The 227096-nt window shown below is 73.7% G+C and carries 228 protein-coding genes, 7 tRNA genes and 2 pseudogenes (1 of these 237 only partly in view); 170 read left to right on the forward strand and 67 right to left on the reverse strand.

Translation table 11 applies throughout. The annotated features are described in order from the left end of the window. Nucleotides 1–338 precede the first annotated feature (338 nt). The 6 genes from PGB27_RS10865 (at nt 339) to PGB27_RS10890 (ending at nt 2000) form a co-directional block, all read left to right on the forward strand. The gene (locus tag PGB27_RS10865) at nt 339–509 is read left to right on the forward strand and encodes a hypothetical protein (RefSeq protein WP_274200382.1); all 171 of its coding nucleotides are present in this window, start codon (nt 339–341) and stop codon (nt 507–509) included. A 79-nt stretch (nt 510–588) separates the two neighbouring features. Continuing rightward, nucleotides 589–1326, forward strand: coding sequence for a TetR/AcrR family transcriptional regulator (locus tag PGB27_RS10870; RefSeq protein ID WP_274200383.1), 738 nt, complete (start codon nt 589–591; stop codon nt 1324–1326). 74 nt (nt 1327–1400) lie between these two features. Beyond that, nucleotides 1401–1473: transfer RNA gene (locus tag PGB27_RS10875), tRNA-Glu, on the forward strand. 21 nt (nt 1474–1494) lie between these two features. After that, nucleotides 1495–1568: transfer RNA gene (locus PGB27_RS10880), tRNA-Asp, on the forward strand. Nucleotides 1569–1599: 31 nt separating this feature from the next. Continuing rightward, nucleotides 1600–1673 (forward strand) — tRNA-Phe (locus tag PGB27_RS10885). A 30-nt stretch (nt 1674–1703) separates the two neighbouring features. Continuing rightward, entirely contained in the window at nt 1704–2000 is a 297-nt protein-coding gene (locus PGB27_RS10890) for a DUF1330 domain-containing protein (RefSeq protein WP_274200384.1), read from the forward strand. A 3-nt stretch (nt 2001–2003) separates the two neighbouring features. Here the strand turns inward: PGB27_RS10890 and PGB27_RS10895 are convergent, their stop codons facing one another. Further along, nucleotides 2004–4121, reverse strand: a complete 2118-nt coding sequence (locus PGB27_RS10895) for an HNH endonuclease signature motif containing protein (RefSeq protein WP_274200385.1) — start codon at nt 4119–4121, stop codon at nt 2004–2006. A gap of 218 nt (nt 4122–4339) precedes the next feature. Between PGB27_RS10895 and PGB27_RS10900 the strand changes: the two genes are divergently transcribed. Together PGB27_RS10900 and PGB27_RS10905 are read left to right on the forward strand one after the other, a co-directional pair. After that, the gene (locus PGB27_RS10900) at nt 4340–4966 is read left to right on the forward strand and encodes a hypothetical protein (protein WP_274200386.1); all 627 of its coding nucleotides are present in this window, start codon (nt 4340–4342) and stop codon (nt 4964–4966) included. 59 nt (nt 4967–5025) lie between these two features. Further along, nucleotides 5026–5211 (forward strand): hypothetical protein, encoded by a 186-nt coding sequence (locus tag PGB27_RS10905; RefSeq protein WP_274200387.1) that lies wholly within the window; start codon nt 5026–5028, stop codon nt 5209–5211. A 25-nt stretch (nt 5212–5236) separates the two neighbouring features. Here PGB27_RS10905 and PGB27_RS10910 read toward each other — a convergent pair whose 3' ends face one another. The 3 genes from PGB27_RS10910 to PGB27_RS10920 all read right to left on the reverse strand — a co-directional run bounded on the left by PGB27_RS10910 (nt 5237) and on the right by PGB27_RS10920 (nt 8008). Then, nucleotides 5237–6064: a serine protease family protein gene (locus PGB27_RS10910; protein WP_274200388.1), complete on the reverse strand. Its 828-nt coding sequence runs from the start codon at nt 6062–6064 to the stop codon at nt 5237–5239. Between the two features lie 93 nt (nt 6065–6157). Continuing rightward, nucleotides 6158–6931 (reverse strand): coniferyl-alcohol dehydrogenase, encoded by a 774-nt coding sequence (locus tag PGB27_RS10915; RefSeq protein ID WP_274200389.1) that lies wholly within the window; start codon nt 6929–6931, stop codon nt 6158–6160. A 27-nt stretch (nt 6932–6958) separates the two neighbouring features. Then, a complete protein-coding gene (locus PGB27_RS10920; protein ID WP_274200390.1) occupies nt 6959–8008 on the reverse strand; it encodes an NAD-dependent epimerase/dehydratase family protein in 1050 nt (349 codons plus the stop codon). A gap of 281 nt (nt 8009–8289) precedes the next feature. Here PGB27_RS10920 and PGB27_RS10925 point away from each other — a divergent pair, with 281 nt between their 5' ends. Continuing rightward, the gene (locus tag PGB27_RS10925) at nt 8290–9129 is read left to right on the forward strand and encodes a PhzF family phenazine biosynthesis protein (protein ID WP_332843790.1); all 840 of its coding nucleotides are present in this window, start codon (nt 8290–8292) and stop codon (nt 9127–9129) included. A gap of 13 nt (nt 9130–9142) precedes the next feature. Here PGB27_RS10925 and PGB27_RS10930 read toward each other — a convergent pair whose 3' ends face one another. Next, on the reverse strand, nt 9143–10000 hold the full coding sequence (locus PGB27_RS10930; protein ID WP_274200392.1) for a nitrilase-related carbon-nitrogen hydrolase: 858 nt from the start codon (nt 9998–10000) through the stop codon (nt 9143–9145). 71 nt (nt 10001–10071) lie between these two features. Then, the gene (gene mycP / locus PGB27_RS10935) at nt 10072–11478 is read right to left on the reverse strand and encodes a type VII secretion-associated serine protease mycosin (protein WP_274200393.1); all 1407 of its coding nucleotides are present in this window, start codon (nt 11476–11478) and stop codon (nt 10072–10074) included. A 178-nt stretch (nt 11479–11656) separates the two neighbouring features. On the opposite strand from mycP, the gene PGB27_RS10940 reads away from it, so the two are divergent. The 5 genes from PGB27_RS10940 to PGB27_RS10960 all read left to right on the forward strand — a co-directional run bounded on the left by PGB27_RS10940 (nt 11657) and on the right by PGB27_RS10960 (nt 18695). Next, nucleotides 11657–12616, forward strand: a complete 960-nt coding sequence (locus PGB27_RS10940) for a hypothetical protein (RefSeq protein ID WP_274200394.1) — start codon at nt 11657–11659, stop codon at nt 12614–12616. Further along, nucleotides 12613–13554 carry a hypothetical protein gene (locus tag PGB27_RS10945; RefSeq protein ID WP_274200395.1) on the forward strand — a complete coding sequence of 314 codons (942 nt, stop codon included), beginning with the start codon at nt 12613–12615 and terminating at the stop codon, nt 13552–13554. Before PGB27_RS10940 ends, PGB27_RS10945 begins: the two co-directional genes overlap by 4 nt. A 61-nt stretch (nt 13555–13615) precedes the next feature. Beyond that, nucleotides 13616–15280: an FAD-dependent oxidoreductase gene (locus PGB27_RS10950; protein ID WP_274200396.1), complete on the forward strand. Its 1665-nt coding sequence runs from the start codon at nt 13616–13618 to the stop codon at nt 15278–15280. Further along, on the forward strand, nt 15277–16767 hold the full coding sequence (locus tag PGB27_RS10955) for an ATP-binding protein (RefSeq protein WP_274200397.1): 1491 nt from the start codon (nt 15277–15279) through the stop codon (nt 16765–16767). Before PGB27_RS10950 ends, PGB27_RS10955 begins: the two co-directional genes overlap by 4 nt. 458 nt (nt 16768–17225) lie before the next feature. Next, a complete protein-coding gene (locus PGB27_RS10960; RefSeq protein ID WP_274200398.1) occupies nt 17226–18695 on the forward strand; it encodes a DUF445 domain-containing protein in 1470 nt (489 codons plus the stop codon). On the opposite strand, the gene PGB27_RS10965 is transcribed toward PGB27_RS10960, so the two are convergent. Together PGB27_RS10965 and PGB27_RS10970 are read right to left on the reverse strand one after the other, a co-directional pair. After that, nucleotides 18692–19042 carry a fluoride efflux transporter FluC gene (locus tag PGB27_RS10965; protein ID WP_274200399.1) on the reverse strand — a complete coding sequence of 117 codons (351 nt, stop codon included), beginning with the start codon at nt 19040–19042 and terminating at the stop codon, nt 18692–18694. The two genes, PGB27_RS10960 and PGB27_RS10965, sit on opposite strands and share 4 nt — an antisense overlap. Continuing rightward, nucleotides 19039–19443, reverse strand: coding sequence for a FluC/FEX family fluoride channel (locus PGB27_RS10970; protein WP_274200400.1), 405 nt, complete (start codon nt 19441–19443; stop codon nt 19039–19041). The genes PGB27_RS10965 and PGB27_RS10970 overlap by 4 nt, the downstream gene beginning before the upstream one ends. Before the next feature lie 121 nt (nt 19444–19564). Here PGB27_RS10970 and PGB27_RS10975 point away from each other — a divergent pair, with 121 nt between their 5' ends. From PGB27_RS10975 to PGB27_RS10990, 4 genes are all read left to right on the forward strand, one after another. Beyond that, nucleotides 19565–20038 carry a helix-turn-helix domain-containing protein gene (locus PGB27_RS10975; protein ID WP_274200401.1) on the forward strand — a complete coding sequence of 158 codons (474 nt, stop codon included), beginning with the start codon at nt 19565–19567 and terminating at the stop codon, nt 20036–20038. A gap of 48 nt (nt 20039–20086) precedes the next feature. Next, complete coding sequence (locus PGB27_RS10980; protein ID WP_274200402.1) at nt 20087–20809, forward strand: hypothetical protein; 723 nt, start codon at nt 20087–20089, stop codon at nt 20807–20809. A 142-nt stretch (nt 20810–20951) separates the two neighbouring features. Then, entirely contained in the window at nt 20952–21251 is a 300-nt protein-coding gene (locus PGB27_RS10985) for a DUF2516 family protein (RefSeq protein ID WP_274200403.1), read from the forward strand. Next, on the forward strand, nt 21248–21808 hold the full coding sequence (locus PGB27_RS10990) for a YbaK/EbsC family protein (protein ID WP_274200404.1): 561 nt from the start codon (nt 21248–21250) through the stop codon (nt 21806–21808). Before PGB27_RS10985 ends, PGB27_RS10990 begins: the two co-directional genes overlap by 4 nt. Before the next feature lie 6 nt (nt 21809–21814). Here the strand turns inward: PGB27_RS10990 and PGB27_RS10995 are convergent, their stop codons facing one another. Next, nucleotides 21815–23251, reverse strand: coding sequence for a hypothetical protein (locus PGB27_RS10995; protein ID WP_274200405.1), 1437 nt, complete (start codon nt 23249–23251; stop codon nt 21815–21817). Nucleotides 23252–23414: 163 nt separating this feature from the next. On the opposite strand from PGB27_RS10995, the gene PGB27_RS11000 reads away from it, so the two are divergent. Then, nucleotides 23415–24380, forward strand: coding sequence for a pirin family protein (locus PGB27_RS11000; RefSeq protein ID WP_274200406.1), 966 nt, complete (start codon nt 23415–23417; stop codon nt 24378–24380). A 7-nt stretch (nt 24381–24387) separates the two neighbouring features. Here the strand turns inward: PGB27_RS11000 and purU are convergent, their stop codons facing one another. Together purU and PGB27_RS11010 are read right to left on the reverse strand one after the other, a co-directional pair. Continuing rightward, nucleotides 24388–25284 carry a formyltetrahydrofolate deformylase gene (purU, locus tag PGB27_RS11005; RefSeq protein WP_274200407.1) on the reverse strand — a complete coding sequence of 299 codons (897 nt, stop codon included), beginning with the start codon at nt 25282–25284 and terminating at the stop codon, nt 24388–24390. Beyond that, nucleotides 25281–25787, reverse strand: coding sequence for a DUF2505 domain-containing protein (locus tag PGB27_RS11010; RefSeq protein ID WP_274200408.1), 507 nt, complete (start codon nt 25785–25787; stop codon nt 25281–25283). Before PGB27_RS11010 ends, purU begins: the two co-directional genes overlap by 4 nt. A gap of 130 nt (nt 25788–25917) precedes the next feature. Here PGB27_RS11010 and PGB27_RS11015 point away from each other — a divergent pair, with 130 nt between their 5' ends. Next, nucleotides 25918–26970: a UDP-N-acetylmuramate dehydrogenase gene (locus PGB27_RS11015; protein ID WP_408630051.1), complete on the forward strand. Its 1053-nt coding sequence runs from the start codon at nt 25918–25920 to the stop codon at nt 26968–26970. 15 nt (nt 26971–26985) lie between these two features. Here the strand turns inward: PGB27_RS11015 and PGB27_RS11020 are convergent, their stop codons facing one another. The 3 genes from PGB27_RS11020 to PGB27_RS11030 are packed head-to-tail and all read right to left on the reverse strand — an operon-like array spanning nt 26986 to nt 31668. Further along, nucleotides 26986–29994, reverse strand: coding sequence for an FtsW/RodA/SpoVE family cell cycle protein (locus PGB27_RS11020; protein ID WP_274200410.1), 3009 nt, complete (start codon nt 29992–29994; stop codon nt 26986–26988). Continuing rightward, on the reverse strand, nt 29988–30647 hold the full coding sequence (locus PGB27_RS11025) for a hypothetical protein (protein WP_274200411.1): 660 nt from the start codon (nt 30645–30647) through the stop codon (nt 29988–29990). The genes PGB27_RS11020 and PGB27_RS11025 overlap by 7 nt, the downstream gene beginning before the upstream one ends. Before the next feature lie 40 nt (nt 30648–30687). Beyond that, nucleotides 30688–31668, reverse strand: a complete 981-nt coding sequence (locus PGB27_RS11030; RefSeq protein WP_274200412.1) for a rod shape-determining protein — start codon at nt 31666–31668, stop codon at nt 30688–30690. Between the two features lie 261 nt (nt 31669–31929). Here PGB27_RS11030 and PGB27_RS11035 point away from each other — a divergent pair, with 261 nt between their 5' ends. Beyond that, the gene (locus PGB27_RS11035; protein WP_332843794.1) at nt 31930–33093 is read left to right on the forward strand and encodes a L,D-transpeptidase; all 1164 of its coding nucleotides are present in this window, start codon (nt 31930–31932) and stop codon (nt 33091–33093) included. A gap of 97 nt (nt 33094–33190) precedes the next feature. Beyond that, nucleotides 33191–34342: a L,D-transpeptidase gene (locus PGB27_RS11040; protein ID WP_274200414.1), complete on the forward strand. Its 1152-nt coding sequence runs from the start codon at nt 33191–33193 to the stop codon at nt 34340–34342. A 9-nt stretch (nt 34343–34351) separates the two neighbouring features. Here the strand turns inward: PGB27_RS11040 and PGB27_RS11045 are convergent, their stop codons facing one another. After that, entirely contained in the window at nt 34352–35122 is a 771-nt protein-coding gene (locus PGB27_RS11045) for an SDR family NAD(P)-dependent oxidoreductase (protein WP_274200415.1), read from the reverse strand. A 168-nt stretch (nt 35123–35290) separates the two neighbouring features. Between PGB27_RS11045 and mshA the strand changes: the two genes are divergently transcribed. From mshA to PGB27_RS11060, 3 genes are all read left to right on the forward strand, one after another. Next, complete coding sequence (mshA, locus tag PGB27_RS11050; RefSeq protein ID WP_274200612.1) at nt 35291–36580, forward strand: D-inositol-3-phosphate glycosyltransferase; 1290 nt, start codon at nt 35291–35293, stop codon at nt 36578–36580. Next, entirely contained in the window at nt 36577–37122 is a 546-nt protein-coding gene (locus PGB27_RS11055) for a type III secretion system chaperone family protein (RefSeq protein WP_274200416.1), read from the forward strand. The genes mshA and PGB27_RS11055 overlap by 4 nt, the downstream gene beginning before the upstream one ends. Before the next feature lie 290 nt (nt 37123–37412). Continuing rightward, nucleotides 37413–38999: an AMP-binding protein gene (locus PGB27_RS11060; protein WP_274200417.1), complete on the forward strand. Its 1587-nt coding sequence runs from the start codon at nt 37413–37415 to the stop codon at nt 38997–38999. Nucleotides 39000–39143: 144 nt separating this feature from the next. Here the strand turns inward: PGB27_RS11060 and PGB27_RS11065 are convergent, their stop codons facing one another. The 7 genes from PGB27_RS11065 to PGB27_RS11095 are packed head-to-tail and all read right to left on the reverse strand — an operon-like array spanning nt 39144 to nt 43114. Further along, complete coding sequence (locus PGB27_RS11065; RefSeq protein WP_274200418.1) at nt 39144–40535, reverse strand: tyrosine-type recombinase/integrase; 1392 nt, start codon at nt 40533–40535, stop codon at nt 39144–39146. Beyond that, nucleotides 40532–40747: a helix-turn-helix transcriptional regulator gene (locus PGB27_RS11070; protein WP_274200419.1), complete on the reverse strand. Its 216-nt coding sequence runs from the start codon at nt 40745–40747 to the stop codon at nt 40532–40534. The genes PGB27_RS11065 and PGB27_RS11070 overlap by 4 nt, the downstream gene beginning before the upstream one ends. 1 nt (nt 40748) lies before the next feature. Next, nucleotides 40749–40958, reverse strand: a complete 210-nt coding sequence (locus PGB27_RS11075) for a hypothetical protein (RefSeq protein ID WP_274200420.1) — start codon at nt 40956–40958, stop codon at nt 40749–40751. Beyond that, nucleotides 40958–41179, reverse strand: coding sequence for a hypothetical protein (locus PGB27_RS11080; RefSeq protein ID WP_274200421.1), 222 nt, complete (start codon nt 41177–41179; stop codon nt 40958–40960). Before PGB27_RS11080 ends, PGB27_RS11075 begins: the two co-directional genes overlap by 1 nt. Continuing rightward, nucleotides 41176–42429, reverse strand: coding sequence for a hypothetical protein (locus PGB27_RS11085; protein ID WP_274200422.1), 1254 nt, complete (start codon nt 42427–42429; stop codon nt 41176–41178). The genes PGB27_RS11080 and PGB27_RS11085 overlap by 4 nt, the downstream gene beginning before the upstream one ends. Next, nucleotides 42426–42671, reverse strand: coding sequence for a hypothetical protein (locus PGB27_RS11090; RefSeq protein WP_274200423.1), 246 nt, complete (start codon nt 42669–42671; stop codon nt 42426–42428). Before PGB27_RS11090 ends, PGB27_RS11085 begins: the two co-directional genes overlap by 4 nt. 32 nt (nt 42672–42703) lie before the next feature. Further along, on the reverse strand, nt 42704–43114 hold the full coding sequence (locus PGB27_RS11095) for a hypothetical protein (RefSeq protein ID WP_274200424.1): 411 nt from the start codon (nt 43112–43114) through the stop codon (nt 42704–42706). Nucleotides 43115–43248: 134 nt separating this feature from the next. Here PGB27_RS11095 and PGB27_RS11100 point away from each other — a divergent pair, with 134 nt between their 5' ends. From PGB27_RS11100 to PGB27_RS11115, 4 genes are all read left to right on the forward strand, one after another. Next, complete coding sequence (locus PGB27_RS11100) at nt 43249–44469, forward strand: helix-turn-helix domain-containing protein (protein WP_274200425.1); 1221 nt, start codon at nt 43249–43251, stop codon at nt 44467–44469. Nucleotides 44470–44502: 33 nt separating this feature from the next. Next, nucleotides 44503–44982, forward strand: coding sequence for an NUDIX domain-containing protein (locus tag PGB27_RS11105; RefSeq protein WP_274200426.1), 480 nt, complete (start codon nt 44503–44505; stop codon nt 44980–44982). 112 nt (nt 44983–45094) lie between these two features. Further along, nucleotides 45095–45946, forward strand: a complete 852-nt coding sequence (locus PGB27_RS11110) for a hypothetical protein (RefSeq protein ID WP_274200427.1) — start codon at nt 45095–45097, stop codon at nt 45944–45946. A 91-nt stretch (nt 45947–46037) separates the two neighbouring features. Continuing rightward, entirely contained in the window at nt 46038–47237 is a 1200-nt protein-coding gene (locus PGB27_RS11115) for a hypothetical protein (RefSeq protein WP_274200428.1), read from the forward strand. A gap of 103 nt (nt 47238–47340) precedes the next feature. On the opposite strand, the gene PGB27_RS11120 is transcribed toward PGB27_RS11115, so the two are convergent. The 3 genes from PGB27_RS11120 to PGB27_RS11130 form a co-directional block, all read right to left on the reverse strand. Further along, the gene (locus tag PGB27_RS11120; RefSeq protein WP_274200429.1) at nt 47341–47967 is read right to left on the reverse strand and encodes a hypothetical protein; all 627 of its coding nucleotides are present in this window, start codon (nt 47965–47967) and stop codon (nt 47341–47343) included. A 575-nt stretch (nt 47968–48542) separates the two neighbouring features. Then, nucleotides 48543–49178: a hypothetical protein gene (locus PGB27_RS11125; RefSeq protein ID WP_274200430.1), complete on the reverse strand. Its 636-nt coding sequence runs from the start codon at nt 49176–49178 to the stop codon at nt 48543–48545. Between the two features lie 75 nt (nt 49179–49253). Next, entirely contained in the window at nt 49254–50549 is a 1296-nt protein-coding gene (locus tag PGB27_RS11130) for a hypothetical protein (protein ID WP_274200431.1), read from the reverse strand. Nucleotides 50550–51556: 1007 nt separating this feature from the next. On the opposite strand from PGB27_RS11130, the gene PGB27_RS11135 reads away from it, so the two are divergent. The 7 genes from PGB27_RS11135 to PGB27_RS11165 all read left to right on the forward strand — a co-directional run bounded on the left by PGB27_RS11135 (nt 51557) and on the right by PGB27_RS11165 (nt 57812). After that, complete coding sequence (locus tag PGB27_RS11135; protein ID WP_274200432.1) at nt 51557–52147, forward strand: hypothetical protein; 591 nt, start codon at nt 51557–51559, stop codon at nt 52145–52147. Between the two features lie 677 nt (nt 52148–52824). Continuing rightward, entirely contained in the window at nt 52825–53124 is a 300-nt protein-coding gene (locus PGB27_RS11140; protein WP_274200433.1) for a hypothetical protein, read from the forward strand. A gap of 417 nt (nt 53125–53541) precedes the next feature. Further along, nucleotides 53542–54282 carry a GAF and ANTAR domain-containing protein gene (locus tag PGB27_RS11145; RefSeq protein WP_274200434.1) on the forward strand — a complete coding sequence of 247 codons (741 nt, stop codon included), beginning with the start codon at nt 53542–53544 and terminating at the stop codon, nt 54280–54282. Between the two features lie 158 nt (nt 54283–54440). After that, nucleotides 54441–54683 carry a hypothetical protein gene (locus PGB27_RS11150; protein WP_274200435.1) on the forward strand — a complete coding sequence of 81 codons (243 nt, stop codon included), beginning with the start codon at nt 54441–54443 and terminating at the stop codon, nt 54681–54683. Nucleotides 54684–55219: 536 nt separating this feature from the next. After that, nucleotides 55220–55963 carry a GAF and ANTAR domain-containing protein gene (locus tag PGB27_RS11155; RefSeq protein WP_274200436.1) on the forward strand — a complete coding sequence of 248 codons (744 nt, stop codon included), beginning with the start codon at nt 55220–55222 and terminating at the stop codon, nt 55961–55963. Between the two features lie 160 nt (nt 55964–56123). Next, the gene (locus tag PGB27_RS11160; protein WP_274200437.1) at nt 56124–56567 is read left to right on the forward strand and encodes a hypothetical protein; all 444 of its coding nucleotides are present in this window, start codon (nt 56124–56126) and stop codon (nt 56565–56567) included. Nucleotides 56568–57395: 828 nt separating this feature from the next. Then, entirely contained in the window at nt 57396–57812 is a 417-nt protein-coding gene (locus PGB27_RS11165; RefSeq protein ID WP_274200438.1) for a hypothetical protein, read from the forward strand. A gap of 10 nt (nt 57813–57822) precedes the next feature. Here the strand turns inward: PGB27_RS11165 and PGB27_RS11170 are convergent, their stop codons facing one another. Continuing rightward, nucleotides 57823–58500 carry a DUF899 domain-containing protein gene (locus PGB27_RS11170; protein ID WP_274200439.1) on the reverse strand — a complete coding sequence of 226 codons (678 nt, stop codon included), beginning with the start codon at nt 58498–58500 and terminating at the stop codon, nt 57823–57825. An 83-nt stretch (nt 58501–58583) separates the two neighbouring features. On the opposite strand from PGB27_RS11170, the gene PGB27_RS11175 reads away from it, so the two are divergent. Then, complete coding sequence (locus PGB27_RS11175; RefSeq protein ID WP_274200440.1) at nt 58584–58964, forward strand: trypco2 family protein; 381 nt, start codon at nt 58584–58586, stop codon at nt 58962–58964. Between the two features lies 1 nt (nt 58965). Here PGB27_RS11175 and PGB27_RS11180 read toward each other — a convergent pair whose 3' ends face one another. The 8 genes from PGB27_RS11180 to PGB27_RS11215 form a co-directional block, all read right to left on the reverse strand. Next, on the reverse strand, nt 58966–60477 hold the full coding sequence (locus tag PGB27_RS11180; RefSeq protein ID WP_274200441.1) for a hypothetical protein: 1512 nt from the start codon (nt 60475–60477) through the stop codon (nt 58966–58968). A 21-nt stretch (nt 60478–60498) separates the two neighbouring features. Beyond that, on the reverse strand, nt 60499–60699 hold the full coding sequence (locus PGB27_RS11185; protein WP_274200442.1) for a hypothetical protein: 201 nt from the start codon (nt 60697–60699) through the stop codon (nt 60499–60501). A gap of 113 nt (nt 60700–60812) precedes the next feature. Then, on the reverse strand, nt 60813–61250 hold the full coding sequence (locus tag PGB27_RS11190) for an OsmC family peroxiredoxin (RefSeq protein ID WP_274200443.1): 438 nt from the start codon (nt 61248–61250) through the stop codon (nt 60813–60815). Between the two features lie 27 nt (nt 61251–61277). After that, entirely contained in the window at nt 61278–61757 is a 480-nt protein-coding gene (locus PGB27_RS11195) for a MarR family winged helix-turn-helix transcriptional regulator (protein ID WP_274200444.1), read from the reverse strand. Nucleotides 61758–61793: 36 nt separating this feature from the next. Beyond that, complete coding sequence (locus PGB27_RS11200; RefSeq protein WP_274200445.1) at nt 61794–62066, reverse strand: GlsB/YeaQ/YmgE family stress response membrane protein; 273 nt, start codon at nt 62064–62066, stop codon at nt 61794–61796. Between the two features lie 96 nt (nt 62067–62162). After that, the gene (locus tag PGB27_RS11205; protein WP_274200446.1) at nt 62163–63143 is read right to left on the reverse strand and encodes a sucrase ferredoxin; all 981 of its coding nucleotides are present in this window, start codon (nt 63141–63143) and stop codon (nt 62163–62165) included. A gap of 78 nt (nt 63144–63221) precedes the next feature. After that, entirely contained in the window at nt 63222–64577 is a 1356-nt protein-coding gene (locus tag PGB27_RS11210) for a cupin domain-containing protein (RefSeq protein ID WP_274200447.1), read from the reverse strand. Nucleotides 64578–64583: 6 nt separating this feature from the next. Then, nucleotides 64584–65021, reverse strand: a complete 438-nt coding sequence (locus tag PGB27_RS11215) for a hypothetical protein (RefSeq protein WP_274200448.1) — start codon at nt 65019–65021, stop codon at nt 64584–64586. Nucleotides 65022–65223: 202 nt separating this feature from the next. Between PGB27_RS11215 and PGB27_RS11220 the strand changes: the two genes are divergently transcribed. From PGB27_RS11220 to PGB27_RS11270, 11 genes are all read left to right on the forward strand, one after another. After that, nucleotides 65224–65994: a phosphoglyceromutase gene (locus tag PGB27_RS11220; RefSeq protein ID WP_274200449.1), complete on the forward strand. Its 771-nt coding sequence runs from the start codon at nt 65224–65226 to the stop codon at nt 65992–65994. A 164-nt stretch (nt 65995–66158) separates the two neighbouring features. Continuing rightward, nucleotides 66159–67445 carry a sensor histidine kinase gene (locus tag PGB27_RS11225; RefSeq protein ID WP_274200450.1) on the forward strand — a complete coding sequence of 429 codons (1287 nt, stop codon included), beginning with the start codon at nt 66159–66161 and terminating at the stop codon, nt 67443–67445. Continuing rightward, nucleotides 67442–68167, forward strand: coding sequence for a response regulator transcription factor (locus tag PGB27_RS11230; protein WP_274200451.1), 726 nt, complete (start codon nt 67442–67444; stop codon nt 68165–68167). Before PGB27_RS11225 ends, PGB27_RS11230 begins: the two co-directional genes overlap by 4 nt. 23 nt (nt 68168–68190) lie before the next feature. Further along, nucleotides 68191–69183 (forward strand): Ppx/GppA phosphatase family protein, encoded by a 993-nt coding sequence (locus PGB27_RS11235; protein WP_274200452.1) that lies wholly within the window; start codon nt 68191–68193, stop codon nt 69181–69183. 5 nt (nt 69184–69188) lie between these two features. Next, on the forward strand, nt 69189–70679 hold the full coding sequence (locus tag PGB27_RS11240) for a hypothetical protein (RefSeq protein ID WP_274200453.1): 1491 nt from the start codon (nt 69189–69191) through the stop codon (nt 70677–70679). Between the two features lie 3 nt (nt 70680–70682). After that, nucleotides 70683–71507 (forward strand): sugar phosphate isomerase/epimerase family protein, encoded by an 825-nt coding sequence (locus PGB27_RS11245; RefSeq protein ID WP_408630043.1) that lies wholly within the window; start codon nt 70683–70685, stop codon nt 71505–71507. Nucleotides 71508–71529: 22 nt separating this feature from the next. Continuing rightward, entirely contained in the window at nt 71530–72393 is an 864-nt protein-coding gene (gene proC / locus PGB27_RS11250) for a pyrroline-5-carboxylate reductase (protein WP_274200454.1), read from the forward strand. 224 nt (nt 72394–72617) lie between these two features. Continuing rightward, on the forward strand, nt 72618–72851 hold the full coding sequence (locus PGB27_RS11255) for a helix-turn-helix domain-containing protein (RefSeq protein WP_274200455.1): 234 nt from the start codon (nt 72618–72620) through the stop codon (nt 72849–72851). A 139-nt stretch (nt 72852–72990) separates the two neighbouring features. Then, nucleotides 72991–73092: a 30S ribosomal protein bS22 gene (locus tag PGB27_RS11260; protein ID WP_010241351.1), complete on the forward strand. Its 102-nt coding sequence runs from the start codon at nt 72991–72993 to the stop codon at nt 73090–73092. Between the two features lie 77 nt (nt 73093–73169). Continuing rightward, nucleotides 73170–74222, forward strand: a complete 1053-nt coding sequence (locus PGB27_RS11265) for an NAD-dependent epimerase/dehydratase family protein (RefSeq protein WP_274200456.1) — start codon at nt 73170–73172, stop codon at nt 74220–74222. A gap of 44 nt (nt 74223–74266) precedes the next feature. Then, nucleotides 74267–75331 carry a lysophospholipid acyltransferase family protein gene (locus PGB27_RS11270; protein WP_274200457.1) on the forward strand — a complete coding sequence of 355 codons (1065 nt, stop codon included), beginning with the start codon at nt 74267–74269 and terminating at the stop codon, nt 75329–75331. Here the strand turns inward: PGB27_RS11270 and PGB27_RS11275 are convergent. The 3 genes from PGB27_RS11275 to PGB27_RS11285 form a co-directional block, all read right to left on the reverse strand. Further along, entirely contained in the window at nt 75328–76188 is an 861-nt protein-coding gene (locus tag PGB27_RS11275) for an HAD family hydrolase (RefSeq protein ID WP_274200614.1), read from the reverse strand. The genes PGB27_RS11270 and PGB27_RS11275 overlap by 4 nt on opposite strands. A 384-nt stretch (nt 76189–76572) precedes the next feature. Next, nucleotides 76573–77889: a DUF5667 domain-containing protein gene (locus PGB27_RS11280; RefSeq protein WP_274200458.1), complete on the reverse strand. Its 1317-nt coding sequence runs from the start codon at nt 77887–77889 to the stop codon at nt 76573–76575. Nucleotides 77890–78013: 124 nt separating this feature from the next. Continuing rightward, nucleotides 78014–78607, reverse strand: coding sequence for a sigma-70 family RNA polymerase sigma factor (locus tag PGB27_RS11285; protein ID WP_274200615.1), 594 nt, complete (start codon nt 78605–78607; stop codon nt 78014–78016). Between the two features lie 1015 nt (nt 78608–79622). Between PGB27_RS11285 and PGB27_RS29410 the strand changes: the two genes are divergently transcribed. The 19 genes from PGB27_RS29410 to PGB27_RS11380 all read left to right on the forward strand — a co-directional run bounded on the left by PGB27_RS29410 (nt 79623) and on the right by PGB27_RS11380 (nt 97674). Continuing rightward, nucleotides 79623–80048 carry a glutaredoxin family protein gene (locus PGB27_RS29410; protein WP_408630044.1) on the forward strand — a complete coding sequence of 142 codons (426 nt, stop codon included), beginning with the start codon at nt 79623–79625 and terminating at the stop codon, nt 80046–80048. After that, nucleotides 80045–80632, forward strand: coding sequence for a hypothetical protein (locus tag PGB27_RS11295; protein ID WP_274200459.1), 588 nt, complete (start codon nt 80045–80047; stop codon nt 80630–80632). The genes PGB27_RS29410 and PGB27_RS11295 overlap by 4 nt, the downstream gene beginning before the upstream one ends. Further along, nucleotides 80629–81291, forward strand: coding sequence for a ferritin-like domain-containing protein (locus PGB27_RS11300; protein ID WP_274200460.1), 663 nt, complete (start codon nt 80629–80631; stop codon nt 81289–81291). Before PGB27_RS11295 ends, PGB27_RS11300 begins: the two co-directional genes overlap by 4 nt. Before the next feature lie 355 nt (nt 81292–81646). After that, complete coding sequence (locus PGB27_RS11305; protein WP_332843792.1) at nt 81647–82465, forward strand: redox-sensing transcriptional repressor Rex; 819 nt, start codon at nt 81647–81649, stop codon at nt 82463–82465. Continuing rightward, entirely contained in the window at nt 82462–83868 is a 1407-nt protein-coding gene (locus tag PGB27_RS11310; protein WP_274200462.1) for a glutamyl-tRNA reductase, read from the forward strand. Before PGB27_RS11305 ends, PGB27_RS11310 begins: the two co-directional genes overlap by 4 nt. After that, the gene (hemC, locus tag PGB27_RS11315) at nt 83865–84920 is read left to right on the forward strand and encodes a hydroxymethylbilane synthase (RefSeq protein WP_274200463.1); all 1056 of its coding nucleotides are present in this window, start codon (nt 83865–83867) and stop codon (nt 84918–84920) included. Before PGB27_RS11310 ends, hemC begins: the two co-directional genes overlap by 4 nt. A 23-nt stretch (nt 84921–84943) precedes the next feature. Beyond that, on the forward strand, nt 84944–86590 hold the full coding sequence (locus tag PGB27_RS11320; RefSeq protein WP_274200464.1) for a bifunctional uroporphyrinogen-III C-methyltransferase/uroporphyrinogen-III synthase: 1647 nt from the start codon (nt 84944–84946) through the stop codon (nt 86588–86590). Then, nucleotides 86590–87564 carry a porphobilinogen synthase gene (hemB, locus tag PGB27_RS11325; protein ID WP_274200465.1) on the forward strand — a complete coding sequence of 325 codons (975 nt, stop codon included), beginning with the start codon at nt 86590–86592 and terminating at the stop codon, nt 87562–87564. The genes PGB27_RS11320 and hemB overlap by 1 nt, the downstream gene beginning before the upstream one ends. Further along, nucleotides 87561–87998, forward strand: a complete 438-nt coding sequence (locus tag PGB27_RS11330) for a DUF7937 domain-containing protein (RefSeq protein ID WP_274200466.1) — start codon at nt 87561–87563, stop codon at nt 87996–87998. Before hemB ends, PGB27_RS11330 begins: the two co-directional genes overlap by 4 nt. Beyond that, nucleotides 87995–88465 (forward strand): hypothetical protein, encoded by a 471-nt coding sequence (locus PGB27_RS11335; protein ID WP_274200467.1) that lies wholly within the window; start codon nt 87995–87997, stop codon nt 88463–88465. The genes PGB27_RS11330 and PGB27_RS11335 overlap by 4 nt, the downstream gene beginning before the upstream one ends. Beyond that, on the forward strand, nt 88462–88815 hold the full coding sequence (locus PGB27_RS11340) for a hypothetical protein (RefSeq protein WP_274200468.1): 354 nt from the start codon (nt 88462–88464) through the stop codon (nt 88813–88815). Before PGB27_RS11335 ends, PGB27_RS11340 begins: the two co-directional genes overlap by 4 nt. A 104-nt stretch (nt 88816–88919) precedes the next feature. Then, nucleotides 88920–90245, forward strand: a complete 1326-nt coding sequence (hemL, locus tag PGB27_RS11345; RefSeq protein WP_274200617.1) for a glutamate-1-semialdehyde 2,1-aminomutase — start codon at nt 88920–88922, stop codon at nt 90243–90245. Next, a complete protein-coding gene (locus PGB27_RS11350) occupies nt 90242–90886 on the forward strand; it encodes a histidine phosphatase family protein (protein WP_274200469.1) in 645 nt (214 codons plus the stop codon). Before hemL ends, PGB27_RS11350 begins: the two co-directional genes overlap by 4 nt. Nucleotide 90887: 1 nt before the next feature. Continuing rightward, entirely contained in the window at nt 90888–91463 is a 576-nt protein-coding gene (locus tag PGB27_RS11355) for a TlpA family protein disulfide reductase (protein WP_274200470.1), read from the forward strand. 65 nt (nt 91464–91528) lie between these two features. Continuing rightward, complete coding sequence (locus tag PGB27_RS11360) at nt 91529–91957, forward strand: zinc-ribbon domain-containing protein (protein ID WP_274200471.1); 429 nt, start codon at nt 91529–91531, stop codon at nt 91955–91957. Nucleotides 91958–92517: 560 nt separating this feature from the next. Then, nucleotides 92518–93366 (forward strand): cytochrome c biogenesis CcdA family protein, encoded by an 849-nt coding sequence (locus PGB27_RS11365; protein WP_274200472.1) that lies wholly within the window; start codon nt 92518–92520, stop codon nt 93364–93366. A 5-nt stretch (nt 93367–93371) separates the two neighbouring features. Further along, nucleotides 93372–95117, forward strand: a complete 1746-nt coding sequence (gene resB, locus PGB27_RS11370) for a cytochrome c biogenesis protein ResB (RefSeq protein ID WP_274200473.1) — start codon at nt 93372–93374, stop codon at nt 95115–95117. Beyond that, on the forward strand, nt 95107–96138 hold the full coding sequence (gene ccsB, locus PGB27_RS11375; protein ID WP_274200474.1) for a c-type cytochrome biogenesis protein CcsB: 1032 nt from the start codon (nt 95107–95109) through the stop codon (nt 96136–96138). Before resB ends, ccsB begins: the two co-directional genes overlap by 11 nt. A 105-nt stretch (nt 96139–96243) precedes the next feature. Then, on the forward strand, nt 96244–97674 hold the full coding sequence (locus tag PGB27_RS11380; protein ID WP_274200475.1) for an AAA family ATPase: 1431 nt from the start codon (nt 96244–96246) through the stop codon (nt 97672–97674). A 66-nt stretch (nt 97675–97740) separates the two neighbouring features. Here the strand turns inward: PGB27_RS11380 and PGB27_RS11385 are convergent, their stop codons facing one another. Continuing rightward, the gene (locus PGB27_RS11385) at nt 97741–97995 is read right to left on the reverse strand and encodes a hypothetical protein (protein ID WP_274200476.1); all 255 of its coding nucleotides are present in this window, start codon (nt 97993–97995) and stop codon (nt 97741–97743) included. A gap of 270 nt (nt 97996–98265) precedes the next feature. After that, nucleotides 98266–98469, reverse strand: coding sequence for a BldC family transcriptional regulator (locus PGB27_RS11390; RefSeq protein WP_274200477.1), 204 nt, complete (start codon nt 98467–98469; stop codon nt 98266–98268). 235 nt (nt 98470–98704) lie between these two features. On the opposite strand from PGB27_RS11390, the gene PGB27_RS11395 reads away from it, so the two are divergent. Further along, on the forward strand, nt 98705–99109 hold the full coding sequence (locus tag PGB27_RS11395) for a DUF4229 domain-containing protein (RefSeq protein ID WP_274200478.1): 405 nt from the start codon (nt 98705–98707) through the stop codon (nt 99107–99109). Between the two features lie 28 nt (nt 99110–99137). On the opposite strand, the gene PGB27_RS11400 is transcribed toward PGB27_RS11395, so the two are convergent. Continuing rightward, nucleotides 99138–100010, reverse strand: coding sequence for a 1,4-dihydroxy-2-naphthoate polyprenyltransferase (locus PGB27_RS11400; protein WP_274200479.1), 873 nt, complete (start codon nt 100008–100010; stop codon nt 99138–99140). A gap of 37 nt (nt 100011–100047) precedes the next feature. After that, the gene (locus PGB27_RS11405) at nt 100048–101304 is read right to left on the reverse strand and encodes a hypothetical protein (protein WP_274200480.1); all 1257 of its coding nucleotides are present in this window, start codon (nt 101302–101304) and stop codon (nt 100048–100050) included. A gap of 522 nt (nt 101305–101826) precedes the next feature. On the opposite strand from PGB27_RS11405, the gene menD reads away from it, so the two are divergent. The 25 genes from menD (at nt 101827) to PGB27_RS11530 (ending at nt 130954) form a co-directional block, all read left to right on the forward strand. Then, on the forward strand, nt 101827–103593 hold the full coding sequence (menD, locus tag PGB27_RS11410; RefSeq protein ID WP_274200481.1) for a 2-succinyl-5-enolpyruvyl-6-hydroxy-3-cyclohexene-1-carboxylic-acid synthase: 1767 nt from the start codon (nt 101827–101829) through the stop codon (nt 103591–103593). A gap of 128 nt (nt 103594–103721) precedes the next feature. Beyond that, on the forward strand, nt 103722–106598 hold the full coding sequence (locus tag PGB27_RS11415; protein WP_274200482.1) for a Na+/H+ antiporter subunit A: 2877 nt from the start codon (nt 103722–103724) through the stop codon (nt 106596–106598). Next, complete coding sequence (locus PGB27_RS11420) at nt 106595–107089, forward strand: Na(+)/H(+) antiporter subunit C (RefSeq protein ID WP_274200483.1); 495 nt, start codon at nt 106595–106597, stop codon at nt 107087–107089. The genes PGB27_RS11415 and PGB27_RS11420 overlap by 4 nt, the downstream gene beginning before the upstream one ends. Continuing rightward, entirely contained in the window at nt 107086–108909 is a 1824-nt protein-coding gene (locus tag PGB27_RS11425; protein ID WP_274200484.1) for a Na+/H+ antiporter subunit D, read from the forward strand. The genes PGB27_RS11420 and PGB27_RS11425 overlap by 4 nt, the downstream gene beginning before the upstream one ends. Then, nucleotides 108906–109517: a Na+/H+ antiporter subunit E gene (locus tag PGB27_RS11430; protein ID WP_274200485.1), complete on the forward strand. Its 612-nt coding sequence runs from the start codon at nt 108906–108908 to the stop codon at nt 109515–109517. The genes PGB27_RS11425 and PGB27_RS11430 overlap by 4 nt, the downstream gene beginning before the upstream one ends. Beyond that, nucleotides 109514–109798: a monovalent cation/H+ antiporter complex subunit F gene (locus PGB27_RS11435; protein WP_274200486.1), complete on the forward strand. Its 285-nt coding sequence runs from the start codon at nt 109514–109516 to the stop codon at nt 109796–109798. The genes PGB27_RS11430 and PGB27_RS11435 overlap by 4 nt, the downstream gene beginning before the upstream one ends. After that, nucleotides 109795–110313, forward strand: a complete 519-nt coding sequence (mnhG, locus tag PGB27_RS11440) for a monovalent cation/H(+) antiporter subunit G (RefSeq protein ID WP_274200487.1) — start codon at nt 109795–109797, stop codon at nt 110311–110313. The genes PGB27_RS11435 and mnhG overlap by 4 nt, the downstream gene beginning before the upstream one ends. A gap of 10 nt (nt 110314–110323) precedes the next feature. Then, nucleotides 110324–110953, forward strand: a complete 630-nt coding sequence (locus PGB27_RS11445; RefSeq protein WP_274200488.1) for a DUF3592 domain-containing protein — start codon at nt 110324–110326, stop codon at nt 110951–110953. Beyond that, a complete protein-coding gene (locus tag PGB27_RS11450; RefSeq protein WP_274200489.1) occupies nt 110950–111663 on the forward strand; it encodes a demethylmenaquinone methyltransferase in 714 nt (237 codons plus the stop codon). Before PGB27_RS11445 ends, PGB27_RS11450 begins: the two co-directional genes overlap by 4 nt. Nucleotides 111664–112092: 429 nt before the next feature. After that, nucleotides 112093–113445, forward strand: a complete 1353-nt coding sequence (locus tag PGB27_RS11455) for a geranylgeranyl reductase family protein (RefSeq protein ID WP_274200490.1) — start codon at nt 112093–112095, stop codon at nt 113443–113445. A gap of 157 nt (nt 113446–113602) precedes the next feature. Continuing rightward, nucleotides 113603–113968 (forward strand): NADH-quinone oxidoreductase subunit A, encoded by a 366-nt coding sequence (locus PGB27_RS11460; RefSeq protein WP_274200491.1) that lies wholly within the window; start codon nt 113603–113605, stop codon nt 113966–113968. A 4-nt stretch (nt 113969–113972) separates the two neighbouring features. After that, nucleotides 113973–114569: a NuoB/complex I 20 kDa subunit family protein gene (locus PGB27_RS11465; protein ID WP_274200492.1), complete on the forward strand. Its 597-nt coding sequence runs from the start codon at nt 113973–113975 to the stop codon at nt 114567–114569. Next, nucleotides 114559–115371 carry an NADH-quinone oxidoreductase subunit C gene (locus tag PGB27_RS11470; protein WP_274200493.1) on the forward strand — a complete coding sequence of 271 codons (813 nt, stop codon included), beginning with the start codon at nt 114559–114561 and terminating at the stop codon, nt 115369–115371. The genes PGB27_RS11465 and PGB27_RS11470 overlap by 11 nt, the downstream gene beginning before the upstream one ends. Further along, on the forward strand, nt 115371–116729 hold the full coding sequence (locus PGB27_RS11475; protein WP_274200494.1) for an NADH-quinone oxidoreductase subunit D: 1359 nt from the start codon (nt 115371–115373) through the stop codon (nt 116727–116729). Before PGB27_RS11470 ends, PGB27_RS11475 begins: the two co-directional genes overlap by 1 nt. Beyond that, nucleotides 116726–117538: an NADH-quinone oxidoreductase subunit NuoE gene (nuoE, locus tag PGB27_RS11480; RefSeq protein ID WP_274200495.1), complete on the forward strand. Its 813-nt coding sequence runs from the start codon at nt 116726–116728 to the stop codon at nt 117536–117538. Before PGB27_RS11475 ends, nuoE begins: the two co-directional genes overlap by 4 nt. Continuing rightward, complete coding sequence (gene nuoF, locus PGB27_RS11485) at nt 117531–118862, forward strand: NADH-quinone oxidoreductase subunit NuoF (RefSeq protein ID WP_274200496.1); 1332 nt, start codon at nt 117531–117533, stop codon at nt 118860–118862. Before nuoE ends, nuoF begins: the two co-directional genes overlap by 8 nt. Beyond that, a complete protein-coding gene (locus PGB27_RS11490; protein ID WP_274200497.1) occupies nt 118859–121438 on the forward strand; it encodes an NADH-quinone oxidoreductase subunit G in 2580 nt (859 codons plus the stop codon). The genes nuoF and PGB27_RS11490 overlap by 4 nt, the downstream gene beginning before the upstream one ends. Nucleotides 121439–121443: 5 nt before the next feature. Next, the gene (gene nuoH, locus PGB27_RS11495) at nt 121444–122751 is read left to right on the forward strand and encodes an NADH-quinone oxidoreductase subunit NuoH (RefSeq protein WP_274200618.1); all 1308 of its coding nucleotides are present in this window, start codon (nt 121444–121446) and stop codon (nt 122749–122751) included. Then, entirely contained in the window at nt 122751–123389 is a 639-nt protein-coding gene (gene nuoI, locus PGB27_RS11500) for an NADH-quinone oxidoreductase subunit NuoI (RefSeq protein ID WP_274200498.1), read from the forward strand. The genes nuoH and nuoI overlap by 1 nt, the downstream gene beginning before the upstream one ends. Nucleotides 123390–123412: 23 nt before the next feature. Then, nucleotides 123413–124321, forward strand: coding sequence for an NADH-quinone oxidoreductase subunit J (locus PGB27_RS11505; RefSeq protein ID WP_408630052.1), 909 nt, complete (start codon nt 123413–123415; stop codon nt 124319–124321). Next, entirely contained in the window at nt 124318–124617 is a 300-nt protein-coding gene (nuoK, locus tag PGB27_RS11510; protein ID WP_274190868.1) for an NADH-quinone oxidoreductase subunit NuoK, read from the forward strand. The genes PGB27_RS11505 and nuoK overlap by 4 nt, the downstream gene beginning before the upstream one ends. Nucleotides 124618–124642: 25 nt before the next feature. Then, nucleotides 124643–126637 (forward strand): NADH-quinone oxidoreductase subunit L, encoded by a 1995-nt coding sequence (gene nuoL, locus PGB27_RS11515; RefSeq protein ID WP_274200620.1) that lies wholly within the window; start codon nt 124643–124645, stop codon nt 126635–126637. Then, complete coding sequence (locus PGB27_RS11520; RefSeq protein WP_274200499.1) at nt 126634–128286, forward strand: NADH-quinone oxidoreductase subunit M; 1653 nt, start codon at nt 126634–126636, stop codon at nt 128284–128286. The genes nuoL and PGB27_RS11520 overlap by 4 nt, the downstream gene beginning before the upstream one ends. Beyond that, entirely contained in the window at nt 128283–129932 is a 1650-nt protein-coding gene (gene nuoN / locus PGB27_RS11525; RefSeq protein WP_274200500.1) for an NADH-quinone oxidoreductase subunit NuoN, read from the forward strand. Before PGB27_RS11520 ends, nuoN begins: the two co-directional genes overlap by 4 nt. Then, nucleotides 129902–130954, forward strand: a complete 1053-nt coding sequence (locus PGB27_RS11530) for a polyprenyl synthetase family protein (protein ID WP_408630045.1) — start codon at nt 129902–129904, stop codon at nt 130952–130954. Before nuoN ends, PGB27_RS11530 begins: the two co-directional genes overlap by 31 nt. Before the next feature lie 24 nt (nt 130955–130978). Here PGB27_RS11530 and rarD read toward each other — a convergent pair whose 3' ends face one another. The 4 genes from rarD to PGB27_RS11550 form a co-directional block, all read right to left on the reverse strand. Then, a complete protein-coding gene (gene rarD / locus PGB27_RS11535) occupies nt 130979–131866 on the reverse strand; it encodes an EamA family transporter RarD (protein WP_274200502.1) in 888 nt (295 codons plus the stop codon). Nucleotides 131867–131903: 37 nt separating this feature from the next. Beyond that, nucleotides 131904–133001: a 2-oxoacid:ferredoxin oxidoreductase subunit beta gene (locus tag PGB27_RS11540; protein ID WP_274200503.1), complete on the reverse strand. Its 1098-nt coding sequence runs from the start codon at nt 132999–133001 to the stop codon at nt 131904–131906. Further along, nucleotides 132998–134884 (reverse strand): 2-oxoacid:acceptor oxidoreductase subunit alpha, encoded by a 1887-nt coding sequence (locus tag PGB27_RS11545; RefSeq protein ID WP_274200504.1) that lies wholly within the window; start codon nt 134882–134884, stop codon nt 132998–133000. The genes PGB27_RS11540 and PGB27_RS11545 overlap by 4 nt, the downstream gene beginning before the upstream one ends. Before the next feature lie 175 nt (nt 134885–135059). Continuing rightward, nucleotides 135060–135854 (reverse strand): enoyl-CoA hydratase-related protein, encoded by a 795-nt coding sequence (locus PGB27_RS11550; protein ID WP_274200505.1) that lies wholly within the window; start codon nt 135852–135854, stop codon nt 135060–135062. A gap of 53 nt (nt 135855–135907) precedes the next feature. Between PGB27_RS11550 and PGB27_RS11555 the strand changes: the two genes are divergently transcribed. The 3 genes from PGB27_RS11555 to PGB27_RS11565 all read left to right on the forward strand — a co-directional run bounded on the left by PGB27_RS11555 (nt 135908) and on the right by PGB27_RS11565 (nt 138146). After that, nucleotides 135908–136492: a PaaI family thioesterase gene (locus tag PGB27_RS11555; RefSeq protein WP_274200506.1), complete on the forward strand. Its 585-nt coding sequence runs from the start codon at nt 135908–135910 to the stop codon at nt 136490–136492. Nucleotides 136493–136559: 67 nt separating this feature from the next. Beyond that, on the forward strand, nt 136560–137387 hold the full coding sequence (gene htpX / locus PGB27_RS11560; protein WP_274200507.1) for a zinc metalloprotease HtpX: 828 nt from the start codon (nt 136560–136562) through the stop codon (nt 137385–137387). A gap of 204 nt (nt 137388–137591) precedes the next feature. Next, nucleotides 137592–138146 (forward strand): Clp protease N-terminal domain-containing protein, encoded by a 555-nt coding sequence (locus PGB27_RS11565; protein ID WP_274200508.1) that lies wholly within the window; start codon nt 137592–137594, stop codon nt 138144–138146. Here PGB27_RS11565 and PGB27_RS11570 read toward each other — a convergent pair. Next, a complete protein-coding gene (locus PGB27_RS11570) occupies nt 138139–139479 on the reverse strand; it encodes an NAD(P)/FAD-dependent oxidoreductase (protein WP_274200509.1) in 1341 nt (446 codons plus the stop codon). The genes PGB27_RS11565 and PGB27_RS11570 overlap by 8 nt on opposite strands. Before the next feature lie 23 nt (nt 139480–139502). Next, the gene (locus PGB27_RS11575) at nt 139503–139769 is read right to left on the reverse strand and encodes a hypothetical protein (RefSeq protein WP_274200510.1); all 267 of its coding nucleotides are present in this window, start codon (nt 139767–139769) and stop codon (nt 139503–139505) included. 231 nt (nt 139770–140000) lie between these two features. On the opposite strand from PGB27_RS11575, the gene PGB27_RS11580 reads away from it, so the two are divergent. Then, the gene (locus PGB27_RS11580) at nt 140001–140720 is read left to right on the forward strand and encodes an excalibur calcium-binding domain-containing protein (RefSeq protein WP_274200511.1); all 720 of its coding nucleotides are present in this window, start codon (nt 140001–140003) and stop codon (nt 140718–140720) included. A 40-nt stretch (nt 140721–140760) separates the two neighbouring features. Here the strand turns inward: PGB27_RS11580 and PGB27_RS11585 are convergent, their stop codons facing one another. Then, entirely contained in the window at nt 140761–141252 is a 492-nt protein-coding gene (locus tag PGB27_RS11585; RefSeq protein ID WP_274200512.1) for a YajQ family cyclic di-GMP-binding protein, read from the reverse strand. A gap of 110 nt (nt 141253–141362) precedes the next feature. On the opposite strand from PGB27_RS11585, the gene PGB27_RS11590 reads away from it, so the two are divergent. Then, nucleotides 141363–141443: transfer RNA gene (locus PGB27_RS11590), tRNA-Tyr, on the forward strand. Nucleotides 141444–141589: 146 nt separating this feature from the next. Here the strand turns inward: PGB27_RS11590 and PGB27_RS11595 are convergent. From PGB27_RS11595 to PGB27_RS11610, 4 genes are all read right to left on the reverse strand, one after another. Next, complete coding sequence (locus PGB27_RS11595) at nt 141590–141994, reverse strand: VOC family protein (RefSeq protein ID WP_274200513.1); 405 nt, start codon at nt 141992–141994, stop codon at nt 141590–141592. 153 nt (nt 141995–142147) lie between these two features. After that, nucleotides 142148–142789 carry a maleylpyruvate isomerase family mycothiol-dependent enzyme gene (locus PGB27_RS11600; RefSeq protein ID WP_274200514.1) on the reverse strand — a complete coding sequence of 214 codons (642 nt, stop codon included), beginning with the start codon at nt 142787–142789 and terminating at the stop codon, nt 142148–142150. 32 nt (nt 142790–142821) lie between these two features. Continuing rightward, nucleotides 142822–143793 carry a sensor histidine kinase gene (locus PGB27_RS11605; protein WP_274200515.1) on the reverse strand — a complete coding sequence of 324 codons (972 nt, stop codon included), beginning with the start codon at nt 143791–143793 and terminating at the stop codon, nt 142822–142824. Between the two features lie 180 nt (nt 143794–143973). Next, a complete protein-coding gene (locus PGB27_RS11610) occupies nt 143974–144297 on the reverse strand; it encodes a P-II family nitrogen regulator (protein ID WP_274200516.1) in 324 nt (107 codons plus the stop codon). A gap of 78 nt (nt 144298–144375) precedes the next feature. Here PGB27_RS11610 and PGB27_RS11615 point away from each other — a divergent pair, with 78 nt between their 5' ends. Next, nucleotides 144376–145137 carry an SDR family NAD(P)-dependent oxidoreductase gene (locus PGB27_RS11615; RefSeq protein WP_274200517.1) on the forward strand — a complete coding sequence of 254 codons (762 nt, stop codon included), beginning with the start codon at nt 144376–144378 and terminating at the stop codon, nt 145135–145137. Between the two features lie 71 nt (nt 145138–145208). On the opposite strand, the gene PGB27_RS11620 is transcribed toward PGB27_RS11615, so the two are convergent. Further along, on the reverse strand, nt 145209–146204 hold the full coding sequence (locus PGB27_RS11620; RefSeq protein WP_274200518.1) for an aldo/keto reductase family protein: 996 nt from the start codon (nt 146202–146204) through the stop codon (nt 145209–145211). A gap of 281 nt (nt 146205–146485) precedes the next feature. Between PGB27_RS11620 and PGB27_RS11625 the strand changes: the two genes are divergently transcribed. Then, nucleotides 146486–146665: a hypothetical protein gene (locus PGB27_RS11625; RefSeq protein ID WP_274200519.1), complete on the forward strand. Its 180-nt coding sequence runs from the start codon at nt 146486–146488 to the stop codon at nt 146663–146665. 14 nt (nt 146666–146679) lie between these two features. Here the strand turns inward: PGB27_RS11625 and PGB27_RS11630 are convergent, their stop codons facing one another. The 5 genes from PGB27_RS11630 to PGB27_RS11650 all read right to left on the reverse strand — a co-directional run bounded on the left by PGB27_RS11630 (nt 146680) and on the right by PGB27_RS11650 (nt 153479). Further along, nucleotides 146680–146979 (reverse strand): hypothetical protein, encoded by a 300-nt coding sequence (locus PGB27_RS11630; protein WP_274200520.1) that lies wholly within the window; start codon nt 146977–146979, stop codon nt 146680–146682. Nucleotides 146980–147084: 105 nt separating this feature from the next. After that, nucleotides 147085–148551: a serine aminopeptidase domain-containing protein gene (locus PGB27_RS11635; protein ID WP_274200521.1), complete on the reverse strand. Its 1467-nt coding sequence runs from the start codon at nt 148549–148551 to the stop codon at nt 147085–147087. A gap of 43 nt (nt 148552–148594) precedes the next feature. Next, entirely contained in the window at nt 148595–149746 is a 1152-nt protein-coding gene (locus PGB27_RS11640) for a CaiB/BaiF CoA transferase family protein (protein ID WP_274200522.1), read from the reverse strand. Between the two features lie 260 nt (nt 149747–150006). After that, on the reverse strand, nt 150007–152163 hold the full coding sequence (locus tag PGB27_RS11645) for a 3-hydroxyacyl-CoA dehydrogenase NAD-binding domain-containing protein (protein ID WP_274200621.1): 2157 nt from the start codon (nt 152161–152163) through the stop codon (nt 150007–150009). Between the two features lie 59 nt (nt 152164–152222). Then, on the reverse strand, nt 152223–153479 hold the full coding sequence (locus PGB27_RS11650) for an acetyl-CoA C-acetyltransferase (protein WP_274200523.1): 1257 nt from the start codon (nt 153477–153479) through the stop codon (nt 152223–152225). Nucleotides 153480–153588: 109 nt separating this feature from the next. Between PGB27_RS11650 and PGB27_RS11655 the strand changes: the two genes are divergently transcribed. The 4 genes from PGB27_RS11655 to PGB27_RS11670 all read left to right on the forward strand — a co-directional run bounded on the left by PGB27_RS11655 (nt 153589) and on the right by PGB27_RS11670 (nt 157400). Beyond that, nucleotides 153589–155331 (forward strand): GMC family oxidoreductase N-terminal domain-containing protein, encoded by a 1743-nt coding sequence (locus PGB27_RS11655; protein WP_274200524.1) that lies wholly within the window; start codon nt 153589–153591, stop codon nt 155329–155331. Continuing rightward, entirely contained in the window at nt 155328–156050 is a 723-nt protein-coding gene (locus PGB27_RS11660; RefSeq protein ID WP_274200525.1) for an acetoacetate decarboxylase family protein, read from the forward strand. The genes PGB27_RS11655 and PGB27_RS11660 overlap by 4 nt, the downstream gene beginning before the upstream one ends. Then, on the forward strand, nt 156047–156634 hold the full coding sequence (locus PGB27_RS11665) for a TetR/AcrR family transcriptional regulator (protein ID WP_274200526.1): 588 nt from the start codon (nt 156047–156049) through the stop codon (nt 156632–156634). The genes PGB27_RS11660 and PGB27_RS11665 overlap by 4 nt, the downstream gene beginning before the upstream one ends. A gap of 115 nt (nt 156635–156749) precedes the next feature. Next, on the forward strand, nt 156750–157400 hold the full coding sequence (locus tag PGB27_RS11670) for a TetR/AcrR family transcriptional regulator (RefSeq protein WP_274200527.1): 651 nt from the start codon (nt 156750–156752) through the stop codon (nt 157398–157400). Here PGB27_RS11670 and PGB27_RS11675 read toward each other — a convergent pair. Both PGB27_RS11675 and PGB27_RS11680 read right to left on the reverse strand, forming a co-directional pair. Further along, complete coding sequence (locus PGB27_RS11675) at nt 157397–158437, reverse strand: LLM class F420-dependent oxidoreductase (RefSeq protein ID WP_274200528.1); 1041 nt, start codon at nt 158435–158437, stop codon at nt 157397–157399. The two genes, PGB27_RS11670 and PGB27_RS11675, sit on opposite strands and share 4 nt — an antisense overlap. Then, nucleotides 158434–159576 (reverse strand): acyl-CoA dehydrogenase family protein, encoded by a 1143-nt coding sequence (locus PGB27_RS11680; RefSeq protein ID WP_274200529.1) that lies wholly within the window; start codon nt 159574–159576, stop codon nt 158434–158436. Before PGB27_RS11680 ends, PGB27_RS11675 begins: the two co-directional genes overlap by 4 nt. Nucleotides 159577–159783: 207 nt before the next feature. Here PGB27_RS11680 and PGB27_RS11685 point away from each other — a divergent pair, with 207 nt between their 5' ends. Then, a complete protein-coding gene (locus PGB27_RS11685) occupies nt 159784–161322 on the forward strand; it encodes a long-chain-fatty-acid--CoA ligase (protein ID WP_274200530.1) in 1539 nt (512 codons plus the stop codon). Between the two features lie 173 nt (nt 161323–161495). Here PGB27_RS11685 and PGB27_RS11690 read toward each other — a convergent pair whose 3' ends face one another. Both PGB27_RS11690 and PGB27_RS11695 read right to left on the reverse strand, forming a co-directional pair. Further along, entirely contained in the window at nt 161496–162005 is a 510-nt protein-coding gene (locus PGB27_RS11690) for a hypothetical protein (protein WP_274200531.1), read from the reverse strand. A gap of 78 nt (nt 162006–162083) precedes the next feature. Beyond that, nucleotides 162084–162923 (reverse strand): alpha/beta fold hydrolase, encoded by an 840-nt coding sequence (locus PGB27_RS11695; RefSeq protein WP_274200532.1) that lies wholly within the window; start codon nt 162921–162923, stop codon nt 162084–162086. Between the two features lie 168 nt (nt 162924–163091). Between PGB27_RS11695 and PGB27_RS11700 the strand changes: the two genes are divergently transcribed. Further along, nucleotides 163092–163256 carry a hypothetical protein gene (locus PGB27_RS11700; protein WP_274200533.1) on the forward strand — a complete coding sequence of 55 codons (165 nt, stop codon included), beginning with the start codon at nt 163092–163094 and terminating at the stop codon, nt 163254–163256. Between the two features lies 1 nt (nt 163257). Here the strand turns inward: PGB27_RS11700 and PGB27_RS11705 are convergent, their stop codons facing one another. Then, entirely contained in the window at nt 163258–164808 is a 1551-nt protein-coding gene (locus PGB27_RS11705) for an acyl-CoA synthetase (protein ID WP_274200534.1), read from the reverse strand. A gap of 91 nt (nt 164809–164899) precedes the next feature. Between PGB27_RS11705 and PGB27_RS11710 the strand changes: the two genes are divergently transcribed. After that, the gene (locus PGB27_RS11710) at nt 164900–165514 is read left to right on the forward strand and encodes a TetR/AcrR family transcriptional regulator (protein WP_274200535.1); all 615 of its coding nucleotides are present in this window, start codon (nt 164900–164902) and stop codon (nt 165512–165514) included. Nucleotides 165515–165575: 61 nt separating this feature from the next. Here the strand turns inward: PGB27_RS11710 and PGB27_RS11715 are convergent, their stop codons facing one another. Continuing rightward, nucleotides 165576–166415 carry a crotonase/enoyl-CoA hydratase family protein gene (locus PGB27_RS11715; RefSeq protein WP_274200536.1) on the reverse strand — a complete coding sequence of 280 codons (840 nt, stop codon included), beginning with the start codon at nt 166413–166415 and terminating at the stop codon, nt 165576–165578. 128 nt (nt 166416–166543) lie between these two features. Here PGB27_RS11715 and PGB27_RS11720 point away from each other — a divergent pair, with 128 nt between their 5' ends. The 9 genes from PGB27_RS11720 (at nt 166544) to PGB27_RS11760 (ending at nt 176651) form a co-directional block, all read left to right on the forward strand. After that, nucleotides 166544–166990 carry a hypothetical protein gene (locus tag PGB27_RS11720; protein ID WP_274200537.1) on the forward strand — a complete coding sequence of 149 codons (447 nt, stop codon included), beginning with the start codon at nt 166544–166546 and terminating at the stop codon, nt 166988–166990. Between the two features lie 87 nt (nt 166991–167077). After that, nucleotides 167078–167281 carry a ferredoxin gene (locus PGB27_RS11725; protein WP_274200538.1) on the forward strand — a complete coding sequence of 68 codons (204 nt, stop codon included), beginning with the start codon at nt 167078–167080 and terminating at the stop codon, nt 167279–167281. Beyond that, the gene (locus PGB27_RS11730) at nt 167278–168567 is read left to right on the forward strand and encodes an NAD(P)/FAD-dependent oxidoreductase (RefSeq protein ID WP_274200539.1); all 1290 of its coding nucleotides are present in this window, start codon (nt 167278–167280) and stop codon (nt 168565–168567) included. Before PGB27_RS11725 ends, PGB27_RS11730 begins: the two co-directional genes overlap by 4 nt. Continuing rightward, a complete protein-coding gene (locus PGB27_RS11735; protein ID WP_274200540.1) occupies nt 168564–169841 on the forward strand; it encodes a cytochrome P450 in 1278 nt (425 codons plus the stop codon). The genes PGB27_RS11730 and PGB27_RS11735 overlap by 4 nt, the downstream gene beginning before the upstream one ends. A gap of 47 nt (nt 169842–169888) precedes the next feature. Then, on the forward strand, nt 169889–172183 hold the full coding sequence (locus tag PGB27_RS11740) for a glycerol-3-phosphate 1-O-acyltransferase (protein ID WP_274200541.1): 2295 nt from the start codon (nt 169889–169891) through the stop codon (nt 172181–172183). Further along, a complete protein-coding gene (locus PGB27_RS11745) occupies nt 172167–173567 on the forward strand; it encodes a 1-acylglycerol-3-phosphate O-acyltransferase (RefSeq protein WP_274200542.1) in 1401 nt (466 codons plus the stop codon). The genes PGB27_RS11740 and PGB27_RS11745 overlap by 17 nt, the downstream gene beginning before the upstream one ends. Further along, nucleotides 173564–175057: a wax ester/triacylglycerol synthase domain-containing protein gene (locus tag PGB27_RS11750; protein ID WP_274200543.1), complete on the forward strand. Its 1494-nt coding sequence runs from the start codon at nt 173564–173566 to the stop codon at nt 175055–175057. The genes PGB27_RS11745 and PGB27_RS11750 overlap by 4 nt, the downstream gene beginning before the upstream one ends. Further along, nucleotides 175054–175845: an alpha/beta fold hydrolase gene (locus tag PGB27_RS11755; protein WP_274200544.1), complete on the forward strand. Its 792-nt coding sequence runs from the start codon at nt 175054–175056 to the stop codon at nt 175843–175845. Before PGB27_RS11750 ends, PGB27_RS11755 begins: the two co-directional genes overlap by 4 nt. Then, on the forward strand, nt 175842–176651 hold the full coding sequence (locus tag PGB27_RS11760; protein ID WP_274200545.1) for an alpha/beta hydrolase: 810 nt from the start codon (nt 175842–175844) through the stop codon (nt 176649–176651). Before PGB27_RS11755 ends, PGB27_RS11760 begins: the two co-directional genes overlap by 4 nt. A 64-nt stretch (nt 176652–176715) precedes the next feature. Here the strand turns inward: PGB27_RS11760 and PGB27_RS11765 are convergent, their stop codons facing one another. Beyond that, nucleotides 176716–178089 (reverse strand): competence/damage-inducible protein A, encoded by a 1374-nt coding sequence (locus PGB27_RS11765; RefSeq protein WP_274200546.1) that lies wholly within the window; start codon nt 178087–178089, stop codon nt 176716–176718. A 327-nt stretch (nt 178090–178416) separates the two neighbouring features. On the opposite strand from PGB27_RS11765, the gene PGB27_RS11770 reads away from it, so the two are divergent. The 6 genes from PGB27_RS11770 to PGB27_RS11795 all read left to right on the forward strand — a co-directional run bounded on the left by PGB27_RS11770 (nt 178417) and on the right by PGB27_RS11795 (nt 181305). After that, nucleotides 178417–179931: a putative bifunctional diguanylate cyclase/phosphodiesterase gene (locus PGB27_RS11770; protein ID WP_274200547.1), complete on the forward strand. Its 1515-nt coding sequence runs from the start codon at nt 178417–178419 to the stop codon at nt 179929–179931. Between the two features lie 36 nt (nt 179932–179967). After that, nucleotides 179968–180040: transfer RNA gene (locus tag PGB27_RS11775), tRNA-Thr, on the forward strand. Nucleotides 180041–180117: 77 nt separating this feature from the next. Continuing rightward, a tRNA-Met gene (locus tag PGB27_RS11780) sits at nt 180118–180193 on the forward strand. Nucleotides 180194–180250: 57 nt separating this feature from the next. Next, nucleotides 180251–180415, forward strand: coding sequence for a 50S ribosomal protein L33 (gene rpmG / locus PGB27_RS11785; protein ID WP_116708438.1), 165 nt, complete (start codon nt 180251–180253; stop codon nt 180413–180415). Between the two features lie 12 nt (nt 180416–180427). After that, nucleotides 180428–180886: an FAS1-like dehydratase domain-containing protein gene (locus tag PGB27_RS11790; protein ID WP_274200548.1), complete on the forward strand. Its 459-nt coding sequence runs from the start codon at nt 180428–180430 to the stop codon at nt 180884–180886. Continuing rightward, on the forward strand, nt 180883–181305 hold the full coding sequence (locus PGB27_RS11795; RefSeq protein WP_274200549.1) for a MaoC/PaaZ C-terminal domain-containing protein: 423 nt from the start codon (nt 180883–180885) through the stop codon (nt 181303–181305). Before PGB27_RS11790 ends, PGB27_RS11795 begins: the two co-directional genes overlap by 4 nt. An 8-nt stretch (nt 181306–181313) precedes the next feature. Here PGB27_RS11795 and PGB27_RS11800 read toward each other — a convergent pair whose 3' ends face one another. Then, nucleotides 181314–182171 (reverse strand): SGNH/GDSL hydrolase family protein, encoded by an 858-nt coding sequence (locus PGB27_RS11800; RefSeq protein WP_274200550.1) that lies wholly within the window; start codon nt 182169–182171, stop codon nt 181314–181316. Between the two features lie 80 nt (nt 182172–182251). Beyond that, nucleotides 182252–183502 carry a pyridoxal phosphate-dependent aminotransferase gene (locus tag PGB27_RS11805; protein WP_274200551.1) on the reverse strand — a complete coding sequence of 417 codons (1251 nt, stop codon included), beginning with the start codon at nt 183500–183502 and terminating at the stop codon, nt 182252–182254. Between the two features lie 215 nt (nt 183503–183717). Between PGB27_RS11805 and PGB27_RS11810 the strand changes: the two genes are divergently transcribed. The 48 genes and pseudogenes from PGB27_RS11810 to PGB27_RS12045 form a co-directional block, all read left to right on the forward strand. After that, nucleotides 183718–183790 (forward strand) — tRNA-Trp (locus PGB27_RS11810). A gap of 64 nt (nt 183791–183854) precedes the next feature. Next, nucleotides 183855–184235 carry a preprotein translocase subunit SecE gene (gene secE / locus PGB27_RS11815; protein WP_274200552.1) on the forward strand — a complete coding sequence of 127 codons (381 nt, stop codon included), beginning with the start codon at nt 183855–183857 and terminating at the stop codon, nt 184233–184235. Nucleotides 184236–184303: 68 nt separating this feature from the next. Continuing rightward, a complete protein-coding gene (nusG, locus tag PGB27_RS11820) occupies nt 184304–185329 on the forward strand; it encodes a transcription termination/antitermination protein NusG (protein WP_274200553.1) in 1026 nt (341 codons plus the stop codon). A 35-nt stretch (nt 185330–185364) separates the two neighbouring features. Next, on the forward strand, nt 185365–185799 hold the full coding sequence (gene rplK, locus PGB27_RS11825; protein WP_274200554.1) for a 50S ribosomal protein L11: 435 nt from the start codon (nt 185365–185367) through the stop codon (nt 185797–185799). A 76-nt stretch (nt 185800–185875) separates the two neighbouring features. Further along, nucleotides 185876–186589, forward strand: coding sequence for a 50S ribosomal protein L1 (gene rplA, locus PGB27_RS11830; RefSeq protein WP_274200622.1), 714 nt, complete (start codon nt 185876–185878; stop codon nt 186587–186589). A 284-nt stretch (nt 186590–186873) separates the two neighbouring features. Further along, on the forward strand, nt 186874–187479 hold the full coding sequence (rplJ, locus tag PGB27_RS11835) for a 50S ribosomal protein L10 (RefSeq protein ID WP_274200555.1): 606 nt from the start codon (nt 186874–186876) through the stop codon (nt 187477–187479). Nucleotides 187480–187526: 47 nt separating this feature from the next. Then, complete coding sequence (gene rplL, locus PGB27_RS11840) at nt 187527–187919, forward strand: 50S ribosomal protein L7/L12 (protein WP_274200556.1); 393 nt, start codon at nt 187527–187529, stop codon at nt 187917–187919. Between the two features lie 420 nt (nt 187920–188339). After that, nucleotides 188340–189392: pseudogene (locus PGB27_RS11845) on the forward strand (ABC transporter ATP-binding protein); the annotation flags it as partial. A gap of 1010 nt (nt 189393–190402) precedes the next feature. Further along, on the forward strand, nt 190403–191197 hold the full coding sequence (locus PGB27_RS11850; protein ID WP_274200557.1) for an MlaE family ABC transporter permease: 795 nt from the start codon (nt 190403–190405) through the stop codon (nt 191195–191197). A 47-nt stretch (nt 191198–191244) separates the two neighbouring features. Beyond that, nucleotides 191245–192081: an MlaE family ABC transporter permease gene (locus PGB27_RS11855; protein WP_274200558.1), complete on the forward strand. Its 837-nt coding sequence runs from the start codon at nt 191245–191247 to the stop codon at nt 192079–192081. Next, nucleotides 192078–193535 carry an MCE family protein gene (locus tag PGB27_RS11860; protein ID WP_274200559.1) on the forward strand — a complete coding sequence of 486 codons (1458 nt, stop codon included), beginning with the start codon at nt 192078–192080 and terminating at the stop codon, nt 193533–193535. Before PGB27_RS11855 ends, PGB27_RS11860 begins: the two co-directional genes overlap by 4 nt. Beyond that, a complete protein-coding gene (locus tag PGB27_RS11865; RefSeq protein WP_274200560.1) occupies nt 193532–194572 on the forward strand; it encodes an MCE family protein in 1041 nt (346 codons plus the stop codon). Before PGB27_RS11860 ends, PGB27_RS11865 begins: the two co-directional genes overlap by 4 nt. Beyond that, a pseudogene (locus tag PGB27_RS11870) lies at nt 194569–195504 on the forward strand (MCE family protein); the annotation flags it as partial. The gene PGB27_RS11865 and the pseudogene PGB27_RS11870, both read left to right, overlap by 4 nt. A 449-nt stretch (nt 195505–195953) precedes the next feature. Then, nucleotides 195954–197366, forward strand: a complete 1413-nt coding sequence (locus PGB27_RS11875) for an MCE family protein (protein WP_274200561.1) — start codon at nt 195954–195956, stop codon at nt 197364–197366. Continuing rightward, nucleotides 197363–198580 carry an MCE family protein gene (locus PGB27_RS11880; protein WP_274200562.1) on the forward strand — a complete coding sequence of 406 codons (1218 nt, stop codon included), beginning with the start codon at nt 197363–197365 and terminating at the stop codon, nt 198578–198580. The genes PGB27_RS11875 and PGB27_RS11880 overlap by 4 nt, the downstream gene beginning before the upstream one ends. Continuing rightward, nucleotides 198577–199866: an MCE family protein gene (locus PGB27_RS11885; protein WP_274200563.1), complete on the forward strand. Its 1290-nt coding sequence runs from the start codon at nt 198577–198579 to the stop codon at nt 199864–199866. Before PGB27_RS11880 ends, PGB27_RS11885 begins: the two co-directional genes overlap by 4 nt. A 155-nt stretch (nt 199867–200021) precedes the next feature. Beyond that, nucleotides 200022–200516 (forward strand): hypothetical protein, encoded by a 495-nt coding sequence (locus PGB27_RS11890; RefSeq protein WP_274200564.1) that lies wholly within the window; start codon nt 200022–200024, stop codon nt 200514–200516. Between the two features lie 31 nt (nt 200517–200547). After that, entirely contained in the window at nt 200548–201813 is a 1266-nt protein-coding gene (locus PGB27_RS11895; protein ID WP_274200565.1) for a hypothetical protein, read from the forward strand. A 414-nt stretch (nt 201814–202227) separates the two neighbouring features. Beyond that, nucleotides 202228–205707 carry a DNA-directed RNA polymerase subunit beta gene (rpoB, locus tag PGB27_RS11900; RefSeq protein WP_274200566.1) on the forward strand — a complete coding sequence of 1160 codons (3480 nt, stop codon included), beginning with the start codon at nt 202228–202230 and terminating at the stop codon, nt 205705–205707. Between the two features lie 84 nt (nt 205708–205791). Further along, nucleotides 205792–209700 (forward strand): DNA-directed RNA polymerase subunit beta', encoded by a 3909-nt coding sequence (locus tag PGB27_RS11905; RefSeq protein ID WP_274200567.1) that lies wholly within the window; start codon nt 205792–205794, stop codon nt 209698–209700. A 627-nt stretch (nt 209701–210327) separates the two neighbouring features. Next, nucleotides 210328–210702 carry a 30S ribosomal protein S12 gene (gene rpsL, locus PGB27_RS11910; RefSeq protein ID WP_116708457.1) on the forward strand — a complete coding sequence of 125 codons (375 nt, stop codon included), beginning with the start codon at nt 210328–210330 and terminating at the stop codon, nt 210700–210702. Between the two features lies 1 nt (nt 210703). After that, nucleotides 210704–211174 carry a 30S ribosomal protein S7 gene (rpsG, locus tag PGB27_RS11915; RefSeq protein WP_274200568.1) on the forward strand — a complete coding sequence of 157 codons (471 nt, stop codon included), beginning with the start codon at nt 210704–210706 and terminating at the stop codon, nt 211172–211174. 103 nt (nt 211175–211277) lie between these two features. Continuing rightward, complete coding sequence (gene fusA / locus PGB27_RS11920) at nt 211278–213383, forward strand: elongation factor G (protein WP_274200569.1); 2106 nt, start codon at nt 211278–211280, stop codon at nt 213381–213383. Between the two features lie 236 nt (nt 213384–213619). Continuing rightward, a complete protein-coding gene (gene tuf, locus PGB27_RS11925; protein ID WP_274200570.1) occupies nt 213620–214813 on the forward strand; it encodes an elongation factor Tu in 1194 nt (397 codons plus the stop codon). 430 nt (nt 214814–215243) lie between these two features. After that, nucleotides 215244–215549 (forward strand): 30S ribosomal protein S10, encoded by a 306-nt coding sequence (gene rpsJ / locus PGB27_RS11930; RefSeq protein ID WP_116708461.1) that lies wholly within the window; start codon nt 215244–215246, stop codon nt 215547–215549. Nucleotides 215550–215608: 59 nt separating this feature from the next. Continuing rightward, the gene (gene rplC / locus PGB27_RS11935) at nt 215609–216262 is read left to right on the forward strand and encodes a 50S ribosomal protein L3 (RefSeq protein ID WP_274200571.1); all 654 of its coding nucleotides are present in this window, start codon (nt 215609–215611) and stop codon (nt 216260–216262) included. 209 nt (nt 216263–216471) lie between these two features. After that, complete coding sequence (gene rplD / locus PGB27_RS11940; RefSeq protein ID WP_274200623.1) at nt 216472–217119, forward strand: 50S ribosomal protein L4; 648 nt, start codon at nt 216472–216474, stop codon at nt 217117–217119. Further along, nucleotides 217116–217421, forward strand: coding sequence for a 50S ribosomal protein L23 (gene rplW / locus PGB27_RS11945; RefSeq protein ID WP_274200572.1), 306 nt, complete (start codon nt 217116–217118; stop codon nt 217419–217421). Before rplD ends, rplW begins: the two co-directional genes overlap by 4 nt. A 2-nt stretch (nt 217422–217423) precedes the next feature. Continuing rightward, a complete protein-coding gene (gene rplB, locus PGB27_RS11950; RefSeq protein WP_274200573.1) occupies nt 217424–218266 on the forward strand; it encodes a 50S ribosomal protein L2 in 843 nt (280 codons plus the stop codon). Between the two features lie 23 nt (nt 218267–218289). Next, complete coding sequence (gene rpsS / locus PGB27_RS11955) at nt 218290–218571, forward strand: 30S ribosomal protein S19 (protein ID WP_116708465.1); 282 nt, start codon at nt 218290–218292, stop codon at nt 218569–218571. A gap of 68 nt (nt 218572–218639) precedes the next feature. Further along, nucleotides 218640–219050 (forward strand): 50S ribosomal protein L22, encoded by a 411-nt coding sequence (rplV, locus tag PGB27_RS11960; RefSeq protein ID WP_274200574.1) that lies wholly within the window; start codon nt 218640–218642, stop codon nt 219048–219050. Further along, complete coding sequence (gene rpsC / locus PGB27_RS11965; RefSeq protein WP_274200575.1) at nt 219050–219916, forward strand: 30S ribosomal protein S3; 867 nt, start codon at nt 219050–219052, stop codon at nt 219914–219916. The genes rplV and rpsC overlap by 1 nt, the downstream gene beginning before the upstream one ends. A gap of 4 nt (nt 219917–219920) precedes the next feature. After that, nucleotides 219921–220337 (forward strand): 50S ribosomal protein L16, encoded by a 417-nt coding sequence (rplP, locus tag PGB27_RS11970; protein ID WP_133829614.1) that lies wholly within the window; start codon nt 219921–219923, stop codon nt 220335–220337. Further along, on the forward strand, nt 220337–220573 hold the full coding sequence (gene rpmC / locus PGB27_RS11975; RefSeq protein ID WP_133829613.1) for a 50S ribosomal protein L29: 237 nt from the start codon (nt 220337–220339) through the stop codon (nt 220571–220573). The genes rplP and rpmC overlap by 1 nt, the downstream gene beginning before the upstream one ends. 80 nt (nt 220574–220653) lie before the next feature. After that, nucleotides 220654–220956 carry a 30S ribosomal protein S17 gene (gene rpsQ / locus PGB27_RS11980; RefSeq protein WP_408630053.1) on the forward strand — a complete coding sequence of 101 codons (303 nt, stop codon included), beginning with the start codon at nt 220654–220656 and terminating at the stop codon, nt 220954–220956. 75 nt (nt 220957–221031) lie between these two features. Next, nucleotides 221032–221400, forward strand: coding sequence for a 50S ribosomal protein L14 (gene rplN / locus PGB27_RS11985; protein WP_116708470.1), 369 nt, complete (start codon nt 221032–221034; stop codon nt 221398–221400). A gap of 3 nt (nt 221401–221403) precedes the next feature. After that, nucleotides 221404–221727: a 50S ribosomal protein L24 gene (rplX, locus tag PGB27_RS11990; protein WP_274200576.1), complete on the forward strand. Its 324-nt coding sequence runs from the start codon at nt 221404–221406 to the stop codon at nt 221725–221727. Then, nucleotides 221724–222308, forward strand: a complete 585-nt coding sequence (gene rplE / locus PGB27_RS11995) for a 50S ribosomal protein L5 (RefSeq protein ID WP_274200577.1) — start codon at nt 221724–221726, stop codon at nt 222306–222308. Before rplX ends, rplE begins: the two co-directional genes overlap by 4 nt. Before the next feature lies 1 nt (nt 222309). Continuing rightward, nucleotides 222310–222495: a type Z 30S ribosomal protein S14 gene (locus PGB27_RS12000; RefSeq protein ID WP_116708473.1), complete on the forward strand. Its 186-nt coding sequence runs from the start codon at nt 222310–222312 to the stop codon at nt 222493–222495. Continuing rightward, on the forward strand, nt 222492–222734 hold the full coding sequence (locus tag PGB27_RS12005; protein ID WP_274200578.1) for a hypothetical protein: 243 nt from the start codon (nt 222492–222494) through the stop codon (nt 222732–222734). Before PGB27_RS12000 ends, PGB27_RS12005 begins: the two co-directional genes overlap by 4 nt. Then, the gene (gene rpsH, locus PGB27_RS12010; protein ID WP_274200579.1) at nt 222731–223129 is read left to right on the forward strand and encodes a 30S ribosomal protein S8; all 399 of its coding nucleotides are present in this window, start codon (nt 222731–222733) and stop codon (nt 223127–223129) included. The genes PGB27_RS12005 and rpsH overlap by 4 nt, the downstream gene beginning before the upstream one ends. A gap of 19 nt (nt 223130–223148) precedes the next feature. Continuing rightward, nucleotides 223149–223685, forward strand: coding sequence for a 50S ribosomal protein L6 (gene rplF, locus PGB27_RS12015; RefSeq protein WP_274200580.1), 537 nt, complete (start codon nt 223149–223151; stop codon nt 223683–223685). After that, on the forward strand, nt 223685–224098 hold the full coding sequence (gene rplR / locus PGB27_RS12020; protein WP_274200581.1) for a 50S ribosomal protein L18: 414 nt from the start codon (nt 223685–223687) through the stop codon (nt 224096–224098). Before rplF ends, rplR begins: the two co-directional genes overlap by 1 nt. Nucleotides 224099–224138: 40 nt before the next feature. Next, on the forward strand, nt 224139–224771 hold the full coding sequence (gene rpsE, locus PGB27_RS12025) for a 30S ribosomal protein S5 (RefSeq protein ID WP_274200582.1): 633 nt from the start codon (nt 224139–224141) through the stop codon (nt 224769–224771). A gap of 1 nt (nt 224772) precedes the next feature. After that, nucleotides 224773–224964 carry a 50S ribosomal protein L30 gene (rpmD, locus tag PGB27_RS12030; RefSeq protein WP_274200583.1) on the forward strand — a complete coding sequence of 64 codons (192 nt, stop codon included), beginning with the start codon at nt 224773–224775 and terminating at the stop codon, nt 224962–224964. After that, the gene (rplO, locus tag PGB27_RS12035; RefSeq protein WP_274200584.1) at nt 224957–225412 is read left to right on the forward strand and encodes a 50S ribosomal protein L15; all 456 of its coding nucleotides are present in this window, start codon (nt 224957–224959) and stop codon (nt 225410–225412) included. Before rpmD ends, rplO begins: the two co-directional genes overlap by 8 nt. Nucleotides 225413–225618: 206 nt before the next feature. Continuing rightward, nucleotides 225619–226938 carry a preprotein translocase subunit SecY gene (gene secY / locus PGB27_RS12040; RefSeq protein WP_274200625.1) on the forward strand — a complete coding sequence of 440 codons (1320 nt, stop codon included), beginning with the start codon at nt 225619–225621 and terminating at the stop codon, nt 226936–226938. Nucleotides 226939–227000: 62 nt separating this feature from the next. Continuing rightward, nucleotides 227001–227096, forward strand: the 5' portion of a protein-coding gene (locus PGB27_RS12045) for an adenylate kinase (RefSeq protein WP_274200585.1). The gene runs 462 nt beyond the window's last position; 96 of the gene's 558 nt are visible here — the first part of the coding sequence; it begins with the start codon at nt 227001–227003; its stop codon lies beyond the right edge, outside the window.

Below are 227096 nucleotides of genomic sequence, written 5' to 3' on the forward strand. Positions count from 1 at the left end.
CATGGGGCCTCGCCGTGACCGTCCCGGCCCTGGACGGTCGCTCTGCGCAGCCGAATGCGGGCGAAGCGGGCGGAGCGAGATCGCCGGGCCCGTCACTCGGGAAGGGGGCTGCATCGTCGCGGGCGGCTGGGTAGCGTCGTCGCGACTCGGACGAGGGACGCCGACGGGCACGGACCGTGACCGGAGACGTCCCCGGATCGGGTCATCCCGCCGCGTGAGGTGTGGCAGCGGGTCGGGACCAGGCGGCCACCGGGAGCCAGCAGATGAACGCGACGTCAGGACCTCGCCGACGACCGAACGGACCCCATCCGGAGCGGACGGCGGCCGACGAGCCGTCGGTGCCCGCGCAGCGCACCGCGGCCGACGTGTACGGGGTCACCGACGAGCAGGTGCACCGTGCGCGCATCGCCGTCGCCCGCAACTCGCTCGACTCCGACGACTGCCGGGAGCTGCTGGACATGCTCGGGCTCATCGGGGAGGGCGGAGATCCTCCGCCGGTGCGGCGGTGACACGGTAGATCGTCCGAGGCTGGACGAATACCGCGTGGGCGCCCGTCGGTGAAAGCGCCGACCGCTACCGTGACCGCCGATGTCCGACACCGCTGATCCTCCGCGGCCCCCGACCGGGGTCCGCGGCGACGCGCCGCGCCAGGCGCGGGCGGTGGCGACGCGTGGCGCCATCCTCGCCGCCGCCGCCGAGGAGTTCGCCTCCGGCTCGTACCACGAGGCCTCGCTGTCGCGGATCCTCGAGCGGAGCAAGGTCACGAAGGGTGCGCTGTACTTCCACTTCGTCTCCAAGGAGAGCATCGCGCTCGCCGTGGTCGACGAGATGGAGGTGCGGTGCCGCGCCATGGTCGAGCGGGCCGACGCGCTCGGCCTCGACCCGCTGCGCACGGCCGCCCAGATCGCGCGCGAGATGCAGGACGCCCTCGACGGCCCCGTGCTGCGCGCCGGCCAGCGGCTGTGCACGGAAGGGTTCGCCGGTCCGCAGCGGCCGGGGTGGCCCTTCCGTTTCTGGGAGGAGACGTTCACCGGCCTCTTCGAGCGGGCGGCCGCGGCGGAGCTCCTGCTGCCGTCGGTCGACCCGTCGTCGCTGGCCCGCACCATGGTCGACATGTCCGGCGGGGCCTTCGCCGCCTCGCTCGCGATCACCGAGCTCACCGACCTCGCCCAGCGCGTCTGCGAGAACTGGGAGCTGGTGCTGGGCGCGACGGCGGTGCCCGCGTGGCTCGCCGCGTGGCGCGCCGACGGGGGCATGCGGGCGGTGCTCGGACCCCACGTCGTGCTCGGGGTCGCCGAGGGCAGGGGGTGGGTGCCGGGGGTCTGAGACCCGTCGCCTATGATTGGCTCGCTCCCAACGGGTACGCCGTTGGCGGGTAAGGTCCTCAGCCAGAGGGTCGCGCCCCCATCGTTCAGCGGCCTAGGACTCCGCCCTTTCAAGGCGGCAACGCGGGTTCGAATCCCGTTGGGGGTACGGTGGTACCGCAAGATTCAAGGCCCAGTGGCGCAGTTGGTTAGCGCGTCGCCCTGTCACGGCGAAGGTCGCGGGTTCGAGTCCCGTCTGGGTCGCTCTCCGGTCGAGGTGGTCCCTCGGCCGTCCGGCCAGGTAGCTCAGTTGGTACGAGCGATCGCCTGAAAAGCGATAGGTCGGCGGTTCGACCCCGCCCCTGGCCACCTCTGGCCCCCGTCAGCGACGATCAGCCCGTGACGGGCGCCTACTGGATCAACACCTTCCGCGAGATCCGCGACGAGGCCAAGCTCGACCGGTACGTCGCGCTCGCCGGACCTGCGATGCGCGCCGCGGGGGGTCGCTTCCTGGCGCGGGGCTACCCGGCCGCGGCGTTCGAGAGCGGCACGACCGAGCGCACCACCCTCATCGCCTTCGACAGCGTCGAGGCAGCCGTCGCGGCCTACGAGAGCGACGCGTACCAGGAGGCCCTCCGCGCGCTCGGGGACGGCGCGGAGCGGGACATCAGGATCATCGAGGGGCTGCCGGACTGACTCCTAGAACGGCGGCGGGTCGCCGTCGGTAGCGATCGTGACGGCGCCGGCGGGGGCGGGTGCGGGCCTCGGGTGGCCGCTCGTGCGACGGATGAAGCGCCGGCGCCAGTCGAGGTCGTCGGCGGCCTCGGTCTCGGGGTCATGGGCGTCGCCGGGCCCGAAGCCGTCGTCGGGCAGGGGACGGGGGCCCGGTCCGGGGCGCGGCTGGACGAGCGGCTCGAGCATGCGCTTCGGGTAGGTCGTGTGGTGCACGCCGGCGCGGGTGCGGAACCGGAAGCGGCCCGGGCGCGGCTGGTGGACCCGCCAACCGCCCCGGTGCTTGGCGCGGTGGTGGTGCCTGCAGAAGACGCCGAGGTTGCGCTCCGCGGTGGGGCCGCCCAACGCCCAATCCCTGGTGTGGTCGATGTCGGCGCGCCGGGCGGGGCGGTAGCAGCCCGGGACGACGCAGTGGCGGTCGCGGACGCGGACCCAGCGTTCGATCTCCGCGCGGGGGCGTCGCCGCGCGTGATCGGCGGCCGTCTCGGCGGGCGGCCGGCCGCGGTGCGGGCCGAGCTCGCGGAGGCGGAGCTGGAGCTCGGTGAGCAGCGCGGTCCAGGGCGGGTGATCGGCGGGACGCAGCGCAGCGAGCAGCGTCGTCGGGACCTGGAGCTCGACGATCGCGCTGCACCCCTGCCCCCGGGGTCGCTGCTCGCGGCCGCGGGGGCGTGATGGTCGTCGTCGGGCGAGCAGGAGGTTCTGGAGGCGGCCGTCGTCGTCGGTGAGGACGATGCGCCACTCACCGGTGCGGTACCGGTCGAGCAGCGTGCGGGCGTGGTGGGCCAGCACGGTGCCGTAGCCGGGGACGGTGGCGGGGCTGCCGTCGAGGCCGAGGGCGGTGGAGAGGCGGAGCCGGAGCTCCGAGGTGCCGGTGCGGGGGCGGCCCGGACGGTGGTCGGGACCGGCGAGAGTCGGCGGCTCGAACGGCTCGAACGGCTCGAACGGCTCGGGCGGCTTGCCGGACCCCCGCTCCTCGGCGGCGGGCCGCCCGGGCTGGTCGGGGAGGCCGGGATGGTCCAGGACCCCCTGGTCGTCGTCGGGCTGCGCGTCCCCGCCCGCGTCCGGGTCCGGCGGTCCGTCGCCCGGACCGTCGCCGGACTCGTCGCCCGGGCCGTCGCCCGGGCCGTCGTCAGGTCCGTCGTCCGGCCTGCGGTCGGGGCCACCGTCGGGGCCACCGTCGGGGCCACCGTCGGGGCCGTGTTCGGGGCCGCCATCCGGTCCGCCGTCGTCGCTCGGTCCGTCGCCGGGTCCGTCCTCGGGCCGGTCCTGCTGGTGGTACTCCGAGGCCAGGAGGAGCGCGACCTGGTGGTCGGTCATGCCCTCCACCGATCCGTCGAGCAGCCGCCCGGCGACCTCCGCGCGCAGTGAGCCGATCGGCGTCAGCACCCCGAGCCCGCGGACGAGGGCGGCGACCGCGTCGCATCGGTCGCGCATCGCCAGCCCGCGGGGCGCGGCGACGTCGCAGACCGAGAACGTGGCCGTGCCCGTCGGGTTCGGCGAGAGGATCACCCGCGCGTTCTTCTCGGCCCGGGCGGCGCGGCGGGCCGCCCAGTCGGGGTCGAGCTCGGTGGCGGTCTTCTCGATGCGCCGGATGAGCTCGGCCGGCGGGAGGGTCGGCGCCTCGGGGAGCAGGACCCGGGCGACGTGGCGGGCGTGGTCGTCGCACAGGTCGCGCGTCCACTCGCACAGCCGGGCGGCCTTGTGCTCGTCGATGACGCCGTGCCAGAGCGCGTCGCCGACGTCGGGGAGGCGATCGCGCAGGTCGTCGGCGAGGTCGAGCTTCCGGGCGACCATGGTGCGCCCCAGGGCCAGCACCGCGGCGACCTCGTCGCCCGAGAACTCGTCGAGGTCGGCGCGCCGCTCGACCCGGTCGGCCTGCGCGCGGCCGAGGTGGTGCATCGCGTCGAGCAACCGGGCCGTGCCGCGGTTCTGCACCCGGGCACAGCCGCGCAGGTAGGCGGCCAGGTCCTCCCCGGTGAGCACCGCCGGCGACAGCCGGTCGAGGGCGGCGACCAGCTCCGCGCCCGGCGCGAGCGCGTCCAGCTCGGCGGCCACGTCGGGCCCCACGTGCTGGTCGATGCTCATGGGATGACGGTAGATCCGACCACCGACAACGCCGGGCGCTCGAGGCCTGGTCGGGCCCGGCGACGACGTCACGGTCCGGTCACGATCGGGGGCCCGCCGCGCGGAGGAGCACGACGACCACAGCGCCGTGCCGCCGAGCGCCGTCGGCCCGATCAGCCTCCGTCGCCGGGGACCTCCGACCCTCGCGGCTCCCGGCGGCGCCGCCGGAGGGTGGGTGCGTGGTCGTCCGTCTCCTCTGGATCCCCGTCGGCGCCGGCGGGCACGTGGTGCGGCACACGAGCCGCTGGTGGGAGCGGCTCACGGCCGCCCGCGGGCACCGGGCTGCGCGGCCGCTCGTCCACGGCGTGCTCGAGGTCGTCCTGGACGGCTCCACGTGGATCCTCGAGATGGCCCCGGCGTGGGGCGGCCCGCGGGCCGTCGACCGCGGCGTGGTGCGGACCGGCCCGGTCGGGCTCGCGCTCCTCGGACGGTCGCGGTGGTTCCGCTACGAGGTGCGTCGCTGGCGCGACGGCGTCCTGCCCGACCGTCGCTGGGCCGTGGGGGACCCGGTCGTCGTGAGCCGTGACGACGCCACCGCCCGCGCGCTGCTCCGCCACCTCGAGGAGGTGCCGGCGCTGACCTGGGGTCGCGCGGTCGGCGCGACCGGCGACATGTGGAACTCCAACTCCCTGGTCTCCTGGCTGCTCGCCGTGTCCGGTGTCCCCACCGCGGAGCTGCGACCCCCGGGCGGCGCGCGGGCCCCTGGCTGGGACGCCGGGCTCGCGGTCGCCGACCGCTCGGCCCGCCTCCCGCGCCGGACGGCGAGGGCCACGACCGCCGACGACATCACCCAGGCCGGCCGGTAACGCCGTCACCCGATCGAGCGACGTCCCGCGCGACGTCGGTCGCGGCAGGGGGGTTCGGCATGGAGTGGGTTCTCGCGGTGGCGGTCTTCGCGGTGGTCTCGGTCCTGGTGATCGGCCTACCGCTCTACCTGGCGATGCGGTCCTGGTCCGGGCGCGCCGACCGCAAGGCCGCCGAGGCCCGCCGCCGCGCCTCCGCCCACCCGCAGGCGCCGACGAACGGGAAGCGGCGCGTCCTCCAGCCCTGACGGGGCCTCGAGCCCCGACCGGGCCTCAGCCCGTGACGAGCCGGAGATCGTCGACGCCGTGCTCGCGGGCGTAGTCGAGCATCTTCGCCAGGTCGCTGACCCCGTTGCTCGCGGGCAGCGGCGCGAACTGCAGGGTCGAGAGCACCCCGAGCGCCCGGCCGTCCGCCGAGAGGAACGCGCTGCCCGAGTCGCCGGGGATGCCCGGGGTCACGGTGAGCACGTCGTGGCTCCAGCCGTCGCCCTGCGTGCCGGCGACCGTCCCGATCTTCGGGCTGAGCAGCGTCACACCGCCGCGCAGCTCGGAGTTCCCGTAGCTGCGCACCACCTCGCCGGCGCCCGCCCCGTCGGTGTCGACCCCGGTCGGGCCGCCGAAGAACGGCACCGCGCCGGACGCACCGGCCGCGTCCGCGGGGTCGAGCCGCACCAGCGCGAAGTCGTTGTAGGCGCAGGCGTCGGGGTCGGTCTCGCCGGCCTCCTGCATGGCGAGCCACGAGTTGTAGACGAGCGTCCCGGGCCGCGTCGCACCGCCGATCTCGACCTCGGTGCCGAGCGGCAGCGAGCCCGCCGTGCAGCCGTCGACCTCGGTCGCGCCGCCGGTGCCCGAGCAGTGCGCGGCCTGGCCGAGGTAGGTCGCCGACCCGTCGGTGAACAGGAAGTTGGCGGTGCACTGCGCCCCGTCGGTGCGGGTCTGCACGCCGGGGTGGACGCCGGGGGCGGTGGGCGTGGGGGACGGCGGTGCCGGCGCCGCCGGTGCTGCGACGGCCGTCGCCCCGCCCAGCCACGCGGCCGCGGCGAGCGCCGCCCCGACCGTCAGGGTGGCCGTCGTGCGACGGGTCGTGCGTCCTGCTGCCATGCCTCTGCTCCCCGTCATGCGGCGCTGCGTCACTCCGCGGTGTTCAACGGCGAGGTCACGGACGGGTGACGCGACGAAGGATCAGTGGGGCCCTCAGCGGGACTGCAGCGCCGCCCAGGTCGTCGCTGCTGCGACGCCCCCGTCGGCCGCGAGGGTCTGGCCGTTGACCCAGCGGCTCTCGTTCGACATGAGGAACGCGACCACCGACGCGATCTCCGACGCCTCGGCGTCCCGGCCGGCGGCGGAGCGCTGGCGGGCGAGGCGCCGCGGGTCGGTGGAGCGCTCGACCTCGGGCAGCGACGGCGTCCGGACGGTGCCGGGGGCGACGGCGTTCATCCGCACCCCGTCGCTCCACGTCAGCGTCGACGACGCCGTCGTGTACGCGAGGACGGCCTCCTTCGCGACGTCGTACACGGGCCGGTCGGGCCGCTGCTCGCGGCACCAGCGCATCCCCTCGGCGAAGGTCCGGGTGGCCAGCAGGGGCCGCAGCTCGGCGAGGTGCGCGACCCAGTGCCGCCCCTCGGCCGACGACACGTTGACCACCGACCCGCCGCGCCGGATGCGGCCGAGGACCCGCTCGGTGAGGTGGCGCATCCCGAGGAAGTTGACGGCCAGCACCGTCTCCACCGGTGCGGTGCCCGGGACCCCGGCGACGTTGGCCAGCGCGTCGACCTGGCCGTCGAGACGGTCGACGGCGGCGTCGATGGCACCCGGGTCGGCGAGGTCGCAGTGGACGTGCGCGATCTCGCGGTCCGGCGGCTCGCGACGGTCGAGCCCGATCACCGTCACGCCGTGGCGGGCGAGGAACTGCGCGAGTGCACGCCCCACGCCCGAGGAGGCGCCGCTGACCAGGAACACCGTGCTCATGTCGAGGTGACAGTAGCGACGCCCGTGTCACCCCTTCGGTGGAGCCCCTCCCGCGCACCGCCGCACGAGCCTCGTCTCCTCGGCGGGGTCGAATCCGGCGGCCAGGGCAGGCGCGCCGCGCTCCCGGTGCCACGCGAGGACGTCGCGGGCGGTGTCGACGGCCGGCCGGAACCGCAGGCCCGCGGCCAGGGCGGCCGAGGAGTCGATGGCGTCCTGGGGGATCTGGTCCTCGGGGAACCACAGCGGCCGCTGCTCCTCCTCGACGTCGGCGAGCTCGGCGCGCAGGGACTCCTCGCCGGCCCAGGCCCACGCGACGTCGCCCGGCGCGCCGCCCGCGGCCTCGAGGCAGGCGTCGAGGACGGCCGACAGCGGCTGCGCGCGCCCGGGGCCGACCGTGTCGAACACCCCCGCGCGGCCCTCGGCGAGCGCCCGCACCGCGAAGGCGGCGATGTCGCGGGCGTCGCTGTACTGGACCGCGCGCGCCGGGTCGCCGGGCGCCAGGACGGTCCGGGGCGCCTCGCCGGCGAGCGCGCGGGCGAGGCGCACCGGCCACCAGGTGAAGCGGTCGGACGGGTCGCGCGGGCCCACCATGATCCCGACCCGCAGCACGGTCACCGGGCCGTCGAACGTCGGCGTCACCGCGTCCTCGGCGGCGAGCTTGGCCAGCGAGCGCTCCTGGAGCGGGTCGCCCGCCGACGCCTCGCCGGGCCGGCGGACGGGCGCGTCCTCGCCGGGCACCGCGGGCCCGTCCGGGTGGTAGACGCTCATGCCCGAGACGTAGCCCAGCGCGCCCACCGCACCGCGCAGCTCCTCCGTCGCGGACCGCACGGCGTCGGGGTCGGAGAACGTGTCGAGCGCGGCGTCGAAGGTGCGCCCGTGGAGGGCGGAGAGGTCGCCGTACCGGTCGACGGCCAGCGCCTCGACGCCCTCGAGCGGCGCCTCCCCCGACCGGCTCGCGACCGTCACCTCGTGGCCGGCACGGAGCGCCTCCGCCGCCACGTGGTAGCCGAGGAAGCCGCCGCCACCGAGCACGAGGAGTCGCACCCGGGCGGCTACCCCGTCGACGGCTCGTGACACGGACGTCGCTCCTCGTGGCGACGCTGGGCCGTCGGAGTGGTGATCCTTGGCATGCGGACGCCAACGATGTGACCGTGAGTGGCGAACACCGATCACGGGGAGTGGGTCATGACCGTCGCGACGCCGTTCCCCGCCCTCATCGGGAGCGCCCGCTGACCCCCCGGCGTCCCCGCCGGAACCCGATCCCGGGGCGTGGTGGGGCGGCCCACGCCCCGGGACGGCCCTGCGGCGAGCCGCGGACTCCGGCGCCCGGCTGCCCACCCGGGGGCGCACACGGCACCATGGAGTCCGTGCAGCTCCACCTCGTCGACGCCTTCACGTCCGCGCCCTTCACCGGCAACCCGGCGGGGGTGTGCCTCACCGACGCCGACGACGCGGCGTGGATGCAGGCCGTCGCGGCCGAGGTGAACGTCTCCGAGACCGCGTTCGTCGACCTCTCGACGCTCGCCGCCACGGGCGAGGTGGGCCTGCGCTGGTTCACGCCGAAGGTCGAGGTGGAGATCTGCGGGCACGCCACCCTCGCGAGCGCGCACGTGCTCTTCGAGCAGGGGCTCGCGACGTCACCGATCGCGTTCCGCACCGCCTCGGGCGTGCTGCGCGCCGAGGCGCTGCCCGGCGGCGGCATCCAGCTCGACTTCCCCGTCGACGAGCCGATCTCGGCGCTGCCCGACGGGCACCTGGCCGACGAGTTCGCCGACGCCCTCGGCGCCGCGGTCGTCGAGCTCGCCCGCTGCCGCTACGACGTTCTCGTCGAGATCCCGTCGGCCGAGGAGGTGCGCGACCTCGAGCCCGACCTGTCGGTGCTCAAGGCCGCGAGCGGGCGCGGCGTCATCGTCACCGCCCGCGCCGAGGAGGACCCGGCCCCGGGCGCGCCCGACTTCGTCTCCCGCTTCTTCGCCCCGGCCGTCGGCATCGACGAGGACCCGGTGACGGGCTCGGCGCACTGCTGCCTCGCCCCGTACTGGGCCAAGCGGCTCGGGCGCGACCGGCTCGTCGGCGCCCAGCTCTCCCCGCGCGGCGGCGAGGTCGGCGTCGAGCTCGCCGGCGAGCGCGTGTACCTGCGCGGCGACGCCGTCACCGTCAGCCGCGGCGAGCTGCTCGCCGAGGCCACCAAGATCTAGACGTCCCGAAGATCTAGAGGTCCCCGCCCTCGTCCAGCAGGCGGTCGATCTCGCGGCGCAGCAGGCCCAGGCGGGCCTCGCGCACGAGCGGGATGTCGCGGCGGCGCCGGCGCACGTCGGCGAGGTCGATGTCGATCGTGCAGGTCTCCTCGGCCTCGGCGCCCTCGCCGCACTCGCCGACGACCTCGCCCCACGGGTCGACGATGTGGCTGCCGCCCCAGAACGTCAGCCCGCCCTCGACGCCGACGCGGTTCACGAACACCACGAACAGCTGGTAGATGCGCCCGTAGAACGTGGTGATGTTGCGCCAGTACTCCTTGGAGTCGTAGCGCTCCGGCGACATCGACTGCGCCGAGTTCGCGGGCACGAGCAGCAGGTGCGCGCCGTCCTGCACCGACAGGAAGGCCACCTGCGGCTGCCAGGCGTCGTTGCAGATCAGCGTGGCCGCGCGGTGCCGCCCGCCCCGCACGCCGTAGGCGCGGGAGTGCTGGCCGGGCAGGAAGTGCTTGCGCTCCTCGAACGTCGAGTACGTCGGCAGGTAGAGCTTGCGGTGGGTGTGGACGAGGTGCCCGTCCTCGTAGTAGCCCGCGCTGTTGTAGGTGTGCAGGCCGTGCCCGCCGGCCTCCGGGAACCCGAGCAGCACCCCGGCGTGACCGGCCCGCTCCGAGATCTTGAGCAGGCGCGGGTCGTCGGGGGCGAGAGAGAGGTCCTGGGGCACCTCGCCGATCTGGTACCCGGACAGCGACAGCTCCGGGAACACGACGAGGTCGGCCTCGGCGTCGACGGCCTCGCTCACCACCCGCTCGGCGCGCTTGAGGTTGCCGTCGAGGTCGCCGAGCGCGGCGTCGGTCTGGGCGAGGGTGATGCGCACGCGGGCTCCTCGGGGACGGCGCCGCACGCGGCGTGGAGGACGGGACGACACACCGGGCGACCCCGGCCGCCTCAGCGCGACCGGCGTGCCCGTCGCGCGACGAGGACGATGAGACCGGCCCCGCCCAACAGCACCCCGGCCACGGCGGAACCAGCCAGCGCCACGGTGCGCGATCCGGAGTGTGCATCCCGGGCGTCGCTCAGGTCGACCCGCCCCGCCCCGGCGGGGGAGACGGGGGCCGGTCCCGATCCGGTGAACTCGGCCGGACGGACGTCCGCGACGGCCGCCACGGGGTCGACGGTGCCCGCCCCCACCGCGTCGTCGCGGGCTCCCGGGACCGCCGACGCCCCGCCCGGACGGTCGGCCGACGAGGTGACGCGCGCCATCACCTGCCGCGCGTCGAGCCCCGGGTAGCGGGCCCGCACGAGCGCCACGACGCCGGCGACGTACGGCGCGGCGAAGCTCGTGCCCTCGATCGGGATCGCACGGTCGGTGCCGATGGGCACGATCCGGTCGACCACACCGGGGCCCGTGGGGTCGAGCGAGACGATCTCCGAGCCGGGCGCGGCGAGCGACACCCACGGACCGCGCAGGCTCTGGGGTGCGGCCAGCCCGTCGCGGCGCGTGTAGCCGACCGAGAGCACGTCGTCGCCGAACCAGGCGGGGGCGACGACCTGACCGGGGCCCTGCCCCTCCGGGCCCTGGGTGCACGCCCCGGAGCCGGCGTTGCCGGCGGCGGCCACGACGACCACGTCGGCGTCCACCGCGGCGCGCACGGCCGCCCGGAGCCCGCCCAGGGCGAGCCCGGCGTCGGCGACGGGCACGCAGGCCGCCTCGGAGACGTTGATGACCGTCGCCCCGAGCCGCACCGCCCGCAGCACCGCCGCCGCGAGCGTGTCGACGTTGCCGCCGCCCTCGCGCAGCGAGCCGTCGGGCGCGCGCGTCGTCACCGTCGCGCTGGACTGGCGGATCGCGAGCACCCGCGCGTCCGGGGCGACGCCGACGAAGCCCGTCGCCGGGTCCGGGGCCGCGGCGATGATGCCGGCGACGAGCGTGCCGTGGCCGTCGCAGTCGGTCAGGCCGTCCTCGGTGCCCACGAAGTCGCCGCCGTCGACCAGGCGCCCGGCCAGCCGCGGGTGCCGGCTCACCCCGGTGTCGATCACCGCGACGGTCTGCCCGGCGCCGCGGGTGAAGCGCCAGGCGTCGGTGAAGCGCAGGCGCTGCTGGGACCACGGCGCTCCGGGGATCACCGTGCTCGCGCCGCCCGTCGGGCGCACGCATCCGACGCGCGCGCTGACCCCGGGCAGCGGGCGGGGGTCGGGGTCGAGGCGGGCGAGCGCCGCGGGGTCGGGCGGGGGCGGCGCGGGGACGTCGCCCGGTGCGGCAGCGGACGGGACGGCCAGGCCCACCGCGAGCAGCGGGGCCACGGCCGCGCCGACCAGCGCGCGGGCCACCCGCCGCCCGAGGATCGCCCGCACGCTGCGGATCGTAGGTCGACGCCGTCGCCCGGCGGGGCCGTTCGGCGGAACACGCAGCCCTGGTGGCGCGCAGTGTCGGTGATCATCGCCACCTCGGACGATCATCCACTCGTTCGGCGTAGTAGTCGGACTTGTCGTGCCTCTGCGTAGCCACCAAGCTGACCGCCGGGAGGGAACGATGACCGCGACGACGACGCGCGACGGCCACCCGGCGGGCGGCGGGCCGGCGCCCCGCTGGTCCCCGGCGCGGCTGGGCCACCACCGCTACCTGTGGTGGGGCGGCGCGCTCCTGCTCGCGGCGCTCGCGGCGGCCATCGCCATCGGCCTCGACACCTCGCCCGGCCCGGGGCTGACCGACGGCGGGGCGCTCACGGTCATGGTCGCGGTGTGCCTGCTCGCCCCCGTCCTCCTGTGGATGACCGTCCACGAGCTCGGCACCGCCGTGCGCCGCCGCGCCCGCGACGACGTCCGCGTCTACGGCACCGGGCAGGCCGCCCGCGGGGCCGCGCCCGACGCCGTGCCCGGCGAGCGCGTCTGGCCGCGACCGGCCGAGGAGGTCCTGCTCCACGTCGAGGTCGACCACGTGCCGGACGCCGCGCGGATCGTCGAGCGCGCCGTCCGCAACGGCCGGCACCGCTTCGTCGAGACCGGCCGGGAGGACCTGCGCCTGCGCAGCGGCCGCGGCACCCTCACCGCGACCGGCCCGGACGGCCTCGTCCGCCACCGCGCCACCCGCGTCCCGCTGCCCGGGCGTCACCGCGCCCGCTGGGACCTCGAGCTCGACGGCCGTCGCCTGAGCTGCGAGGTCCGCGGCCTGCAGCAGGTGCCGCGCCGCACGCTGATCGAGCCGGACGGGACGGCGTGGCTCGTGCAGACCGGCACGCCCTCGCTGCTCGACCAGCTGCGGGGCGGTCGCGCCGCCCGCCTGCGTCCGCACGGCCGCCTGCCCGCGGACCTGGCGCCCGACGCCGTCGCCTTCTGCCTGTGGCTGTTCTGCGAGCTCGCCGAGCACCAGGACCGCGTGCGCAGCTACGGCCGCGAGTACGGGGCGAGCGAGCCCGAGCCGGTCGCCGACGCCTGGGCCGGGGCGGCCCCCGGTCCCCGCCGTCACCGTCACGACGAGGAGGCCCGGCCGTGACCGCCACGCTCGACCCGACCCGACCGGCGCACGGCGGCCCCGCGTCCCGGTGGTCCCCGCGCCGGCTCGGCCACCACCGCTACCTCTGGTGGCTCGGGGCGCTCGTGCTCGCGGGGGTCGCCGCCGCGATCGCGATCCGGGCCGACTCCTCCCCGGGCCCCGGCATCGCCGACGACGGCGCGGTCAACGTGCTGACCGCGGTCGTCGTCGTCACGCCCTTCCTCGTGTGGGGACTGCTCCACCAGGTCGTCTCGGCCGTGCGCCGCCGCGTCCGCGACGACGTGCGCCACTACGGCGTCGGCCAGCCCGTCGCGGTGCGCCCGGCGCCCCACCCCGGGGACGACACCGAGGACGACCGCGTGCGCTACCTCGTCGACGTCGACCACCGCCCCGGCGCCGTGGCCGTCCGCGACCGCCGGGCGCGCGGCGGGCCCTCGTCCTGGCTCGACGACGGCGAGCGCCGCCTGCGCCTGCGCGCCCGCTCGGGCCTCATGACGGCGAGCGAGGGCACCGGGCCGGTGTTCGTGGCCCGCCGCTTCGGGCCCGCGGGCCGGCGGCGCTGGGAGATCGCGGTGGAGGGGCGGCGGCTGCACTGCGAGGTGCGGGGCTCGCTGCCGGTGCCGCGGCGCACGCTCGTCGACGACGAGGGGACGGCCTGGCTCGTGCGGGTCGGGCGCGCCCGCCGCGGGCGGGTCCACCCGTCGGCCCGCGTGCCCGAGCGGCTCTCGCCGGCCGCGGCGGCGTTCGTCGTGTGGTTCGTCGCGGAGCTCGACGCGAAGATCCGCGCCGCGCGCGACGCCCCGCTCACCGGCGGCGGCGCGGCCGACAGCGGGGACTCGAGCGGGTGGGACACGGGGGCGTCCGGGAACGACGGCGGGAACGACGGCGGGAACGACGGCGGCAGCGACGGCGGCGACAGCGGCAGCAGCGGCGACTGACGGCGTCCGCGGTCCGCTCAATCGATCGAGAAGGCAGCGGGGAGGGCCTAGGCTCGTGACCGTGACACGTCCGGTGATCCTGACCGTGGACGACGACCCCGGGGTGTCCCGGGCGGTCGCCCGCGACCTGCGCCGCGAGTACGGCGAGCACCACCGCATCGTCCGGGCCGAGTCGGGGCCGGCGGCCCTGGAGGCCCTGCGCGAGATCGCGCTGCGCGGCGAGCAGGTGGCGGTGATCCTCGCCGACCAGCGGATGCCGCGGATGACGGGCGTCGAGTTCCTCGAGCAGGCCATGGACCTGTTCCCGCGGGCGCGCCGGGTGCTGCTCACCGCCTACGCGGACACCGACGCGGCGATCACCGCGATCAACGTCGTCGACCTCGACCACTACCTGCTCAAGCCGTGGGACCCGCCGGAGGAGAAGCTCTACCCGGTGGTCGACGCCATGCTCGCCGCGTGGCGCGAGGCGCCGGACCGTCCGTCGGCGACCATCCGGATCGTCGGGCACCGCTGGTCGGCGCGCTCCTACGAGCTGCGCGACCTCGTGGCCCGCAACCAGCTCTCGTACGACTTCCTCCGCGCCGACGAGCCCGAGGGCGCCCGGCTGCTCGAGGCGGCCGGCGTCGACGCCGAGCGCCTGCCGGTGGTCATCACCGAGGACGGCCGCGCGCTCGTCCAGCCCAGCGACGGCGAGGTGGTCGAGGCCGCGGGCCTGTCGACCACGGCGTCCACCGACGTCTACGACCTCGTCGTGGTCGGCGGCGGGCCGGCGGGCCTCGGCGCGAGCGTCTACGGCGGCTCCGAGGGCCTGCGCACCGTGCTCGTCGAGCAGCGGGCCACCGGCGGCCAGGCCGGTACGTCGAGCCGCATCGAGAACTACCTGGGCTTCCCCAACGGCGTCTCCGGCGACCAGCTGACGACCCGGGCGCGCCTGCAGGCCGAGAAGTTCGGCACCGAGGTGCTCACCACCCGCTCGGTCACCGCCCTCGAGCCGCGGGGCCGGGCGCGCGTGGTCCGGTTCGACGACGGCTCGGAGATCACCGCGCACGCCGTGGTGCTGGCGACCGGCGTCTCCTACCGGATGCTCGACTGCCCCGGCCTCGACGAGCACACCGGGCAGGGCGTGTTCTACGGCGCCGCGGCCACCGAGGCCGCCTCGTGCGCGGCGCAGGACGTCTACGTCGTCGGCGGGGCGAACTCCGCCGGCCAGGCGGCGATGAACTTCTCCCGGCACGCCAGCAAGGTCGTCATGCTCGTGCGCGGACCGTCGCTGACGGCGTCGATGTCGCACTACCTCATCGAGCAGATCGAGCAGAACCCGCGCATCGAGGTCCGCACCTGCACCGAGGTCGTCGGCGCGTCCGGCACCGACCACCTCGAGAAGCTGACGTTGCGTGACAGGAACACCGGCGACGAGGAGACCGTCGAGGCCTCGTGGCTGTTCGTCTTCATCGGCGCCGCGCCGCGCACCGAGTGGCTCGACGGCGTCGTCGCCCGCGACGCGCGCGGTTTCGTCCTCACCGGGCCCGATCTGCCGCGCGAGCCGGATTCCCGCGGCCCGGCGGGATGGGAACCGGAGCGGGATCCGTTCCACCTGGAGACCTCCGTGCCCGGGGTGTTCGCCGTCGGCGATGTCCGGGCCGAGTCGGTCAAGCGCGTCGCGTCCGCCGTCGGTGAGGGCGCGATGGCGGTCAGTCTGGTGCACCGATGGCTGGAGAACCGATGAGCACGGCAGAACAGACCGCCGAGCAGATCCCCGAGAAGCTCACCCGCGACGAGCTGCGCGGCCTCTTCCTGTTCGAGGCGCTGTCCGACGACCAGCTCGACTGGCTCGCCCGCCACGGCGACGTCGTCGCGTTCTCCGCCGGCGAGACCATCTGCCGTGAGGGCGAGCCCGCGCGCTGCTTCTGGGTCCTGCTGTCCGGCGAGATGGCGATGCTCCAGACCATGCGCGGCGACGAGGTCGAGACCACGCGCACGAGCCAGCGGGGCAGCTACGGCGGCTCGACGCAGGCCTACATCCCGGACGCCGAGCAGACCTACAAGCACACGCTGCGCGCCACCGCCGACTCCACGGTGTACGCCCTGCCCGCCACCGAGTGGGCCGACGCGTTGCGCTCCTGGTTCCCGCTGCCGATCCACCTGCTCGAGGGGCTCGTCGTCGGCATGCGGCGCACGTCGACGATCCAGAGCGAGCGCGAACGGCTGCTCGCCCTCGGGTCGCTGTCGGCCGGCCTGACCCACGAGCTCAACAACCCCGCCGCCGCGGCCCGACGCGCCACCGAGTCGCTGCGCAGCCGCGTCGCCGGCATGCGGCACAAGCTCGGCCTGCTCGCGTGCGGCAAGCTCGACGGCCCGACCGTCGCGCAGCTCGTCGAGCTCCAGGAGGACGCGGTCAACCGCGCCGAGACCGCGCCGGAGCTCTCCGCGCTCGAGGCGTCGGACGCCGAGGACGCGCTGGGCGACTGGCTCGACGAGCGCGGCGTCGGCGGCGCCTGGGACCTCGCGCCGGTCCTGGTCGCGGGCGGCCTGGACGCCGAGTGGCTCGACAAGGTCGAGCGCGCGGTGCCCGAGGGCTCGGTCGAGGCGGCGGTGCGCTGGATCGCCTACGCCGTCGAGACCGAGACGCTGATGGGCGAGATCACCGACGCGACCGCGCGCATCGCGAACCTCGTCGGCGCCGCCCGGCAGTACTCGCAGCTCGACCGGGCGCCGTTCCAGGAGGTCGACCTGCGCGACCTGCTGAAGTCGACGCTGGTGATGATGAACCGCAAGTTCGAGGGCATCCGGCTCGTCAAGGAGCTCGACCCCGACCTGCCGAAGATCCCGGCCTACGCCGCGGAGCTCAACCAGGTCTGGACCAACATCATCGACAACGCCGTCGGCGCGATGCACGGCCACGGCGACGGCACCGGCACGCTGACCATCCGCACGCGCCGCGACGGCCCGCACGCGATCGTCGAGATCGGCGACACCGGTCCCGGCATCCCCGACGACGTGCGTCCACGCATCTTCGAGCCGTTCTTCACCACGAAGGACGTCGGCGAGGGCACCGGCCTGGGCCTGGACATCTCCTGGCGGATCGTCGTGAAGAAGCACCACGGGGACATCCGGGTGCACACCGGCCCGCAGGGGACGACCTTCGAGATCTGCCTGCCGCTCGAGGGCCCCACCCGCGAGGGCGTGCCGGACGACGGCGACGACGAGGTGTGACTCGCCGGCCGGACCGTCAGGCGGACCGACGACCTGCTCGGGAGGGGCGTCCCCCGGTCACCGTGGGGCAGCACGGCGACCGGGGGACGCGAGACCCCGTGCGGCCGGGCGCGGTCGGTCGCACGGGGGACCGGGTCGTCCGCAACGGGACGGCTCGGGGTCGGCGGTGACGGATGGGTGCGTCGCCGCCCACGTCGTCCCGGGAGACCGACGACCCTGACGGCCGTACGGCGACTCGGGCGCGAACAGTGGCGACAACGACACCAGTCCAACGAGCGACGTCGGTCGAGCGATACGCACTCTCGCTGTCCTGCCCGCGATTCGCGCCGGGCGGTGCCTCGGTTCACCCCAGCGGGGGACGGATGTGCCGTGACCCACGTCTCGTCCGTCCGGCCTCGACCCGTCGGCGGCGCTCGCTCGGCGCGGCGCCGCGCGGGGCCGGTGGGACACTGGAGGACGTGCAGACCGCCCAGGGGCCGGACCCCTCGCCCGGGAGCTCGGCCGGGAGCTCGCTCGGGAGCCGTGCGGACCTCGACCCGCCGACCGAGCCCGTCCTGCGGCCGGTGCCCGCCGGTCGCGCTGATGCCGCCGGTGGTGCGGCCGATGATGCCCGGCCCGGTCCGTCCGCGCGGCGGCCGGGGGCCGGGAGCCCGAGCGGCGAGGCGAGCACGCCGACCGGCTTCGTCGACGACCCGGAGAAGCGCGCCCGCCTGCGCCGCATGAAGGCCGTCGCGCTGTCGTTCCTGCTCGGCGCCGCGGTCGTCTGGGTGGTCTTCCTGCTCTGGGAGCGCAACGGCGGCCCGGCGTTCACGGGCTACGTGCGCGCGGCCGCCGAGGCCGGCATGGTCGGCGGGCTCGCCGACTGGTTCGCGGTGACGGCGCTCTTCCGCCACCCGCTCGGCATCAAGATCCCGCACACCGCGCTCATCCCGCGCAAGAAGGACCAGCTCGGGGCGGCCCTGTCCGACTTCGTCGGCGGGAACTTCCTCGCGCCGCGGGTGGTCGGCGAGAAGCTGCGCGCGGCCCGGATCTCCGCGCGCCTGGGCGGCTGGCTCGCGACGCGGGGCAACGCCGAGCGGGTCACCGCCGAGCTCGCGACGGTGGTGCGCGGCGCGGTCACGGTGCTGCGCGACGACGAGATCCAGGCCGTGGTCGACCAGGCCGTGACGCGCCGGGTGGTCGCGCAGCCCTGGGGGCCGCCGCTGGGCCGGCTGCTCGCGGGCGTGCTCGCCGACGGGTCGCACCGCCGGCTCGTCGACCTCATCTGCGACCGCGCGTACGACTGGGTGCGCAACAACCACGAGACCGTGATGGCGCTGGTCAGCAAGCAGGCGCCGAGCTGGTCGCCTCGGTTCGTCGACGGGCTCATCGCCGACCGGCTCTACGCGGAGGCGCTGTCCTTCGCCTGGGCGGTGAAGTCCGACCAGGACCACCCGCTGCGCAAGGCCATCGACCGCTTCCTCGTCTCCTTCGCCGCCGACCTGCAGGACGACCCGGAGACCGGCGAGCGGGTCGAGGCCATCAAGCAGCAGCTGCTCGAGCACCCCGACGTCCAGGCGCTGATCTCGCGGGCCTGGGCGACCGGCAAGGCGATGCTGCTCGACGCCGCCGAGGACCCGTCGTCGCAGCTGCGGCTGCGGGTCACCGACGGCATCGGCCGGTTCGGTGAGCGCCTCGACACCGACGCCGACCTCCGCGACAAGATCGACGGCTGGATCGTCGACGCCGCCTCCTACGTCGTCGGCCGCTACTCGTCGGAGATCTCGACGCTGATCTCCGACACGGTCGCGCGCTGGGACGGCCCGGAGACCTCGCGCAAGGTGGAGCTGCAGGTCGGGCGCGACCTCCAGTTCATCCGCATCAACGGCACCCTCGTCGGCGCGCTCGCGGGGTTGGTCATCTACTCGGTGGGCGAGCTGCTGGTCTAGCCGCCGAGGACCAGGCCCAGCGCCGCCGCGCCGAGCCCGACGAGCGTCGACGCCACCACGTAGACGAGGCCGGTGGCGCGGGCGTGCTCCTGCAGCAGCCGCACGGTCTCGGCGGCGAGCGTCGACCACGTCGAGAGCGCTCCGCAGAACCCGATGCCGACCAGCGCGACCACGCCGTGCGGGGCGGGACCGCCGAGCACGAGGCCGAGCACGAACGACGCCCCGACGTTGACGGCGAACGTCCCCCACGGGACCGCGCCGGCGCGGACGGGCGTCAGCAGGCGGCCGGCGAGGTAGCGGATCGGCGCCCCGACCGCCGCGCCGAGCGCGACGAGCAGCGCGGTCACGCGGTCACCCGCCGGGCGAGCACCGCGCCGAGAGCCGCCGCCCCGACGGCGGCGACGACCGTGGCGGCGAGGTAGGCGAGCGCGGTCGCCCGGTGCCCGCCGGCGAGCAGGAGGTCCGCGTCCACGGCGAACGTCGAGAACGTCGTGAAGCCGCCGAGGACGCCGACCCCGAGGAACGGGCGGGCGAGGGGGTGCGTCGTGCGGGCCGCGGCGACGACGACGAGCACGCCCATGAGCAGGCTGCCCAGGACGTTGACGCCGAACGTGGCCCACGGGAAGCCGCCGGGCGGGGTCGGCAGGGCGAGCCCGACGCCCCAGCGGGCGAGCGAACCGACCACGCCACCGGCGGCGACGGTGGCCACGACGGGCCCCTGACCTGGGGCGAACGGGCTCTGCGGCATCGGCGGTCGAACCTAGCCCGTCACCCATCCGTGTGTGCGACAGGCCACGTGACCAGCGCAAGCAGAGTGCTTGCACGAGCTAGCACATGTGTTAGCGTGGGTGTCAGCGAGTTCGGAGGGGATGGTTCCGGTGTCGGGCACGGACGGGGTCGAGAAGATCGGCCAGGCCGTCGAGGACATCGGGGCCTACATCCGCCGGCAGCGCGAGGGCGCGGAGGTGAGCCTCCGTCAGCTCGCGAAGGTCGCGGGGATCAGCAACCCGTACCTGAGCCAGATCGAGCGTGGACTGCGCAAGCCGTCCGCCGAGATCCTGGCCCAGATCGCGACCGGCCTGCGGATCTCCGCCGAGGCGCTGTACGTCCGCGCCGGGATTCTCGAGCCCCGGGAGTCCTCACCGGTGCTGGACGCCGTGGCCGCGGACCCGGACCTGTCGGAGCGCCAGAAGCAGGTGCTCACCGACATCTACGAGTCCTTCCGCCGCGGCAACGTCGCCGAGACCAGTGCGGCCGTGAGCAGCGCCGCCACCGGGCCGCAGGACGCCGGGACCGACGTCGGGGGAGTCACACCCACCGACGCGGGGCGCCGGTCGTCCTGACCCACCAGACCACGTACCGCAGTACCCGAGACAGGAACGGAGACGACCATGCCGGTCACCTTCCCGACCAAGTTCGACGTCCGCGAGGCCCGCGACCAGGCCAACAAGGTCGTCTCGGACGCCATCGACCCGCTGCGCCACCCGGCCCTGGCCGTCCTCGGCCTCGGCGACGCCGCCGTCGCCGCCGCCCGTGACGCGGTCAGCCGCGTGCAGGCCGGCGCCACCGAGGTGCAGGCCCGCGTCGAGGACCTCCCGGCCGAGCTGCAGGAGCTGCGCTCCAAGCTGACCGCCGAGGACTTCCGTCGCCTCGTCGACAGCTACCTCGCCGCCGTCCGCAGCGTCTACGCCGACCTCATCAAGCGCGGCGAGGTCACCTACCACGGCATCAAGGCGCAGCCGCAGGTCAAGCAGGCGCTCGACACCGTGGACCAGGTCCAGACCGAGATCGAGAGCCGTCTCGAGGACGCCGTCGAGGGTGTCCGCGTCCGCGGTGAGGACGCCCTCGCCACGGTCACGCGCCAGACCCGCTCGGTGGGCGAGCGCGCCGCCCGCACCGCCCAGCGCGTGAGCGCCGAGGCCGCCGAGAACGTGGCCGAGGCCGGCACCGAGCTCTCCGAGGAGATCAAGGAGGCCGGTGACGAGGTCGCCTCCGAGACCCGGAGCACGACCCGCAAGGCCGCGGCCCGCACCGCCCCGAAGAAGCAGGGCCCGAAGAACGCCCCCAAGTCCGCGGCCACCGCGGGCGGCGCCAAGAAGGCCCCGAAGAGCTGAACCCCGCGCACCCGGCCGTGACGCCGTGGTGACACCGCTGGTCCGTACGGCCCCGGGACGCTCCGTCGTCCCGGGGCCGTCGTGTGTCCGCTCTCGGCCGCGCGCCTGTCGCCCATCCGAGGAGGGGACGTACTGTGGGGGCGTGTCGGTGCTCTACAACCTCGACGGCTACGTGCTGCTGGTGCTGTGGCTGCTGGGCATCCCGGTGGGTCTGTACGCCTTCGTGCACGCCCTGATGCAGCGCTCCGACGCCTTCACGGCCGCCGACAAGCTGACCAAGCCGGTCTGGTGCGCGATCACCGGCGTCGGCCTCGCGATCCTCGCCATCTCCACCAGCGGGCCGTACAGCTTCCTCTGGCTGGTCGGCATCATCGCCGTGCTCATCTACATCGTCGACGTGCGGCCGCGGGTCGTGGAGATCCAGCAGGGCCCGCGCTGGTGACCGCGGCGGCCGCCCGCGCCATCGCCGGGTCGCTCGCGCCGGAGCCCGCCCTCGACCGCCCCGACCTGCTCGCCGAGCCGGTCGCCGCCGCCCTGCGCGCGCTGCCCGCCGAGCAGGCCGCGGACTGCCTGGTCGCGGCCATCGACCCCGAGCTCGCCGACACCGCCGCCTTCTGCGCGGCCTACGGCTCGCCGCTCGAGGCGTCGGCCAACTGCGTCGTCGTCGCCGGCGCGCGCTCCGGGGAGCGCCGGTACGCCGCGTGCGTCGTCCTCGCGACCACCCGCGCCGACGTCAACACCGTGGTCCGCCGGCGCCTCGACGTGCGGAAGGCATCGTTCGCGCCGATGGACGAGGCGGTCGCGCTCACCGGCATGGCCTACGGCGGCATCACCCCGTTCGGCGCGCCGGCGGACTGGCCGGTGCTCGTCGACACCGCCGTCCTCGCCACGCCGGCGGTCGTCGTGGGCAGCGGAGTGCGCGCGAGCAAGCTCCTCGTGCCCGGCGCGGTCCTGGGCGAGCTGCCCGGCGCCGAGGCGACCGAGGGACTGGGTCGCTGAGCCGGCCTACCGCCCGCCCTCGACCCGCGCCCGCCACAGCACGCTGACCGACGCGCCGGGCTGGTCGTAGACGGGGTTGGGCGCGGAGGTCGGGAACGCCAGGTTCGACCCGGGGTCGGAGCGGAACGGGTGCCGGGCCACCTCGACGTCGTTGAGGGTGACGACGATCGTCCCGCTCGTGGCGAGGGTGCCGCTGTTGACCAGGCGCGCGGTGACGGTGCAGGTCGGGGTGCGGCAGGTGTTCTCGCCACCCTCGAGGGTCAGCGCGATCTGCGGGCGCTCGGTGATGGCGACGATGTAGCTCTTCATCGACGGCACCTGGCCCACCAGCGTCTGCAGCTCCTGCAGCCGCGCGGGGTCGGCCCGCGCCACCGTCACCGGGCCCTCGCGGCCGCTGCCGAAGCCGGGGAGCTCGACGGCCACGAGCGCCGGCGGCTCGCCGTCGACCACCGTGACGCTGCGGCCGTCGGTGCCGGGCGTGAGGACGCGCGCCTCCCGCCCGTCGACCACGACGCCCTGCTCCTGCTCGCCCACGTCGGGGGCGGCGATGCGGTCCGCGAGCGCGCCGGGCGCCACCGCCCAGGTCGGCAGCCCGGCCGGCAGCTCGGGGTAGGCGTCGGAGAGCCACACGCCGTCGAGGCGCTCGGCGAGCTCGGGACGGCCGGCGGTGCGCCCCTCCCACCAGGCGCGGTCGCCGCGCAGGGCCTGCTCGTCGCCGGCGACGACGAACTCCGCGCGCCCGCCCGCGTCGCGGGTGACGGAGCCGGTGGCGTGGCCGGCGCTGTCGACGACGACCTCGAGCGTCGCCTGCCCGCCCTGGTCGTCGTCGATCCGCCCGCCGTACGTCACGCCCTCCCAGCCGCGCACGTCGGCGACCGTGGCCTCGAGCGTTGCCGACGGCGAGGCCGGGCGGGTGACGACGAACAGCACGGTGCCGAGGACGAGGAGCAGCACCACGGCCGCCGCGACGGGGATGATCCACCGGCGCCGGCGCGGCGGCCCGCCCTGCTGGCCGGGCCCGCCCGGACCGCTCGGTGGCGGGCCCCACTGACCGGGCCAGCCGCCGGGACCTCCCGGACCGCCGGGTCCGGGAGGTCCCGACGGTCCGGGGTAGCCGGCCTGCGGGCCGTAGCCGGTGAAGGGCGCCGTGCCCGGGTTCGTCGGCGGGCCGTATCCCTGCTGGCCGTAGCCCTGCTGGCCCGGGTAGCCGTGCTGGTCGCCCGGGACGGGGCCGGTGGACGAGGCGGACGAGCCCCACGGCGAGCTCGCCGCGCCGGCGGCACCGGCGGCGCCGACCGGGCCCGCCGCCCCGGGCGTCCAGGCGCCGGGCGGGGTCGCCGTGGTGGGCGCGCTGTCGGCGGTGGGGTGGACCTCGGTGGCCCGGGAGTCGGGGCCCGGCGGGGCGGCCGGGCCGTCGTGCCGGATCTCGTCGTCGCCCGCCACGGCCGCCTCCCCCGCCCACCCGACCTCGCCACGCGGACCGTAGCCCGATCGTGCGTGCCTGAGGAGACATCCGGCGCAGAATCCGTGATCTCGTCGCTCCGGGAATCGGCGCAGGCGAGGGGGCGTTCCGGACGCTACATTGAAGGTTCAACAAGGAGGGACGATGCCCGCGCTGACGGTCGCCGACCTGACGGTCCTGCCCCGCATCCCCGAGCCCGACGGCCCCCGGGTCGGCGTCACCGAGCGGGGCGTCCACTCGATCACCACCGCCCCGCAGGGCTACGAGGGCGAGGGCTTCCCGGTCCGCCGCGCCTTCGCGGGCGTCGACCTCGCCCTGCTCGACCCCTTCATCCACATGGACCAGATGGGCGAGGTGGAGTACGCGCCCGGCGAGCCCAAGGGCACGGCGTGGCACCCGCACCGCGGGTTCGAGACCGTCACCTACATCATCGACGGCACCTTCGAGCACGCCGACAACCACGGCGGCGGCGGGCTGATCACCAACGGCGACACGCAGTGGATGACCGCCGGCGGCGGCGTCCTGCACATCGAGCGGCCGCCGGAGTCGCTGGTCGCGTCGGGCGGGCTGTTCCACGGCCTGCAGCTGTGGGTGAACCTCCCGCGCGCGCAGAAGTGGGCGCAGCCCCGCTACCAGGACCTCCGCTCCGGCGCCGCCGCGCTGCTGACCAGCGCGGACGCCGGCACGCTCGTGCGCGTCATCGCCGGCGAGGTCGCCGGGCACGCCGGCCCGGGGTCGACGTACACGCCGATGACCATGGCCCACGCCTCCCTGGAGCCCGGCGCGCAGCTGCACCTGCCGTGGGACCCCGAGCAGAACGCGCTGGTCTACGTGCTGTCCGGCGACGGCACGGTGGGCGCCGAGCGCCGACCCGTGCGCACCGGGCAGCTCGCGGTGTTCGGCCCCGGCGAGTCGCTGCGCGTGGCCGCCGACCCCGGTCAGGAGGGACGGCACCCGAAGCTCGAGGTGGTCCTGCTCGGCGGGCGCCCGATCCGCGAGCCGGTGGCGTGGGGCGGGCCGTTCGTCATGAACACCCAGCAGGAGGTCCGCGAGGCGATGGTCGACTTCCACGCCGGCCGCCTCGGCGCGATCCCCGCCGAGCGCGTCTGACGGACCGCTACCGGAACACCACCGTCCGGCCCGCGTGCACCTGGACGCGGTCCTCCAGGTGGGCGCGCAGCCCGCGGGCCAGCACGAGCTTCTCGACGTCGCGGCCCCGGCGGACCATGTCCTCCGGGGTGTCGGCGTGGTCCACGCGGCTGACGTCCTGCTCGATGATCGGGCCGGCGTCGAGGTCGGGCGTCACGTAGTGGCAGGTCGCCCCGACGAGCTTGACCCCGCGGGCGTGCGCCTGGTGGTACGGGCGCGCGCCCATGAACGAGGGCAGGAAGCTGTGGTGGATGTTGATCGCCCGGCCCGCCCAGCGGTCGCACAGCGCCGGGGTCAGGACCTGCATGAACCGCGCCAGCACCACCGCGGCCGGATCGTGGGCGTCGACGATCTCGGCGACCTGGGCGAACGCGGCGTCGCGGCCGGTGCGCTGCTCGTCGTCCTCGGCGCGCGACGGGAACGGCACGTGGTGGAACGGCACGCCGTGCGCCGCGGCGACCGGCCGCAGCACCTCGTGGTTGCCGACGACCGCCCGCACGTCCATGTCGAGCTCGCCACCCCAGACCCGTCCGAGCAGGTCGTGCAGGCAGTGCGACTCCTTGCTGACCAGGATGACCACGCGCGGCGTCTCGCTGGTGTCGCGCACCCGCCACGCGACCGGCTCGCCGCCGGGCACCTCGAGCTCGGCCGCGACCTGCCCGATCACGGCCCGCAGCACGTCGGCGCCGCCCGGCACGGACGCGGCGTCGACCACCTGGCGCGTCACGAACCAGCCGGCCGCGGTGTCGGCGTGGTAGGCCGCCTCGGTGATCGAGGCGCCGAGCCCGGCCAGCCGCCCGGTGATGGTGGCGACGATGCCGGTGCGGTCGGGGCAGCTCAGCGTGATGACGAGCCGGCGGCTCACGAGCGGTCCCGGGCCAGCCGGCGGCGCGTGAAGTCGTCCTCGGCGTCGAGCAACTGGTCCACCTGCTCGACGACGACGCCCTCGATCCGCCCGCCGACCATCGGGACGTTCACCGCCGCCTCGCCCTCGACCTCGATGACCGACCCGCCGCCTGCGTCCTCGAGGCGCTGCTTCCCGGTCATCGACCCGGGCAGCCCACGCACCGTCACCTCGAAGGTGCCGTCGTAGCCACCGCCGCCGCGGGGGGTCCAGGTCTCGACGCGGTCGAGCACGAGGTCGTCGCCGGTGAAGCGGCGGACGGCCGAGGGCAGGAACTCGACGGGCACCGAGTGGCGTAGCCGCAGGCGCGCCCCGGCGTCGTCGACGTGGTGCTCGAGCAGCGCCGGGTCGTTGCCGCCCAGCTCGGCGAGGCGGGCGCGCAGGTGGTCGGCGTCGACCAGCAGCGCGTACACCTCCTCGGCGGGGGCGTCCCAGGTGGCGCGGTGGGCGATGCGGCGTGGCACGCGCGGCAGGTTACCGTCGGAGGGCGTGGCACCCGGTCCGACGGCAGCAGTGACACCAGCAGGGACACCAGCAGCGGCACCCGCGAGCACGTCCGCCCGCTCCGAAGGGGGCGAGGTCGACCCCGCGACGCTGCTCGCGCCGCACACCACGCTCGGCCTCGGCGGGCCCGCGCGGCGGCTCGTGCGCGCCCGCACCGCCGACGAGGTCGTCGCCCGGGCCCGGGCCGCCGACGGGGCGGGCGAGCCGTTGCTGCTGGTGGGCGGCGGGTCGAACCTGGTCGTCGGCGACGCCGGGTTCGCCGGCACCGCGCTCGTGATCGACACGCAGGGGCACCACGTCGTGCACCGCGACGCCGACTCGGCGGTCGTGCACGTCGAGGCCGGCCACGACTGGGACGCGTTCGTCGCCGACACCGTCGCCGAGGGCCTCGGCGGGCTCGAGTGCCTCTCGGGCATCCCGGGGCGCACCGGCGCGACGCCCGTGCAGAACGTCGGCGCGTACGGCGTGGAGGTCGCCGACGTGCTCGTCGACGTCGACCTCTACGCGCGCCGGACCGGCCGCCGCGGCCCCGTGCCCGCCGCCGACCTGGGCCTCGGCTACCGCACGAGCCGCCTCAAGGGCGACCGCAACGTCGACGGCGAGATCGTGCTGGGCGTGCGGTTCCGGCTGACGACCGACGGGCTCTCGGCCCCGATCCGCTACGCCGAGCTCGCCAAGGCCCTCGACGTCGAGCCCGGGACCCGCGTGCCGGTCGCCGCGGCCCGCGAGGCGGTGCTGGGGCTGCGCCGCCGCAAGGGCATGGTGATCGATCCGGACGACGCCGACAGCCGCAGCGCGGGCTCGTTCTTCATGAACCCCGTCGTGGACGCGGAGACGGCGGCCCGGGTCGCGGCGCGCACCGAGGCGGCGGGCCAGCACCCCGTCACCGCGTGGCCGCAGCTCGACGGGCGCGTCAAGCTCTCCGCCGCCGCCCTCATCGAGCGCGCCGGCGTGCCCCGCGGGCACCCGGGGGAGCACGCCCCCGTGCGCGTCTCGACCAAGCACACGCTCGCCCTGACCCACCGCGGCGGCGGTACCACCGACGACCTGCTCGCGCTCGCCCGCGACGTCCGCGACCGGGTCGACGCCGCCTTCGGCCTGGTGCTGCAGCCCGAGCCCGTGCTGGTGTCCTGCGCGTTGTGACGCGTGCCCGGCGGGCTACGGCACGGTCGCGCCGTGCGCCCGGAGCGTGGAGGCGACGACGCCCGCGGTCCGGGAGCTGCCGGTGTCGGGCCGCTGCGCGAGCGCGGTGACCACGATGTCCGGGGCGTCGGCCGGGGCCACGGCGGTCATCCAGTCGTCCACGCCGCCGCCCGGGACCGAGGGGTCCTCGGCGGTGCCCGACTTCGCCGCCACCGTGATGCCGGCGCTGCCCAGCGCCCGGCCGGTCCCGGAGGTCACCACCGCCCGCATCCCGTCGCGCACCGGCCCGAGCCGGTCGGCGAAGGGCAGCGGGGTCGGGGCCGGGTGCGGCAGGACCGTCGCCGTCGGGCCGGTGCCCACCGCCATCCCGACGTGGGGCGTGACCAGCGCTCCGGTGGCGACGGCGGCCGTCCACCGCGCCGTCTGGAGCGGGGTCGCCAGGATCGGCCCCTGCCCGATGCCGAGGATGACCGTCGACCCGGGGTACCAGGTGCCGCCGGCGGCCGTGACGCTCGCGGGGGTGCCGAGGTAGCCGGGGCTCTCCCCGGGCAGGTCGATGCCGGTGGGCTGCCCGACGCCGAGGGCGCGCGCGGTGTCGATCATGGCGTCCGGCCCGAGCCCGAGCGCGAGCTTGTAGAAGTAGACGTCGTTCGACCAGGCGATCGCGTCCACCATGTCCTGCGGTGGCAGCACGCGCCAGTTGCCGAACGTGTGGCTCCCGTAGGTGAAGCTCCCGCCGGTGGGGATGACCCGGTCCGGGGGGAACACCGGGTGCACCATGTTCGCCGTGGCGTTGACCAGCTTGTAGGTGGAGCCCGGCGGCAGGGCCGAGGCGATGGCGTGGTTGAGCATCGGGGTGCCGGGAGCCCGCGACGCGGCCCGGAGGGCGTCGGCGTCGAGCGGGGGCCCGTACAGCGCGTTGTCGTGGCTGGGCCAGCTGGCCAGGGCGAGCACGGCGCCGCTGCGCGGATCCATCGCCACCGCGCCGCCGACCGCGCCCCGCGGGCTGCCGGCGAGCGAGGCGGCGACGTCCGCCACCAGGCGCCGCTGCACGCCGAGGTCGATGGTCAGGGTGAGCGTCGACCCGGGCACCGGCTCCCGCCGTGCGGCGGCCGAGACCGGACGCCCGCCCGGATCGACCCAGTAGCACTGCTCGCCCGGTACCCCGCGCAGGACGGCGTCGTAGCTCTGCTCGACGCCCGCGCGGCCCGTCGTGCCCCGGGGATCGAGGTCGGGGTGCCACGCGGTCTGCGTCGGGGTCGCGAGGCCGACCCAGCCGAGCACGGGGGCGAGCACCGGGCCGGTGGGGTAGGAGCGGCGGGGTGCGGGCACGACGACGACGCCCGGCAGCCCGGCGCCGGCCACGGTGTCGCCGACCGGCCCGGACACCGTCCCGGCGTCCAGCCCCACGACCGTGTCGGGGGCGCCGGCGATCAGCGCGTGGAGCTCGGCGGGCGACCGGCCGAGCAGCGCGGCCAGCCGGTCGACGGCGGCCGGATCGCGACGCAGCAGCGCCGGGGCGAGGCGGACGCCGCGGTCCCCGGCGTCGGCGGCGAGGAGCGTGCCGTGCCGGTCGACCACGGCCCCGCGGGGCGCCGGGATCGTGACGCACCGGGTCATCTGGTCGACGCTCGCCGCGGCCGCCACCGGGTCCCGCACCACGCCCGCGCCGAACGACGCGAACGCCACGAGCACGACGGTCAGGGCCGCGACGGTGGTGCGCGCGAGCCGGGGACGGCCCCGCGCGGCGGGCGTCCACAGGGGGCGGCGCGCCCCGTCGCGGCGGCAGCCGATCGCGAGGCCGAGCGCCGCGAGGTGCACGACCGTCGCGGTGCCGCCGCCCGACAGGATGGGGAAGGGCACCCCGGCGACGGGCAGGAGGCCCAGGTTGCCGCCGGTCGAGACGACGAGCTCGACGGCGAGCAGGACGGCGAAGCCCGCGCAGAGCAGACGGCCGGTGGCGCTGCGCGGCGCCCTCGCCCCCAGCACGCACCGCCACACGATGACGAGCCCGGCCAGCAGCGCGAGGGCCGCCGCGACCGCGCCCCAGCCCGAGGCGAGCGAGGCGAGGGCGAGATCGGTCTGGCGCTCGGGCAGGTAGCGGGCGGCGAGGAGGTGGACCGGGTCGCTCCGGTCGCCCCACCAGCCGCCCCGGGCGATCGCGAGCCGTGCCTGGCGCACGGCCCACCCCGGCCCCTCGGCGGACTGGGAGCCGGTGAGGAAGGTGCCGAGGCGCGCGACCTGGTAGTCGCGCAGGAGCCCGACCGCGAGCGGGGCGGCCACGACCGCCGCCGCGAGCACCGGCAGCAGGTACCGGGTGGGGACCCGGGCGATCACGAGGACGGCGGCCGCCGTGAGGGTCAGCAGCGTGGCCGTGGACAGGTCGGGCTGGTCGGCGACGAGCACGATCGGCACCATCGCGAGCGGGAGCGCCACGGCGAAGCGCAGCCAGCCGGGGCGGCCGCGGGTGAGGACGGCGGCCAGCACGAGGGGGACGGCGATCTTCGCGAGCTCGGACGGCTGCAGGGTGATCCCGCCGACGGCGAGCCAGCGCCGGGCGCCGTTCACCTCCCGCCCCACGACGAGGACGGCGAGCAGCAACGCCAGCGTCGTGCCGTAGACCGTCCAGGCCAGTGCCGGGGTGACCGACCGCCGTCGCCCCGCGAGCAGGACGAGGACCGCGAGGCCCAGCCCGCCGGTCACGAGCTTCGTGGTGGTCGCCTCCGCCTCGCCGATGGCCGCGAGGTTCGCCGCGCCCAGGACGACCAGGACGATCGCCGCCAGGACGGCGAGGCCGTCGCCCCAGGCCGCGCGGGGCGGTTCGGCGCCGCGCTCCTCCCGTGCCCGGGCGCGGGCCCGCCGCTGCTCGGTGCGGTCGGCCCGGCTCGGGCGGCCGGGCCGGCGGGCGAGCCGGCGCAGGGCGCGTGGCAGCCGGGGCCGGCGGCGCCCCCGCCCCCAGTCCTCGCCGGGGGCCGCGCGGCGTGGCGCGGGCTCGCCCCAGTCGTCCGTCTCGTCGCTCAGCACGGTCCGGCCCCGATCGCGACGGGCTCGGAGGCGGCGCGGGAGGGCCCGTCCGTGACGGCGACGAGGGCGAGGGCGCGCCCGGGCGGCACGAGGGCGGTGGCGGTCCCGTAGGCGGTCCCCGGGCTCGTCCCCGACGCGAGGGGGACGACCCCTCCGCCGCAGCGGTCGGCGACGACGAGCGTCCAGGGCGACGGCACCGCGACGGCGCCGGGGCGACGGTCGACCGCGACGAGGACGGTGCAGGCGGCGCCCGGGCGGCACGGGGGATCGACCACACGGAGCCGCACGGCGTCGACGTCCCCCGCCGCCGGGGGCGCGACCACGGGCACCGGGGGCAGCGCCGGGAGCGGGACGGAGTCGCTCGGGGCCGGAGCGCCGCCCGCGGCGTGCAGACGCGCCAGGTCGGCCTCGATGCGGCCGCGCAGCAGGGCGAGCTCGACGCCGACCACGAGCACGACCGCGGCCACCGCGACGAGCCAGGGCCAGGTCCGGCGCCAGAGGCGGGCGGCGCCGGCGCGGACGTCGCGGGGTGGGCGCGGCGGCGGGAACGACGGGGCGGGCACCACCCGGTCCGCGGGGAGCGCGGCAGCGGGGCGGTCGACGTCGGCGGCGGGCGGGAGGGGGCCGTGCGGGCGGCCGGGGGCAGTGGTCACCGTGGCGTCCGGGAGCTCGGTCGGGTCGGAGGTGGTCGTGTCAGGCGGGCAGGGGGCGCCGTGCGGAGCGCCCACCGGCGAGGGCCAGGCCCTCGGCGACGCAGGTCCGCGGCCGCTCGGGCACCTTGACGGGGAAGCCGAGCGCGGCCTCGAGGTCGTCACGCACGTGGGGCGCGAGGGCGCTGCCACCGGCGAGCACCACGCCACCGGCGAGGAGGTCCGGGACGCCGGCGACGGGGAGCTCCTCGAGGAAACCGCCGAGGGCGGCCACCGCACGGCGCACGACGGGCGCCACGGCCGCCTCGACCTCGGCGACCTCGACCGTGACCACCCGGGGCCGCCCGGTCGCCACGTCCCGGCCCTCGGCGGGGAGGGGCTCGCGGGTCGACGAGGCCCCGACCTTCAGCGCGTCGGCGGCCGCCTCGGAGAGGTGCAGGCCGTGGTGCTCGCGCAGGTGGGTGCGCACGGCGGCCGTCATCTCGTCGCCGGCGTGGCGGCAGGACCGGCGGGTCAGCACGGTGCCGCGGCAGAAGACCGCGATCTCCGCGGTGCCCGCGCCGACGTCGGCCACGGCCTGGACCCGGGCGTCGGTGAGGTCGAGCCCGCAGCCGAGGGCGGCGGCCAGCGGCGCCGGGAGGAGGTCGACGTGCCCGAGCCCGGCCTCCTCGGCCGCCTCCACGAGCGCCCGGCGCTCCAGTGGTGTCGCCTCCACCGGGCAGCTCAGCACGGCGTGCGGGCGCCGGACGCGCCACCGGCTCCGGGACGTGCGCCGCAGGAGCTCGTGCAGGTAGGTCCGGACGAGCGAGAGATCGGTGACCGCTCCGCCACGGACCGGCCGGCCGACCCGGGCCCCGGCAGGTGTCCGCCCCTCGAGGGCCGCGGCGTCGCTGCCGAGGATCAGCTCCCGCCCCCGGCGTGTCGGCCACTCCACGAGCAACGACGGTTCGTCGTGGACCACCCCGTCCCGGGGGTGGCACACCACCGTCGTCCCCGTCCCCAGATCGATGCCGATGTCCGCCACCCCGACCCCCCCTTGCGCTGCACCCGCGCTGCCCGGCGGCGGACGACGCTACGAGCGCTGAGGGGCCTCGGGCAGGGTCGATGTCCCTCCCGGGGGGACCCGAAGGTCCCTCCCGCCGCGACCGCCCGGTGACCGGGCGACCGCGATCCCCGTCACTGCGCCACCCGTGTGAGTGCCGACCGGTGCGGACAACCCCGGGCCCGACGCTGACGTCTGAGCTTCGGGATCGATCAGGAATGAGGTGCTCGTCGGTTGGGACGCGTGCAGGGAGTGCTGGCCGTGCTGGTGGCGCTGGTCGCCGTCGCCGGGGTCGTCGTGGGGTGCGCCGCCGCGGGCGCGACACCGCCCGTCCCGGGCGCGTCGGCGGCCGCGCCGCCGAGCGTGACGACGACCGCCGCGGCGGGCCGCACCGACGTCGACCCCGGCGGCGAGATCAGCGTCTCGGCGCCCGACGCGACCCTGCGCGACGTCGCCCTCACCGGCGCCGACGGCCGCGCCGTCGCCGGCACCACCAGCCCCGACGGCCACCGCTGGACCGCCGGTGAGGCCCTGGGCTACGGCAAGGCCTACACGTGGTCGGGCAGCGCGGTGGGCGCCGACGGCGCGGTCACCCCCGTCGCCGGCGGCTTCACCACGGTGACCCCGCAGCGGATCGTGCGCGCACAGTTCGCGCAGCCCGACGACGCGACGGTCGGGGTCGCGGCGCCGATCGTCGTCCAGTTCGACGGCCCCGTGACCGACAAGGCGGCGGCCGAGCGGGCCCTGTCGATCCGCACCTCGGTGCCCACCGAGGGTTCGTGGGCCTGGCTCCCCGACGACGCCCTGGGCTCGCGGGTGCACTGGCGCCCGAAGGACTACTGGCAGCCGGGCACCGTCGTGGACGTGCGCGCCGACCTCTACGGCGTCGCCCTCGGCGAGGGCGCGTACGGCCGCGAGGACCTCACCAGCCACCTCACCGTCGGCCGCTCGCAGATCGTGCGGGCCGACGTCGGCAGCCACCGCATGGTCGTCATCCGCGACGGGCAGCAGGTCATGGACGTGCCGGCGAGCTACGGGCTCGGCAGCGACCCGAACCGCATCACGCGCTCGGGCACGCACGTCGTCACCGAGAAGTTCGACAACAAGCGGATGACGAGCGCCCAGTACGGCTACGACCTCATCGAGCACTGGGCCGTGCGCATCAGCAACAACGGCGAGTTCATCCACGCCAACCCGGCGTCGGCGAGCGCCCAGGGCTCCAGCAACGTCACCCACGGCTGCGTGAACCTCTCCACCGCCGACGCGCGCGCCTACTACGACACCGCGCTCTACGGCGACCCGGTCGAGGTCACCGGCTCGCCGGTCCAGCTCTCCGCGGCCGACGGCGACGTCTACGACTGGGCCATCGGCTGGGACGAGTGGCGGGGGATGTCGGCGCTGTCCTGAGCGCGTCCTGAGCGCGTCCTGAGCCCGTTCTCCCGCGCGACCGTCGGACCCCCCTGACACGATGGCGGTGCCGGGGAGACGACGGTCGGGGGGTCGTATGGGTCGGGCGCTGCGGGTCGCGCCGGCGCTGCTGGGCGCGCTGCTGCTGGTGGTGCTCACGGCGTGCGGATCCGGTCCGCCCGCCGCGCCGCCCGCGCCGCCGGTGGACGTCCGGGTCGAGCCGGCCGCGGGCGCCGTCGACGTCACACCCCGGGCCGCGGTCGCGGCCACCACCGGCGGCACCTTCACCGACGTGACGCTCACGGCGTCGCCCGGTGGCCCGGTGAAGGGCACGCTCTCGCCCGACCGCACGCGCTGGACGCCCGACGGCCCCCTGGCCTACGGCGCCACCTACACCTGGGGCGGCACGGCCGCCGGGCCGGACGGGCGCACCGCGCCGGTCACCGGCTCGTTCCGCACCGTCGCGCCCGGCGAGACGGTGCGGGCGACGCTGAACATCGGCGACGGCCGCGAGGTGGGCGTGGCCGCGCCGATCATCATCCGGTTCGCCGCGCCGGTCGAGGACAAGGCGGCGGTCGAGCGGGCGCTGCAGGTGCGCACTTCGGTGCCCACCGAAGGGTCGTGGGCCTGGCTGCCCGACCAGGACGGCGGCTCGCGGGTGCACTGGCGGCCCAAGGACTACTGGCGGGCCGGCACGCAGGTCGACGTCCGCGCCGACCTGCTCGGGGTCCCGTTCGGCGGCGGCGCCTGGGGCCGCGAGGACCTCACGACCTCGTTCCGCGTCGGGCGCTCGCAGATCGTGCGCGCTGACGTCAACAGCTTCCGCCTGGTCGTCGAGCGCGACGGGCAGCAGGTGATGGACGTGCCCGCAAGCTACGGGCTCGACTCCGACCCGGACCGCACCACGCGCTCGGGCGTCCACGTCGTCACCGAGAAGTTCCCGAGCAAGCGGATGGTCAGCCCGCAGTTCGGCTACGACGTCGTCATGAGCTGGGCCGTGCGCATCAGCAACAACGGCGAGTTCATCCACGCCAACCCGGGCTCGGTCGGGTCGCAAGGGTCCAGCAACGTCACCCATGGCTGCGTCAACCTGTCGACGGCCGACGCGCGGACCTACTTCGACTCCGCCCTCTACGGCGACCCCGTCGAGGTCACGGGCTCGGGCGTGGACTACACGGCACGCGACGGCGACGTCTACGACTGGACCGTGCCGTGGGACCAGTGGCGGTCGATGTCGGCGCTGGCGTAGGACGGCGCGCTACCGCCGATGGAAGCGCATCCCCGTGGCCTGGTCGCGGGGCTTGAGGACGATCGTGTCCAGGTTGACGTGCGACGGCCGGCTCATCGCGAACGCGACGACCTCGGCGACGTCGTCGGCGACCAGCGGCGTGATGCCCTCGTAGACCTTCGCCGCGCGGTCCTCGTCGCCCCCGAAGCGCACGAGGGAGAACTCGGTCTCCACCGCGCCCGGCGCGATCTCGGTGATCCGCACCGGCTGCCCGAGCAGCTCGCCGCGCAGGGTGCGGTGCAGCGCGCCCTCGGCGTGCTTGGCCGACGTGTAGCCCGAGCCGCCGTCGTAGACCTCGAGGCCGGCGATCGACGTGATGGTCACGACGTGCCCGTCGCCGGAGTCGATGAGCAGCGGCAGCAGCGCCTTGGTGATCCGCATGGTGCCGAGGACGTTGGACTCCCACATCCAGCGCCACTTGTCCTCGTCGGCCTCCATGACCGTCTCCGTGCCCTGCGCACCGCCGGCGTTGTTGACCAGCCCGCGCAGGCGTGCGCCGCCGTCGACCAGCTCGCGCACCGACGACGCGAACGCCGCGACCGAGTCGGCGTCGGTGACGTCGAGGGCGAGCGGGGTGCCCCCGACCTCGTCGGCGATCTCCCGGCACCGCTCCAGGCGGCGCGCGCCGAGCACGGGGTGCCAGCCGTCGGCGGCGAGCGCGCGGGCGGTGGCCGCGCCGATGCCCGAGCTGGCACCGGTGACGACGGCGAGGGGGCGGTCGGTTCCGGGAGGCGTGGTCACACCGCGGCACCCTAGGACCCCACGGGCTCGGCAGCGGGTTCGGCGAGGCTCCGCGGCGGCCGCCCACCTAAGCTGACCACCGTGACCCCGGCGGCGACGACGGCATCGGCGGCATCAGCGGCATCGGCCGGCCCGGCGGCTCCGCGATCCCGGGGCACGGATTCGGTCATCCGCCACCATCCCGGGCGTCCCCGCCGCGTCGCGGTCATCTCGCTGCACACCTCGCCCCTGGCCCAGCCCGGCACGGGCGACGCCGGCGGCATGAACGTCTACATCGTGGAGACCGCGCGGCGCATGGCCCAGCGCGGTGTCCAGGTCGAGATCTTCACGCGGGCGACGTCGTCGGACCTGCCGCCGGTGGCCGAGCTCGCGCCCGGCGTGCTGGTCCGGCACGTCACCGCGGGTCCGTACGGCGGGCTGGGCAAGGAGGACCTGCCGAGCCAGCTCTGCGCGTTCACCGCCGGCGTGCTGCGCGACGAGGCCCGCCACGAGCCCGGCTGGTACGACGTCGTGCACAGCCACTACTGGCTGTCCGGCCAGGTCGGGTGGCTGGTCCGCGACCGCTGGGGCGTGCCGCTGGTGCACACCGCGCACACCCTGGCCAAGGTCAAGAACGCGTCGCTGGCCGACGGCGACCGCCCCGAGCCGCTGTCGCGGGTGGTCGGCGAGGAGCAGGTCGTCGCGGAGTCCGACCGCCTGGTGACCTCGACGCAGGCCGAGGCCGACGACCTCGTCGTCGCCTACGGCGCCGACCCCGATCGCGTGCGCACCATCGCGCCCGGCGTCGACCTGCGCACCTTCACCCCCACCCGCGACCGCGACGCCGCCCGGGCCGCGCTCGGGCTCGCCCCGGACGCCCTCACGCTCGCGTTCGTGGGGCGCATCCAGCCGCTCAAGGCCCCGGACGTGCTGCTGCGCGCGGCCGCCGCGTTGATCGCGCAGCGCCCGGAGCTGCGGGGACGGCTCGTCGTCCTCGTCGTCGGCGGGCCCTCGGGGACCGGCCTCGCCGAGCCGGAGTCGCTCGTGTCGCTCGCGCGGGAGCTGGGTATCGCCGACGTCGTGCGCTTCCTGCCACCGCGCGGCGGTGACGACCTCGCCGCGGTCTACCGGGCCGCCGACGTCGTCGCCGTCCCCAGTCACTCCGAGTCGTTCGGCCTCGTCGCGCTCGAGGCCCAGGCGTGCGGGACGCCCGTGGTCGCCGCGGCCGTGGGCGGGCTGCCGACGGCCGTCGCGCACGAGCGCTCGGGGCTGCTCGTCGCGGACCACGAGCCCGACCACTGGGCCGACGCGCTGGCGCGGGTGACGCTCGACCAGGCCGAACGCCAGCGGCTCGCGGCGGGCGCCGTCGAGCACGCCGCGATGTTCTCGTGGGACCGCACCGCCGACGCGCTGCTCGCCACCTACGCCGAGGCGTCGCGGGCGCAGGCGCGCGACCGGGCGCGGGAGGTGGCGGTGTGACGGATCTCGAGGAGGCCGAGAAGGTCCTGGTCGCCGCGCTCGAGGAGCGCGAGCTGACCTACCTGCGCCGCGGGCCGGGGCGGCTGTTCGTGACCCTGCCCGGCACGAAGAAGCTCGCCACGCACTGCTGGCTCGTGCTGACGCCGCACGCGCTGCTCATCGAGGCGTTCGTCTGCCGGCGGCCCGACGAGAACTTCGAGGAGGTCTACCGCTTCCTCCTGCAGCGCAACGCCCGGCTGTACGGCGTGCACTACACGATCGACCGGGCGGGCGACATCCACCTCGTCGGCCGGGTCGCGCTGCACGCGATCACCGACGACGAGGTCGACCGCGTGCTCGGGCAGGTGCTCGAGGCCGCCGACGGCGACTTCAACACCCTGCTCGAGCTGGGGTTCGCCACGTCGATCCGCCGCGAGTGGGCGTGGCGGGAGTCGCGGGGCGAGTCGCTGGCGAACCTCTCGGCGTTCGCGCACCTGGTGGACGGCACGAAGGACACGGAGAACACGGAGAACACCGAGAACGCGGAGAACACGGGGAGCTGAAGCAGGGCCTCGCCGCCGGCGTGGGACGGGGGGCATCCGACGCCGGCGGCGGGCGTCTCGGAGCGCTCGCGCGCGACGACCGACCGCGGGCCGACCCGCGCGGTCGAATCGGCTGCTGGAGTCTGAGCGTCCCACCACGCAACACACAGGACAAGGCGTCGTCATGCCGCTGAACGGGTGACTGGTGGACGCCGCGGACGTCCGGCTCGATCACGCAGGGCTCGGCGCGACCGCGTACCGGCAGGTAGGTTGTCCGCGCACCGCCCCCGGCTCGACGAGGAGTTCGCCCGATGATCGTCCGCAGCCCGTACGCCGACGTCGACGTCCCCGACGTGGGTCTGCCCGAGTTCCTGTTCGGCGACCTGGGCGACGCCGCGGAGCGCGTGGCGATCATCGACGGGCCCTCGGGTCGCCAGGTGACCTTCGGCGAGCTGGCGGGCGCGGTCGACCGCTTCGCCGCCGCCCTCGGCGAGCGCGGGCTCGGCCGCGGGGACGTCCTTGCGCTGTTCGCGCCGAACAACCCGTACTACCCGGTGGTCTTCCACGGCGCGCTCGCCGCCGGCCTGGCGGTCACGACCGTCAACTCCCTCTACACCCCCGACGAGCTGGCCTTCCAGCTGCGCGACTCCGGCGCGAAGATCCTCGTGACCATCTCCCCGTTCCTCGACCGTGCCCGGGCGGCACTGCGCGAGGAGGGCGTGGTGGTCGCGGAGACGATCCTGCTCGACGACGCCCGCGACGACGCCACCACGCCGATGCCTGAGAGCACGCTGGCCGACGCGCTCTCGACGACCGCGGAGCGCCCGCAGGTCACGGTCACCGGCGACGACGTGGCCGCGCTGCCCTACTCGTCGGGCACCACGGGGCGGGCCAAGGGAGTGGTGCTGACCCACCGCAACCTCGTCGCGAACCTCGTGCAGATCCAGCGGATCTTCGAGGTCACGCCGGACACGCGGATCCTCGCCGTCCTGCCGTTCTTCCACATCTACGGCATGACCGTGATGATGAACCAGGGCATCCACGCGCGCGCCGCCGTGGTGACCATGCCGAAGTTCGACCTCGCGGAGTTCCTGCGGATCGTCCAGGAGCACCGCGTCGACCGGGTCTACATCGCCCCGCCGATCGCCGTGGCCCTCGCCAAGCACCCGATGGTCGACCAGTACGACATCGACTGCATCGACGTCATCTTCTCCGGCGCCGCCGCGCTCGACGCCGAGCTCGGCCACGCCGTGGGCCGGCGCCTCAACTGCAAGGTGCTCCAGGGCTACGGGATGACCGAGCTCAGCCCGGTCAGCCACGCGATGCCCGACGACCGCGCCGACATGGACCTCAACTCGATCGGTGTCGCGCTGCCGAACATCGAGTGCAAGCTCGTCGACCCCGAGACCGGGCAGGAGGGCGTCGAGCGCGGCGAGCTGTGGGTCCGCGGCCCCAACGTCATGCGCGAGTACCTCAACAACCCCGAGGCGACGGCCGCGACCCTGGACGACGACGGCTTCCTGCACACCGGCGACGTCGCCACCGTCACCGACGAGGGCGTCTTCTACATCGTCGACCGGGTCAAGGAGCTGATCAAGTACAAGGGCTACCAGGTCCCGCCGGCCGAGCTCGAGGCGCTGCTGCTGACGAACGACGGCATCGCCGACGCCGCGGTGATCGGGGTCAAGGACGACGAGGGCGAGGAGATCCCCAAGGCGTTCGTCGTGCTCCAGCAGGGCGCCGACCTCTCCGGTGACGACGTCATGTCCTTCGTCGCCGAGCGCATCGCGCCGCACAAGAAGGTCCGCGTCGTCGAGTTCGTCGACCAGATCCCGAAGTCGGCGTCGGGGAAGATCCTGCGCAAGGACCTCCGCGCTCGCGAGGCAGCCAACGCGTAGGGTCTCTGACCCGCTGTTTCGAGCCTCTGACCTGCGACGACGGCGAATGTCCGATGTGAAGTCTCTGTGAGGCTCAGCGGGCGTGGGCGGTTCGTCGGGAGAATCCACGGAACAGTCACGGAACGGATCTTGCATTTCGGATCTTCACTCCTCGCCGAGTAGATCTTGGATGCGGGCGTTGTAGGCGGCGCGCTCGCCGTCGAGGCACGCGGCGTAGACCGAGAGCAGGACCTTGACCGAGTGGCCGGCCCGCTCGGCGACCTCCGTGGGTGGCACCCCGGCGTTGAGCCAGGACGACAGCGCCGCGTGCCGGAGGTCGTACGGGCGGGCCGCGAGCGGTGAGGCCGCCTGAGCCGGGCTCAGGCCGATCTCGCGGGCCTGCTTCCAGGTCCGGGTGTAGACCGACTCCCGAACGCGCCCGCGGGTCGTCAGCGCCGGGAACAGCCGGCCGTCGGGCGCGACGCCGTAGCGCTCCAGGTGCTCCCGCAGGATCGCCACCAGCGCCGGCGGGGCGGGGACGCGGCGCACGGCCTCGCGGCGACGACGCTTGAGTGGCCGGGCGTCCGGGTCGCGCAGACCGTCGTTGTAGTGCTCGCCCGAGACGCCGGTCAGCGACCCGGAGAGGACCAGCTCGCCCCAGCCCGTGGCCGGGAGCTTCGCGTCGGTGTCGCGGAGCTGCTGGGCCTCGCCGGGACGCAGACCCGCGTAGTACAGGCAGGCGAAGAACGCCCGCAGCCGCCAGCCACGGTCCCGCTCGGTGCGCCGGTGCCCGGACACGTAGGTGACCGCGGCGAGAAGCTGCCGCGCCTGGGCAGGATTCACCACCACCCGCGGGTCGACGCCCCCAGTGACCTGCGCCGTCCCCGTGCGCCGGCCCGTGACGGGGTTGACGGCTAGCACGCCGGTGTCGACGGCGTAGCCAGCGACCCGGTGCAGCACCGCGCGGCGCTTGTCGAGCGTGGAGGAGGTGACGGCCCGTCCGCCGGCGGCGATGCCGAGGTCGTGCAGGAGCGCGCCGAGGGCGAGGGAGTCGGCGAGGTCGGTGGCCGGGCGCGACGCGCGGCGCAGCCACGACACCGCGGCCCGGTCCTCCGTGCTCAACGCCTCATCACGGCGTGGCGGCGGCAGGAGGTGGGTGCTCGCGAGGCGTTGGAGGTCGGTCTCGTCGGGGCCGTGCTCGAGGGGACGGACGAACTTCGGCGTGATCGCGGCCAGGTTCACCACCGCGGCGCGCCGGCTGTTCGGCGGCGCGATCGGCCAGATGTGGTCGACGTAGGCCACGGCCAGCTCGAGGAACGTGCCGACGCCCCGCTTGCGGGTCAGCGACGGCGGGAGCCCGGTGGCGACGTCGAACGCCTCGCCGGCCCGGCCCGCGCGGACGAGCTCGGAGCGGAACGACTCGGCGAGCGCCTTGGTGGCGTACCACTCGGAGTGCTCCCGCCCGGCGGTCCGCCAGCGCACGCCCCACGGTCGGCTGCGGCCCGTGCGCTTGGTCAGGTTCCAGAACTGCACCTGGAAGGTGCTCTCGTCGCTCATGCCGCCCCGTCCCGGTGGGCGTCGAGCCAGTCGAGCAGGTCGCCACGCCGGACCCGCAGGTGGCCGTTCGGGAGGCGGAAGCACGGCGGCGCTACCCTGCGCTCACGCCACTCGTAGAACGTGTCCCGCGAGACCCCGCCCAGCTCGGCGAGGACCTGGCGGACGGTCAGCAGCTCGTCGCGCTCGGACTGCGCTCGCTTGGTGGTCGTCATGTCAGCTCCTTGTCGTGGTGGTCGTGCGGAGGGGCCGGGCCTGCCGGGCGCGCTGGAGCAGCCCGGCGACGGCGAGGGCGGTGGAGGTGTCGAGGCAGGCGACGGCGGTCAGGGCGCGGCGCTCGTCGTGGCCGAGGTCGAGCCCGACCAGCGGCCGGACAAGGGCGTCGATGTGCGCGCCGAAAGCGCGGACGTCCTCGCGGCCGGTCATCAGTCGTCCTCGGGGATGTCGGCGGCGCGGTCGGTCGCGGCGCCGAGCTGGTGAGCGAACTCGCCGGCGCTGCTGGACACCGCGGGCCCGAGGGTCGGGAAGGCCGCGAAGAGCAGCACGAGGGTCACGACGCCGGAGACGAGCGCGGGGGCGGCCTTGTGGCTCTTGACCAGCAGGGCGGTGACGAGGCCGGCGATGATGACGATGGCAATGAGGTTCACGACGCGGCCCGCCGTCCGTGGGCTTGGATGCGGTCGACGTAGTCGCCGTACTCGCCGAGGTAGGGGACGCGGATGCGCTCGCAGTCGCGGCCGAGCCCCGACAGGTACGCGATACCGGGAGCGGCGTTGGCGTGCTCCGGACCGAGCGGCCGGGCGTCGCTGCCGTGGAGCATCTCCAGGCTGTCGGCCGGCACCCGGAACGAGAGTCGGAGGGCGAACTGGTCGCGGGCGTAGCCGCCGCCGACGGCGGTCGCTTCGAAGCGCTGGGCGAGCATCAGGACCCGGAACGCGGCCTTGCGGCCCTCGCTCAGGAGGCGGAGGACTGCCGAGCGGATGCGGTCGCCGGTCGGCACGCCCTCGCCGCGCTTGGGCTTCGGGAGCCCGTCGGCGGCGCGGAGCAGGCCGGGGAACTCCTCGAGCACCACAAGCACCGTCGGGGTGGCCGGTGACGGTTCGATCTTGTCGTGGCGTGGCGGGATGGTGGCGAGCCGGCGGTCCATCTCGGCGACCAGGTCCTCGAGCAGTACCGCGTGCGCGGCGATGTCGCCGGTGCCGACGACCTGATGGGCCCGGTGGGCGGTGCCGTCCCAGGCCCGGCCGAGCAGCAGCCCGGTGATGTCCGAGCCGGCGACGAGCACGTCGGGAGCGGCGGCGAGCTGGGAGAGCAGCCCATAGCAGAGCACCGACTTGCCCGAGCCGTTCTGGCCTTGGGCGGCGAGGTGGCCAGCGTCGGTGAGGGCGTGGCCGAGGGTGATGCCGTCCTCGGTGCGCCCGAGGATCACCGGCTCCGATCCAGATGCGACAGCGAGCGAGGGCAGGCCGAAGCCGTCGCGCAGCGGGTCGTGGTTGAGCACGGTGAGCCGGACCCAGCGCCCGGCCAGGGGCTCGACCCGGAGGCCGTGGCCGCCGAGGGAGTGCGCGAGGCGGGGCCCGTTCTCCTTGCTGGTGAAGTCGGCGGGTTCCTGGCCGGCCATCAGCTCCACGGTCAGCGTGATGGGCGGCCCGCCGTGGACCGCGCCGACGCGCGGGGTGCGCACGGTGAGCCCGGCAGCGACGGAGACGTACTGGCACAGCCGCAGGGCGGTGCAGGCTTCGCGGAACTCGGCGGTGATGCCCTGGGCAAACAGGTGGTGCGCGGCCCACGCGTCGCGTTGAGCGCGGCGGGCCCGCCACCGGCTGATGAAGCCCGGTGCGCGCCGGTGCCCGGCGGCGGGTGGGCGAGTGCGGTCGAGGGTTCTTGTGGTGGTCATGGCCGGCTGCTCCGGTGGGTGCGGGCCGCCCGGCGGCGGGCGCGGGAGGGGGAGGCGGCGACTTGGACCTGGGTGACCTCCCAGGTCGAGGAGCCGCAGGCGGGGCAGCGCTCGAGGGAGAGCTGCACGACGCCGTCGCCGGAGTCGTCGCTGATGGGGGCGGGGGTCCACTGCTCGACGCAGTTGGCGGCGCGGCAGGTCAGGACCAGCTCGTCGAGCAGGGCCGCGGTGCGGACCTGCACCCGCGAACGAGGAGGGCGGGCGGGGGCGGCCATCACGCGGCCGCCGTCTCGTCGCCGGTGTGCTTCCGCGCCGATCGGCTGTCGGTGCCCGTGGCGGGGCGGATGGCGCTGGCGGAGAAGGACACCTCAATGCCCTTGGCGCCGTTGCGCGCCGGCCGGACCCGGGCGTTGAGGTCTTCGAGCTCGACTTCGGTGTAGGGCTCGAGGTCGGGGACCTCGTGGCCGATGACGCGGACGCCGTGCAGCTCGAGGCGGCCGTCGCGGCCGGTCGGGAGCATGACGTCGTGGATGGTGATGGGCGCGCCGGTGGCGTCGTCGAGCAGCGGGAGGCCGGTGCTGCGCCGGCCCGTGGGCCCGTCCTCCCAGCGCTCGAGCTGCTGGCTGTAGCCGGTGGCGACGGTCTTCATCCGGGCGGCGTTGATGGGGGCGTTCAGCTCGTACATCGGGGTTCTCCTGGCGGAATCGGCACCCGCGTGTCGGGGTGTGCCTCTACCGTCAGGGCGGTCCGAGCGATCGACCCGGAAGAAAATTCCGGGGTCGTCGAGCTGGGCGGAAGGACGGTCTTGCCATGCGCGGGATGACCGAGTCACTGACCATCGGCGAACGAGTGGCGTTCTACCGCCGACGCCGCGGACTCTCCCAGGAAGTAGTCGCCGGTCTCGTCGGGCGCACCGAGGACTGGCTTAGTAAGATCGAGAACAACCGGGCCGAGCTGGACCGGCTCTCGGTGATCCGGAAGTTCGCCGACGTCCTCGACGTCTCCCTGGGCGACCTACTTGGCGAGCCGACCTTCCTGGACTGGACTGCCGACAGCGGCACCGCCACCGTCACGGCGCTGCGCACGGCGCTGATGGACTACCGCCAGCTCAACCCGATCCTGCGCCGCGCCGGGAACACGGCTGAGCCGCCCGCCATCGCGCACCTCGAGCGCGACGTGGCCGACGTGTTCAACGCCTACCAAGCCGCCCGCTTCGGCTTCGTCACCGCGCGGACTCCGCTGCTGCTGGCGGACGCACTGCTGGCCGTGGACACCCACGAGGGCGCCGAGCTCGAGCGCGCACACGCGCTGCTGGCCCTGTCGTACCAGGTATCGGCGTCGACCCTGACCAAGCTCGGGGAGTGCGACCTGGCATGGATGGCCGCCGACCGCGGCCTGACCGCGGCCCAGCGCGCCGGCGACCTCACGGTGATGGGGTCGCTGTTCCGTTCGGTCGTCCACTCCCTGCTCGCGACCGGCCGGTACGACGCTGCCGCACGGCTCACCGCCGACGGGTCGGACTACCTCAGCGAGTCCCTCGGCTCGGCCGACGCCGGCCTGTGGTCGGTGTATGGGTCACTGTTCCTCGCCGGCGCGATGGCCTCCTCGCGGATGGAGGACCGCAGCCTGACGCGTGACTTCCTCGAGCACGCCCAGCGCGCCGCCCGCTATCTCGGCGCCGACGGCAATCATCTCTGGACCGCCTTCGGCCCCACGAACGTCGCGATCCACCGCGTCGCAACGGCGATGGAGCTGGGCGATGTCCAGGTCGCAATTGACCTCGGTCCGCAGATCGACACCTCGGCCCTACCAACCGAGCGCCGCGTCCGCCACGCCCTCGAGACGGCCCGCGTGCTGTCGACGTCCAATCGCCGGGACGAGGCGCTGGCGACCGTCCTCGGCGCCGAGCGCCTGGCGCCCGAGCAGGTCCGCCACCACTTCATCAGCCGCCAGCTCGTCCTGTCCTGGATGAAGAACCCTCGCGGCGCCGTGAGCGCCGAGCTCGGCGCCCTCGCCCACCGCCTCCGGCTCGCCGCCTGAACCGGCCCAGCCTGGGCCCGTACTCTCGGCGCCATGTCGTCGCCAGAGGACAGCTTCGCTACGCCCCGAGTCGCTGCGGGCGCGCTCTTCGTCGCCTCCGACGGTCGGGTCCTCCTCGTGCACCCGACGTATAAGGACACCTGGGACCTCCCTGGCGGGTACGTCGAGCGCGGCGAGTCTCCGGCGGCCGCCTGCCGGCGCGAGGTCTTGGAGGAGCTCGGTATCGATCGGGCGCCGCTTAGTCTTGCCGCCATCGATTGGGCGCCCCACGAACGGGAGGGCGACAAGTTACTATTCATCTTCGATTGCGGCCTCTTGGGGGTCGACGAGGAGCGAATCCGGCTCGACGGCAGTGAAATCGATCGGTGGGATTGGGTCGACGCAGGCAATTTCGATCAGCTCCTCATTCCGCGTCTCGCACGTCGGATTCGCTCGGTCACCAATCGAGGCTCTACTCCGACTGTCTACCTCGAGAACGGTATCCCCATGGAGATTGAGTCGTCCGTGAGGTAGGGAGTACTGGCTTCGAGCGTCCGGTCGCTAGTGGTTGACGGTGGCAGACCTGCAAGCATGAAGTGGCGTGCGGCAAATTCGTGCGAAAGATGGATGAACCCGGAGGCGGGGAGTGCGAGCCCAGGACTTCTTTACTGAAACCAACTCCGGGCTGCAGCGTGCTGATGCTTGGGATACGGTCGAGACCCTCGATGAACAGATGCTCGACCGACTTCGTGCGGGTGCCGTAAAGGGTCGAGATGACGTCGCTGTCGCTCAAGGACTAGTTGAGCTGGTCAGCGACGAATTAACTGGCTACGGCACCGACGGGTCCCACCGCCTCGAGAATCGGCAGATCGAAATAGTCATCAAGACGATGTACGCGGTACTCGCCAGGCTAAATATCGACACTCCTAGGCTTCCCTTCCGAGACTTCGAGCGTTTTCGAACCTATTGGAACAAGAACGGTGGCTACGGGAGTTGGCAAGCGAGACGGGACATGGTGCACGAACTATTGGAGCCCGTACGACTAACGCTTGATGGTCTCGAGGAGCTGAGTTTCGACGAGCTGGCCGAGCCGGCGTCACCCCGCAACGTCACCGGCTGGCCGAGAGTAGACGAAGAGATCAAAGAACTTCGACGTCGATTTCGTTCGAGTGTAACAATCCAAGACTACCGCGCCGTGGGTACGCACTGCGTCGGAGTGCTTGAGGCCCTGAGCCGCACGGCTTATAGCGTTGATCGCCATCTCCGTGACGGTGAGTCAGAGCCGCCGGTATCGAAATCGAAAACTCGGCTCGACAGGGTGATTGAGTGTGCAATGCCGGGCGAAGCGAACGAAGAGTTACGCGGGCTAGCGAAGAGGGCGGTCGCGGCCGCCCACCTAATAAAACACAAGGAGACCCCGGATCGTCGGGAGGCTGGGATCGCAGCAGACACCACTATTCTGCTCGCGAATATTGTCAGGCGACTCGACTCCGACTGATTAGAGGTCAGAGCCACCCGTCCGAAAGCCAGCGCGCAGGTGGTGTCAGGCCGGCGAACGGCGTCGCCCGAAACGTATGAGGAGTGATCCGGTGCTCGTCGCCTATCATTTCGACGAGGATGAGACTCCCCGTCGTCCCTATACGCCGCCACTTCGGGTGATTGAGGCTTCCTGCGTCTTAGCGATAGTCGAAGCGGTGCCAGCCTATCGAAGGCACGTCACTATTCGGTCCGGTATACCTGCTGTTGACCGTTTGAGAGTCGAAGAACACGTCGCGTATGCCTTAGCGGAGGACCTATTGAACGGTGCGTCAGCGTGGAAGACGCTGAGCGACGACCCTCACCCTTACCTTATACAGTTGACGGATCGTCGGGTATCGGTCGAGCTTATCGATGGGCTCTCCTTGGACGATGCGATCCGGGTCGACGAGCTACTTAAAGAGGATTCGGGCTATCTCGGGGCCCTTCAGGTGAGACAGGAACTGCCGAGACCGTGGGTCTTCTACGCGGCGGCGCTTCCATTAAGCTATCGCATCCATCGCAATTCGGTTTCCCTCCTGTATAGCGCGGATCAAGACCCTGAAGTTGCTGGCGAGGACAACCGAGATCATGCGTGGTTGGCCGAGTTGCGCGACTATCTTTGCTCGGAGCCCCAAATATCGATCGGGTTCGGAAGCTCCGGATATCAAGACTTATCGATTATCGACAAGAGAAGCTTGGAGTACGCGCAGAAGACGGCCAGGGTCGATAGGGTATTGGGGAGCTTGCTCTCCGGGGTGGTCGCCGACATATACCTTCGCGCCCGGATGATCGACCCAGATTTGATCGAGGTGTACGACGCCGCACTCATCGCCATGGAGCAGCACACGGGCCCGGAGCAGCTTGCGCAGGTCGCTCTTTCATGTAGGCGTCTCTTGGAGCGCCTCGCCGACGCCCTTTATCCAGCTCGCCCCGAGACAGTGGACGGTCGCAATGTTTCGGAGGACAAGTATCGCAACAGGTTGTGGGCGTACATCGAGGAGCAGATGACCTCGAGCACGGAATCCGCGATCCTACTCGCCAATCTCGTTGATGTGGGAACGCGGGTAAATAGTCTGGACGCTGCCTCAAATAAGGGTTTGCACGCGAAAGTCGTAGGCAGCTCTGAGATACATCGACTTCTGGTGAATCTCACCGTGCTTGTATTTGACCTTATGGGCCTGAAAAAAGTAGACGCGAAGCCAGCGCCTTCGTATGACGCCGAGATTGCCGCCGAGATTGGTCGGTTAATCCGTGGCGATCGTGACCACTGACGGTGCGTGCCGTTCATAAGTCTTCGGCGGGTGGAACCCAGCAGAGTGGCCCGTCATAGACCCACTCGGTCAGCCGCCACGTCGACGGGCGCTGCGAAGGGCGCTACGCCTTTGGGGCCTCGACTTCGCCAATACCTTGGCCGGGTGGCTCGTACGTTGCGGTGTCGGGGCCCCACACCTCGAAATTGAGGTCCCGAGCCGTGATGCCCTCGCCGACCACAGGTGTCACCCGGAACTCGGGAGTTACGTCTACTGTTGCATCAGAGTATGACGCTGACTTGACGATTGTCTCTACTCGCACGTACGGGTAAGCCATGTCCTCCTGTGCGAGCTTGGAAACATCTCCGTGAAGTACTCCGCGCACGTACTTGGCCATCGGGATCGATGGGAGCGGCCTCGAAAATCTAGGGCTAAGTAGTCGGGACGCCAGCGGATCGGCGAGGCCCGAGAATTGAATTATTGCGTTCCGCACGTAGTGCGCGACCGCTGTATGGTGCGTTGCAGAGTATTGCTTGATGGTCTCAAAATCCAAGTATCCATGCTCGAAGCCGTCACTGGCTTTCTTGGCCTCGCGGTAGGCTTGGTCGTTTCCCTGAAAGAGGACTCGGCGGCGAATTTCAGGGTCCAGCGACGTTACGTCGATGTTCCAGCGCGCGAGTAACTCTGGCTGCGTTCCGGCGTCCTCAATAGTTGCGCTTTTGGCGATTGGAGTGAGGGTCTCCATTGCCATGTAAAGGTGAGCCAGAGCGAGAATTTGGCTTCCCGGGCGAAAATGCTGAACAGCGAGTTGGTATTGCCCGCACGCTCGGAACAATCGGTCCCGCGAAGGGCTTGAGATCAAGTGTCGGAAGAGTTCTTGGTAGGCCTCGGGGTCAGGGTGACGGTTCACCCGAGGTAGACCTATCTCTTCTGTGATCGCGTTCTGGAAGAACTCATGTTCGTCTCGATCTGGAGACACGTCAAATGCCAACTCGACTTCAAGCGGATCAACCCCGGCATTTGTTGCGACAGTCAAGATCGACACGGCAGTATTAGCCATGTCGGTGTGCCGAGGGATTGCTTCGTCTAGCGACTCGCCGGGCCCAGTCACTTCTAGCCAGAGTTCGCGGTGTACCTCGGACCCAGATTCCGTAGGTCGGTAGCGCGTGCGCAGAACGATGCTAGTAGTTCCACGTTCTTCGGATCCAATGAGGCGGATCTCTTCGCCCCTGTCGAGCCGGCAAGCGGACGACGCTCGAAGGACGGTTAGGAAGGTTAGGTCTGCCATGTCGTTGTTGCCTAGCTCTCTATCGTTGGGGCGACTCTTCACTGCGTATCGGAAGTACCTGCAGGCGGCCCTGACTGCGGTGGTCGTCCTACGGCAAAGAACTGGTCAGCAAGACTGTTGAGCTTCTGCAATACCTTCAGCCAGGAGAATCCTGTTAAAATTCCGAGCGAAAGAAATGCCCAGTTCGAGCTCGTAGAAGAAGCGTTGGATGTGTCTCCGCCCGAGAACACAAGTAGCCCGCCTTTGACGAGGGCGTATGCCGCGAGCGCGATCAACGCGGCTACCCATGGGCCGACGAGATAGGAGCCTCCGTACGAAGTCTGAAAATTGCGCCGCACTGCGGCATGAAGATGCAAACCTTGGAAGGATACGATGACAGCCCCGAAGACGCCCCCCACCACCGTGTACGTAAGCGGAGTGACTACTGCAACCTGGCTGCCGGTGAGAGACTCGGTCCCGAGAAGCGAGCGGTATAGAGCGAAGTTGCGCGCCCACACGTCGATCAGCAGACGCCCGCTAAGGACGGCCACAATCAGGAGGTAGACACCGAGTAAGATTGGTACCCACGGCGACGCCGGTTCTGCAGCCGGCGGCATTACGCGCTCACTCCCCTCTTCGTCCTCGGTCGTGGTCACCGTCGTGGTTTCAGTGCGGGCCTTGCTTGCTTCGGGCACGACGAGTAGTCGGCCGTCTGGGGCTTGAGCGTTACCAGGCTAGTCCCCACGAACGCGTGTCGAGGTCCTACATCGCTACGTGGATCGGGCCCGTCGCGGATTGGCGGATGTCTCCTGGCGTTGAGCGCGGGCTGGTCGCGGAAGGCTGATGCCGATCACCAGGCCATTGCTTCGAAGCCATGCTTCGGCGTCTGCGAGGCCCCGACGCTCAGCCGTGTCGAGCAGCTCGGCCTCCCGGTGACTGGTCACGAGCCAATCCCAGGCGTCCGCGCTCAGGGTTAGGCGGGCGTCCGCCTCCTGATCCTCGTCGGCGATCTCATCGTCGGTTGACTCGCGCCCGAGGCCCGCGAGGTGCCGAAGGTCTCGGCCGCCGCGTGACCAGGTGAGTTGGCGTCGACCGTCGGACGCCTCTTCCCACTCCCACCAGCGGGCCAGGTCGTCGGCGCGATAGGTGTCGACAGCCTCCGCGAGGAGCTGCATGGGTGTGCGGCCACCGTGGCTGCGGCCGTGCTTGCTCGTGGCGCCGGTGACTTCGTGGGCCATCTTGGTGAAGTAGTCGGCCAGGTCGCCTTCGCCGAGGTGGGCCTTGCGCAGGTCCCAGCCGTGCTCGTCGGAGGCGTCGAAGCCCTTGCGTTCCAGCGCGCGGCGCCAGCGGCCGAACATGCGCGCCCCGACGCCAGCGGCGACGAGCTCGGCGGACACGTCGTCGGCGAAGCACAGCAGCGCGTGAACGTGGACGTGCCAACCGTTGGCGCCGTCGGTGACCTCCACAACCCGCGCCCACCCCAGCAGACCACCGAACAGGGCGGAGTCCTTCACCCACGTCGAGCCGGACGTCACCGCGGCCCAGGCGTATCCGAGCACGTCCCAGCAGCCCTCCTTGGCCTTGATGCCGGCAAGCTCGATCTCCTCGGCCTCCGCGGCCCGCTCGTCGACGTCCCACCCGTTCGCCTCCGCGACCTCACGGTCCGCGCGGCGCTCCTCGAGCAGGTCCCGCCGGCGCCGATCGGCAGTCGAGAGGCCGAGACGGTCGCCACGCGCGTGGCGCATCGTCAAAGTGAGCATGAACGCCGACCCGCACCGCTCGTGGACCGCGCGCATCACCGCGGTCAGGTCGTCGGCCCGACGGGTGGCGACCTTGACCGCGCACACCGGACACGCCCACACCGACCCGCAGTGCTTCAGCCCGCCATAGGCCGCCGAGCGGGTGCCGTCCTTGTTCGTGATCACCCCCAGTGTCGGGCCGCTGTCGGGGCCGCCGATCTTGTGCCCGCACTGCTGCACCCGCCTCAACGACGAGATCGGCCGCAGCTGGCGACGGCGGGCCCAGCGGTCCCGGCGACGAGCCTGGAAACGCTCCTGGCGCTTCATCTCGACGGACTCGGCACCCTTGCCCGCACCACCAGCACGCCCCGGACCGCGACGGTTCGGGGTGTGGTCCTCGCGGCGGCGCCGTCCCGGTCGAAGAGCTGTTACCCCTTTACCGAGAATCCGCGCGCTCACCTGGCACCACCAACGGTCAGAGCCGGCGCTGACGCGCCGGCGATGGCCGGCCCTTCCGGGCCGGCCACGCTCTCACTCCTGACTTCGTCCCGTGCCGCGCGGCCGGCCCCCGGGCCAGCCACCACGACAGCGATAGCGACGACCTGGGCCACGGCGGCGACCAGGAGCAGGACGAGGCTCGGCCTCCGGCGGCCAGGCGCTCCGCCCTGGACCAGGGCACCGACCTCAGGAGAGCCCCTACCAGCAACCGAGCCGTCGAGGGAGTGCGGGTGGTCGGGACGGGGCCTCACCCACGACGACGCTCCCAAGGGCTGCCAGACCGCCCGCACAGCCGCAAGCGCCCGACAACCGGCCCCACACCCGTCATCGAGGATCGGGGCGCTTGCACCCGCACGAGCGGCCCGGCAGGGCAGAGCCCGCGCCGCCGAGGGAGAGACCCCGAGGCGCAGGCTTGGCGATTTGCACGGTCGGGGCGTAACACTCCTGTGACTCTGCTCGATGCGCTCGTAGCGAAGGGGGGCGTCAGCTTCATGGGTTGCCCGAAGTGCGGAGGGTCGGCGCGCCAAGAACTGGCGCCCGGGTTCTTCGAGTGTTCGTCCCGAGTTGTCGTGGACTTGGACCTTGCTACAAACACTCCGATTGAGGGATACTGCGCTACCCGCTACCAGGGTGTCTCGGGTACAGCGGCCGTCGGAATCTGCCCTTGCGGAACGTTGGCACTTCGGATGTGCCGCGGGTGCCTTACAGCCGCGATGTGTTACGCGCATGGCTACGAACACAAGGGCTCTTGGTATTGCTCGAAGTGTAGCTCTGAACTCCAACGGGACATCATCCAGGAAAGAATCTCGGCGAAGGAGCGCTACAGGAGACTCCCTGTGCTGCCAAGCGTTCTCCTTGAGGACTGGCTGGCAGGCCGTGTCAACGGCTCCGAATTTGTCGAAGGCGAGACTCATCGTGCGGATGACTGGACCTGTGAAGCTGTCTGGCGCGTGGCATCTCGCCGTGGTTTGATCCCCAGAATTCCAGTCGGACGCAAGTATTTTCTCGAGAAGCGCGGGATTACCTACGTCAGCTGCGATGACGGCGACAGGCGATTCCCGCAATGGAGCGTTGAGGTCAGTGGGGGCGAGCCGTTCACGAAGATCGGCCGAGAACTTAAGCGGCCCGTCTATGGAGAGATTGGCGAATCGGACCCTTTTGTCTTGTTGAAGAGGGGGGTAGAACAGGAGCTGCCAGGTGCCGAGAAGAGGGCACGAGAAGTCGAGCAGGAACGTGCGCGGGCGCTGGTCACGTTGAAGGTCAAATGGGCCGCCTTGAGCGTCGCCATTCTTATCGCTCTCCTCTTCGTTCTGGACGACTACTTTGGGCTGGTCGCAATTAATCCTTTTGGTGTTGCAATCGGAGACTTCATTGAAACTGGCCGCGTGATTCGTGAGGCACTTAACTCCTATTCGCCGTCCGAGTGAGTCCTGCCCAGTTAAGGTAGAGACTTCGAAGTCACCCGCTGCCGGTACTGCGGCCGCTACCGTTGGGCACCCACTACCGACGTGGCGGTGCGACTGCCGACCGCGACGCGTGTGCAGCTGGCGCTCAACGCGGTGGCCGCGCGCTGGTCGCGCGTGGAGACCGGGCTGGCCAGCACGAGCAGAGACGTCCGCGTGTAACCGGCGATGACGGTGGTCGACAGCGACACATCGGTGCGGGCTACGGAACCACCACGGAACGGCGACGCGATCATGAGCCCCACGAAAGCCTGTTTTCGCTGGCAGGGGCGGCGCGAACCAAGATCGTCTGAGGTCCTGCGCAAGGACCTCCGCGCCCGCGAGACGGCCAACGCCTAGGGTCGCTGACCAGCGCCACAACGCCTCTGACCTGCCACAAAACGGCGAATGTCCGTTGTGAGCTCTCTCTGAGGCGTTGTCGGTCCCTCACCGTGCGCGTCGCCGGGAACGAGCCGGACCGCCAGCGGATCGTCGTGCAGTCCGGGTCGGGCGACGGGCCATCGACGGCAGGGGCGCTGCGCCCGCACGAGCGGCCCTGCAGGGCGGAGCGCGCGCCGCCGAGGGAGAGACCCGAGACGGTCCGCCGCCCTGACAGGGGAATCGGGGCCCTGGCGCGTTCGCGGTGCTGCGATCCTCACTCGATGAGCGATTTCGAGACGAACGCCGCGATCGCTGTCCGGGAAGCAGCTGCCGCGCTCGACGCGGGCCGGTTGGCGACGGTCGACCGAGTGGGACAAAGCCCTGGACCGCGAACGCTGACCGAGGAAGTCGCGGTCCTGCTCGAGCGACTCGATGACCTGCTCGGCGCTTGCGCGGGCAACGATCCACACCAGCCATCGGCATCGCTCAGAGCCATCCGGCCGCACCTCACCCAGGCAGTGAGCGCGGCACGCGGCGCACCCGAACCAGGGACGGAGAGCGTCGACGACCACACGACTTGATTGCGCACGACCGAGGATGTGACCGTGGAGTCGGTGCGGTTCAGCAGAGCAGCCGGCGCCCGGGGCGGCCTCGTCTGCCGTGGTCCAGGCCGCGGGGGCGGGGCCGTCGTCGACCACGCGCCGACCTCTCGCTCCGAGAGGTCATCCATCGGCGACGGCGTCGGCTTCCGCGCCCAGTAGCCGAGCAGTTACGGTCGGAGGTGGACTGTCGACACCACGGCGGTCGACCTCACGCCGGACGGTGAGCAAGCGCGTCCGGAACATCCGCCAGCTGGACCTGTCATGTGCATCCTTGGTCGACACCACTCGACGAAGGCGGAACGCCGTGCATGCCGCTCGTTCCGTTGGACCGCACGCAACGAGCCGGTGCGGCAGTGACCGTGCACATCGCGCGCGGTGGAGGTGCCAGCAGCATCCATGAATTCCTACGAGCACGAGCTGGTGGTGTCGCTGCGGCGAGCCGCCGAGCAACTGGAATCGACCCACACCCTGCGTGACGTCGACCAGACTCTCGGCGAGATCGTCCGCGCCGCGGTCGAGACCATGCGCTGCGTCGATGCCGGCGGGATCACCATCACCGAGGACCGCAACGTCACGTCCCGCGGTCCGAGTTCCGAAGCGGTGACCAAGCTCGACCAGCTGCAGACCGAGCTGGCAGAAGGCCCCTGCGTCGACGTCATCACCGAACTCCCCGACGACGGCGTGATCGTCGCCCAGGACCTCGACGGCGCGGACGCGCAGCGTTGGCCCCGGTTCGCTCCACAGGCCGTCGAGGCCGGGTACCGGGCCATCCTCTCGACCCGACTCTCGACCCAGGAAGGCATCCAGGCCGCACTCAACCTGTACGCCGCCAAACCGCACGCGTTCGACCTCGACGCCCGGCTGACCGCCGGGCTGTTCGGTGTGCAGGCCGCCGTCCTGCTCTACGGCAGCGAGCAGGCCGCCCACCTGCAACGAGCCCTCGACAGCCGCGACGTCATCGGCCAGGCCAAAGGCATCCTGATGGAGCGGTTCGCCGTGGACGACGCACAGGCCTTCCAGATGCTGGTGCGCTCCTCCCAGGACACCAACATCAAGCTCGTCGACGTCGCGCGGTTCCTCCAGGAGGAAGCAGCCAGGCGCAGCCAGGCACCCGCCGACCCGCCCACCGAGGCCTGACACCGGACCCTGCGAGGCGCAGGATCGCCGCAGACAGGGCGCACCAACATGTGAACCCTTCGCACGTGGCTCGCACTCCGTCGCGCGGAACGTGGACTGAGCCTCCACAAGGTCGCCCGGGGCTCGACCGGCGCCGCGTCGTCCCGGTCGCCGGACCGATGCTGGTGCTGCTCTTCCTGAGCTGGACGATCGTGGCCCCGCTGGTGTCGCTCTACAACACCGGCAACCGCATCGCCAACGCCCAGCGCGCCGCCGGCCTGCGCCCGACCTGCAGCGCCGGCGTCGGCCTGCTGCTCTGCTTCGTCTTCGGACTGGTCTCGCTGTACTACCAGAGCGAGCTGAACAAGATCGCCGACTCGTACGGCGCGCCCGCGGGCACCGACGTTCCCCTCCGCGGCTGAGTCCGCGGCCGGTCGGTAGCCGCAGGCGATCGTTGGGGCTGAACGGCGCGCTTCACGGGACCACCACGGAACAGAGCCGCCCTCAAGTACGCCGTGGAAGCGCGTTGCTGCAGGTGGAAGCTGCGCAGCCCAAGAACGTCCGAGGTCCTGCACCAGGACCTCCGCACTCGGGAGAACGCACCGGCCTAGCGTCGCCGACAAGCGCCGCGACGCCTCCGGCCTGACGGCGAGGTCCGTCGGGAGGTCCCCGTGAGGGGTCGTGACGCTGCCGCAACTCGACGGCGTCCGGACAGGCCGGACGACTCGCGGTAGGGTCAGGGCACGGGTCGACGCAGCGGACCGCATTCGGACTCGGGACGCAGCTCCGCTCAGGTGGCTGTGGTCCCGGCGGCCCCGTTCTTCATGTGCATCCTTCGTCACCGGTCGCGGTGTGGGGCAGAGCTCAGTGCATGACGCTTCGGCTCTGCTGTGCTGGCTCACCGTCGAGGTGTGGTGGCCCCGGGTCCCCCGACACCGACCGAAGGTGGGGCCCGCACGTGGACACCGTCCAGAGCGAGCAGCTCGTCCTCGCCCTGCGCACCGCCGCCCGCTCCATGGCCGAGAAGCGCAGCATCCGCGACCTCGAGGAGACCCTCGCCCAGATCGTGGACGAGGCCGTGAACACCATCCCGGCCGTCGACGCCGGCAGCATCTCGATGACCGAGCACGGCCGCATCGAGACCCGCTGCCCCACGACCGAGTCCATCCGCAAGCTCGACGAGACCCAGTCCCAGCTGCGGGAGGGCCCGTGCATCGAGGCGATCGAGGATCCGCCGCCGACCGGGATGGTCATCGCCCAGGACTTCGCCGGCGACGACGCGCAACGGTGGCCGCGATATGGACCCCATGCGGTCGAGGCCGGCTACCACGGGCTCATGTCGACGCAGCTGAGCACCGACGGCGGCGTGCGGGCGGCGCTGAACCTGTACTCGCGGTCGGCGAACGCGTTCGACGAGCACAGCCAGACCCTGGCGGGGCTGTTCGGGGCGCAGGCCGCCCTGCTGCTCTACGGCGCCCACCACGCCACGCACCTGCAGAAGGCCGTGGACAGCCGCGACCTGATCGGGCAGGCCAAGGGCATCCTCATGGAGCGCTTCGCGGTCGACGACGAGGCCGCGTTCCAGATGCTGGTCAAGTCCTCCCAGGACACCAACCTCAAGCTCACCGAGGTGGCCCGCTGGCTGACCACCGACCAGTCCCGCGCCGCACGACCCGACAGCAGCACCGGGCGCGGCCGTTGACACAGGGCCCCGCGCACTCGCGGCCCGGGTCCGGGCTGCGCTCGACGACACCCCACACTGATCCCACCGAGGTCCAGGCCGCCTGCCAGGGGCGGAAGCGCCGACCGGTCCACCTGCGCGCCGGCTCGCGACAGATTCGACATCCACGAGGACGGCACCGATGCCGCACATCCCCCGGCCGCGCGCAGCGGCCGATGCCCTCGACCGCGCGCCCGCCGCGAACGCCGCCGCCGACGCCGCGCACGAGCGCAGCGAGCAGATTCGCCTCCACCGGGAGCTCGCGCGCGACGAGCGCGCCCCGGTCTCCGTCAGCGCCGACACCGACGCGGTGCTCCGGCGGCGGCTCTGCGACGACGTCGCGGTGACGGACCCGCACGCCCGCGGTGGCCGAGCCCTGGCGCGTCGTCTCGCCGACACCTCGGACGACGTCGCCAGGACGCTCGACGAGATCGCGGCGACGCGCGAGCAGATGGCGGCCACGTGCCGCACCGTCGATCCCGACGACACGCGCGAGGACGCCCGGCGGGCCCGCGATCTCGCCGAGACCGAGCGGGACGAGAGCCGACGGCTCCGCGCCCGGTGGGGTCTGCCGCCCCGGCAGTGACACCGAGGACCGGCGTCGCAGCCTCGAGCCCTTCGTCCGGCGGCCGGCGTCGGGTCGCTCGGCGTCCGGGCACCCCGGAACCAGCTCCGGCGGGCGGCCCAGCACGAGCGCCCGCCACAACCTCCACGACGGATCCGCTCGCGCCGGCCGAGGGACATCATTGTCGGCCCGGCACGTGGCGTACGAGGACCTCGACCTCGTGGTCGGGAACGTCACCTGGACGAGCCCCTGCACGTCCTGCAGTGGCGCCTCGGGGGGTCGGCGTGCCGGTGACGGTGCGCCCGGGACCTTCCCGCGTCCCGGACGGTGGTGCACCATCGGTGGCGGAGCGCTCGGTTCAGCCCGCGTGCCGGCGACCGTTCCGGGGTCCGCAGCGACCCGGGTCTCCGCAGTCCCGCACCGCGGCCCCTCGTCCCGCCGGACCCTCGTCACTCGCTGTGCAGGGGACCGGATGTGGCCCGACCGCGACCTGATGGACGCTCTTGCCGACGAGCCGCCGGAGAGGCCCACCCCCCTCTCGGCGTGGTTGCGCGACCAGGACCTCGAGGCGCTGTCGGACATCGCGCGCGCCGCACGGCGCTCCGGCGACTCCTTCGGACGGCACCTCCGGGCCGCCGCGGCCCGTCCTGAGCGTCTGTACCGAGACCGAAAGCGCTGACCGCTTGACGAACATCTGACGGCCGGAGCACGGTGGACACGAGCCGCGACGCTGCGCCTCGCGGCTCGGCGCGGCCGCCCGCGGTCGTCCGCCCGGACCCCGCCGACCACCCTCCCCCCCATGTGGTCGGCGGGGCCTCGGGCGGCTCGGCTCGCTCGTACCGTGGGGACGTGGACCGCGGTGGGGACGGCAGCGCGCCGGGGGTGACCGCCGCCGTGACGGGGGCGGCGGCGGTCGCGGCCCTGGGGGTCGCGGCGACGATGCTGCTCGCGGGGGCGACCGCGCTCGCGGTGGTGCCGACCCTGCTGCTCGTCGGCGCGCAGGGCGGGCTGCTGCTCGCGCTCCCGCACGCCGCCCGCCGGACGCGGCAGTTCCTGCTGGCGGCCTCGGCCGAGGCGGGCCTGACCCACCTCGTCGCCGGGGATCCGACCGTCGCCTCCGCCCTGGTCTACCTCGGGGTGGGCGTGGTGTTCGCGGTGATCGTCGTGGCGGGTCTCGCGCTCTGGCTGCCGTCCACCGACCCCGAGCCGGTGCCCGAGGAGCGCCGCGGCGACACCGCACCCCTGCCGGTGGTCGACGGCGAGTGAGCCGCGTCGGTCAGCGGGCGGCTGCGCCCGCCGTCTCGTACTCGTCGTGGCGACGCCACCAGACGTAGGGGTCGGACTGCGGCGTGCCGGCCGGCGCGTCCTCCCAGGTCTCCTGGCGGCCGAACGGCGTCAGGTCGAGGAAGGACCACACGCTGCCCAGGGCCTCGGTGCCGCGACCCTCGATCATGTACGTGCGGTAGACGTCCTCGCCGTCGCGCAGGAAGACGTTGAGGGCGAAGCCGTCGCCGAGGCCCAGGTCGGCGTACAGGTCGCTGCCGGCCGACGAGTACCAGGGCGTCGTCCAGCCCATCCGCTCGCGGTAGGGCAGCGTCTCCTCCAGCGGTCCCGAGCTGATCACCGCGCGTGTGACGTCGCGGGCGTGGAGGTGCGCGGGGTGCCCGAACTGGTCCACGAACAGGGAGCAGCCCTCGCAGGGGCTCTCCGGGTCGTGCCACATGAACTTGTAGGCGACGAGCTGGTGGCGTCCCTCGAAGACGTCGACGAGCCGGACCGGGCCGTCGGGACCCCGGAGCACGTAGTCCTTCTCCAGCTTGACCATGGGCATGCGGCGCCGCGCCGCGGCGAGCGCGTCGCGCGCGCGGGTGAGCTCCTTCTCGCGCACGAGCATCTCCCGGTGGGCCTGCTCCCACTCGGCGGCGGAGACGACGGGGCGTGCCGTGAGGTCCATGGAACGATCCTAGAAGAGGACTTACTGGTTCTGTCAAGGAATCGGGGCGGGCGCTGTCGGGGTGCCCGGCTAGCGTCAGGGTCATGAGCGAGGAGGACGAGGGGCTCGGTCTCGACGAGGTGCTGCTGGCCCTGCGGCGCGACCTCGTGGCCGCGCGCGGGCGCCCCGGCGAGGGCTACGGCCTCGGGGTGCGCGAGGTCGAGATCGAGCTCGCCGTCGAGGTGCGAAGGCGGCGGGAGGCCGAGGGCTCGGTGGGCGCGAAGTGGTTCGTGCTCTCCGGGGACGTGTCCGGGCGCGGCGAGCGCGAGCGGTCCGACACCCACCGCATCACCCTCACCCTCGGGCCGGTGCTGCCCGACGCCGACGAGCGCGACGGGACCGTCGACGCCGAGACGGGCGGGGAGACCGCGGCGGGCGTCGTCGGCCCCGCCATCGCCGGGACGCTGCCGGAGCACGCGCCCTGACTCAGCGGTGGCCGGGGCGCCCGGTGCGGTAGTGCCCGGGATCGCGCAGCTGCAGGTCGCGACGGGTGAGGTGGTCGGGGCCGATCCGGTGCGCCAGGCGCCCGCCGTGCAGGGCGACCAGCCCCTCCTGCAGGGGCTCGTGGTGGGTGGAGGCCGTGGCGTCGACCAGCGCCTCGCCGACGACGTCGGGCCCGCCCTCGCGCCGGGCCGCGCGGTCGACGGCCTCGACCACCCACACGTGCTCGGGCAGGGCGGCGAGGCGGTAGAGGTCCGCGAGCGCCGGGTCGACGCCGCGTGCGAGCAGGCCCTCGAGGAAGTCGTCGCTGCGGATCACGTAGGTGCGGAACGTCAGCTCGCCGGCCGCGGCGGCGCGGGCCGCCGGCTCGTCGTCGTCGGCCCGGCGGAGGTAGCCCGCGAACCACAGCCGCCCGGCGGCCTCGGCGCGCTCGGCGGTGACGTGGACCGCGGGCAGCAGCGGCAGGATCGCCGTCTGCCAGGGGCGGTGGGCGTCCTCGGGCTCGGCGAAGGGGTCGTCGACCTCGAGGTAGGGCCCGCGCGCGTCGTCGTGGCGCCAGAGCGTCACCCGGCGGTCGTCGTCCGGGTGGCGCCGGTAGCCCACGACCACCCACGCGTGGCTCCGCGAGATGACGATCGGCGGGAGCTGGCTGTTGACGTAGCGGCAGAGCACCGCGCGCAACGAGAGCCGGCCGGCCTGCGGCTCCGCGCGCCCGCCCGACCCTGGCGGGGGAGCCTGCGCCGGCGGGGCGGCGGCGTCCGCGGCGGCGTCCTCGTCGCGCGTGCCGGGCAGGTGCATGAGCCCCGGCGACAGCCCGAGGCGCGTGGCGCCCGCGAGCATCTGCTGCACCGAGAGGCCCTCGCTGGGGATCTGCCGGCCGACGATGACCCCGCCGAGCGCGGCGTCGTGCACCTCGGCGGTGAGCCGCCGCGGCAGGCCGTGGGCGAGGTGGGCGTGGCGCAGCACCATCCACAGCGTGGCGTGGGCGCAGCGCAGGTACTCGGCGTCCTGGCTGAGGAACGGCATCGCCGTGATCCACAGCGGATGCCCGAAGAGCGACACGCGCTCGGTGGCCTCGCACCGCACGGCGCCGGCGAGACCGGGCGGCGGCGCGATCATCGTGCGCCCCACCGGCGTCGAGGGCAGGGGGCGCAGCACGACGTAGCCGCGGTAGGCCTCGGGGCGCAGGCGGGAGAGGTCGTCGGGCACGTCGTCGGTGAACAGGTGCCAGCGGTGGCACACCGACGGGCGGCGGCGGAAGAGCCGCCCGTGGAAGGCGCCGTGCTCGCTGCGCCAGTCGTGGTCGAGGTGGCGCTGCTCGACGACGACGCGGCGCACCCCGTGCTCGCGGGCGAGCTCGACGACGCGCTCGAGCGGGCGGCTGCCCGCCTCGCCGGCGTAGAAGTCGACGAGCTCCTCCCAGGCCCCGGGCACGGTGACGTCGTAGACCGCGCCGGCGGCGTCGTCGGGCGACCAGGAGAGGAACGACCAGGTCACGGCCGCCCCTGGCGCGACGAGCTAGTGCAGGCGGACGCCCTCGGTGTCGACCTCCGCGCGCAGCTCGGCGTCGCGGACCCGCGCGAGGTCGGCGCGGTAGCGCTGCTGGAGGGCCGGGTCGTCGAGGTGGAGCCGCGCGGCGAGGTCGCCCGCCGGCTCACCGGGCTCGACGATGCGCCGCCGACCCGTGCGGGCCGGCCCGTCGTCCGTACCACGCGCCATGGCGTCTCCCGGGTGGTGTGCTCTCCACCCAGGCTACCGGCGCGCGGGCACCCCGGCGACGGGCCGACCTCGGACACCGCGTCACCGTAACCGCGGCCCCCGACAGCGCAGGGTCACGTCCCGAGCGAGGCGTCCAGCGTGATCGTGGTGCCCGCGAGCGCCTTCGAGACCGGGCAGGTCTTCTCGGCGGTCGACGCGAGCTCGGCGAACTTCGCCTCGTCGACGCCGTCGACGTCGGCGCGCAGCGTCACCGCGATGCCGCTGATCTCGAACCCGCCGCCCTTGGCCGGGGACAGCGTCACCTCGGCGCTCACGTCGATCGAGTTCGCGGTCATGCCCTCGCCGCCGAGCACCCCGGACAGGTTCATGGCCAGGCACGACGAGTGCGCCGCGGCGATGAGCTCCTCGGGGCTGGTCTGGCCGTTGGGGTCCTCGGCGCGGGTGGGGAACGAGACGTTGAACTGGCCCGCGTTGGACGAGTCGAGGGTCACGTGACCCTTGCCGTCCTGGAGGCCGCCCTCCCAGTGCGTGGTCGCGTCGCGGCTCGGCATCGTCGTCTCCTGTCCATCTCGATGGGGTCAGCCGACGGACGACTCGCCGTCGACGCCGCGGAACGCGACCGTCGAGGCGGTGATCGTCCGGAGGAGCACGATGAGGTCCCGGCGGGCCCGGTCGTCGAGACCGAGCGCGCACCCGATCGTCCGGGGGACGTGCGCCACGCGACCCCGCAGCGCGCGGCCCTCGTCGGTGAGGTGCACCGTGACGGTCCGCTCGTCGCGGGGGTCGCGACGACGTTCGACCAGCCCGGCACCCTCCAGCCGCTTGAGCAGCGGCGACACGGTGCCGTAGTCGAGCGCGAGCGCGGCACCGACGTCCCGGACCGTCCGCGGCTCGGACTCCCAGAGGGTCAGGAGGACGAGGTACTGCGGGTAGGTCAGGCCCAGCTCGGCGAGCAGGGGCCGGTAGACGTCGGTGACCGCGCGGGACGCCGAGTAGAGCGCGAAGCAGGCCTGCTCGGACAGCAGCAGGTCGTCCGTCGCCCCCTCGTCCGTGCTCACGGCGAGAATCTAGCGCACGATCTCATCGTGCACAATTCATCGGCGGGTGGCCTTGCGGCCGGTCACGCGGTTGTAGATCACCAGCAGGATGATCGCGAAGATCACCGACCCGATCCAGCCGACCGGGTTCGACAGGGTGATGCGCCCGGTGAAGAGCGAGAAGACCAGCCCGCCGACGACCGAGCCGAGGATGCCGATGCCGATCGTGGCGAAGATGCCGATGTTGTCCTTGCCGGGGACCAGCGCGCGGGCGATGAAGCCGACGATGAGCCCGAAGACGATCCAGCCGAGGATGGTGAGGATGGTCATTGACCTGCTCCGATCCGGGAGTACGTGCCGTGCAGCCGCCACGTTCCCGCGGATCACCGCGCTCAACCAGTCCCGGCGCGCCGTCGGGCGAGAGGTTCACCCCCCGGCCACCGCGCCGAGCGCCCCCACCCCCGGCACACCGGACGGATCGGTCGTCGCCGCCAGGGACTCCAGGTCGTAGACCCGCATCGACGCCGCGCGGCCGGCCGAGCAGGTCAGCGGCGTCGGCGAGGCCACCCACCGCTCGCGGACGAGCGCGGTGACCGGGCCCCGCTGCGGGCCGCCGTCGAGGCGCACCGCCGTCAGCCCCGGCTCGCGCACCTCGACACCGAGCACGCGCAGGGCGTCGACGTGGTGCTCGTCGTAGGCCAGGCGGGCGTGGTGCTGCGCGGCCTGGGCGGGCGGGGAGAGGAAGGAACGCCCGCGCACCCAGGTGGTGTCGACCTCGCCGGCCGCGTAGCGCCGGACGACCTCGACCGCCTCGGTGGCCGGCACCCGGCCCAGCACCAGGCCGTGGGGGAGCAGGACGACGTTGGCGGCGAAGCGGTCGCCGCCGGTGTGGGTGGTCTCCCAGGTGCGGTCCGGGTACTCCATGGCGAGCGCGGCGGCGACCGGACGCCCGCGCATCGCGCAGCACGCGTCGTGCCGACCGTGGGCGCAGACGAGGTAGACCGGCTCGCTCGACGGCGCCGTCACGGCCTCGAGGTCGGCCAGCGCCGCGGGCAGCTCCTCGGGCGAGCCGACCCGGCCCCAGCGCACCGACTCCGCGCCGGGCGTGGTGTCGACCAGGGCGAACCGGCCCCGGTCGGCCGCGGCCTCCCCGCGGGCGCGGGAGCGGCGGATGAGCTGGAAGCGCGCCCCGCGGGCGCGGCAGAAGGCGCCGATCGCGTCGAGGACCTCGTCCGGGTAGCCGGCGTCGCCGAGCGCCTGGTGACCCCAGGGGCCCGGGTGCTCGACGAGCAGCCAGCACCGGGCCGGGGGCGCGGTCGCGACGAACGGGTCGGCGCGTTCGCGGGCGGCCTCCGAGCAGCGGAAGGTCGCCGCGCGCTCGGGCTCTGCCGGCTCGGGCGTGGTCATCTCCCCGTCATACCCCGCCCGAGCGGCGATGGACACCCGGACGCCGAGATCGAGGTAAGGATGACCTCACTCGCCGCGTCACACGGGGACGAGGACGCCCTCGCGCAGCAGCCGGCGCACGACGACGGCACCGTCGTCCGGCGTCAGGCCCGGCAGCTCGCCGGCCCGTGCCGGGTCGCCGTCGAGCAGGCGCGCGACCGCGTCCCGGGTGCCGGCGGGCAGGGTGAGCGTGCGGTCGGGCAGCTCGAGGACGACGGCGGCGTCGGTGCCGTCGGTGCCGTCGGTGGCACCCGGACGCAGCCGGTGGTGCAGGCCGCGCCGCAGCCGGACGGAGGTCGACGCGTCGGCCCCGGTCGCCGCGGCGGCCTGGGCCAGCGGGGCGACGGTCTCCGGGCGGTTGCCGTGCCACACACGCCGCCGCACGCTGCGGGCGACGCGCTCGGTGCGCCGCGGGTCCGGCGCCGCGAGGGTCTCTGCGAGCCGGGCGGCGACCGCCTCGACGTGCGGGGCGAGCGCCGCGGGGTCGGCGGCGTCGATGCCCAGGGGCAGCGAGCCGCGCAGCTCCGGGTCGCTCGTCAGGGCGTTGAGCAGCGCGTCCACCAGCGCCCAGCGGGTGAGCACGTGCACGCCGATCGTCAGGTGCGCGCTGACCTCGCCCTGCGCGGTGGCCGAGTGCAGGTAGCCGCGCGGGAGGTACAGCGCGTCGCCGGGCTCGAGGACCTCGTCGATCAGCGGCTCCTCGGCGGCCCGGGCGGCCACGGCGTCGGCGTGGTCGTTCCAGGGCTGGGAGCGCAGCGGGTCGGGGTGCACGGGCGCGTGGACGTGCCAGCGCTTGGTGCCCGCGACCTGCAGGACGAAGACGTCGTGCACGTCGTAGTGCGCGGAGAAGCCCTGCGACGACGCCGGCGTGATGTAGGCGTTGGTCTGGGCCGGGTGCCCCAGCTCGGCGGCGAGGTCGGTGACGAGGTCGGCCACCGGCCCCCAGGTGCGGTGCACGCCCTGGAGCACGACGGTGTGGCCCTCGGCGAACAGGGCGGCGACGCGGTCGTCGTGGACCTGGTCGGACACCTCGGCGCCGACCCCGCCCTCGCCGGTGAAGTGGCGGGAGTCGACGACCTGGCCCTGCTTGGCGATCCGCAGGAACGGCGTGCGCAGTCCGCGCCGCGAGAGCAGCTCGTCCACGGCCGCCAGGTCGAACAGGTCACCGAAGGCCTTCTGGTGGTCGGCGCCCTCGGCGTGCTTGGCCAGGTCCGCGGCCCGGGAGAGCCGGGCCTCACGGCCCCACGCCGCGGCGGCGAACTCGTCGAGGTCGCCGGCGACGAGACGCCGCAGCGCCGGACGGTCCCGTCCGGCACCGCGGTCCCCAGGGCGATCCGTGGAGCCGGGATCCGCGGACCGGTCGCCCGCCGGCGCCACGGTCGTCTCGGTCGTCACGGGGCCTCAGGCTCCCCCGTCGGCGCCACCGTCGGAGCCGCCGCCGCGGGCGCCACCGTCGGCCGGGCCGTGGCCCGCGCCGCCGTCGGCACCGCCGTCCGCGCCACCGTCGGCGCCACCGTCGGAGCCGCCGCCCCGGGCGCCGCCGTCGGCCGGGCCGTGGCCCGCGGAACCGTCCGCGCCGCCGTCAGCCGAGTTGCCGAACGCGCCGCCGTCGGCCGGGCCGTGCGCGCCACCGTCAGCGCCACCGTCGGCACCGCCGTCCGCGCCACCGTCGGCGCCACCGTCGGCGCCACCGTCGGCGCCGCCGCCCGCCGCGCCGCCGTCGGCCGGGCCGTGGCCCGCCGCGCCGTCCGCGCCGCCGTCGGCGCCCTGACCGCTCGCGCCGCCGTCGGCGGGTCCGTGCCCGCCGCTGCCACTGGTGGTGATGTCGTCGTCGTTCACGTCGGACTCCTGGAGTCGTCGCTGACCCGGGGCGGCCCGCGCGGTGCGCGGGCCGCGGTTCGCCGGGTTCCGGATGGGTCGCTGTGGTGGTCGCGGCGGTTGCCCGCCGACGACGGGGCCGTACCCGGCCGGGGGTGATCTCACGCGCGTGTGCCCCCGGTGGCGTGGTGCCGGCGCCGGGCCGCTGGCAGGGTTCGTCGCCATGAACCCGGAGGGAACCGTCGGCACGCTCGTCCTCCTGCGCCACGGCCAGAGCGACTGGAACGAGAAGAACCTCTTCACCGGGTGGGTGGACGTGGCCCTCTCGCCGACGGGCGAGCAGGAGGCCCGCCGTGGCGGGGAGCTGCTCGCCGAGGCCGGCCTGCTGCCCGACGTCGTGCACACCTCGCTGCTGCGGCGGGCCATCAACACGGTCAACATCGCCCTCGACGTCTGCGACCGCCACTGGATCCCGGTGCGCCGTGACTGGCGGCTGAACGAGCGGCACTACGGGGCCCTCCAGGGCAAGGACAAGAAGCAGACGCTGGAGGAGTACGGCGAGGAGCAGTTCCAGATCTGGCGTCGCTCCTACGACACCCCGCCGCCACCGATCGACCCCGACGACGAGTACGCCCAGACCGGCGACCCCCGCTACGCCGACCTCGGCGACGCGCTGCCGCGCACCGAGTGCCTCGCCGACGTGCTCGAGCGGCTCCTGCCCTACTGGCAGGCCTCGATCGTCCCGGACCTGCGCTCCGGGCGGACCGTGCTGATCGGGGCGCACGGCAACTCGCTGCGGGCGCTGGTCAAGCACCTCGACGGCGTCGACGAGCAGACGATCCCGGGGCTGAACATCCCCACCGGGATCCCGCTGCGCTACGACCTGGAGAGCACCGGCGACGGCGAGCTGCGGCCCACCAACCCCGGCGGCACCTACCTCGACCCCGACGCCGCGCAGGACGCGATCGCGGCGGTCGCGAACCAGGGCCGGTGACGGCGCGGGCCGGTGACGGGCCTGTCGGGGGTGCTCGGGGGGCGGAGCCCCCCGAGCGTGGGTGAACGGCGGCCGAACAGCAGGCCAACCCTGTCCCCCGGAGGCGTTGGACAGCTCACGCGGACGGCGCCCCGGGCGCCGACACGCCCTTACCATCGGGAAACGTGACCGTCCCGGTGCTGGTGACCGTCGTCGTGGCCCTCCTGGCCGCGGCGCTCGGAGCCGTCGCCGGCGCCGCGGCCGTGCGGTGGAAGCGCGACGAGCCGGGCCGCGAGCGGGCCCGCGGGGTGCGCGGTCCGACCGTCGCCGAGCTCCTGGCGCGGCTGGTGCGGCGGTCGCAGTCGGGCATCGCGGTCATCAACCGCTTCGGCGACGTCGTCCTCGCCAACGAGCGCGCCGAGGCGCTCGGGGCCGTCGTGGACGCCCGCCCCGATCCGCGGGTCACCGCGGCGGCCGAGCGGGTGGCGAACGGCGCCGAGCCGTGCGAGGTCGACCTGTCCCCGGCGACCCACCCGCCGGGGTCGACCCCGCGCACGATCGTCGCGCACGTCCGCCCGCTCGGGGACGGCTTCGTGGTCGTCGACGCGACCGACACCTCGGCGGCGGTGCGGCTCGAGGCCGTGCGCCGGGACTTCGTCGCCAACGTCGGCCACGAGCTCAAGACACCGGTGGGCGCGCTCGCGGTGCTCGCCGAGGCCGTCCTCGACGCCGACGACCCCGACGAGGTCGCGCACTTCGCCACCCGCATCCTCAACGAGTCCCACCGCCTCGGCGCGCTGGTCACCGAGCTCATCTCGCTGTCCCGGCTGCAGGGCGCCGAGCGGCTGCCCGAGCTCGTCCGGGTCGACGTCGACGAGGTGCTCGGCGAGGCCCTGCGGCGCGTGCGGGTGCCCGCCGAGGCCGCGGCCAGCGCCGGGCCCGAGGACGCCCCCGACCCCCGCGAGCGCTTCCTGCTCGACGCCCCCAGCGGCCTCGAGGTCGCGGGTGACCGGACGCTGCTGGTCACCGCGCTGACCAACCTGCTCGAGAACGCCGTCGCCTACTCCCCGGAGGGCACGCCGGTCTCGGTCCGCCGTCGCCGGCAGGGCGACCGCATCGAGATCTCGGTGACCGACCGCGGCATCGGGATCGCCCCCGAGCACCAGCAGCGGGTGTTCGAGCGCTTCTTCCGCGTCGACCCCGCCCGCTCGCGCGCCACCGGCGGCACCGGGCTGGGGCTCGCGATCGTCAAGCACGTCGCCGCCAACCACGGCGGGGAGGTGCGGCTGTGGAGCCAGCCCGGCGTCGGCTCGACGTTCACGCTCCGGGTCCCGGCCGCACCCGCCGACGACCCCGACGACCCCGACGACTCCGAGGCCGGTACGGACCTCGACGACCTCGACGCCGACCTGGCGTACAGCGCGACGGCCGGGCACGACCCGGCCCCGTCCGTCCCCGGAGGATCCCCATGACCCGCGTGCTCATCGTCGAGGACGAGGAGTCCTTCGCCGACCCGCTGGCCTACCTGCTGCGCAAGGAGGGCTTCGAGACCTCCGTGGCCGGCACCGGTGCGGCCGCCCTCGACGACTTCGAGCGCCACGGCGCGGACATCGTCCTGCTCGACCTCATGCTCCCGGGCATGAGCGGCACCGACGTCTGCAAGGCCCTCCGGCAGCGCTCCTCGGTGCCCGTGATCATGGTCACCGCGCGCGACGCCGAGATCGACAAGGTGGTCGGGCTCGAGCTGGGCGCCGACGACTACGTCACCAAGCCCTACTCGGCGCGCGAGCTCATCGCCCGCGTCCGGGCCGTCCTGCGCCGCGGCCAGGACGCCGAGGCCGACGGCGGTCCCGCGCCCACCGGCGGCGAGCGCCAGCTGTTGGAGGCCGGTCCGATCCGCATGGACGTCGACCGCCACGTCGTCACCGTCGTCGGCGCGGGGGTCGACGGCACCCCGACCGAGGTCCCGCTGCCGCTCAAGGAGTTCGACCTCCTCGAGTACCTGCTGCGCAACGTCGGCCGCGTGCTCACCCGTGCCCAGCTCATCGACCGGGTCTGGGGTGCCGACTACGTCGGCGACACCAAGACCCTCGACGTCCACGTCAAGCGGCTGCGCGCGAAGCTCGAGCCCGAGCCGTCGGCGCCGCGGCACCTCGTCACGGTGCGGGGACTGGGCTACAAGCTCGACGCCTGACGCACCCCGTTAGACTCGCGGCCGTGCGACTCGGGGTGCTGGACGTGGGGTCGAACACCGTGCACCTGCTGGTGGTCGACGCCCAGCGCGGCGGCCACCCGACGCCGACCCACTCCACGAAGACCGCGCTGCGGCTCGCCGAGCACGTCCGCGACGGCAGGCTCGAGGACGAGGGGGCCGACGCGCTGGTCACGGCCGTCGCCGATGCTCGCAAGCAGGCCCTCGAGCTGGGCTGCGAGGACCTGCTCGCCTTCGCCACCTCCGCGGTGCGCGACGCGTCGAACTCCTCGGTGGTGCTCGAGCGGGTGCAGGACGAGGCCGGCGTCGACCTGCAGGTGCTCTCGGGCCCCGACGAGGCGGCGCTGACGTTCCTCGCCGTGCGCCGCTGGCTGGGGTGGTCGGCGGGCCACCTCCTCGTGCTCGACATCGGCGGCGGCTCGCTGGAGATGGCGGTCGGCCGGGACGAGGCGCCCGTGCACGCGATCTCGGTGCCGCTCGGGGCCGGCCGCCTGACCCGCGACTGGTTCACCGCGGACCCGCCGCAGCGCCGCGAGGTCAAGGCGCTCGGCGAGTACGCGCACGAGGTACTCGCCTCGCCCGCGACGACGCTGCTGGGAGAGGGCCCGCCGGACCGGGCGGTGGTCACGTCGAAGACGTTCCGCTCGCTGGCCCGGCTCACCGGCGCCGCCCCCCGCAGCGCGGGTCCGCGGGTGCGCCGCACGCTCACCGCGACCGGTCTGCGGCAGGTCGTGGCGTTCATCTCCCGCATGAGCTCGTCCGACCTCGCCGAGCTCGAAGGCGTGTCCGCGAGCCGCAGCCACCAGCTCGTCGCCGGGGCCGTGGTGGCGCACGAGGCGATGACCGCGCTCGGCCTCGACCAGGTCGAGGTGTGTCCCTGGGCACTGCGCGAGGGGATCATCCTGGGTCGTCTCGACCAGCTACAGCCGGGCGGTGGGATGCTGTCGGTCGGCGGCCCCCTCGCGACTGGACGCCCGACACTGCACGAGGCACGGTAGGGGTCGTGAACAGGGACGACGGGCCCCGTCCGGGAACCCAGCGCAGCGTGGCCGAGCTCCTGGCCGCGTACAGCGCGGAGCCCCAGCAGCCCCGCCGTCGCCGCACCCCCGAGCTCGACGACGAGCCCCGCGGTGCCGCGCCGGAGCCGAACGGCTACGCCTACCGCGCGCCCGAGCCGCCCGCCGACGACCGTGGCTACGACACCGGCGGCTACGACGCCGGCTACGACGCCGGCTACGACAACGGCCACCGCGGCGGCGGCTACGAGACCCGTGGGTACGACACCGGCGGCTACGACACGGGGACCCGGGGCCACGGCTACGACAGCGGCTACGACAGCGGCTACGACACCGGCTACGACACCGGCTCCCGCGGCTACGACACGGGCTCCCGCGGCTACGACGGCGGCTACGACACGGGCTCCCGTGGCTACGGGTCGGGCTACGGCGCCGGGTACGACGGCCAGGGCTACGGCGGCTCTCCCTACGACGGGCAGGGCTACGGAGGTCAGGGTCAGAACGGCTTCGGCCGCGGCGGGCCGGGCTACGGCGCCCCGGGTTACGGCGGTCCCGGGGGCGCGCAGGGCTACGACGGCGGCCGCAACGGCTTCGGTGCCGGTCCTCACGGCCACCCGGCCCACCCCGAGCAGCCGGCGCCCCGCGAGCCCTGGGGCGGCGCGCCGCCCGCGTCGGTGGCGCCCTCGCCGCCCCAGGCACCACCCGCCGCACCCGCCGGGCCCCCTCCGGCACCGCCCGCGCCGCCCGCGGGCCCGCCGCCGACCGCGGCCCAGCCCGCGCCCCCGGCCACCGGTACGCACGCCTTCGGCGCGCCGCCGGCGCGCCCCGCGGGCCCCGTCCCGGGCGCGCCCGCGCACCCCGGCGTGCCCACCGCCCGCGTCGGCGACTCCGGGCCCGCGACCGCCGCGTCGCCGGCGGCCCGTCCGCCCGGCGCGCCCCCGCCGCGCGGCGGCCCGATGGACGACGGCGGCCCCGCCACGGCGGCCTCGGCGCTCGCCCGACCCGACCTCGACGAGGACGACGACCTCGAGGACCTCGAGGACGAGCACGACGAGTACGAGGACGAGCGCGACCCCCGCGACGTCCCCGCCGGTCTGGGCCGTCCCCCGCGGCGCGACCGGGTGGACGACCTCCGCGACGACCTCGACGGCGACCTCGACGACGACCTCGACGAGTACGACGACCTCGAGGACGAGGAGCCCGAGCCCCGGGCCACCTCGGCGCGCGACTGGGCGATCATGGTCGTCCAGCTGGTGCTCGGCGCCCTGCTCGGCGCGGTGCTGTGGACCGTCTTCTCCTACCTCTGGCAGGAGCAGCCCGTCGTCGCCCTGGTGCTCGCCGCCGCGGCCACCACCGGCCTCGTCTTCGGCGTGCGCGCGCTGCGCCGGTCCGACGACCTCCAGACGACGGTGCTCGCCGTCGTCGTCGGACTGGTCGTCACCGTGTCCCCGGCCGCGATCGTGCTGCTGAGCCGCTGATCCGTGCGCTCTCCGACGCCCCCGCACGGGGGCCCGCCGGTCGCCATGTCGACGGCCTCGGTGTTCCCCGAGGACATGGACTCCGCCTTCGCGGTGGCGGCCGAGCTCGGCTACGACGGCGTCGAGCTCATGGTGTGGACCGACCCCGACAGCCAGCGCCTCGCGTCCGTGGCCCGCGCCTCGGAGCGCACCGGGATGCCGGTGCTCGCCGTCCACGCCCCGTGCCTCGCGATCACCCAGCGCGTCTGGACGCCCGACCCGGCCGAGCGGTTGCGGCGCAGCGCGGTCCTCGCCGCGAGCCTCGGTGCGCCGACCGTCGTGCTGCACCCGCCCTTCCGCTGGCAGCGCCGGTACGCGCTCGGGCTGTCGCGCCAGATCGACGAGCTCGAGCGGGCGCACGGCGTGCAGATCGCGATGGAGAACATGTTCCCGCTGCGGCGGGGCCGCCTGCGGTGGTCGAGCTACACCCCGGGCCACGACCCGACCGGCACCGGCGCCCGCTGGTACACGCTCGACCTGTCCCACACGGCGACGGCCCGGGACGACGCCCTGGCCCTGCTCGAGCGCATGGGTGACCGCCTGGTCCACCTGCACCTCGCCGACGGCACGGGTCTCGAGCGCGACGAGCACCTCGTCCCCGGGCGCGGCACGCAGCCCTGCGCCGAGGTGTGCCGGCAGCTCGGGACGTCCGGGTTCGCGGGCACCGTGGTCGTCGAGATCAGCACCCGGCGCGCCCGGTCGCGCAACGAGCGCCTCGACATGCTCGCCGAGTCGCTGCTGTTCGCGCGGCTGCACCTGGGCACCGACCTGCCCCGCTCCCCGGTCTGAGCGCCTGGGGGAGGATCGCCCCATGAGCGACCACCAGACCAGCACCGTGGCCGTCCTGGGCGGCGGGAAGATCGGCGAGGCCCTGCTGGGCGGGCTGGTGGCCGCCGGGCGCGACCCGCGCTCGCTGCTCGTCGTCGAGAGCGTCGCGGCCCGCGCGCAGGAGCTCGGTTCCCGGTACGGCATCGGGGCCGTCGACGCGCCGGAGGCGGCCCGCCGGGCGGACGTGCTCGTCGTCGCCGTCAAGCCCGCGGACGTGCCGACCGTGCTCGACCAGGTGCGCGACGTCCTCGCCGGCCGCGCGCCGGGGCAGGACCGGCCCACCGTGGTCTCGCTCGCGGCGGGTATCCCGACCGCGGCGATCGAGGCGCGGCTGCCGGCGGAGACGGCCGTCGTGCGCGTCATGCCGAACACCCCGATGCTCGTCGGCCGCGCGATGTGCGTGCTCTCGACCGGGTCGGCGGCGGGCGACGCCGAGCTCGCGGCGGCCGAGGAGCTGCTCGCGGCCGTGGGGCGCGCGGTCCGCGTGCCCGAGGCGCAGCAGGACCTCGCGACGGCGCTGTCGGGCTCCGGGCCCGCCTACGTCTTCCTGCTCGCCGAGGCCATGATCGACGCCGCCGTGGCGCTGGGCCTGCCGCGCCCGGTCGCGACCGAGCTGGTCACGGCGACCGTCGAGGGCGCGGGCGGGCTGCTCACCACCCCGGGCAGCGACGGGCGCGAGGGCGTCCCCCCGCACCCGGGCCTGCTGCGCGAGGCCGTCACCTCGCCGGGCGGGACCACCGCCGCCGCGCTCGGCGTGCTCGAGGCCGACGGCCTGCGCAGCGCCCTCGCGCGCGCGGTCACGGCCGCACGTGACCGGTCGGTCGCCCTCGGCCGGCAGTACGGCTGATCGCGCCGGGCGGAGCCCCGGCGACCGTTCGTCGTGACGAGATCGTGCTCGGGCGCCGCGGCGTGGTCGCTTGACGCGCGAGCCTGCGCGGCCGACGCACGAGAGGGTGTACTCGAACCAGACGTCACACGCGTCCCGCTACCCTCATCCGCACAGCACGGCGTGTCGAACCGCCGGGAGGGGAAGCCCGGCGGCACGGCCTGTGCACGGAAGGCGTGAGACCCATGCCCAACAACACGACGGGCCCCGGCCCGCGGCGGGCGGACGGGGACAACCTGGCGAGGGTGCAGTTCCTGACCGTCGCCGAGGTCGCCGCCGCCATGCGGGTGTCGAAGATGACGGTGTACCGGCTCGTGCACAACGGGGAGCTGCCCGCGGTCCGCGTGGGCCGCAGTTTCCGGGTGCCCGAGGACGCGGTCCACGAGTACCTGCGCGGCTCCTACTTCGACGCCGGCTGACCGGCACCTGACGGGGTCGGCGAGACGCTCGCCGCACCCCTCCACCACCGGCCGTCGCAGGGGCGGCCGGTACGGTGGTGTGTCTGCGACCGCCTCGGTCGCCCCCTGTCTCCACCCGCGGTTCACGAGAGGTTCCCCTATGGGCTCGGTCATCAAGAAGCGTCGCAAGCGGATGTCGAAGAAGAAGCACCGTAAGCTCCTGCGCAAGACCCGCGTGCAGCGTCGCAAGCTCGGCAAGTAGGCCCCGGGCCCCGCGCGGGGTCTGTCGGGGGCGGCCGGCCGGGTCGCAGCCATCCATCGGGGGAGTTGTCCAGGGTCATGTCCGAGGCGCCGTCCGTCGTCCTCGTCACCGGGGTGAGCCGCTTCCTGGGCGGCCACCTGGCGGCGCGCCTGGCGGCCGACCCGTCGATCGAGCGGGTCCTCGGCGTCGACACCACGCCGCCGTCGCGGGAGATGCGGCGGCGGATGGGTCGCGCCGAGTTCGTGCGCGTGGACATCCGCAACCCGCTGATCGGCAAGGTCATCTCCACCGCGAAGGTCGACACCGTCGTCCACGCGTCCCTCTCGGGCAACCCCGGCGCGTCCGGCGGCCGCTCGATGATGATGGAGATGAACGTCATCGGGACGATGCAGCTGCTCGCGGCCTGCCAGCGCTCCGAGACGGTCCGGCGCCTCGTCGTGAAGTCGACGAGCGCGGTCTACGGCGCGAGCCGGCGTGACCCCGCGACGTTCACCGAGACCACCGAGCCCAAGGCGATCCCGCCCGGCGGGTACGCCAAGGACGCCGTCGAGATCGAGGGCTACGTCCGGAGCTTCTCGCGGCGCCGGCCCGACATCCCGGTGACGACGCTGCGGTTCGTCAACCTCATCGGGCCGCGGATCGACACGTCGTTCGTGCGGTACTTCTCGCTGCCGGTGGTGCCGGTGGTGCTCGGGTACGACGCACGCGTCCAGCTCCTGCACGAGGAGGACGCGGTCGCGGTGCTCGAGCGCGCCGCCGCGCAGGACCTGCCCGGGGTGTTCAACGTCGGCGGCGCCGGGGTGCTCATGCTCTCCCAGGCGATCCGGCGTGCGGGGCGCCTCTCGTTGCCGATCCCGCAGCCCGCGGTGCCGCTCGTCGGCCGGTTCACGCGGCGCGCCCGCCTCGTGGACTTCTCGCCCGAACAGATGCGGCTGCTCAACTTCGGCCGCGTGGTCGACACGACGAAGCTGCGCACCGAGTTCGGTTTCACCCCGCGGTGGACCACCGTCCAGGCCTTCGACGACTTCGTCGCCGGACGCAACCTGCGACCGGTGATCGACCCGGCCACGTGGGGCAAGGCGCAGGACGCGGCGCTCGCCGTGGCCCGGGCGCTGCCCTCCCGCGCCTGACATCCCGCCCGACCCGCCCGCCCCGTCTCCCGGAAGGTGACGTCATGCCCGAGGCCCGGGTGATCCCGCTGCGTCAAGACGGCGGGGGTCCCCGACAGCGTTCGCGTCCCGCGCCGCGCCGGGCGAGCCGACCGGGTGTCGGGTCGCTCCAGGAGCGCACCGCGGCCGCGCGGGGCCTCGGCGGCGGTACGGACGAGGTGACCGACGCGGGGCAGACGCTGGACGCCCCGGCCGGCGAGCTCGCGGCCCTGCCGACGCCCGGCCCGACCGAGCTCGAGGCACGGGTCGCCGAGGTCGGCGAGTTCCTGCAGCGCCGCCTCACCGGCCGCTACACCGTCGACGACTTCGGCTTCGACCGCGACCTCACCGAGCACGTGGTCATGCCGCTGCTGCGGCCGCTGTACGAGAAGTGGTTCCGGGTCGAGACCATCGGCACGGAGAACGTGCCGCTGTCGGGCGGGGCACTGCTCGTCGCCAACCACTCCGGCACGCTGCCCCTCGACGCCCTGATGACGACGGTGGCGGCGCACGACGACCTGCCCGTGCCGCGCCACCTGCGCATGCTCGCCGCCGACCTCGTCTTCGGCCTGCCCGGCGTCGGCGCCGCGGCCCGCAAGGCCGGGCACACGCTGGCCTGCAACGCCGACGCCGAGGCCCTGCTGTCGGCCGGCGAGCTCGTCGGCGTCTGGCCCGAGGGCTTCAAGGGCATCGGCAAGGACTTCGCCGACCGGTACAAGCTGCAGCGCTTCGGGCGCGGCGGCTTCGTCTCGGCGGCCCTGCGGTGCGGGGTGCCGATCATCCCCTGCTCCATCGTCGGCGCCGAGGAGATCTACCCGAAGATCGCCGACCTCGGCGCCGTCGCGCGGCTGCTCGGCGTCCCGTACTTCCCGATCACCCCGACCTGGCCGCTGCTCGGGCCGCTCGGCCTCGTGCCGCTGCCGTCGAAGTGGTACATCGAGTTCGGCGAGCCGATCCACACCGAGTCCTACGAGCCCGGCGCCGCGGACGACCCGATGCTGGTGTTCAACCTGACCGACCAGGTGCGCGAGAACATCCAGCAGACGCTGTACCGCCTGCTCGCGGGCCGGCGGAACGCCTTCTTGGGCTAACCGACCAGCCGGCGGCGGTAGGCCAGGCCCCCGACGACGGCGCCGGCCACCGCGCCGGCGCCAAGCACCGACGGCACGCCGATGCGGGCCGCCTTGCGCCCCGAGCGGAAGTCGCGGATCTCCCAGCCCCGGCGCCGCGCGAGCTGGCGCAGGTCGGAGTCCGGGTTGACCGCGACGGCCGTGCCGACGACCGAGAGCATCGGGGCGTCGTTGACCGAGTCGGAGTACGCCGCGCAGCGCCGCAGGTCGAGGCCCTCGCGGGCGGCCAGCGCGCGCACCGCGTGGGCCTTGGCCGGGCCGTGGAGCAGCTCGCCGACCAGCCGCCCGGTGTAGACGCCGTCCTCGCTCTCGGCGACGGTGCCGAGCGCGCCGGTGAGCCCGAGGCGGCGGGCGATGATGCGGGCGAGCTCGAGCGGCGTCGCGGTGACCAGCCAGACGCGCTGCCCGGCGTCCAGGTGCATCTGGGCGAGCGCGCGCGTGCCCTCCCAGATCCGGTCGGCCATGAGCTCGTCGTAGATCTCCTCGCCGAGCTCGACCAGCTCGGCCACCGACTGCCCCGCGACGAACGACAGCGCCTGCTCGCGGTGCGCCCGGACGTCGTCGGGCGTGCCCTCGCCGCCGAGCCGGAACTTGAGCTGCTGCCAGACGAAGCCGCGCAGGTCGGAGCCGGAGAAGAAGTTGCGGGCCGCGAGGCCGCGGGCGAAGTGGAAGATCGACGCGCCCATCATCATCGTGTTGTCGACGTCGAAGAACGCGGCGGCGGTGAGGTCCGGCGGGACCTTGGGCGACGGCGGGTGCTCGCGGATGTCCGGCGCCTCGGCGGAGGCGGCCGCGGCGGCGGGCCCGCCCCCGGCCAGCTCGCCGTCGGGCGCCCCCTCGGCCGCGGCGGCGGCGGTGGCGAGGTCCGCCGGGCTCTCGCCGACGGTGGGGTCGGTGGTCGGCCCGGCGCTCTCCGGCACCGACTCGAGGAGCTCGGAGGCGGTGGGTCCCCCGACGTCCGGGTCGGCGAGCGCGGCCTCGGCGGACGCCTCGCCCGCGCGCCGCGCCGCCTCGCGCTCCGCCTGCAACCGGCGCTCGCGCCGTCGTCCCACCGGCGGACCCTCCCCGTTGATGTCCGTCCCGGGATCCACGCCGGCCGGGGCGGGACGGAACGACATCGACCCCGCGGCGGTGCGTCCTCACCCTAGACGGGAGCCACGACGGCGGGGTGCCCCGCGACCGGCCCGCCCCGAGGCCGGGGGTCAGCCGAGGCTGAGACCGGGCAGACCGGGCAGCAGCGGCGGCACGTCGACCTGCGGCAGCAGCGGCACCGGCAGCGGGACCCGCACCGGCGGCGGCGCGTCCTCACCGGCGTCGTCGGAGTCCTGCGACGAGCCCGAGTCCTCGTCGGAGCCGCCGTCCCGCGTCGACGACTCGCTCGAGCTGGTGCTCGTGCGGCTCGTCGTCGTGGTGGTGGTCGTGGAGGTCGACGTCTCGGTGGCCGAGACGTCGGTGCGCTCCGGCGTCGCCGTCGAGGGCGAGGTGGAGGTGTCGCACTCGCGGACCGGCAGCGGCCCGAGGTCGTCGCTCTCGTTCCCGGTCGCGCAGCGCTGCGGGCCGCCGAGCGCGGTGGCGCGCTGGCCGAGGCGCTGCAGCATCTGCTGGGACTGGGCGGCGGCGCCGCGCCCGTCGGTGTCGAGCGAGGGGCTCAGGGTGTCGATCCGCGCCGACTGCTCGCGCGCCCACTCCGCGAGCTGGGCGGGCGAGGGCCCGGTCGGCTGGCCGGCCAGCGGGAGGATGAGGCGCGAGCCCGTGCGGGCCTGCTCGTCGAAGTCGCGCAGGTTCTCCAGCACCAGCGCGGCCTCCTCGGGCCCGAGGCCCGCGGCGACCGGCCCGGCGCCCGCCGCGGTGGCGGTGTCACGGCCGATGAGGTCGGAGACCTCCTCCAGGCGGGTCGCGGCGAAGTCGAGGTGGCGCTGCCCCTTGGCCTCCTGGCCGCTGGTCAGCCCGATCTCGGCGCTCTCGGACGCCCGCTTGATCCCGTAGAGCATCTCGCCGGGCAGCGAGCCGCGGCTGAGCAGCACGGTCAGGGCGCCGAGCAGCAGGACCGCGCACGCCCCGCCCACCAGCGAGGAGATCAGGCGGGTCGAGCGCCGGCGGGACGTGGCCCTGGTCCCGGGACGACCGTCGCCGGGGCGAGTGCTCCCGCGCCGGGTGGTCGCACCGGCCCGGCCGGCCCCCCGACCGCCGACCGGACCGGAGTCCGGGGAGCGCAGGACACGGGTGCGCTCGCGCGGGAGCTGGGCCCGACCGCCCTGGGCGGTGCCCCCGGTGATCTCGGCCATGACGGCGGCCCGCATGCGGGCGCTGGCGTCGGCGTCGGGGCCGATGGCGTCCCGCCCGGCGGCCCGCAGCGCCGCGGCGAGCTCGAGGTCACGGGCCAGGTCACGGGCGAGGTCGGGATCGCGGGCCGGGTCGACGCCACCCGCACGAGAGGGATGCGGCGGACGCCCCGTGGCGTCGCGCTGCTCCCAGACGCGAGCGAAGAGCTCGTCGTCCTCGTCGTGCCCGCTCGACATGCCGCCCGTCCTCATCGTCCGCGCGTCACTTTCCGTGCGCGCCGTGCTCGTCGCTGGGTTGAACGACGAGACGGGCGACCGGTTACGACGATGCGGTGTGCGGTTCGAACCACAACGATGTGACTCACCGCAGCCCCTCGGGCAACAGTTGAGCGAGCCGACGGACCGCCCGGTGCTGGAGCGCCTTCACGGCGCCCTCGTTGCGGCCCATGATCTCCGCGGTCTCGGCCACGGAGAGTCCCTGCAGGAAGCGCAGGGCGATGCACTCCTGCTGGTCGTCACCGAGACGGGCGACGCAACGGAGCAGCTCGGCGTGGGTGGCGCCCGCGATGACCTCGGTCTCCGGGCTGGGCCGCACGCTCGACGGCGCGACGTCGGCGACCTCGGCGGTCGAGTGCTCGAGCCGGTAGCGGCTGGACTTCACGTGGTCGAGCACGAGGTTCCGGGCGATCGTCACGAACCAGGCGCCGATGTCGCGGCCCTGGTAGCTCACCGAGGTGATCCGGCGGAACGCGCGGACGAAGGTCTCCTGGGTGAGGTCCTCCGCGGCCGGGCGGTCGCCGAGGCGGAAGAGCACGAACCGGAAGACGGTGTCGTGGTAGCGGTCGAAGAGCTGACCGAACGCCTGGGTGTCGCCGTCCTGCGCGAGGCGGACGAGCGCCCAGCCCTCGGCGGTGGCGCCGTCGTCGGGGAGGTCGTCGGGCAGGTCGTCCTGCAGCTCGTCGGGGAGCTCCTCGTCGACCGCGGGACCGCCCGGCGCCGACTCCTCGGGCACCGCACCCGTGTGCGGGTCGCCCGGCGGGCGCAGCGGCACCGCGGCCGTGGGCGTCGCGCCGTCCGCGGGGGGCGGGCCGGGCTGCGCCGTGGTCGGGGGCAGCGGGCCGGTACCGGTGCGGGGCGCCGGAGGGGCGGGCGGGGCCAGCGGGACCGGGGGCATCGTGTCGGGGCGCGGGAGCCCGGCCGGCGGCGTCGGGCGGCCCTCGGGGGGACGCCCGCGGCCGGGTCGGCGGGTGGGCGGCGCGTCCGCGGGGGCCTGGTCGGCCGGGGGCCACGTGTCCTCGCGGCGGCGCTGCGCCGGGTACGCGAGCGGCGCGGTCGGCGGGGCGACGGGACCGTGCCCGTTCCCGCGCGCGTCGAGGACGGGCTCGGGCGGGGTGTCGGTGCCGGTCGCCCCGCGGGAACGCCCCACGGAGACCTGGCCGCCGGTGCCGCCCGTGCCGTTGCCGCGCCGGCCGCCGCCCCGCGCGGGCACGGGGCCGGGGCCGGGCTCGTCGGCGGGGTCGGGTGCCGCGCGCCTCACAGCGCTCCGGGGGGAGGACGGCGCATCGCGGAGCCCGCGGACGCGTTGTGCACGGCAGGGACCCCACGGGGGAGGCGACGGGCGACGGTGGAACGGGCGACGGTGGAGCAGAGGACCGGGCCGCGGGGCCGGACGACACGGCGCGCGCAGGCCCGGCCGAGGTGACCGGCAGCGTCGGACATGCCCTCCCCCTCGATCGACCTTCCCCGACCGGCATCCCCCCGAGGGGGCGTCGGCTGGGGAGCATACGTGCGGCGTGAGATGCCCTGACACCGGCGCGCCCGCGGGGGTGCCGACCCTCTCCGACCTGCACCGACGGTGCGACGAGCGGCCATTCGGACGCATCCCGGGGCTCCGCGTGGGGCCCCGGGGACCGTGCGAGACTGCCGCCGGGCGGTGCACCGGGACGGTCCGGGACGGAGGCGACGGGGCGGTGGCGGACGAGCGGTCCGACGAGCGGGCGATGACGTCGGTGGGCGGTGCGACGGGCGGTCGCCCCGACGGGTCGACGGGGTCCGCGTCGCCCGCCGTCACCGGATCCGGCGGTCTGCCCGACACTCTCCCCGGCACCTCGTCCGAGGCGCCCGGCGCGTCCGACGAGGAGGAGGCGGTGCGTGTGCTCGTGCTCGTACGCGCCGACTGCCGGACCTGCGACCGGATGGAGGGCGTGGTGCGCGAGATCTGCGGCCGCGTCGGCGAGGAGCACGCGGTGGTCGACGTCGACGGGCCGGGCGCCGACCCGGAGTGGCGCGCCGAGTACGGCGACCGCATCCCCGTCGTCCTCGTCGACGGCGTCGAGATCGCCTCGTGGCGCCTGGAGCCCGACGACCTGGTCCGGGCGTTGGGAGCGCCCCGGTGACCGCCCCCGCGCCGGCCGACGTGCCGATCCTGCAGACCGCCTCGTCCCTGGTGGAGCTGACGCTCGACACCTACGTCCGCCTCCAGCGCCTCGCCTTCGGCGGCGGGGCGTCCGCGCCGGCGCCGGTGCGCGAGCTGCTCGTGGCGGCCGTGGCGGCCCTCGAGCGGGCGCGGACCGACCTCGCCGAGGCCACGCGTGACGCGGGCGGGCGGGTGCAGACCGACCCCGACCCGGAGTACGCGCCGGTCGTCGAGCAGGCGCTGCCGACGGTGCGGGGCCCGGGCGACGTGGTCGGGCTCGCGCTGACCCTCGAGGACGTCCTCGCCCAGACGCTCGTCAGCGACGTCGTCGAGCTCTCCGCGCCGCCGGTGCGCGCCACGGTCGCCGGGCACGCCGCGGCGGCCGCGCGGCGCAAGGCCCTGCTGCTGACCCTGCAGACGCTGCTCGCGAGCGGGCGGACCGAGCTGGTCGCCGCGCCCCCGGACCTGCTCGCCCTGCCCCCGGGCGCGGGCACCGTCGGCTTCCCCGACGTCCTGTTCCCCACGGAGAAGGCCTCGCCGCCGACCGAGGGGACGCCGCGATGACGCCCCGGCCGTTCTCCCGGCGCGGCTTCCTCGTCGGGCTCGGCGCGCTCGCCGGGGCCGCGGGCCTTGCCGCGTGCTCGAACGAGGCGCCGCCGGGCCCGCCCGCGCCGGGCGCGCCGCCCTCGCCGACGACCACGACGTCGACCGACCCGGCGGCCTACGAGGGCGAGGTGGCCTGGGTCGCCCTGGGCGCCGCGCTCTCCGGGCTCGCCGGCGACCTGCTCGGCCAGGCCGCCACCGGCGCCGGCCAGGGGCGCTTCGGCGCGGTCCCGGCCGTCGTGTCCGCCTACCTGTCCGGCGCCGCCGCCCAGCACGTGGCGCACGCGGAGGCGTGGAACCGGCTGCTCACCGCCGGCGGGCGTCCCGCGGTCACCGGCTACCCCCTCACCGTCGAGCCCGCCCTGCGCGAGCGGCTCGACGCGGCCCGCGCCCCGGTCGACCTCCTGGGCCTCGCCGCCGACCTCACGGGCACCGTCGCGGCCACCGTGACCCGGATCGTGGGCGAGGTCACGGACGCGTCCGCCGTCACGCTCGCGGCGGGTGTCGGACCCGTCGTGGCCATGCACGGCGCCACCGCCGACTTCCTCCTGGGACGTCCGCCCACCGCACCCACGGACCCCATCGCCGGTGCGCTGACCCCCGACGCGCTCACGGTCTGACGCGGACGTCCACCGGACGGCGCACCAGGGACGCCGGGTACCGCGCCGTGCTGCTCCGGACGGGGTTCGGGCGCGGCGTCGGAGCGCGACCGGTGGCAGACTGGAGGCCTCCGCCGGTCGGCACGACGCCTGCACGACGCGGCGCGGTCCGCGTCGGCGCGGTGGGTACCCCAGCCCCGCTGTGCGGCGGCTCGCGGCGATTTTGTGCGTGCGTTCACGAGCGCTAGCGTTGTCCGGAACGGTTCCGGGGACGTCCGCGTGGTGCAGTGCCGCGAGGTGCGGGCCCGCGCGAGGGGTGCGGAGACCCGTCGCGCCGCGCGGCACGCGAGCGAGGGATGACAGGAGGCGCCCGGAAGTGACGGTCGACCGCGGCACCCGGCCCTCCCGACGCCCGGTGCCGTCGACCCGGACGCCCGAGGACGCCCTCGCGCCGGTCGACGCCCAGGACACGACCGACCAGACCGACGCCGCCACCCGTCCCGTGCCCGAGGCCACGGTGGCGCGCCTGGCGGTCTACCTGCGCGTGCTCACCACGCTGCTCGACGAGGGTCGCGGCACGGTGTCCAGCGAGGAACTGGCCGCCGCCGCCGGCGTGAACTCGACGACGCTGCGCAAGGACCTCTCCCACATCGGCTCGTCCGGCGTGCGCGGGGTCGGGTACGACGTGTCCCGGCTCACCGCCGAGGTCGAGGCCACCCTGGGCCTGACGCGGCCGCACGCGGTGGCACTGGTCGGGGTCGGCAACCTCGGGCACGCCCTGGCCGGCTACGGGGGCTTCGCGCAGCGCGGCTTCCCCGTCGCGGCCCTCTTCGACGTCGACCCGGCGCTCGTCGGCACCACCATCGGCGGCGTCGAGGTCGAGCACGCGGACGCGATCGGCGCCGTGTGCGCCGCCCGCGGCGTGACCATCGGCGTGGTCGCGACACCCGCGCCCGCCGCCCAGCGCGTCTGCGACCACCTCGTGGCCGCCGGCGTGCGCAGCATCCTCAACTTCGCGCCCACCGTGCTCTCGGTGCCGGCGGGGGTCGAGGTGCGCAAGGTGGACCTGGCGGTGGAGATGCAGGTGCTCTCGTTCCACGTCGCCCGACGGCACGGCACCGTGCCGGCGGCCGGCCCGGCCGGGGAGCTCACCCGGCCCGCAGACCAGACCCCGCGAGAGGCGGTCTCCCGATGAGCCTGCTCCTGGTCGGCGTCTCGCACCGCACCGCTGAGGTGCCGGTGCTCGAGCGCGTCGCCGTGTCCGGAGACGACACCCGCAAGGTGCTCGACGACCTGCTCACCGGCGAGCACGTCACCGAGGCGATGCTCGTGTCCACGTGCAACCGCGTCGAGATCTACGCGGTGGTCGAGACGTTCCACGGCGGCCTCACCGAGGTCACCGACGTCCTCGCCCGCCACGCGCACGCGGAGGTCTCCGACCTCACCGACCACCTCTACGTGCACTACGCCGGCTCCGCGGTGGAGCACCTGTTCTCCGTGGCCGCCGGGCTCGACTCGATGGTGGTCGGCGAGGCCCAGATCCTGGGCCAGCTGCGCGCTGCGTACGCCGACGCCCGCGAGCTCGGGTCGGCGGGCCGGGTGCTGCACGAGCTGGCCCAGCAGGCGCTGCGGGTCGGCAAGCGCGCCCACGCCGAGACCGGCATCGACGCGGCCGGCGCCTCGGTGGTCTCCGAGGCCCTCGCCGACGCCGGGACCGCGCTGGGCTCGCTCGAGGGGCGCCGCGCGCTCGTCGTGGGCGCCGGGTCGATGGGCGCCCTGTCCGCCGCGCACCTGCGCCGCGCCGGCGTCGCCGAGACCGTGCTGGCCAACCGTTCCGAGGACAACGCCGAGCGGCTCGCGGTGTCGCTGCGCGCCGAGGGGGCGGCCGCCCGCGCCACCGGGCTCGACGCGCTGCCCCGCGAGATCGCCGCCGCCGACGTCGTGGTGGCGTGCACCGGCGCGGTCGGCACCGTCGTCGGCGAGGAGGACGTGCGCGCGGCCCTGGCGGGGCGCGACACCACGGCCCGCCCGCTGGTCGTCTGCGACCTCGGCCTGCCCCGCGACGTCGACCCGCGCGCGGCGGCCCTGCCCGGCGTCACCGTCGTCGACCTCGCGGCCCTCGGCGAGCGGCTGCGCTCGGCCGGCGCCGGGCGCGCGGTCGAGGAGGCCCGCGCCGTCGTCGCCGAGGAGGTGCGCGGCTACTTCGCGGCCCAGCGCACCGCCGAGGTCACCCCGACGGTCACCGCGCTGCGCCGGCGCGCGGCCGAGGTCGTCGACGGCGAGCTGCTGCGCCTGGCCGGGCGCCTGCCCGACCTCGACGACCACGCGCGCGGCGAGGTCGCCCAGACCGTGCGCCGCGTCGTCGACAAGCTGCTGCACACGCCGACGGTGCAGGTCAAGCGCCTGGCGCAGTCGCCGGGAGGGGACTCCTACGCCGAGGCGCTGCGCGAGCTCTTCGAGCTCGACCCGCAGACGCCCGCCGTGCTGGCGGCCACGGAGACGGTCGCCGAGACGGTCCCGGGGACGGTGCCGGGCACCACGACGAGCGTCGAGCCCGGCGACGGCATGGACCAGGCCCTCAGCGGGGGGCGGCGATGACCGTGACCGACACCGCGGAGACGGGGACGCTGCTCGGCGAGGGCGCCCGCACCATCCGCATCGGCACCCGCGCGAGCCTGCTCGCCCGCACCCAGACCGACATCGTCGCCGCGGCGCTGACCGCGGCCGGCGCGACGGTCGAGGTCGTCACGATCTCCACCGAGGGCGACCGGTCCCAGGCGGCGGGCACGCCGATCGCGGGCAGCGGGGTGGGCGTGTTCGTCACCGCGTTGCGCGACGCGCTGCTCGCCGGCGAGATCGACGTCGCCGTGCACTCCTACAAGGACCTGCCGACCGCCGCGGTGCCCGGCCTGGTGCTCGCCGCCGTGCCGGCGCGCGAGGACCCGCGCGATGCGCTCGTCGCCCGCGACGGCATGGTGCTCGGCGAGCTGCCGCCGGGCGCGGTGGTGGGCACGGGCTCGCCGCGGCGCGTCGCGCAGATCGCCGCGCTCGGGCTGGGCCTGCAGCTCGTCCCGATCCGGGGCAACGTCGACACCCGGATCGGCAAGGTGAGGCGCGGCGAGCTCGACGCCGTCGTGCTCGCCCGCGCCGGGCTGGCCCGCCTCGGGCGGGTCGGCGAGGCCACCGAGGTGCTCGACCCCCTGCAGGTGCTCCCCGCGCCCGCGCAGGGCGCGCTCGCCTGCGAGTGCCGAAGGCAGGACACCGCGCTCGAGCACCTCCTGCGCTCCACGCTGCACGACGAGGGCGTCGCGGTGGCCGTCACGGCCGAGCGCGCCGTCCTGGGTGCGCTGGGTTCGCCCTGCAGCGCCCCGATCGGGGCGCTCGCCGAGGTCGTCGAGGACCTCGACGACGACGGACGCGTGATCGAACGGCTGTCGCTGCGCGCGGTGGCCACCACGGCGGACGGCGCGCTCGTGCGCGGTTCCGCCACCGGAGAGACCGAGGACGCCGAGCGGATCGGCCGGGAGCTGGCCGAGGAACTGCTCGCCGACGGGGCGGAGCCGTCGGGGTACGCGATGCCCGTCAGCGAGGCAGGGTCCCGTCCGGGCCCGGACGCCGTCGCCGGCGAGGCCCCGCCGCCCGCCTCCTGAACACCACGATGGGAACGGAAGACATGACAGCACCCTCGACGACCGCCGGCCGGGTCGCCTTCGTCGGCAGCGGACCCGGGGACCCCGGGCTGCTGACCGTACGGGCGCGCGACGCCCTCGCCGCCGCCACGCTGGTCGTCGCCGACCGTGGCGTCCCCGCGGACGTGCTCGGCACGCTGCCGTCGTCGGTGACGGTGCGCCCGGTCGGGCACGCCGGCGACGACCCCGCGGCGGGGGGCCCGGCCACCGATGCGGTCGTGGCGCCGAGCTTCGCCGCCGACGACCCGGCCGCGACCGGCGCCGGCCCCGCGCCGGCCGACCCCGCGGCGCTCGCCGAGACGGTCGTGACCGAGGCCCGGGGCGGTGCCTCGGTCGTGCGCCTGTGCCTGGGCGACCCGCTCGTGCGCCCCGACGTCGTCACCGAGGTGCGCGCCGTCGCCGCGGCCGGTGTCCCCTTCGACGTCGTGCCCGGCATGCCCGCCGACACGGCGGTCCCGACCTACGCCGGCGTGGCGCTCGGCCCGGCCCACACCACGGTGGACCTCACCGCGGGCGAGGCCGTCGACTACGCCGCGCTCTCCGTCGCACCCGGCCCGCTGGTCCTGCAGGCCACGGCCGCGGAGCTCGCGGGGGCGTCGGCGCAGCTGGTGGAGAACGGCTGGAAGCCCGGCACGCCCGCGCTGGTCACCACGGCCGGCACCGGCTCGCGCCAGCGCACCGTCGAGACCAGCCTGGACAAGCTCGCCGCGGACGGCGCGGAGCTCGAGGGCACGCTCGTCGTGACCCTCGGCGACGCCGTCACCGACCGCGCGACGCTGTCGTGGTGGGAGTCCCGCGCGCTCTACGGCTGGCGGGTCCTCGTGCCGCGCACCAAGGACCAGGCCGGCGCGATGAGCGACCGCCTGCGCGTGCACGGCGCGGTGCCCGAGGAGGTGCCCACCATCGCGGTGGAGCCCCCGCGCAGCCCCGCGCAGATGGAGCGCGCGGTCAAGGGCCTCGTCGACGGGCGCTACCAGTGGGTCGTGTTCACCTCGGCCAACGCCGTGCGCGCCGTGTGGGAGAAGTTCGGCGAGTTCGGGCTCGACGCCCGCGCGTTCTCCGGCGTCAAGATCGCCTGCGTCGGCGAGGCCACGGCCGACGTCGTGCGCTCGTTCGGCGTGCACCCCGAGCTCGTGCCGGGCGAGGAGACCGAGCAGTCCTCCGAGGGCCTGCTCGACGTCTTCCCGCCGCACGACGACGTCCTCGACCCGGTCGACCGGGTCCTGCTCCCGCGCGCCGACATCGCCACCGAGACCCTCGCCGAGGGCCTGCAGCAGCGCGGCTGGGAGATCGACGACATCACCGCGTACCGCACGGTGCGCGCAGCCCCGCCGCCCGCGCCGGTCCGCGAGGCGATCAAGACCGGCGGGTTCGACGCCGTCTGCTTCACCTCGTCGTCCACGGTGCGCAACCTCGTCGGGATCGCCGGCAAGCCGCACGCCCGCACGATCGTCGCGTGCATCGGCCCGAAGACCGCCGAGACCGCGGTGGAGTTCGGGTTGCGCGTCGACGTCAAGCCCGAGACCGCCGACGTGCCGTCGCTGGTCGAGGCGCTCGCGTCGCACGCCGCGAAGCTCCGCGCGGAGGGCGCCCTGCCCCCGCCCCGCAAGACGAAGGCCCGCAAGCGCTGATGTTCCCGACAGACCGCCCCCGGCGCCTGCGCGCGAACCCCGGCATGCGGCGCCTCGTCGCCGAGACCGAGGTGCGCCCGCGCCACCTCGTCCTGCCGGTGTTCGTCGCCGAGGGGCTCGACTCCCCGCGGCCGATCTCGTCGATGCCGGGCGTCGTCCAGCACACGCGGGAGTCGGTGCGCAAGGCGGCGGCCGAGGCGGCGGCCGCGGGCGTCGGCGGGATCATGCTGTTCGGCGTGCCCGCCCGCCACGACGCGGTCGGGTCGGGCGCCGTCGATCCCGGGGGCATCCTCAACGTGGCGCTGGGCGACGTCCGCGCCGAGGTCGGCGACGCCCTGCCGGTCATGGCGGACACCTGCCTCGACGAGTTCACCGACCACGGCCACTGCGGGGTCCTCGACGCCGACGGCAACGTGGACAACGACGCCACCCTGCCGATCTACGGCGAGATGGCGGTGGCCCAGGCCCGCGCCGGCGCCCACGTCGTCGCGCCCAGCGGGATGATGGACGGCCAGGTCGGCGTCATCCGGGCCGCGCTCGACGAGGCCGGGTTCCGCGACACCGCGATCCTCGCCTACTCGGCCAAGTACGCCAGCGCGTTCTACGGCCCGTTCCGCGAGGCCGTCGACTCGCAGCTGCAGGGCGACCGGCGCACCTACCAGCAGGACCCCGCCAACGGCCGGGAGGCCGGCCGCGAGGCGGCGCTCGACCTCGACGAGGGCGCCGACATGGTCATGGTGAAGCCGGCGATGGGCTACCTCGACGTCCTGCGCCGGGTCGCCGACGCCGCCGACGTCCCGGTCGCGGCCTACCAGGTGTCGGGCGAGTACGCGATGATCTCCGCGGCGGTCGAGCGCGGGTGGCTCGACCGCGAGCGCACGATCCTCGAGTCCCTGACGGGCATCCGCCGCGCCGGGGCGGACATCGTGCTGACCTACTGGGCCACCGAGGCCGCCGCCTGGCTGGACCGGTGACGGTGGCCGACCACGCGCCGGCGTCCCGGTCGGTGACGCCGCCCGAGGAGGAGCCCGGCCGCCCCGGGATCGTCACTGCGGCGGTCGTGCTATGGAGCGTGCTCGGCGTCCTCATGATCGGGACGGCGCTGCTCTTCGGCCTGGGTCTGGCGTTCGGCGACCTGGACCCGGGCACGGGGCCGATCGCCGTGGTCGGCGCGATGGTCGTGCTCGCCGCCGCGGGCGTCGCCACGCTCGTCGCCGCCCGGCGGCTGCGCAGCGGCTCGCGCACGGCGCGGACGGGGCTGACGGTGCTGGGCGCGGTGCTGGCGATCGCGGGCCTGGTGCAGGTCACGTTCCTCGGGGCCGGCGGCGCCTGGTTCGTCGCCTTCGTCGTCGCCGCGGGCCTGCTGCACCTGCCCGCGGCCCGGGCCTGGTTCGGCCGGTCGGCATGACCGCGCAGGGGGACACCCGCGACGAGCCGGTGCTCTACGCCGAGACCGGCACCCGGCCCTGGATCCTGCTGTTCGGGCCGGTGCTCGCGGTGGCCGGGATGGGGCTGGAGAGCCTCGCGCCCGGCGGGGTGTCGGTGTCGCTGTGGCTCGGCGTCGGGCTGCTGGTGTTCCTCTACACGCTCGTGCTCCTGCGCAGCCGGCGGCGCTTCCTGCGGGTCGAGCTGACCCCGTCGGTGCTCGTGCAGGGCACCACCCGCCTGCCGATGTCGCAGGTCACGTCGCTGCGCCCGCCCGACGAGGAGCACCACGGCGTGCGCGTGCTCGGCGACGGCCCGGTGGTGCCGCGCCGCCTGCAGCCGGTGGTGCTGCGCCTGTCCGACGGCACCCGGGCGGTCGCCTGGGCGCGCGACGGGGCGGGTCTGCGCCGGGCGCTCGAGGACCTGCTGCGCACGCGGGCGGCGTCGTGAGGCGCGCGCTCCTGGTCACGGGCGTCGCCGTAGTGCTCGCCGTCGCCGCGGTGGTGCTGCTCGTCGCCGGCGTCGAGGTCCGCGAGACCACCGGCGGGCTGCTCGTCACCCCGATCCGCCAGCTGCACCTCGTCGGCGGCTACCTGCTCGCCGGCACCGTCGCCGGCGTCGCCGCGGTGCTGACGGCCCTGGTCGCCGTGCCCGCGCTGCGGGCGGCGCGGCGCGGGGAGCCGGCCGCCGTCGAGCACGTCGAGCACCCCGTCACGGAGGCCGCGCCGGCCGCCGAGTCCACCCCCGAACAGGCCGCCGAGCACGCCACCACGTCGACGGGATCCGAGCGCACCTCGTGACCGCCTGACCGGCGCTCGGCCCTGCCGACCTGACGGGTCTCACGGTCCCGGCCACGGCGGCCCCCGCGCGTGGCTGGGACACTGGTGACGTGACCAGTACAGCGATGACGGGCACCGGCACGTCGAGCGTCGGGCGCAGCGCCGAGCTCTTCGCGCGCGCCGAGCAGGTGGTCCCGGGCGGGGTGAACTCCCCGGTCCGCGCCTTCCGGTCGGTCGGCGGCACCCCGCGGTTCATGGTGGCGGGCTCGGGGCCGTGGCTCACCGACGCCGACGGCCACCGCTACGTCGACCTGGTCAGCTCCTGGGGCCCGATGATCCTCGGGCACGCGCACCCCGCCGTCGTCGAGGCGGTGCGCGAGGCGGCGTCGGCGGGCCTGTCGTTCGGCACGCCGACCGGCGGCGAGGTCGACCTCGCCGAGGAGCTCGTGCGCCGCGTCGAGCCCGTCGAGCAGGTGCGCCTGGTCAACTCGGGCACCGAGGCGACGATGAGCGCGGTGCGCCTCGCCCGCGGGTTCACCGGGCGCAGCGTCGTCGTGAAGTTCGCCGGCTGCTACCACGGCCACGTCGACGCCCTGCTCGCCGAGGCGGGCTCCGGCGTCGCCACCTTCGGGCTGCCCTCGACGCCCGGCGTCACCGGCGCGCAGGCCACCGACACGATCGTCCTGCCCTACAACGACCTCGACGGCGTCGCGCAGGTGTTCGCCGAGCGCGGCCAGGACATCGCCTGCGTCATCACCGAGGCGGCCGCGGGCAACATGGGCGCGGTCGCCCCGGACGACGGCTTCAACGCCGGGCTCAAGCGGCTCTGCCAGGCCCACGGCGCGCTGCTGATCATCGACGAGGTGATGACGGGCTTCCGCGTCTCGTCCGCGGGCTGGTACGGCCTCGAGGGCGTCGCCGGCGACCTGTACTGCTTCGGCAAGGTCATGTCCGGCGGCCTGCCGGCCGCGGCGTTCGGTGGCCGCGCCGACGTCATGGCCCAGCTCGCCCCGGCCGGTCCCGTCTACCAGGCGGGCACGCTCGCCGGGAACCCCGTGGCCGTGGCGGCGGGGCTCACGACGTTGCGGCACGCGACCCCGGAGGTCTACACGGCGCTGGACGCGAACGCCGACCGCCTGCACGGCCTGTTCACCGACGCGCTCACCGAGGCCGGGGTCGTGCACACGATCCAGCGCGCGGGCTCGCTGATCTCGATCCGCTTCGCCGAGGGGGTGGGGCGCGACTACGACGACATGCGCGCCGCCGAGACCTGGCGCTTCCCGCCGTTCTTCCACGCCCTGCTCGACCACGGCGTCTACGCCCCGCCGAGCGTGTTCGAGGCGTGCTTCATCTCCGCCGCGCTCGACGACGACGCGTTCTCGGTGATCGCCGACGCGCTGCCGGTCGCGGCGCGGGCGGCGGCCGCGGCGACGGCGCCGGAGGCTTCGTGAGCGCTGAGGGCACGGTCCGCACCACCGTCCACCTCGTCCGGCACGGTGAGGTCCACAACCCCGAGAAGATCCTCTACGGGCGCCTGCCCGGCTACGGCCTCTCCGACCGGGGACGCGAGCAGGCGCTGCGGGTGGCCGCGCACCTCGGGGGCCACCACGTCGCGGCGCTGTTCGTCTCGCCGATGCAGCGCGCGCAGGAGACCGCCGTGCCCATCGCCGAGGCGCTGGACCTGACGCCGGTCACCGACGAGCGCCTGATCGAGGCCGGCAACGCGTTCGAGGGGCTCACGGTCGGGGTCGGCGACGGCGCGCTGCGCCGGCCCGAGTACTGGCCGCTGCTGCGCAACCCGTTCCGCCCGTCGTGGGGCGAGCCGTACCTCGAGATCGCGCACCGCATGCTCGGCGTCGTCCACCGCGCGCGGACCGCGGCGGCCGGGCACGAGGCGGTGTGCGTGTCGCACCAGCTCCCGATCTGGACCCTGCGCCGCTTCCTGGCCGGCGAGCGGCTCTGGCACGACCCGCGCCGCCGGCAGTGCTCGCTCGGCTCGGTGACGAGCTTCCTCTTCGACGACGAGAGCCTCGCCGACATCGCCTACGCCGAGCCCGGCGGCGTCACCGACCCGACGGCCACGGGGGCCTGACGTGCGCGCGCTCCTGCTGGTGCTGGCGACGCTGCTGCTCGTCGCCGGCTGCTCGTCGGACGCCCCGGAGGGCGAGTTCACCTTCGGCGGCGCCGGCGGGCGGACCACCGTCGTCTACGACCCGCCCGAGACCCGCGGCGTGCTGCCGCCGGTGAGCGGGGAGAGCCTGCTCGAGCCCGGCCGGCAGCTCTCGACCGAGGCGTGGCGGGGTCAGGTCGTCGTGCTCAACGTGTGGGGCTCGTGGTGCGGGCCGTGCCGGGCGGAGGCCGACGCCCTCGACCAGGTCGCCGTCGCGTCGGCACCCCGCGGCGTGCAGTTCCTCGGGATCGACGTCCGCGACCAGCGCAGCGCGGCCGCCGACTTCGTGCGCGACCGCGGCGTCGTCTACCCGTCGATCTTCGACCCGCCGGGCCGGTCGCTGCTCGTGCTGCGCGGCTATCCGCGCAACGCGGTGCCGTCGACGATCGTGCTGGACCGCCAGCACCGGGTCGCGGCGGTCTTCCTCACCGCGGTGCTGGCCTCGGACCTCCAGCCCGTGGTCGACCGCGTCGCGGCGGAGCCGGCCCGGGCCAGCTGATCGCCTCCCGCGGCGTCGCCCGATCTGGGAGGCTCGTCCCAGGACCGCTCCCCGGGGGTTTGGCTTTGCTCATCTTCGGCACCCGCCGCACCGTCACGCAGCTCGCCATGGTCGTGCTGACGTGCGTGAACTGTCACCGCTCGGCCGCCAACGCGGTGATCAAGGCGGTCACGAAGTTCACGCTGTTCTTCATCCCGCTCTTCCCGATCCGCACCCGGTACGCGACGCAGTGCACGGCCTGCGGCTTCCTCATGTGGATCGACAAGGGCCAGGCCGAGCAGCTCCGGCAGGCCCCGCCGGCCGGCCCCGCGGGCCCGCCGCCGCTGCCCGGGCAGTACCAGGCGGGCCAGTACCAGCCGGGGCCGTCCCCGCACCAGTACCCCCAGCAGCAGTACCCCCAGCAGGGGTCGGCGCCGGGGATGCCCGGCGCCGCCCCCTGGGCCCCGTCCCACGACGGCGGCACGAACGGCCACGCGGCGCGGGGTCACCAGTAGCGAGCAGCCGCTACCCGCCGCGGCGGGCGACGAAGTCGGCGCGCGCCCGCGCCGGGCGGCCGTCCGTCCGCGGGCCGGTGCGGCGTGGGGCGGCGGGGCGTGGGACGGCGGGGCTTGGGGCGGCGGGGCGGTCATCGGTGCCCGTCGACCGGCCGCGGGCCGCGGCCCGGCGCTCGGCGCGGTTGGCGGGAGCGGGCTGGGGTGTGGGGACGTCTCGCACGGTTGACCTCCTGGTGTGGTCGGCGGACGCCGCCGGCGCCGGGCGACCAGGCAGCCCTCACGGTCACGAGGGAGATCGACATCGACCGCACGGGCTCCCGGGTCGACGCCCGGGACGCGGGCGGCGGGAGGGCAGCGGAGGGGGCGCGGGCCGCTGGCGGGCCCCGCGCCTCAGGAGTCGATGTCCACGAGCGGGGACGGTAGGAGGCGTCCGGCTCCCGGCGCCACCGGTTTTCCGGGGACGGTCACTCCACGGCGTCCTCGTCTCCTACGACACATCGTCGGAGATCGGCCCCCGTGCTCACGCGCGCACGACCGGCGCGTCCTACCCTGGACGGGTCATGAACCTGACCGAGGTGGCCACGTCCGGCCCCGTCCTGCTCGCGGTGCTGCTGTCGGTGGCCGCGGGCGCGGTCAGCTTCGCCTCGCCCTGCGTCGTGCCGCTGGTGCCGGGCTACCTCGCCTACCTCGCCGGTCTCGTCGGGGCCGACGCCCCGGCCGTCACCGAGGACGAGGCCCGCGTCCAGGCCGCCGAGCGCCGCGCGGCGGTGACGGGCGAGCTCCCCGCCGCGGGCACGGCCACGGCGGCACCCCGCCGGTCGCGACGCCTCCGGGTCGCCGGCGCGGCGGCGCTGTTCGTGCTCGGGTTCACGGTGGTGTTCGTCGTCGGCCTCGGCTCGGTCGTCTGGCTCGCCGACGCCCTGCTCGCCAACGAGGCGCTGCTGCAGCGTCTCGGGGGCGTGGTCACCGTGGCCATGGGCCTCGTGTTCCTCGGCCTCGTGCCCGCGCTGCAGCGCGACAGCCGCCCGCACTGGGTCCCGCGCACGGGCCTGCTCGGCGCGCCCCTGCTCGGCGCGACGTTCGGGCTGGGCTGGACGCCGTGCCTCGGCCCGACGCTCGCCGGGGTCGTCGCGCTGGCCAGCGGCACGGACGCCGGGTCGGCGGGGGTCCGCGGGATCGTCCTGCTGCTCGCCTACTGCGTCGGGCTCGGCGTGCCGTTCGTGCTCATCGCGCTGGGCGCGGGGCGGGCCGTGCGGGCCCAGGCCTGGCTGCGGCGGCACAGCCGGCGCATCCAGATCGTCGGCGGCGTCGCGCTGGTCGTCGTCGGCCTGCTGCTCGCCACCGGCCTGTGGGCCGAGATCGTCGCCCTGCTGCGCGGACCCGTCGCCGGCTTCACCACTCCTCTGTAGGCACCATGACCTCCACCCTGCAGGCACCCCCGGGCGAGGCGGGCCCGCCGCCGACCCGGCCGGGCCCGGGCCGGCGCGCCCTCGCGCTCGCCCGCAACACCTGGCGCGGCCTGACGAGCATGCGCACCGCGCTGATCCTGCTCTTCCTGCTCGCCGTGGCCGCCCTGCCCGGCGCGCTGCTGCCCCAGCGCACGCCGAGCCCCAACGCCGTCGACGACTACCTCACCCAGCACCCCACCCTCGGCCCGTTCTTCGACGACCTCGGCCTCTTCGACGTCTTCGCGACCCCGTGGTTCGCGGCGATCTACCTGCTGCTGTTCGTCTCGCTCATCGGCTGCCTCGTGCCGCGTTCGTTCGAGCACGTGCGCGGCCTGCGCGCCGAGCCCGTGTCGGTGCCCCGCAACCTCGCCCGCCTGCCCCACCACGCGCAGGGCTCGTCGGACGAGGACCCGGACGCGGTCGTCGACGCCGCGCGCCGGCGGCTGCGGGGCTGGAAGGTCGCGGTGCGCTCGGAGCCGGGCGGTGTGCGGACGCTGTCGGCGGAGAAGGGCGCGCTGCGCGAGGTCGGCAACCTGGTCTTCCACCTCAGCCTCGTCGCGCTGCTCGGCGGCATCGCCGTCGGCAAGCTCGTCGGCTACGAGGGCCAGGTCATCGTCATGGCCGACGGCAGCGAGTTCTGCAACAGCGGCATCTACGCCTACGACTCGTTCCGCCCCGGGCTGCAGGTCGACGGCACCGGCCTCGACCCGTTCTGCCTCACGGTCGACGACTTCCGCGCGACCTTCCGCCCCGACGGCCAGCCCGACTCGTTCGACGCGACCGTCCGCTACCAGGACACCGACGCCGTCGAGCGCGGCGACGGGGCGTGGCAGCAGCACGACCTCGCGGTCAACGCCCCGCTGCGCGTCGACGGCGAGCGGGTCTACCTGCTCGGGCACGGCTACGCCCCGCGCTTCACCGTGACCTTCCCGAACGGCGAGCAGCGCGTCGGCCTGATCCAGTGGCGCCCCGTCGACCAGGCGACCCTGCTCTCCGAGGGTGCGACGAAGATCGACCCGCCGGGCGTCACCGACGAGTCCGAGCGCCGCCGCTCCCAGCTCGCGATCACCGGCCTGTTCGCGCCCACGTCCTCGGGCGGCGGGCTGGTCACCTCGGTGTTCCCGGCGCCGAACGACCCGGAGGTCGCGGTCGACGTCCTGCGCGGCGACCTCGGCCTCGACTCGGGGCGCGCCCAGTCGATCTTCTCGGTGGACCAGGGCATGGTCGAGCAGGGCCGGCTCGTGCGCGTCGCCCGCGAGAACATCAAGCCCGGCGGCGAGATCACGCTCGACGACGGCACCCGCATCCGCTTCGACGGCGTCGAGAACTGGGTGTCGCTGCAGGTCTCGCACGACCCCGCCCAGACCGCGGTGCTCCTGGCCGCGATCGCGCTGCTCGGCGGGCTGACGCTGTCGCTGACGGTGCGCCGGCGCCGGTTCTGGGTGCGGGCGAGCCCGACGCTGCCGTCTACGACAGATGGTCGTACATTGGTGGTCCTCGGGGGCCTGGCCCGGACCGACCGGGCGGGCTACGGCGAGGAGTTCGGCCGGCTCGCCGCCGACCTGGTCCCGCCGCGCGACGACACCGGGGACGGCGAGCGGGGACGGGCGCGGCCCGACCCGGCGGTCCCCGAGGACGAGCTCGACGAGCTCCACGACGACGAGGTGCCCGAGGGCCCCGCGCCCGACCGGAAGGACGACGATGGTCGTTGACGCCCAGCTGGGCCAGTTCGGTGACCTGCTGTTCGGCTCCGCGCTCGCGGTCTACGTGCTCGCGATGATCCTGCACGCCGTCGAGCACGCCCTGCTGCGGCGCACGGGCACCGAGGAGGAGAGCGCCGCCCGGGTGCCCGTGGCGGCCGGGGTCACCGGGGCGGCCGCCCGCGCCGACGAGGGGCTCTCCGCCGAGGGCGCGGTCGTGGCCGCCGACCTCGACGAGCAGGACGCCCGCGAGGCCGACGCCCCGGCGCGCCGGCCCCGCAGCCGCGCCGAGCGCTTCGGGCGCACCGGGGTCTCGCTGACCGTGCTGGGCTTCGGCCTGCACCTCGCGATGCTCGTCGTGCGCGGCCTCGCCGCCCAGAGGGTGCCGTGGGGCAACATGTACGAGTTCACCGCGGCGATCTCGCTGGTCGCGGTGGGCGCCTGGCTCGTGGTGCTGCGCCGCCGGCCCGAGCTGCGGCGCCTCGGCGCGTTCGTGCTCCTGCCGGTGATCGTGCTGATGTTCCTCGCCGGCACCGTCCTCTACACGCAGACCGCGCCGGTGGTGCCCGCGCTGCGCTCGTACTGGCTCGTGGTGCACGTGTCCGCGGCGGTGATCGCCTCGGGGATCCTGCTGCTCGCCGGCGTCGCCAGCTGCCTCTACCTGCTGCGCGCGGCGCACGAGTCGAGCGGGCGCTTCGCCTGGACCTCCCGTCTGCCCTCGGCCGACGTGCTCGACCGCGTCGCGTACCGGGCCACGGCGATCGCCTTCCCGATCTGGACGTTCGCGGTGATCACCGGGGCGATCTGGGCCGAGGCGGCCTGGGGCCGCTACTGGGGCTGGGACCCCAAGGAGACGACGGCGTTCATCGCCTGGATCGTGTACGCCTGCTACCTACACGCCCGGTCGACGGCCGGCTGGCGCGGGCGCCGCGCGGCCGTGATCAACGTGGTCGGCTTCGCGGTCATGGTGTTCAACCTCTTCTTCGTCAACCTCGTCGTCACGGGCCTCCACTCGTACGCCGGCGTCGGCTGAGCCGGAGGGGCCACGCGGCGGACCCCCGGCTGCGCCGTTCCGGTCGTTCGGATCTCCCCGACGGGATACGGTGCGGCGCGCACGTGACGAGGGAGGACCGTGGCGATGGAATCCAGGGACGACGCCGGCGCCGAGCGCGAGGCGGGCGACGCAGCGCAGCGGAGCCCGACCCTGGCGAGCGGCCAGCCGCGTGACGCGGCGGCCGGGGCCTCCCCGTCCGATCCCGCGGCCACGCCCGGCTCCGGGGCCGACGAGCCGGCCGCGAGCACGCCGTCCGACACCGGCGTCACGGCCTCGCCCGGGTCCTCGTCCGGGTCCTCGTCCGGGACGCCGTCCGGCGCGCCGGGGGACGCGCACGGAGTGGCGGCGCCGGCCGACTCGCCCGAGACCACGCGCCGCGTCGACACCGCCGAGGCCGCCCGGGGTGACGCCCCCCAGCCGCGGCACCCGGGCTTCGACCCGCGCGCCGGCACCGGCCCGACCGGGCGCGTCGCCGGCCCGCCCGCCGACCGGGCGCCCGTCGCCGGCCGCTTCACGACGCCGGGTCGTGGTGCCTCGGCGGCCGCGAACGGCGGTCCGAACGGCGGGCCCTACGACCTCTCGTCCGCCCAGCTGCTGCGGCCCAGCAAGCGCCCGCCGCAGACGGGGTGGCGGCGCGCGCTCTTCGTCGGCACGGGCGGGCTGGTCAACCCCGGCGAGAGCCAGGGCGACGCGGCCCGGCGCGAGCTCATCGCGCGGGTCAACCAGCCGCTGCACGGCTGCTACAAGATCGCGATGCTGAGCCTCAAGGGCGGCGTCGGCAAGACGACCATGACCACGACGCTCGGCTCCACGTTCGCGTCCCTGCGCGGCGACCGCGTCATCGCCGTCGACGCCAACCCCGACCGCGGCACGCTGAGCCAGAAGATCCCGCTGGAGACCACGGCGACGGTGCGCCACCTGCTCCGGGACGCCGACCGGGTGCGGCGCTACTCCGACGTGCGCGCCTACACCTCCCAGGGCCCGTCGCGGCTGGAGATCCTCGCCAGCGAGCAGGACCCGGCGGTGTCCGAGGCGTTCAGCGAGGTCGACTACCGGCGCACGGTGACGCTGCTCGAGCACTTCTACAACGTCGTGCTCACCGACTGCGGCACCGGCCTCATGCACTCGGCGATGAAGGGCGTCCTCGACGTCGCCGACTCCCTGCTCATCGTCTCGTCGGCCTCGATCGACGGGGCCCGCAGCGCGTCGGCCACCCTCGACTGGCTCGACGCCCACGGCTACCGCGACCTCGTGTCCCGCTCGGTCGCCGTCATCAACTACGTGCGCCGGTCGTCGGGCAACGTCGACCTCGACCGCGTGTCCGACCACTTCGCGGCCCGGTGCCGCGCGGTCGTGCGCCTGCCGTTCGACCCGCACCTGGAGGAGGGCGCGGAGATCGAGCTGGACAAGCTCGCCTCCCGCACCCGCGCCGCCCTGCTCGAGCTCGCCGCGACCGTCGCCGACGACTTCGGCCGCGCCGGGTCGCGCGTGCGGCGCCCGGTCCTGCCGCGCTGAGCACACACGACGAGGGGCGCCCCGGTTCGGGGCGCCCCTCGTCGGTGAGCGGTGAGCCGTCGGCCCTCAGGTCGAGGGCGGGTCCTCGCGCTGGATCTTCTCGTCCAGTGACCGGAGGAACTCCGGGTCGTCGTCCGGGGCGACGGGTCGGCGCTGCGGGCGCCGGGGGGAAGCCTGACGGGTCGGGCCCGTCGGCGCGTCCTCGACCATGCCGCCGGGTCCGCCGTCGCTTCCGGCCTGCGCCGCCTGGGCGGCCATCACCTTCCACAGCAACGTCCCCACGACGACCAGGACCAGCACGGCCACGAGGAACGGGATCACTCGGACGCCTCCAGCATCTCGACGTCTCCGGCTCGCGGACGGCTCCGCGGGCCGGTCGTGCACCACGCTACCGGTCGCGCCGGGAGTCCGCGTGGCGTGCGGGAGGTAGCCGTCGGGTGACGGTCGGGTGCTCGGGACGAGCGGGACGGGTGGTGCGGGTGCGTTCCCCGGACGGCGCAGCGCGCCGGGCGGGGGATCGACGCGCACGACCGGCGACGCCACGGCCGCCGGTCGCCCCGCGTCGTCGAACGGTCCTGGTGGCGAGCGGTCCTAGTGGTGCGCCTCGCTGGTGAGCCCGTCGAGCAGCGTGCGGACCTCGGACTCGCGGAAGCGGCGGTGCCCACCCGGGGTGCGGATGGAGCCGATGCGGCCGGCGGAGGCCCACCGGGTGACGGTCTTGGGGTCGACGCGGAACATCGCCGCGACCTCGCCCGGGGTCATGAGCCGCTCGCTGGCGTCGTGAGCGATGGTCATGTCACTCCACCTTCCCTATCGCTTCACACCGTGCCCGTGCCGCCGGGGCCCGGAGTGCCGGGCCGAGGGCGGAGCGGACGTAACACAGCGAATCGTGACACCCGACCCCGTACGTACTCGAACGCTTGTATCCAGGTAAAGGGACCACAAAGGACGAAAAGGGACATCGGGGGCGGGGTGACGAGCTCCCGCGGTCTCCCCGTGCGTCCCGCCCGCGGCTGCCTACCCTGGTGGCGTGAGCTCCCAGGAACCCGGTTCCGCCGAGGCCGCCGGCACCGTGAGCAGCGAGCACGAGCCGGCTGCCGCCCCGTCCGCTGCCCCGGCGTCCTCCACCACCCCGACCCCACCGGCTGCCGCGGGCACCACCGGCAGCGTGGCCCTGGCGATCGTGCTCTACGTGGGCGCGCGCCTGGTGGTCGTCGCCGTCCTCGCGGGCGTCCTCGTGGCCGTCGGGCTGCCCCTGCTCGTGGCGCTGCTGATCGCGTTCGTCGTGGCCCTGCCGCTGTCGTTGTTCCTGTTCCGCGGCCTGCGGACCCGGCTCGCCGCCGAGGTCGACGCGGCCACCGCCACCCGCCGCGAACGCCGTGAGCGCCTGCGCGCCGAGCTCCGCGGCGACGTGGACGGGGAGGTGCGGGAGTAGAGGGCTCGCCGACCCCGCGGCGCGGGGCTCAGGTCAGCGCCAGCCCCAGCGCCGTGGCCGCCGACCACACGAGCAGGCCGAGGGCGGTGTCGCGCAGCACCGGGATGAGCTGCGGGCCCGTCGAGCCCGCCAGCACCCGGCGCAGGGCGGGGCCGAGCAGGATCAGCGCCAGCAGCCCGGCGAGCGCGCCCCAGGCGCGCAGGCTGAGGACCAGGGTCATCCCCAGCGGCACCACGACGAGCGCGGCGTAGAGCACGCGGGTGTCGCGGTCGCCGAGGACCACCGCGAGCGTGCGCTTGCCGGTCTCGATGTCCGAGCCGATGTCGCGCAGGTTGTTCGCGACGAGCACCGCGCAGGCGAGCAGCCCGACGCCCACCGAGGCGCCGATCCCGAGGCCGCTCGCCCGGCCGGTCTGGACGAACTCGGTGCCGAGCACCGCGACGGGCCCGAAGAACACGAACACCGCGATCTCGCCCAGCCCGCGGTAGCCGTAGGGCCGCGAGCCGCCGGTGTAGAACCACGCGCCGAGCAGGCACACGGCGCCGACGACGATGAGCCACCAGTGCCCGCTGTAGAGCGAGAGCGCGACGCCGGCGACCGCGGCGATCCCGAAGCAGGTGAAGGCGGCGCGCTTGACCTTGTACGGCTGGGCCGCCCCGGAGCCGACGAGGCGCAGGGGGCCGACGCGGTCGTCGTCGGTGCCTCGCACGCCGTCGGAGTAGTCGTTGGCGTAGTTCACGCCGATGACGAGCGCCACCGACACGACGAGCGCGAGCACCGCGGCCGGCGCGTCGAACCCGGCCACCCCGGCCGCTGCTCCGGTCCCCGCGAGCACCGGCGCGATCGCCGTGGGCAGCGTGCGCGGCCGGGCCCCCTCCACCCACTCCGCGACGGTCGCCACGACCGGCGACCCTACTGGCCGCCGGTGATCAGGTCAGCTAGGCGCAGGGCGGCAGCGGCGGCGCGCCCTGGATCCAGGCGGCGGGCACGTAGCGATCGGGGCGGGTGCGCAACCACAGGTTGCTGGTGCCCTGGGTGCCCGCGACGGTGCTGCCCGCGACCTGGCACTGCACCTCGACCTGGGCGCCGTCGCCGACCACCCCGCTGTCGGCGGCCGCCACGTCCGCGCCGGCCCGCTCGACCACCGGCCCGGCGCCGTTGGTGACCGCCCGCCCGAGTGCGGCGGACTTCGCCGTCCACAGGTAGTCGACGGTGACGAAGGCGTTGGTGCGCAGGCCCAGACCCCAGAAGGTGCCGTCGGCGAGGTCGATGCCCGCCGGGTTCCTGACCTGGCGCCCGAACCCGTCGCGCCCACCGTTGTGCTTGTCCTCGTACGCCGCCTGGGCCTGCGGACGGCCCTGCGGGAGGTCCTTCCACTGCTCCCGCTGGGCGGGCGGGTTCCAGTAGTCGTCCTTGGTGTTCCAGGGCCCGACGTCCCAGACGGGGACGGTCGCGCAGCGCCCGGCGTCGGTGCAGACCCGCACGCTGTAGTCCCCGCGACCCTTCGGCGACAGGGCGCGGCGCGAGGGCAGGGCGACGAACTGATCGTTGGCCACGATGCGGTGCCCGTTGGCGGTGGTCCCGCCGACGAGGCCCTCGCGGGTGGCGAACACCCGGTGGCTCGCCCGCGGGGTGATGGCGCGCGGGTCGGTGGGCACCTGGTCGGCGAGCACCTCGAGGCTGCGCACCACCGGTCCCGGCACGCCCGCCGGGGCGAGCAGCGCGAGGCGGGCGGCGACGGTGCGCGTGGGCTCGGGGAGGATCGCCGGCGCGCCGGGGGCGACCGGGATCCACTCCGTCCACTGGCCGTCGGCGTCCTGGCCACGGACGTCGACGGTGACCTCGGTGCCGGCCGGCACGTCGCCCTCGACGGGGGCCTCGATGTGGTTGACCGGGGTGGCGAACTGGTGCGCGCCGAGGTCGAGCAGGCCCTGGCGCTGGGCGCCGCGCAGCGCGGCGGGCCCGGTCTCGGTGCCGTCGCGGGTGGTGCTCAGGCGGGCGGTGCCCTGGGCGACCTCGACCCCGGTCGTCGTCCCGGCCAGCGGCGGGGCCCAGCGCTGCGGGCCCTCGTCGACGGCCTGGTGGTCGTCGCGCGGTACCGGTGCGCCGATGCCCGGCGGGGGGTCGGCGCGCGCGACGGGGGTGCCGAGCGCGGTGGCGAGGGTCAGGGCGGTCGTCAGGACCCCGGCGGCCACGACGAGTCCTGTCCGTCGCGTCCGCGGGGCCCCGACGACGCGCCCGGCGGGGGCCTGGGGTCGCGTCGTGTCGGTGCGCACGCTGCAGTGAACGGCCCGGTCGCGGACCCGGGTGCCGACTCGGACGGAGATCCGCTCGATGGCGTGTCATCCGGTCGAGGGTTTCGCCACCCGTCCGGCGCGTCGTCTCGACGTCGTCGCGTACGTGGTGCAGACGTGCGGGGCCTCCGGGGCTCCTGTGGGTGAGTGCCTGGGGGTCCGGTGGAGCGGGGTCAGACGGTACGGCGCAGCCGGAGCGCCACGACGGCGATCCACACCATGGCCGTGATCGCGCCGATCGCGAGGGTGAGCGTCCCGGCGATCATGTGCCGTAGGCGTGCCAGGAGACCAGCGGCAGGTCGCCACCGGGCGCGCGGCGACCCTGCGCCGGCTGCGCGGGCGCGGGTGAGCCCCGCCGATCAGGGGCCGGGATCACCCGGCGGTCAGCGGGTGCGACGGCCCGCACGTCATTACCGTGGAAGCGTGTATCCCTCGACGGCGCAGGCCCACGTCGTCGTCGACGAGTGGGTCCGGGCCGGGGTGACGGACGCGGTCGCGTGCCCCGGCTCGCGCAACGCGCCGCTGCTCGTCGCCCTCGACGCCGCCGACCGCGAGGGCCGGCTGCGCCTGCACGTGCGCATCGACGAGCGTGGCGCCGGCTTCCTCGCGGTCGGGCTCGGCACGGTCACCGGGCGCGTGGTGCCGGTGGTCGTCACGTCCGGCACCGCGGTCGCGAACCTGCACCCCGCGGTGCTCGAGGCGTCCCGCGCCGGGGTGGGGCTGCTCGTCGTCAGCGCCGACCGCCCCGTCGAGCTCGTCGGCAGCGGCGCCAACCAGACCGTCGACCAGGTCGGGCTCTTCGGCGACGCCGCGCGGGCCTCGGTGGTCATGCCGCTCGCCGAGGACCGGCCCGGCGCCGCCCGCACCTGGCGCGCCGTCGTCGCCCGCGCCCTCGACCGCGCGGTCGGCACCAGCGGCGGCGACCCGGGCCCGGTGCAGCTCGACGTGCCGCTGCGCGAGCCGCTGCTCGACCCCGCCGACGACGCCCCCGGCGAGCCCGACCCCGCGCTCGCCGGACGGCCCGACGGCGCCCCCTGGACCCGCACGGTCGCCGCGCCGCCGTCGTCCGCGCTCGCGCCCCTGCCGCTGCGCGCCGGGGTGCGCACCCTCGTCGTCGCCGGGTTCGGCGGCGCCACCGTGCCGGCCGGGACCCGTCTGCCCGAGGGCGTCCCGGTGCTCGCCGAGCCCACCTCGCCGCTGTGGTCGGACCCGCAGGGCGGCTGCGCGCTGCGCGCCGGCACCTGGGTGCTGCCCGCCGCGCTCGACGGCGTGCGCGACGACCTGCGCCCCGAGCAGGTCGTCGTCCTCGGTCGCCCGACGCTGCACCGCGCCGTGTCCCGCCTGCTCGCCGACCCCGGCGTCGAGGTCCTCGCCGTCCCGGCCGTCGCCCCGACCGGCGGGCGGCCACGGCCCGGCTGGACCGACGTCGCCGGCGCGGTGAGCGCCGTCGGCGCGCTCCCCGACCCCGACGACTGGAAGCCCGACGCCGCGTTCGCCGCCGCCTGGGCCGACGCCGACGACCGCGCCGTGGGCGTGCTCGGCCGCACCCCGACCGGTGCCCCCGCGGCGGCGCACCCGGGCATCCCGGGGGACGGGCCGGCGCTGGCCGCGGCCACGGTCGCCGCGCTCCCGTCGGGGGCGCACCTCGTGGTCGGCGCGTCCGCCCCGATCCGCGACGTCTCGCTCGCCGCGACGCCCCGCGCCGACGTCACCGTGCACTCGGCGCGCGGCGTCTCGGGCATCGACGGCGCCGTCTCGCTCGCCGTCGGGGTCGCGCTCGGGCACGGCGGGCCGACGTACGCGCTGCTCGGCGACCTGACGTTCCTGCACGACACCAACGGCCTGCTCGTCGGGCCCGAGGAGCCGCGCGGCGAGCTGGTCGTCGTGGTCGCCAACGACGACGGCGGCGGGATCTTCACCACCCTCGAGCAGGGGGCCCCGCGCTACACCGCGGCCTTCGAGCGCGTCTTCGGCACGCCGCACGGCACCGACCTCGCCGCGCTCTGCGCCGCCCACCGTGTGCCCCACCAGCGGGCCGAGGCGACCGAGCTCCCGGCGCTGCTCGCCCCCACGGGCCGGTCGGGGACGCGGGTCGTCGAGGTGCGCATCGACCGGGCCACCCGGCGCGCGTCGGCGGAGCGCACCGCCGCCGCGGTGCGGGAGGCCGTGACCGGGGAGCCCCACGACTGACCCGGCGCCCGGTGTGAGCCGGGCGTGAGCCCGGTGAGTGACGCGTTCGTTCCCGCACGCGGCCACCACGGCGGATCCGCGAGAATGCGGCGGCCCTTGGGCGGGGCGACGAAGGGAGTGCGGCAGGCGTGCTGGTGCTGGTGGTGGCGCACGCGGTGGCGGCGCTGGCCGCGCCCGCGCTCGTCCGGGTCCTCGACCGGCGCGCGTTCCCGGTCCTCGCGCTCGTGCCGGCGGCGACCTTCGCGTGGATCCTCGCCCAGCTGCCCGCGGTGCTCGCCGGGACGGTGCCCGAGCAGGTCGTCCCGTGGATCCCCGCCCTCGGCGTCGACATCGCGCTGCGCCTGGACGCCCTCGCGGCCACGGTGTCGCTGCTGGTCACCGGGGTCGGCGCGCTCGTGCTCCTCTACTGCACCCGCTACTTCCCGGTCGGCGCGCGCGGGCTGGGCCGCTTCGCCGGGGTGCTGACGGCGTTCGCGGGCGCGATGCTCGCGCTCGTCTGGTCCGACGACGTGTTCGTGCTCTACGTCTGCTGGGAGCTCACGACCGTCTTCTCGTTCCTGCTCGTCGGCCACGACGCGCACAAGCGGGCGAGCCGCGCCGCGGCGGTGCAGGCGCTCGTCGTCACCGCGGCCGGCGGGCTGACGATGCTGGTCGGGCTCGTCGTGCTCGCGCAGGCCGCGGGCACCACGCGCATCTCGGCGCTGGTCGCCTGGTTCGCCGGCCCGGCGCCGGTGTCCGCGGCGATCGTGGCCGGCGTCGTCTGCGTGCTCGTCGGCGCGATCACGAAGTCCGCGCTCGTGCCGTTCCACTTCTGGCTGCCCTCGGCGATGGCGGCGCCCACCCCGGTCAGCGCCTACCTGCACGCCGCGGCGATGGTGAAGGCCGGCGTCTACCTCGTCCTGCGCCTCGCGCCCGGGCTCGCCGACGTCGAGCCGTGGCGCCCGCTGGTCGCCGCGCTCGCGGTGACGACGATGCTGCTCGGCGGACTGCAGGCGCTGCGCCAGCACGACCTCAAGCTGGTCCTCGCCCACGGCACGGTGTCCCAGCTCGGGTTCATGATCCTGCTCGCCGGGGCCGGCACCCGCGACGGCGCGCTCGCGGCCCTCGGGCTGGTCGTCGCGCACGCGCTGTTCAAGGCGTGCCTGTTCCTCGTCGTCGGCGTCATCGACCGGCGGGCCGGCACCCGTGACCTGCGCGAACTGTCCGGGCTCGGGCGCCGCGCCCCGGTGCTCGCGACGGCCGCGATCCTCGGCGCCGCGTCGATGGCGGGGCTGCCGCCGCTGCTCGGGTTCGTCACCAAGGAGGGCTCGTTCGAGGCGTTCCTGCACGACGCCTACGGCGACGCGGCGGTGCCGCTGCTGGCGCTCGTGGTGCTGGGCTCGGTGCTCACGGTGGCGTACAGCACGCGCTTCGTGTGGGGCGCGTTCTGGCGCAAGCCGGGCGTCGAGGTGGTCACCTGGGACGCGCCGGGGCCGCTGTTCGCGACCGCGCCGGTCGTGCTCGGCGCCGCCGGGCTCGCGGCCGGCGTCGGGGTGAGCGCGCTGTCGCCGCTGCTCGTCGCGTACGCCGACACCCTGCCCGTGAGCTACCCGACCCTGCTGGAGCTCGCCGTGATCCCGTCGGTCGGGACCGCCCTCGGGCTCTCCGTGCTCGCGGTGGTCCTCGGCTTCGTCGTCGGCCTGCCGGCCGTGAGCGCCCGCCTCACCGCCCGCCACCCGCTATCCCCGGTCCGCGCCGAGATCACCTGGCGCGGCGTGGTCCACGCGCTGGAGAACACCTCGCTGCGGGTCACGGCGCTCACCCAGCGCGGCTCGCTGTCCTGGATCCTGTCGACGATCTTCGTGGTGCTCGTCCTCGGCCCGGGGCTCGCGATGCTCCTCGGCGGCGGGCTCGGCGAGGTCCGCGTCGACCGGCTCGCCGACTCCCCGTTCCAGGTGCTCGCGGCCGTCATCGGCGGCGCGTGCGCGATCGTCGCCACCCGTGTGCGCCGGCGTCTCGGCGCGGTGCTGGTGGTCGGCGGGCTCGGCTACGCGATCGCGCTGATCTTCGCGCTGGCCGGCGCGCCCGACGTCGCGCTGACCCAGGCGCTGGTCGAGACGGCGACGCTCGTGGTGGTCGTGCTCGTGCTGCGCACGCTGCCCCGCGACATCGCCGACCGGCACACCCCGCGGCAGCGCGTGCGCCGCCTGCTCGTCGCCGTGCCGGTCGGGCTGCTCATGACCGGGCTGGGCGCGATCGCGCTCGCCGCCCGCAGCGCCGCCCCGGTGTCCGCGGCCTACCCCGCGCAGGCCTACGGCTTCGGCGCGGGCGCGAACGTCGTCAACGTGACCCTGGTCGACATCCGCGCCTGGGACACGATGGGCGAGCTCTCGGTCATCGTCGCCGCGGCGACCGGCGTCGCGAGCCTCGTGTTCCTGCACCGCCGCTCGGGCGCCCCGCCGCGGGCCGAGGCGCAGCCCGTCGTCACCCCGACCACGCGCGCCGGCGGCTGGCTGCGCTCCGCGCGCCGCGGCGACACCGACCGCGTGCTGCTCCTCGAGGTGATCACCCGCCTCGTCTTCCCGACGATGATGGTGGTCTCGATCTACTTCCTGTTCGCCGGCCACAACGCCCCCGGCGGCGGCTTCGCCGGCGGCCTCGTCGCGGGCCTCGCGCTGACGGTGCGCTACGTCGCCGGCGGGCGCTACGAGCTCGGCGAGGCGGTGCCGGTCGACGCCGGCCTGCTGCTCGGGCTCGGCCTGCTCTGCGCGGGCGGCACCGGGGTGGGTGCCCTGCTGCTCGGCGGCGAGGTCCTGCAGACCGCCGTGCTCGAGGGCGACGTCCCGGTGCTCGGGCACGTCAAGTTCGTGACCTCGCTGATCTTCGACATCGGCGTCTACCTCGTGGTCGTCGGGCTCGTGCTCGACGTGCTGCGCAGCCTGGGCGCCGAGCTGGACCGCCGGCGGCCGACCGGGGCGCCGCGCGAGGGCGGCCGGCCGGACTCCCGGCAGGAGGTGCCGTCGTGACCTCACCGATCGCCCTGCTCGCGCTCATCGGCGTGCTCTACACGGCCGGGGTCTACCTCATCCTGGAGCGCAGCCTGACCCGCGTGCTGCTCGGCATCCTCGTGCTCGGCAACGCCACGAACGTCCTCGTCATCGTCGCGGGCGGGCGCGCCGGCGCGCCGCCGCTCGTCGGCACCGCGCCGGAGTCCGCGATGAGCGACGCCCTGGTCCAGGCCCTGGTGCTGACGGCCATCGTCATCACGCTGGGCATCACCGCGTTCCTGCTCGCGCTCATCCACCGCACGTGGACCCTCGAGCGCGAGGACGACCTCACCGAGGACGTCGAGGACCGCTCGGTGCGCCGCCGCCTCGAGCGCGGCGAGCAGGCCGACGAGGAGGAGCTCGACACCACCGGCTGCGAGAACACCGCCGACACCGACCCGGACGACACCGAGGCGGCCCCGGACCCGGCGCCGGCCACCGTCGGGACCGGGCGGGAGGAGCCGACGTGAACCCCGGGTCGACGCTCCTGGCCACGCTCATGCCGCTGCCGGTGCTCCTGCCGCTGCTCGGCGCGGGGGCGACGCTCGTGCTCTCGCGGCGCCCGACGCTGCAGCGCGTGCTGTCGGTGGCCGTGCTCGCGGCCGTCGTGGTCATCGCCGCGCTGCTGCTCGTGGCGGCGGTGCAGAACGGCCCGATCGTCGTCACCGTCGGCTCGTGGCCGGTGCCGCTGGGGATCACGCTGGTCGCCGACCCGCTCTCGGCGCTCATGCTGCTGACGTCGATGTCGGTGACGCTCGCGGTGCTGGTCTACGCGATCGGGCAGGGCGTCTACGACCGCGACGAGGCCACCCCGATCACGATCTTCCACCCGACCTACCTCGTGCTCGCCGCGGGCGTGGCCAACGCGTTCCTGTCGGGGGACCTGTTCAACCTCTACGTGGGGTTCGAGGTCCTCCTGATGGCGAGCTACGTGCTGCTCACCCTCGGCGGCACCCGCTCGCGGGTGCGGGCGGGCGTCACGTACGTGGTCGTCAACGTCGTGTCGTCGCTGGTCTTCCTCGTCGGCATCGCGCTCGTCTACGCCGCGGTGGGGACGCTGAACCTCGCCCAGATCTCCACGCGCATGGAGGCGGTGCCGCCGGGCACGGCGCTCGCCATCCACCTCGTGCTGCTCACGGCGTTCGGCATCAAGGCCGCGGTGTTCCCGCTCTCGGCGTGGCTGCCCGACAGCTACCCGACCGCCGCCGCACCGGTCACCGCGGTGTTCGCCGGCCTGCTCACCAAGGTCGGCGTCTACTCGATCATCCGGACCGAGACGCTGATCTTCCCGGACTCGGCGGTGACGCAGACGCTCCTGCTGGTCGCGGCCGGGCTGACGATGCTCGTGGGCGCGCTCGGTGCGATCGCGCAGGCCGACATCAAGCGGATCCTGTCGTTCACGCTGGTCAGCCACATCGGCTACATGATCTTCGGGGTGGCGCTCGCGACCCCGCTCGGCGTGGCCGGCGCGGTGTTCTACGTCGTCCACCACATCACCGTGCAGGCCACGCTGTTCTGCGTCGTCGGGCTCGTCGAGGGCGTGGGCGGGTCGACGTCGGTGACCCGCCTGGGCGGGCTCATGCGCGCCTCGCCGATCCTCGCGGTGCTGTGGTTCGTCCCGGCGATCAACCTCGGCGGCATCCCGCCGCTGTCGGGGTTCGTGGGCAAGCTCGGGCTGGTGCAGGCCGGCGTCGCCGACGGCTCGGCGCTGGCCTGGGTGCTCGTCGCGGTCTCGGTGCTGACGAGCCTGCTCACGCTCTACGCCGTCACCAAGGTGTGGGTGCTCGCGTTCTGGCGCCCCGCCGAGCAGATCCCGGTCCCCGACGAGCCGGACCCGACGGCGGACCAGGACGAGGACGGCGGCGACGACGAACAGGAGGACGGCGTGCCCGCGGCGCGCGCCTCGTCGGACGGCGGCCTGCCGGGCGCGCCGGCGCCACGGACGGGCACGTTGACCAGCGTGCGCCCCGGCACCGCCCGCACGATCGCGGGCGCGGAGGGCAACACCGGCGCGGAGGTCGACTGGCCGGTGGCCCGGACGGCCCCGGCCGACGGCGTGCCGCTGCTCTCGGGGCGGCTGCTCGGCGCCCCGGGCGACCGGGTCTCGCGGCGCCTGCCGAAGGTCATGGCCGGTGCGACGTGCGCGCTCGTCGCGCTCGGCCTCGCGCTGACGGTGGTCGCGGGCCCGCTCTACGACGTCGCCGACCAGGCCGCGGTCGACCTCGTCGCGCGCACGCCGTACATCGACGCGGTGTTCGCGCAGACCGTCGACGACCGGGTGGCCCGGTGACCGGGGCCGGGGACCGGGCCCAGGGCCCCGTCCCGCCCGACACCGCCGGCCTGCTGCGCCGTGCGGCGCCGGTGGCGTGGCTGGTCCTGGTGTGGGTCCTGCTCTGGGGGACCTTCTCGTGGGCCAACGTGCTCGGCGGGCTCGTCGTCGCGCTCGTGGTGCTGACGGTCTTCCCGCTGCCCCCGGCGCCGGGGCGCGGGTGGCTGCGCCCGCTCGCGACGCTGCGGGCGGTCGGCCGGTTCGGCACCGACCTCGTCGTGTCGAGCCTGCAGGTGGCGTGGCAGTCGCTGGAGGCCCTGCGCCCCGGCCCCCCCATCCGCAGCTCGGTGATCGCGGTGCCGCTCGCGTCGTCGTCGGAGTTCGTCATGGCGGTCGTGACCGAGCTCCTCTCGCTCACGCCGGGCAGCGTGGTGATCGAGGTCCGGCCCGAGGAGCGCACGCTCTGGGCGCACGTGCTCGGCGCGGACGACGACGCGGCCGTCGCCGCCTTCCGCGAGCAGGTCGCCCGGCTCGAGGCCGACGTGGTCGCCGCGCTCGGCCGGCCCGCCGCGCCGGTGACCTACGCGCCCGGGACCGACGGACACGCGGCCCACCGGGAGGGATCGTGACCGGACTGCCCGCCCTGCTCGACGGGGTCCTCGTCGTCTGCCTCGTGCTGCTGGGGCTGTCGGCCGTGCTCGTCGTCGTGCGCCTGCTGCGTGGCCCGTCGGGGCTCGACCGGCTCGTGGCCCTGGACGTCCTCGTCGCCGAGTTCCTCGTCGGGCTCGTCGTGTACGCCGCGCTCACGGGCAACTCCGCGCTCGTGCCCGTGGTGGTGGCGATCAGCCTCGTCGGCTTCCTCGGCTCGACGACGGTCGCGCGGTTCGTGCGCCGGGGGACCGACCGGTGAGCGCGCCGACGGCGCCCCCGGGCGAGAGCGGGCTCGAGGTCGCGCTCGACGCGGTGGGCACGGTATCGATCGTGGTCGGGGTGCTGCTGGCCCTCGTCGCGTCCGTCGGCCTGCTGTCGCTGCCCGACGTCCTGAGCCGCATGCACGCGGCCACCAAGCCCCAGGTGCTGGGCCTGCTGCTCGTCGTCATCGGGGGCGCCCTGCACCTGCGCACGAGCGTCGACGTGTGGATGCTCGTGCTGGTCGGGGCGTTCCAGCTGGTCACGGCGCCGGTGACCGCGCACGTCGTCGGACGGCTCGCGCACCGCGGCGACGGCGTGCGCCGGGACCTGCTGCACGTCGACGAGCTCACCGACCGGCCCGACACCACCGATCCGGGCCCCGACGAGCCCGAGCCCGACGAGCCCGAGCCGGAGGAGCCCGAGCCGGCGACGCGGGGCCGCGGTCGGGACGGCACGGGCCACGCCGACGGGGACGGCACGGGTCGGCGGAGGGGGCGCGACGGTGCTCCCTAGACTCGGTGTGGTGACCCGGCTGTGGGAGCTGCTGTGTGCGCTGCTGCGGCGGGCCCGGGACCGGGCCGCGCCGGTGCTGGCGGGCGCCGCCGCGCTCGTGCGTCCCGCGGGCCGGCGGGCCCCCGAGATCGTGGTGGTCGTCGGGGTCGTCATCAGCGTGCTGCTGGCGCTCGTGCTGGTCGGCGCCGCCCGCAACGACGCGCACATCGACGCGAACCGCGCGCAGGCCGTGGCCGAGGTGCTCGAGGGCGGCTCGCGCCCGCACACCTACGTCCGGTTCACCACGGTCGAGGGCGCGGTGCTCACGCCCGAGAAGGGCGTGTTCTACCCGCGGGGCCTGGAGCCGGGCCAGCTCGTCGAGGTCGAGTACGACCGCACCGACCCCGAGCTCGTCCGCGTCGCGGGCCGCACGTGGGCCGAGGGCCTGGTGCCCGTCCTGCTCGGGCTGCTGGGGCTGTGGGCCGTGGTCGGACCCGCGGCGTGGGGGCTCGCGCGCCGGCGGCGTCGCCGCCGCGAGGCCGCGCAGGCGACGGCGGCGTGGCGGCGCCGCGAGGAGCAGCGGGCCAGGGACGCCGACGGTGCCGAGGGCTCCGGCGGTGCCGACGAGGAGCCCGAGATGGCCGGGACGGCACGCCGGTGAGCGGCACCCGCGCGGACCTCGACCGCGACCCGAGCGCCGTGGCGCGCATGTTCGACGGCGTCGCCGCGCGCTACGACCTCACCAACACCGTGCTCTCGTTCGCCCAGGACGTCCGCTGGCGCCGGGCCACGCGCGCCGCGCTCGCCGTCGGGCCGGGGGACACGGTCCTCGACGTCGCCGCGGGCACCGGGGTCTCGACGGTCGAGCTCGCCCGCACCGGCGCGCGCTGCCTCGCCACCGACTTCTCGCTCGGCATGCTGCGCACCGGCCGCGCGCGCCCCGCCACCCGCGGCCTGCCGTTCGTGGCCGCGGACGCGCTGCACCTGCCGTTCCCGGACGCCTCGGTCGACGCGGTCGTCATCTCGTTCGGCCTGCGCAACACGGTCGACCCGGACGCCGCGCTCGCGGAGTTCGCCCGCGTCACCCGGCCCGGCGGCACGCTCGCGGTCTGCGAGTTCTCCCGGCCGACCTGGGCGCCGTTCCGCCGGGTCTACACCGACTACCTCATGCGCGCGCTGCCCCGCGTCGCGACGGCGGTCAGCTCCAACCCCGACGCGTACGTCTACCTCGCCGAGTCCATCCGCGCCTGGCCCGACCAGGCCGCCCTCGCGCAGCGGATCGCCGCGGCCGGCTGGCGGTCGGTGGCCTGGCGCGACCTCACCGGCGGGATCGTCGCGCTCCACACCGCGGTGCGGCCCGCGCGGACCTAGAGGGGCAGGGTCCGCGCGAGGTGCGCGCGCAGGGCGTCCCAGCCCTGTCGCTGGCCGTGCGCGATCCCGGTCGGGGTGCCGCCGGAGACGAGGTCGGCGTTGCGGTCGAGGATGCTCGGGGGGCGGGCGCAGGACGTGGCCGGCCTCCGGGGAGCACGAGCTGCTGGTCGTCGGAGCGGGCGCGCCGGGCGGCGATGTCGGCGGCCATGCCGGCTCGTCGACCAGCCCCCGGGCGGCTCCACCGTGACGTCCACCGGGACATCGTCGCCGGGTGCGTCTCCCCTCGCCGCGGTCCGGCACCGGAGGCAACCGCACTGACTGGCCGCTGCCCGGCGGGCCCAAACCACCCTCGGCGGGCGATCACGCCACACGGCTCCTACACTCCTCCGTGCCGAGCTAGTGAACGGATTCACAAGGGAGCCAGACGCCGTGTCCGCCACCACCGGAGCGCGCCGCAGCCCCGACAGCGACGCCGACGTCGTGGTCGTGGGCGCCGGTCCTGCGGGCTCCACGGTCGCGACGTACCTGGCGCGCGCCGGTCTCGACGTCCTCGTGCTCGAGAAGGCCACGTTCCCGCGCGAGAAGGTCTGCGGCGACGGCGTCACCCCGCGCGGGGTCAAGCAGCTCGTCGACCTCGGCGTCGACACCCGCGAGGAGGCCGGCTGGCGCCACCAGCGCGGACTGCGCGTCATCGGCGGCGGCGCGAGCGTCGAGCTCGACTGGCCCGAGCTCGCGAGCTACCCCGCCTACGGCCTCGTGCGCCCGCGCCGCGACTTCGACCAGATGCTCGCCGACCACGCCCGCGCCGCCGGCGCGCGCGTCGAGGAGGGCGTGTCGGTCACCGGCGCGACGCGCGACGAGCGCACCGGGCGCGTCACCGGCGTCGAGGCCCGCCGCGGCCCCGAGCGCACCCCCGTCACCCACACCGCGCCCCTCGTCGTCGCCTGCGACGGCGTCGGCGCCCGCACCGCGCTGAGCCTGGGCATCGCCAAGCGCGACGACCGCCCGCTCGGCGTCGCCGTGCGCCGCTACTACACGAGCCCCCGCCACGACGACCGCTACCTCGAGACCCACCTCGGCCTGCTCGACGGCCCGGGTGTCGGCCCCGACCTGCACGGCGGGTACGGCTGGGTCTTCGGGATGGGCGACGGCACCGCCAACGTCGGCCTCGGTGTGCTGGCCACGCAGCAGGGCGACAAGCGTGACTACCGCGCGCTGCTGCGCTCGTGGCTCGAGGGCCTGCCCGAGGCGTGGGGCCTCACCGAGGAGAACGCGACCGGGCCGATCGGGGGCGCCGCGCTGCCGATGGGCCTGTCCCGCACGCCGGTCTACCGCGACGGGCTCGTGCTCGTCGGCGACGCCGGCGGCATGGTCAACCCGTTCAGCGGCGAGGGCATCGCGTACGCCATGGAGTCGGCCGCGCTCGCCGCCGAGTGCGTCGTGCAGGCGATGGCCCGTCCCGAGGGCCCCGGGCGCGAGCGGGCGCTCGGCGCGTACCCGGCCGCGGTGCGCCACGCCCTGGGCCGCTACTACCGCGTCGGCAACCGCGCCGCCCACGCCCTGGGACGCCCGCGGTTCATGCACCACGCCCTGCGCCTCGGCCTGCCGCGGCGCCGGGTCATGGGTGCGGCGCTCAAGCTCTTCGCCGGGCTCACCGACGGACGGGACGGGGACGCGGCCGACCGCGTCCTCGAGCTCGTCCTGCGGCTGGTGCCGCCCCTGACCGACAGCCCCGACACCCCCGCACGGAAGGGGGCCGCGGCGGCCGGACGCGCCGCCTGACCGCAACGGGTTAGGTCGCCCTGATCGGTGGACGACCCCCTCGTCCTCATTAGGGTCCCCCTCGCCCGTCGAGCGTGATCCACCGCACGGGCCCGGACGTGGGCCCGACCACCACGCGAACTCCCGACGCGCAGCACCGGGGAGGAAGGAGACGACGATGCTGGACCCCTACGTCCCGCTCATCGTCATGTTCGGTCTCGCGGCCGCCTTCGGGCTGTTCTCGGTGACGGCCGCGCCGTTCATCGGGCCGCACCGCTACAACCGCGCCAAGCTCGACTCCTACGAGTGCGGCATCGAGCCCTCGCCGCAGCCGGTCGCCGGCGGCGGCCGCATCCCGGTGGCGTACTACCTCACCGCGATGCTGTTCATCCTGTTCGACATCGAGATGGTCTTCCTCTACCCGTTCGCGGTGAACATCGACGCGCTCGGGCTGTTCGGCCTCGTCGAGATCGTGCTGTTCGTGGCCACCGTCGCCTTCGCCTACGCCTACGTGTGGCGTCGCGGCGGGCTGGACTGGAGCTAGAAGCATGGGACTGGAAGAGAAGCTCCCGAACGGGATCGTGCTGGCCAGCGTCGAGAGCCTGGTCAACTGGACCCGCAAGGCATCGCTGTGGCCGGCCACCTTCGGGCTGGCCTGCTGCGCGATCGAGATGATGACCTCGGGCGCCCCGCGCTACGACCTCGGCCGCTTCGGCATGGAGGTGTTCCGCCCGAGCCCCCGCCAGGCCGACCTGATGATCGTCGCGGGCCGCGTCACCAACAAGATGGCCCCGGTCCTGCGCCAGATCTACGACCAGATGGCCGAGCCCCGCTGGGTCCTGGCCATGGGTGTCTGCGCCTCGTCGGGCGGCATGTTCAACAACTACGCGGTCGTCCAGGGCGTCGACCACGTCGTGCCCGTCGACATGTACCTCCCGGGCTGCCCGCCGCGCCCCGAGATGCTCATCGACGCCATCCTCAAGCTGCACCAGAAGATCCAGAACGAGCCGCTCGGGCCGGTGCGCGCCGAGCTCGCCGCCGAGCGCCGCGCCCAGGGCGAGAAGCTCGAGCTGCTGCCCTCCTCGGAGAAGTACGCCAAGAAGGACCGGAAGACGGGGGAGGCGAAGCGCGAGCATGTCTGGTGACGAGCAGAAGCCGAAGCCGCCCGGCACCGGAGCCGGCGGTGCGAGCGGGCCGACGGGGGCGTCCAACGCCTCCTCCGCGGGTGCCGCCGCCTTCGGCCCGCAGGAGATCGCCCGCCGCGACGTCAGCGGCTCCACCGCCGGCCGGGCCCGCGAGGGCATGTTCGGCATCCAGGGCTCCGGCGACACGTCGGGCTTCGGCGGCCTGCGCCTGCCCGGCTACGCGCCGGCCCCGGCCGAGCGGCCCTACGGCGGCTGGTTCGACGAGGTCGCCGACGAGGCCGCTGAAGCGTTGGCCGATGACAACGGAGCCGGGGGCGCTCCTTTCGACCTCTGCGTCCAGCAGATCACGGTCGACCGCGGCGAGATGACCTGGTACGTCGACCGTGAGCACCTGGTGCGCCTGGCCCGCACCCTGCGCGACGACCCGGCGCTGCGCTTCGAGTTCTGTTCGGGCGTCTCCGGCGTCGACTACGGCGAGGGCGTGCCGCAGCAGCTGCACGTCGTCATCCACCTGCTGTCGATGACCTACCGGCGCCGGCTGCGCCTCGAGATCGCCCTCGACCTCGACGACGCGCGCTGCCCGTCGCTGGTCGAGGTCTACCCGACGGCCGACTGGCACGAGCGCGAGACGTGGGACATGTTCGGCGTGGTCTTCGAGGGCCACCCGAGCCTGACCCGGATCCTCATGCCGGACGACTGGAACGGCCACCCGCAGCTCAAGAGCTACCCGCTCGGCGGCATCCCCGTGGAGTACCACGACGCGGAGATCCCGCCGCCCGACCAGCGGAGGGCCTACACCTGATGAGCTCTGGCAACGTGACCGACACGCACACCGACCCCTACGCCGCGTCGGATCCCTATGCGGCAACCAGCCGCGAGACCACCGAGGGCACCGTCTACACGGTCACCGGTGGCGACTGGGACGAGATGGTCGACCAGACCGCCGGCGACGAGCGCATCGTCATCAACATGGGTCCGCAGCACCCGTCGACCCACGGCGTGCTGCGGCTCGTGCTCGAGCTCTCCGGCGAGACGGTCACCGACGCGCGGCTGGTCATCGGCTACCTGCACACGGGCATCGAGAAGAACTGCGAGTACCGCACCTGGACCCAGGGCGTCACGTTCGTGACGCGCATGGACTACCTGGCGCCGCTGTTCAACGAGACCGCCTACTGCCTCTCGACCGAGCGCCTGCTCGGCATCGAGGTGCCCGAGCGTGCCGCGACGATCCGCGTCCTCCTCATGGAGATCAACCGGATCGCCTCGCACCTCGTCGCGCTCGCCACCGGCGGCATGGAGCTCGGCGCGCTCACCGGCATGACCAACGGCTTCCGCGAGCGCGAGGAGGCCCTGCACCTGCTCGAGTTCCTCACCGGCCTGCGCATGAACCACGCGTTCATCCGCCCCGGTGGGGTCGTGCAGGACCTGCCGGAGGGCTACGAGGACCGCATCCGGTCGTTCGTCGCGGTCATGCGCGAGCGCCTGCCCGGCTTCCACAAGCTGCTCACCGGCAACCGGATCTGGCGCCAGCGTCTCGAGGGCGTCGGCTACCTGCCGCTGGACGGCTGCCTCGCCCTCGGCGTCACCGGCCCGATCCTGCGCTCGGCGGGCCTGGCCTGGGACCTGCGCCAGGTCGACCCGTACCTCGGCTACGAGCACTACGACTTCGAGGTACCCACCGACACCGCCGCCGACAGCTTCGCCCGCTACCTGCTCCGGGTCGAGGAGATGAGCGAGTCGCTCAAGATCATCGAGCAGGCCCTCGGGCGCCTCGAGCCGGGCCCGGTGATGGTCGAGGACGCGAAGATCGCGTGGCCGGCCCGGCTGTCGATCGGCGCCGACGGCATGGGCAACTCCCTCGAGCACGTCCGGCGGATCATGGGCCAGTCGATGGAGTCGCTGATCCACCACTTCAAGCTGGTCACCGAGGGCTTCAAGGTGCCGCCGGGCCAGGCCTACGTGCCGATCGAGTCGCCCCGCGGCGAGCTCGGTGCGCACCTGGTCTCCGACGGCGGCACCCGCCCGCTGCGCGTGCACTTCCGCGACCCCAGCTTCGTCAACCTGCAGGCCGCGCCGGCGATGGCCGAGGGCGGGATGGTCTCCGACGTCATCGCCGCGCTCGCCTCGCTCGATCCCGTGATGGGGGGTTGTGACCGATGAGCCGTGCTCTCGGACCGGAGGCGCCGGCGGCGCCGCCGCAGGAGCCCGGGCACGCGATCGACGAGGCGGGCGGCACCACCGCGCAGCACGCCGCGCTGAGCACGGTCGACACCACGGTGTTCGACGGCGTGCGCGACCGGGCGGCGGCGATCATCGCCCGCTACCCGGAGCCGCGGTCGGCGCTGCTGCCGCTGCTGCACCTCGTCCAGCACGTCGAGGGCCACGTCTCCCGCGCCGGCATCGCCTTCTGCGCGGAGGCCCTGGAGATCACGACCGCCGAGGTCTCGGCCGTCGCGACCTTCTACACGATGTACAAGCGCGAGCCCGTCGGCCGCCACCTCGTCAGCGTCTGCACCAACACGCTGTGCGCGGCCCTCGGCGGCGACGACATCTACGCGGCCGTGCGTGAGCGCCTCGGCGAACCGGGTCGGCCCCTGGGGCACGAGCAGACCAGCGCGGACGGCACGGCGACGATCGAGCACGCCGAGTGCCTGGCGGCCTGCGACCTCGCGCCGGTGCTCACGGTCGACTACGAGTTCTTCGACAAGCAGACGGTCGAGTCGGCCGTGGAGATCATCGAGGCGCTGAAGCGCGGCGAGAAGCCGCACCCGACCCGCGGCGCCCCGCTGAACGACTTCCGCTCCGTGGAGCTGCTGCTCGCGGGCTTCTACGACGACCCGGCCGTCGGCGGCCTCGACGCCGTCGGCGGTCCGTCGGCGGCCGACGAGAGCCTGCGCGGTGCCCGGCTCGCCGAGGAGCGCGGCTGGACCGCGCCGGCGGTGCCCGACCAGGGAGGCCCCGATGCCTGATCCGCTCACCCCCGTCCTCACCAAGCGCTGGCTGGGACCCGAGTCCTGGACGCTGCGCCACTACACCGAGCTCGGCGGCTACGAGGCGCTGGACAAGGCCCTGAACACGCCGCCGGACGACATCGTCGCGCTGGTCAAGGACTCGGGCCTGCGCGGACGCGGCGGCGCCGGCTTCCCGACGGGCATGAAGTGGAGCTTCATCCCGCAGGCCAAGCCCGGCGAGGAGCCCCGGGGCCCGGCGGCGAAGCCCAAGTACCTCGTCATCAACGCCGACGAGGGCGAGCCCGGGACCTGCAAGGACGTCCCGTTGATGATGGCCGACCCGCACTCGCTCATCGAGGGCTGCATCATCACGAGCTGGGCGATCCGCGCGCACTTCTGCGTGATCTACGTGCGCGGCGAGGTCGTCCACGTCCTGCGTCGCCTACACGCGGCCGTGCGCGAGGCGTACGACGCCGGCCACCTCGGCAAGGACATCCACGGCAGCGGCTTCGACCTCGACATCGTCGTGCACGCCGGCGCCGGGGCCTACATCTGCGGCGAGGAGACCGCGCTGCTCGACTCGCTCGAGGGCCGCCGTGGCCAGCCGCGCCTCAAGCCGCCGTTCCCCGCGACCGCGGGGCTCTACGCCGCGCCGACCGTCGTCAACAACGTCGAGACGATCGCGACCGTCCCGTCGATCGTGACCGGCGGCAAGGACTGGTTCCGGACGATGGGCCGCGAGCGCTCGCCCGGGCCGAAGATCTACTCGCTGTCCGGGCACGTCGAGCGTCCCGGGCAGTACGAGGCGCCGCTGGGCACGACGCTGCGCGAGCTGCTCGACCTCGCCGGGGGCATGAAGGACGGCATCCCGCTGAAGTTCTGGACGCCCGGCGGCTCGTCCACCCCGCTGCTCACGGCGGACCACCTCGACGTCCCGCTGGACTTCGAGGGCGCCACCGAGGCGGGCTCGATGCTCGGCACCACCGCGCTCATGATCTTCAACGAGACCGTGTCGGTCCCGTGGGCGGTCATGAAGTGGACGGAGTTCTACGAGCACGAGTCGTGCGGCAAGTGCACGCCGTGCCGCGAGGGCTGCTACTGGCTCGCCGGCATCCTGCGCCGGATGGTCGACGGCGAGGGCACCGAGTCGGACATCGACACGCTGCTCGACGTCTGCGACAACGTCCTCGGGCGCTCCTTCTGCGCGCTCGGCGACGGCGCGGTCTCGCCGATCACCAGCGGCATCAAGTACTTCCGGCAGGAGTTCGTCGAACTCTGCACGGCGCAGCAGCGCCACCCGGAGGTCGACCGGATCGTCGAACTGAGCGGAGCCAGCGCGTGACACAGGCCCCGGAGAAGCCGTCGGAGCAGGACGACCTGCCGCCCGTGCCGGAGGGGCACGTGCGGCTCACGATCGACGACCGCATCGTCGACGCCCCGCAGGGCGAGCTGCTGATCCGCACCTGCGAGCGGCTCGGCATCGTCGTCCCCCGCTTCTGCGACCACCCCCTGCTCGACCCGGCCGGCGCCTGCCGCCAGTGCCTGGTCGAGGTGGAGATGGGCGGGCGAAAGATGCCCAAGCCGCAGGCCAGCTGCACGATGACCGTGGCCCAGGACATGGTCGTCAACACCCAGATGACCTCGGCCGTCGCCGACAAGGCGCAGCAGGGCGTCATGGAGCTGCTGCTCATCAACCACCCGCTCGACTGCCCGGTCTGCGACAAGGGCGGCGAGTGCCCACTGCAGAACCAGGCGATGTCGTCGGGGCGCGCGGAGTCGCGGTTCGTCGAGGAGAAGCGGACGTTCGCGAAGCCGCTGCCGATCTCCAGCGAGGTGCTGCTCGACCGCGAGCGCTGCGTGCTCTGCCAGCGCTGCACCCGCTTCTCGCGCCAGATCGCCGGCGACCAGTTCATCGAGCTGCTCGAGCGCGGCGCGCACCAGCAGATCGGCACCGAGGAGACCGCCTTCGGCGAGGGCGAGGACTTCCAGTCCTACTTCTCCGGCAACACCATCCAGATCTGCCCGGTCGGCGCCCTGACCTCCGCGTCCTACCGCTTCCGCTCGCGGCCGTTCGACCTCGTCTCGACGCCCGGGGTCTCCGAGCACGACAGCTCGGGCGCGGCGGTGCGCCGCGACTGGCGGCGCGGGGCGGTCACCCGCGTGCTCGCCGGCGACGACCCCGAGGTCAACGAGGAGTGGATCGACGACAAGACCCGCTTCGCGTTCCGGTACACCCAGTCCGCGCAGCGGATCACGCGGCCGATGATCCGGGGCGAGGACGGCTCGCTCGTCGAGACGTCGTGGACCGAGGCGCTCGAGCGCGCGGCGGGCCTGCTCACGGCGGCGCGCGACGGCGAGGGCCCGGCGCCGGTGGACACCGACGGTGAGGCGCTGGAGCCCAAGCGCGGCGTCGGCGTCCTGCCCGGCGGGCGCCTGACCCTCGAGGACGCCTACGCCTACGCGAAGTTCGCGCGCCTGGCCCTGCGCACCAACGACGTCGACGCCCGCGCGCGGGTGCACTCGGGCGAGGAGCTGGACTTCCTCGCCGCGCACGTCGCCGGCACCGGGCTCGGCGTCACCTACGGCGACCTGGAGGAGGCGCCGGCCGTCCTCACCGTGGCCCTCGAGGTCGAGGAGGAGGCGCCGATCGTCTTCCTGCGGCTGCGCAAGGCCGCGCGGACGGGCACGGCGGTGCACCACCTCGGCCAGTGGTCGAGCCCGGCCGTGGTGAAGACCGGCGGACGCCTCGTGCGCTGCGCGCCGGGGCGCGAGGTCGAGGCGCTGGCGACCCTGCCCGACCCGGTCGCGGACGGGCTCGCGCAGCCCGGCGCGGTCGTGCTGGTGGGGGAGCGGGCGGCCGAGGTCCCCGGTCTCTACGCCGCGGTGTCCGAGCTGGTCGCGCGCACCGGGGCCCGCGTGGCCTGGGTGCCGCGGCGCGCCGGCGAGCGCGGCGCGGTGGACACCGGCCTGGTGCCGACGCTGCTGCCCGGCGGCCGCGCGGTCGACGACGAGACCGCGCGGGCGGCGCTCGCCTCGTCCTGGGGGGTGGCGGACCTGCCCGCCACGCCCGGACGTGACACCGCCGCGATCCTGCGCGCGGCCGCGGACGGCGAGCTCGCCGGCCTCGTGGTCGGCGGCGTCGAGATCGCGGACCTGCCCGACCCCGACCTCGCGCGCGCGGCGCTCGGCGCGGCCGACGTCGTCGTCAGCCTCGAGCTGGCGCGCTCCGAGGTCACCGAGTACGCCGACGTCGTCCTGCCGGTGGCCCCGGTGATCAACAAGGCGGGGACCTTCCGCAACTGGGAGGGCCGCGACCGGCGCTTCGGCACCACGATCGACCCGTCCGGCGGCTCGGCCGGCCGGGTCGGCGGCACCGCGGCGACGACCCTGCCCGACTGCCGGGTGCTCGACACCCTCGCCGTCGAGATGGACGTCGACCTGTTCACCCAGACCCCCGAGGTCGCGGGCACCGAGCTCGCCCGCCTGGGCACCGGCCGGCCCGCCACCGTGGGCCCGGTGCGCGGCCCCGAGCACCCCGACCAGCCGGAGACGACCGACGAGGAGGGCACCGAGCTGCGCCTGGCCTCCTGGCGCCAGCTCCTCGACGGCGGCGCGCTGCTCGCCGACGAGCCCGACCTCGCCGGCACGGCCCGCCCGCCGCGGATCCGGCTGTCGGCGACGACGGCCCGGCGGCTCGGGTTCGCCGAGGACGACCCGGCCGAGGTCGAGGGCCCGCGCGGCTCGCTGATCCTGCCGGTCGAGGTCGCCGACCTCCCCGACGACGTCGTCTGGGCGCCCGCGCGTGTGCCGGGTACGGACGGCACGACCGTCGTCACCCTCGCCGGGCTCGGGCTGGGCCACGGCGGACCCGTCCGCCTCGGCGGCGGCAGCCCCATGTCCGACGGGAGCCCCTCGTGAACCCGATGCCCCCGCCGGGGTACACCCAGACCCTCATCGCCGACGACCCGTTCTGGCTGACGGCGATCAAGGTCCTCGTGGTCTTCGTCCTCCTGATGCTGATCACGCTGTTCATGATCTGGTTCGAGCGCCGGGTCGTGGGCCGCATGCAGCAGCGGCCGGGCCCGAACTGGAACGGCCCGTTCGGACTGCTCCAGTCGCTGGCCGACGGGCTCAAGCTCGCGTTCAAGGAGGACATCCGCCCGGTCCTCGCCGACAAGGCGGTCTTCTTCATCGCGCCGGTGCTCTCGGTGGTGCCGGCGTTCGTCGCGTGGGCGGTGATCCCGCTCGGCCCCGAGGTCTCGATCTTCGGCGAGCGCACCGCCCTGCAGCTGACCGACCTGCCGGTGGGCGTGCTCGTCGTGCTGGCCTGCTCGTCGATCGGCGTCTACGGCATCGTGCTCGCCGGCTGGGCGTCGGGCTCGCCGTACCCGCTGCTCGGCAGCCTGCGCAGCGCCGCCCAGGTCATCTCCTACGAGCTGGCCCTCGGCCTGTCGATCATCGCGGTCGTCCTCTACGCGGGCTCGCTCTCGACCGCCGACATCGTCGCCGCGCAGTCGACCGGCTGGTACATCTGGCTGCTGCCGGTCAGCTTCGTCATCTTCGCGGTGTCGATGGTCGGCGAGACCAACCGCGCGCCGTTCGACCTGCCCGAGGCCGAGTCCGAGCTGGTCGGCGGCTTCCACACCGAGTACTCGTCGCTGAAGTTCGCGCTCTTCTTCCTCGCCGAGTACGTCAACATGGTCACCCTCTCCGCGGTGGCCACGACGCTGTTCCTCGGCGGCTGGATGGCCCCCTGGCCACTGTCGTTGATCCCCGGCGTCAACGAGGGCTGGCTGCCCCTGGTCTGGTTCTTCGGCAAGACGCTGGTGTTCCTGTTCGTCTACATCTGGCTGCGCGGCACGCTGCCCCGCCAGCGCTACGACCAGTTCATGCGTCTGGGCTGGAAGCTGCTCATCCCGGTCAGCCTGCTGTGGCTGATGCTGGTCGCGACGTTGCGGGTGCTGCGCGCCGAGCTCACGACCGGCCAGATCCTCATCGTCGGCGGCGTGGCGCTCGTGCTGCTCGTCGGCGCGGCCCTGCTCATCCCCGACCAGGCGCCGCCGGACGAGGACCGCGAGCCGCCGATCGTCACCGACTACCCCGTGCCGCCCCTGGACCTCGCGGTCCCGCCGACCCCCAAGCGGCGCCGCCGCGCGGTGGCCCCGGCTCGCGAGGACCAGCAGGACGGCGAGACCGTCACCGCCGGCGCGAGCCGGGAGGGAGACTCCTGATGGGCCTGTTCGACGGGGTCGCCGGGTTCGGCGTCACCTTCTCGACGATGTTCCGCAAGGTCGTCACCGAGGACTACCCGCGCGTGAAGAAGGTGACCGCCCCGCGCTACCACGGGCGCCACCAGCTCAACCGGCACCCGGACGGCCTGGAGAAGTGCGTCGGCTGCGAGCTGTGCGCCTGGGCCTGCCCGGCCGACGCGATCTACGTCGAGGGCGGCGACAACACCGACGAGGAGCGCTACTCGCCGGGCGAGCGCTACGGCGCGATCTACCAGATCAACTACCTGCGCTGCATCGGCTGCGGGCTGTGCATCGAGGCGTGCCCGACGCGGTCGCTGACGATGACCAACGAGTACGAGCTCGCCGACGACGACCGCCAGGACCTGATCTACGACAAGGAGCGCCTGCTCGCCCCGCTGCTGCCGGGCATGGAGCAGCCGCCGCACCCGATGCGGCTCGGCACCGACGAGCAGGACTACTACGTGCAGGGCCCGGAGATGGCCCGGCGCTCCGACGTCCAGGACGCGGTGCGCGAGGAGATCCCGATGGTGCCGCCGCGCGAGCCGGCGCCGCAGGACGGCGTCTCGACCGAGGCCGTGGAGCAGAGCTCGGTGATGAGCACCGGGGAGAAGCGGTGAACGCGCTGCTGGCGGCGGCCCCGATGACCGGTGGCGGCGAGATGTCCACCGGTGAGTCGGTGGCGTTCTGGATCCTCGGTCCGGTGGCCCTGGCCGGTGGTCTGGGCATGATCTTCGCGCGCAACGCCGTGCACTCGGCGCTGTGGCTGGTCATGACGATGCTCAGCCTCGGCGTGCTCTACATGGTCCAGCAGGCGCCGTTCCTCGGGTTCACGCAGATCATCGTCTACACCGGCGCGATCATGATGCTGTTCGTGTTCGTGCTGATGATGGTCGGGCGCGACGCCTCGGACTCCGTCGTCGAGGTGCTGCGCGGCCAGCGCCTGGCCGCCGCCGTCCTCGGCGTCGGGCTGGGCGGGCTGGCCGTCGCCGCGGTCGCCGAGACGCTGACCGCGGTCGGGCCGGTGGGCCTCGGCCCGGGCTACGGCCCCGAGGCGCGCGGCAACGTCCAGGCGCTCGGCACGAGCATCTTCCGCGACTACCTGCTGCCCTTCGAGCTGACCTCGGCGCTGCTGATCACCGCCGCCGTCGGCGCGATGGTCTACACGTTCGCCGGTCAGGCCCGCCGCAAGCAGGCGAGCCAGCGCGAGCGCGTCGTCGAGCGCCTGCGCGGACCGCTCGCGCAGTACGGCTCGCGGTCGGGCCCGGGTGTCTTCGCCACCGCCGACTCGGTCGCGACCCCGGCCCTGCTGCCCGACGGCTCGGTGGCCCCGGCGTCGCTGTCGCGGATCATCGAGTCGACCCGCCGCGAGCGCCTCGACGCCGACATCGCCGACGTGCAGTCCGAGAGCGGCCCGGCCGGTGAGATCGACGCCCGGGCGCTGCGGGGCGGCGGCCACGACGGTCACGAGGGCCACGACGTCGGCAGCACCCACGACCGGCTCAGCGAGGGCTCCCACCGCGCGACCGGCGAGAACGAGGGAGCCCGATGAGCCCCACGATCTACCTGCTGCTCTCCGCGCTGCTGTTCGCGATCGGCGCGGTCGGCGTGCTGGTGCGGCGCAACGCGATCGTCGTGTTCATGTGCATCGAGCTCATGCTCAACGCGGTGAACCTGACGCTCGTCACCTTCTCCCGCATCAACGGGTCACTCGGCGGCCAGATCATGGCCTTCTTCGTCATGGTCGTCGCCGCGGCGGAGGTCGTCGTCGGCCTCTCGATCATCATGGCCATCTTCCGCACGCGCCGGACGACCTCGGTCGACGACGCCAACCTGCTCAAGTACTGAAGGGGGTCGAAGAGACGTGTCGCCTCTGCTGGCCGCCGCCCCGCTCCCCGAGGTGCTCCCCGCCGAGGGAGTCGCGGGCGCGGCCTGGCTGCTCGTCGCGCTGCCCGCGCTCGGCGCGCTGGTGCTGTTCGTCGGCGGGCGCCGCACCGACCGCTGGGGGCACCTCCTCGGCGTCGCGACCGTCGTCGCGTCCTTCGTCGTCGCCGCCGTGCTGTTCGCGGGCTCGCTCGCGCTGCCGGCCGAGGAGCGGGTGCGTGACCTCGGGCTCTACGAGTGGATCGCCGTCGGCTCGCTGAACGTCGAGTTCGGCCTGCGCATCGACCCGCTGTCGCTGACGTTCGCGCTGCTCATCACCGGTGTCGGGTCGCTGATCCACATCTACTCCGTGGGCTACATGTCCCACGACCCGAACCGGCGCACGTTCTTCGCGCAGCTCAACCTGTTCGTGGCGTCGATGCTGGTGCTCGTCCTCGGCAACGGGTTCGTGACGCTCTACCTCGGTTGGGAGGGCGTCGGTCTCGCGTCCTACCTGCTCATCGGCTTCTACACGGGACGCCGGTCGGCGGGCAGCGCGGCCAAGAAGGCGTTCCTCATGAACCGGGTCGGTGACGTCGGGCTCGCGCTCGCGATCTTCCTGCTGTTCGTCGAGCTGGGGACCACGCAGTACGCCGAGGTGTTCGCGCGGGCCGGGGAGATCTCGCCCGGCGCGCTGACCGCGATCACGCTGCTTCTGCTCCTCGGCGCGTGCGGCAAGTCCGGCCAGTTCCCGCTGCAGTCGTGGCTGCCCGACGCCATGGAGGGCCCGACCCCGGTGTCGGCGCTCATCCACGCGGCCACGATGGTCACCGCGGGCGTCTACCTCATCGCCCGGTCGAACCCGCTCTACGACCTCGCGCCCACCGGGCAGCTCGTCGTGACGATCATCGGCGCGATCACGCTGGTCATCGGGGCGATCATCGGCTGCGCCTACGACGACATCAAGAAGGTGCTGGCCTACTCCACGGTGAGCCAGATCGGCTACATGATGCTCGCCGTCGGGCTCGGGCCGGTCGGCTACGCCGCGGCGATCGCGCACCTGCTGACCCACGGCTTCTTCAAGGCGGGCCTGTTCCTCGGGGCGGGCTCGGTGATGCACGGGATGGCCGACGAGACCGACATGCGTCGCTTCGGCGGACTGTGGCGGCACATGCCGGTGACGTTCTGGACGTTCACCGCGGGCTACCTGGCCCTGATCGGCTTCCCGTTCCTCTCGGGCTTCTACTCGAAGGACCTGATCATCGAGGCCTCGCTGACCGCGGGCCCGGTCGCCGGGTGGGTCTTCGCGGTCGCGACCCTCGGCGCCGCCGGGCTGACGGCGTTCTACATGACGCGCCTGATGCTCATGACCTTCTTCGGCCCGGAGCGCTGGCGCGACCTGCACCCGCGCCGCATCGACCCGGCCGACCTCGAGGACCCGCCGGAGCACTACCACCCGCACGAGTCGACGTCCTCCATGACGGTGCCGATGATCCTGCTGGCCATCGGGTCGGTCGGGGCGGGCGCGTTCCTCGTCGGCGGCGAGCGTCTCGGGCACTACCTCGAGGCGTCGCTCGGCGCGCCCGTCGAGCCGTACGACGTCCCGGCGGTCTTCTACGTCGGCCTCGTGCCCTACCTCGCCACCGCGCTGATGCTCGTCGGTGCCGGCACCGCCTACCTGCTCGTCGGGCGCCGCGAGGTGCCGGTCGAGCGGCCCCAGCGGGTCAGCCTGCCGGTGCGCGCCGCGCGTGCCGACCTGTTCGCCAACGCGATCAACGAGGGCCTCATCGCCCGCCCGGGCATCTGGCTCTCCCGCGCGCTGGTCTACCTCGACAACCGCGGCGTCGACGGTGTCGTCAACGGCACCGCCGCCATGCTCGGCGGTACGTCGGGCCGGCTGCGGCGCACGCAGACCGGCTTCGTCCGCACCTACGCCCTGACCATCCTCGGAGGTTCCGTCGTGCTCGTCGCGGCCCTCCTCACCGTCGGCGGTCTCGGCGGATGAGCGCGCTGCTGCTGGCCCTGCTGCTGGTCCCGCTGATCGGTGCCGCCGTCTGCGGCGCCATGGCGACCCGCGAGGACCTCGACCGCGCCGGCCGGATCGTCGGCCTGGCGTCCGCCGCGGTCTCGCTCGTGCTCGTGGTCGTCGTCTGGTCGCAGTTCGCGACCGGCCCGGGCACGCCGCGCTTCCAGTTCGCGCTGTCGGTGGACTGGATCCCGGCGTTCGGGACGCGCTTCGCCCTCGGCCTCGACGGCATCGCGCTGACGATGATCGCGCTGCTCGCGGTGCTCGTGCCGGTGGTGCTGGCGTTCGCGTGGGCGGACAAGCTGCCCCCGGGGCGCACCGGGTCCGGGTTCACCGCCCTGATCCTCGCCACGCAGGGCGTGCTCGTCGGCGTCTTCGCCGCGACCGACGTGTTCCTGTTCTACGTGCTGTTCGAGGCGATGCTCATCCCGATGTACTTCGTCATCGGGCGCTTCGGCGGGCCGCGCCGGCAGTACGCGGCGGTGAAGTTCTTCCTGTACTCGTTCCTCGGCGGGCTGATCATGCTCGCCTCGGTCATCGGGCTCTTCGTCGCCAGCGACACCCGACTCGGCGAGGGCACCTTCGACTGGACCGCGCTGCAGGGGATGGCCGCGCAGCTGCCGCTGTCGACCCAGATCTGGCTCTTCCTCGGGTTCTTCGCCGCCTTCGCGATCAAGGCCCCGCTCGTGCCGTTCCACACCTGGCTGCCCGACGCCGGTGCCGAGGCCCCGATCGCGGGCGGCGTCATCCTGCTCGGCCTGCTGGACAAGGTCGGCACGTTCGGCTTCCTGCGCTACACGCTGCCGCTGTTCCCGGCGGCGTCGCAGGAGCTCGCGCCGCTGGTGCTGACGCTCGCGGTGATCGGGGTGCTCTACGGCTCGCTGCTCGCTGCCGCGCAGACCGACCTCAAGCGCTTCGTCGCCTACACCTCGATCGCGCACTTCGGCTTCATCGCGCTCGGCATCTTCGCGTTCTCGTCGCAGTCGCTCGCCGGGTCGGCGCTCTACATGGTCAACCACGGCATCTCGACGGCGATGCTCTTCCTCGTCGTCGGGCTGCTCATCCGCCGCGGCGGCACGTCCGCGATGACCGAGTACGGCGGCGTCGGGCGTGTCGCGCCGCTGCTGGCCGGCATGTTCCTCGTCGCCGGCCTCTCGACGATCGCGCTGCCGGGCACCAACTCGTTCATCAGCGAGTTCCTCGTGCTGCTGGGCGCGTTCCCGCGCGAGCCGGTGTTCAGCGTCATCGCCACCGTCGGCATCGTCTTCGCCGCGCTCTACATGCTGTGGGTCATCCAGCGCACGATGACCGGGCCGCTGCGCGGTGCGGCCGTCGTCGGTGACGGCCCGGGCGCGGCGTCGGCGGCGACGTTCGGCGGTGACACCGGCAGTGGCGCCGGCACTGGCACCGGCAGCGACGCCGACGAGTCGTGGATGCGCCGCACCACCGCCCGCTTCGGCGACCTGACCCGCGGCGAGGTCGCGGTGCTCGCCCCGCTGGTCGCCCTCATCCTCGTGCTCGGGTTCTTCCCGGGCCCGGTCCTCGAGGTCCTCGACCCGACGGTGTCGGCGACCCTGAGCGAGGTCGGCGTGCCCGACCCCGTGACCCCGAACGGAGTGCCGCGATGACGGGTCCCCTGGCGCCCGCGTTCCCGACGGTCGACTACGGGGCGCTGGCCCCCGTCCTCATCGTGCTCGGCGCCGCGTGCCTCGCGGTGCTGCTCGAGGCGCTGCTGCCGCTGCGGGTGCGCGGGCGGGTGCAGCTCGGGCTGACGCTCGTCGCCGTCGTCGGTGCCCTGCTCGCGGTGATCGTGCGGGCGACGTCGGGCGCGCCGGCGGTGTCGACGCTGTCCGGCGCGATCGCCGTCGACGGGCCGGCGCTGTTCCTGTGGGGCACGCTGCTCGCCCTCGCGGTGCCGAGCGTGCTGCTGCTCGCCGACAAGTCGGTCGAGCCCGGCGGCGCGTTCCTCGCCGACCCGGTCGCCCTCGGCGAGGCCGAGGCGGACCAGCAGGCCCGCGAGAAGGCCGGCGTGGGCGCGCGCAGCGCCTCGTCGGGATCCTCGGGCCGGGCCGGCGGCTCGTCGGGTGCGTCGGGTGCGCGCCTGACCGGTCGCGGCGGCCGGCCCGTCGAGGGCCACACCGAGATCTACGCGCTCGTGCTGTTCGCGCTCGGCGGGATGCTCGTCTTCTGCGCGTCCGACGACCTGCTGACGATGTTCATCGCGCTCGAGGTGCTCAGCCTCCCGCTGTACCTGCTCTGCGGCCTCGCCCGACGCCGGCGGCTGATGAGCCAGGAGTCGGCGGTCAAGTACTTCCTGCTCGGCGCGTTCTCGTCGGCGTTCTTCCTCTACGGGCTCGCGCTGCTCTACGGCTACGCGGACTCGGTGAAGCTCTCGGACATCTCGCTCGCCGCGGCGGGCTCGCTGCGCCCGGACTCGCTGCTCTTCGGCGGGCTCGCGCTGCTGGTGGTCGGGCTGATGTTCAAGGCCTCGGTGGGCCCGTTCCACACCTGGACCCCGGACGTCTACCAGGGCGCGCCGACCTCGGTCACCGCCTTCATGGCCGCCTGCACCAAGGTCGCCGCGTTCGGCGCGATCCTGCGGGTGTTCACCGTCGCGTTCGGCTCCACGGTGTGGGAGTGGCGCGGGGTGCTGTGGGTCGTCGCCATCGTGTCGATGCTGATCGGCGCGGTGCTCGGACTCACGCAGACCGACGTCAAGCGCATGATCGCCTACTCGTCGGTGGCGCACGCCGGCTTCCTGCTGCTCGGCGCGATGGCCATCACGCCGGCGGGGCTGTCGGCGACGCTGTTCTACCTGCTGGCCTACGGCTTCACGACGGTCGCGCTGTTCGGGCTCGTGTCGCTGGTGCGCGGCCCCGACGGTGAGGCGACGCACCTCTCGGCGTGGGCGGGGCTCGGGAAGCGCTCGCCGGTGGTCGCCGCGGCGGTGACGTTCCTCATGCTGGCGCTCGCCGGGATCCCCCTGACCAGCGGCTTCACGGCCAAGTTCGCGGTGTTCTCCGCGGCGCTGGCCGACGGCATGACGCCGCTGGTCATCGTGGCCCTGGTGGTCAGCGCGGTGGCGGCGTTCTTCTACCTGCGCGTGGTCGTGCTCATGTACTTCTCGGAGCCCGCCGCGGACGGTCCGACCGTCAGCGTGCCTGGCCCGTTCACGACGGTGGCGATCACACTGGGGGTCGTGGTGACCCTGCTGCTCGGTGTCGTGCCGACCGCCGTCCTCGGATGGGCCGACGGCCTGTCCTTCCTGGGCTGAGGCCCGTGTCCGGACCCAACCCCGCCCTGACCCAGGTCGCCGGCCTGCCGATCGCGGACCCCGACCTCGCCGTCGCGGTCAGCGACGGCCTCGACCGCGTCGAGGAGCTGCTGCACCGCGAGGTGCACAGCGACTACCGGTTCGTCACCGAGACATCGCTGCACCTCATCGACGCCGGCGGCAAGCGCTTCCGCCCCCTGCTGACCCTGCTGGCCGCGCAGCTCGCGGGCGGCACGTCGGAGGACGTGGTGGTGGCGGCGACGTCGGTGGAGCTCGTGCACCTGGCGACGCTCTACCACGACGACGTCATGGACGAGGCCGTCATGCGCCGCGGCGCGGACAGCGCCAACGCGCGCTGGGACAACTCGGTCGCGATCCTCACCGGTGACTACCTGTTCGCCCACGCCTCGCGGCTCGTCTCGCAGCTCGGGCCGGAGGCGGTGCGGATCATCGCGGAGACGTTCGCCGAGCTCGTCACGGGTCAGATGCGCGAGACGCGCGGGCCCCGGGACGGCGAGGACGCCGTCGAGCACTACCTGGCCGTCGTGGCCGAGAAGACGGGCTCGCTCATCGCGACGTCGGGGCGCTTCGGGGCGATGTTCGCGGGCGCGCCCGACGAGCACGTGACGGCGATGCGGCGCTTCGGCGAGATCATCGGGACCGTCTTCCAGGTCTCCGACGACATCATCGACATCGCCTCGCCGTCCGGGGCCTCGGGCAAGACCCCGGGGACCGACCTGCGCGAGGGCGTGCCGACGCTGCCGGTGCTCTACGCGCTCGCCGGTGACGGTCCCGAGGTGGCACGGCTGCGCGAGCTGGGCGTGGGCAGCCGCGAGCTCGCCGACGACGAGGTGGGCGAGGCGCTGGAGCTGCTGCGCGGCTCGCGGGGCCTCGACGAGGCCCGCCGGGCCCTGGACGCGCGCGCCGACGCCGCCCGCGCCGAGCTCGCGACCCTGCCCGACGGCCCCGCCCGCCGGGCCCTCGCCGCCCTGCTCGACTACACGGTCGCGCGCATCGGCTGACGCCTCTGTGAGCGGACTGTGGTGCTAGAGCGCCAAAGTCCGCTCACGAGCGTGGACGCGCAGGGCGTCGGCGGTGAACACGACGAGCGCGGCCCAGACCAGCGAGACGCCGATCCAGCGCGACACCGGCATCGGCTCGCCCGCGACGAGCACGCCCCACAGGAACTGCAGCGTCGGGTTGACGTACTGCAGCACGCCGAGCGTCGCCAGCGTCAGCCGCTTCGCGCCGGCGGCGAAGAGCAGCAGCGGCAGCGCGGTGACCGGCCCGGCCGCCATCAGCAGCAGCGCGTGCCCGACGCCGTGACCGGTGAAGGTGCCGGCGCCGGTGGCCTGCAGCCACACGATGAACACGATCGCGAGCGGGCCGAGCAGGAAGCCCTCGGCGGTCAGCCCGGGCACCGGGTCCAGCGGGACCCGCTTCTTGACCAGCCCGTAGACCCCGAAGCTCATCGCGAGCACCAGCGTGATCCAGGGCAGCCGGCCCGTGCCGACCGTCAGCACGACGACCGCGACGACGGCCAGCCCGATCGCCACCCACTGCGCCGGCCGCAGCCGCTCGCGCAGCACCAGCACGGCGAGCAGCACCGAGACCAGCGGCGTCGCGTAGTACCCCAGAGCGGCGTCGACGACGTGCCCGTTGGTCGTCGCCCAGATGTAGACGCCCCAGTTGACGGCGATGAGCACCGAGCCGGCGAGGACCAGCAGCCACGTCCGCCCCGCGAGCCCCCGGAGGTCCGCCCAGCGCCGGGCGACGGTGATGACGCCGAGCATCCCGATGAGCGTCCACGCGACGCGGTGGGCGACGGACTCCACCGCGTCCGCGGGCGCGAGCAGCGGCCAGAACGCCGGCGAGAGCCCCCAGAGGGAGTACGCCGCGAGCGCCGCGGCGTACCCCCGCCCCGCACCCGACACCGGCGCCCCGACTTCGGGCGCGGTGCCGGGCGCGGCGCTACTGCTCGTTCTCGGGCTCCGGCAGGACCGCCCAGGTGTCCTTGCCGGACAGCAGCGCCTGCAGGTCGTCCCCCCGCTGCTGCGCCTGCTCCGTGGCCGCGGTGACCTGGGCGCGGGCGCCGTCGTCGTAGGTCGGGCGGTCGACCTTGCGGAAGATGCCGGTGACCGTGTGGGTCAGGTCCTGGTCCGACAGCCGCGAGAGCGCGAAGGACTGGGTCGGGTCCTCCTCGCCGGCGCGGTGGACGACGACCGCGTCCTGCCCGACGTCGGCCACCTCGGCCACCTCGAGCCCGCCCGACGCCGAGCGCACCACGCCGTACTCGTTGTCGTTCCCGAACGTGATCGGCTCGCCGTCGACGAGCTTGATCAGCCGCTCGGCCACGTCGTCGCCCTTGCGCAGGACGTCGAACGAGCCGTCGTTGAAGATCGGGCAGTCCTGGAAGATCTCCACCAGCGACGCGCCGCGGTGCGCGGCGGCCTGGCGCAGGACCTCGGTGAGGCCCTTCCGGTCGGAGTCCAGCGCGCGCCCGACGAACGTCGCCTCGGCACCGAGCGCCAGCGACACGGGGTTGAACGGGGCGTCGATCGAGCCCATCGGCGTCGACTTGGTGACCTTGCCGGTCTCCGACGTCGGCGAGTACTGGCCCTTGGTCAGCCCGTAGATCCTGTTGTTGAAGAGCAGGATCGTGATGTTCATGTTGCGGCGCAGCGCGTGGATCAGGTGGTTGCCCCCGATCGACAGCGCGTCGCCGTCACCCGTGACGACCCACACCGACAGGTCGGGGCGCGTCACCGCGAGGCCGGTGGCGATCGTCGGCGCGCGCCCGTGGATCGAGTGCATGCCGTAGGTGTCGAGGTAGTACGGGAAGCGCGACGAGCAGCCGATGCCCGACACGAACACGATGTTCTCGCGCTTGAGGCCGAGCTCCGGGAGGAACGAGCGCACCGACGCGAGCACGGCGTAGTCGCCGCAGCCCGGGCACCAGCGCACCTCCTGGTCGGAGGTGTAGTCCTTGGCCTTCTGCGGCTCGTCGGTGGTCGGGACGAGGTCGAGCCCGCCCCCGAAGGACGGCTGACCCAGCTCCACGGCGGTCATGCGGGCAGATCCCCCTTCACGGCGTCGGTGAGGACGCCGGCGAGCTCCTCGGCCTGGAACGGCAGGCCGGCGACCTTGGTGTAGGAGTGCGCGTCGACGAGGAACTTCGCCCGCAGCAGCATCGCCAGCTGGCCGAGGTTCATCTCCGGCACGATCACCCGCCGGTACGAGCGCAGCACGTCACCGACGTTGCGCGGCAGCGGGTTGAGGTGGCGCAGGTGCGCCTGGGCGACCGACATCCCGGCGGCCCGCACGCGACGGCAGGCGGCTCCGATCGGCCCGAACGACGAGCCCCAGCCGATGACGAGCACCTCGGCGTCGCCGGTCGGGTCGTCGACGGTGAGGTCGGGGACCTCGATGCCGTCGATCTTCGCCTGGCGCAGCCGGACCATGCGGTCGTGGTTGTCCGGGTCGTAGGAGATGGTCCCGCGCCCGTCGGCCTTCTCGAGGCCGCCGATGCGGTGCTCCAGCCCCGCGGTGCCCGGGATGGCCCAGGGCCGCGCGAGCGTGTCGGCGTCGCGCAGGTAGGGCCAGAACTCCCCGGAGCCGTCGGGCGCGTTGGCCTCGGTGGCGAAGGGGACCGAGAGGTCGGGCAGCGTCTCGACGTCGGGGATGCGCCAGGGCTCGGAGCCGTTGGCGATCGCGCCGTCGGAGAGCAGGAACACCGGGGTGCGGTAGGTCAGCGCCATCCGCACGGCGTCCAGGGCGGCGTCGAAGCAGTCCGCGGGCGACTGCGGGGCAATGATCGGCACCGGCGCCTCGCCGTTGCGCCCGTACATGGCCTGCAGCAGGTCGGCCTGCTCGGTCTTGGTGGGCAGACCGGTCGACGGCCCGCCGCGCTGCACGTCGAGGATCAGCAGCGGTAGCTCGAGGGCCACCGCGAGGCCGATCGTCTCCGACTTCAGCGCGACGCCCGGGCCCGACGTCGACGTGACGCCCAGCGCGCCGCCGAACGACGCGCCCAGCGCGGCGCCGATGCCCGCGATCTCGTCCTCGGCCTGGAACGTGGTGACGCCCATGCCCTTGTGCTTGGAGAGCTCGTGCAGGACGTCCGACGCCGGCGTGATCGGGTACGTGCCGAGGAAGACCGGCAGCTTCGCCTGCTGCCCCGCGGCGACGACGCCGTAGGCGAGCGCGAGGTTGCCGGTGATCTGGCGGTAGGTGCCCTCGGCGAGACGCGCCGGGGCGACCTCGTAGGTGACCGCGAAGCTCTCCGTCGTCTCGCCGTAGTTCCAGCCCGCCCGGAAGGCGAGGATGTTGGCCTCGGCGAGGTCGGGCTTCTTCGCGAACTTCTCGCGCAGGAACTGCTCGGTGCCCTCGGTGCCGCGGTGGTACATCCACGACAGGAGACCGAGCGCGAACATGTTCTTCGCGCGCTCGGCGTCCTTCTTGCTCATCCCCGTCGGCTCGAGCGCGCCGCGCGTCAGCGTCGCCATGGCGACCTGGTGCGTCGTGTACGGCTCCAGCGAGTCGTCCTCGAGCGGGTTCGACTCGTAGCCCACCTTCGCGAGGTTCCGCTTGGTGAACTCGTCGGTGTTGACGATGAGGATCCCGCCGTGCGGCAGGTCCTCCAGGTTGGCCTTGAGCGCCGCCGGGTTCATCGCCACCAGCACGTCGGGGCGGTCGCCCGGCGTGAGGATGTCGTAGTCCGCGAAGTGGAGCTGGAAGCTCGACACCCCGGGCAGCGTCCCGGCAGGGGCGCGGATCTCGGCGGGGAAGTTCGGCAGCGTCGCCAGGTCGTTGCCGAACGCCGCGGCCTCCGAGGTGAACCGGTCGCCGGTCAGCTGCATGCCGTCACCCGAGTCACCCGCGAAACGGATGACGACGCGGTGGGTCTGGCGCACCTCCCGACCGGCCGGCCCGACGGCGGCGTCAGTGCTCATCGAGCTCTTCCCGTCCCTTCACGTGCGGTCGGTCCTCTGTATCGGAGAAGACCACCCAGGCTAACCTCACCGCGGAGCCGATCTCCGGCGGCTGGGCGCGGGGTCACACGCTGGACCGAGCAAGCTGCCGGCGGAGTCCGTGCGCAGGGCCGTTCCTGCGCCGTCCGGTGGAGCGCTACGTCTTCCCGGTGGCCGCACGCACGCGCGCGAGCCCCTCGCGGAACCCCTCCGAGCGCAGCGACTCCAGCTGCGGGCCCACCTCGACGGCGACGGCGTCACGGTGCCGGTCGAGCCGCCCGGTGGCGCGCAGGCTCGCCTTCGTGGCGACGACGAGCTCGCGCGGCGCCGCCCCGGCCACCGCGGCCATGCGCAGCGCCTCGGCCACGGCGGGGGAGCGTCCGTCGGCCCGCTCACCGGTCGCCACCCGCAGCACCAGCCCGACCTCCGCGGCGCGCGCCGCGTCGAGGCCCTCGCCCCCGAGCAGCATCGCGGTCGTCACCTGCGGGCCCATGAGCCGCTGCGCCATCCACGTCATGCCGCCGCCGGGGTGCACCCCGAGGCGCAGGAAGCCCGGTTCGAAGCGGGCGGTCTCGCCGGCGATGCGAACGTCGGCGGCGAGCGCGAGGTTGAGCCCCGCGCCGACCGCCGGCCCGTCGACGGCGGCGAACGTCGGCAGCGGGCACTCCGCGAGCGCCAGGAACCCGGCGTAGATGTGCTCGAGCGCGTCCGGGCCCGCCTCGCCGGCCGCCGCCAGCTCGTCGAGGTCGCCGCCGGCGCAGAAGGCGGGCTTGGGGTCGTCGTCGCCGGTGACGACGACGGCGTGCACCGCGTCGTCGGCGGCGACCTCGCCCAGCACGGCGACCAGGCGCTCCGAGAGCGCCGCGGTCATCGCGTTGCGCCGCTTCGGGTCGGAGACGGTGAGCAGGGCGACGTGGTCGGTGTGCTCCACGCGGACATCGGGGTCGGCCATGGCGGTCAGCATGCCGGGGCGTGACGCGGCTCGCGGCCGGAGGAGTCGTTGGCATGGGTAACGTGCGGCGCGTGCCGATCTCGATCGAGCCGCCGGCGGACGCCGAGGCGCCGCAGCGCAACCCCAAGGCGCCCGCCCCGGGCGAGCGCACCACGTCGCACTACGAGGGCTGCCGTGGCTGCGGCGACGTGCCCGGCAGCCTGCGGGTCCGCTCGTGGGTCGGCGACGACGGGGTCTCCGTCGTCAGCCGGTTCGACGTCCTGGAGGAGCACCAGGGCGCGCCCGGCCTCCTGCACGGCGGGATGCTGATGACCGCGTTCGACGACGCGCTCGGGACGGCGTACACGCAGGTCACCCGCTCGGCGGTGACGGCACGTCTCGAGACCGACTTCCGCCGGCCGGTGCCCGTCGGCACCACGGTGTGGCTGCGCTCGCGCGTCGACGCCCGGGTGGGACGCAAGATCTACGTCTCCGGCGAGGCGCGCCTCGGCGCCCTCGACGGGGAGGTCGTCGGCACCGCCCGGGCGCTCTTCCTCAAGGTCGGCGTCGAGCACTTCCTGCGCCACGGCCGTCCCGAGGACCTCGAGGCGCTCGGCGCCTCCCGCGAGGTGATCGAGGCGGCGCGCGCGGCGCCCTGAGGCGCGGGAACGGGCGGGCGCGCACCGGCGTTGACCGGACGGGAGATCCGTCCGAGGGGAGGTACCGGTGCGCAACGGGCTGAAGACGGCCGCGCTGCTCGGGCTGATGAGCGCGATCGTGCTGGTCATCGGCTCGCTGTTCGGGCGCACGGGGCTGCTGGTCGCGCTCGTCGTGGCCCTCGGCGTCAACGGTTACTCGTACTTCTTCTCCGACCGGATCGCGCTGCGCGCGATGCACGCCCGCCCGGTCAGCGAGGCCGAGCAGCCGGCGATGTACCGGATCGTGCGCGAGCTCGCGACCGACGCGCACCAGCCGATGCCGCGCCTCTACATCAGCCCCACCGAGGCGCCGAACGCGTTCGCGACCGGCCGCAACCCGCGCCACGCCGCCGTCTGCGCGACGACGGGCATCCTCACGCTCCTCGACGAGCGCGAGCTGCGCGGGGTGCTCGGCCACGAGCTCTCGCACGTCTACAACCGCGACATCCTCATCTCGTCGGTGGCGGGCGCGCTGTCGAGCGTCGTGTCGTACCTGGTCCTGGCCGCGCAGCTCTTCGGCGGCAACCGGAACCTCCTCGCGACCATCGCGGTCGCGGTCATCGGGCCGTTCGCGGCCGCGATCATCCAGATGTCGATCAGCCGGTCGCGCGAGTACCAGGCCGACGCCAGCGGCGCGACGCTCACGCACGACCCGCTGGCCCTGGCCTCGGCGCTGCGCAAGCTGCAGTACGGCACGGCCGTCGCCCCCCTGCCGCCCGACCCGCAGCTGGTCAGCCAGTCGCACCTCATGATCGCCAACCCGTTCCGGGCCGGCGAGGGCCTGTCGCGGATGTTCTCGACGCACCCGCCGCTGGACGACCGGATCGCCCGTCTCGAGGCGATGGCGCGGGGTTGACGCCCCGAGGGCGAGGCGAGACGGACACGCCCGGCGTCACAGTGCTGACCGCGCGGCTGCCGCAGCGCCTGGCGGGCGACGACACGTCGAGCCCCGGGGCGAGCGAGCCGAGCTGCGACGACGCCGAGGAGTGGTGAGGAACCCCGACGGGGACCGGGGACCGACCCCGAGGTGCGGGGCCGCGGCGGCCACCACCGTGGACGGATGAGCCTCACCGCACGCCAGACCGAGCGGGTCATCCGCGTCCTCCTCCTCGCCGACCGGGAGGCGGTCCGCGCCGGGGACTCCCGGCTCGGCACCGCCCACCTCCTGCTGGCCCTCGCGCTCGACGAGCGTGACCACGGTGGCCGCGTACTCGCCGCGGTCGACGTCGACGCGGCCCGCGACGAGGTCGCCCGCCGGCGCACCGGGGTCGGCGACCCACGGGCCGCGCACCGCCCCCACACGCCCGGCGCGGTCGCCGCGCTCGACGCCGCGGTCCGGGTCGCCGACGCCGCCGCCGACCCGGTGCTCGGCGTCCGGCACCTCCTGCTCGGCGTGCTGGCCGACGACGCCGAGGACGCCGCGGCGGTCCTGCGGGCCCTCGGCGTCGACGTCGAGCGCGTCGTCACCGACGCGCGGCGCGACCTGCTCGCCGACCGCAGCGCCCGCCCCTACGCAGCGGTGGAGCCGGTGATGTCGCAGCTCGACCGCGTCGTCGAGATCCTCCGGCGCCTCGACCGGCGCCTCGACGCGCTCGAGGGCGGCGCGGTCAGCTGAGCGCGGCGATCGCCGCGCGGGTGGCCTCGACGTCGAGGTAGTCGTCGGTGTGCTCGAACTCCGCGAGCCGGCCGCTGGTCCCGTGCAGGAAGCCGAGCCGGACCGCGCTCGCGCCGTGCAGGGCTCCGAGGGCCCAGTTCGTCGCGACGCGCGTCATGGCGGCGGGCGCGTGCAGGGCCCAGAGGTGGTAGGCGCGGGTGACGGCGGCGCCGGGGATCCCGCTCAGGTCGATCCCGAAGGGCTTGGCGACGGCGTCGGAGCCACCGAGGTCGACGACCATCCCGAGGTCGCGGTGGCGGTAGTCCCGGGTGGGGCGCCCGGCCAGGCCCGCCGCGACGTTGGCGGCGGCCACCGGCGCCTGCCGCGAGGCGTGCTGGGCGGTGGGCGGGCAGACCGCCCCGCCGCCCGCCGCGAGGTCGGGGACCGCGGCGGCGTCCCCGAGCGCGAGCACCTCGGGGCGGTCGGGCATCGACAGGTCGGCCCGCACGACGAGCCGGCCGTGGTCGGTCTCGGCGCCGAGGTGGGCCATGAGCGGACTGGGCGCGATCCCCGCCGCCCAGATGAGCGTCCGGGTCGCGAGCCGCCGCCCGTCGGAGAGCGTCACCGACCCCTCGTCGGCGCCGGTCAGACCCGTGCACAGGTCGACGTGCACGCCCCGCGACACCAGGACCCGCCGCGTGTCCTCGCTGAGCCGGTGCCCGAGACCCGGCATCAGCGCGTCGTGGTGCTGCACGACGTGCCACGTCACGAGCGACGGGTCGAGGCGGGGGAACCGGCGGGCCAGCTCGGTGGTCATGAGCTGGAGGTTCGCCGCGGTCTCCACGCCCGCGTAGCCGCCGCCGACGACGACGAACCGGCAACGCCGGTCTCGCTCCTCGGTGTCGGTCGAGGTGTTCGCGATCTCGAGCTGGGCGAGCACGTGGTCGCGCAGGAAGGCCGCCTCGGCGAGCGTCTTGCAGCCCCGGCCGTGCTCGCGCAGGCCCGGGATGTCGGCGACCCGCGTGACGCTGCCCGGGGCGAGCACGAGGCGGTCGTAGGGGAGGGCCTCGTGGTTGCCGGTGATGCTCTCGACGAGCACGCGGCGGGCGTCGAGGTCGACCCCGACCGCCCGCCCGGGGACCAGCACCGTCCGCCGCAGCCACTTCGACAGCGGCACCGCCGTCGCCGGCGCCGGCAGCAGCCCGGCCGCGACCTGCGGCAACAGCGGCAGGTAGAGCATGTAGTCGTCGGGGGCCACGAGCCGGACCTCGGCGTCGGGGACGAGCTTCTCCAGCCGCCGCGCGACGGCCGCACCGGCGAACCCGCCGCCCACCACCACGATGCGATCGGTCACGCGCCCTGCCTACCGCACCCCGGTCACGCGGTGGAGTCGACGCTCCCGCGACGCAGGACGCCCCCGCGGAAGTCCGCCGGATCGATGCACGGCCCGTCCTCGGCGTCCCCGACCTGCCCCACGACCCAGCACGGCGGGTCCGTCGGGCCGGTGACGAGCTCGACCGGACCGCTGACCGGCGGCGGCGCCGACACCCGCGTCGCCACCCAGCCCGCCCCGAGCAGCAGGAACACGAGCACGGCGGCCACGAGCGCCCACGTCCTGGCGGAGACCGGCGTCCTGGAGCGCATGCCCGCGACCGTCGTTGATCGGGGGAGGTCCCGGCTCCGGGATGGCCCCGAGTTCCACCCTGAGGTCGGCATCGCCGGACGCGCGGACGGGCCGCGGGTTGCCTCGCTCGTGCGGAATGCCCCCGCGCGAGTGGTTCGCGTGCTCTCCCCCTAACGACCGCGGATCTCCCGGCGACGGATCCCCCGAGCGCAGCGACCGCGCTACGCCCCGTCACCGCCGAGGAGAACCCCGTGCCCGCTCACCGTGCCGCCCGCCGGACCCGCCGCGCCCGCGCCGCCGCCCTCGGCGGGCTGACGCTGGTGAGCATCGTCGGCCCCGGGGCGGGGCTGGCGTTCGCCGCTGGGCCGGACCTGAACTGCCGGAACTTCACGTACCAGGAGGACGCGCAGGCGGTGCTGGAGGCCAACCCGTCGGACCCACACGGCCTCGACGGCGACGACGACGACGGCCGCGCCTGCGAGAGCCTGCCAAGCCGCGGGTCGTCGTCGGTGAGCGACGAGCTGGGCCTCGGGTCGTCGAGCTCGTCCGGTTCGTCGAGCTCCTCGCACTCGTCGAGCACCTCGGGTCCCTCCCGCCAGGCGTCCACCGCGGCGCAGGACCGGGACTGTGCCGACTTCGACTCGCAGGCCGAGGCCCAGGCCGTCCTCGACGACGACCCCGGCGACCCCGAGCGCCTCGACGCCGACGACGACGGTGTCGCCTGCGAGTCGTACGCGTACGGCGACGAGGTCGACGTCCGCCCCGCCTCGACGTCGGGCTCCGAGGACGACGACGCCGACCGCTCCGAGGACGACCACCCGCAGTACCCCGTCGGGGGCGTCGAGGCCGGCGACGGCTCGAGCCCGTCCGGTGGCGCCGACGTCCTGGCCTACGGCCTCACGGGCGCCGCCGCGCTCGCCGGCGCGGTCCTGACCCGCCACGCCCGACCCGGGCGCCACCGTCGGGCCTGAGCCGCCTCGAGCCCTGGTCGGGCCGGGCCCGGCGGCCCGCTCAGCGGTAGTTCGTGAACTGCAGCGCGATGTCGAAGTCGCGCTCCTTGAGCAGCGAGATGACGGCCTGCAGGTCGTCCTTCTTCTTGCCGGTGACGCGGAGCTGGTCGTCCTGCATCTGCGCCTGGATGCCCTTGGGGCCCTCGTCGCGGATGACCTTGGAGATCTCCTTGCCCTTGTCCTTGCTGATGCCCTGCACCAGCGAGCCGGTGACCTTGTAGGTCTTGCCCGACAGCGAGGGCTCGCCGACGTCGAACGCCTTCATCGAGATGCCGCGCTTGATCAGCTTCTCCTTGAAGACGTCGATGGCGGCGGTGCAGCGCTCCTCGGTCTCCGCGGTGATGGTGATGGCCTCCTCACCGGCCCACGAGACGTCGGCGCCGGTGCCGCGGAAGTCGAAGCGCTGCGAGAGCTCCTTGCTCGCCTGGTTGAGCGCGTTGTCCACCTCCTGGCGGTCGACCTTGCTCACGACGTCGAACGAGGGGTTGGCCATCGTCGTCCTCCCTGACGTGTCGGACCGTGCACGGCACGGGGCCCCGGCTGCACGGCGGCCGGGCCCCGGCCTGTAGTCTTCCCGACGCCGTCCCACGGGATGGCACCCCAGGCGGGTTGCCCGAGCGGCCAATGGGAGCGGACTGTAAATCCGTCGCGAAAGCTTCGAAGGTTCGAATCCTTCACCCGCCACACCGGGCCCGTCGATCGCCACCGCGACGACGGGCCTTCCTCATGCCCGGCCGAGCACCCGCGGTGCGTCGAGGCGGGGCTCGTCGACGCCGACGAACCCCCTGAGTCGCCCTCCACGGCCCCGGCGTCCTCGGGACCGCAAGACCTCAGCCGACGATCTCGTTGAGGGCCAGGAGGTTGCCCTCCGAGTCGTACAGCCAGGCGCTGCGGACCGGCCCGTAGTCGGTGACGACACCCTCGGCGCGGCCGCCCCGCCCGGCGAAGGAGCCGCGCTCGGCACCGGGGTCGTAGAAGCTGACACCGCGCGTCAGGAGCTCGTCGACGATCTCGTGCAGGCCCGCGACCAGGAACGCAACCACGGGGTACGGCGCCGGCCGGCGGTCCGGGATCTCGGTGACGATGATCCGGGTGCCCTCGGCGGCGGTGAACATCATCGGGTCGTCGTCGGGACCCGAAACGAGGGTCAGGCCGAGGACGTCGCGGTAGAAGGCGCGGGCGCGGCGGCCGTCGGCGGCGGGGAGCACCGGGTTGAGCGGGAAGCGGGAGAGCACGGTTCCTCCTCGGGTGGGTCCGCCGATGCCAGACGACCAGGCGGTCAGATTCGGTCCGCCACTGCGCGCCGTCGGTCGTGATCGTCGCGTCTCCGTGATCGAAGTACCGATACGGACGCTCAACGTCAGCAACGGCACTTCGCTGGCACGGGCTCAGAGCCGGGCGGTCACCGTCGCGACGCCGGGGCCCTCGAGCGCGTCGAGGCCGGCGGAGCGGCCGGTGACGACGAGGAGCAGGTCCCCGGCCGGCCCGCGCACCTCCTCGGTGCCCTCGCCGTGGGACCAGTCGGCGTCCGTCGCCACGAGCCGCAGGCCGGTCAGACGCTTCGCCGCGCCGTAGAACGAGGCGCCGACGGCGTAGTCGATCGCCGGGACCACGTGCTCCGGCGGGATGGCGCGCGGGATGGACAGCGGCCGCGTCAGGTCCTGCCCGTGCACCAGGACGTCGACGAGCGGGTCCTGGGGCCGGGTGCCGAACGGGCGGCCGGTCCAGGTCGCCGACTCGCGGTACTGCGCCGCGAGCTCGGCCGCCGAGTACTGCGCGGCACGGGCCCGGGCCGACCGGTCGATCATGCGGTTGACGTCGAAGCGGGCGGCGATCATCGCGCGGACGGCCTCGAAGGGCGTGATCCGCGAGGTCAGCGTCAGGTGGGCGACGAGCGTCTTCACCGTCCAGCCGGGGCACAGCGACGGCTCCTGCCACTGGGCGGGCGTCAGCGCGTCGATGACGTCGGCGAGCCCGAGGCGCTCGGCGGAGATCGCGGCGTGCAGGTCGGCGGCGTCCACGGCGTCCACGGCGGGGCTCCCAGGTCGGCGGGACGCCGACGCTAGCGCGGGCCGCCGTCGCGGTACATCGTCATCCGCACCGTCGTGCCGCCGTCACGCGAGCTGGAGACGCGCACGAGGTCGCAGAGGCGGTGGGTCAGGAACAGCCCGTACCCGCGCCCGTCCTCCGGGCCCGGCGGATAGCGCCCGACCAGCGGATCCTCGATCCAGCCGCCGTCCTCGACCTCGGCGACGACCCGGTCCTCGGTGTGCCAGAGCGAGAGGATGCCCCGGCCGACGGTGTGGACGACGGTGTTGACGGCGACCTCGTGGACGGCGAGGCACAGGTCGGCGACGCGCTCGGGCGCGAGGCCGGCTCCTGCCGCGTGCTCGGCCACCGCGCGACGCACCGCGCGCGGGCCGTCCGGCGCCCCGAACACCAGCGTCTCACCGAGCTCGGGTGGCTCGGGCAGCGCGCCGAGCACGGCCTCGGCGAGCTTGAGCGGGTCGCCGTACGTCGCGTTCTCCACCGGCACGCCGTCCTCGACGAGCAGCGGGTGTGCCGCGCGGGCGTCGGCGACGGTGTCCGCGTCGAGCCGGCGCGTGTCGTAGGGGCAGAGCATCGTGACGGGACGCTCGGCGAACGCGAGGTTGGTCAGCGCGTCGTGCTGCAGGTAGGCGGCGCGCTCGTCGGCGGGGCGCCCGGCCCACAGACCCTGGCCGACGACGCGGGTGCGCCGACCCGGGTGGCCGTCGACGAACTCGTGCAGCGCCGGGACGAGGCGGGCGGGGTTGCGCCCGAGGCGGCGGACGTCCTGGAGGACCACGGCACCGGCGTCGGCACCGAGCGCGTCCCGGATCGGCCCGAGGTCCTCGGCGGGCAGCGCGATCACCACCGCCTCGTCGGCCTCGAGACCCGCGCGCACGTGGTCGACCACGCCGCTGACGAATCCCGCGTCGTCGTCGTGGAAGAGGGCGGCGTGCTCGAACCCGGACGCGCCCGCGCGACGATGCCGTCCGACGACGTCCGACATCGTCACCACCCCCACACCATCACTCGAACGATGGCGTTGTCCCCCGGCGGGACGATCCTCGCTGCACCGCCCGCGCCGACGACAGCGGGTTCCGCTCAGCGGGGCGGCTCCTGCGGCGGACGGTCGTCGCGGGCGCGTCACCACCTTGTCACAGTGAGGTCACGACGGGTGACGGCCGGCCTAGACCGCGTCCTCGCCCCGCTCCCCGGTCCGGACGCGCAGGACGAGATCCAGTGGCGTCACCCAGAGCCGCCCGTCGGGGTGCACGGCGGCGGCGATCTCGTCGAGGACCCGGTCGACCAGCTCGTCGTGGACGATCGTCTCGACGCGCAGGCACGGCGCGAGGGCGTCGACGACCACCTGCCCGCGCCGCAGGCTGCGCTGGGCGGACGCGCCGACGGAGCTGACCTCCGAGATCGTCATCCCCAGGACCGCGTGGCGTTCCAGGGCGCGGCGGACGCCGTCGAGCGCGTGGGGCGGGATCATGGCGTGCACCGTCTTCACCGCGCGGCCTCCTGTCGGTCGCCGTGACGCTACGGGCCCCCGGGTCCCGGGGCGAGTACCTCTCCCTAGGCTGCCGCGGTGCCCGCGCAGACCCGCCCGGTCGTCCTCGTCCTCGGTGGCCGCAGCGAGATCGGGGTGGCGCTCGCCTGTCGGCTCGCCGCGTCCGGCCGCGCCGGCACGGTCGTGCTGGCCGCCCGGCGCGCGGGGGAGCTGGCCGCCGAGGAGGCCGCGGTCCGCAGCGCCGGCGCCGAGGTCGTGTCCGTGGAGTTCGACGCCGACGACCTCGCCGCCCAGCCCGGGGTGCTCGACGCCGTCGAGGCCGCCCACGGCCTGCCGGACACGGTGGTGCTCGCGTTCGGGGTGCTCGGCGACCAGGCCCGCGCCGAGAGCGACGCCGCGCACGCGGCCGCCGTCGTGCACACCGACTACGTCGCCCAGGTCGCGGTGCTCACCGAGGTCGCGGCGCGGATGCGGGCGCGCGGGTCGGGCGAGATCGTCGTGTTCTCGTCGGTGGCCGGGGTGCGGGTGCGGCGCGCCAACTACGTGTACGGCAGTGCGAAGGCCGGGCTCGACGGTTTCGCCTCGGGGCTCGCGGACGCGCTGCACGGCAGCGGGGTGCACCTCACGCTCGTGCGCCCGGGCTTCGTCATCGGGCGGATGACCGCCGACAGCGGGCTCGACCCGGCGCCGCTGTCGTCGACGCCGGGCCAGGTCGCCGACGCCACCGCCGACGCCCTGGCCGCAGGCCGCGACGTCGTGTGGGTGCCGGGCGCGCTGCGCGTGCTCTTCACCGCCCTGCGCCTGCTGCCCCGCTGGGCCTGGCGCCGCCTGCCGCGCTAGGTGCGCTCCGCGCAGGTGAGCAGGAAGAAGTGCTCCAGGACTTCTCTGATCACGAGCGCCGGAGGCGCACCTCAGCGGTGGGTGATCTCGGCAGAGGCGCCGGGGCCGAGCTGCTGGCCGGTGACGGGGACGTCGCCCAGCGCCTCGTCGATCGCGGCGAGGGTGTCGGCGGTGAGCTCGATGCCGGCCGCCGCGGCGTTGGCGTGGACCTGCTCGGGCCGCGAGGCGCCCACGATCGCCGAGGCGACCTCCGGGCGGCGCAGCACCCAGGCCAGCGCCATCTCGGCCATCGACAGCCCGGCGCCCTCGGCGATCGGGACCAGGCGCTGCACGGCCTCGAGCGTGCGGTCGGTGAGCTTCTGGCGGATGAACCCGTTCATCTCGTCGCTCGCGGCGCGGGAGTCGACGGGCACCGGCTCGCCCGGCTTGTACTTGCCGGTGAGCACGCCCTCGGCCATCGGCGACCACACGATGTTCGAGATGCCGTGCTCGGCGGTCGTCGGGAAGACCTCGGCCTCCGGGGCGCGCCACAGCATCGAGTACTGGGGCTGCGAGGACACGATCGTCACGTCGTCCGGGCACGCCGCGAGGCCCGCGCGGATCTGGTCGGGCGTCCACTCGCTGATGCCGAGGTAGCGCGCCTTGCCCGCGCGCACGACCTCGGCGAGCGCCTCCATCGTGTCCTCGATCGGCGTCTCGGCGTCGAATCGGTGGCACTGGTACAGGTCGACGTGGTCGGTGGCCAGCCGTCGCAGCGACGCGTCGATCTGCTTGTGGATCTGAGCGGGCGACAGGCCCCGGTCGGTGCTCGACATCGGGAAGTAGACCTTGGTGGCGAGCACGTAGTCCTCGCGCCGGTAGTCCGCGAGGATCCGCCCCCAGGCCTCCTCGGCCGCCCCGCGGCCGTAGACGTTGGCGGTGTCGAAGAACGTGATGCCCGCGTCGAACGCAGCCCGCGTGCAGGCCGCCGTCGCGTCGGCCTCGACGCCGCCGGAGTAGGTCAGCCAGGAGCCCAGGGAGATCTCGGACACCTGCAGGTCGCTCGTACCGAGCTGGCGATGGCGCACGCCCCGTACCGTAGGCGCGGGCCCCGGTGAGGGCCTGCGCAGAGATCGCCACTGCCGGTCGCCGGAAGGAATCCGCCGGCCGGCGCACGAGATCGACCGGCTGACGCAGTCGGCTGTGGCCGACGTGTGAATTGCCGCGACAGCGGGTTCCGCGGCGCGGCACGGCTGGCACGATGGGATGCACGAGCTCGCGAGCGGCCCCGACGCCGGACGGCACCGATGCCACGACGTCGTGCGGGTCCTCGCTCCGGTCCTCGACCGCCGAACGCCGTAGGGGTTTCGTGAACGTGTTGCTGGCGCCGTTGCGTCCTCTGGCCGATGTCCTCGACCTGACCGCGGAGGCCGTGGCCGCCGTGGGCACCGTGTCCGTCGCCGCCCTCGGCGTGGTGCTCACGCGCCTGGAGCCGTCGGACGAGTCGCCGCGCGTGCAGGTCGTGCCGGGGCGTCGCCCGCAGACCTGAGCCGAGGGCCCACGTCACGTCCGCGGGGCCGAGTCCTTCCGGTCGTCCTTCCGGTCGCGCAGCAGCTCGTTGAGCGTGCGCAGCTCGTCGCGGATCTCGGTGAGCAGCCCGGGGATCTCGTGGCTGCGCTCCCAGTGCGGCGTGACGTCGATGCCGAGCTCGCCGAGCTCGCGCTCGTAGAGCTCCGCGAGCAGCGTGCGGTACGGCTCGTCGGGAACGGTGCCGTTCTCCCAGCGGGAGAGCTGGGTCTTCAGGCTGGCGGCGCTGGCCACGTCCACCTGGCCGGCCTCGGCCAGCTCCCGCAGTCGCGCCACGGCCGTGGTCTGCGACCACCCTCGACCACGGCGGGCATCGCGCAACGAAACCACGCCGTCACAGTAGACGACCGGGTCGGCGGGGGCCGGTGAGGTCGGAGCCGCCTACGACGGCCCGCGACGGGGCGAGCGGGACGCCCGTTTGGGCGCCGGCAGGCGGGAGGAGCGGCGCGAGGTGGGGGACGAGGTGGGGGACGCGGTGGGGGACGTCGCGGGGGACGCCGAGCCGGTCGTGGTGCCGGATGCCGGATCGGCCGGCGGGTCGTCCGCGGTGCCGTTCGAGCCGCCGTCCGAGCCGTGCGGGGTGCCGGTCTCGCGGCGCTCCGGCGTCGTGGTGGGGCCCTGCTCGGGGCGCGGCGTGGGCCGCAGCGGCTCGACTCCCGACCGCGGTCGCGACGTCGCGGGGCGCAGCTGCCGCCGACCGGTCGGGCTGCCGCCCTCGACCGCCTCGGGCGGGTCGTGCCGGCCGAGGAACGCGCACAGCCGCGCCCACGTCGTGTCCTTCGCGGATCGGCCGGTGAGCACGCCGAGGTGGCCGCCGGGCGCCGTCGTGAGGCGGGTGTCGGCGCCGATCAGTCGGCGCGCACCGGCCCGCACGGCCCGGGGCGGGACGACGCGGTCGGTCTCGCCGGCGACGAGCAGGACGGGGCGGTGCAGGTCGCGCAGGTCGATCACGCGGTGCCCGACCGGGACGCGGCCGGCCTCGAGGTCCTCGGGGGCGACCATCGCGCGGAAGTAGGTGCCGACGAAGCGGGCCTGCTCGCCGATGAGGGCCCGCACGTCGTCCACGGCCTCGATCTGGGCGAGGAAGTCGCGGTCGTCGAGGCGGGAGATCATCGTCAGCGGAGCCGTGAGCAGCTCGTCGAGCGAGCCGAGCCCGAGTGCGCGCAGCAGGCGGGGCAGCGGCATGAGTGCCAGCAGCGTCTGCAGGGTCGCGAGCACCGGACCGCCGGCCGCGATCGCGAGCGGGCGCGCCCGCACCACCGGGGGCACCTCGTCGAGCGTGAACGGCGTGGCGATCCCCGTGACCGAGGCGAGCGGGAGGTCCGGGTGCCCCGCCGCGGAGAGCACCGCGTGCAGGCCGCCGATCGACCAACCGACGAGGTGCACGGGAGCGCCCTGGTGTGCGGCGCTGACCGTCCGCACGACGTGGGGGAGGATCTCGTCCACCCACCGCTCGAGGTCGGCGGGGCCGGGGGTGATCGCCCCGCCGTGGCCGACGAGGTCCTCGTCGTCGACCTGGTAGACCGACCGGCCCTCGCCGACGAGGTGCTCGACCAGGCTGTTGCCGCGCCGCAGGTCGAACGCCACCCCGCACGCGCCCAGCGGCGACACGAGCACCACCGGCGCGCCCCGCAGCCGCGCGGTGGGGTGCACGGCGTAGCGGTAGGTGCTCACCGAGCCCGCGCGGGCCAGGCCGTGCGCGCGACCGACGCCCTCGACCCCGGCCTCGCCCGGCCCGGTGTCGAACGCGGTGCGGGGCATGCGGCGCAGGTCCGCGAACGGGCCCTCCAGCACCCGCGAGCGCATGTTGCCCACGGCGCGCCACGCCCCCGCCGGCGTCAGGATCACGGTGCCTCCCGGTGTGCTCCGCGCTCGTGGGCGCCGACAGAGCCTAGGTCTGGTGGACGACCCCCGCCTCCTGCAGCTTCGCGATCCGGTCACGATCCACGCCCCAGTCGGCGAGTGCCTCCGCCGAGTGCTCGCCCGGCGCCGCGGGCGGGGTCGGCGTGCCGCTCGGGGTGCGGCTGAAGCGGGGAGCGGGCGCGGGCTGGGTCACGCCGAACGCCTCGACGTGCAGGCCCCGCGCCTTGTTGTGCGGGTGCTCGACGGACTCCTCCATCGTGAGCACGGCGGCGACGCACGCGTCGGTCGGCTCGAGGTCCGCGGCCCACTCGTCACGGGTGCGGGTCGCGAACACCTCGGCGATGCGCGCCCGCCACTCCGGCCAGCGCCGCATGTCCCACTGGCTGGTGGCGATCTCCTCGCCCGCCAGCCCCAGGCCCTCCATGAGCGCGGCGTAGAACTGCGGCTCGAGGGCCCCGACGGCCACGTAGCCGCCGTCCGCGCAGCGGTAGTGGTCGTAGAACGGCGCCCCGCCGTCGAGGAGGTTCGCGCCACGCTCGTTGGGCCACAGCCCGTCCGCGCGCATCCCGTAGACCATCGCCATCTGCAGTGCGGCGCCGTCGACGATCGCGGCGTCGACGACCTGGCCGCGTCCCGACATCCCCCGCTCCACGAGCGCCCCGAGCACGCCGACGACCAGCAGCATCCCGCCGCCCCCGAAGTCGCCGACGAGGTTGATCGGGATCGCCGGCGCCCCGTCCCGGCCCGCCATGTGCGCGACGACCCCGGCCGTCGAGAGGTAGGTCAGGTCGTGCCCGGCGCGCGAGGCCTGCGGGCCGTCCTGGCCCCAGCCGGTCATGCGGCCGTAGACGAGGCGCTCGTTGCGGGCGTGGCACTCGTCGGGCCCGAACCCGAGGCGCTCGGCGACGCCCGGGCGGTAGCCCTCGAGCAGCACGTCGGCGGACTCGACGAGGTCCATCAGCACCTCGAGGCCCTCGGGCGCCTTGAGGTCCAGGGCCACCGACCGCCGCCCGCGCGCGAGGACGTCCTTGTCGGTGTTGCCGAGCGAGAGCCCGCGCCCCCCGGCGGGGCGGTCGATGCGCAGCACGTCGGCGCCCATGTCCGCGAGCATCATCGCCGCGAACGGGCCGGGCCCGATCCCCGCGACCTCGATGACCTTGACGCCGTCCAGCACACCCATGGGGCCCTCGTCCTCCTCGTCGTGGGGCGATCGGGCCGAGCGTACGAGACAGTCAGGGCTGACGGTATGGGTGCGCGGCCTGATCGAGCGAAGGGCCCCTTCGCTCGGAAGAGCCGAGCGTGGGCGCCCACCGCCGGAATCGGTGCCGTGCGAGAGCGCCAGGCCGGAAACGACCGAAGGGCACCCTCGCTCGACTAGATCGAGCGAAGGTGCCCTTCGGTCAGGACGTCGGCCCGGGCCCGCGCCCCGAGCCGAGCGGGTCACTCGCCGCGCAGCGACTGACCCTTCTCCGCCTTCTCGACCAGCGAGGCCGGCGGGTTGAAGCGGTCGCCGTAGGCCTTGGCCAGGATGCGGGCGCGCTCGACGAACCCGGGCAGGCCGCCGGGGTAGCCGTCGATGTACTGCGCCACGCCGCCGGTCCAGGCCGGGAAGCCGATGCCCATGATCGAGCCGATGTTGGCGTCGGCGATGGTGTGCAGGACACCCTCGTCGAAGCACTTCACGGTCTCGAGGGCCTCGGCGAAGAGCATGCGCTCCTGCATGTCCTCGAACGGCAGGTCGCCCTTCGCCGCGCCGAACTCCTCGGACAGGCCCGGCCAGAGCCGCACCCGCTTGCCCGACTCGTCGTACTCGTAGAAGCCGGCGCCCGAGGAACGGCCCTTGCGGCCGAGCTCGACCATCCGGTCGATGATCGCCTCGGAGGGGTGCTCGTTCCAGGTGCCGCCGGACTCCTCGACGCCCCGGCGGGTCTCCTGGCGGATCTTCTGCGGCAGCGTCAGGGTCAGCTCGTCCATCAGCTGCAGCGGCGGGGCCGGGTAGCCGGCCTGCGACCCGGCCTGCTCGATCGACGACGGTGCGGCGCCCTCGCCGAGCATCGCCACGGCCTCGTTGATGAACGTGCCGATGACGCGGCTGGTGAAGAACCCGCGGCTGTCGGAGACGACGATCGGCGTCTTCTTGATCTGCAGCGCGATGTCGATCGCCTTGGCCAGCGTCGCGTCGCTGGTCTTCTCGCCCTTGATGATCTCCAGGAGCGGCATCTTGTCGACCGGCGAGAAGAAGTGCAGGCCGATGAAGTCCTCGGGGCGGTCGACGCCCTCGGCGAGGCCGGTGATCGGCAGCGTCGAGGTGTTCGAGCCGAGGACGGCGTCGGGCGCGAGGTGCGGCAGGATCTCCGCGAAGACCTGCTTCTTGAGGTCGGGGCTCTCGAAGACGGCCTCGATGACGAGGTCGGCGCCCTGGGCCGCGGACGCGTCCGCGGTCGGCGTGATGCGCGCGAGCACCTCGTCGGCCTTCTCCTGGGTCTGCTTGCCGCGCGAGACGGCCTTCTCCAGGAGCTTCTGCGAGTAGCCCTTGCCCTTCTCGGCGTTCTCCTGGCTGACGTCCTTGAGGACGACCTCCAGGCCCGCCATCGCGCACGTGTACGCGATGCCCGCGCCCATCATCCCGGCGCCGAGCACGACGACCTTGCGCGCCGTGTGCTTCTCGTAGCCGTCGGGACGCGAGGCGCCCTTGTTGATGGCCTGCAGGTCGAAGAAGAAGGCACGGGTCATGTTCGTCGACACCTGGCCGCAGGCGAGGTCGGCGAAGTAGCGCGACTCGATCTGGCCGGCGTTGTCGATGTCGACCTGCGAGCCCTCGACGGCCGCGCACATGATGTTGTACGGCGCGGGCATCGGGGCGTTCTTCAGCTGCTTGCGCAGGTTGGCCGGGAACGCCGGGAGGTTCGCGGCGAACTTCGGCGTCGACGGCGTGCCGCCGGGGATCTTGTAGCCCTTGACGTCCCACGGCTGCGCGGCCTCGGGGTTGTCTCTCACCCACTGCTTGGCGCGCGAGATCAGCTCGTCGGGGCTGTCGACGACCTCGTGCACGAGGCCGGCGTCCAGCGCCGCGCGCGGGTTGCGCTGCTGACCCTGCAACAGCACGTTCATGAGGCCGTCGGCCAGGCCGAGCAGGCGCACGACGCGCACGACGCCCCCGCCGCCGGGCAGCAGGCCCAGCGTCACCTCGGGCAGGCCGATCTTCGAGCCCTTGGCGTCGAGGGCGATGCGGTGGTGGCAGGCCAGCGCGATCTCGAGGCCGCCGCCGAGCGCCGCACCGTTGATCGCCGCGACGACCGGCCTGCCCAGGGTCTCCAGGCGCCGCAGCAGCTGCTTGATCTGCTGCGACTGGTCGAAGACCTTCTGCGCGTCGGCGCGCGTGTACTTCACGAGGTCGTCGAGGTTGCCGCCCGCGAAGAAGGTCTTCTTCGCCGAGGTCAGCACGACGCCGGTGATCGAGTCCTTCTCCGACTCGAGACGCTGCAGCGTCTCGGCGAAGTCCTCGCCCCACTTGGCGTTCATCGTGTTGGCCGAGGCGCCCGGGTCGTCCATCGTCAGCGTGACGATGCCGTCCCCGTCGGCCTCCCACCGGAACATGTTCTCGGACACTGCGCTGCTGGCTCCTGTTCGCTGGTCGGGGGTTCCGGAGGGGTGGGTCAGACCCGCTCGATGATGGTCGCGACGCCCATGCCGCCGCCGATGCACAGCGTCACGAGGGCGCGGCGCAGGTCGCGGCGCTCGAGCTCGTCGACCATGGTCCCGACGAGCATCGCGCCGGTGGCGCCCAGCGGGTGGCCCAGCGCGATCGCGCCGCCGGCGACGTTGGTGCGCTCGTGCGGGAAGCCGAGGTCGCGCATCAGCTTCATCGGCACGGCGGCGAACGCCTCGTTGATCTCGAGGAGGTCGATGTCGTCGACGGTCATCCCGGCCTTGGCCAGGACCTTCTCGCACGCCGGCGTCGGGCCGGTGAGCATGATCGTCGGGTCGGCGCCGGAGACGGCGGTGGCGACGATGCGGGCACGCGGGGTCAGGCCGTTCTGCTTGCCGGCCTCCTCGGTGCCGAGCAGCACGAGCGCGGCGCCGTCGACGATGCCCGAGCTGTTGCCCGGGTGGTGCACGTGGTTGATCGCCTCGACCCAGTGGTACTTCTGCAGCGCCACCGCGTCGAAGCCGCCCATGTCGCCGATGCGGGCGAACGACGGCTTGAGGCCCGACAGGCCCTCCATCGTCGTCTCGCGGACGTGCTCGTCGTGGTCGAGCACCGTCAGGCCGTTGCGGTCGACGACGGGGACGATCGAGCGGTCGAAGGCGCCGTCGGCCCACGACTTGGCGGCGCGGGTCTGCGACTCGAGCGCGTAGGCGTCGACGTCCTCGCGGCTGAAGCCCTCGAGGGTGGCGATGAGGTCGGCGCCGATGCCCTGCGGGACGAACGAGGTCTTGAAGTTGGTCTCCGGGTCCATCGCCCAGGCGCCGCCGTCGGACGCCATCGGGACGCGGGACATCGACTCGACGCCACCGGCGACGATGAGGTCCTCGAAGCCGGAGCGCACGCGCTGACCGGCCTGGTTCACGGCCTCGAGGCCCGACGCGCAGAAGCGGTTGAGCTGGACGCCGCCCACGTGGTCCGGCAGGCCCGCGGCGATCGCGGCGGTCTTGGCGATGTCGCCGCCCTGGTCGCCGATGGGGGTGACGCAGCCGAGGACGACGTCCTCGATCTTGTCGGGGTCGAGCTCCGGGTTGCGCTTGCGCAGCTCGTCGATCAGGCCGACGACCAGCGACACCGGCTTGGTCGCGTGCAGCGAGCCGGTGGCCTTGCCCCGGCCCCGCGGGGTGCGGAGGGCGTCGTAGATGTATGCCTCGGTCACGGGTGGGTCCCTTCGCGCGGGTGTGAGCCGACTGCTCTCAACAGTCATGATGGACTGTTTCGCGCTCGTGTCAACGTGGGCACCACCGCCGGTTACTCCCCGGTAGGGTCGCCCGTCTCTCGTTGACACACTGCCAACGACTGGCGAGGCTTGTCGCGTGGACGCGGATTACGACGTGCTCGTGGTCGGCTCGGGGTTCGGCGGCTCGGTCACCGCGCTGCGGCTGACCGAGAAGGGCTACCGCGTCGGCGTGCTCGAGGCGGGCCGCCGCTTCGCCGACCAGGACTTCCCCGCCACGTCGTGGCAGCTGCGCGACTACCTCTGGGCGCCGTGGGCCCGCTGCTTCGGGATCTTCCGGGCCGACCCGCTGCGCGACGTGCTCGTCCTGTCCGGCGCCGGGGTGGGCGGGGGCTCGCTGGTGTACGCCAACACGCTCTACCGCCCGCCGCGCTCCTTCTACGACGACCCGCAGTGGGGCGGCATCACCGACTGGGCCGACGAGCTCGACGCCCCGTACGACCAGGCGTCCCGGATGCTCGGCGCCACCACCTACCCGCGGGTCTCGCCGTCCGACGCCGTCATGCGCGACGTCGCGCAGGAGATGGGCGTCGGCCACACCTACCGCGCGGCCGACGTCGGCGTCTTCTTCGGGGCGCCACCCGGCGAGGAGGTGCCGGACCCGTACTTCGGCGGCGCCGGCCCCGAGCGCCACGGCTGCCTCCACTGCGGCGAGTGCATGACGGGCTGCCGCCACGACGCCAAGAACACGCTGGTCAAGAACTACCTGCACCTCGCCGAGGCCGCCGGGGCGCAGGTGCTGCCGATGACGACGGCGACGCGCATCCGCCCGCGCGGCGGGGACCTGTCCGGCGCATCGGGCTACGAGGTCGAGGTGCGCGCCACCGGTCGCCCGGGTGGGCGGCGCACGCTGCGCGCGCAGCAGGTGGTCGTCGCCGCCTCGGCCCTCGGCAGCCAGCGGTTGCTGCACCGGCTGCGCCGCCGCGGCGACCTGCCCCGCATCTCCCCGCGACTCGGCGAGCTCTCGCGCACCAACTCCGAGGCGATCCTCGCCGCGCGCACCGCGAGCGACGTCGCCGACTACACCACCGGCGTCTCGATCACCTCGTCGATCCACCCCGACGCCCACACCCACGTCGAGCCGGTGCGCTACGGGCGCGGCTCGAACCTGCTCTCGCTGCTCTCGGCCGTCCTCGTCGACGGCACGACGGCGGCGGGCGACGCGACGCTCGGCGAGCGGGGCCCGTCGCTGCGGCGCATCGCCCGCGAGCTGGTGCGCTCGCGGCGCGAGCTGGTCGCCCTGCACCGGCCACGGCGCTGGGCCGAGCAGTCGATCGTGCTGCTGGTGATGCAGACGCTGGACAACTCCCTGACGCTGCGCCCGCGCCGGTTCCTGCCCGGCCTGCGCTCCCGGCCCGGCGAGGGCACCCCGAACCCGGCGTGGATCCCGGCCGGCCACGAGGTCGCGCGGCGCGTGGCCCGGCGGATGGGCGGCTTCCCGGTCGGCGCCAGCTCGACGCTGGTGAACCTGCCGGTGACCGGGCACTTCCTCGGCGGCGCGGTCATCTCCGAGACGCCGGCGAACGGCGTCGTCGACCCCTACCACCGGCTGCACGGGCACCCCGGCGTCCACGTCGTCGACGGGTCCAGCGTGCCGGCGAACCTCGGGGTGAACCCGTCCCTGACCATCACCGCCCTCGCCGAGCGGGCGATGTCACTGTGGCCCAACCGCGGCGAGCCCGACCCGCGCCCGGCGCCGGGGGAGCCCTACCGCCGGGTCGCGCCCGTCGCGCCGCACCACCCCGCGGTACCCGCCGACGCCCCCGGTGCGCTGCGGACCACCGTCGACCTGCCCAGCCCGAGGATCGGAGCCCCCCTGTGACCGACCCCGCGACCGCCTACCCGCCCGAGCCCTGGACCCTCGTCGGCCGGATGGACCTGTCGACCTTCCTGGTGCCGACGGACACCCTGCCCACCGCGACCTGGCCCGACGGCTGGTCCCCGCTCGCGCTCGGGGGCTGCACGCCGGTCGGGGCGGCGTGGGTCGACTACGCGCCCGGCGGCGTCATGAGCTACCACGAGCTGCTGGTCGCGGTCGCCGGCCGCGTCGGGGCGCGGGTCCGCCCGCACATCGTGGCGATCTGGGTCGACAGCCCGGCCTCGCGCGACGGCGGGCGCGAGCTCTGGGGCATCCCGAAGGGGCTCGCGAGCTTCACGGGCTTCGACGAGGGCACGCCGAGCGTCACCGTCGAGGGCGCCGAGCGCCCCGCCGCGCACGCGGTCCTGCGCCACGGCACGCGCCTGCCCGGGCGCCCGCGGGTCGGGTTCACGCTGGCCCAGGAGCTGAACGGTCGCTGCTGGGAGAGCCCGGTGACGAGCCGCACGGCGATCGGCCTGCTCCACGCCGACTGGACGTTCGACCCCGACGGCCCCCTGGGCTTCCTCGCCGGCCACCGCCCCCTCGTCTCGGCGACCCTCCACGACTTCGCCATGTCCTTCGGGATGACGCCGTACGACCGCGCGCGTGAGGACCAGCCTGGCGTCCACGCTGGCACTGGACGCCAGGAAAGCCCCCGGCTCGGTCCCGCGACACGCCGATGACCGCCCCCGCCCGGGGCCGGCGCCTCGACCCCGACGCCCGCCGCGAGGAGATCGTCGCCGGCGCCCTGCGCCTGTTCGCCGAGCACCCGTACGCCGCGGTCTCCACCACCGACCTCGCCCGCGAGGCCGGCGTCGCCCGCGGGCTGATCAACCACTACTTCGGCACCAAGCGCGCGCTCTACCTCGAGGTCGTGCGGCGCCTGACGACCATCCCCGAGGTCGCGGTCTCCGAGCTCCCGCCCGGCACGGTCGAGGAGCGTGCCGGGGCGGCCGTGGACTGGTTCCTCGACGCCGTCGATCGTCACCGCGGCCTGTGGCTCGCGGTCGGGACGGGCGCCGCCGGCGACATCGACGTCGACGCGATCCTCGCCGAGGCCGACGAGATCGCCGCCGACCGCGTCCTCGCGGCCCTCGCCCCCGACGCGCCGGACGACCCCTACCGGGCGCGCGTGCGCTCGTTCTTCGGCCTGGTGCGCTCGGCGTCCCGGGAGTGGCTGGTGCGCGGCACGCTCGACCGCGCGGGCACGCGCGCGCTCCTCGTCGACGTCCTGCTCACGGTGCTCCACCGCGACAGTCAGGTTTGACCGTTCGCGGTCCTGGCGGCACGATCGTCTCGACACGACCGCGACACGGTGACGACGACACCGAGACGACGACACAGACGACGACACAGACGACGCGGACGGGAGGGAGCGGATGGTGAGCACCCGTGCGGCCGCCGAGCCGGAGCGACGGTCCCGCGAGCAGCGGACGTCCGACAGCCGCACCCGCATCCTCGACGCGGCCGTCGCGTGCCTGGTCGAGTCGGGCTACGCGGGGACGACGACGCTGACGATCCAGAACCGCGCCGGGGTGTCGCGCGGCCGGCTGCTGCACCACTTCCCGTCGAAGGAGAACCTGCTCGTCGCCGCGGCCCAGCACCTCGCGACCAGCCGGTTCGCCGAGGACGGGCTGGCCCGCGCCGACCTGCCCGCGGCCGACGTCGACGCCGACGCGCGCCTCGACCGGGCCGTCGACGTCATGTGGTTCACCTACCAGCAGGCCTACTTCTGGGCCTCGGTCGAGCTGTGGACCGCGGCGCGTACCGACGAGGCCCTGGCGGCCGCGCTCCTGCCCGCCGAGCGACGCCTCGGCGCGGCGATCCGGCAGACCGTCGACGCCTTCTTCGAGGACTACGCCGACCCGGCCCGCGCCGCCCTCCTGCGCGAGACGCTGCTGACCAGCATGCGCGGCGTCGCGCTGACCTACGGCTTCGACCCGCGCGACCCGCGGACCGACCCGCACCTCGAGCAGTGGAAGCAGCTCGCTCGCATGCTCCTGCTGCCCGAGGGCGGGTCCGCCAAGGCCTAGATCAGGGACTTCAAGGTCTCGAGCGAGGACTTCACGGTGTCGTGGTCCGGCTCCAGCGGCGCGATGTTGAGCTGCGTGATCCCGGCGGCCGCGAACTCGCGCACCTGCGCGGCGACCTCGTCCTCGGTGCCGATCAGTGACACCGCGTGGACGAGCTCCTCCGGCACCTTCTCCGCGGCCTCCTCCTTGCGCCCGGACAGGTACAGGTCCTGGATCTCCGACGCCTCGTCCGCGAACCCGTAGCGCCCGGCCAGCTGGGCGTAGAAGTTCGTGTCCTTGGCGCCCATGCCCCCGACGTAGAGCGCGAGCTGCGGGCGGACGTGCTCGCGCAGCTTGCCCGCGCCCGGCCCGACGGCGAACGGCACGTTGACCGAGATCTGCAGCTCGCCCAGCGCCGGGTCGCGCTTGGCCTTGCCGGCTGCCAGCGACGGGCCCCAGACGTCGGCCGCCTTGCCGGGGTGGAACCAGATCGGCTCCCACACCTCAGCGAGCTCTGCGGCCATCTCGACGTTCTTCGGGCCCAGCGCCGCCAGCATGATCGGGATCTGCTCCCGCACCGGGTGGTTGATGATCTTCAGTGGCTTGCCCAGGCCCGTGCCCTGGTCGGCGGGCAGCGGGATCGTGTAGTGCTTGCCGGCGTACTCGACGCGCTCCCGGCGCCAGACCTTCCGGCAGATCTCGACGATCTCCCGCGTGCGGCCCACCGGCGCGTCGTACTTCACGCCGTGGAAGCCCTCGATGACTTGGGGGCCCGAGGCGCCCATCCCGAGGACGAAGCGGCCGTCGGAGACGTAGTCGAGCCCGGCCGCCGTCATCGCCGTCAGCGACGGGGTGCGCGTGTAGATCTGCACGATGCCGGACTCGATGTGCATCCGCGACGTGCGCGCCGCGAGGTAGCCGAGCTGGCTGACCGCGTCGAAGCTGTAGAGCTCGGCGACGCTCACCGCGTCGAGGCCGACCTCCTCGAGCTCGACGAGCTTCTCCACCGTCTCGCGGAACCCGCCCTGGGCGTACGCCAGGCCCATCCCGATCCTCATCCGAGCACCACCCGCCCGATGATCTCCTTCATGATCTCCGTGGTGCCGCCGTAGATCGTCTGCACGCGGGTGTCCAGGTAGGCCTTCGCGACCGGGTACTCCTTCATGTAGCCGTAGCCGCCGTGCAGCTGCAGGCAGCCGTCGATGACCTCCTTGGCGGTCTCGCTCGCCCAGTACTTGGCCATCGAGGCGTCGGCCGGCCCGAGCTTGCCCTCGTTCAGCTCGGTGATGCAGCGGTCGACGAACGTGCGGGTGACGGCGAGCTTGGTCGCCATCTCGGCGGCCGAGAACCGCACCGTCTGGAGCTTCGCGAGCGGCTTGCCGAACGCGGTGCGCTCCTTGACGTAGGTGACCGTGTCCTCGAGGACGCGCTCCGCCCCGGCCACGGCGCCGACGGCGATCGAGAGGCGCTCGCGGGGCAGGTTCTGCATCAGGTAGATGAAGCCCTTGCCCTCCTCGCCGAGGAGGTTGGTGGCGGGTACGCGCACGTCGGTGAACGAGAGCTCGGCGGTGTCCTGGGCGGACATGCCGATCTTCTCGAGGTTGCGGCCGCGCTCGAAGCCGGGGGTGTCGCGCTCGACGACGATGAGGCTGAAGCCGTGCGCCCCGGCATCCGGGTCGGTCTTGGCGACCACGATCACCAGGTCGCTCATGATCCCGTTGGTGATGAAGGTCTTCTGCCCGTTGATCACCCACTCGTCGCCCTCGCGGACGGCGCGGGTCTGGATGCCCTGCAGGTCCGAGCCGGTGCCGGGCTCGGTCATGGCGATGGCGGTGATCATCTCGCCGCTGCTGAAGCGCGGCAGCCAGCGCTGCTTCTGCTCGTCGTTCGCGAGCTCGATGAGGTACGGCGCGATGACGTCGTTGTGCAGCGAGAACCCGAGCCCGCTCGTGCCCGCGCGCGCGACCTCCTCGGTGACGATCCACTGGAAGCGCAGGTCCCGCGTACCGCCGCCCCCGTACTCCTCGGGGACGTCCATGGCGAGCAGGCCGGTCTTCCCGGCGGCCAGCCACACGTCGCGGCTGACGTGCCCCTGCTTCTCCCACTCCGCGTGGTGGGGCACCGCTTCCTTCTCGAGGAAGTCCCGCACCATCTCGCGGAAGTCGTTGTGCTCGTCGGAGAAGATCGTGCGCTCCACCGGGTGGCCCCTCCTTCGGGGACGTGCGGACGCCCACCGTGAGTCCGGCGGGCCCGTGACCGTGCAGGTGCAGCCCAGCGTGGCTGCACCGGCCGGTAACAGTCAAGCCTGACTCTTCCGCGATTCCGTATGACCGATTACGGTCGCGCCTGCCCTGTGGTCGGCGTCACCACTGTCCCCGTTTCGTCCGCTTCGTGGAGGTCCCCTGTGCCGTTCCGGCTGACCGACGTCGTGCGCCAGCACGCCGGCGACACCGACCTGGTGGCGATGACGTTCGAGGGGGAGAACACGACCTACGCGGAGCTCGACCGCCGCGGGGGCCTGGCCGCCCGCGCGATGGCCGCCGACGGCGTCGGTGCGGGAGACCGCGTGGTGTGGCTGGGGAAGAACCGCCCCGAGTTCTTCGACCTGCTCTTCGGCGCCCCGCGCGTGCGCGCCGGCACCGCGCCGCTGAACAACCGGCTCACCCACGACGAGCTGATCGCGATCATCGAGGACGCGGCCGCGCCGCTGGTCGTCCTCGGCCCGGACTTCGCCGACCTCCGTGGCCGCGTCGAGGGCATCGAGGGCGTGCGCCGCGTGCTCGTCGTCGGGGAGGACTACGACGGCTGGCTGACCGCGTCCGACGAGGTGCTCGACCCGCCGGACGACGCGCAGGACGACGACTGCGTGCTGCAGCTCTACACGTCGGGGACCACCGGGCTGCCCAAGGGCGTCGTGCTCACCCACGTCCAGTTCGCGGCCCTGCTCTCGGTCGGCGACCACTGGAGCTTCGACACCGAGTCGGTCGGCCTCGTCGCCATGCCGCTGTTCCACATCGGCGGCTCGGGCTTCGCGCTGGTCTGCCTGTCGTTCGGGGCACGCTGCGTGCTGATCGCCGACATCGTCCCCGACCAGCTCCTCGCGACGATGGCCGACGAGGGCGTCACGAACGCCTTCCTCGTGCCCGCGGTGCTGCAGTTCCTCACGCAGGTGCCGGGGGCGGCCGACCGCGACTGGTCGAAGCTGCGCGCCATCGCCTACGGCGCCTCGCCGATCACGAGCACCGTGCTCAAGCGGGTGCTGACGACGTTCCGGGCGCCGCTGTTCCAGGTCTACGGCTCCACCGAGACCACGGGCGCGATCAGCCAGCTCGACCCCGACGACCACGACCCCGACGGCCCGCGCGCCCACCTCATGCGGTCGGCGGGCAAGGCGTACCCGTGGGTCGAGCTCAAGGCCGTCGACCCGGCGACCGGCGAGGACGTCCCGCCGAACACCGTGGGTGAGATCTGGATCCGCTCGTCGCAGGTGACGCCGGGCTACTGGGCGCGGCCGGAGGAGACCGCGACGGCGCTGTCGGACGGCTGGTTCCACACCGGGGACGCGGGCTACCTCGACGAGGAGGGCTACCTGTTCCTCACCGACCGGATCAAGGACATGATCGTCACCGGGGCGGAGAACGTGTACCCCATCGAGGTCGAGAACGTCCTGTCCGGCCACCCCGACGTCGCCGACGTGGCCGTCATCGGCGTCCCGGACGAGAAGTGGGGCGAGTCGGTGAAGGCCGTCGTCGTCGCCAACGAGGGCTCCACCATCGACACCGACGCCCTGCTCGAGTGGTGCAAGGAGCGCATCGCCGGTTTCAAGCGCCCGCGCTCGGTCGACGTCGTCGACGCCCTGCCGCGCAACCCGTCGGGGAAGATCCTCAAGAAGGACCTCCGCAAGCCCTACTGGGAGAACGCCGAGGGGCGCCAGATCGGCTGAGGGACGACTCGGCGGGCGCCGGTGCCCGAACCCTGCTGAACCGATCCAAGACCCGACACCCCGTTTCCGGCTCGCGGGGCCCGGGCACGCTTCCTCCAACAGGCCGCGTCGGGCTTCGGGGGCTCGACGACAGGCCGTCCGGGGCCGGTCCCGCTGCTGACGCTGGGGAGCAGTCAGCAGTGCGGACCGGCCCACCTCTTCCTCCGGCCCACGCCGCTCCGTCGATCGGGTGCGTCACCCGCCCGACGGGCGGGTACAGCGAGGTCGTGACGGTTGAGAACACAGGCGTCGCGCTCGCCCGGCAGGCCGTCGAGGCGCTCCGTCGCCTCGACGACGAAGGACGGACGCTGCGGCCCGACGGCGTCGATCACTTCACCTGGTCCGCGGACGTGCTCGACGAGCTCGCGCGGCTGGCCGACGTGCTGGGGCGCGCGGTCGAGCACGTGACCGGCGAACCCGCGGCGGGTGCCGAGACGCACGCGCAGGCCCTCGCCACCGCGATCGTGGCGCACCGCAACTCGCTGCTGCGACACGGCCGGGGCGAGCATCCTTTCCCCGCCGGGCATGACCACGCGCTCCCCCTGGTCATCGCCCGCGACGAGGCGGGGAGCGCGCCGGTGAGGGAGAAAACCTCCGCGTATGGCACGGATCGCAACGCGCGCCTGACGGCGGCGCCGGAACATGGATTGTGTCGGCCGCGCCCCCCTCGGCCGACCATGGTTCCGGGAGCGCATCCCCCCGCGCTCCCGGAACCCCCAGCTTCACCGCCGCGCGACGTGCTCCAGCACGAGGTCCGCGAGGCGGTCGGGGGCCTCGTCGGGGATCCAGTGGCTCGTCCCGGGGAAGACCTCGAGCCGGTAGGGCCCGGTCACCCAGCGCGGGTTGCCCTCCACGGCCGCGCGGGAGACAGCGCTGTCGCCGTCGCTCCAGACCATCAGTGTCGGCGTCGCGACCGTCACCCGCAGTCCCCGGTGCTCCCAGAACGGCGTCGCGCGGTACCAGTTGATCGCGCCGGTGAGTGCGGGTCGCAGGCCGCCCTTGGCGGTGAGCGCCGCCTCGTCGCGCCGGGCGCGCTCCGCGCTCTGGCCCGTGCGCCGCACCGCGGCGGCGAGGCCGCCGGGTCGTCCGAGGAACCGCTCGGCGAGGGCGGGGAGCTGGAAGGCGTAGACGTACCAGGACAGGGCGAGCTGCCGGCTCGACACCATGGCCGCCATGAACGCGGCCGGGTGGGGCACCGAGACGGCGGTCAGGGTGCGGACACGGTCCGGGCGCAGGGCCGCCAGCGCCCAGGCGACGATCGCGCCCCAGTCGTGGCCCACCACGTGCACCGTGTCCGCGCCCGCGGCGTCGGCCAGCGCGACGACGTCGTCGACGAGTTCCTCGACGCGGTAGGCCCGCCGTCCCGTCGGTCGCGCGCCCGCGGAGTACCCGCGCTGGTCCGGGGCGAGGACCCGGTACCCGGCGTCGGCGAGCCGCCGCGCGACCGGCTCCCAGCTCGCCGCCGTCTGCGGGAAGCCGTGCAGCAGCAGCACGGGCACACCGTCGGCCGGCCCGTACTCGGTGACGTCGAAGCGCAGCGCGCCGCGGGTGAAGGAGTCCACGGCCGTGATCGTGCCCGCCCGGACGCCGCACCGCCGATCTCCGCGACGCGCGCGACACGTCGGTCGAAGTGGGACCTGTGATCGCAGCCGTTCCGTTACGGTCGGTGCGCACCGTGCCCGGCCGGGGGCGCGACGCGGGGGCCGGGACGACGGGAGCGGCGGCAGCGCATGTCCAAGGGCTTGAGACGGTTCCTGATCTTCGTCGTCGTGGCCGTCCTGCTGTTCTTCGTGATCTCGCAGCCCGAGGGCGCGGCCGACGTCGTGCGCTCCATCCTCGCGATCATCGGCGACGCGCTGTCGTCGATCGCCCAGTTCTTCCGGTCGCTGTTCTGAGCTACACCACCGCGAACTCGCCGGCGGCGTAGCGCTCGCGCAGGCGGTGCTTGACGAGCTTGCCGGTGGGTGTGCGGGGCAGGTCGTCGGTGAACACCAGGCGCCGGGGTGCCTTGTAGCGCGCGATGCGGCCGCGGACGTGCTCGAGCAGCTCGTCGGCCAGCGCGTCCGACGGCTCGTGGCCCGGCGCGGGCTGGACGACGGCGAAGACGGACTCGCCCATCTCCTCGTCCGGCACGCCGATCACCGCCACGTCGAGCACGGCGTCGTGCAGCGTGAGGACGTCCTCGATCTCCTGCGGGTAGATGTTCACGCCGCCCGAGATGATCATGAAGCTCTTGCGGTCGGTGAGGTAGAGGTAGCCGTCCTCGTCGACGTAGCCGAGGTCGCCGGTGGTCGTCCAGGTCTCGTGCTCGGGGTGCTGCGCGCCGCGGGTCTTCTCCGGGTCGTTGTGGTACCGGAACGGCACCACGTCGCGCTCGAAGTAGACGGTGCCGACCTCGCCGGGGGCGAGCTCGGTGCCGCTGTCGTCGCAGACGTGGATCGTGCCCAGGCCGGCCCGCCCCACCGAGCCGGGCCGCTCGAGCCACTGCGCCGAGTCGATGAACGTGATCCCGTTGGCCTCGCTCGAGCTGTAGTACTCGTGGAGCACCGGGCCCCACCAGGCGATCATCGCCCGCTTGACCTCGACCGGGCACGGCGCCGCGGCGTGGATCGCGACCCGCAGGCTGGACACGTCGTAGCGGCGCTTCGTCTCGTCGGGGAGCTTGAGCATGCGCACGAACATCGTCGGCACCCACTGGCTGTGGGTGACGCGGAAGCGCTGGATGGCGGCGAGGGCCTGCTCGGGGTCGAAGCGGTGCATCATGACGACGGTGCCGCCGGTCGACTGGATCGTGGCGCCGAAGCGCAGCGGCGCCGCGTGGTACACCGGCGCCGGCGAGAGGTAGACGGTGTCCTCGTCGAAGCCGTACATGGGCTTGAACACCGCGATGTAGAGGTCGCCGGGCTCGTCGATCCGGCGGTCCGGCAGGTTCGGCTTGATGCCCTTCGGGCGTCCGGTGGTGCCCGAGCTGTAGAGCATGTCGCCGCCGCGGGGCTGGTCGCTCATCGGCTCGGCGCTCTGCGCGCCGACGACCGTGTCGTAGTCGTCGTGGCCCGCGACGGCGCCGCCGAAGGCGAGCCGCAGCGTGACGTCCGGCGTCCGCTCGACGATCGCCCGGGCGAGGTCGTCCTTCGCCGCCGAGACGACGAGGGCGCGGGCGCCGCAGTCGTCGACGATGTAGCCGGCCTCGTCGGCGGAGAGGTGGTGGTTCACCGCCGTGACGAGCAGGCCGGCGCGCTGAGCGGCCCAGTAGACCTCGAAGACCCGCGGGTGGTTGTCGGACAGGAGCGCGACCACGTCGCCGCGGCGCAGGCCGTGCTCGTGCAGCGTGCGCGCGAGACGCACCGAGCCGTCCTCGAGCTCGCGGTAGGTCAGGCCCTCGCCGGTCTCGGCCATGATCACCGCGGGGCGGTCGGGGTGGGTGGCGGCGAACGTCCCGGGATACATCGTCGTCTCCTCGGAGATCACGGTGGGCGGCCGCCGTAGAGTAATTTACGTTCTGTTCGAGGGGAACCGACGCCGCGGGAGGTCGACGCCGATGCCCACGGCCACCCGGCAGTCCTACTTCGAGCAGGCGCTGCGCCTCCTCGCGCGCGAGGGCCGCAACGCCCTGCGCATCGGGCGGCTGTGCGCGGCCGTCGGCGTCACCAGCGGGTCCTTCTACCACCACTTCGGCAGCTGGGAGGGCTTCGTCGCCGCGCTGCTCGAGCACTGGGAGCGCGAGGAGGTCGGGCGCATCATCGAGATGGTCAACGCCAGCGACGACCCGGTGGAGCGCGTGACGCGCATGAAGTACCTGGCCCTGACCGTGCCGCACGAGGCCGAGACCGCGATCCGGGCGTGGGCCACCGTCGACCCGCGCGTGGAGGAGGCCCAGCGCGCCGTCGACCGCGGGCGGGTGCGGGCGCTCGCCGACGTCCTCGCGCCGGTGGTCAGCGACGAGGGTCAGCGCGCGCGGCTGGCGGCGCTCGGGATCGCGGTGCTCGCCGGGCACCAGCAGATCGCCGGCGTGGTCGACGTCGACCTGGGCGACCTGCTCGACGAGTTCGAGGCGGCGGTGCTCGCCCGGGCGGACGGGGCCTGGGAGGCGCCGGTCGTCGAGGCCGATCCGTGGCGCGCCGACGGCCGGACCGAGGCGTGCGAGGAGCGGTGATCGTGGGGAATTTCCTGGCGTCCAGTGTGAGCGTGGACGCCAGGCTGACCCACCCCGTGCGTCAGTCGGCGTAGTGGGGGGCGCGGCCCTCGGCGAAGGCGGTGACGGCCTCGGTGAGGTCGTCGGAGATCAGCGCCGAGGCGTTCCACGTCGCGATCTGGTCGAGGCCGTCGGCGATCGAGTGGTCGCGCGCGTACGTGATGGCGTGCTTGGTGCCCCGCAGGGCGAGCGGCGACTTGGCGGCGAGCCCGCGGGCGACCTCGGTGACGTGCGCCAGGAGCTCCTCGGGGTCCTCGGTGTCGACGCACGCGTTGACCAGGCCCATCGCCTCCGCCTCGGACCCGCGGACGTCGCGGCAGGTGTAGGCCATCTCGCGGGCCCGGCCCTCGCCGACGATGCGTGGCAGGCGCTGGAGCACGCCGACGTCGGCGGCGAGGCCCATGTCGACCTCCTTCAGCGAGAACTTCGTGCGCGGCGTCGCGTAGCGCAGGTCGCAGACCACCGCGAGGTCGAGCCCGGCGCCGACGCAGGCGCCCTGGACGGCCGCCAGCACGGGCACGCGGCAGCGCTCGACGGTGGTGAGCACGTCCTGGAGGTCGAGGATCAGGCGGCGCAGGCCCTCACGGGCGCGGCCCGGGTCGGCGCCGGCCGGGGCCATGCCCTGGATCTCGGCGAGCATCGACAGGTCGATCCCGGCGCAGAAGTGCCGACCGGACCCGGTGAGCACCACCGCGCGCACGCCGGGCTCGGCGTCGAGCGCCCGGAACGTCTCGCGCAGCTCCTGCCACAGCGTGCGGTCCAGCGCGTTCGCCGCCTGCGGGCGCTCGAGGCGCACCGTCGCGACGCCGCCGTCGTGGGTGACCGACAGCGCCGTGGGGGCCGCCGCATCCAGCGTGCTCACGTCCCGTGCTCCCTTCCCTGGGCTGCTCGGGCCGACGCTCTCACGTCCGGAAGGTCCGGGCCCGTCCGGTGGTTGGGACGGACAGGACGGTCACACCCGTCCGTACTCCTGAGCCCGAGGAGCCCGCCGTGTCCACCGCCGTCCCCGGCACCGCACCCGCGACAGCCCCTGCCCGCCCCGACGCCCCGGGTCGCACGGCCGACCGGGTCGGGCGCGGCCTGCTCGTCCTCGACGCGCTCGCCGCGCTGGCCGCCTTCGCCGGCGGCCTCGCGGCGGTCGCGACCGCGCCCCCCGACCTGCTCGTCGTCGAGGGGTGGCGGACGTTCGGCTACCTCGTCTTCGTCGGCCTGTGGACCATGCTCGTGCTGCGTCCGCGCGGCGCGCCCGGCGTGTGGGAGCTGGTGTTCCTCCACAAGATCGCGATGGTCGTGTTCGCGCTGGTCGTCCTCGACGCGCCCGGCGCGGTGACGGCGCTGGGCGTCGACGCCGTGCTTATCGTGACGACCGCGGTGGCCTACGTCCTGACCCGCGGCTGGCTCTCGTGGCGCGGCACGCGCACGCCTCACCCCGTGTGATCGAATGGTGACGCAGGTCTCGCCCCCATAGCATCACGTACGTTACGGTCCCTTCCGTCGCCACCACCGACAGCAGGGGAGGGCACCGTGAGGATCAACGTGGACTGGGACAGGTGCACCGGCATGGGGATGTGCGAGTCCCTCGCGCCGGACGTCTTCGAGGTCGATGACGACGGGTCGCTGATCCTGCACACCGAGGAGATCTCGGCCGACCAGGAGGCCGAGGTCCGCGAGGCCGTCGCCGCGTGCCCGACCGAGGCGCTCTCGCTCGAAGGGCCCATCGACGCGTGACGCACCTCGTCGTGGTCGGCGCGTCCCTGGCCGGGCTCCGCGCCGTCGAGGCGGTCCGGCGCGACGGGTTCGACGGCGAGGTGACGCTGGTCGGGGCCGAGGAGCACCTGCCCTACGACCGGCCGCCGCTGTCGAAGGAGTACCTGGCCGCGGAGGAGTGCCCCGACCCGCGCTACCGCGAGGAGGAGACCTTCGCGGGCGACCTCGACGTGGAGCTGCTGCTGGGCACGCCCGCGAGCGCGCTGGACACGGCGGCGCGGACGGTCACGGTCGGCGACCGCACGGTGTCCTACGACGGCCTGGTGATCGCGACGGGCGCGCACGCGCGGACCCTGCCGGGCACCGAGCACCTCGAGGGCGTGCACACCGTGCGGACCCTTGACGACGCGATCGCCCTGCGGGCGGCGCTGCGCGGCGGCGCCCGGCGGCTCACCGTCGTCGGGGCCGGCTTCATCGGCTCCGAGGTCGCCGCGGTGGGCCGCAAGCTGGGGCTCGAGGTGACCATCCTCGAGGCGCTCGAGACCCCGCTCGCCCGTGCCGTGGGCGAGCGGATGGGCCGCGCGCTGACCCACCTGCACCGTCGCCACGGCACCGAGGTCCGCACGGGGGTGGCGGTCGAGGAGGTGCTGTCGGCGGACGGCCGGGTCACCGGCGTGCGCCTGGGCGACGGCACCGAGGTCGACACCGACGTGCTCGTCGTCGGCATCGGCGCGCGCCCCGCGACCGACTGGCTCGAGGGCTCCGGGCTGACGATCGACGACGGCGTCGTCGCCGACGAGACGCTCGCCGCCGCGGACGGGGTCTACGTCGCGGGCGACGTCGCGCGCTGGCCGAACGCGCTGTTCAGCGACGTCGCGGGCGGCACCATGCGCCTCGAGCACTGGACCTCGGCGGCCGACCAGGGCGGGAGGGCCGCCCGGCACGCCGTCGACCCGGCGGCCGCGAAGCCCTACGAGACCGTCCCCTACTTCTGGTCGGACTGGTACGACGGCCGCGTCCAGTTCGTGGGCATCGCGCCCGACGACGGCGACGAGCAGATCGAGGTCGTGGCGGGCGACGACGCGCAGGGCGGACCGTTCACGGCGATCTACCGGGCGGGCGACCGGATCGTCGGCGCGCTGGCGGTCGACATGCCCGCCGAGGTCATGAAGTACCGCCGGCTGATCGGCGCGCGCAAGACGTGGGGCGACGCCCTCGAGCTCGCCGAACAGCGCCGCGCGCAGCGCGCGGCGAAGGCACAGCAGGCCGCGCAGCAGGCCGGCGAGCAACGGGGAGAGGGCGCATGACCGACACGGCGGGCACCACCACGGTCTCCGGGCGCGAGCTCGACCCCCTCGACCTGTCGTCCCTCGGCTTCTGGGGACGCCCCATGGTCGAGCGCGACGCCACGTTCGCGCAGCTGCGCCGCGACCGGCCGATCTCCTGGCACCGCCCGCCGGTGGGCATGCTCATGCCCGGCCAGGACGACCCGGGCTTCTGGGCGGTGGTGCGCCACGAGGACATCGGCCACGTGAGCAGGAACCCGAAGATCTTCTGCTCGGGGCAGGGCGTGCAGTTCCAGGAGGCGCCGCCGGAGCTGCTCGAGGCCACGCAGTCGTTCCTCGCCATGGACGCGCCGCGGCACACGAAGCTGCGCAAGATCGTCAGCGCCGCGTTCACGCCGAAGCAGGTGGCCCGCGTCGAGGACCGGATCGCGCAGCGCGCCCGCACGATCGTCGACCAGCTCCTCGACCACGGGGACGGCGACTTCGTCCAGCTCGTGGCCAAGCAGCTGCCGATGGGCACGATCTACGACCTCATGGGCGCGCCCGAGGAGTACCAGGACTCGCTCGCCGAGGCCGCCGACCTGCTCGTCGCCACGAACGACCCCGATGTGCTGGAGAACCTGGGCCTCGAGGACCCGCTCGCGGCGGCCGGGCAGGCGCTGATGAACCTGCTGGGCCCGGCGATGGAGCTGGTCGAGGCCCGGCGGAAGGAACCCCGCGACGACCTCATGACCAATCTCGTGTCCGCCGAGGTCGACGGCGAGAGCCTCACCGACCCCGAGATCGGGGCCTTCTTCGTGCTCCTGTCGGTGGCCGGCAACGACACCACGCGCAACACGATCGCCCACTCCATGCGCCGCCTCACCGAGGAGCCCGAGCAGCGGGCCTGGCTCGTCGAGGACCTCGAGGGGCGCATGAAGGGCGCGGTGGAGGAGTTCGTCCGCCACGCCTCGCCGGTGCTGACGTTCCGCCGCACCGCCACGCAGGACACCGAGCTGCGGGGCCGGCGGATCGCGGCGGGCGAGAAGGTCGTGATGTTCTACGAGTCGGGCAACCGGGACGAGTCGGTCTTCGCCGACCCGCTGCGCTTCGACCTCTCCCGGGATCCCAACCCGCACGTCGGCTTCGGGGGTGGCGGACCCCACTTCTGCCTGGGCAACATGCTCGCGCGCACCCAGTTGCGGCAGATCTTCACGCAGCTCCTCGGCCGGGCCCCGGGCCTGGAGGTCGGCGAGCCGGAGATCCTGCGCAGCAACTTCGTGCACGCGGTGAAGACCATGCCCTGCTCGCTGTAAGGGGCCAGAGCCGTCCCGTCCCGGGACCCTCACGCAGGGAGCACGACGTGGTGCGACCCCCGACCCTGGTGCTCTCCGGAGCACGGTCACGGGCCGAGCGCGAGCTCGTCCGGCAGTGGACCTCCTCGACCTACGGAGACGGTGACGACGGCGCGGTGCGGGTGGTGCCCGACGACGCCCGCGAGCTCGCCGGTGCCCTCGACGGTGCCGGCCCGGACACCACCGTGGTGCCGGTGCGCGTCGTGTGGCCGCCCGCTGAGCGCGACTCGTCGGACGCCCCGGCGCTGACCGATCTGCTGTCCCTCAGCGCCCGGCGCCGCGGCCTGCGCCACCTGCACGCCCGCGTGCGGGGCTGGTCGACGACGCGCGGGCGGGTGGTCGCGGGCGATGCGGCCTCGCTGGCACAGCTGCGCCGCGAGGGCGACCGCGAGCTCGGGACGCCGGACGGCGCCGGGTTCGTCGCGTTCGTGCGCCGTCGGGCGACGCTCGCGTGCGACCGCGCCGAGCGCCGGCTCACCGGCGACCGCTACAAGGTGCCGCGCCTGATGGCCGAGCAGATCGTCGCGTCGGCCGCGGTGCGCGAGCGGGCCGCCGGGCTGGCGGGCGAGCTCGACCTCTCCGTCGACGAGGTGCTCGCGCGGACGGCGCGCTGCCTGGAGGAGATGGCCGCGGTGCAGAGCCCGCCCGCCATCGAGGCGTTCCGCTCGGTGATGAGCCCCCTGCACCGCCGGGCGTGGGACCTCGACGTCGACACCGCGAGCCTGGGCGACCTGCGCGAGCAGGGGCGTCGCCGGCCGCTGGTGTTCCTGCCCTCGCACCGCAGCTACGCCGACCCGCTCGTGCTCGCCGAGGTGCTGCACGCCCACGACTTCCCCCGCAACCACGTCCTCGGCGGCAACAACCTCGCGTTCTGGCCGCTCGGCACGCTCGGCCGCCGCGCGGGGATCGTGTTCATCCGCCGCAGCTTCGGCGACGACGCCGTCTACAAGTTCGCCGTCCGCGAGTACTTCGGCCATCTCCTCGACAAGCGCTTCAACCTCGAGTGGTACATCGAGGGCGGCCGGACGCGGACCGGGAAGCTGCGCCCGCCGAAGTACGGGCTGCTGCGCTACCTCGTCGACGCCGCCGACCAGCTGCCCGAGGACTCGCCGGGCCACGACCCGCTGCTCGTGCCGGTGTCGCTGCACTACGACCAGCTCCACGAGGTGGGCGCGCTCGCGGCGGAACAGGGCGGCGCGGGCAAGAAGGCCGAGGGGCTCGGGTGGCTCGCCGGTTACATGCGCGACCAGCAGCGGCGCATCGGGTCCGCGCGCATCCGCTTCGGTGAGCCCGTCGGCCTGCGCGACGCCCTGGCCGAGGCCGGCGAGGGCCCGTCGCAGCTGGAGAAGGTGGCGTTCCGGGTCGCGGTCGGCATCAACCGCGCGACGCCCGCGACGCCGACCGGGGTGGTGACGTTCGCGCTGCTCGGGGCGGGCGGGCGCGCACTCACCCTCGAGCAGGTGCGCGCCGTCGTGGCCCCGGTGCGCGGCCTGCTCGGCGAGGAGCCGGCGATCCGCGCGCTCGACACTCCCGACGGCGTCGTCGAGACGCTCTGCCGGCTCGTGTCGGTCGGCGTGGTCGAGTGCTTCGAGGGCGGCCCGGAGCCCGTCTGGTCGATCGGCGCCGACCGGCACCACGTCGCCGCGTTCTACCGCAACGGCCTGCTGCACCACCTGCTCACGCGCGCGGTGCTGGAGACGGCGCTGTTCACCGTCGCCGACGAGGGCCACGACCTCGCGCACGACCAGGTCCTCGAGGCGTGCTGGGAGGCGGCCCTGGCGCTGCGGGACCTGCTCAAGTTCGAGTTCTTCTTCCCCCGCAAGCGCGACTTCCGCGACGAGCTGCTCGCCGAGCTCGACCGCCTGGCGCCGGGCTACCGGTCGGCGCCCGCGTCGGCGGACGGGGCCGCGGAGCTCCTCGGGCGCGCGGAGCTGCTCGTCGCCCCGGGCACCCTGCTGCCGTTCGTCGAGGCGCAGTGGGTGGTGGCGACGGTGCTCGCCGGCCACGAGGGGGCGCTGGAGGACCGGGGTGCGTTCCTCGACGCCTGCACCGGCCTGGGCCAGCAGTGGTGGCGCCAGCAGCTGCTGCTCGGCGCCGACGTCGTGTCCCGCGAGCTGTTCACCTCGGCGCTGCGGGTGGCCGACAACCGCGGGCTGCTGGGTGCGGACGCGACAGAGGCCGACCGTGCCGCCTGGCGTGACGAGCTCGCCGCCGTCCGCGACCGGCTGCGCCGCGCGGGCGAGCGCGAGCAGGCGCTGCGGGCGGACGCGTGGGAAGGGGAGCGCGATGCCGCACGGTCGTGAGCTCGACACCCGGCGCGCCGCGATCCGTGCGGCCCCGTCGGGCAGCGTGGTCGTCGTCGACGAGACCGCCTTGCTGGCGACGTCGGCGATCGCCGCGCACGCGGGCGAGGCGATGCGCTCGGGTCGGACGGCCTGGCGCGCGCTGCCCGGCGACGTCGCGCTGCTCGCCGGGGCGGGCGACGACGAGGCGGCGGTGCGCCGTCTCGTCGCGGGCTGGGCCGGCCAGGACGAGGAGGACGTCGCCCGCCGCGCCCGGACGATCCTGCGCGACGAGCTCGGCGCCTCGCTGCGCCCCGAGATGTGGTCGCTGGTGCTCGAGCACCGCCGCGCGGGCCACCACGTCGTGCTCACCGGGCACGCGCCGCGCCCCGTGCTCGCCCCGCTGGCCGAGGACCTCGGCGCCGACGAGCTGGTCGCCACCGAGGTCGGGGTGCGCGACGGGACCCTGACCGGCGAGGTCGCGGGCCGCGTGCTGCTCGACCGCCGCGGCGAGGCGAAGGCCGACGCGGTGGCCGGGGCGGTGGCCGGGCGGCGGCTCGCGTTCGTCTACGCCGGCCCGTGCTCCGACGCGCTGCTCGCGGCCGGCGAGCGCCCGGTGGTCGTGAGCGAGACCGCGGGGGAGGGCGGCCGGGCAACGCTCGTCGTCGCACCCCGCGGCGGCACGCTGGCCACCCCGGGCGACGTCCTGCGCACCGCCGGCTTCTACGGCGCCCTGCTCGGCGCGGCCGGCACCGCGGCCGCCGTCGGGCTCGCCCGCCGCTCGCGGCGGCACATGGTCGACCTGACGTGCTCGGTCACCGGTGACCTCGGCCTCGCGCTCGCCGGGATCGACGTCGAGGTGCGCGGCGCGGAGCACCTGTGGTCGGCGCGGCCGTGCGTCTTCGTCTTCAACCACCAGTCGAAGATCGACGTCGCGCTGCTCATGAAGCTGCTGCGCGGCGGGTTCACCGGCGTCGCGAAGGCCGAGGCCGCGCAGATCCCGCTGTGGGGCGCGATGTTCAAGCTCGCCGGGGTGGCGTTCGTCGACCGCGGCAACACCCGCCAGGCGCGCGAGGCGCTGGAGCCTGCCGTGCGCAAGCTGCGCGACGAGGGCTGGTCGCTGGCGATCGCGCCCGAGGGCACGCGCTCGCCCACCCCGCGGCTCGGGCGGTTCAAGAAGGGCGCCTTCCACATCGCGCTGCAGGCGGGCGTGCCGATGGTGCCGATCGTCATCCACGACGCCGGCGAGGTGATGTGGCGCGGGCACCAGACGCTGCGGGGCGGCACGGTCCACGTGGACGTGCTGCCGCCGATCGACACCACGGACTGGTCGACCGAGACCCTCGCCGAGCACGTCGAGGACGTCCGGGACCGGTTCGTCGCCGTCCTGGAGGGGGCGCGATGAGCTCGCAGGCCGGTTCGCAGGCCGGTTCGCAGGCCGGTTCGCAGGCCGGTTCGCAGGCCAAGGCCGACCCGACCCCACCCCGCGGCGACGACGGCCGGCTGCTGTGGTCGCGCTCGGAGGAGCTGACCGGCTTCGAGGCGCTGATGTGGCGCGTCGAGGCCGACCCGCGCATGCGCTCGACCGTCGTGCTCGTCGAGACCCTCGACCTCGAGCCCGACTGGGACCGCTTCGTCGCGGCGACCGACTGGGCCTCGCGGGTCGTGCCGCGCTTCCGGGAGCGGATCGTCACGCCGTTCCTCGGCGCCGGGACGCCGCACTGGGCGCTCGACCCCGACTTCGACCTGCACTACCACCTGCGCCGCCTCCGGCTGCCCGACGGCGCGGGCCGCGAGGGCCTGTTCACCCTCGCCGAGCAGATCGCGATGACCCCGCTCGACCCGTCGCGCCCGCTGTGGGAGGCGACGCTCGTCGGCGGGCTGCCCGACGGCGCGGCGGCGCTGGTGTTCAAGCTCAGCCACGTCCTGTCCGACGGGATGGGCCTCGCGCAGCTGCTCGCCGGGCTGCACTCGCGCACCCGGGAGCCGATGTCGGACAAGCCCCAGCCGCCGCCCCCGTCCGCGCCGCCCGCGACGCTGCCGGGCGAGCTCGTGCGCCAGGTCCGCAGCGACCTCGGGCTGGTCGGGGGCGCCGCGAAGGGTCTGCTGGGCATGGCCGCGTCGCTGATCCGGCCGGATCGCGCGGTCCGCGACGCCACGGCCTACCTGGTCTCGGCGGCCCGGGTGCTCTCCCCGCCGCCCGCCCCGCCGCTGGCGGTGCTCGCCGACCGCAGCCCGTCCTGGCGCTTCCGCACCCTCGACGTGCCGTTCGCCGACCTGCGCGCGGCCGGCAAGTCGGTCGGCGGCTCGATCAACGACGCCTACCTCGCGTCGCTGCTCGGGGCGTTCCGGCGGTATTCCGCGCGGCGCGGGGACCCGCTCCCGCCCGACCGGCTCATGCCCGTGACGCTGCCCGTGTCGATCCGCCGCGAGGAGCACGAGCCCGGCGGCAACCACTTCGCGCCGGCGCGGCTCTCCGCCCCCGTCGGGATCGTCGACCCGGGCGTGCGGGTCACCGAGGTCCGCCGGCGGATGAAGGTCGCGCTCGCCGAACCAGCCCTGGAGAGCATCGAGATCGTCAGCGCGGGGCTCGCGCGGCTCCCGGGTGCGGTCGTCGCGCGGTTCGGGGGCGGCGCGACGCGGAGCAACGACCTGCAGGCCAGCAACATCCCGGGGCTGCGGGCCGACGCCTACCTCGCCGGCGCGCGGATCGAGCGCAGCTACCCGTTCGCCCCGCTGCCCGGGTGCGCGGCGATGATCGCGATGGTGACCCACGGCGACACCTGCTGCGTCGCGGCCAACCTCGACGCGGCGTCGTTCGCCGACCTCGACGGGTTCACCCAGGACCTCGCCGACGGGTTCGGCGAGGTCCTCGCGCTGGGGGCCCGCGCATGAGTGGTGAGCCGCTGGTCCTCCTGCACGGCGCGAGCATGTCTGCGCGGGCCTGGGACCCCGTGCGGCCCGCGCTCGAGGCGCACCACGAGGTCCTCGTGCCGACGCTCGCCGGGCACCGCGGCGGCGCGGCGTGGCCCGACGGCGAGCCGGTCGGCGTCGCGGGGATCGTCGACGACGTCGAGACGCTCATGGACGACGCCGGCATGCCGACCGCGCACCTCGTCGGCAACTCCCTCGGTGGGTGGGTCGCCCTGGAGCTCGCGCGGCGCGGGCGCGCCCGGTCCGTCGTCGCCCTGTCGCCGGCCGGGGGCTGGGGCAGCGGCCTCGACCTGCGGCGGCTGGTGTGGTCGTTCCGCCTGGGTTCCGCGCTGGCCGGGTCGTCGTGGCTGCGTGCGGCGGCCCGCCGGCCGCGGGTGCGCCGCCTGCTGCTCGCACGCGTGCTCGAGCGCGGCGACCGGGTGCCGACCGAGGACGTCGGCGAGCTCTTCGACGACCTCGCCGGCTGCGTGATCCTCCACGAGCTGCTCGACGGGGCCGCCGAGCACGGCGGCGTCGCCCCGTTCGACGCGCTGCCCTGCCCGGTGCGCGTGGCGTGGTCGGGCCGCGACCGGCTGATCCCCTGGCGGCGCCACGGCGTCGCGCTGCGCGACCGGCTGCCCGGCGCCGAGTTCGTGCGCCTGCCCCGCGTCGGCCACGTGCCGATGTGGGACGACCCCGACCTGGTGGTCGACGCCGTCCTGGGCGTCACCGCCGCCCCCCGACCCCACGCGCAGGAGGCGTCCGCATGATCGGCACCGAGACCGACCTGGAGATCGACGGCCGGCGGGGGCGAGTGGTCGTCCGCCGCCGCGACCCCGACGGCGCGCCGCGCCGGGTGGTGCTGGTCGCGCACGGTTACGGCGAGCACTCCGGGCGCTACGCCCACGTCCTCGACCGCCTCGCCGGCGACGGCGCCGTCGTCTACGCGCCCGACCACCTCGGGCACGGGCGCTCCGAGGGCGAGCCGGTGCTCGTCACGGACCTCGAGGACGTCGTCGAGGACCTCGACCAGGTCCGGCGCACCGCCCGCAACGAGCACCCGGACCTGCCGATCGTGCTGCTCGGGCACTCGATGGGCGGGCTCATCGCGGCCCGCTACGCCCAGCGCTTCCCCGACGTCCTCGCGGGCCTCGTGCTGAGCGGGCCCGTGGTCGGCGGCAGCCCCGGCATCTTCGGCCTGCTCGAGCACGACCCGATCCCCGACGTCCCCATCGACCCCGCGGTGCTCTCCCGCGACCCGGCGGTCGGCGAGGCCTACGCCGCCGACCCGCTCGTCTGGCACGGGCCGTTCAAGCGCCCGACGCTCGAGGCGTTCGTCGCCGCGGTCGAGGCCATCGCGGCCGGGCCGGGCTTCGGCGAGCTGCCGGTGCTGTGGGTGCACGGCGAGGACGACCAGCTCGTCCCGCTGGAGTCCACCCGCCCGGTCATGGAGAAGCTCGCCGGCAGCGACCAGACGACGCGGATCGACCCGGGCGCGCGCCACGAGATCCTCAACGAGACCCACCGCGACGAGGTCCTCGACGACGTCGCCGCCTTCGTCGCGCGCGTCACCTAGCGTGTCAGCGAAGTGCCGTCGCTGACGTTCAGTGTCCGTATCGGTACTTCGATCACTCGCGTGCTCACACCGGCGCGGGCTCGCCCCGGCCGGTGAGGACCCGGCGCAGCAGGTGCATGGCGAGCACGACGGAGCGCTCGCGGATGTCGCCGCGCTCGCCGGGCAGCACCGGGTCGCGGGCGAGGGTGCGCCCGTCGGACGTGCGCACGCAGAAGCAGACGTAGCCGACGGGCTTGGCCTCGGTGCCCCCGCCCGGCCCGGCGACGCCGGTGATCGAGACGGCGATCGTCGCGCCGAAGCGGGCCAGGGCGCCGTCGGCCATGGCCTCGGCGACCTGCGGCGACACCGCGCCGTGGGCCTCGATCAGCTCGCGCGGCACGCCGAGCAGGTCGGCCTTCGCGTCGTTCGAGTACGAGACGACCCCGCCCGCGACGTGGGCCGACGCCCCCGCCGGCGCGGTGAGCCGCCCCGCGAGCAGGCCGCCGGTGCAGGACTCGGCGGTGGCGACCACCTGGCCGTCGAGCAGGTCGAAGAGCAGCTCGTCGATCGTCTGGCCGGTGCGCGAGAAGACAGCGCGGCCGTGCCGGCGCTCGATCTCGGACACCACGGCGTCCCGCGCGCTCGCGGCGGGCGTCGAGGCGGGGGCGTGGCGCAGGTCGACCTCGAGGGTGAAGTCGCGCAGGCAGGTCGTGATCTCGAGCGGGGCGAGGTCGGTGTGCTCGCCGACGTCGCGCAGCGTCGCGGCGATCTCGGACTCGGGCACGCCGAACAGGCGCAGGTGGGTCTCGGTGTACGGCGCGGTGCGGGCGAGGACCGCCCGCAGCGGCTCGCTCGCGAGCGCCTCGTCCCACATCGCGCGGACCTCGCGTGGCGGTCCGGGCAGCACGAGCACCGTCGGGCCACCGCGCTCGGGGTGCGGCGGGACGGCGAGCCCGGGCGCGGTGCCGGCGGGACGGATCGGGGTGGCGCCGCGCGGCACCATCGCCTGCTTGCGGTTCGCCGCGGCGAGCGCGTCGGCGTCCCACCGCAGCCGGTCGGCGAACTTCGCGATGATGTCGCCGACGATCTTCTCCATGTGCTCGTCGAGCTCGAGCGGCCGGTCGGTCTCGGCGGCGACGACCTCGGCGGTCAGGTCGTCGGCGGTGGGGCCGAGCCCGCCGGTGGTGACGACGAGGTCGACGCCGTCGTCGGCGAGGAAGCGCAGGGCGGCGGCCATGTCCTCGCCCCGGTCGCCGACGAGCACGAGGTGGGAGACCTCGACGCCGAGCTCGCCCAGCTGCTCGGCCACCCAGGGCCCGTTGCGGTCGGTGACGCGCCCGGTCAGCAGCTCGCTGCCGGTCGCCACGATCCCCGCCCGCACGCCCCCGTCGGCGCCGACGGCGCTGTGCCCCTCGCTGTGCCCCTCGCTGTGCCCCTCGTCGCGCCCTTCGTCGGCCACGTCGCACCCCGTTCCCGGTCCCTGCCTGGTCCCGCGCTGATCCCCGTCATCCCACCAGAGCCCGGCCGCGACCCGCAGTGGAGCGGATCGGCGGGGTCGTCGCGCAGCGCCGACACGGACGGGCTGCGCCCTCCTGCACATCTGTACCGGTGGGTCATCGTTGGGCGGGGTACAAGGTGCATGATGGTCCGGGCGAGTGAACTACCCGGCGGTCGGGCGATCACATTTTGTTGCGTACCGTGAACGCGGCGATGATGTGATCCGAACGCGTACGAGTCGCGAGCCGAGGCGGAGCACGCCGGGGCGAGCGCGAAGGGGAGTGGTGCCGTGACCCGCGTACCCCTCGCCTCGGCCGCTCCCGGGGTCGCCCAGCCGACGGTGCTCGTGCTCGGCGGCCTGCTCGTGCTCGTCCTCGCGGGGGCCGTGGCCGGACTGCTGGTGGCGCGCTCCCGTCGTCGCCGCCACGACGCCGCGACCGCCGCGCTCGCCGAGCGTCTGCGCCGCGACGCCCACCGCGACGCGCTGACCGGCCTGCTCAACCGCGAGGGCTTCCTCCACGTGGTCACCGGGCCCCGCGGGGCGGTCGCGGTGGTCGACCTGGCGCTGCTCGGACAGGTCAACGACACCCTCGGGCACGCGCGCGGCGAGGTGTTCGTGCGCCTGGCCACCGAGCGCCTCGTCGGCGTGCGCCTGCCCGTCCTGCAGGGCGAGGCCCCCGTCGCGGCCCGCCTCGAGGGCGACACCTTCGCCGTGCTGCTGCCCGACGTCGACGGCCACGAGGCCCACCGCGCCGCCGAGGACCTCCGCGAACGCCTGCTGGCGCCGTACCTGGTGGAGGGCGTCCGGTTCGAGCCACCCGTCGTCGTCGGGGTCGCCGCCGACGGGCCGTGGCTCGCCGACCTGCCGCCGGGCCCCGAGCGCACCGCCGCGCTGCTGCGCCGCGCCGACGTCGCCCTCGCCGCGACGCGCGACGGCGGCGACCCGGTGCGCTGCTACGACCCGAGCATGGGCGAGCGGGCGGCCCGCCGCCTGCGCCTCATCCGCGGATTCGCGGCGGCCGTCGAGCGCCGCGACGTCCGCGTCGACTTCCAGCCCGTCGTCTCGCTCGGCGAGCGCACCGTCGTCGGGGTCGAGGCGCTCGCGCGCTGGGACCACCCCGAGCTCGGCCTGCTGCTGCCCGACGAGTTCGTCCCCGTCCTCGAGGCCACCGGCCAGATCGCCGACCTGACCTCGTTCGTGCTCGACGAGTCGCTCGCCGCGGCCCGCCGCTGGCTCGACCGCGGGATGCGGCTCTCGGTCGCGGTCAACGTCTCCGTCGGCAACCTCGGGACCCCCGGCTTCCCCGACGAGGTGGCGGCGCTGCTCGCGGCCCACCGTGTGCCCGCCGAGCTGCTCACCCTCGAGCTCACCGAGTCCGGCGTCTCCTCCGAGCGGGAGGTCGCGCTGCCCGTGCTGCGCCGGCTGCACGCCCTGGGCTGCCACCTCGCCGTCGACGACTTCGGCACCGGGCAGTCGTCGCTGGCCCACCTCCGGCGCCTGCCCGTCGACCAGGTCAAGATCGACAAGAGCTTCGTGCTCGGCATGGGCACCGAGTACGGCGACGTCGCGGTGGTGCGCGCCATCGTCGAGATGGGCCACACGCTGGGCCTCACGGTGGTCGCCGAGGGCGTCGAGCAGGCCGCGGTGCGGTCCGCCCTGGCGGAGATGGGCTGCGACGTCGCCCAGGGCTACCTGGTGTCGCGGCCGCTGCCCGCGCACTGCTTCGACACCTGGCTGGACTCGCTCGACGTGCTCCCGGGCGAGCCCGGCGCCGCACCGGGACCCCGCACGCTCATCGCGTGAGGCGGGGTCTAGACTGGTGCACGCCCTCCGGGGCAGGCCCCTTTAGCTCAGTCGGCAGAGCGTCTCCATGGTAAGGAGAAGGTCTACGGTTCGATTCCGTAAAGGGGCTCTCGGTGAGCAGCCGGCGAACCTGGGTTCGCCGGCTTCGTCGTGCGAGGGGAACACCTCCTCGGCGGGGCTCATCGCGGCGGTGTAGCTCAGTCGGTAGAGCAAACGGCTCATAATCGTTGTGTCGCCGGTTCAAGTCCGGCCACCGCTACCACCCAGGCCCCGCGGGCCCCGGCCCGCGGCTGCAGCATCGACAGCGAGAGGAACCTCCGTGGCCACCACCGACATCCGTCCGAAGATCACGCTGGCCTGCGAGGAGTGCAAGAACCGCAACTACATCACGCGGAAGAACCGGCGGAACGACCCCGATCGCCTGACGATCAAGAAGTTCTGCCCGCACTGCGGCACCCACCGCGGTCACCGCGAGACGCGCTGACCTCCTCGCCCCGTGCCGCTCGACGCGTCGTTCGCGGGCCGCTCGTGGCCCGCGGAGACCTACGAGGTCTCGCTGGAGAAGGTCCGGGAGTTCGCGGTCGCCATCGGCGCCGACGACCCGGTGCACCACGACCGTGACGCCGCCCGGGCCGCGGGCCATCCCGACGTCGTCGCCCCGACGACGTTCCCGGTGGTGTTCACCTGGCCCGCGACCCGACGCGTGGTCGACGACCCGGCGCTCGGGCTCGACTTCACGCGCGTCGTGCACCGCGACCAGTCCATCGAGGTCGCGCGGCCCCTGTACGCGGGCGACGTCGTCACCTCGACGGTGGTCGTCGACGAGATCCGCGAGCTCGCGGGCAACGACGTCATCACCTTCCGCGTCGACGTCACCGACGCCGACGGCGCCGCCGTGCTGACCACCCGCGCGACCCTCGTCGGGCGCGCCGAGCCCGAGGGCGAGCAGGCATGAGCGCGGTCAGCGACGCGAGCGCCGGCGACCAGCTCGAGCCCCGCACGGTGACGATCACCCGTGCCGACCTCGTCGCCTACGCCGGCGCCTCGGGCGACCTCAACCCGATCCACTGGAACGAGCGCGTCGCCCTCGAGGTCGGGCTGCCCGGCGTCATCGCCCACGGCATGTTCACGATGTCGCTCGCCGCGCGCTACGTCGCGGACCTCGCGGGCGATCCCACAGCCGTCGTGGCCTTCTCCACCCGCTTCACCCGCCCGGTCGTCGTGCCCGACGACGACACCGGCGCCACCGTCGAGCTCGGCGCCAAGGTCACCGACGTCGCCGACGACGGCACCCGCACGGTCGGCGTGACGGCCACCCACGAGGGCAAGGGCGTCCTCGGGAAGGCCGTCGCCACCATCCGGCCGCCTCGCTAGACCCGATCTCAGGCGGCCGCGGGCACGCCCAGGGTGGCGAGGACCGCCCGGGCCATCGCCGCGGCACCCAGCGCGCTCGGGTGCACCGGGGCCGCGGGCGCCGCCGGCAGGAGGCCCTCGATCCACCGCTCGCCGGGCAGGGCGCACACGTCGTGGCCCACCGTCGGCGTCGCGGTGTCGACGTACGTCGCCCCGCCGCCGGCCGCCGCGTCGGCGATCTCGGTGTTGAGGTGGCCGAGCACGCCGCGCAGGTACGCGACGTCGCCGGGCGTGTACGGCATGACCGGGTAGCAGCCCGGACCCTCGGCGGGCAGCACCGACGGGTAGCCGACGAGCAGGACGCGCGCGCCCGGGGCGCGGCGGTGGACCTCGGCGAGGACGTCGTCGAGGCGGTCGCCGACCTCGTCGACCCGCGCCTCGAGCTCGTCGTGGCTCGCCTCGGTCCAGCGGTCGCGGCAGGGCGTGCCGACCGGGGACGCGCTCACGCAGCTGCGCACGATCTCGCCGAACCCGATGTCGTTGCCGCCGATCCCGACGGTCACGAGCTGGGTGCCGGAGCCGAGGGCGTCGTACTGCGGTGGGTTCTCACCGCCGTCCACGGCCTGCGCGGCGGCGAAGTCGCGCGTCTGCGCGCCGCTGCAGCTGACGTCGGTCAGCCGGGCGCCGGTGCGCTCGGCGACGAGGTGCGGGTAGTTGTTCACCGACCGCTGGCAGCCCGGCGGGGGGCCGGCGGGCGCGCCGGTCAGCGGCGAGCTGGTGTACGAGTCGCCGAGCGCGACGTAGACCTGCCCGGTGGGCAGCGGTGCCGGGGCCGCGGACGCCGTCGGCGTCAGCAGCAGGGCGACGAGCCCCACCAGGACGGCCACGGACAGGATCGGCCGACGGCCCACCGGTTCCCCCTCGTTCCTCGGGCCCCGGCGGGACCGTCGACCCATGATCGCTTGTCTCAGCGGGCCTCGCCCAGCAGGTCGGCCATGCGGGTGACGCCCGTGCGCAGGTCGTCGTCGCCGAGCGCGTAGGAGAGCCGGAAGTACCCGGGCGTGCCGAACGCCTCGCCCGGCACCACGGCCACCTCGGCGTGCTCGAGGACGAGCGCGGCGAGGTCGACGCTGGTCTGGGGGCGCTCGCCGCGCAGCTCCTTGCCGAGCAGGCCCTCCACCGAGCAGTAGACGTAGAACGCCCCGCGCGGCGTGGGGCACTCGACGCCGTCGATGGCCGAGAGCAGCTCGACGATCGTGCGCCGCCGGCGGTCGAAGGCCGCGCGCATCTCGTCCACGGCGTCCAGCGGGCCGGTCACGGCCGCGAGCGCCGCGCGCTGCGAGACGTTGGCGACGTTCGAGGTCATGTGCGACTGCATGTTGGCCGCGGCGGCGACGACGTCGGCCGGGCCGATCAGCCAGCCCACCCGCCAGCCGGTCATCGCGTAGGTCTTGGCGACGCCGTTGACCACGATGCAGCGGTCGGCGATCTCGGGCACGGCGACCGGCATCGAGACGTGCTCGGCGCCGTCGTAGACGAGGTGCTCGTAGATCTCGTCGGCGATCACCCAGACGCCGTGCTCGGCGGCCCAGCGCCCGACGGCCTCGACCAGCTCGCGCGGGGCGACGGCGCCGGTGGGGTTGGACGGCGAGCACCACAGCAGCGCCTTGGTGTTCGGCGTGCGCGCGGCCTCGAGCTGCTCGACGGTGGGCAGGAAGCCGGTCGAGGCGTCGGTGTCGATCTGTACCGGCTCGCCGCCGGCCATCCGCGCGGCCTCCGGGTAGGTCGTCCAGTACGGCGCCGGGAGGAGGACCTCGTCGCCCGGGTCGATGATGGTCGCGAAGGCCTCGTAGACGGCCTGCTTGCCGCCGTTGGTGACGAGCACCTGGCGGGCCTCGACCTGCCACCCCGAGTCGCGGGCCGTCTTGGCGGCGATCGCGTCGCGCAGCTCGGGCAGGCCGGCCGCGGGGGAGTAGCGGTGGTTCTTGGGGTCCGAGCAGGCCGCGATCGCCGCCTCGACCACCGGCTGGGGCGTCGGGAAGTCCGGCTCGCCGGCCCCGAAGCCGATCACGGGGCGGCCGGCCGCCTTGAGGGCCTTCGCCTTCGCGTCGACCGCGAGCGTCGCCGACTCCGCGATCCCGCCGACACGGGCCGAGATGCGGCGGTCGGTCGCGGAGGGCTGCAGGGAGACCGACGAGGACGACGTGACCGATGCCATGTCCCAGAATTCTGGCAGACCCGCCCGGGGCGTCCGGCCACCGGGAGGAGGGTCCCGAGGAGCGTTGCCGGTCCGGAGCCGGGCCCGGGGCACGGCTGCTCGGGAGCACGTGCGTACCATGGTTCTCCGGGACGGTTCGTCCGTCGCTCCCGCGCGCTCGTCGACGGTGCGGAGGCGGCGCGCACCGGACCACGGCGGTCCTCCGGGGCCGCCACAGGGGCGTAGCTCAATTGGCAGAGCAGCGGTCTCCAAAACCGCAGGTTGCAGGTTCAAGTCCTGTCGCCCCTGCACCGACGACGGTGACGCCCGCCGGCCCGGCGGGGTGGTGGACGAGGACGGTGAGGACGGCGCAGTGAGCGAGGACAGCAGCCGGCGTCGGCGCGCGAGCGACGACGACGACGCGCGTCCGGTCACCGCCGCCGGCCGTCGACGGCGCGCCGGGGCGGCCGGGAACGGCACCGGCGGGGACGCGGACACCGCGGGACGCCCGGGCAAGGGCACGGCCACCCCGACGCGGGACCGCGCCTCGGCCGAGCCGCAGGGCTCGCTGATCACCCGGCTGCGGCGGTTCCTGCGCGAGGTGGTGGCCGAGCTCCGCAAGGTGCACTGGCCCACCCGCCGGCAGATCGTGGTCTACACGTTCGTCGTCCTCGTGTTCGTGGCGTTCATGGTGGCCCTGGTGGCCGGCCTCGACTGGGTCTTCGCCAAGGCCGTGTTCGCCCTCTTCGGCTGACCGTTCCGCCGAGCGGCCGGCCGGGCACCGTGCCGCGGTGCCCGCCGTGCAAAGGAAGTGAGACAGAAGTGACCTCCGCAGGATCCGGCGCAGACTCCGAGAACACCACCCCCGACGGCGGCGAGCCCGAGCTCGTCGGCGAGTCGCGCACGCGCGGCGTCATGGTGCGCGAGGGCAGTGGGTCCTACGGGGACCTCAGCACCGAGGAGAACGCCGCCACGCTGGACGACGGCGAGGTCGCCCGTGCCGCGCAGGAGGCGCGCGAGGACGACGCCGAGGGCGCGGACGACACCGAGGACACCGAGGTCGACCCCGAGGCCGACCTGCGCGCGGCGCGGACCGCCCTGGGCGCCCCGGCGGACGAGGAGGACTCCGACCTCCCGGAGGAGTCGGCGGGCACGGGCGACATCGCCGCCCGCGGCGACCTGGACGACGAGATCCAGGTCGACGACGTGGGCGCCGCCGAGCCCGAGGAGGAGGTCGACCCGGCCCAGGCCCTCAAGGACTCGCTGCGCCTCGCGCCCGGCGACTGGTACGTCGTGCACTCCTACGCGGGCTACGAGAACAAGGTGAAGGCCAACCTCGAGACCCGCGTGCAGACGCTGGACGTCGAGGAGTTCATCTTCCAGGTCGAGGTGCCCACCGAGGAGGTCACCGAGATCAAGAACGGGCAGCGCAAGCAGGTCCAGCGCAAGGTGCTGCCCGGCTACATCCTCGTGCGGATGGAGCTCAACGACGCCTCGTGGAGCGCGGTGCGCAACACCCCGGGCGTCACCGGCTTCGTCGGCGCCACCTCGCGGCCGTCGCCGCTGACGCTCGACGAGGTCGTGAAGTTCCTCCTGCCGCGCCAGGAGACGCCGAAGAAGGCGAAGGGCGCGGAGAAGAGCGGTGCCGAGGACTTCGGCGGCAAGCCCGCGGTCGAGGTCGACTTCGAGGTGGGCGAGTCGGTGACCGTCATGGACGGCCCGTTCGCGACGCTCCCGGCGAGCATCTCCGAGGTCAACGTCGACGCCCAGAAGCTCAAGGTGCTCGTCTCGATCTTCGGCCGGGAGACCCCGGTCGAGCTCGGGTTCAACCAGGTCTCCAAGATCTAGAGCCCGGACACGGACAGAACAGGAACAGGGAAGTCATGCCCCCGAAGAAGCGACGGCTCTCCGCGGTCGTCAAGCTGCAGATCAGCGCCGGCGCGGCGACGCCGGCCCCGCCGGTCGGCCCGGCCCTGGGTCAGCACGGCGTCAACATCATGGAGTTCTGCAAGGCCTACAACGCCGCCACCGAGGCGCAGCGTGGTCAGGTCGTGCCGGTGGAGATCTCGGTCTACGAGGACCGGTCCTTCACCTTCGAGCTCAAGACCCCGCCGGCGGCCAAGCTGCTGCTCGCCGCGGCCGGCGTGAAGTCCGGCAGCGCGACGCCGCACAGCAAGAAGGTCGGCTCGGTGACGCAGGACCAGGTCCGCGAGATCGCGCAGACCAAGATGCAGGACCTCAACGCCAACGACCTCGACCAGGCCGCGAAGATCATCGCCGGCACCGCCCGGTCGATGGGCCTCACCGTCTCCGAGTGACACCCCGCCGGCCACCTGGCCGGCGACCCGTGGGAGGGCCGCGCAGCCCTGACCACACCTGATCCACGAAGGACAGATCATGAAGCGCAGCAAGAAGTACCTGCAGGCCGCCGAGAAGGTGGACTACGACAAGCTCTACAGCCCGCTCGAGGGCGTCGACCTGGCCAAGGAGACGTCGACGACGTCGATGGACGCGACCGTCGAGGTCGCCATGCGCCTGGGTGTCGACCCGCGCAAGGCCGACCAGATGGTCCGCGGCACCGTCAACCTGCCGCACGGCACCGGCAAGACCGCCCGCGTCATCGTGTTCGCCACCGGCGACACCGCCGCGGCCGCCGAGTCCGCGGGTGCCGACGTCGTGGGTTCCGACGACCTCATCGAGCGCATCCAGGGCGGTTGGCTCGAGTTCGACGCCGCCGTCGCCGCGCCCGACCAGATGGCCAAGGTCGGCCGCGTCGCGCGCATCCTCGGCCCGCGCGGGCTCATGCCGAACCCGAAGACCGGCACCGTGACCCCGGACGTCGCCCGCGCCGTCAGCGACATCAAGGGCGGCAAGGTGAACTTCCGCGTCGACAAGCAGGCGAACCTGCACCTGATCATCGGCAAGGCCAGCTTCGACACCGAGAAGCTCGTCGAGAACTACGGCGCCGCGCTCGACGAGATCCTGCGCGCCAAGCCGGCCGCCGCGAAGGGCCGCTACATCAAGAAGATCACCGTCACCACGACGATGGGTCCCGGCATCCCGGTCGACCCGAACCGCACGCGCAACCTGCTCGCCGCCGAGGCGTAGCCACCAGGTCCCGGTGCCCTGCTGCGGGGGGCGCCGGGACCGGCGCGTAGACTGGACCACAGATCGAACCCCGATCCACCGAAGACCGCTGGTCTCCGCGCCGGGCACGCCCGGGGCGGACGAAGAGCCCCTCGACGGGGCGGCCCGCGCAGGAGGACGAGGCTCGCGACGCCCGCCGGGCCACCAGCCCGCGCCGTCCGACGCCCCGTGCGCCTGCGCACGGGGCGTTTCGTCGTTCCGGGCCCGACCAGGCGGTCGCCCGAGGACACAGAGAGGAGGCGCGGATGCCGGACGAGACGCGAGCTCCGGCCGCCGACAAGGTCGCCGCGGTCGCCGAGATCGCCGCGGAGTTCCGCGACGCCTCGGCCATGGTCGTCACCGAGTACCGCGGCCTGTCGATGAAGCAGCTCTCGCAGCTGCGCCGGTCGCTGGGCTCGGACGTCACCTACGCCGTCGCCAAGAACACCCTGGTCAAGCGGGCTGCCGCGGACGCCGGGGTCGAGGGGCTCGACGACCTGCTCGTCGGCCCGACGGCCATCGCCTTCATCGCCGGGGAGCCCGTGGACGCCGCCAAGGCGCTCCGCGACTTCCAGCGCGACAACAAGGCCCTGGTCGTCAAGGGCGGCTACATGGAGGGCCGGGCGCTCTCGGCCACCGAGGTCGAGCAGCTCGCCGACCTCGAGTCGCGCGAGGTGCTGCTCGGCAAGCTGGCCGGCGCGATGAAGGGCAACCTCACGAAGGCCGCCCAGCTGTTCAACGCCCCGGCCTCGCAGATCGCCCGCCTCGCGCAGGCCCTGCAGGACAAGCGTGCCGCCGAGGGCGAGGCGACCACCGAGGACGCCGTGGCCGCGGTCGAGGCCGCGGACGCCGAGGCCAGTGCCGACGCCTGAGTCGGCCCCACCCCCACACACCACCGCTGATCGATAGGAGCGCCACCATGGCGAAGCTGTCCACCGACGAGCTGCTCGACGCCTTCAAGGACATGACCCTCATCGAGCTCTCCGAGTTCGTGAAGAAGTTCGAGGAGACCTTCGAGGTCACCGCGGCTGCGCCGGTCGCGGCCGCCGCCCCGGCCGCCGGCGGTGCCGCCGCCGGTGCCCCCGCCGAGGAGGAGAAGGACGAGTTCAACGTCGTCCTCGAGGCCGCCGGCGACAAGAAGATCCAGGTCATCAAGGTCGTCCGCGAGGTCGTCTCGGGCCTGGGCCTCAAGGAGGCCAAGGAGCTCGTCGAGAGCGCCCCGAAGCCGATCCTCGAGGGCGTCAACAAGGAGGCCGCCGACGCGGCCAAGGCCAAGCTCGAGGAGGCCGGCGCGAAGATCAGCCTGACCTGATCGACACGCGCGAGCGCAGCAGGCCGCACGCACGGGGCGGGGACCTACCGGGTCCCCGCCCCGTCGTCGTCTCCGGGGAGGGCCGCGGGAGTTCCCCGATCCCGAGTGGTCCCGGTCACGTCCGGTGTCGCGCGTCCGGGCGTCGCCCGACCCGGCGGCGAGGCGTCGTCGGACGGGTCGGGCGGTCCTCCACGCTCCACCGATCGCGTGGCAGCAGCCGTTCGTCGCCACCCGGTCGGCGCAGCACACGGCCGTGTCCGGCGGAGAGGGACCCGGCGGCTGCGTTGCTTTCCGGGTCAGTAACCTCCCCTCTCATCCGTCGTTGTAGACGTGACGCCCCTCTCGCGGGGTGCCGGCTCGATGGCGTCGGTAACAGGGCGTTTCACGCGTCGACACCACGGTGAAAGCAGGAGGAACTGCATGGCCGGCGTCGAGGTCGGGATCAAGAACCTGTCGAAGTCGTTCGGCAGCTCCAACATCTGGTCCGACGTGACGTTGACGCTGCCGGCGGGCGAGGTGAGCGTCCTGCTCGGCCCGTCCGGGACGGGCAAGTCGGTGCTCCTCAAGTCGATCATCGGCCTGCTCAAGCCCGAGAAGGGCTCGATCTTCATCCACGACACCGACCTCGTGCGGTGCTCGGAGTCGAAGCTCTACGAGATCCGCAAGCTGTTCGGCGTGCTGTTCCAGGACGGCGCGCTGTTCGGGTCGATGAACCTGTTCGACAACATCGCCTTTCCGCTGCGCGAGCACACGCGCAAGGGCGAGAAGGAGATTTCGGACATCGTCATGGAGAAGCTCGACATGGTCGGGCTCTCCGGTGCCGAGGACAAACTGCCCGGCGAGATCTCCGGCGGCATGAAGAAGCGCGCCGGCCTGGCCCGCGCACTCGTGCTCGACCCCGAGATCATCCTGGTCGACGAGCCCGACTCGGGCCTGGACCCCGTGCGCACGGCGTACCTGAACCAGCTGATCGTCGACCTCAACACCCAGCTCGACGCGACGATCCTCATCGTCACCCACCACCTCGGGACGGCGCGGTCGCTGCCGGACAACATCGGCATGCTGTTCCGCCGCAACCTGGTGATGTTCGGCCCGCGCGAGGTCCTGCTGACCTCCGAGGAGCCGGTGGTCCAGCAGTTCCTGCAGGGTCGGCGCATCGGTCCCATCGGGATGTCCGAGGAGAAGGACACCTCCCAGATGGAGGCCGAGATGGAGGAGCTGAAGAAGAAGGGCGGCTCGGCGGAGTCCGAGGAGTCCTTCATCGACCCCCAGCTCGACCCCTCGGAGGGCCTGCCCGAGCGCAAGGCGGTGCAGCGGCGCAAGGACCGCGTCATGCAGGTCCTGCACACCCTGCCGCCCAAGGCGCAGACGGCCATCCTCGAGTCGCTGACCGAGGAGGACCAGGAGCGCTACGGCATCTCCCGGGACCAGGACCGCACCGAGCTCATCGAGATCACGCGCAACCACCCGCCCGAGGACGCCGACCCGTTCGGCTACCAGGCCATGCAGGAGGCCGCGGACAACTCGATGGTCGAGGAGGCCCCGGCCGGCGAGGGCGAGGGCGAGGGCGACCAGGCCGGCAGCGGCGACCCGGACGCCGACGCCGACGCGCGCCGGGCCCCGCCCGCGCCGCCCGAGTCCGACGAGCCGCTGGTCGGTGTGCCCGCCGACGAGGACGCCGGCGGCACGGTGGTGCTCCCGCAGGCCGGTGAGCACACCAAGGACCAGGACGAGGAGTCCGACGAGGCCGGCACGTCCCAGCAGCAGGACGGCTCGCAGGACCAGGGCGACCAGTCCCAGGACGGCGACCAGCAGCACACCCAGCAGGTCCACCGCGACGAGACGCCGACCGAGCAGTTCCAGGCGCAGGGCGGGGACCAGGGTCAGGGCCAGCAAGATCAGGGCCAGCAGGACCAGGGCCAGCAGGACCAGGGCCAGCAGACGACGCAGCAGGTCGCGACCGCCGGGGCGGCGGGCGCGGCCGGTGGCGCCGCGGGTGCTGCCGCCGCCTCGTCGTCGGACGACCAGCCGACCGGTCGCCACCACTGGCGCGGTGACCCCGAGCAGGCCGCCCGCACCGGCGACCAGGGCGTCGCCGGCCTTGTGCCCATGGCGGCCCGGCCCGCGGGCGGGGATCAGCAGCAGGCCCAGCAGCAGGGCCAGGGCCAGCAGCAGGGCCAGGGCCAGCAGCGGCAGGGCCAGCAGCAGCAGGGCCAGCAGGGCCAGCAGCGCTCCGGTCGCGACTCCGGGCACTCGGGGTGGGCGCAGCCCAACCCCGGTCAGGACGCCGCGCCCGACCCGCAGGGCGAGGCCGCCGCCGACCCGCCCGCGGAGGGCGGCCCGGGTTCGACGGAGCAGACCGCGCCGGCCGACGACGGCACGGCGCGTCCGCAGTCCCAGGACACCGGCGTGCCGCGCGGCCGCGAGGACGACGACCAGGGCCTCATGGGCGGCCTGCGGCGCATGTTCCGTCGGGGTGACTCGTGAGCTCTCGTCTCGCGGCCGGCAACTTCCCCGGGGCCGGGGCCCTGTCGTCGACCGGCAAGCTGTTCGCCCTCGGCCTCGACGTGGTCGTCGGCATCTTCCAGCGCCCGTTCCAGACGCGCGAGTTCATCGACCAGTGCTGGTTCATCTCGCGGGTCTGCATCCTCCCCGCGGCGCTCGTGTCGATCTCGTTCGGCTCGGTCATCTCGCTGCAGCTCGGGTCGCTGATCCGGCAGTTCGGTGCGCAGTCGTTCTCCGGCGCGGCGAGCACGCTGGCGGTGATCCAGCAGGCGGCGCCCGTCATCTGTGCGCTCCTGGTGGCCGGGGCCGGCGGGTCGGCGATCTGCGCCGACCTCGGCGCCCGCACCATCCGCGAGGAGATCGACGCCATGGAGGTCCTCGGCGTCAACCCGATCCAGCGGCTCGTGGTGCCCCGCGTCCTCGCGTCGATCCTCGTGTCGGCGCTGCTGTTCGGGCTGGTCTCGATCGTCGGCGTCGCCGGCGGCTACTACTTCAACGTCGTGCTGCAGGGCGTCACCCCGGGCGCCTACGTGCAGGGCTTCTCCGCGCTGTCGAAGCCGAGCGACCTGCTCGTCGGCTTCATCAAGGCAGCACTGTTCGGTCTCGCCGCCGGGATCGTCGCCGCGTACCGCGGCCTCAACCCCGCCGGTGGACCGAAGGGCGTGGGCGACGCGGTCAACCAGGCCGTGGTCATCACGTTCATCCTGCTGTTCGCGATCAACCTGGTCGTGACGGCGGTCTACCTCAACCTCGTCCCGCCGAGCAAGTTCTAAGCCAGTAGCTCTCTTGTTCTGACCGCCGCTCCCCAGGCCAGGATTTGATGACGATCACTTCTCGCGCACGTCGCGCCGTCGAGGCGCCGTTGGGTGTCCTCGACACCCTCGGCGACCAGGCGTCCTTCTACGCGCGCACCATCGGCTGGATCCCCAAGTCGGTCACGCGGTACCAGCGCGAGGTCCTGCGCCTGCTCACCGAGGTGGCGTTCGGCTCGGGCGCGCTGGCCCTCATCGGCGGCACGGTCGTCATCGTCGCGACGCTGACGTTCTTCACCGGCTCGGTCGTCGGTCTGCAGGGCTACTCGGCCCTGAACCAGATCGGCACCTCGGCGTTCGCCGGCTTCGTCACCGCCTACTTCAACACCCGCGAGGTCGCGCCGCTGGTCTCGGCGCTGGCGCTGTCCGCGACGGTCGGCGCCGGCTTCACCGCCCAGCTCGGCGCCCAGCGCGTGTCGGAGGAGATCGACGCGCTCGAGGTCATGGCGGTGCCCTCGCTGCCGTTCCTCGTGACGACGCGCGTGGTCGCCGGCTTCATCGCCGTCATCCCGCTCTACGTCATCGGCCTGGTGGCCTCGTACCTCGCCTCGCGGCTGCTGGTCACGAACTTCTACACGCAGTCGCCGGGCACGTACGACCACTACTTCAACCTGTTCCTGCCACCGCAGGACGTCATCTACTCGTTCATGAAGGTCCTGATATTCGCCTTCGTGATCATCCTCGTGCACTGCTTCTACGGCTACAACGCCAGCGGCGGCCCCGCCGGCGTGGGCGTCGCCGTCGGCAACGCGGTGCGCAACTCGATCGTCCTCTTCACCGTCCTCGACAACCTGTTGACCCTGGCCATCTGGGGCACCACGACCTCGATCAGGATCGCCGGATGAGCGCACCGACGCAGGAGCGCGAGGACTACGCGCCGCCGCCCATCAAGGACAAGCGGCCGCCGCTGAGCCCGCTGCGCCGCCGTCTCATGGGCCTGGCGCTCGTGCTGCTCATGCTGCTGGTCGTGGCGTTCTGCCTGGCCAACTTCAACAAGCTGTTCAAGCCGGTCGAGATGGTCACGCTGCGGACCGACACCGCGGGCAACCAGCTCTCGCCGCAGGGCGACGTCAAGGTCCGCGGGATCATCGTCGGCGAGATTCGCTCGATCGACAGCGACGGCTCGGGTGCGGTCGTCGAGATGGCGATGGACCCGGACTTCCTGCCGACGATCCCGAGCAACACGACCGCGATGCTCATCCCGAAGACGCTGTTCGGTGAGCGCTACGTGTCGCTGTCGATCCCGCCGAACGGGAGCGCCCGGCCGCTGCAGGAGGGCGACACCATCGCCCAGGACCGGTCGGAGAACGCCACCGAGACCGAGCAGGTGCTCAACAACCTGCTCCCGGTGCTCACCGCGGTGCAGCCGCAGAAGCTCTCGGACACCCTCGGCGCGGTCTCGCAGGCCCTGTCCGGTCGTGGCGAGGAGCTCGGCGACACGCTCGTGCTGCTCAACCAGTACGTCGAGGGCGTCATCCCGGCGCTGCCCGACCTGCAGGCCAACCTGCGGGCCCTGGCCCCGACCGCGGACATCTACAACGTCGCCGCGCCGGACCTGATCCTGGCGCTGGACAACCTGGTGACGACGAGCCGGACGCTCGTCGAGCAGCGCGCCGCGTTCGAGTCGACGTTCCGGTCGGTGACGTCGGCGGCCAACGTGACCACGGACTTCCTCGTCGCGAACCGCGACAACATCATCGCGCTGGCGGCCTCGGCCCGGCCGACGCTCGAGCTCCTCGCGCGGTACAGCTCGGAGTTCCCGTGCCTGTTCCGGCAGCTCGCCGATCTGGCCCCGCTGATCAACAACGTGCTGAGCCCGACGACCGGACTCCTCATCGAGGCCGAGCTCACGATCGACAACGGCAAGTACGTCGCCGGTGAGGAACCGCAGTACCTCGACGACCGCGGCCCGCGCTGCTACCAGATCGAGGGCCAGGCGCCGCAGTTCCCGCCCGGCGGTCCGATCCGTGACGGCTCGATCCCGCCCGACCCCTCCCGGGGCACCCAGGACGCCTACGCCGGCGGGGCGGGCGAGGAGATCGACGAGGACTCTGACACCGGCAACGAGGCAGCCAGCACCGTCCGGACCGGCGGCGGCCGCACCGAGGGCCAGGCCGCGCCCGGCCGCGTCGACGGCGCCAACATCGGCCTGCCCAACACCCCCAACTCGCCCGAGGAGCGCCGGCTGGTGACCGAGGTGACGGCGATGCAGATGGGCGAGCGCCCCTCGCAGGTGCCCTCCTTCGCGCCCTACCTGACCGCGGCGACGCTGCGCGGAGCGCCGGCGGTGGTCCGGTGAGGGGGCTCGCGGCGCCGCTGATCAAGCTGGCGATCTTCACGACCGTCACCGTCCTGTCGGTGGCGGTGCTGCTCACCGCCATCCAGAACAGCTACTTCGGGAGCACCGAGGACTACAAGGCGCGCTTCACCGACGCGTCGGGGCTCATCGCGGGCAGCGACGTGCGCATCGCCGGTGTCCGGGTCGGCCAGGTCACCGAGGTGCAGCTCGTCGACCGCAACGTCGCCGAGGTGACGTTCAAGGTCGACGAGACCCGCCGTCTGCCGGTCGGATCGATCTTCTCGATCAAGTACCAGAACCTCGTCGGGCAGCGGTACCTCGAGGTGGCCCGTGGCAACGGCCCGCTGAACGCGGTCCTGCGCCCCGGGGCGACGATCCCGGTGAGCCAGACCCGGCCGCCGCTCAACCTCACCGTGGTGTTCAACGGCTTCAAGCCGCTGTTCCAGGCCCTCAGCCCGAACGACATCAACCAGCTGTCGTTCGAGATCATCCAGGTGCTCCAGGGGCAGGCCGGGACGGTCAACTCGCTGCTCGCCCGGACCGCGTCGCTCACCGCCACGATCGCCGACCGGGACGCGGTCATCGGGTCGCTCATCAACAACCTGAACCTGGTGCTCGACACCGTCAACGCCCGCGACGAACGGCTCTCGGGGCTGATCGTGTCGCTGCAGCAGCTGGTCAGTGGGCTCGCGGCGGATCGCGTGCGCATCGGCGAGACGCTGCAGCCCATCGCGGACCTCACGACGGCGACCGCCGGCCTGCTCGACGAGGCGCGGCCGCCGCTGCGCGACGACATCGTCCAGCTGGGCAGGCTGTCGGAGAACCTCAACGACAACCGGGCACTCGTCGAGGAGTTCCTGCGCCTCACCCCGCAGAAGGCCAACAACTTCGGCCGGGCCGGCAGCTACGGGTCCTGGTTCAACTTCTACCTCTGTGCGGTGGGCGGAACGATCAGCTTGGAGCCTCTGCTGCCGGTCGAGTTCGACGCCGGGTCCCTCATCCAGCTCCCGGATACGGCGCAGCGATGCAACGGATGAAGCCGTTCCGCAAGCGGAACCCCCTCCCCATCGGTGCGGCCAGCATCGCGATCATCCTGCTGCTCGTCGCGGCCTCGCTGAACGTCAAGGACCTGCCCCTCATCGGCCAGGGTCCGACCTACTCGGCGCGCTTCAGCGAGTCGGCCGGCGTGCTGCCCGACGACGACGTCCGCGTCGCGGGTATCCGCGTCGGGACGGTCACCGACCTCACCCTCGAGGGCAACGACGTCGTCATCTCGTTCAAGGCGCCCGACGCCTGGATCGGTGACCGGACCTCGGCGTCGATCGAGATCAAGACCGTCCTCGGGCAGAAGTACATCGCGTTGGAGCCCGCGGGTGAGCAGCCGCTCGACCCGGACCAGGCCATCCCGCGGCAGCGCACGCGGGCGCCGTTCGACGTCATCCAAGCGTTCTCGCAGCTGTCGACGACGGTGGAGGACCTCAACACCGACCAGCTCGCGCAGAGCCTCGGTGTCCTCTCCGACACCCTCGACGGCGCGGCGGGACCGGTGCGGGGCGCACTCGACGGCCTCTCCCGACTCTCGCGGACGATCTCGTCGCGCGACCATGAGCTCGCCCGCCTGCTCGCGAACACCCGGACCACGACACAGGTGCTCGCCGACCGGGACCGCGAGGTCGAGCGCCTCATCAACGACGGCAACCTCCTGCTCTCCGAGCTGCGGGCGCGCAAGGCGGCGATCGACAACCTGCTCAACGGCACCATCGCCCTCGCCGCGCAGCTGCGCGGGCTGGTGGCCGACAACGAGGCGACGCTGCGGCCGACCCTCGAGCAGCTCGAGGGCGTGCTGCGCACGCTCGAGGAGAACTCGGCGAACCTGGAGAACGGCCTGCGGCTGCTGGCCCCGTTCGTCCGGGTGTTCGCCAACGTCGTCGGCAACGGCCGTTGGTTCGACACCTACATCTGCAACCTCGACCCGCCGCTCGACCAGAACTGCGATCCGGGCTCGAGCCTGGGGCCGGACAGCCTGGCCGGGCTGTTCAACCCAGCGCTGCTCCAGCAGATTCTCGGCAACGCGCTCGCGCAGCTCGCAGGGGTCGCGCTCCCGGACCTCCTCGGGCCCACGTCGGATCCCACCCAGCTCCTGACGGTGATCCAGGGTCTGAGCCCGGAGGACCTCACCCAGCTGCAGACGATCCTCAGCGGCGGCACGGAGGCAGCGCCCGGGCTGAACCAGCAGCAGCTCGCGATCCTCTTCCCGAACGGAGTGCCCGACCTGAACGCGCTGACGGAGGCGCTGGCGCCGGCCGCCGGCGGTCTGCTCCCCGGGAGCGGTACCCCGACGGGCGGCGGTGCCCCGGCCGTGGGTGCTGCACCCGCGGACGACGGTGCCGGCGCTGACGGCGAAGGCGGAGGCAACTGATGTCGAACCGTATGGTCGACTTCTTCGAGAGCGCGTCGCGCACGCTCGCGGCGGCGCTGGTCATCGCGCTCCTCGCCACGGCGGGGCTCTGGTACGTCCTGCAGCGCGGAAGCCAGCGCACGGTGACGGCATACTTCGACAACACCGTCGGCCTCTACGTCGCCAACGAGGTGACGATCCAGGGCATCCCGGTCGGCACCGTCGACGAGATCGTCCCGCAGGGCGACGTCGTCCGGGTCGTCCTCAAGGTCGACAACGAGGCTCCGGTCCGCGCCGACGCCAAGGCCGTCATCGTTGCGCCGACCCTGGTCAGCGACCGGTACATCCAGCTCGGTCCGACCTACCAGGGTGGCCCCCAGCTGGCCGACGGCGCGGTGATCCCGGTGGAGCGCACCGGTACCCCGGTCGAGCTCGACCGCGTCTACCAGAGCCTCGACACCATCGCCCGGGCCCTCGGGCCGAACGGCGCCAACCAGCAGGGCGCGCTCAACCGGCTGCTGACGTCCTCGGCCGGTGCCCTCGGCGGCAACGGCGAGCTGCTCAAGAGCACGATCACCGAGCTCGGCGGCGCGGTCGGGACGCTGGCCGACAACCGCGACAACCTGTTCGCGACGGTCGACAACCTCGGCCAGTTCACGAACATGCTGGCCCGCAACGACGGCGCCGTCCGCGACCTCAACAACCAGCTCGCGGACATCGCTGCCTTCCTGGCCTCCGAGCGCGGCAACCTCTCGACGGTGCTCGCGACGCTCCCGCCGGCGCTGGACGACGTCGCCCGCTTCATCCGGGACAACCGCGACATCCTGCGCACGGACGTCCGCCGGCTCGCGAACATCACCGACATCCTCGTGCGGCAGCGCCGCGCGATCACCGAGTTCACCAACGTCGCCCCGCTCGCGCTGGGCAACCTGGCGAACTCGTACAACGCCCGTTCCGGCACGCTCGACGTGCGTCCGGTGCTCGCACCGGAGCTCCTGGGCGCCGGGCTGGACCCGCGGGCGCTGCTGTGCAGCCTGCTCGCCAACCAGCCGGGACTGCCGAATGCGCTGGCCCAGCCACTCGACCCGCTGCTGACCAACGTGGCGCGCGCCTCGGTGGTGTGCGGGGCGCTGCTCGGGGGCGTCGACGAGAACGGAGAGGTCGTCGGGAACTCGCCGCTGGGCCTGTCACTGGCGCCCATCCGTGACCTGCTCGGAGTGCTCTCTCAAGAGCCGTCGCTCGACGCGCTCGTGCCCCTGACCGCGTTGCCCGAGGGGGTCCTGCCGGGGACCGGCGCACCGGCCGGCGGCGACGCCGGCGCGGCCCCCGCCGAGGGCGGCGAGGACGGCGGGGCCGCGGGCGACGGGGTCGCCACCCCGACACAACCCGGTGCGGGGATCCTCGGCTTCGAGACCGTCGGAGGTGGGCAGTGAGCGCGCCGGACCGCGCCTCGGGGACGGTGCCGCGCCGCGCCCGGGTGGCGACGCTGCTGGTCGTGGCGCTCGTCGCGCTGACCGGCTGTGGCTTCCAGTCGCTCCAGGAGCTCCCGCTGCCCGGCGGCGCGTCGCTGGGGCCGGAGCCCTACACGGTCACGGCCCAGTTCACGAACGTCGTCGACCTCGTGCCCAACAACAGCGTGCGCGTCAACGACGTGCCCGTCGGCGTCGTCCGCGAGGTCTCGTTGGCCCCCGACGGCTGGACCGCGCAGGTCCGGGTCGAGGTCAACGGCGCCGTCGTCCTGCCGGCGAACGCGACCGCGCGGCTGCGCCAGACCAGCCTCCTCGGCGAGAAGTTCGTCGAGCTGCTCCCCGCGCCCAGCGCCCCGCCGCAGGGTCGGCTGGCCAACGGCGCGGTGATCCCGGTCGACCAGACCGACGTCGGCGCCCAGGTCGAGGAGGTCCTCGGGGCTCTGTCCCTCCTGCTCAACGGCGGTGGAGTCGATAAGGTCCAGACCATCGCCCGCGAGCTCAACGCCGCGACCACGGGCAACGAGGAGCAGCTCCGGTCGCTGCTCACCAACCTCGACACGCTGGTCGGCACCCTCGACCGGCAGAAGGCCGACATCGTGCGAGCCATCGACTCGCTCGAGCGGCTCACGCGGACGCTGGTCGACCAGCGCGCGCGGCTCGCGAACGTGATCGACAACCTCGGCCCCGGTCTGGACGTCCTCAACCAGCAGCGCGGACTGCTCGTCGAGACGCTGCAGGCGCTGCGCCGGCTCTCGGACGTCGGGACCGATGTCATCCGTCGGAGCCAGGCCAACACCGTGGCCGACCTGCGGGCGCTGCAGCCGATCCTGCGCAACCTCGTCGAGGCGGGCGACGCCCTGCCGCGGTCGCTCGAGATCCTGCTGACGATCCCGTTCGCCGACAACTCGCTCAACATTATCAAGGGTGACTTTGCGAACATCGACGTCAGCCTGCAGATCAACGTCCAGGACCTGCTCACGACCATCCTCAACAGCCCCGAGGTGCCGGGCGTGGACGCGATCTTCCAGCTCCTGCAACCGCCCGGCACCACACCGCAGCCGGGGACGTCCCAGGTCGGCGGGCAGGGCGTGCCCGCCCAGGAGGCGGCGAACAACGGCGGGCTGGTGCCCCAGCTCCCCGGTCTCGGCACCGCGGACGGCGGAGGGAACGGCGGATGATCGGCACCAAGACGCTGCGCCTCGTGGCGTTGTTCGCGGTCATCTCGATCGTGGGCATCTGCTACGTCGGCCTGCGCTACGTCGGCGCGGACTCGCTGATCGGCCTCGGGCCGTACACCGTGCGCGTCCAGCTCGCCGACTCCGGCGGGATCTTCCCCGACGCCTCGGTGAGCTATCGCGGCGTAGAGATCGGCAAGGTCGGCGACATGCGGGTCACCCCGCGCGGCCTGGAGGTCGACCTCGAGATCGAGAAGGACTCGCCGGACGTGCCGGCGTCCGCCACGGCGGTGATCGCGAACCGCTCGGCGGTCGGTGAGCAGTACGTCGACCTGCAGCCGCCGAACAACGCGGGCCCGTACCTCGAGGACGGGTCGGTCATCCCGATGGAGCGGACGCGGACCCCCGTGCCCGTCGACCAGCTCCTGGCTGACGTCAACGCCCTCGCCACGTCGGTGCCGCTGCCGGAGCTGCGCACCACCGTCGACGAGCTGTTCAACGCGTTCGACCGGGCCGGCCCGGACCTCCAGCGCCTGCTCGATGGCACGAACGCGCTGGTGCCCGACGCCATCGCCAACCTGCCCACGTTCCGCCAGCTGCTGCGCGACGGCCGGATCGTCCTCAACACCCAGGTCGACCTCGGCCCTCAGATCATCTCGCTGAGCCGCGACCTGCAGCTGTTCACCGCGCAGCTCAAGGCGGACGACCCGAACCTCCGGCGGCTGGTCAACTCAGCACCGCCGGCGGCCCGGGAGCTCGAGGGACTGATCCGCGACGTCGGGCCGGACCTGAGCCGCGTGATCGCGAACCTGCTGACCATCACCCGCATCCTGGAGCCGCGGCAGTCGGCCATCGAGCAGGTGCTGGTGACGTACCCGGCCCTGTCCGCGGCAGCCCCGTCGGTGCTGCAGGACGCGGACGACCCCGGTCCCGACGGCCGGGTCCACCTCGGCCTGGTTCTCAACATCGCTGACCCGCCGTACTGCACCAACGGCTATCTCCAGCCCGACGCGGGCTGGCGGCCGGCCACGGCCAAGGACTTCATCCCCATGGACACCAGCGTGCGGTGTGACGAGGCGCCGCCGGTGAACGTCCGCGGTGCCCAGAACCTGCCCGCTCCGTACGACTCCGAGAACCCCGGTAACCCCGCTGAGGCCGGTGGAAACGGCGAGTCGCAGAATGAGCAGCAGGACACGACCGCGCTGGCCTCGCTGCCGGCCGGCGGTGTCCTGGAGGGCAGCACACGCGGGGCGCCCCCGGTGATCATTCCGGGCCTCGGCAGCGACTGACCCCGAGCACGACCCCGCCGACGCTCCCCGATACGCCCGGCGGACGACCTGAGGAGCTGAGCGCCACGTCCCCGACGACGGCCCAGAAGGCCCCCGAGACCGACGAGGCCACCGAGAAGCCCCCCGCGACCCCCGAGCAGCGACGGCGGCGCCTGGTGACCGTGTTGGCGGTCCTGACCGTCCTGGCCCTGGCGGCCGCCGTCGCGAGCGGCGTCTACTGGTGGACCGGGACGCAGAGCAGCGACGCGAACGCCGCGGCGATGCGCGACGAGGCGATCGACGCAGCGGAGCAGATCGTCGTCAACATCAACACGGTGCGGCCCGCGACGCTCGACGCGGACCTCGACGCCGCGCAGACGTCCCTGACCGAGCCGATGCTCGGCGAGTACCAGCGGGTCCGGCAGCAGTTCGCCGAGAACCTGCGCCAGTCGCAGGCCGAGGTCATCGCGACCCCTGTGTCCGCGGCCCTGACGGCCTTCGATCCCCAGCACGAGCCGCCGACGGCCTCGGCGATCGTGGCGATCGACGTCAACGCCCGCAGCGCCACCGCGCAGCCCCAGTCCAAGCAGCAGCTGTTCCTCGTCGAGATGATCCGCACGCCGGACGGCTGGAAGGCCGCCAAGGCGACGCCCTCGACCGGACAGCAGTAGCCGCGGCCGACACCAGAAAGGGGGAGTGACCGTGCCACCCCGCTCCCGCACGAAGCCCGGCTCCACCGCCCGCCGCCCCAAGGTCGCCGGCCTGCGCCAGCACGCCCACGCGGGCGCCGGTGCCGGCACCGTCGACCCGGTCGATGCGCCCGATCTCGACGACCGCCTCGATGCGCCCCTCGTCGACGACCGGGTCGCGCCCGAGCCGGAGACGGCTCCGGACGACACGGAGCTGCGCCCGACGAACGGCGTATCGGCGACGACCGCGACGTCGGCCCCGGACGTCACCGAGGCACCGGCCCACCCGGCGACCGACGACGAGCCCGACGTCGAGTCCGACGTCGAGTCCGACCCCGTCGCGTCCGCCGAGACGACCGCGCTGCCGGCGCCGGCCACCGAGGAGGCCACCGAGGCCGGGGTGGACACCGCGCCCGACGCGGAGACCGACACCGCGCCGGCCAGCATGACCCAGGCCGCGACCGCCGTGACCGAGGCGGACGAGGCCACCGACGCCGAGGCGACCGGGGCCACTGAGACGAGCGAGGCCGGGGAGACCACCGAGCCCGCCACCGCGACCGTCACGACGCCGCGGCCGAAGACGCGCCGGGGCACGACGCGCATGAGGCCCCGCGCCGAAACGGCCACGAAGGAACGGCCGGTCCGCGACGGCGACGCCGCGGCGCCGACGCGCGCGGCGAAGCCCACGCGCACCGGAGGCAAGGGCACGGGCGCCCCGAGCCGCTTCGAGCGCCAGCGGGCGGCCCTGACCCGGTTCGCCGGCAGCAGGGCACTGCCGGTGGTGCTCGTCGTCGTCACCGTGCTGTGCCTGGCCCTCGGCGGCCTGGCGTTCTGGAAGGGCCGGCAGGCCTGGACGAGCGGGCCGGTGAGCAACGGTGCCGTCGTCGACGTCGGCGGGACGGCCGAGCTCGTCGGCCAGAGCCGCGAGGCGATCGAGAAGATCTTCTCCTACGACTTCTCCCGCCTCGACGACTCGGCCGACGCCGCGCGCACCATGTCGACCGGGCAGTTCGCCCAGCGCTACATGGCGGTGTTCGACCAGACCATCCGCCAGCCCGCGCAGCAGCAGCAGCTCAAGCAGACCGCGACGGTCGTGAACATCGGCGTGACGCAGATGCGCGACGACCGGGCCACGGTCATGGCGCTGACGCAGTTCTCCGCCCAGCGCACGACCACCGGGCAGTCCACGAACGCCCCGGGCCTGCTGCGTCTCGAGATGGAGCGGGTCGACGGGCGCTGGAAGCTCGCCGAGCTGACGCCCCTCACCGCGCAGCGCTGATCACGCCCACGACGCGCCGGGCACGCCACGCGGAATGCGTGGAGTGCCCGGCGCGTCTGTATGTGCGCTGACCTGCACCGGGGCCCGCTGTGCCGCGCGGGCGACACCGGGCGCGCCCCACTTGACTCCAGGGGCACGGGCGGTCACTCTGTTCGCAGCGCGGCGCCCCCGCGTCCGACCCCGGAGGTCGATTCCGCCCCAGGCGGAGGTCCCTCCCGGCGCGTCACGAGGGGGGCCGTTCGACAGGTGCCGCCATGCGTGGCTAGACTGTCGGATCGCGCTGCCCTACGTCTGTTCGCCTACTCGTGTGCCGACGCCCGGGCCGCGTCCACGCCGCCCGGTGCGCTGCGCCGCGTCCCCGGACGGTGAAGCTACTGACAGCGTTCAGACAGCGTTGTTCCGGAAGGACGCATCTTGGCAGTTACCCGCGCCACCAAGGTCTCGAACCACCACGCGTCGTTCCCCGGGGCACCCACCCGGGTCTCCTTCGCCAAGCTGGACCAGCCCCTCGAGGTTCCCGACCTGCTCGCCCTGCAGACCCAGTCGTTCGAGTGGCTGGTCGGCAGCGAGGAGTGGTTCGAGCGTCGCGTGGAGGCGGGTGAGGAGCTCCCCGTCGGTGGCCTGGAGGAGGTCCTCTCCGAGATCTCCCCCATCGAGGACTTCTCCGGCTCCATGAGCCTGTCCTTCTCCGACCCGCGCTTCGACGAGGTCAAGGCCTCCGTCGAGGAGTGCAAGGACAAGGACATGACGTACTCGGCCCCGCTGTTCGTCACGGCCGAGTTCACCAACAACACCACCGGTGAGATCAAGTCCCAGACGGTCTTCATGGGCGACTTCCCCGTGATGACCGACAAGGGCACGTTCATCATCAACGGCACCGAGCGCGTCGTCGTGTCGCAGCTCGTCCGCTCGCCGGGTGTGTACTTCGACCGCACGGTCGACAAGACCACCGACAAGGACGTCTTCAGCGTCAAGATCATCCCGAGCCGTGGTGCCTGGCTCGAGTTCGACGTCGACAAGCGCGACACCGTCGGTGTGCGCATCGACCGCAAGCGCCGCCAGCCGGTCACCGTGCTGCTGAAGGCGCTGGGGTGGACCACCGAGCAGATCCAGGAGAAGTTCTCCTTCTCCGAGACGCTGCTGGCCACGCTGGAGAAGGACTCCACCGCCGGCCAGGACGAGGCGCTGCTCGACATCTACCGCAAGCTGCGTCCGGGCGAGCCGCCGACGCGCGAGAGCGCGCAGACGCTGCTGGAGAACCTCTTCTTCAAGGACAAGCGCTACGACCTGGCGAAGGTCGGCCGCTACAAGGTCAACAAGAAGCTGGGCTCCGCGGTCGACCCGTCGGTCGGGACGCTCTCCGAGGACGACATCATCAACACGATCTCCTACCTCGTGCGCCTGCACGCGGGGGAGACCGAGGTCGAGACGGAGACCGGGACGATCCCGGTCGAGACCGACGACATCGACCACTTCGGCAACCGCCGCCTGCGCACCGTCGGCGAGCTCATCCAGAACCAGATCCGGGTGGGCCTCTCCCGCATGGAGCGCGTCGTGCGCGAGCGCATGACGACCCAGGACGTCGAGGCCATCACGCCGCAGACCCTGATCAACATCCGGCCGGTCGTGGCCGCGATCAAGGAGTTCTTCGGCACCTCGCAGCTCTCGCAGTTCATGGACCAGACCAACCCGCTCGCGGGCCTGACCCACAAGCGCCGGCTCTCGGCGCTGGGTCCGGGCGGTCTGTCCCGTGAGCGCGCGGGCATGGAGGTCCGCGACGTCCACCCGTCGCACTACGGCCGCATGTGCCCGATCGAGACGCCGGAAGGCCCGAACATCGGCCTCATCGGGTCACTGTCGAGCTTCGCGCGGGTCAACCCGTTCGGCTTCATCGAGACGCCGTACCGCAAGGTCGTCGACGGTGTCGTCATCGACCAGATCGACTACCTGACCGCCGACGAGGAGGACCGCTTCGTCGTCGCGCAGGCCAACGCGCCGCTCGACGACGACGGCCACTTCACCGAGGACCGCGTCCTGGTGCGGCGCAAGGGCGGCGACGTCGACCTCATCGCGCCGACCCGCGTCGACTACATGGACGTCTCGCCGCGCCAGATGGTGTCGGTCGCGACGGCCATGATCCCGTTCCTCGAGCACGACGACGCCAACCGCGCGCTGATGGGCGCCAACATGCAGCGCCAGTCGGTGCCGCTGCTGCGCTCGGAGTCGCCGCTGGTGGGCACGGGCATGGAGCTGCGGGCCGCCGTCGACGCCGGTGACGTCATCGCCACCGACCGCGCCGGCGTGGTCGAGGAGCTCTCCGCGGACTACATCACGATCATGGACGACGAGGGCCAGCGCACGACCCACCGTCTCCACAAGTTCACGCGGTCCAACCAGGGCACCTGCATCAACCAGAAGCCGATCGTCTCGGAGGGCGACCGCGTCGAGGCCCGCCAGGTCCTCGCCGACGGGCCGTGCACCGAGGACGGCGAGATGGCCCTCGGGAAGAACCTCCTCGTGGCGATCATGCCGTGGGAGGGCCACAACTACGAGGACGCGATCATCCTGTCGCAGCGTCTCGTGCAGGACGACGTCCTGACCTCGATCCACATCGAGGAGCACGAGATCGACGCCCGCGACACCAAGCTGGGCGCCGAGGAGATCACGCGGGACATCCCGAACGTCTCCGAGGAGGTCCTGGCCGACCTCGACGAGCGCGGCATCATCCGCATCGGTGCCGAGGTCGCGGACGGCGACATCCTCGTCGGCAAGGTGACCCCCAAGGGCGAGACCGAGCTGACCCCGGAGGAGCGCCTGCTGCGCGCCATCTTCGGCGAGAAGGCGCGCGAGGTGCGCGACACCTCGCTGAAGGTCCCGCACGGCGAGACCGGCAAGGTCATCGGCATCCGCGTGTTCTCCCGCGAGGACGACGACGAGCTGCCGCCCGGGGTCAACGAGCTGGTCCGCGTCTACGTGGCCCAGAAGCGCAAGATCTCCGAGGGCGACAAGCTCGCCGGCCGCCACGGCAACAAGGGCGTCATCGGCAAGATCCTGCCGGTCGAGGACATGCCGTTCCTCGCCGACGGGACGCCGGTGGACATCGTCCTCAACACCCACGGTGTGCCGCGACGCATGAACATCGGCCAGGTCCTGGAGACCCACCTCGGGTGGATCGCCAAGAGCGGCTGGGAGGTCGACCCGGACAACACCGAGGAGTGGGCGGTGAACATGCCCGACGACATGCGTCGGGTGGAGCCGGACACCAACACCGCCACGCCGGTGTTCGACGGTGCGCGCCAGGCCGAGATCCAGGGTCTGCTCTCCTCGACGCTGCCCAACCGCGACGGCGTGCGGCTGGTCGGCGAGGACGGCAAGGCGCAGATCTTCGACGGACGTACCGGTGAGCCCTACCCGCACCAGATCGCGGTGGGCTACATGTACATCCTCAAGCTGCTGCACCTGGTGGACGACAAGATCCACGCCCGCTCGACGGGCCCGTACTCGATGATCACCCAGCAGCCGCTGGGCGGGAAGGCGCAGTTCGGCGGTCAGCGCTTCGGCGAGATGGAGTGCTGGGCCATGCAGGCCTACGGCGCGGCCTACACGCTGCAGGAGCTGCTGACCATCAAGTCGGACGACGTGCTCGGCCGCGTGAAGGTCTACGAGGCCATCGTCAAGGGCGAGAACATCCCCGAGCCGGGCATCCCGGAGTCGTTCAAGGTGCTGCTCAAGGAGCTCCAGTCGCTGTGCCTCAACGTGGAGGTGCTGTCCTCGGACGGCGCCGCCATCGAGATGCGCGACGGCGACGACGAGGACCTCGAGCGCGCCGCGGCGAACCTCGGCATCAACCTCTCGCGCAACGAGTCGCCGTCCGTCGACGACGTCGTCAACTAGCACCTCGCCGGCCGGCCCCGGCCCACCGCCGGGGCCGGCCCGCGGACCCTTCGATACACCGCTCACCCAGCCAGGGGAGAACTTTTGCTCGACGTCAACTTCTTCGACGAGCTGCGGATCGGTCTGGCCACCGCCGACGACATCCGCCAGTGGTCCTTCGGTGAGGTCAAGAAGCCCGAGACCATCAACTACCGCACGCTCAAGCCCGAGAAGGACGGACTCTTCTGCGAGAAGATCTTCGGCCCCACTCGGGACTGGGAGTGCTACTGCGGCAAGTACAAGCGCGTCCGGTTCAAGGGCATCATCTGTGAGCGCTGCGGCGTCGAGGTGACCCGGGCCAAGGTGCGCCGCGAGCGCATGGGCCACATCGAGCTGGCCGCGCCGGTCACGCACATCTGGTACTTCAAGGGCGTCCCCTCGCGCCTGGGCTACCTGCTGGACCTGGCGCCCAAGGACCTCGAGAAGATCATCTACTTCGCGGCCTACGTGATCACCGAGGTGAACGCGGAGCAGCGGCACAACGACCAGTCGACGCTCGAGAACGAGATCGCCGGCGAGCGCAAGCGTCTCGAGACGCAGCGCGACAACGACCTCGAGGCCCGCGCCCAGAAGCTCGAGAGCGACATCGCCGAGCTCGAGGCCGAGGGCGCGAAGTCGGACGTGCGCCGCAAGGTCAAGGAGGGCGGCGAGCGCGAGATGCGCCAGCTGCGCGACCGTGCGCAGCGCGAGCTCGACCGCCTCGACGAGGTCTGGACCACCTTCACCAAGCTCGACCGTGGCCAGCTGATCTCGGACGAGACGCTCTACCGCGAGCTCTACGACCGCTACGCCGACTACTTCACCGGCGCCATGGGTGCCGAGGCGATCCAGAAGCTCCTGGAGACCTTCGACATCGAGGCCGAGGCCGAGAACCTCCGCGAGACCATCCGCAGCGGCAAGGGCCAGCGCAAGCTGCGCGCGCTCAAGCGGCTCAAGGTCGTCGCGGCCTTCCAGGCCACCGGCAACCGGCCCACCGGCATGGTGCTCGACTGCGTCCCGGTCATCCCGCCGGACCTGCGCCCGATGGTGCAGCTCGACGGTGGCCGCTTCGCGACGTCGGACCTCAACGACCTGTACCGCCGGGTCATCAACCGCAACAACCGCCTCAAGCGACTGATCGACCTCGGCGCACCCGAGATCATCGTCAACAACGAGAAGCGGATGCTGCAGGAGGCCGTCGACGCGCTGTTCGACAACGGCCGTCGTGGCCGGCCGGTGACCGGGCCGGGCAACCGCCCGCTCAAGTCGCTGTCCGACCTGCTCAAGGGCAAGCAGGGCCGGTTCCGCCAGAACCTGCTCGGCAAGCGCGTCGACTACTCGGGCCGTTCGGTCATCGTCGTCGGCCCGCAGCTCAAGCTGCACCAGTGCGGCCTGCCCAAGCAGATGGCGCTCGAGCTGTTCAAGCCGTTCGTCATGAAGCGGCTGGTCGACCTCAACCACGCCCAGAACATCAAGTCCGCGAAGCGGATGGTCGAGCGTCAGCGCGGCCAGGTCTGGGACGTGCTCGAGGAGGTCATCAACGAGCACCCGGTGATGCTCAACCGGGCGCCCACGCTGCACCGCCTCGGCATCCAGGCCTTCGAGCCGCAGCTGGTCGAGGGCAAGGCGATCCAGCTGCACCCGCTCGTCTGCGAGGCGTTCAACGCCGACTTCGACGGCGACCAGATGGCGGTCCACCTGCCGCTGTCCGCCGAGGCGCAGGCCGAGGCCCGCATCCTCATGCTGTCGGCGAACAACATCCTGTCGCCGGCGTCGGGCAAGCCGCTGGCCATGCCCCGCCTCGACATGGTGACCGGCCTGTACTACCTGACCCAGCGGCGCGACGGCGCCACCGGCGAGGGCCAGGCCTTCTCGTCGCCCGCCGAGGCGATCATGGCGTACGACCTGGGGTCGCTCGACCTCCAGGCGCCGATCAGGATCCGGCTGGGCGGCAACACCGTGCCCGGGCCGGGGATGACGAACGGCGAGTACGAGCCGGGCCGGCCGTGGCTCGCGGAGACGACGCTGGGCCGGGTGCTCTTCAACGAGCTGCTGCCGGAGGACTACCCCTTCGTCAACGACCAGCTCCCGAAGAAGCGCCAGGCCGCGATCATCAACGACCTGGCCGAGCGGTACTCGATGACCGAGGTCGCGATGACCCTGGACCGGCTCAAGGACGCCGGCTTCCACTGGGCCACGCGCTCCGGGGTCACCATCGCCATCGACGACGTCGTCGTGCCCCCGCGCAAGCAGGAGATCCTCGACGAGTACGAGGCGCGGGCCGAGCAGGTCAACAAGCGCTACCAGCGCGGTGCGCTCTCCTACCAGGAGCGCAACGACGAGATGGTGCGCATCTGGGGCCAGGCCACCGAGGAGGTGGCCAAGGCGATGGAGGACAACTTCCCCGCGGACAACTCGATCTCGCGGATCGTCGCCTCCGGCGCCGCCGGCAACATGACCCAGGTGCGCCAGCTCGCGGGCATGAAGGGCCTGGTCGCGAACCCCAAGGGTGAGTTCATCCCGCGGCCGATCAAGTCCAACTTCCGCGAGGGCTTCTCGGTGGTCGAGTACTTCATCTCGACCCACGGGACGCGCAAGGGTCTCGCCGACACCGCGCTGCGCACCGCCGACTCGGGCTACCTGACCCGGCGCCTGGTCGACGTCTCGCAGGACGTCATCGTCCGCGAGGTCGACTGCGGCACGGAGCGGGGCATCCCGATGCCGATCGGCGAGGAGGGCCCGAACGGGCTCGTCCGCGACGTGCACGTCGACACCAGCGTGTACACGCGAACGGCCGCCTCGGCCGTGACGGACGCCGACGGCAACGAGCTCCTCGCCCGTGGCGCCGACATCGGCCAGCAGGCGATCGACGCCCTCCTGGCCGCCGGCGTCGGCAAGGTCCGCGTCCGCAGCGTCCTGACCTGCGACTCGGCCCAGGGTGTCTGCGCCCGCTGCTACGGACGCTCGCTGGCCACCGGCAAGCTCGTCGACGTCGGCGAGGCGGTCGGCATCGTCGCCGCGCAGTCGATCGGTGAGCCCGGCACGCAGCTGACGATGCGCACCTTCCACACCGGTGGCGTCGCGGGTGAGGACATCACCACGGGTCTGCCGCGTGTGCAGGAGCTCTTCGAGGCCCGCGTCCCGAAGGGCAAGGCGCCCATCGCGGACGTCGACGGCCGCATCCAGCTCGAGGACGGCGACAAGTTCTGGAAGATCACCCTCATCCCGGACGACGGGAGCGAGGAGGTCGTCTACGACAAGCTGTCCAAGCGCCAGCGGCTCGCGACCCTCGAGGTCGACGGCACCGAGCGGCCGCTGCAGGACGGCGACCACGTCGGCGTCGGCCAGCAGCTGCTCGAGGGCACGGCCGACCCGCACGAGGTCCTGCGCGTCATGGGCCCGCGCGAGGTGCAGCTGCACCTCGTCGACCAGGTGCAGAAGGTGTACCGGTCGCAGGGTGTGTCGATCCACGACAAGCACATCGAGGTCATCGTCCGGCAGATGCTGCGCCGGGTGACGATCATCGACTCGGGCGCCACCGAGTTCCTGCCCGGTGGTGTCGTCGACCGCGCCGAGTTCGAGGCGGCCAACCGCAAGGTGGTCTCCGAGGGCGGCGACCCGGCGGCCGCGCGCCCCGTGCTCATGGGCATCACGAAGGCCTCGCTCGCCACCGAGTCGTGGCTGTCCGCCGCCTCCTTCCAGGAGACGACGCGCATCCTGACCAACGCGGCGATCGAGGGGAAGTCCGACAGCCTCGTGGGGCTGAAGGAGAACGTGATCATCGGCAAGCTGATCCCGGCCGGCACCGGCATCAACCGGTACCGGAACATCCAGGTCCAGCCGACCGAGGAGGCCCGCGCGGCGGCCTACGCCCTGCCGAGCTACGACGACGGGTACTACGCCCCGGACGTCTTCGGCTCCGGCACCGGCGCGGCCGTGCCGCTCGACGACTACGACTTCGGTCAGTTCCGCTGATCGGGGACGGAGCGCAGCGGAGCTCGACCATCGAGACCGCGTAGTCACCCAGCACGACACCGGAGGGCGTCCCCGCAGCGCGGGGGCGCCCTCCGTCGTGTGCGGGGGAGGCTGCCATCCGGCGACCGCACGCGGACGGGAATCGGCGGGCCCGGCGGGGCGTTGCACGACACGGTGGGGCGGCTTGCGACCCGGGCGCCCGCAGGTATCCTCGCCACGAGTCCGGTCGGTGCGGTGCAGTGTCCCGTTCCGGCATGGCCGCCCCGGGCGACGGGGACGGTCGAGGACGTCCGAGGGGCCGCGGCGCAGGACACCGCCGGCGTCGCCGGACCGCGGCAGGCGGCGTCCGGCACCCTGATCCGACCCGCTGCATCGTGCCCTCTGACGGGCGCGTACCCTGGAGCACAGTGCCCGACGTGGTCGGGTCGCTCCGCGTGCCCCGGTGTGCGGTGCGCCGGTCCTCCGAGCTCCCGCGAGGGAGCCGAGCGACGGTGGCGCCCCCCGTGTGGCCGGTCGGTACGCCGGGGCGTCGGTCGCGGTGGTCCGAGACGGACCGCCGCCGGCGCGCCGGACGCGGGGCAAGCGTGCCCGATCAGACAGCAGCAGAGGAACGGAAACAGCCGGTCGATGCCCACCATCCAGCAGTTGGTCCGTCGGGGCCGCGAGGACAAGGTCGAGAAGACCAAGACCGCGGCCCTCAAGGGGAGCCCGCAGCGCCGCGGCGTCTGCACGCGCGTCTACACCACCACGCCGAAGAAGCCGAACTCCGCGCTGCGCAAGGTCGCGCGCGTCCGGCTCTCGAACGGCATCGAGGTCACGGCCTACATCCCCGGTGAGGGCCACAACCTGCAGGAGCACTCGATCGTGCTCGTGCGCGGCGGTCGTGTGAAGGACCTGCCGGGCGTTCGCTACAAGATCATCCGCGGTGCGCTGGACACGCAGGCGGTCAAGAACCGCAAGCAGGCCCGCAGCCGCTACGGGACGAAGAAGGACAAGAGCTGACATGCCGCGCAAGGGACCCGCTCCGAAGCGTCCGCTCGTCGCCGACCCCGTCTACGGGTCGCCGCTGGTGACGCAGCTGGTGAACAAGGTGCTCGTCGACGGCAAGCGCTCGCTGGCCGAGCGCATCGTCTACGGGGCGATGGAGGGCTGCCGCGAGCGCAACGGCGCCGACCCCGTCGTCACGCTCAAGCGGGCGCTGGACAACGTCAAGCCGGCCCTCGAGGTCCGCAGCCGCCGCGTCGGTGGCGCGACCTACCAGGTGCCGATCGAGGTCCGCGCCGGCCGCTCGACCACGCTCGGCCTGCGCTGGCTGATCACGTACTCCCGCGCGCGGCGGGAGAAGACGATGATCGAGCGGCTCACGAACGAGCTGCTCGACGCCTCGAACGGTCTCGGGGCGAGCGTCAAGCGTCGCGAGGACACGCACAAGATGGCGGAGTCGAACAAGGCGTTCGCGCACTACCGCTGGTGACCGGCAGGGCGTCGGCGGGTGAGACCCACCCACCGGGCCCGCACGGTCCGAGAACACCCCGCCGCGGGACCCGCGGCGACGAACCGACGGGAAGAGGAATTCCGTGGCACGCGAGGTGCTGAACGATCTGGGCAAGGTCCGCAACATCGGGATCATGGCCCACATCGACGCGGGGAAGACCACGACGACCGAGCGCGTCCTGTTCTACACCGGCATCAACTACAAGATCGGTGAGGTCCACGACGGCGCGGCCACGATGGACTGGATGGAGGAGGAGCAGAAGCGCGGCATCACGATCACGTCCGCCGCGACGACCTGCTTCTGGAAAGACCACCAGATCAACATCATCGACACGCCCGGCCACGTCGACTTCACGGTCGAGGTCGAGCGCTCCCTGCGCGTCCTGGACGGCGCGGTCGCCGTCTTCGACGGCAAGGAGGGCGTGGAGCCGCAGTCCGAGACGGTGTGGCGTCAGGCCGACACGTACAACGTGCCGCGCATCTGCTTCGTCAACAAGATGGACAAGCTGGGCGCGGACTTCTACTTCACCGTGCAGACGATCAAGGACCGCCTCGGCGCCAAGCCGCTGGTCCTGCAGCTGCCGATGGGGTCGGAGTCGGACTTCTACGGGGTCGTCGACCTCGTCCGCATGCGCGCGCTGACCTGGCGCGGCGAGGTCTCCAAGGGCGAGGACTACGCCGTCGAGGAGATCCCGGCCGAGATGGCCGACCAGGTCGAGGAGTACCGCACCGCCCTGATCGAGGCCATCGCCGAGAACGACGAGGCGCTCATGGAGCGCTACTTCTCCGGCGAGGAGCTCTCGGTCGACGAGATCGAGCACGGCATCCGCGCCGTGACGATCACCGGTGACTACTACCCGATCCTGTGCGGCTCGGCGTTCAAGAACAAGGGCGTGCAGCCCATGCTCGACGCCGTCATCGCCTACCTGCCGTCGCCGACCGACGTCCCGGCGGTCAACGGCACGCTGCTCGACGGCGAGACCCCGGTGCAGCGCCACGCGACCACCGACGAGCCGTTCTCGGCCCTCGCGTTCAAGATCGCCGCGCACCCGTTCTACGGGAAGCTGACCTACGTCCGCGTGTACTCGGGCAAGCTCGCCCAGGGCACGCAGGTCATCAACTCGACCAAGGACCGCAAGGAGCGCATCGGCAAGCTGCTGCAGATGCACTCCAACAAGGAGAACCCGGTCGACGAGGCCCGCGCCGGCCACATCTACGCGGTGGTGGGCCTCAAGGACACGACCACGGGTGACACCCTCTGCGACCCGCAGAACCCGGTGATCCTCGAGTCGATGACCTTCCCCGAGCCGGTCATCTCCGTGGCGGTCGAGCCGAAGTCGAAGGCCGACCAGGAGAAGCTCTCGACCGCGATCCAGCGCCTCGCCGACGAGGACCCGACCTTCCGGGTCAACCTCGACGAGGAGACCGGCCAGACGATCATCTCGGGGATGGGCGAGCTCCACCTCGAGGTGCTGGTCAACCGGATGAAGTCGGACTTCAAGGTCGAGGCCAACATCGGCAAGCCGCAGGTGGCCTACCGCGAGACCATCCGCCGGCCGGTCGAGAAGTACGAGTACACGCACAAGAAGCAGACCGGTGGCTCGGGGCAGTTCGCCCGCGTCATCATCGCGCTCGAGCCGCTGGAGAAGACGGCCGACGGCCCGCTCTACGAGTTCGACAACAAGGTGACCGGTGGTCGTGTGCCGCGGGAGTACATCCCGTCGGTGGACGAGGGTGCGCAGGACGCCATGCAGTACGGCGTGCTGGCCGGCTACCCGCTGGTGGGTCTGAAGCTGACGCTGCTCGACGGCCAGTACCACGAGGTGGACTCGTCGGAGATGGCGTTCAAGGTGGCCGGGTCGATGGCGCTCAAGGAGGCGGCCCGCAAGGCCGACCCGGCGCTGCTCGAGCCCGTCATGGCCGTCGAGGTGTCGACGCCCGAGGAGTACATGGGCGACGTCATCGGCGACCTCAACTCCCGCCGTGGCCAGATCCAGGCCATGGAGGAGCGGACCGGCGGTGGGCGCATCGTGCGCGCGATCGTCCCGCTCTCGGAGATGTTCGGCTACGTCGGCGACCTGCGGTCGCGGACCCAGGGCCGGGCGAACTACTCCATGCAGTTCGACTCCTACGCGGAGGTCCCGGCCAACGTGGCCAAGGAGATCATCGCCAAGGCGACCGGCGAGTGACGCGGGTCCGCGGCCCGGGTGCGAGCCCGGGTCGCGGCGGCACGAAGCGCAGCGGAGCTGCCGCGCCGAAGGCCGACGACGGACCAGGTCGCGGGGCGTCACGGAGGCTTCGCTAGCCTCGTGTCGGCCCTCTCGGTCCTCCGAGACACGGCAGGACCCACACCGACGAGCACCACCCGGCTCGTCCCACCACGCGGGACGGGCCAGGAGAACAGAAGTCCAGGAGGACGAGAGCAGTGGCGAAGGCCAAGTTCGAGCGGACCAAGCCGCACGTCAACATCGGCACGATCGGTCACATCGACCACGGGAAGACGACGCTCACCGCGGCGATCACCAAGGTGCTGCACGACAAGTTCCCCGACCTCAACCAGGCCTCGGCGTTCGACATGATCGACAAGGCCCCCGAGGAGCGGCAGCGCGGCATCACGATCTCGATCGCGCACGTCGAGTACCAGACCGAGAAGCGCCACTACGCGCACGTCGACTGCCCCGGGCACGCCGACTACGTGAAGAACATGATCACCGGCGCGGCCCAGATGGACGGCGCCATCCTCGTGGTGGCCGCCACCGACGGCCCCATGCCGCAGACCCGCGAGCACGTGCTGCTCGCCCGTCAGGTCGGCGTCCCCTACATCGTGGTGGCGCTGAACAAGGCGGACATGGTCGACGACGAGGAGATCATGGAGCTCGTCGAGATGGAGGTCCGCGAGCTCCTGTCCTCGCAGGACTTCCCCGGCGACGACCTCCCCGTCGTCCGCGTCTCGGCGCTCAAGGCGCTCGAGGGCGACGCCGAGTGGGGCAACGCGATCATGTCGCTGATGGACGCCGTCGACGACAGCATCCCGTCGCCGGAGCGTGACACCGACAAGCCGTTCCTCATGCCGGTTGAGGACGTCTTCACCATCACCGGTCGCGGCACCGTCGTCACCGGCCGCGTCGAGCGCGGCATCGTCAAGGTGAACGAGGAAGTGGAGATCGTCGGTATCCGTCCGAAGTCGTTCAAGACGACCACGACCGGTATCGAGATGTTCCGCAAGCTCCTCGACGAGGGGCGCGCCGGCGACAACGTCGGCCTGCTCCTGCGCGGCATCAAGCGCGAGGACGTCGAGCGCGGCATGGTCATCGGCAAGCCCGGCTCGATCACGCCGCACACGGAGTTCGAGGGCCAGGTCTACATCCTGGGCAAGGACGAGGGCGGGCGGCACACGCCGTTCTTCAACAACTACCGCCCGCAGTTCTACTTCCGGACCACCGACGTCACCGGCGTGGTGACGCTGCCGGAGGGCACCGAGATGGTCATGCCCGGTGACAACACCGAGATGTCCGTCCAGCTGATCCAGCCGATCGCCATGGAGGAGGGCCTCCAGTTCGCCATCCGTGAGGGTGGCCGGACGGTCGGCGCCGGTCAGGTCACGAAGATCAACAAGTAAGTCCCTCCGGGACCCCCGGTGCAGGGCCGCGACAGTGGCCGTGCGACACTGGAGTCCTAGCTCGCACGGGGCGGCCGGCTCATGCGGTATCGAGCCGGCCGCCCTGCTGTGAGCGGGGGTCCGAGAGCCACACCGTGGGCCCGGGTCCCCCGGCCGTGCCAGCCACGCGCCGGGAGACCCACCGTGCCGGTCCCTGACGGGGACGGGGACGGACACACGTTGAACAGCGCGAGGTCCGCGGGCCCGCAGCGCGCGTGAGCGCGGGGCGGAGCCCGGCGACGGATTCGACACGCCCGACCGCGTGGACCGGCAGACGGTCCCGGTCGGGGGCGCGGATCCGGCCGGCACGCACCGGGGCGTCTCGAGAACCTGGCCAGCCACCGGGGGCGCATGCCCCGGGTGGGACGAGAAGAGGAACGGCAAAGCCACCATGGCGGGACAGAAGATCCGCATCCGGCTCAAGGCCTACGACCACGAAGCGATCGACGCGTCGGCTCGGAAGATCGTCGAGACCGTGACGCGCACCGGCGCCTCCGTGGTCGGGCCCGTGCCGCTGCCCACCGAGAAGAACATCTACTGCGTCATCCGCTCGCCGCACAAGTACAAGGACTCGCGCGAGCACTTCGAGATGCGCACGCACAAGCGACTGATCGACATCGTCGACCCCACGCCGAAGACGGTGGACGCGCTCATGCGCATCGACCTGCCGGCGAGCGTCGACGTGAACATCCAGTGAGGCCGGCCGTGACCAACGCAGCTGCAGCACACACGTACCCGGCGAAGCCGGAGCGGAAGATGAGCGGCGTCCTCGGCACCAAGGTCGGGATGACCCAGGTCTTCGACGAGGCCAACCGCGTCGTCCCCGTGACCGTCGTGAAGGCCGGTCCCTGCGTCGTGACGCAGGTCCGCACGCCCTCGGTGGACGGCTACAACGCCGTCCAGATCGCCTACGGCGCGATCGACCCGCGCAAGGTGAACAAGCCCGAGACGGGCCACTTCGCCAAGGCCGGCGTGACCCCGCGCCGCCACCTCGCCGAGCTCCGCACCAGCGACGCCGGCGACTACGAGGTCGGCCAGGAGGTCACCGCCGAGGTGTTCTCCGCCGGCGCCGTCGTCGACGTCTCGGGCACGAGCAAGGGCAAGGGCACCGCCGGTGTCATGAAGCGCCACGGCTTCGGCGGCCTCGGGGCCAGCCACGGCACGCAGCGCAAGCACCGCTCGCCCGGCGCCATCGGCGGCTGCGCCACCCCCGCGCGCGTCTTCAAGGGCACGCGGATGGCCGGCCGCATGGGCCACGTCAAGACCACGACCCAGAACCTGACCGTGCACGGCGTCGACGCCGACGCCGGCCTGCTGCTGATCCGCGGCGCCGTCCCCGGCCCGCGCGGCGGCCTGGTCCTCGTCACGACGGCCAGCAAGGTCGATCCCGCGAAGGGCGGTGCCCAGTGACCACCCCCGACGGCCACACCCCCGGCCCGGCCGAGGCCGAGGGCCACGACGCGGCCGAGCAGGTCGATGCCGGTACCGGCTCGACCACGACGGCCGCCACCGCCACGCTGCAGACCGCGCGCCGGTCGGGCTACTCGGCCGGCGAGGCCCGCCGCCTGGCCCGCCGCGACCGCCACGCGCAGGCCGCCGGTGAGACCCGCTCGGTGCCGGTGCACACGCCGGCGGGCGGCACCGACGGCACTGCGGAGCTCCCGGGCGAGCTGTTCGACGCCCCGGCCAGCACCGCGCTGATGCACCAGGTGGTCACCGCGCAGCTCGCGGCGGCCCGCCAGGGCACGCACGACACCAAGACGCGCGGTGAGGTCCGCGGCGGCGGCAAGAAGCCGTACCGCCAGAAGGGCACCGGCCGCGCCCGCCAGGGCTCGGTGCGCGCGCCGCAGTTCACCGGCGGCGGCACCGTCCACGGGCCGACGCCGCGGGACTACGACCAGCGGACCCCGAAGAAGATGAAGGCGGCGGCCCTGCGCGGCGCGCTGTCGGACCGCGCCCGTCACGAGCGCATCCACGTCTTCTCGGCGCTCGTCGACGGCGCGACCCCGTCGACGAAGGGTGCGCGCAGCGCGCTCGAGGCGGTCGTGACGCCGAGCCGCGAGCACCGCACGGTCCTCGCGGTCATCGCCCGCGAGGACGAGGCGGCGCGCCGCAGCGTGGCCAACCTGCCGGCGGTCCACCAGCTCACGCCGGACCAGCTGAACACCTACGACGTCCTGCGCGCCGACGACGTGGTCTTCACGACCGCCGCGCTCGAGGCGTTCGTCGCCGCCCGCACTGCGGGTGGACAGGAGGTCGAGAAGTGATCGCCGACCCGCGAGACGTGATCATCGCGCCGGTCATCTCCGAGAAGAGCTACGGCCTCCTGGAGGAGCGCCAGTACACCTTCCTGGTGCGGCCGGACGCGAACAAGACGCAGATCAAGATCGCCGTCCAGGAGATCTTCGACGTGCAGGTCGCCAGCGTGAACACGCTGAACCGCGAGGGCAAGCGCAAGCGCTCCCGCCGCGGCTTCGGCAAGCGCAAGGACACCAAGCGCGCGGTCGTGACGGTGACGCCCGAGAGCCGGACCATCGACGTGTTCGGCGCGCCCGGGGCAGGGAGCTGACCATGGGAATCCGCAGGTACAAGCCGACGACCGCCGGGCGGCGCGGCGCGAGCGTCTCGGACTTCGCCGAGATCACGCGCGACCACCCGGAGAAGTCGCTGATCCGCCCGCTGCACAACAAGGGCGGCCGCAACGTCACCGGGCGCATCACCACCCGGCACCAGGGCGGCGGCCACAAGCGGGCCTACCGGGTCATCGACTTCCGCCGTCACGACAAGGACGGGGTGCCGGCCAAGGTCGCGCACATCGAGTACGACCCGAACCGCAGCGCGCGCATCGCCCTCCTGCACTACGTGGACGGCGAGAAGCGCTACATCATCGCGCCCGAGCGCCTCGGGCAGGGCGACACGGTGGAGGCCGGCCCCAAGGCCGACATCAAGCCGGGCAACAACCTGCCGATGCGCAACATCCCCACCGGCACGGTGATCCACGCGATCGAGCTCCGTCCCGGCGGCGGCGCGAAGATCGCCCGTTCGGCCGGCGCCCGCGTGCAGCTGGTCGCGAAGGACGGGCCGTACGCCCAGCTGCGGATGCCCTCCGGCGAGATCCGCAACGTCGACGTCCGCTGCCGCGCCACCATCGGCGAGGTCGGCAACGCCGAGCACTCGAACATCAACTGGGGCAAGGCGGGCCGCAACCGCTGGCGCGGCAAGCGCCCGCAGGTCCGCGGTGTCGCCATGAACCCGGTCGACCACCCGCACGGTGGTGGTGAGGGCAAGACCTCCGGTGGCCGCCACCCGGTGAACCCGGCCGGTACCCCCGAGGGCCGCACCCGCACCCGGAAGGCGAGCGACAGCATGATCGTGCGCCGCCGCCGCACCGGCAAGAACCGCAAGAAGCGCTGACGAGAGCAGGAGGGAGCGAAGCGATGCCACGCAGTCTCAAGAAGGGCCCGTTCGTCGACGACCACCTGCTCAAGAAGGTGGACGCGCTCAACGAGGCCAACCGCAAGACCGTCATCCGGACCTGGTCCCGGCGGTCGACGATCATCCCGGACATGATCGGTCACACGCTGGCCGTCCACGACGGGCGCAAGCACGTCCCGGTGTTCGTCTCGGAGTCCATGGTCGGGCACAAGCTCGGCGAGTTCGCCCCGACCCGCACGTTCCGCGGGCACGTCAAGGAGGACCGCCGCTCCCGTCGTCGCTGACGACGGCCGAGCGCGGGACCCCCGATGGCCAGAACTCCTGGGCCACGAGACAAGGAAGGTACGTCCGAATGACCGCAGCAGCCGACACCGCCACGGACCCCCGCGGGGCCGTCGCGCGGGCGCGCTACGTGCGCATGTCGCCGATGAAGGTCCGCCGCGTGGTGGACCTCGTCCGCGGCATGCCCGTCGGCCAGGCCGCCTCGGTGCTCGAGTTCGCCGAGCTGAAGGCGGCCGGCCCGGTGGCCAAGGTCGTCGCGAGCGCGGTGGCCAACGCCGAGAACAACTTCGACCTGGACCCGGCCAACCTCGTGATCTCCACGATCACGGTCGACGAGGGTCCGACCATGAAGCGGTTCCAGCCCCGCGCGCAGGGCCGGGCGTACCGCATCCGGAAGCGGACCAGCCACATCTACGTCGAGGTGACCGAGGTCGCCGCGTCGCAGGGCGGCCGGCCGCGCGCGAAGAGGAGTGGCCGCTGATGGGCCAGAAGATCAACCCGCACGGCTTCCGCCTCGGCATCACCACCGACTGGAAGTCGCGCTGGTACGCCGACAAGCAGTACGCCGACTACGTCGCCGAGGACGTCAAGATCCGTCGCATGCTCTCCAAGGGCATGGAGCGCGCCGGCATCTCCAAGGTCGAGATCGAGCGCACCCGCGACCGCGTCCGCGTCGACATCCACACCGCGCGCCCCGGCATCGTCATCGGTCGCCGCGGCGCCGAGGCCGACCGCCTGCGCGGCAACCTCGAGAAGCTGACCGGCAAGCAGGTCCAGCTCAACATCCTCGAGGTCAAGGGCGCCGAGGCGGACGCGCAGCTCGTCGCGCAGGGCGTGGCCGAGCAGCTGTCCAACCGCGTGTCGTTCCGTCGCGCGATGCGCAAGGCCATGCAGTCGGCCATGCGCAGCCCGGGCGTCAAGGGCATCCGGGTGCAGTGCTCCGGCCGTCTCGGCGGCGCCGAGATGTCCCGCTCGGAGTTCTACCGCGAGGGGCGCGTGCCGCTGCACACGCTGCGCGCGGAGATCGACTACGGCCTGTTCGAGGCCCGGACCAACTTCGGCCGCATCGGCGTCAAGGTCTGGATCTACAAGGGCGACGTCGTCGGCGGGAAGCGCGAGTCGGAGCGCCAGGCCGCGCTCGACGCCGCGACCCGTGACCCGCGTGGTGGCCGCGGCAACCGTGGCGACCGTCCCCGCGGGCGTCGCTCCGGGTCCTCGGGCACCACCGGCACGAGCACCGAGGCCGGGCGCGCCGCCGCCGAGCAGGCCAACCAGACCGCCGGTGCCAGCACGGGCGGGGCCCCCGCGGGCGCCGCCCCCGAGGCCAGCACGCAGACGGAGTCCTGACGCCATGCTGATCCCCCGCAAGGTCAAGTACCGCAAGCAGCACCGGCCGGACCGGACGGGCGCCGCCAAGGGTGGCACCCAGATGTCCTTCGGTGACTACGGCATCCAGGCCCTGGAGCACGCCTACGTCACCAACCGGCAGATCGAGTCCGCCCGTATCGCCATCACGCGGCACATCCGCCGTGGCGGCAAGGTGTGGATCAACATCTTCCCCGACCGGCCGCTGACCAAGAAGCCGGCCGAGACCCGCATGGGTTCCGGGAAGGGCTCGCCCGAGAAGTGGGTGGCGAACGTGAAGCCGGGCCGCGTCATGTTCGAGATGAGCTACCCCAACGAGGCGACGGCCCGCGAGGCCCTGCGCCGCGCGCAGCACAAGCTGCCGATGCGCTGCCGCATCGTGAGCCGTGAGGAGACCTTCTGATGGCCGCCGGAACCCCCGCCAGCGAGCTGCGCGAGCTCACGAGCGAGGAGCTCGTGGCCCGCGCCCGCGAGGCCAAGGCCGAGCTGTTCAACCTGCGCTTCCAGATGGCCACCGGACAGCTGGACAACAACCGTCGACTGCGGACCGTGCGCCACGACATCGCGCGCATCTACACGGTGATGCGCGAGCGGGAGCTCGGCCTGTCGGTCGCCCCCGATGAGGAGGGAGCGGCATGAGCGAGCCCCAGGAATCGACTCCGTCCAGCTCGGGGGCGTCGGCCCCGGAGCGTGACGAGGAGCAGCAGGTCCGGTCCGAGGTGAAGCAGGGCGAGAACGTCCAGCAGAGCCCGGCCGAGGCCCGCAACGACGACCGTGGCCTGCGCAAGGTGCGTGAGGGCCTGGTCGTCTCGGACAAGATGGCCAAGACCATTGTCGTCAGCCTCGAGGACCGGGTGAAGCACCCGCGCTACTCGAAGGTCATCCGGCGCACGAAGAAGGTCAAGGCGCACGACGAGGACAACACCGCCGGCCCCGGCGACCGCGTGCTCCTCATGGAGACCCGGCCGCTGTCGGCCACGAAGCGCTGGCGTCTCGTCGAGATCCTCGAGAAGGCCAAGTAATCACACCCTCGGGGGGCTCCGCCCCCCGAGAACCCCCCGAAACCGCCCGCTGGTGCGGGCAGGTCTGGAGAAGAAGTGATCCAGCAGGAGTCGCGACTCCGGGTCGCCGACAACACCGGTGCACGGGAGATCCTGTGCATCCGTGTGCTCGGCGGGTCCTCCCGGCGGTACGCGGGCATCGGCGACGTCATCGTGGCGACGGTCAAGGAGGCCATCCCGGCCTCCGGCGTCAAGCGCGGTGACGTCGTGAAGGCCGTCGTCGTGCGCACCCGCAAGGAGAAGCGCCGCCCGGACGGCTCGTACATCAAGTTCGACGAGAACGCCGCCGTCATCATCAAGAACGACCGTGAGCCCCGTGGGACCCGCATCTTCGGCCCGGTGGGCCGCGAGCTGCGCGACAAGAGGTTCATGCGGATCATCTCGCTCGCGCCGGAGGTGCTGTAGCAGATGAAGGTCAAGAAGGGCGACACGGTCGTCGTCATCGCCGGCAAGGACAAGGGCGCCAAGGGCAAGGTCATCCAGGCCTACCCCGACCGCGAGCGCGTGCTCGTGGAGGGCGTCAACCGGATCAAGAAGCACACCGCCCAGTCGGCCAACCAGCGCGGTGCCCAGAGCGGCGGGATCGTCACGCAGGAGGCGCCGATCCACGCGTCCAACGTGATGGTCGTCGACGCCGACGGCGCGCCGACCCGCGTCGGCACCCGCGCCGGTGGCGAGGGCGAGCCCAAGCGAGTGCGCGTCTCGCGGCGCAGCGGGAAGGACCTCTCGTGACCAGCCCAGAAACCCTCGAGGCAGCTCCCGAGACGACCCGTCCGCGGCTGCAGCAGCGGTACCACGACGCGATCAAGCAGGCGCTGCAGGAGCAGTTCGGGTACGCGAACCCGATGCTGATCCCCGGCGTCGTCAAGGTCGTCGTCAACATGGGCGTCGGCGAGGCCGCGCGCGACTCGAAGCTGATGGAGGGCGCGGTCCGCGACCTCACCCTCATCGCCGGCCAGAAGCCGGAGATCCGCCGGGCCCGCAAGTCGATCGCGCAGTTCAAGCTGCGCGAGGGCATGCCGATCGGCGCCCGCGCCACCCTGCGCGGGGCGCGCATGTGGGAGTTCCTGGACCGGCTGCTGACCATCGGTCTGCCGCGCATCCGCGACTTCCGCGGCCTCTCGCCGAAGCAGTTCGACGGGTCGGGCAACTACACGTTCGGTCTCTCGGACCAGACGATGTTCCACGAGATCGACCAGGACTCGATCGACCGGCCGCGGGGGATGGACATCACCGTGGTCACCTCCGCGACGACCGACGAGGAGGGCCGGGCGCTGCTCCGTCAGCTCGGCTTCCCGTTCAGGGAGAACTGAGATGGCGAAGAAGGCACTGGTCAACAAGGCCGCGCGCAAGCCGAAGTTCGCGGTGCGCGGCTACACCCGCTGCAACCGGTGCGGGCGTGCCCGCGCGGTGCTGCGCAAGTTCGGGCTCTGCCGGGTCTGCCTGCGCGAGATGGCGCACCGGGGCGAGCTCCCGGGCGTGAGCAAGGCGTCCTGGTGAGGTCGGTGCACGACTCCCGCGACCTCGACGAGGACGCCCCGCGCGAGGGCGCGATCGACCCCGCGCTCCTGCGCCTCATCCAGCGCGTCGCCCACCGCGAGCACCTGCTCGACGGCACCCCGGCGCCGCGCGTCCGTACGACCGCTGACAGAAGCTCCGCACGCCGCAGGCCCGCCATCGGGAGCGCGCGCACGCGCGCCACCCGGGGAACCACGGCGAGGAAGGTGACCTGGTCATGACGATGACCGACCCGATCGCGGACATGCTCACGCGCATCCGCAACGCCAACTCGGCGTTCCACGAGAGCGCGACCATGCCGCACAGCAAGCTCAAGGCCCACGTGGCGCAGGTCCTGCTCGACCAGGGCTACATCGCCGGGTACCGCACCGAGGCCGCCCCCGTCGGCAAGTCCCTCGTGGTCGACCTCAAGTACGGGCCGAACCGCGAGCGCAGCATCGCCGGCATCAAGCGGGTCTCGAAGCCCGGCCTGCGTGTCTACGCGAAGTCCAACGAGCTCCCGCGGGTGCTCGGCGGCCTCGGCGTCGCGATCATCTCGACGTCGTCCGGGCTCCTGACCGACCGGCAGGCCCACCAGCGACGGATGGGCGGGGAAGTCCTCGCCTTCGTCTGGTAGCGGGAAGGGGAACCGAACCATGTCACGCATCGGCAAGGCCCCGATCACCGTGCCGTCGGGCGTCGACGTCACCGTCGACGGTCGCGAGGTGACCGTGAAGGGCCCCAAGGGCACCCTGAGCCACGTGGTCGACGAGCCCATCACGGTCTCGCTCGACGACGGCGTGCTCTCCGTCCAGCGCCCCGACGACGAGCGGGAGAGCCGCGCGCTGCACGGCCTGTCCCGCTCCCTGCTGAACAACCTCGTGCAGGGCGTCTCGCAGGGCTTCGAGCGCAAGCTCGAGATCCACGGCGTCGGCTACCGCGTCCAGCTCCGCGGCTCGGACCTCGAGTTCGCGCTGGGCTTCAGCCACCCGGTGAAGATCACGCCGCCGGACGGGATCACGTTCGCGGTCGAGAGCCCCACGCGGTTCTCGGTCCAGGGCATCGACAAGCAGCTCGTCGGCCAGGTCGCCGCGAACATCCGGTGGCTGCGCCGCCCCGACCCCTACAAGGGCAAGGGCGTCCGCTACGCCGGCGAGCAGATCCGCCGCAAGGTCGGGAAGACGGGCAAGTGATGGCTGAGAACAACGGCACCACGACGACGAAGGCCCGGGGCCACCTGGGCAAGAACGTCTCGGAGACCCGCCGCGCGGGTCGTACCCGGCGCCACGTCCGGCTGCGCAAGAAGATCGCCGGCACGCCGTCGCGCCCGCGCCTGGTCGTCACCCGCTCCACGCGGCACATCACCGCTCAGGTGGTCGACGACATCGCCGGCCACACGCTCGCGCACGCCTCCACCCTGGAGGCCGACGTCCGCGGGATGGAGGGCGACAAGAAGGCCCAGGCCGCCAAGGTCGGGGAGCTCGTCGCCTCCCGTGCCAAGGAGCAGGGCATCGACGCGGTCGTCTTCGACCGCGGCGGTCGCCGCTACCACGGCCGCATCGCGCAGCTCGCGGATGCGGCCCGTGAGGGAGGGCTCCAGTTCTGATGAGTGCCTCCACCATCAAGACGAACGGAAGGAACTCCTGATGCCGGGACGCACTCGGCGCGACGGACCCGCCGGCTCGAACCAGCAGGGCGGCGAGCGCCAGGGCGGCAGCGCCGGCCGGGACCGCCAGCAGGGCGGCCGCGACCGCTCCCAGGACCGCACCCCGCACCTCGAGCGCGTCGTCGCCATCAACCGCGTGGCCAAGGTCGTCAAGGGCGGCCGGCGCTTCAGCTTCACCGCCCTGGTCGTCGTCGGTGACGGCGACGGCATGGTCGGTGTCGGCTACGGCAAGGCCAAGGAGGTGCCCGCCGCGATCGCGAAGGGCGTGGAGGAGGCCAAGAAGAACTTCTTCCGCGTCCCCCGCGTCGGCGGCACCATCACCCACCCCGTGCAGGGCGAGGAGGCGGCGGGCGTGGTCCTGCTGCGTCCGGCCAGCCCCGGTACCGGTGTCATCGCCGGTGGCCCGGTGCGCGCGGTGCTGGAGTGCGCGGGGATCGCGGACGTGCTGTCCAAGTCCCTGGGCAGCCAGAACGCGATCAACATCGTGCACGCCACGGTGGCGGCGCTGAAGGCCCTCCAGGTGCCCGAGGCCGTCGCCGCCCGCCGCGGCCTGCCCCTCGAGGACGTGGCGCCGGCGCGCATGCTGCGCGCCCGCGCCGGACAGGGGTCCTGACATGGCCGACCTCAAGGTCACGCAGACCCGCTCGGAGATCGGCGGGAAGCGCAACCAGCGCGAGACCCTGCGGTCGCTGGGGCTGCGGCGGATCGGCGCGAGCGTCGTCCGTCCCGACACGCCCCAGAACCGCGGATTGATCAACACTGTCCGTCACCTGGTGACGGTGGAGGAGGTGTCCGGCAATGGGTGACTCGCCCATCAAGCTGCACCACCTGCGTCCGGCGCCCGGGGCCAAGACCGCGAAGACCCGTGTGGGTCGCGGTGAGGCCTCGAAGGGCAAGACCGCCGGTCGCGGCACGAAGGGCACCGGCGCCCGCAAGAACGTCCCCTCGTCGTTCGAGGGCGGCCAGATGCCGCTGCAGATGCGTCTGCCGAAGCTCAAGGGCTTCCGCAACCGCAACAAGGTGGTCTCGCAGGTCGTCAACGTCGGCGACCTGGCGCGGCTGTTCCCCGACGGCGGCGAGGTCGGCCCGGCCGAGCTCGTCGCGGCCGGCGCCGTGCGTCCGGGCCACCCCGTCAAGGTGCTCGGCACCGGCGAGGTCGGCTCGGTGGCGCTGCGCGTGAGCGCGCACGCCTTCTCGGGCTCGGCGAGCGAGAAGCTGTCCGCCGCGGGCGGCAGCGCCACCGTCGTCGAGTAGCAGTACTCCCGACGCCCCGCCGGCCCCGTGGCCGCTCCGCACGAGGAGCGGCCCGGGGCCGGTGGTGTGTCCCCGTGTAGTCTCGCCCCGGGCCGGCTCGACCGGCCCGCCCCGGCCTCCGGCGCCCGTTCGCGGCGCGGGGCCTGGACACCCGGCCTGCGCGGCCCAGAGCGCGCACCGTGGCCGAACGACATCTGGAGGTCCGAGTGCTCGGCGCCGTGCGGTCAGCCCTGGCCACACCGGACCTGCGCAAGAAGATCCTGTTCACGCTCGGCATCGTCGCCGTCTACCGCCTCGGGGCCACGCTCCCGGCGCCCGGCGTCTCCTACTCGAACGTGCAGGAGTGCCTGCGGCAGGTCCAGGGCAGTGACGCGGCGAGCGTCTACTCGCTGATCAACCTGTTCTCCGGCGGGGCGCTGCTCCAGCTGTCGATCTTCGCGCTGGGCATCATGCCGTACATCACGGCGAGCATCATCGTCCAGCTGCTGACGGTCGTGATCCCCCGCTTCGAGCAGCTCAAGAAGGAGGGGCAGAGCGGTCAGGGCAAGCTCACGCAGTACACGCGCTACCTGACCATCGCCCTGGCGGTCCTCCAGTCGACCGGCATCGTGGCCCTGGCCGACCGCAACCAGCTCTTCCAGGACTGCGACCCCGCGCAGTTCCCGATCCTGCCCAACGCCGACATCTTCGACCTCGCGGTCATCGTCATCGTCATGACGGCCGGCACCGCGGTGATCATGTGGTTCGGCGAGCTCGTCACCGAGCGCGGGGTCGGCAACGGCATGTCGCTGCTGATCTTCACCTCGATCGCGGCCCGCATCCCGGCCGAGGGCAACACGATCCTCCAGAACGCCGGCGGCCTGGCCTTCACCGTCGTCTGCGCGTTCGGCCTGGTCATCATCGCGAGCGTCGTGTTCGTCGAGCAGGGCCAGCGGCGCATCCCCGTGCAGTACGCGAAGCGGATGGTCGGACGTCGGATGTACGGCGGCACGTCCACGTACCTGCCGCTCAAGGTCAACCAGGCCGGCGTCATCCCGGTCATCTTCGGCTCGTCGCTGCTCTACCTGCCCGACCTGCTCTCGCGGATCACGGGCAACCAGGACTCGGGCTTCTCCCGGTTCGTGCAGACGTACCTGGCCAACCAGTCCAACTGGCTGCACATCCTGCTGTACTTCGCCCTGATCATCTTCTTCACGTACTTCTACGTGTCGATCACGTTCAACACCGAGGAACGTGCCGACGAGATGAAGAAGTTCGGCGGGTTCATCCCCGGCATCCGGCCCGGGCGGCCCACGGCCGAGTACCTCAGCTACGTGCTGTCGCGGATCACCTTGCCGGGATCCATCTACCTCGGCATCATCGCCGTCCTGCCGAACTTCTTCCTGGGCCTGACCGGTCAAGGACAGAACCAGAACTTCCCCTTCGGGGGCACGGCTGTTCTGATCATGGTGGGCGTCGGGCTGGACACGGTCAAGCAGATCGAGAGCCAGCTGATGCAGCGCAACTACGAGGGTTTCCTGCGCTGACCGGGTAGTCGGTCGCAGGGCAGCGAGGGTCAGCACCGGGTGTGGGTCGAGGGAGTGACGTCGTGAGGATCGTGCTGGTGGGCCCGCCGGGAGCGGGCAAGGGAACGCAGGCGGCACGGCTGTCCGAGCGTCTGGACGCGCCCCACATCTCCACCGGC

Source organism: Actinomycetospora lemnae (genome assembly GCF_028737315.1).
GTDB classification, from domain to species: Bacteria; Actinomycetota; Actinomycetes; order Mycobacteriales; family Pseudonocardiaceae; genus Actinomycetospora; species Actinomycetospora lemnae.

Coding starts and splice junctions, on each gene's coding strand:
- PGB27_RS10870 (WP_274200383.1), top strand. CDS start 589: ATGTCCGACACCGCTGATCCTCCGCGGCCCCCGACCGGGGTCCGCGGC.
- PGB27_RS10895 (WP_274200385.1), bottom strand. CDS start 4,121: ATGAGCATCGACCAGCACGTGGGGCCCGACGTGGCCGCCGAGCTGGAC.
- PGB27_RS10905 (WP_274200387.1), top strand. CDS start 5,026: ATGGAGTGGGTTCTCGCGGTGGCGGTCTTCGCGGTGGTCTCGGTCCTG.
- PGB27_RS10910 (WP_274200388.1), bottom strand. CDS start 6,064: ATGGCAGCAGGACGCACGACCCGTCGCACGACGGCCACCCTGACGGTC.
- PGB27_RS10915 (WP_274200389.1), bottom strand. CDS start 6,931: ATGAGCACGGTGTTCCTGGTCAGCGGCGCCTCCTCGGGCGTGGGGCGT.
- PGB27_RS10925 (WP_332843790.1), top strand. CDS start 8,290: ATGGAGTCCGTGCAGCTCCACCTCGTCGACGCCTTCACGTCCGCGCCC.
- PGB27_RS10940 (WP_274200394.1), top strand. CDS start 11,657: ATGACCGCGACGACGACGCGCGACGGCCACCCGGCGGGCGGCGGGCCG.
- PGB27_RS10955 (WP_274200397.1), top strand. CDS start 15,277: ATGAGCACGGCAGAACAGACCGCCGAGCAGATCCCCGAGAAGCTCACC.
- PGB27_RS10970 (WP_274200400.1), bottom strand. CDS start 19,443: ATGCCGCAGAGCCCGTTCGCCCCAGGTCAGGGGCCCGTCGTGGCCACC.
- PGB27_RS10975 (WP_274200401.1), top strand. CDS start 19,565: ATGGTTCCGGTGTCGGGCACGGACGGGGTCGAGAAGATCGGCCAGGCC.
- PGB27_RS10980 (WP_274200402.1), top strand. CDS start 20,087: ATGCCGGTCACCTTCCCGACCAAGTTCGACGTCCGCGAGGCCCGCGAC.
- PGB27_RS11000 (WP_274200406.1), top strand. CDS start 23,415: ATGCCCGCGCTGACGGTCGCCGACCTGACGGTCCTGCCCCGCATCCCC.
- PGB27_RS11040 (WP_274200414.1), top strand. CDS start 33,191: ATGGGTCGGGCGCTGCGGGTCGCGCCGGCGCTGCTGGGCGCGCTGCTG.
- PGB27_RS11060 (WP_274200417.1), top strand. CDS start 37,413: ATGATCGTCCGCAGCCCGTACGCCGACGTCGACGTCCCCGACGTGGGT.
- PGB27_RS11065 (WP_274200418.1), bottom strand. CDS start 40,535: ATGAGCGACGAGAGCACCTTCCAGGTGCAGTTCTGGAACCTGACCAAG.
- PGB27_RS11070 (WP_274200419.1), bottom strand. CDS start 40,747: ATGACGACCACCAAGCGAGCGCAGTCCGAGCGCGACGAGCTGCTGACC.
- PGB27_RS11075 (WP_274200420.1), bottom strand. CDS start 40,958: ATGACCGGCCGCGAGGACGTCCGCGCTTTCGGCGCGCACATCGACGCC.
- PGB27_RS11085 (WP_274200422.1), bottom strand. CDS start 42,429: ATGACCACCACAAGAACCCTCGACCGCACTCGCCCACCCGCCGCCGGG.
- PGB27_RS11095 (WP_274200424.1), bottom strand. CDS start 43,114: ATGTACGAGCTGAACGCCCCCATCAACGCCGCCCGGATGAAGACCGTC.
- PGB27_RS11100 (WP_274200425.1), top strand. CDS start 43,249: ATGACCGAGTCACTGACCATCGGCGAACGAGTGGCGTTCTACCGCCGA.
- PGB27_RS11105 (WP_274200426.1), top strand. CDS start 44,503: ATGTCGTCGCCAGAGGACAGCTTCGCTACGCCCCGAGTCGCTGCGGGC.
- PGB27_RS11120 (WP_274200429.1), bottom strand. CDS start 47,967: ATGGCAATGGAGACCCTCACTCCAATCGCCAAAAGCGCAACTATTGAG.
- PGB27_RS11130 (WP_274200431.1), bottom strand. CDS start 50,549: ATGAAGCGCCAGGAGCGTTTCCAGGCTCGTCGCCGGGACCGCTGGGCC.
- PGB27_RS11140 (WP_274200433.1), top strand. CDS start 52,825: ATGAGCGATTTCGAGACGAACGCCGCGATCGCTGTCCGGGAAGCAGCT.
- PGB27_RS11145 (WP_274200434.1), top strand. CDS start 53,542: ATGAATTCCTACGAGCACGAGCTGGTGGTGTCGCTGCGGCGAGCCGCC.
- PGB27_RS11150 (WP_274200435.1), top strand. CDS start 54,441: ATGCTGGTGCTGCTCTTCCTGAGCTGGACGATCGTGGCCCCGCTGGTG.
- PGB27_RS11160 (WP_274200437.1), top strand. CDS start 56,124: ATGCCGCACATCCCCCGGCCGCGCGCAGCGGCCGATGCCCTCGACCGC.
- PGB27_RS11170 (WP_274200439.1), bottom strand. CDS start 58,500: ATGGACCTCACGGCACGCCCCGTCGTCTCCGCCGCCGAGTGGGAGCAG.
- PGB27_RS11175 (WP_274200440.1), top strand. CDS start 58,584: ATGAGCGAGGAGGACGAGGGGCTCGGTCTCGACGAGGTGCTGCTGGCC.
- PGB27_RS11185 (WP_274200442.1), bottom strand. CDS start 60,699: ATGGCGCGTGGTACGGACGACGGGCCGGCCCGCACGGGTCGGCGGCGC.
- PGB27_RS11190 (WP_274200443.1), bottom strand. CDS start 61,250: ATGCCGAGCCGCGACGCGACCACGCACTGGGAGGGCGGCCTCCAGGAC.
- PGB27_RS11200 (WP_274200445.1), bottom strand. CDS start 62,066: ATGACCATCCTCACCATCCTCGGCTGGATCGTCTTCGGGCTCATCGTC.
- PGB27_RS11205 (WP_274200446.1), bottom strand. CDS start 63,143: ATGACCACGCCCGAGCCGGCAGAGCCCGAGCGCGCGGCGACCTTCCGC.
- PGB27_RS11220 (WP_274200449.1), top strand. CDS start 65,224: ATGAACCCGGAGGGAACCGTCGGCACGCTCGTCCTCCTGCGCCACGGC.
- PGB27_RS11230 (WP_274200451.1), top strand. CDS start 67,442: ATGACCCGCGTGCTCATCGTCGAGGACGAGGAGTCCTTCGCCGACCCG.
- proC (WP_274200454.1), top strand. CDS start 71,530: ATGAGCGACCACCAGACCAGCACCGTGGCCGTCCTGGGCGGCGGGAAG.
- PGB27_RS11255 (WP_274200455.1), top strand. CDS start 72,618: ATGCCCAACAACACGACGGGCCCCGGCCCGCGGCGGGCGGACGGGGAC.
- PGB27_RS11260 (WP_010241351.1), top strand. CDS start 72,991: ATGGGCTCGGTCATCAAGAAGCGTCGCAAGCGGATGTCGAAGAAGAAG.
- PGB27_RS11265 (WP_274200456.1), top strand. CDS start 73,170: ATGTCCGAGGCGCCGTCCGTCGTCCTCGTCACCGGGGTGAGCCGCTTC.
- PGB27_RS11270 (WP_274200457.1), top strand. CDS start 74,267: ATGCCCGAGGCCCGGGTGATCCCGCTGCGTCAAGACGGCGGGGGTCCC.
- PGB27_RS11280 (WP_274200458.1), bottom strand. CDS start 77,889: ATGTCGAGCGGGCACGACGAGGACGACGAGCTCTTCGCTCGCGTCTGG.
- PGB27_RS11300 (WP_274200460.1), top strand. CDS start 80,629: ATGACGCCCCGGCCGTTCTCCCGGCGCGGCTTCCTCGTCGGGCTCGGC.
- PGB27_RS11310 (WP_274200462.1), top strand. CDS start 82,462: ATGAGCCTGCTCCTGGTCGGCGTCTCGCACCGCACCGCTGAGGTGCCG.
- hemC (WP_274200463.1), top strand. CDS start 83,865: ATGACCGTGACCGACACCGCGGAGACGGGGACGCTGCTCGGCGAGGGC.
- PGB27_RS11320 (WP_274200464.1), top strand. CDS start 84,944: ATGACAGCACCCTCGACGACCGCCGGCCGGGTCGCCTTCGTCGGCAGC.
- hemB (WP_274200465.1), top strand. CDS start 86,590: ATGTTCCCGACAGACCGCCCCCGGCGCCTGCGCGCGAACCCCGGCATG.
- PGB27_RS11335 (WP_274200467.1), top strand. CDS start 87,995: ATGACCGCGCAGGGGGACACCCGCGACGAGCCGGTGCTCTACGCCGAG.
- hemL (WP_274200617.1), top strand. CDS start 88,920: ATGACGGGCACCGGCACGTCGAGCGTCGGGCGCAGCGCCGAGCTCTTC.
- PGB27_RS11365 (WP_274200472.1), top strand. CDS start 92,518: ATGAACCTGACCGAGGTGGCCACGTCCGGCCCCGTCCTGCTCGCGGTG.
- resB (WP_274200473.1), top strand. CDS start 93,372: ATGACCTCCACCCTGCAGGCACCCCCGGGCGAGGCGGGCCCGCCGCCG.
- ccsB (WP_274200474.1), top strand. CDS start 95,107: ATGGTCGTTGACGCCCAGCTGGGCCAGTTCGGTGACCTGCTGTTCGGC.
- PGB27_RS11380 (WP_274200475.1), top strand. CDS start 96,244: ATGGAATCCAGGGACGACGCCGGCGCCGAGCGCGAGGCGGGCGACGCA.
- PGB27_RS11390 (WP_274200477.1), bottom strand. CDS start 98,469: ATGACCATCGCTCACGACGCCAGCGAGCGGCTCATGACCCCGGGCGAG.
- PGB27_RS11460 (WP_274200491.1), top strand. CDS start 113,603: ATGCTGGACCCCTACGTCCCGCTCATCGTCATGTTCGGTCTCGCGGCC.
- PGB27_RS11465 (WP_274200492.1), top strand. CDS start 113,973: ATGGGACTGGAAGAGAAGCTCCCGAACGGGATCGTGCTGGCCAGCGTC.
- PGB27_RS11470 (WP_274200493.1), top strand. CDS start 114,559: ATGTCTGGTGACGAGCAGAAGCCGAAGCCGCCCGGCACCGGAGCCGGC.
- PGB27_RS11475 (WP_274200494.1), top strand. CDS start 115,371: ATGAGCTCTGGCAACGTGACCGACACGCACACCGACCCCTACGCCGCG.
- nuoE (WP_274200495.1), top strand. CDS start 116,726: ATGAGCCGTGCTCTCGGACCGGAGGCGCCGGCGGCGCCGCCGCAGGAG.
- nuoF (WP_274200496.1), top strand. CDS start 117,531: ATGCCTGATCCGCTCACCCCCGTCCTCACCAAGCGCTGGCTGGGACCC.
- nuoH (WP_274200618.1), top strand. CDS start 121,444: ATGCCCCCGCCGGGGTACACCCAGACCCTCATCGCCGACGACCCGTTC.
- nuoI (WP_274200498.1), top strand. CDS start 122,751: ATGGGCCTGTTCGACGGGGTCGCCGGGTTCGGCGTCACCTTCTCGACG.
- PGB27_RS11505 (WP_408630052.1), top strand. CDS start 123,413: ATGACCGGTGGCGGCGAGATGTCCACCGGTGAGTCGGTGGCGTTCTGG.
- nuoK (WP_274190868.1), top strand. CDS start 124,318: ATGAGCCCCACGATCTACCTGCTGCTCTCCGCGCTGCTGTTCGCGATC.
- PGB27_RS11520 (WP_274200499.1), top strand. CDS start 126,634: ATGAGCGCGCTGCTGCTGGCCCTGCTGCTGGTCCCGCTGATCGGTGCC.
- nuoN (WP_274200500.1), top strand. CDS start 128,283: ATGACGGGTCCCCTGGCGCCCGCGTTCCCGACGGTCGACTACGGGGCG.
- PGB27_RS11530 (WP_408630045.1), top strand. CDS start 129,902: ATGGGCCGACGGCCTGTCCTTCCTGGGCTGAGGCCCGTGTCCGGACCC.
- PGB27_RS11540 (WP_274200503.1), bottom strand. CDS start 133,001: ATGACCGCCGTGGAGCTGGGTCAGCCGTCCTTCGGGGGCGGGCTCGAC.
- PGB27_RS11545 (WP_274200504.1), bottom strand. CDS start 134,884: ATGAGCACTGACGCCGCCGTCGGGCCGGCCGGTCGGGAGGTGCGCCAG.
- PGB27_RS11550 (WP_274200505.1), bottom strand. CDS start 135,854: ATGGCCGACCCCGATGTCCGCGTGGAGCACACCGACCACGTCGCCCTG.
- PGB27_RS11555 (WP_274200506.1), top strand. CDS start 135,908: ATGGGTAACGTGCGGCGCGTGCCGATCTCGATCGAGCCGCCGGCGGAC.
- PGB27_RS11565 (WP_274200508.1), top strand. CDS start 137,592: ATGAGCCTCACCGCACGCCAGACCGAGCGGGTCATCCGCGTCCTCCTC.
- PGB27_RS11575 (WP_274200510.1), bottom strand. CDS start 139,769: ATGCGCTCCAGGACGCCGGTCTCCGCCAGGACGTGGGCGCTCGTGGCC.
- PGB27_RS11585 (WP_274200512.1), bottom strand. CDS start 141,252: ATGGCCAACCCCTCGTTCGACGTCGTGAGCAAGGTCGACCGCCAGGAG.
- PGB27_RS11605 (WP_274200515.1), bottom strand. CDS start 143,793: ATGTCGGACGTCGTCGGACGGCATCGTCGCGCGGGCGCGTCCGGGTTC.
- PGB27_RS11640 (WP_274200522.1), bottom strand. CDS start 149,746: ATGGGTGTGCTGGACGGCGTCAAGGTCATCGAGGTCGCGGGGATCGGG.
- PGB27_RS11645 (WP_274200621.1), bottom strand. CDS start 152,163: ATGTTCCGGTGGGAGGCCGACGGGGACGGCATCGTCACGCTGACGATG.
- PGB27_RS11650 (WP_274200523.1), bottom strand. CDS start 153,479: ATGACTGTTGAGAGCAGTCGGCTCACACCCGCGCGAAGGGACCCACCC.
- PGB27_RS11665 (WP_274200526.1), top strand. CDS start 156,047: ATGACCGCCCCCGCCCGGGGCCGGCGCCTCGACCCCGACGCCCGCCGC.
- PGB27_RS11675 (WP_274200528.1), bottom strand. CDS start 158,437: ATGAGGATCGGGATGGGCCTGGCGTACGCCCAGGGCGGGTTCCGCGAG.
- PGB27_RS11690 (WP_274200531.1), bottom strand. CDS start 162,005: ATGTTCCGGCGCCGCCGTCAGGCGCGCGTTGCGATCCGTGCCATACGC.
- PGB27_RS11700 (WP_274200533.1), top strand. CDS start 163,092: ATGTCCAAGGGCTTGAGACGGTTCCTGATCTTCGTCGTCGTGGCCGTC.
- PGB27_RS11705 (WP_274200534.1), bottom strand. CDS start 164,808: ATGTATCCCGGGACGTTCGCCGCCACCCACCCCGACCGCCCCGCGGTG.
- PGB27_RS11710 (WP_274200535.1), top strand. CDS start 164,900: ATGCCCACGGCCACCCGGCAGTCCTACTTCGAGCAGGCGCTGCGCCTC.
- PGB27_RS11735 (WP_274200540.1), top strand. CDS start 168,564: ATGACCGACACGGCGGGCACCACCACGGTCTCCGGGCGCGAGCTCGAC.
- PGB27_RS11745 (WP_274200542.1), top strand. CDS start 172,167: ATGCCGCACGGTCGTGAGCTCGACACCCGGCGCGCCGCGATCCGTGCG.
- PGB27_RS11750 (WP_274200543.1), top strand. CDS start 173,564: ATGAGCTCGCAGGCCGGTTCGCAGGCCGGTTCGCAGGCCGGTTCGCAG.
- PGB27_RS11755 (WP_274200544.1), top strand. CDS start 175,054: ATGAGTGGTGAGCCGCTGGTCCTCCTGCACGGCGCGAGCATGTCTGCG.
- PGB27_RS11760 (WP_274200545.1), top strand. CDS start 175,842: ATGATCGGCACCGAGACCGACCTGGAGATCGACGGCCGGCGGGGGCGA.
- PGB27_RS11795 (WP_274200549.1), top strand. CDS start 180,883: ATGAGCGCGGTCAGCGACGCGAGCGCCGGCGACCAGCTCGAGCCCCGC.
- PGB27_RS11805 (WP_274200551.1), bottom strand. CDS start 183,502: ATGGCATCGGTCACGTCGTCCTCGTCGGTCTCCCTGCAGCCCTCCGCG.
- rplK (WP_274200554.1), top strand. CDS start 185,365: ATGCCCCCGAAGAAGCGACGGCTCTCCGCGGTCGTCAAGCTGCAGATC.
- rplJ (WP_274200555.1), top strand. CDS start 186,874: ATGCCGGACGAGACGCGAGCTCCGGCCGCCGACAAGGTCGCCGCGGTC.
- rplL (WP_274200556.1), top strand. CDS start 187,527: ATGGCGAAGCTGTCCACCGACGAGCTGCTCGACGCCTTCAAGGACATG.
- PGB27_RS11855 (WP_274200558.1), top strand. CDS start 191,245: ATGACGATCACTTCTCGCGCACGTCGCGCCGTCGAGGCGCCGTTGGGT.
- PGB27_RS11860 (WP_274200559.1), top strand. CDS start 192,078: ATGAGCGCACCGACGCAGGAGCGCGAGGACTACGCGCCGCCGCCCATC.
- PGB27_RS11875 (WP_274200561.1), top strand. CDS start 195,954: ATGTCGAACCGTATGGTCGACTTCTTCGAGAGCGCGTCGCGCACGCTC.
- PGB27_RS11885 (WP_274200563.1), top strand. CDS start 198,577: ATGATCGGCACCAAGACGCTGCGCCTCGTGGCGTTGTTCGCGGTCATC.
- rpsL (WP_116708457.1), top strand. CDS start 210,328: ATGCCCACCATCCAGCAGTTGGTCCGTCGGGGCCGCGAGGACAAGGTC.
- rpsG (WP_274200568.1), top strand. CDS start 210,704: ATGCCGCGCAAGGGACCCGCTCCGAAGCGTCCGCTCGTCGCCGACCCC.
- rpsJ (WP_116708461.1), top strand. CDS start 215,244: ATGGCGGGACAGAAGATCCGCATCCGGCTCAAGGCCTACGACCACGAA.
- rplC (WP_274200571.1), top strand. CDS start 215,609: ATGAGCGGCGTCCTCGGCACCAAGGTCGGGATGACCCAGGTCTTCGAC.
- rplB (WP_274200573.1), top strand. CDS start 217,424: ATGGGAATCCGCAGGTACAAGCCGACGACCGCCGGGCGGCGCGGCGCG.
- rpsS (WP_116708465.1), top strand. CDS start 218,290: ATGCCACGCAGTCTCAAGAAGGGCCCGTTCGTCGACGACCACCTGCTC.
- rplV (WP_274200574.1), top strand. CDS start 218,640: ATGACCGCAGCAGCCGACACCGCCACGGACCCCCGCGGGGCCGTCGCG.
- rpsC (WP_274200575.1), top strand. CDS start 219,050: ATGGGCCAGAAGATCAACCCGCACGGCTTCCGCCTCGGCATCACCACC.
- rplP (WP_133829614.1), top strand. CDS start 219,921: ATGCTGATCCCCCGCAAGGTCAAGTACCGCAAGCAGCACCGGCCGGAC.
- rpmC (WP_133829613.1), top strand. CDS start 220,337: ATGGCCGCCGGAACCCCCGCCAGCGAGCTGCGCGAGCTCACGAGCGAG.
- rplX (WP_274200576.1), top strand. CDS start 221,404: ATGAAGGTCAAGAAGGGCGACACGGTCGTCGTCATCGCCGGCAAGGAC.
- PGB27_RS12000 (WP_116708473.1), top strand. CDS start 222,310: ATGGCGAAGAAGGCACTGGTCAACAAGGCCGCGCGCAAGCCGAAGTTC.
- rpsH (WP_274200579.1), top strand. CDS start 222,731: ATGACGATGACCGACCCGATCGCGGACATGCTCACGCGCATCCGCAAC.
- rplF (WP_274200580.1), top strand. CDS start 223,149: ATGTCACGCATCGGCAAGGCCCCGATCACCGTGCCGTCGGGCGTCGAC.
- rplR (WP_274200581.1), top strand. CDS start 223,685: ATGGCTGAGAACAACGGCACCACGACGACGAAGGCCCGGGGCCACCTG.
- rpsE (WP_274200582.1), top strand. CDS start 224,139: ATGCCGGGACGCACTCGGCGCGACGGACCCGCCGGCTCGAACCAGCAG.
- rpmD (WP_274200583.1), top strand. CDS start 224,773: ATGGCCGACCTCAAGGTCACGCAGACCCGCTCGGAGATCGGCGGGAAG.
- rplO (WP_274200584.1), top strand. CDS start 224,957: ATGGGTGACTCGCCCATCAAGCTGCACCACCTGCGTCCGGCGCCCGGG.